General features: G+C 71.1%; 180 protein-coding genes and 8 pseudogenes (2 of these 188 running past the window's edge). 55 read left to right on the top strand and 133 right to left on the bottom strand.

Annotation, left to right across the window (positions count from 1 at the left end):
- Positions 1 to 716, top strand: partial view of a transposase family protein gene (locus tag ACV7NM_RS35175; protein WP_463414469.1) — the final stretch only. Its footprint begins 997 nt before the window's first position; only the last 716 of its 1,713 coding nucleotides appear in the window; its start codon lies off the left edge, out of view; the stop codon is at positions 714 to 716.
- On the opposite strand, the gene ACV7NM_RS35170 is transcribed toward ACV7NM_RS35175, so the two are convergent.
- Positions 705 to 1,796, bottom strand: a complete 1,092-nt coding sequence (locus ACV7NM_RS35170) for an IS630 family transposase (RefSeq protein ID WP_463414468.1) — start codon at positions 1,794 to 1,796, stop codon at positions 705 to 707. The two genes, ACV7NM_RS35175 and ACV7NM_RS35170, sit on opposite strands and share 12 nt — an antisense overlap.
- Before the next feature lie 339 nt (positions 1,797 to 2,135).
- Here ACV7NM_RS35170 and ACV7NM_RS35165 point away from each other — a divergent pair, with 339 nt between their 5' ends.
- Genes ACV7NM_RS35165 through ACV7NM_RS35155 form a run of 3 tightly spaced genes read left to right on the top strand, consistent with a single transcriptional unit; the run spans position 2,136 to position 4,278 of the window.
- Positions 2,136 to 2,300 carry a hypothetical protein gene (locus ACV7NM_RS35165; RefSeq protein WP_463414467.1) on the top strand — a complete coding sequence of 55 codons (165 nt, stop codon included), beginning with the start codon at positions 2,136 to 2,138 and terminating at the stop codon, positions 2,298 to 2,300.
- Complete coding sequence (locus ACV7NM_RS35160; RefSeq protein ID WP_463414466.1) at positions 2,294 to 3,361, top strand: TniB family NTP-binding protein; 1,068 nt, start codon at positions 2,294 to 2,296, stop codon at positions 3,359 to 3,361. The genes ACV7NM_RS35165 and ACV7NM_RS35160 overlap by 7 nt, the downstream gene beginning before the upstream one ends.
- Positions 3,358 to 4,278, top strand: a complete 921-nt coding sequence (locus tag ACV7NM_RS35155; RefSeq protein WP_463414465.1) for a TniQ family protein — start codon at positions 3,358 to 3,360, stop codon at positions 4,276 to 4,278. Before ACV7NM_RS35160 ends, ACV7NM_RS35155 begins: the two co-directional genes overlap by 4 nt.
- A gap of 223 nt (positions 4,279 to 4,501) precedes the next feature.
- Here ACV7NM_RS35155 and ACV7NM_RS35150 read toward each other — a convergent pair whose 3' ends face one another.
- Both ACV7NM_RS35150 and ACV7NM_RS35145 read right to left on the bottom strand, forming a co-directional pair.
- Positions 4,502 to 5,572: a hypothetical protein gene (locus tag ACV7NM_RS35150; RefSeq protein ID WP_463414464.1), complete on the bottom strand. Its 1,071-nt coding sequence runs from the start codon at positions 5,570 to 5,572 to the stop codon at positions 4,502 to 4,504.
- A gap of 485 nt (positions 5,573 to 6,057) precedes the next feature.
- Positions 6,058 to 6,363, bottom strand: coding sequence for a helix-turn-helix domain-containing protein (locus ACV7NM_RS35145; protein ID WP_463414463.1), 306 nt, complete (start codon positions 6,361 to 6,363; stop codon positions 6,058 to 6,060).
- A 1,023-nt stretch (positions 6,364 to 7,386) separates the two neighbouring features.
- Between ACV7NM_RS35145 and ACV7NM_RS35140 the strand changes: the two genes are divergently transcribed.
- The 9 genes from ACV7NM_RS35140 to ACV7NM_RS35100 all read left to right on the top strand — a co-directional run bounded on the left by ACV7NM_RS35140 (position 7,387) and on the right by ACV7NM_RS35100 (position 19,686).
- Positions 7,387 to 7,539: a thiazolylpeptide-type bacteriocin gene (locus tag ACV7NM_RS35140; protein WP_463414462.1), complete on the top strand. Its 153-nt coding sequence runs from the start codon at positions 7,387 to 7,389 to the stop codon at positions 7,537 to 7,539.
- A gap of 110 nt (positions 7,540 to 7,649) precedes the next feature.
- Positions 7,650 to 10,235: a lantibiotic dehydratase gene (locus ACV7NM_RS35135; RefSeq protein WP_463414461.1), complete on the top strand. Its 2,586-nt coding sequence runs from the start codon at positions 7,650 to 7,652 to the stop codon at positions 10,233 to 10,235.
- Positions 10,229 to 11,257, top strand: a complete 1,029-nt coding sequence (locus ACV7NM_RS35130; RefSeq protein WP_463414460.1) for a hypothetical protein — start codon at positions 10,229 to 10,231, stop codon at positions 11,255 to 11,257. Before ACV7NM_RS35135 ends, ACV7NM_RS35130 begins: the two co-directional genes overlap by 7 nt.
- A gap of 1 nt (position 11,258) precedes the next feature.
- Positions 11,259 to 12,800, top strand: coding sequence for a hypothetical protein (locus tag ACV7NM_RS35125; protein WP_463414459.1), 1,542 nt, complete (start codon positions 11,259 to 11,261; stop codon positions 12,798 to 12,800).
- The gene (locus ACV7NM_RS35120; RefSeq protein WP_463414458.1) at positions 12,797 to 14,680 is read left to right on the top strand and encodes a YcaO-like family protein; all 1,884 of its coding nucleotides are present in this window, start codon (positions 12,797 to 12,799) and stop codon (positions 14,678 to 14,680) included. Before ACV7NM_RS35125 ends, ACV7NM_RS35120 begins: the two co-directional genes overlap by 4 nt.
- 230 nt (positions 14,681 to 14,910) lie before the next feature.
- Positions 14,911 to 16,299: a hypothetical protein gene (locus ACV7NM_RS35115; RefSeq protein WP_463414457.1), complete on the top strand. Its 1,389-nt coding sequence runs from the start codon at positions 14,911 to 14,913 to the stop codon at positions 16,297 to 16,299.
- Positions 16,296 to 17,318 carry a thiopeptide-type bacteriocin biosynthesis protein gene (locus ACV7NM_RS35110; protein WP_463414456.1) on the top strand — a complete coding sequence of 341 codons (1,023 nt, stop codon included), beginning with the start codon at positions 16,296 to 16,298 and terminating at the stop codon, positions 17,316 to 17,318. The genes ACV7NM_RS35115 and ACV7NM_RS35110 overlap by 4 nt, the downstream gene beginning before the upstream one ends.
- Positions 17,315 to 18,040, top strand: coding sequence for an ATP-binding cassette domain-containing protein (locus ACV7NM_RS35105; protein WP_463414455.1), 726 nt, complete (start codon positions 17,315 to 17,317; stop codon positions 18,038 to 18,040). Before ACV7NM_RS35110 ends, ACV7NM_RS35105 begins: the two co-directional genes overlap by 4 nt.
- Positions 18,031 to 19,686: a DUF6297 family protein gene (locus ACV7NM_RS35100; RefSeq protein ID WP_463414454.1), complete on the top strand. Its 1,656-nt coding sequence runs from the start codon at positions 18,031 to 18,033 to the stop codon at positions 19,684 to 19,686. Before ACV7NM_RS35105 ends, ACV7NM_RS35100 begins: the two co-directional genes overlap by 10 nt.
- A gap of 299 nt (positions 19,687 to 19,985) precedes the next feature.
- Here ACV7NM_RS35100 and ACV7NM_RS35095 read toward each other — a convergent pair whose 3' ends face one another.
- The 15 genes and pseudogenes from ACV7NM_RS35095 to asnB form a co-directional block, all read right to left on the bottom strand.
- Positions 19,986 to 20,924 carry a Ku protein gene (locus ACV7NM_RS35095; protein WP_463414453.1) on the bottom strand — a complete coding sequence of 313 codons (939 nt, stop codon included), beginning with the start codon at positions 20,922 to 20,924 and terminating at the stop codon, positions 19,986 to 19,988.
- A 37-nt stretch (positions 20,925 to 20,961) separates the two neighbouring features.
- Positions 20,962 to 21,063 (bottom strand): annotated as a pseudogene (locus ACV7NM_RS35090) (ATP-dependent DNA ligase); the annotation flags it as partial.
- A 250-nt stretch (positions 21,064 to 21,313) separates the two neighbouring features.
- Positions 21,314 to 22,093, bottom strand: coding sequence for an alpha/beta hydrolase (locus ACV7NM_RS35085; protein WP_463414452.1), 780 nt, complete (start codon positions 22,091 to 22,093; stop codon positions 21,314 to 21,316).
- Positions 22,090 to 22,479, bottom strand: a complete 390-nt coding sequence (locus ACV7NM_RS35080; RefSeq protein ID WP_463414451.1) for a hypothetical protein — start codon at positions 22,477 to 22,479, stop codon at positions 22,090 to 22,092. The genes ACV7NM_RS35085 and ACV7NM_RS35080 overlap by 4 nt, the downstream gene beginning before the upstream one ends.
- A 33-nt stretch (positions 22,480 to 22,512) precedes the next feature.
- Positions 22,513 to 23,265, bottom strand: a complete 753-nt coding sequence (locus tag ACV7NM_RS35075) for a 2OG-Fe(II) oxygenase family protein (RefSeq protein ID WP_463414450.1) — start codon at positions 23,263 to 23,265, stop codon at positions 22,513 to 22,515.
- Between the two features lie 678 nt (positions 23,266 to 23,943).
- On the bottom strand, positions 23,944 to 24,564 hold the full coding sequence (gene tmk / locus ACV7NM_RS35070) for a dTMP kinase (protein WP_463414449.1): 621 nt from the start codon (positions 24,562 to 24,564) through the stop codon (positions 23,944 to 23,946).
- 30 nt (positions 24,565 to 24,594) lie between these two features.
- A complete protein-coding gene (locus ACV7NM_RS35065) occupies positions 24,595 to 25,623 on the bottom strand; it encodes a diiron oxygenase (RefSeq protein WP_463414448.1) in 1,029 nt (342 codons plus the stop codon).
- Positions 25,624 to 25,656: 33 nt separating this feature from the next.
- Positions 25,657 to 26,913: an MFS transporter gene (locus tag ACV7NM_RS35060; RefSeq protein ID WP_463414447.1), complete on the bottom strand. Its 1,257-nt coding sequence runs from the start codon at positions 26,911 to 26,913 to the stop codon at positions 25,657 to 25,659.
- The gene (locus ACV7NM_RS35055; RefSeq protein ID WP_463414446.1) at positions 26,910 to 28,055 is read right to left on the bottom strand and encodes a hypothetical protein; all 1,146 of its coding nucleotides are present in this window, start codon (positions 28,053 to 28,055) and stop codon (positions 26,910 to 26,912) included. The genes ACV7NM_RS35060 and ACV7NM_RS35055 overlap by 4 nt, the downstream gene beginning before the upstream one ends.
- An 87-nt stretch (positions 28,056 to 28,142) precedes the next feature.
- Positions 28,143 to 28,829: a deoxynucleotide monophosphate kinase family protein gene (locus tag ACV7NM_RS35050; RefSeq protein ID WP_463414445.1), complete on the bottom strand. Its 687-nt coding sequence runs from the start codon at positions 28,827 to 28,829 to the stop codon at positions 28,143 to 28,145.
- Positions 28,816 to 30,003, bottom strand: a complete 1,188-nt coding sequence (locus ACV7NM_RS35045) for a glycosyltransferase (protein ID WP_463414444.1) — start codon at positions 30,001 to 30,003, stop codon at positions 28,816 to 28,818. The genes ACV7NM_RS35050 and ACV7NM_RS35045 overlap by 14 nt, the downstream gene beginning before the upstream one ends.
- Positions 30,000 to 31,058 (bottom strand): glycosyltransferase family 2 protein, encoded by a 1,059-nt coding sequence (locus tag ACV7NM_RS35040; RefSeq protein ID WP_463414443.1) that lies wholly within the window; start codon positions 31,056 to 31,058, stop codon positions 30,000 to 30,002. Before ACV7NM_RS35040 ends, ACV7NM_RS35045 begins: the two co-directional genes overlap by 4 nt.
- Before the next feature lie 33 nt (positions 31,059 to 31,091).
- Complete coding sequence (locus tag ACV7NM_RS35035) at positions 31,092 to 31,382, bottom strand: PqqD family protein (protein WP_463414442.1); 291 nt, start codon at positions 31,380 to 31,382, stop codon at positions 31,092 to 31,094.
- The gene (locus ACV7NM_RS35030; RefSeq protein ID WP_463414441.1) at positions 31,379 to 32,173 is read right to left on the bottom strand and encodes a hypothetical protein; all 795 of its coding nucleotides are present in this window, start codon (positions 32,171 to 32,173) and stop codon (positions 31,379 to 31,381) included. Before ACV7NM_RS35030 ends, ACV7NM_RS35035 begins: the two co-directional genes overlap by 4 nt.
- Before the next feature lie 44 nt (positions 32,174 to 32,217).
- Positions 32,218 to 34,404 carry an asparagine synthase (glutamine-hydrolyzing) gene (gene asnB / locus ACV7NM_RS35025; protein ID WP_463414440.1) on the bottom strand — a complete coding sequence of 729 codons (2,187 nt, stop codon included), beginning with the start codon at positions 34,402 to 34,404 and terminating at the stop codon, positions 32,218 to 32,220.
- Positions 34,405 to 35,708: 1,304 nt separating this feature from the next.
- Here asnB and ACV7NM_RS35020 point away from each other — a divergent pair.
- Positions 35,709 to 35,879 (top strand): annotated as a pseudogene (locus ACV7NM_RS35020) (hypothetical protein); the annotation flags it as partial.
- Between the two features lie 61 nt (positions 35,880 to 35,940).
- Positions 35,941 to 36,188, top strand: a pseudogene (locus ACV7NM_RS35015) (telomere-associated protein Tap); the annotation flags it as partial.
- An 873-nt stretch (positions 36,189 to 37,061) separates the two neighbouring features.
- Here the strand turns inward: ACV7NM_RS35015 and ACV7NM_RS35010 are convergent.
- The 3 genes from ACV7NM_RS35010 to ACV7NM_RS35000 form a co-directional block, all read right to left on the bottom strand.
- Positions 37,062 to 37,247: a hypothetical protein gene (locus tag ACV7NM_RS35010; RefSeq protein ID WP_463414439.1), complete on the bottom strand. Its 186-nt coding sequence runs from the start codon at positions 37,245 to 37,247 to the stop codon at positions 37,062 to 37,064.
- A gap of 422 nt (positions 37,248 to 37,669) precedes the next feature.
- The gene (locus ACV7NM_RS35005; RefSeq protein WP_463414438.1) at positions 37,670 to 38,002 is read right to left on the bottom strand and encodes a hypothetical protein; all 333 of its coding nucleotides are present in this window, start codon (positions 38,000 to 38,002) and stop codon (positions 37,670 to 37,672) included.
- Positions 38,003 to 38,412: 410 nt separating this feature from the next.
- Positions 38,413 to 38,748, bottom strand: coding sequence for a hypothetical protein (locus ACV7NM_RS35000; protein ID WP_463414437.1), 336 nt, complete (start codon positions 38,746 to 38,748; stop codon positions 38,413 to 38,415).
- Positions 38,749 to 39,187: 439 nt separating this feature from the next.
- On the opposite strand from ACV7NM_RS35000, the gene ACV7NM_RS34995 reads away from it, so the two are divergent.
- On the top strand, positions 39,188 to 39,634 hold the full coding sequence (locus ACV7NM_RS34995) for a DUF6233 domain-containing protein (protein WP_463414436.1): 447 nt from the start codon (positions 39,188 to 39,190) through the stop codon (positions 39,632 to 39,634).
- Positions 39,635 to 39,765: 131 nt separating this feature from the next.
- Here the strand turns inward: ACV7NM_RS34995 and ACV7NM_RS34990 are convergent, their stop codons facing one another.
- Entirely contained in the window at positions 39,766 to 40,515 is a 750-nt protein-coding gene (locus tag ACV7NM_RS34990) for a transposase (protein WP_463414192.1), read from the bottom strand.
- Positions 40,516 to 40,925: 410 nt separating this feature from the next.
- Positions 40,926 to 41,780: an IS5 family transposase gene (locus ACV7NM_RS34985; protein ID WP_463413562.1), complete on the bottom strand. Its 855-nt coding sequence runs from the start codon at positions 41,778 to 41,780 to the stop codon at positions 40,926 to 40,928.
- Between the two features lie 333 nt (positions 41,781 to 42,113).
- Here ACV7NM_RS34985 and ACV7NM_RS34980 point away from each other — a divergent pair, with 333 nt between their 5' ends.
- Entirely contained in the window at positions 42,114 to 42,389 is a 276-nt protein-coding gene (locus tag ACV7NM_RS34980) for a hypothetical protein (protein WP_463414435.1), read from the top strand.
- Between the two features lie 244 nt (positions 42,390 to 42,633).
- Here ACV7NM_RS34980 and ACV7NM_RS34975 read toward each other — a convergent pair whose 3' ends face one another.
- From ACV7NM_RS34975 to ACV7NM_RS34960, 4 genes are all read right to left on the bottom strand, one after another.
- A complete protein-coding gene (locus ACV7NM_RS34975) occupies positions 42,634 to 43,065 on the bottom strand; it encodes a hypothetical protein (RefSeq protein WP_463414434.1) in 432 nt (143 codons plus the stop codon).
- Between the two features lie 183 nt (positions 43,066 to 43,248).
- Entirely contained in the window at positions 43,249 to 44,625 is a 1,377-nt protein-coding gene (locus ACV7NM_RS34970; RefSeq protein ID WP_463409728.1) for an IS1380 family transposase, read from the bottom strand.
- 106 nt (positions 44,626 to 44,731) lie between these two features.
- Positions 44,732 to 44,872 carry a hypothetical protein gene (locus ACV7NM_RS34965; RefSeq protein ID WP_463414433.1) on the bottom strand — a complete coding sequence of 47 codons (141 nt, stop codon included), beginning with the start codon at positions 44,870 to 44,872 and terminating at the stop codon, positions 44,732 to 44,734.
- 532 nt (positions 44,873 to 45,404) lie between these two features.
- Positions 45,405 to 45,647 (bottom strand): hypothetical protein, encoded by a 243-nt coding sequence (locus tag ACV7NM_RS34960; RefSeq protein WP_463414432.1) that lies wholly within the window; start codon positions 45,645 to 45,647, stop codon positions 45,405 to 45,407.
- Between the two features lie 53 nt (positions 45,648 to 45,700).
- Here ACV7NM_RS34960 and ACV7NM_RS34955 point away from each other — a divergent pair, with 53 nt between their 5' ends.
- Complete coding sequence (locus ACV7NM_RS34955) at positions 45,701 to 46,069, top strand: hypothetical protein (protein ID WP_463414431.1); 369 nt, start codon at positions 45,701 to 45,703, stop codon at positions 46,067 to 46,069.
- A gap of 33 nt (positions 46,070 to 46,102) precedes the next feature.
- Here ACV7NM_RS34955 and ACV7NM_RS34950 read toward each other — a convergent pair whose 3' ends face one another.
- The 3 genes from ACV7NM_RS34950 to ACV7NM_RS34940 all read right to left on the bottom strand — a co-directional run bounded on the left by ACV7NM_RS34950 (position 46,103) and on the right by ACV7NM_RS34940 (position 48,652).
- Entirely contained in the window at positions 46,103 to 46,240 is a 138-nt protein-coding gene (locus tag ACV7NM_RS34950) for a hypothetical protein (protein WP_463414430.1), read from the bottom strand.
- A 230-nt stretch (positions 46,241 to 46,470) separates the two neighbouring features.
- Complete coding sequence (locus ACV7NM_RS34945; RefSeq protein WP_463414429.1) at positions 46,471 to 47,589, bottom strand: fatty acid desaturase family protein; 1,119 nt, start codon at positions 47,587 to 47,589, stop codon at positions 46,471 to 46,473.
- 7 nt (positions 47,590 to 47,596) lie between these two features.
- A complete protein-coding gene (locus tag ACV7NM_RS34940) occupies positions 47,597 to 48,652 on the bottom strand; it encodes a ferredoxin reductase (protein ID WP_463414428.1) in 1,056 nt (351 codons plus the stop codon).
- A gap of 86 nt (positions 48,653 to 48,738) precedes the next feature.
- Between ACV7NM_RS34940 and ACV7NM_RS34935 the strand changes: the two genes are divergently transcribed.
- Entirely contained in the window at positions 48,739 to 49,878 is a 1,140-nt protein-coding gene (locus ACV7NM_RS34935; protein ID WP_463414427.1) for a helix-turn-helix domain-containing protein, read from the top strand.
- A 315-nt stretch (positions 49,879 to 50,193) separates the two neighbouring features.
- Here ACV7NM_RS34935 and ACV7NM_RS34930 read toward each other — a convergent pair whose 3' ends face one another.
- The 4 genes from ACV7NM_RS34930 to ACV7NM_RS34915 all read right to left on the bottom strand — a co-directional run bounded on the left by ACV7NM_RS34930 (position 50,194) and on the right by ACV7NM_RS34915 (position 52,710).
- Positions 50,194 to 51,084: a ribosome-inactivating family protein gene (locus tag ACV7NM_RS34930; RefSeq protein WP_463414426.1), complete on the bottom strand. Its 891-nt coding sequence runs from the start codon at positions 51,082 to 51,084 to the stop codon at positions 50,194 to 50,196.
- Between the two features lie 57 nt (positions 51,085 to 51,141).
- Positions 51,142 to 52,011, bottom strand: a complete 870-nt coding sequence (locus tag ACV7NM_RS34925) for a Crystal protein ET79 (protein WP_463414425.1) — start codon at positions 52,009 to 52,011, stop codon at positions 51,142 to 51,144.
- An 83-nt stretch (positions 52,012 to 52,094) separates the two neighbouring features.
- Positions 52,095 to 52,346, bottom strand: a complete 252-nt coding sequence (locus ACV7NM_RS34920; protein WP_136215290.1) for a hypothetical protein — start codon at positions 52,344 to 52,346, stop codon at positions 52,095 to 52,097.
- A 166-nt stretch (positions 52,347 to 52,512) separates the two neighbouring features.
- Positions 52,513 to 52,710 carry a hypothetical protein gene (locus ACV7NM_RS34915; RefSeq protein ID WP_463414424.1) on the bottom strand — a complete coding sequence of 66 codons (198 nt, stop codon included), beginning with the start codon at positions 52,708 to 52,710 and terminating at the stop codon, positions 52,513 to 52,515.
- 162 nt (positions 52,711 to 52,872) lie between these two features.
- On the opposite strand from ACV7NM_RS34915, the gene ACV7NM_RS34910 reads away from it, so the two are divergent.
- The 5 genes and pseudogenes from ACV7NM_RS34910 (at position 52,873) to galE (ending at position 57,427) form a co-directional block, all read left to right on the top strand.
- Positions 52,873 to 54,276: a helix-turn-helix transcriptional regulator gene (locus tag ACV7NM_RS34910; RefSeq protein WP_463414423.1), complete on the top strand. Its 1,404-nt coding sequence runs from the start codon at positions 52,873 to 52,875 to the stop codon at positions 54,274 to 54,276.
- 494 nt (positions 54,277 to 54,770) lie between these two features.
- Positions 54,771 to 54,899 (top strand): annotated as a pseudogene (locus ACV7NM_RS34905) (hypothetical protein); the annotation flags it as partial.
- Positions 54,900 to 55,299: 400 nt separating this feature from the next.
- The gene (locus ACV7NM_RS34900; RefSeq protein WP_463414491.1) at positions 55,300 to 55,470 is read left to right on the top strand and encodes a hypothetical protein; all 171 of its coding nucleotides are present in this window, start codon (positions 55,300 to 55,302) and stop codon (positions 55,468 to 55,470) included.
- Positions 55,471 to 55,555: 85 nt separating this feature from the next.
- Entirely contained in the window at positions 55,556 to 56,317 is a 762-nt protein-coding gene (locus ACV7NM_RS34895; RefSeq protein ID WP_463414422.1) for a PIG-L deacetylase family protein, read from the top strand.
- Positions 56,318 to 56,431: 114 nt separating this feature from the next.
- Positions 56,432 to 57,427 (top strand): UDP-glucose 4-epimerase GalE, encoded by a 996-nt coding sequence (gene galE, locus ACV7NM_RS34890; protein ID WP_463414421.1) that lies wholly within the window; start codon positions 56,432 to 56,434, stop codon positions 57,425 to 57,427.
- A gap of 1,004 nt (positions 57,428 to 58,431) precedes the next feature.
- Here the strand turns inward: galE and ACV7NM_RS34885 are convergent.
- Positions 58,432 to 58,851: a F0F1 ATP synthase subunit B family protein gene (locus ACV7NM_RS34885; RefSeq protein WP_463414488.1), complete on the bottom strand. Its 420-nt coding sequence runs from the start codon at positions 58,849 to 58,851 to the stop codon at positions 58,432 to 58,434.
- Between ACV7NM_RS34885 and ACV7NM_RS34880 the strand changes: the two genes are divergently transcribed.
- Positions 58,750 to 59,163, top strand: coding sequence for a hypothetical protein (locus ACV7NM_RS34880; RefSeq protein WP_463414490.1), 414 nt, complete (start codon positions 58,750 to 58,752; stop codon positions 59,161 to 59,163). The two genes, ACV7NM_RS34885 and ACV7NM_RS34880, sit on opposite strands and share 102 nt — an antisense overlap.
- Before the next feature lie 176 nt (positions 59,164 to 59,339).
- Here ACV7NM_RS34880 and ACV7NM_RS34875 read toward each other — a convergent pair whose 3' ends face one another.
- The 3 genes from ACV7NM_RS34875 to ACV7NM_RS34865 form a co-directional block, all read right to left on the bottom strand.
- Positions 59,340 to 59,678, bottom strand: a complete 339-nt coding sequence (locus ACV7NM_RS34875; protein ID WP_463414420.1) for a MerR family transcriptional regulator — start codon at positions 59,676 to 59,678, stop codon at positions 59,340 to 59,342.
- An 853-nt stretch (positions 59,679 to 60,531) separates the two neighbouring features.
- Positions 60,532 to 61,293 carry a MerR family transcriptional regulator gene (locus tag ACV7NM_RS34870; protein WP_463408529.1) on the bottom strand — a complete coding sequence of 254 codons (762 nt, stop codon included), beginning with the start codon at positions 61,291 to 61,293 and terminating at the stop codon, positions 60,532 to 60,534.
- 225 nt (positions 61,294 to 61,518) lie between these two features.
- Positions 61,519 to 62,319, bottom strand: coding sequence for an SDR family NAD(P)-dependent oxidoreductase (locus ACV7NM_RS34865; RefSeq protein WP_463414419.1), 801 nt, complete (start codon positions 62,317 to 62,319; stop codon positions 61,519 to 61,521).
- An 87-nt stretch (positions 62,320 to 62,406) separates the two neighbouring features.
- Here ACV7NM_RS34865 and ACV7NM_RS34860 point away from each other — a divergent pair, with 87 nt between their 5' ends.
- Positions 62,407 to 63,321, top strand: coding sequence for a helix-turn-helix transcriptional regulator (locus ACV7NM_RS34860; RefSeq protein ID WP_463414418.1), 915 nt, complete (start codon positions 62,407 to 62,409; stop codon positions 63,319 to 63,321).
- 68 nt (positions 63,322 to 63,389) lie between these two features.
- On the opposite strand, the pseudogene ACV7NM_RS34855 reads toward ACV7NM_RS34860, so the two are convergent.
- Positions 63,390 to 63,776: pseudogene (locus ACV7NM_RS34855) on the bottom strand (cupin domain-containing protein).
- Between the two features lie 147 nt (positions 63,777 to 63,923).
- Here ACV7NM_RS34855 and ACV7NM_RS34850 point away from each other — a divergent pair.
- The 3 genes from ACV7NM_RS34850 to ACV7NM_RS34840 all read left to right on the top strand — a co-directional run bounded on the left by ACV7NM_RS34850 (position 63,924) and on the right by ACV7NM_RS34840 (position 66,234).
- Positions 63,924 to 64,424 (top strand): LysR substrate-binding domain-containing protein, encoded by a 501-nt coding sequence (locus tag ACV7NM_RS34850; protein WP_463414487.1) that lies wholly within the window; start codon positions 63,924 to 63,926, stop codon positions 64,422 to 64,424.
- A gap of 303 nt (positions 64,425 to 64,727) precedes the next feature.
- A complete protein-coding gene (locus ACV7NM_RS34845; protein ID WP_463414417.1) occupies positions 64,728 to 65,714 on the top strand; it encodes an aldo/keto reductase in 987 nt (328 codons plus the stop codon).
- A 310-nt stretch (positions 65,715 to 66,024) separates the two neighbouring features.
- Positions 66,025 to 66,234 carry a hypothetical protein gene (locus ACV7NM_RS34840; RefSeq protein WP_463414416.1) on the top strand — a complete coding sequence of 70 codons (210 nt, stop codon included), beginning with the start codon at positions 66,025 to 66,027 and terminating at the stop codon, positions 66,232 to 66,234.
- A gap of 239 nt (positions 66,235 to 66,473) precedes the next feature.
- Here ACV7NM_RS34840 and ACV7NM_RS34835 read toward each other — a convergent pair whose 3' ends face one another.
- The gene (locus ACV7NM_RS34835) at positions 66,474 to 67,253 is read right to left on the bottom strand and encodes an NAD(P)H-dependent oxidoreductase (RefSeq protein WP_463414415.1); all 780 of its coding nucleotides are present in this window, start codon (positions 67,251 to 67,253) and stop codon (positions 66,474 to 66,476) included.
- Between the two features lie 152 nt (positions 67,254 to 67,405).
- Here ACV7NM_RS34835 and ACV7NM_RS34830 point away from each other — a divergent pair, with 152 nt between their 5' ends.
- From ACV7NM_RS34830 to ACV7NM_RS34815, 4 genes are all read left to right on the top strand, one after another.
- Positions 67,406 to 68,254 carry a helix-turn-helix transcriptional regulator gene (locus ACV7NM_RS34830; RefSeq protein ID WP_463414414.1) on the top strand — a complete coding sequence of 283 codons (849 nt, stop codon included), beginning with the start codon at positions 67,406 to 67,408 and terminating at the stop codon, positions 68,252 to 68,254.
- 301 nt (positions 68,255 to 68,555) lie between these two features.
- Complete coding sequence (locus tag ACV7NM_RS34825; RefSeq protein ID WP_463414413.1) at positions 68,556 to 69,317, top strand: thioesterase II family protein; 762 nt, start codon at positions 68,556 to 68,558, stop codon at positions 69,315 to 69,317.
- A gap of 50 nt (positions 69,318 to 69,367) precedes the next feature.
- A complete protein-coding gene (locus tag ACV7NM_RS34820; protein WP_463414412.1) occupies positions 69,368 to 70,885 on the top strand; it encodes an FAD-dependent monooxygenase in 1,518 nt (505 codons plus the stop codon).
- 124 nt (positions 70,886 to 71,009) lie between these two features.
- The gene (locus ACV7NM_RS34815) at positions 71,010 to 72,464 is read left to right on the top strand and encodes a cytochrome P450 (protein ID WP_463414411.1); all 1,455 of its coding nucleotides are present in this window, start codon (positions 71,010 to 71,012) and stop codon (positions 72,462 to 72,464) included.
- Between the two features lie 94 nt (positions 72,465 to 72,558).
- Here ACV7NM_RS34815 and ACV7NM_RS34810 read toward each other — a convergent pair whose 3' ends face one another.
- Entirely contained in the window at positions 72,559 to 73,290 is a 732-nt protein-coding gene (locus ACV7NM_RS34810) for a GbsR/MarR family transcriptional regulator (protein WP_463414410.1), read from the bottom strand.
- A gap of 266 nt (positions 73,291 to 73,556) precedes the next feature.
- On the opposite strand from ACV7NM_RS34810, the gene ACV7NM_RS34805 reads away from it, so the two are divergent.
- Positions 73,557 to 74,219, top strand: coding sequence for a DUF4097 family beta strand repeat-containing protein (locus ACV7NM_RS34805; RefSeq protein WP_463414486.1), 663 nt, complete (start codon positions 73,557 to 73,559; stop codon positions 74,217 to 74,219).
- Positions 74,220 to 74,343: 124 nt separating this feature from the next.
- Here the strand turns inward: ACV7NM_RS34805 and ACV7NM_RS34800 are convergent, their stop codons facing one another.
- Positions 74,344 to 75,546, bottom strand: a complete 1,203-nt coding sequence (locus ACV7NM_RS34800) for a cytochrome P450 (protein ID WP_463414409.1) — start codon at positions 75,544 to 75,546, stop codon at positions 74,344 to 74,346.
- 319 nt (positions 75,547 to 75,865) lie between these two features.
- Between ACV7NM_RS34800 and ACV7NM_RS34795 the strand changes: the two genes are divergently transcribed.
- Positions 75,866 to 76,621 carry a thioesterase II family protein gene (locus ACV7NM_RS34795; RefSeq protein WP_463414408.1) on the top strand — a complete coding sequence of 252 codons (756 nt, stop codon included), beginning with the start codon at positions 75,866 to 75,868 and terminating at the stop codon, positions 76,619 to 76,621.
- Between the two features lie 91 nt (positions 76,622 to 76,712).
- On the opposite strand, the gene ACV7NM_RS34790 is transcribed toward ACV7NM_RS34795, so the two are convergent.
- The 8 genes and pseudogenes from ACV7NM_RS34790 to ACV7NM_RS34755 form a co-directional block, all read right to left on the bottom strand.
- Positions 76,713 to 79,934, bottom strand: coding sequence for a non-ribosomal peptide synthetase (locus ACV7NM_RS34790; RefSeq protein WP_463414407.1), 3,222 nt, complete (start codon positions 79,932 to 79,934; stop codon positions 76,713 to 76,715).
- Positions 79,935 to 80,120: 186 nt separating this feature from the next.
- Complete coding sequence (locus ACV7NM_RS34785; RefSeq protein WP_463414485.1) at positions 80,121 to 83,237, bottom strand: type I polyketide synthase; 3,117 nt, start codon at positions 83,235 to 83,237, stop codon at positions 80,121 to 80,123.
- Between the two features lie 5 nt (positions 83,238 to 83,242).
- Positions 83,243 to 89,773, bottom strand: a complete 6,531-nt coding sequence (locus ACV7NM_RS34780) for a type I polyketide synthase (RefSeq protein ID WP_463414484.1) — start codon at positions 89,771 to 89,773, stop codon at positions 83,243 to 83,245.
- Between the two features lie 69 nt (positions 89,774 to 89,842).
- Positions 89,843 to 95,365 (bottom strand): annotated as a pseudogene (locus ACV7NM_RS34775) (type I polyketide synthase); the annotation flags it as partial.
- A gap of 149 nt (positions 95,366 to 95,514) precedes the next feature.
- Entirely contained in the window at positions 95,515 to 98,634 is a 3,120-nt protein-coding gene (locus ACV7NM_RS34770; protein ID WP_463414406.1) for a type I polyketide synthase, read from the bottom strand.
- A 55-nt stretch (positions 98,635 to 98,689) separates the two neighbouring features.
- Positions 98,690 to 99,427 (bottom strand): thioesterase II family protein, encoded by a 738-nt coding sequence (locus tag ACV7NM_RS34765; RefSeq protein ID WP_463414405.1) that lies wholly within the window; start codon positions 99,425 to 99,427, stop codon positions 98,690 to 98,692.
- The gene (locus ACV7NM_RS34760; RefSeq protein ID WP_463414404.1) at positions 99,424 to 100,674 is read right to left on the bottom strand and encodes a cytochrome P450; all 1,251 of its coding nucleotides are present in this window, start codon (positions 100,672 to 100,674) and stop codon (positions 99,424 to 99,426) included. The genes ACV7NM_RS34765 and ACV7NM_RS34760 overlap by 4 nt, the downstream gene beginning before the upstream one ends.
- Positions 100,671 to 100,982 carry a phosphopantetheine-binding protein gene (locus ACV7NM_RS34755; RefSeq protein WP_463414403.1) on the bottom strand — a complete coding sequence of 104 codons (312 nt, stop codon included), beginning with the start codon at positions 100,980 to 100,982 and terminating at the stop codon, positions 100,671 to 100,673. The genes ACV7NM_RS34760 and ACV7NM_RS34755 overlap by 4 nt, the downstream gene beginning before the upstream one ends.
- A gap of 333 nt (positions 100,983 to 101,315) precedes the next feature.
- Between ACV7NM_RS34755 and ACV7NM_RS34750 the strand changes: the two genes are divergently transcribed.
- The gene (locus ACV7NM_RS34750) at positions 101,316 to 104,459 is read left to right on the top strand and encodes a BTAD domain-containing putative transcriptional regulator (protein ID WP_463414402.1); all 3,144 of its coding nucleotides are present in this window, start codon (positions 101,316 to 101,318) and stop codon (positions 104,457 to 104,459) included.
- On the opposite strand, the gene ACV7NM_RS34745 is transcribed toward ACV7NM_RS34750, so the two are convergent.
- The 13 genes from ACV7NM_RS34745 to ACV7NM_RS34685 all read right to left on the bottom strand — a co-directional run bounded on the left by ACV7NM_RS34745 (position 104,443) and on the right by ACV7NM_RS34685 (position 137,256).
- Positions 104,443 to 105,210, bottom strand: a complete 768-nt coding sequence (locus ACV7NM_RS34745; protein ID WP_463414401.1) for an ABC transporter permease — start codon at positions 105,208 to 105,210, stop codon at positions 104,443 to 104,445. The genes ACV7NM_RS34750 and ACV7NM_RS34745 overlap by 17 nt on opposite strands.
- Complete coding sequence (locus tag ACV7NM_RS34740; RefSeq protein ID WP_463414400.1) at positions 105,207 to 106,142, bottom strand: ATP-binding cassette domain-containing protein; 936 nt, start codon at positions 106,140 to 106,142, stop codon at positions 105,207 to 105,209. The genes ACV7NM_RS34745 and ACV7NM_RS34740 overlap by 4 nt, the downstream gene beginning before the upstream one ends.
- A gap of 126 nt (positions 106,143 to 106,268) precedes the next feature.
- Positions 106,269 to 106,982 (bottom strand): thioesterase II family protein, encoded by a 714-nt coding sequence (locus ACV7NM_RS34735; protein ID WP_463414399.1) that lies wholly within the window; start codon positions 106,980 to 106,982, stop codon positions 106,269 to 106,271.
- A 30-nt stretch (positions 106,983 to 107,012) separates the two neighbouring features.
- Positions 107,013 to 108,323, bottom strand: coding sequence for a lysine N(6)-hydroxylase/L-ornithine N(5)-oxygenase family protein (locus ACV7NM_RS34730; protein WP_463414398.1), 1,311 nt, complete (start codon positions 108,321 to 108,323; stop codon positions 107,013 to 107,015).
- Between the two features lie 2 nt (positions 108,324 to 108,325).
- Positions 108,326 to 113,290 (bottom strand): non-ribosomal peptide synthetase, encoded by a 4,965-nt coding sequence (locus ACV7NM_RS34725; RefSeq protein ID WP_463414397.1) that lies wholly within the window; start codon positions 113,288 to 113,290, stop codon positions 108,326 to 108,328.
- Entirely contained in the window at positions 113,287 to 123,285 is a 9,999-nt protein-coding gene (locus ACV7NM_RS34720; RefSeq protein WP_463414396.1) for an amino acid adenylation domain-containing protein, read from the bottom strand. Before ACV7NM_RS34720 ends, ACV7NM_RS34725 begins: the two co-directional genes overlap by 4 nt.
- A gap of 11 nt (positions 123,286 to 123,296) precedes the next feature.
- Positions 123,297 to 131,060, bottom strand: a complete 7,764-nt coding sequence (locus ACV7NM_RS34715) for an amino acid adenylation domain-containing protein (protein WP_463414395.1) — start codon at positions 131,058 to 131,060, stop codon at positions 123,297 to 123,299.
- 41 nt (positions 131,061 to 131,101) lie between these two features.
- The gene (locus ACV7NM_RS34710; protein WP_463414394.1) at positions 131,102 to 132,289 is read right to left on the bottom strand and encodes an NAD(P)/FAD-dependent oxidoreductase; all 1,188 of its coding nucleotides are present in this window, start codon (positions 132,287 to 132,289) and stop codon (positions 131,102 to 131,104) included.
- Between the two features lie 237 nt (positions 132,290 to 132,526).
- On the bottom strand, positions 132,527 to 132,760 hold the full coding sequence (locus tag ACV7NM_RS34705; protein ID WP_463414393.1) for a phosphopantetheine-binding protein: 234 nt from the start codon (positions 132,758 to 132,760) through the stop codon (positions 132,527 to 132,529).
- Between the two features lie 37 nt (positions 132,761 to 132,797).
- Entirely contained in the window at positions 132,798 to 134,378 is a 1,581-nt protein-coding gene (locus tag ACV7NM_RS34700; RefSeq protein WP_463414392.1) for an amino acid adenylation domain-containing protein, read from the bottom strand.
- A gap of 133 nt (positions 134,379 to 134,511) precedes the next feature.
- On the bottom strand, positions 134,512 to 135,189 hold the full coding sequence (locus ACV7NM_RS34695) for an LmbU family transcriptional regulator (RefSeq protein WP_463414391.1): 678 nt from the start codon (positions 135,187 to 135,189) through the stop codon (positions 134,512 to 134,514).
- A 95-nt stretch (positions 135,190 to 135,284) separates the two neighbouring features.
- Entirely contained in the window at positions 135,285 to 135,500 is a 216-nt protein-coding gene (locus ACV7NM_RS34690; protein ID WP_463414390.1) for an MbtH family protein, read from the bottom strand.
- Positions 135,501 to 136,053: 553 nt separating this feature from the next.
- Positions 136,054 to 137,256 carry a serine hydrolase domain-containing protein gene (locus ACV7NM_RS34685; RefSeq protein WP_463414389.1) on the bottom strand — a complete coding sequence of 401 codons (1,203 nt, stop codon included), beginning with the start codon at positions 137,254 to 137,256 and terminating at the stop codon, positions 136,054 to 136,056.
- A gap of 404 nt (positions 137,257 to 137,660) precedes the next feature.
- On the opposite strand from ACV7NM_RS34685, the gene ACV7NM_RS34680 reads away from it, so the two are divergent.
- Positions 137,661 to 138,401 carry an LmbU family transcriptional regulator gene (locus tag ACV7NM_RS34680; RefSeq protein WP_463414388.1) on the top strand — a complete coding sequence of 247 codons (741 nt, stop codon included), beginning with the start codon at positions 137,661 to 137,663 and terminating at the stop codon, positions 138,399 to 138,401.
- A gap of 53 nt (positions 138,402 to 138,454) precedes the next feature.
- Here ACV7NM_RS34680 and ACV7NM_RS34675 read toward each other — a convergent pair whose 3' ends face one another.
- Entirely contained in the window at positions 138,455 to 139,102 is a 648-nt protein-coding gene (locus ACV7NM_RS34675; RefSeq protein ID WP_463414387.1) for an FMN-binding negative transcriptional regulator, read from the bottom strand.
- Between the two features lie 465 nt (positions 139,103 to 139,567).
- On the opposite strand from ACV7NM_RS34675, the gene argB reads away from it, so the two are divergent.
- The gene (gene argB / locus ACV7NM_RS34670; protein ID WP_463414386.1) at positions 139,568 to 140,479 is read left to right on the top strand and encodes an acetylglutamate kinase; all 912 of its coding nucleotides are present in this window, start codon (positions 139,568 to 139,570) and stop codon (positions 140,477 to 140,479) included.
- A 151-nt stretch (positions 140,480 to 140,630) separates the two neighbouring features.
- Entirely contained in the window at positions 140,631 to 141,137 is a 507-nt protein-coding gene (locus ACV7NM_RS34665; protein WP_463414385.1) for a hypothetical protein, read from the top strand.
- Positions 141,138 to 141,236: 99 nt separating this feature from the next.
- On the opposite strand, the gene ACV7NM_RS34660 is transcribed toward ACV7NM_RS34665, so the two are convergent.
- The 4 genes and pseudogenes from ACV7NM_RS34660 to ACV7NM_RS34645 form a co-directional block, all read right to left on the bottom strand.
- Positions 141,237 to 141,698, bottom strand: coding sequence for a nuclear transport factor 2 family protein (locus ACV7NM_RS34660; protein WP_463414384.1), 462 nt, complete (start codon positions 141,696 to 141,698; stop codon positions 141,237 to 141,239).
- A gap of 134 nt (positions 141,699 to 141,832) precedes the next feature.
- Positions 141,833 to 142,678, bottom strand: coding sequence for a dimethylargininase (gene ddaH / locus ACV7NM_RS34655; RefSeq protein ID WP_463414383.1), 846 nt, complete (start codon positions 142,676 to 142,678; stop codon positions 141,833 to 141,835).
- Positions 142,679 to 142,796: 118 nt separating this feature from the next.
- Positions 142,797 to 143,240: pseudogene (locus tag ACV7NM_RS34650) on the bottom strand (2-oxoacid:acceptor oxidoreductase subunit alpha); the annotation flags it as partial.
- Between the two features lie 284 nt (positions 143,241 to 143,524).
- Complete coding sequence (locus tag ACV7NM_RS34645; protein ID WP_463414382.1) at positions 143,525 to 144,034, bottom strand: RidA family protein; 510 nt, start codon at positions 144,032 to 144,034, stop codon at positions 143,525 to 143,527.
- Positions 144,035 to 144,308: 274 nt separating this feature from the next.
- Here ACV7NM_RS34645 and ACV7NM_RS34640 point away from each other — a divergent pair, with 274 nt between their 5' ends.
- The gene (locus tag ACV7NM_RS34640) at positions 144,309 to 144,506 is read left to right on the top strand and encodes a hypothetical protein (protein ID WP_463414381.1); all 198 of its coding nucleotides are present in this window, start codon (positions 144,309 to 144,311) and stop codon (positions 144,504 to 144,506) included.
- A 57-nt stretch (positions 144,507 to 144,563) separates the two neighbouring features.
- Here ACV7NM_RS34640 and ACV7NM_RS34635 read toward each other — a convergent pair whose 3' ends face one another.
- Positions 144,564 to 145,493 (bottom strand): LysR family transcriptional regulator, encoded by a 930-nt coding sequence (locus tag ACV7NM_RS34635; RefSeq protein WP_463414380.1) that lies wholly within the window; start codon positions 145,491 to 145,493, stop codon positions 144,564 to 144,566.
- A 127-nt stretch (positions 145,494 to 145,620) separates the two neighbouring features.
- Here ACV7NM_RS34635 and ACV7NM_RS34630 point away from each other — a divergent pair, with 127 nt between their 5' ends.
- A complete protein-coding gene (locus ACV7NM_RS34630; RefSeq protein WP_463414379.1) occupies positions 145,621 to 146,667 on the top strand; it encodes a YncE family protein in 1,047 nt (348 codons plus the stop codon).
- 677 nt (positions 146,668 to 147,344) lie between these two features.
- On the opposite strand, the gene ACV7NM_RS34625 is transcribed toward ACV7NM_RS34630, so the two are convergent.
- From ACV7NM_RS34625 to ACV7NM_RS34605, 5 genes are all read right to left on the bottom strand, one after another.
- Positions 147,345 to 148,058: a restriction endonuclease gene (locus ACV7NM_RS34625; protein ID WP_463414378.1), complete on the bottom strand. Its 714-nt coding sequence runs from the start codon at positions 148,056 to 148,058 to the stop codon at positions 147,345 to 147,347.
- Between the two features lie 82 nt (positions 148,059 to 148,140).
- Entirely contained in the window at positions 148,141 to 148,350 is a 210-nt protein-coding gene (locus ACV7NM_RS34620; RefSeq protein ID WP_463414377.1) for a hypothetical protein, read from the bottom strand.
- 172 nt (positions 148,351 to 148,522) lie between these two features.
- Positions 148,523 to 148,987: a hypothetical protein gene (locus ACV7NM_RS34615; protein ID WP_463414376.1), complete on the bottom strand. Its 465-nt coding sequence runs from the start codon at positions 148,985 to 148,987 to the stop codon at positions 148,523 to 148,525.
- A 2-nt stretch (positions 148,988 to 148,989) separates the two neighbouring features.
- A complete protein-coding gene (locus tag ACV7NM_RS34610; RefSeq protein ID WP_463414375.1) occupies positions 148,990 to 149,133 on the bottom strand; it encodes a hypothetical protein in 144 nt (47 codons plus the stop codon).
- A gap of 157 nt (positions 149,134 to 149,290) precedes the next feature.
- Positions 149,291 to 149,767, bottom strand: coding sequence for a DUF4231 domain-containing protein (locus ACV7NM_RS34605; RefSeq protein WP_463414374.1), 477 nt, complete (start codon positions 149,765 to 149,767; stop codon positions 149,291 to 149,293).
- A gap of 965 nt (positions 149,768 to 150,732) precedes the next feature.
- Here ACV7NM_RS34605 and ACV7NM_RS34600 point away from each other — a divergent pair.
- Positions 150,733 to 152,979 carry an MMPL family transporter gene (locus ACV7NM_RS34600; protein ID WP_463414373.1) on the top strand — a complete coding sequence of 749 codons (2,247 nt, stop codon included), beginning with the start codon at positions 150,733 to 150,735 and terminating at the stop codon, positions 152,977 to 152,979.
- 93 nt (positions 152,980 to 153,072) lie between these two features.
- Here ACV7NM_RS34600 and ACV7NM_RS34595 read toward each other — a convergent pair.
- Positions 153,073 to 153,518, bottom strand: a pseudogene (locus ACV7NM_RS34595) (hypothetical protein).
- 240 nt (positions 153,519 to 153,758) lie between these two features.
- On the opposite strand from ACV7NM_RS34595, the gene ACV7NM_RS34590 reads away from it, so the two are divergent.
- The 4 genes from ACV7NM_RS34590 to ACV7NM_RS34575 all read left to right on the top strand — a co-directional run bounded on the left by ACV7NM_RS34590 (position 153,759) and on the right by ACV7NM_RS34575 (position 156,696).
- Positions 153,759 to 154,430 carry a DUF4097 family beta strand repeat-containing protein gene (locus ACV7NM_RS34590; RefSeq protein WP_463414483.1) on the top strand — a complete coding sequence of 224 codons (672 nt, stop codon included), beginning with the start codon at positions 153,759 to 153,761 and terminating at the stop codon, positions 154,428 to 154,430.
- A gap of 111 nt (positions 154,431 to 154,541) precedes the next feature.
- The gene (locus ACV7NM_RS34585; protein ID WP_463414372.1) at positions 154,542 to 155,525 is read left to right on the top strand and encodes an ATP-binding cassette domain-containing protein; all 984 of its coding nucleotides are present in this window, start codon (positions 154,542 to 154,544) and stop codon (positions 155,523 to 155,525) included.
- Entirely contained in the window at positions 155,522 to 156,313 is a 792-nt protein-coding gene (locus ACV7NM_RS34580) for an ABC transporter permease (RefSeq protein WP_463414371.1), read from the top strand. The genes ACV7NM_RS34585 and ACV7NM_RS34580 overlap by 4 nt, the downstream gene beginning before the upstream one ends.
- A gap of 194 nt (positions 156,314 to 156,507) precedes the next feature.
- Positions 156,508 to 156,696 carry a hypothetical protein gene (locus ACV7NM_RS34575; RefSeq protein ID WP_463414370.1) on the top strand — a complete coding sequence of 63 codons (189 nt, stop codon included), beginning with the start codon at positions 156,508 to 156,510 and terminating at the stop codon, positions 156,694 to 156,696.
- A 118-nt stretch (positions 156,697 to 156,814) separates the two neighbouring features.
- Here ACV7NM_RS34575 and ACV7NM_RS34570 read toward each other — a convergent pair whose 3' ends face one another.
- On the bottom strand, positions 156,815 to 157,561 hold the full coding sequence (locus ACV7NM_RS34570) for a class I SAM-dependent methyltransferase (RefSeq protein ID WP_463414369.1): 747 nt from the start codon (positions 157,559 to 157,561) through the stop codon (positions 156,815 to 156,817).
- 282 nt (positions 157,562 to 157,843) lie between these two features.
- Positions 157,844 to 158,218 (bottom strand): cupin domain-containing protein, encoded by a 375-nt coding sequence (locus tag ACV7NM_RS34565; protein WP_463414368.1) that lies wholly within the window; start codon positions 158,216 to 158,218, stop codon positions 157,844 to 157,846.
- A gap of 67 nt (positions 158,219 to 158,285) precedes the next feature.
- On the opposite strand from ACV7NM_RS34565, the gene ACV7NM_RS34560 reads away from it, so the two are divergent.
- Positions 158,286 to 158,726: a MarR family winged helix-turn-helix transcriptional regulator gene (locus tag ACV7NM_RS34560; protein ID WP_463414367.1), complete on the top strand. Its 441-nt coding sequence runs from the start codon at positions 158,286 to 158,288 to the stop codon at positions 158,724 to 158,726.
- 242 nt (positions 158,727 to 158,968) lie between these two features.
- Here ACV7NM_RS34560 and ACV7NM_RS34555 read toward each other — a convergent pair whose 3' ends face one another.
- From ACV7NM_RS34555 to ACV7NM_RS34535, 5 genes are all read right to left on the bottom strand, one after another.
- Positions 158,969 to 159,442: a cupin domain-containing protein gene (locus ACV7NM_RS34555; RefSeq protein ID WP_463414366.1), complete on the bottom strand. Its 474-nt coding sequence runs from the start codon at positions 159,440 to 159,442 to the stop codon at positions 158,969 to 158,971.
- A 79-nt stretch (positions 159,443 to 159,521) separates the two neighbouring features.
- The gene (locus ACV7NM_RS34550) at positions 159,522 to 160,133 is read right to left on the bottom strand and encodes a phosphatase PAP2 family protein (protein WP_463414365.1); all 612 of its coding nucleotides are present in this window, start codon (positions 160,131 to 160,133) and stop codon (positions 159,522 to 159,524) included.
- An 11-nt stretch (positions 160,134 to 160,144) separates the two neighbouring features.
- On the bottom strand, positions 160,145 to 161,314 hold the full coding sequence (locus tag ACV7NM_RS34545; protein WP_463414364.1) for an MAB_1171c family putative transporter: 1,170 nt from the start codon (positions 161,312 to 161,314) through the stop codon (positions 160,145 to 160,147).
- A complete protein-coding gene (locus ACV7NM_RS34540; RefSeq protein WP_463414363.1) occupies positions 161,311 to 162,003 on the bottom strand; it encodes a hypothetical protein in 693 nt (230 codons plus the stop codon). Before ACV7NM_RS34540 ends, ACV7NM_RS34545 begins: the two co-directional genes overlap by 4 nt.
- A 128-nt stretch (positions 162,004 to 162,131) precedes the next feature.
- The gene (locus tag ACV7NM_RS34535; protein WP_463414362.1) at positions 162,132 to 162,683 is read right to left on the bottom strand and encodes an XRE family transcriptional regulator; all 552 of its coding nucleotides are present in this window, start codon (positions 162,681 to 162,683) and stop codon (positions 162,132 to 162,134) included.
- Positions 162,684 to 163,029: 346 nt separating this feature from the next.
- Here ACV7NM_RS34535 and ACV7NM_RS34530 point away from each other — a divergent pair, with 346 nt between their 5' ends.
- Complete coding sequence (locus tag ACV7NM_RS34530) at positions 163,030 to 163,479, top strand: HIT family protein (protein WP_463414361.1); 450 nt, start codon at positions 163,030 to 163,032, stop codon at positions 163,477 to 163,479.
- Between the two features lie 110 nt (positions 163,480 to 163,589).
- On the opposite strand, the gene ACV7NM_RS34525 is transcribed toward ACV7NM_RS34530, so the two are convergent.
- On the bottom strand, positions 163,590 to 164,807 hold the full coding sequence (locus tag ACV7NM_RS34525) for an MFS transporter (protein ID WP_463414360.1): 1,218 nt from the start codon (positions 164,805 to 164,807) through the stop codon (positions 163,590 to 163,592).
- Positions 164,808 to 164,862: 55 nt separating this feature from the next.
- On the opposite strand from ACV7NM_RS34525, the gene ACV7NM_RS34520 reads away from it, so the two are divergent.
- Positions 164,863 to 165,888 (top strand): ArsR/SmtB family transcription factor, encoded by a 1,026-nt coding sequence (locus ACV7NM_RS34520; protein WP_463414359.1) that lies wholly within the window; start codon positions 164,863 to 164,865, stop codon positions 165,886 to 165,888.
- A 317-nt stretch (positions 165,889 to 166,205) separates the two neighbouring features.
- Entirely contained in the window at positions 166,206 to 167,417 is a 1,212-nt protein-coding gene (locus ACV7NM_RS34515; RefSeq protein WP_463414358.1) for an enoyl-[acyl-carrier-protein] reductase FabV, read from the top strand.
- A 33-nt stretch (positions 167,418 to 167,450) separates the two neighbouring features.
- Here the strand turns inward: ACV7NM_RS34515 and ACV7NM_RS34510 are convergent, their stop codons facing one another.
- Positions 167,451 to 167,912, bottom strand: a complete 462-nt coding sequence (locus ACV7NM_RS34510) for an anthrone oxygenase family protein (RefSeq protein WP_463414357.1) — start codon at positions 167,910 to 167,912, stop codon at positions 167,451 to 167,453.
- Positions 167,913 to 168,022: 110 nt separating this feature from the next.
- Between ACV7NM_RS34510 and ACV7NM_RS34505 the strand changes: the two genes are divergently transcribed.
- Positions 168,023 to 168,601, top strand: a complete 579-nt coding sequence (locus tag ACV7NM_RS34505; RefSeq protein ID WP_463414356.1) for a TetR/AcrR family transcriptional regulator — start codon at positions 168,023 to 168,025, stop codon at positions 168,599 to 168,601.
- A 49-nt stretch (positions 168,602 to 168,650) separates the two neighbouring features.
- On the opposite strand, the gene ACV7NM_RS34500 is transcribed toward ACV7NM_RS34505, so the two are convergent.
- From ACV7NM_RS34500 to ACV7NM_RS34410, 19 genes are all read right to left on the bottom strand, one after another.
- Positions 168,651 to 169,334, bottom strand: a complete 684-nt coding sequence (locus ACV7NM_RS34500; protein ID WP_463414355.1) for a 4'-phosphopantetheinyl transferase family protein — start codon at positions 169,332 to 169,334, stop codon at positions 168,651 to 168,653.
- A gap of 32 nt (positions 169,335 to 169,366) precedes the next feature.
- The gene (locus tag ACV7NM_RS34495; RefSeq protein WP_463414354.1) at positions 169,367 to 170,380 is read right to left on the bottom strand and encodes a C45 family autoproteolytic acyltransferase/hydolase; all 1,014 of its coding nucleotides are present in this window, start codon (positions 170,378 to 170,380) and stop codon (positions 169,367 to 169,369) included.
- On the bottom strand, positions 170,377 to 170,994 hold the full coding sequence (locus tag ACV7NM_RS34490) for a GNAT family N-acetyltransferase (protein WP_463414353.1): 618 nt from the start codon (positions 170,992 to 170,994) through the stop codon (positions 170,377 to 170,379). Before ACV7NM_RS34490 ends, ACV7NM_RS34495 begins: the two co-directional genes overlap by 4 nt.
- A 3-nt stretch (positions 170,995 to 170,997) precedes the next feature.
- Entirely contained in the window at positions 170,998 to 171,276 is a 279-nt protein-coding gene (locus ACV7NM_RS34485; protein WP_463414352.1) for an acyl carrier protein, read from the bottom strand.
- Entirely contained in the window at positions 171,269 to 172,864 is a 1,596-nt protein-coding gene (locus ACV7NM_RS34480; protein ID WP_463414351.1) for an AMP-binding protein, read from the bottom strand. Before ACV7NM_RS34480 ends, ACV7NM_RS34485 begins: the two co-directional genes overlap by 8 nt.
- Positions 172,861 to 176,199 carry a non-ribosomal peptide synthetase gene (locus tag ACV7NM_RS34475; protein ID WP_463414350.1) on the bottom strand — a complete coding sequence of 1,113 codons (3,339 nt, stop codon included), beginning with the start codon at positions 176,197 to 176,199 and terminating at the stop codon, positions 172,861 to 172,863. The genes ACV7NM_RS34480 and ACV7NM_RS34475 overlap by 4 nt, the downstream gene beginning before the upstream one ends.
- A complete protein-coding gene (locus ACV7NM_RS34470) occupies positions 176,196 to 178,505 on the bottom strand; it encodes a class I tRNA ligase family protein (protein WP_463414349.1) in 2,310 nt (769 codons plus the stop codon). The genes ACV7NM_RS34475 and ACV7NM_RS34470 overlap by 4 nt, the downstream gene beginning before the upstream one ends.
- A complete protein-coding gene (locus tag ACV7NM_RS34465; RefSeq protein WP_463414348.1) occupies positions 178,502 to 179,590 on the bottom strand; it encodes an NAD(P)/FAD-dependent oxidoreductase in 1,089 nt (362 codons plus the stop codon). Before ACV7NM_RS34465 ends, ACV7NM_RS34470 begins: the two co-directional genes overlap by 4 nt.
- Entirely contained in the window at positions 179,590 to 180,918 is a 1,329-nt protein-coding gene (locus ACV7NM_RS34460; RefSeq protein ID WP_463414347.1) for a lysine N(6)-hydroxylase/L-ornithine N(5)-oxygenase family protein, read from the bottom strand. The genes ACV7NM_RS34465 and ACV7NM_RS34460 overlap by 1 nt, the downstream gene beginning before the upstream one ends.
- Positions 180,919 to 181,014: 96 nt before the next feature.
- Positions 181,015 to 181,176 (bottom strand): hypothetical protein, encoded by a 162-nt coding sequence (locus ACV7NM_RS34455; protein WP_463414346.1) that lies wholly within the window; start codon positions 181,174 to 181,176, stop codon positions 181,015 to 181,017.
- A gap of 58 nt (positions 181,177 to 181,234) precedes the next feature.
- Complete coding sequence (locus ACV7NM_RS34450; RefSeq protein WP_463414345.1) at positions 181,235 to 182,470, bottom strand: saccharopine dehydrogenase C-terminal domain-containing protein; 1,236 nt, start codon at positions 182,468 to 182,470, stop codon at positions 181,235 to 181,237.
- Complete coding sequence (locus ACV7NM_RS34445) at positions 182,460 to 183,521, bottom strand: saccharopine dehydrogenase (protein ID WP_463414344.1); 1,062 nt, start codon at positions 183,519 to 183,521, stop codon at positions 182,460 to 182,462. The genes ACV7NM_RS34450 and ACV7NM_RS34445 overlap by 11 nt, the downstream gene beginning before the upstream one ends.
- Positions 183,522 to 183,634: 113 nt before the next feature.
- Complete coding sequence (locus ACV7NM_RS34440; RefSeq protein WP_463414343.1) at positions 183,635 to 184,768, bottom strand: cytochrome P450; 1,134 nt, start codon at positions 184,766 to 184,768, stop codon at positions 183,635 to 183,637.
- Between the two features lie 33 nt (positions 184,769 to 184,801).
- Positions 184,802 to 185,989, bottom strand: coding sequence for an acyl-CoA dehydrogenase family protein (locus ACV7NM_RS34435; protein WP_463414482.1), 1,188 nt, complete (start codon positions 185,987 to 185,989; stop codon positions 184,802 to 184,804).
- 17 nt (positions 185,990 to 186,006) lie between these two features.
- Positions 186,007 to 188,358: an iron-containing redox enzyme family protein gene (locus tag ACV7NM_RS34430; protein ID WP_463414342.1), complete on the bottom strand. Its 2,352-nt coding sequence runs from the start codon at positions 188,356 to 188,358 to the stop codon at positions 186,007 to 186,009.
- 1 nt (position 188,359) lies between these two features.
- Entirely contained in the window at positions 188,360 to 189,325 is a 966-nt protein-coding gene (locus ACV7NM_RS34425) for a 3-oxoacyl-ACP synthase (RefSeq protein WP_463414341.1), read from the bottom strand.
- Positions 189,322 to 190,230: an isocitrate lyase/PEP mutase family protein gene (locus ACV7NM_RS34420; RefSeq protein WP_463414340.1), complete on the bottom strand. Its 909-nt coding sequence runs from the start codon at positions 190,228 to 190,230 to the stop codon at positions 189,322 to 189,324. The genes ACV7NM_RS34425 and ACV7NM_RS34420 overlap by 4 nt, the downstream gene beginning before the upstream one ends.
- A gap of 28 nt (positions 190,231 to 190,258) precedes the next feature.
- A complete protein-coding gene (locus tag ACV7NM_RS34415) occupies positions 190,259 to 191,083 on the bottom strand; it encodes a thioesterase II family protein (RefSeq protein ID WP_463414339.1) in 825 nt (274 codons plus the stop codon).
- A 73-nt stretch (positions 191,084 to 191,156) separates the two neighbouring features.
- The gene (locus ACV7NM_RS34410; protein ID WP_463414338.1) at positions 191,157 to 191,453 is read right to left on the bottom strand and encodes a hypothetical protein; all 297 of its coding nucleotides are present in this window, start codon (positions 191,451 to 191,453) and stop codon (positions 191,157 to 191,159) included.
- A gap of 329 nt (positions 191,454 to 191,782) precedes the next feature.
- Here ACV7NM_RS34410 and ACV7NM_RS34405 point away from each other — a divergent pair, with 329 nt between their 5' ends.
- Positions 191,783 to 192,553 carry a helix-turn-helix transcriptional regulator gene (locus ACV7NM_RS34405; RefSeq protein ID WP_463414337.1) on the top strand — a complete coding sequence of 257 codons (771 nt, stop codon included), beginning with the start codon at positions 191,783 to 191,785 and terminating at the stop codon, positions 192,551 to 192,553.
- Between the two features lie 104 nt (positions 192,554 to 192,657).
- Here ACV7NM_RS34405 and ACV7NM_RS34400 read toward each other — a convergent pair whose 3' ends face one another.
- Both ACV7NM_RS34400 and ACV7NM_RS34395 read right to left on the bottom strand, forming a co-directional pair.
- On the bottom strand, positions 192,658 to 193,611 hold the full coding sequence (locus ACV7NM_RS34400) for an aromatase/cyclase (protein WP_463414336.1): 954 nt from the start codon (positions 193,609 to 193,611) through the stop codon (positions 192,658 to 192,660).
- Between the two features lie 178 nt (positions 193,612 to 193,789).
- Entirely contained in the window at positions 193,790 to 194,611 is an 822-nt protein-coding gene (locus tag ACV7NM_RS34395; protein ID WP_463414335.1) for an AfsR/SARP family transcriptional regulator, read from the bottom strand.
- Between the two features lie 310 nt (positions 194,612 to 194,921).
- On the opposite strand from ACV7NM_RS34395, the gene ccrA reads away from it, so the two are divergent.
- Positions 194,922 to 196,271 carry a crotonyl-CoA carboxylase/reductase gene (gene ccrA, locus ACV7NM_RS34390; protein ID WP_463414334.1) on the top strand — a complete coding sequence of 450 codons (1,350 nt, stop codon included), beginning with the start codon at positions 194,922 to 194,924 and terminating at the stop codon, positions 196,269 to 196,271.
- Between the two features lie 34 nt (positions 196,272 to 196,305).
- Here the strand turns inward: ccrA and ACV7NM_RS34385 are convergent, their stop codons facing one another.
- From ACV7NM_RS34385 to ACV7NM_RS34370, 4 genes are all read right to left on the bottom strand, one after another.
- A complete protein-coding gene (locus ACV7NM_RS34385; protein WP_463414333.1) occupies positions 196,306 to 197,160 on the bottom strand; it encodes an AfsR/SARP family transcriptional regulator in 855 nt (284 codons plus the stop codon).
- A gap of 287 nt (positions 197,161 to 197,447) precedes the next feature.
- Positions 197,448 to 198,383, bottom strand: a complete 936-nt coding sequence (locus ACV7NM_RS34380; protein WP_463414332.1) for a DMT family transporter — start codon at positions 198,381 to 198,383, stop codon at positions 197,448 to 197,450.
- A 76-nt stretch (positions 198,384 to 198,459) separates the two neighbouring features.
- Positions 198,460 to 199,263 (bottom strand): thioesterase II family protein, encoded by an 804-nt coding sequence (locus ACV7NM_RS34375; RefSeq protein WP_463414331.1) that lies wholly within the window; start codon positions 199,261 to 199,263, stop codon positions 198,460 to 198,462.
- Positions 199,260 to 200,627: an AMP-binding protein gene (locus tag ACV7NM_RS34370; protein ID WP_463414330.1), complete on the bottom strand. Its 1,368-nt coding sequence runs from the start codon at positions 200,625 to 200,627 to the stop codon at positions 199,260 to 199,262. The genes ACV7NM_RS34375 and ACV7NM_RS34370 overlap by 4 nt, the downstream gene beginning before the upstream one ends.
- A gap of 315 nt (positions 200,628 to 200,942) precedes the next feature.
- Here ACV7NM_RS34370 and ACV7NM_RS34365 point away from each other — a divergent pair, with 315 nt between their 5' ends.
- Positions 200,943 to 201,797, top strand: a complete 855-nt coding sequence (locus ACV7NM_RS34365) for an alpha/beta hydrolase (protein ID WP_463414329.1) — start codon at positions 200,943 to 200,945, stop codon at positions 201,795 to 201,797.
- Positions 201,798 to 201,889: 92 nt separating this feature from the next.
- Here ACV7NM_RS34365 and gdhA read toward each other — a convergent pair whose 3' ends face one another.
- Complete coding sequence (gene gdhA / locus ACV7NM_RS34360; protein WP_463414328.1) at positions 201,890 to 203,245, bottom strand: NADP-specific glutamate dehydrogenase; 1,356 nt, start codon at positions 203,243 to 203,245, stop codon at positions 201,890 to 201,892.
- Positions 203,246 to 203,483: 238 nt separating this feature from the next.
- On the opposite strand from gdhA, the gene ACV7NM_RS34355 reads away from it, so the two are divergent.
- Positions 203,484 to 203,966, top strand: coding sequence for an anthrone oxygenase family protein (locus ACV7NM_RS34355; RefSeq protein WP_463414327.1), 483 nt, complete (start codon positions 203,484 to 203,486; stop codon positions 203,964 to 203,966).
- A 69-nt stretch (positions 203,967 to 204,035) separates the two neighbouring features.
- Here ACV7NM_RS34355 and lpdA read toward each other — a convergent pair whose 3' ends face one another.
- From lpdA to ACV7NM_RS34240, 23 genes are all read right to left on the bottom strand, one after another.
- Positions 204,036 to 205,427, bottom strand: coding sequence for a dihydrolipoyl dehydrogenase (gene lpdA / locus ACV7NM_RS34350; RefSeq protein WP_463414326.1), 1,392 nt, complete (start codon positions 205,425 to 205,427; stop codon positions 204,036 to 204,038).
- 150 nt (positions 205,428 to 205,577) lie between these two features.
- Complete coding sequence (locus tag ACV7NM_RS34345; RefSeq protein WP_463414325.1) at positions 205,578 to 206,846, bottom strand: ketosynthase chain-length factor; 1,269 nt, start codon at positions 206,844 to 206,846, stop codon at positions 205,578 to 205,580.
- Positions 206,843 to 208,114 (bottom strand): beta-ketoacyl-[acyl-carrier-protein] synthase family protein, encoded by a 1,272-nt coding sequence (locus ACV7NM_RS34340; RefSeq protein ID WP_463414324.1) that lies wholly within the window; start codon positions 208,112 to 208,114, stop codon positions 206,843 to 206,845. The genes ACV7NM_RS34345 and ACV7NM_RS34340 overlap by 4 nt, the downstream gene beginning before the upstream one ends.
- A gap of 212 nt (positions 208,115 to 208,326) precedes the next feature.
- Entirely contained in the window at positions 208,327 to 209,304 is a 978-nt protein-coding gene (gene metF, locus ACV7NM_RS34335; protein WP_463414323.1) for a methylenetetrahydrofolate reductase [NAD(P)H], read from the bottom strand.
- A 58-nt stretch (positions 209,305 to 209,362) separates the two neighbouring features.
- Positions 209,363 to 210,346: a carbohydrate kinase family protein gene (locus ACV7NM_RS34330; RefSeq protein WP_463414322.1), complete on the bottom strand. Its 984-nt coding sequence runs from the start codon at positions 210,344 to 210,346 to the stop codon at positions 209,363 to 209,365.
- 51 nt (positions 210,347 to 210,397) lie between these two features.
- Positions 210,398 to 211,624 carry a methionine adenosyltransferase gene (gene metK, locus ACV7NM_RS34325; RefSeq protein WP_463414321.1) on the bottom strand — a complete coding sequence of 409 codons (1,227 nt, stop codon included), beginning with the start codon at positions 211,622 to 211,624 and terminating at the stop codon, positions 210,398 to 210,400.
- 107 nt (positions 211,625 to 211,731) lie between these two features.
- Complete coding sequence (locus ACV7NM_RS34320; protein WP_463414320.1) at positions 211,732 to 212,502, bottom strand: SDR family NAD(P)-dependent oxidoreductase; 771 nt, start codon at positions 212,500 to 212,502, stop codon at positions 211,732 to 211,734.
- Positions 212,502 to 213,335, bottom strand: coding sequence for an AfsR/SARP family transcriptional regulator (locus ACV7NM_RS34315; protein WP_463414319.1), 834 nt, complete (start codon positions 213,333 to 213,335; stop codon positions 212,502 to 212,504). The genes ACV7NM_RS34320 and ACV7NM_RS34315 overlap by 1 nt, the downstream gene beginning before the upstream one ends.
- Before the next feature lie 114 nt (positions 213,336 to 213,449).
- Positions 213,450 to 217,298: an amino acid adenylation domain-containing protein gene (locus ACV7NM_RS34310; RefSeq protein WP_463414318.1), complete on the bottom strand. Its 3,849-nt coding sequence runs from the start codon at positions 217,296 to 217,298 to the stop codon at positions 213,450 to 213,452.
- 288 nt (positions 217,299 to 217,586) lie between these two features.
- Entirely contained in the window at positions 217,587 to 218,528 is a 942-nt protein-coding gene (locus ACV7NM_RS34305) for a ribose-phosphate diphosphokinase (RefSeq protein WP_463414481.1), read from the bottom strand.
- Between the two features lie 14 nt (positions 218,529 to 218,542).
- Positions 218,543 to 219,628 carry an alkene reductase gene (locus ACV7NM_RS34300; protein WP_463414317.1) on the bottom strand — a complete coding sequence of 362 codons (1,086 nt, stop codon included), beginning with the start codon at positions 219,626 to 219,628 and terminating at the stop codon, positions 218,543 to 218,545.
- 66 nt (positions 219,629 to 219,694) lie between these two features.
- Positions 219,695 to 220,639: a pseudouridine-5'-phosphate glycosidase gene (locus ACV7NM_RS34295; RefSeq protein ID WP_463414316.1), complete on the bottom strand. Its 945-nt coding sequence runs from the start codon at positions 220,637 to 220,639 to the stop codon at positions 219,695 to 219,697.
- Between the two features lie 10 nt (positions 220,640 to 220,649).
- On the bottom strand, positions 220,650 to 220,883 hold the full coding sequence (locus ACV7NM_RS34290) for a tautomerase family protein (protein WP_463414315.1): 234 nt from the start codon (positions 220,881 to 220,883) through the stop codon (positions 220,650 to 220,652).
- A 137-nt stretch (positions 220,884 to 221,020) separates the two neighbouring features.
- Positions 221,021 to 221,929, bottom strand: coding sequence for an EamA family transporter (locus ACV7NM_RS34285; protein WP_463414314.1), 909 nt, complete (start codon positions 221,927 to 221,929; stop codon positions 221,021 to 221,023).
- Positions 221,926 to 222,594, bottom strand: coding sequence for a uracil phosphoribosyltransferase (gene upp / locus ACV7NM_RS34280; protein ID WP_463414313.1), 669 nt, complete (start codon positions 222,592 to 222,594; stop codon positions 221,926 to 221,928). Before upp ends, ACV7NM_RS34285 begins: the two co-directional genes overlap by 4 nt.
- Positions 222,595 to 222,696: 102 nt before the next feature.
- The gene (locus ACV7NM_RS34275) at positions 222,697 to 223,392 is read right to left on the bottom strand and encodes a phosphoribosylanthranilate isomerase (RefSeq protein ID WP_463414312.1); all 696 of its coding nucleotides are present in this window, start codon (positions 223,390 to 223,392) and stop codon (positions 222,697 to 222,699) included.
- Positions 223,393 to 223,651: 259 nt separating this feature from the next.
- A complete protein-coding gene (locus ACV7NM_RS34270; protein WP_463414311.1) occupies positions 223,652 to 223,855 on the bottom strand; it encodes a hypothetical protein in 204 nt (67 codons plus the stop codon).
- On the bottom strand, positions 223,852 to 224,349 hold the full coding sequence (locus tag ACV7NM_RS34265; protein ID WP_463414310.1) for a nuclear transport factor 2 family protein: 498 nt from the start codon (positions 224,347 to 224,349) through the stop codon (positions 223,852 to 223,854). Before ACV7NM_RS34265 ends, ACV7NM_RS34270 begins: the two co-directional genes overlap by 4 nt.
- A gap of 48 nt (positions 224,350 to 224,397) precedes the next feature.
- Positions 224,398 to 224,634 carry an acyl-CoA carboxylase subunit epsilon gene (locus tag ACV7NM_RS34260; protein WP_463414309.1) on the bottom strand — a complete coding sequence of 79 codons (237 nt, stop codon included), beginning with the start codon at positions 224,632 to 224,634 and terminating at the stop codon, positions 224,398 to 224,400.
- A 31-nt stretch (positions 224,635 to 224,665) separates the two neighbouring features.
- Positions 224,666 to 225,616: an ACP S-malonyltransferase gene (locus ACV7NM_RS34255; RefSeq protein ID WP_463414308.1), complete on the bottom strand. Its 951-nt coding sequence runs from the start codon at positions 225,614 to 225,616 to the stop codon at positions 224,666 to 224,668.
- Between the two features lie 22 nt (positions 225,617 to 225,638).
- A complete protein-coding gene (locus ACV7NM_RS34250) occupies positions 225,639 to 226,466 on the bottom strand; it encodes a 4'-phosphopantetheinyl transferase family protein (protein ID WP_463414307.1) in 828 nt (275 codons plus the stop codon).
- Positions 226,463 to 228,295: an MFS transporter gene (locus ACV7NM_RS34245; protein WP_463414306.1), complete on the bottom strand. Its 1,833-nt coding sequence runs from the start codon at positions 228,293 to 228,295 to the stop codon at positions 226,463 to 226,465. The genes ACV7NM_RS34250 and ACV7NM_RS34245 overlap by 4 nt, the downstream gene beginning before the upstream one ends.
- A gap of 144 nt (positions 228,296 to 228,439) precedes the next feature.
- Positions 228,440 to 230,686: the 3' portion of an SDR family oxidoreductase gene (locus ACV7NM_RS34240; RefSeq protein WP_463414305.1), read on the bottom strand. Its footprint extends 120 nt past the window's final position; 2,247 of the gene's 2,367 nt are visible here — the last part of the coding sequence; its start codon lies off the right edge, out of view; the stop codon is at positions 228,440 to 228,442.

The following is a 230,686-nucleotide window of genomic DNA, read 5'->3' as shown; positions in this document are numbered from 1 at the left end:
CCTGCCTGCACCTCGCGCACGCGAGCATCCCCTACGAGCGGCTCCTGGACATCGACGCGCGGCTGGAGCACGCGGCGGCCCGGCCGGTCATCGTCCCCGAGACCGTCATCGTCGACCGCGGGAACATCTACCTCTCGGCAGCCTTCCGCGCCGCCTGCGAAACCCTCGGGGTCAGCCTTCAGCCCGCGCCTCCGCGCCAGCCCGCCGCTAAGGGGCCCGTGGAGCGGACCTTCGCCTCGATCAACACCCTCTTCTGCCAGTACGTCGCCGGCTATACCGGCTCCAACGTCGTCCAGCGCGGCCGCGACGTTCAGAAGGAAGCCTGCTGGAGCGTGGCGCAGCTCCAGGACCTCCTCGATGAGTGGATCACCGCCGGCTGGCAGCCCCGGCCCCACGAAGGCCTGCGGCACCCCACGATGGCCCAGGCCGCCTTGTCTCCGAACGAGATGTGGGCCGCGCTCATCGCCGCATTCGGGTACATGCCGGTGCCGTTGACCGGCCGCGACTACGTCGAGCTGCTGCCCACCCGCTGGCACAAGATCACCGACCGCGGGATCCGCATCAGTCACCGCACCTACGACGACGCTATCCTCAACCCGCTCCGCGGACAGCCCTCCGACATCCACGCCCGCAGCGGGAAATGGGAAGTCCACCACAACCCTCACGACGCACGGCAGGTCTGGATCCGCCTGCCCGACGGACACCTAGTGACCTGAGTCAGAGATTCGGTGGCAGTACGCGGCGACTTTGTCGAGGATCTCGTCGGCGGTCTTTGTCCAGACGAAGGGCCTGGGCTGCTCGTTCCAGTCGGCCACCCATGCCCGGATGTCGCGTTCGAGGGCCCGGACGGAGCGGTGGACGCCGCGCTTGAGCTTCTTCTGAGTCAGCTCGGCGAACCACCGCTCGACCAGGTTCAACCACGACGCGCTCGTCGGCGTGAAGTGCAGGTGGAAACGTGAGTGGGCCAGCAGCCAACGTTTGATGTCGGGTGTCTTGTGGGTGGCATAGTTGTCCAGGATCAGATGAACCTGCAGGTCAGCCGGAATTTCCTTGTCGAGCTTGTTGAGGAACTTCTTGAACTCCGCTGCCCGGTGGCGCCGGTGAAGGGATCCGATGACCTTGCCGGTAGCGACCTCGAGGGCGGCGAAAAGGGTCGTGGTCCCGGCCCGGACGTAGTCGTGGCTGCGGCGTTCGGGAACACCGGGCACCATCGGCAGGACCGGCTGGGACCGGTCCAGGGCCTGGATCTGCGACTTCTCGTCCACGCAGAGAACCAGAGCCTTCTCCGGCGGGTCGAGATACAGGCCGACGACATCGCGGACCTTGTCGATGAACAGCGGGTCGGTGGACAGCTTGAATGTCTGCGACCGGTGTGGCGCCAGCGCGAACGCCCGCCAGATCCGCGAGACCGTCGACTGCGACATGCCCGTGGCCGCGGCCATCGATCTCGTCGACCAGTGGGTCGCGTTCTTCGGCGTCTCCTCAAGCGTCTTGACGATGACCCGCTCGACGTCAGCATCTGTGATCTTCCGTGGGACACCGGGCCGCGGTTCGTCGCACAAGCCGTCCAGTCCCCGCTCGATGAAGCGGCGCCGCCAGGTGCGGACCGTGTCCGGCACGATCCGCAGCCGGCGGGACACCTCCATGATCGAGTGGCCTTCGGCGCACTCCAGCACGATCCGCGACCGCTGAGCCAAAGCCTGAGCCGTCGTACGGCGACGTAACCAGCCCTCCAACACCGCCCGCTGGGCACCAGTGACCGACAACGGCGGAATCTTCGGACCCGGACGACTCATGCTCGACTAACGACGAATCTCTGACTCAGGTCACTAGCCGAGATCGGATGGATCCACCGCGACCACGTCCACCAGCCCTTCAACGACCACCTCTGGCAGCACCTCAAGAGCGAGGTCGAACACCGTGGCGACAGCGAACGGTACGAGGCTGATCTCGCCGACGCTCTCCAGGCGATCCTCACGCGTGCCCGCTCCGGGACAAACGCCCGCCCATCTTCCGGTGAGGCGGCAGGGGCAAAGCGCGTACGGGCCTCCCTCCCGGCGTGGCCCGACACGCCTGCCATCGCCGACGGTGGCGGTGGCGCAGCTCAGGCTCTCCGTGAGACGTCCGGGACCAGCGTGCGCCTGCCGGGCCAGGCCACCGGAGACGACCCCGGCCTCGACGGCGTGGAAAGCCTGGACGACCTCGAGGACATCGACGAAGACGACGAGGACTGGGCCTCGGCAGCGAAGGCTGGCGGGTTCGGCCTCTACGACGCCCGGCGGGAGGCAGAGAAGTGGTGAACCACGATCCGACGCCGGAACCAGGTCCGGGCGACGCCTTGCCGCCGACGACGTGGCAGGGCTGGCAGCAGTTCGTCGACACCCCTCCCCCAGCGCCGCCGGGCCCCGATACGCCGGCACGCAGCGTCGAGGAGCGGCTCGCCTACCACTCCGACTTCGTCACCGTCCGCACCCCGGCCATCAACACCATCTCGACCACCGTGCGCACCCTCATGGTCCTGGGCCGCCACCAACGGGCCACCGCCCGCCCCAGCCTGATCGTCACCGGGCCCCCGACCACCGGGAAGACCACCGCGCTCCTGCAAGTCGGCCGCACCTGCCACCATGCCGAACTCGCCCGCACCGGCATCCGCGACCAGATGCCCGTCGCGTACATCCTCGTCCCACCCGGAGCCAGTGCGAAGACCCTGGCCGCGGAGTTCGCCCGCTTCCTCGGCATCCCCCTCACCCACCGCATGACACAGGCCCAGATCATGACGTCGGTCTGCGACACCTACACCCGGGCAGGCGTCCGGTTGGTGATGATCGACGAGATCCACCGGCTCAACCCCCGCACCAGCACCGGCGCCGAAGCCACCGACCTGCTCAAAGACCTCACCGAACGCATCGGAGCGACGTTCGTCTACGCCGGCATCGACGTCACCGCCACGCCCCTGTTCACCGGTATCCGGGGCGCGCAACTCGCTGGCCGCGCCACCCTCATCGACTGCGACACCATCCCTGCCCGCCGAGGCACCAGCCAACCCTTCCGCGACCTGGTCGCCTCGCTGGAGGCCTGCCTCGACCTCAAAGAGCACCGGCCCGGGACCCTGCCCCGCCTCGCCCTCTACCTCCATGCCCGCACCGGCGGGCGCATCGGCAGCCTCGCCCGCCTCCTACGCCAGGCCGCCATCACCGCGATCCTCGACAACACCGAACGCATCACCAAAGCCAGCCTGGAAGCCATCACCCTCGACCACCTCGCCGAAGACAACCACCGCCCCCGACCCCAGGCCAGCCCCACCCGCCGGCGCCGAAGCGGACACCACAACGGCCCACCGGCCAGAGCAGAGCTGCCGTGAGCACCCCGGCAGCGCCCGCCACCAACACGCCGAACCCCACCGCGCCCGGAGCGATACGCGTCAGGCCGCTACTGCGCGAGTCGACCGCCTCCTACCTCAACCGCCTCGCCGGCACTTACCGTCTGGACTCACACCAGCTCCTCGAAGGCATCGGCATCACCATCCACGGCCGCCCGGGCAGCACGCCAGGCCACAGCGAGATCGTCCTCTCCCCCACAGCACTCCACCACGTCGCCACGTTCGCCCGCGTCCCCGAGCTGCAGCTCGCCCTGGGAAGGGGCCTCCATGGGTCAGGAGGCCCGGACCCCGGCCATCCGACCGCTCGCTGGCAGCCTCTTGAACCCGCCCGCCAGACCACCCGCACCTGCCCCCAGTGCACGCTCCGCCACACCCACGGAACCACCAGCCAGGCATGGGCCTACCAGGCCCCACACAGGCGGCTGTGCCCACGCCACCACCAATGGGGCACCCCACCCGGCGACACGGCATCCCTGAACACCCGAGCACTACCGGAGCTCGCCCAAGCCCACCACGCCCACCGGCGTCTCGTACGCCGCCCCGACCCCACCACCGCCTACCAATGGGCGGACATGATCACCACCCGCTGGTACGACCACCAGCAGCACCTCACCCAACGCTGGCACCACCGGCTCACCCGCCTCGCGGACACCAACCCGACACCCGCCCACGGGAGGTCCTGGGCACTGACCGGACGCGATGCGGTCACCTACCCCGAAACCGTCGCACTCGCCCGACACCTCACACGCACACCCCGCGGCCAGACCGGAACCGGCACCGGCTTCCTCGACCAGACCGCCCACGCCCTCGGCCTGGACCGCCTCGTACTCCCAACCGACGACCTGCTCCGGGCCTGGATCCACACCAAGCGGGAACGACCCCGACGCCGCTGCTTATAGACGGGCCGTTACACCTGCACAAAAAATCGGTACAACCACACACACCTGACAGACCCGACCAACCTGAGAAACCACCAGGCCATGGGCCAGGACCAAAGCCCGCCAGGCCCTCCATAGGCCAGCCCCGACAGTCAGAACAACACCCACCACACCCGCGTACCAGCCAACCAACCTGCACACACCCAGGCCAGAACACCAGCACAAGCACTAAATCAATGGCCCGTCATACAGGCTGCCACCGGTAACGGGCAGTTCCACCGTAGGACATTCCCAGGGCCACGGTGAGCTGCTTGAAGTCGAGTTCGTCAGCAAGGGTGAGCAGCCGTGTGGAGCGCAGGGTCCGCGGGAGGAGCCCAGCTGGTGCGAGGCTGTCTCTGATGTGGGCTGCGCCGGCGGGATCGGTGGTGACTCTGGTGAGCCGGGTGACCAGTACGTGCGGGTTGTCCGTGTGCAGGGCGCGGCGGTGAGTGAGGCAAGCTTCCAGGGCTCGCCACGTGGCGTCATCGAGAGCGAGATCGACACTGCGCCCGGGGAAGCGGACCGTTCGGGAGACAGTCGCGATGTCCATGAGGGTGAGATGGCGGAGTTCGGTGGTGGTGGCAGCGTGCAGAAGAGCCGCCAGGCCGATGAACGCCTCGTGCGGCAGGACACCCTCGCCAGCGGTCCAGCGGCGGTAGAAGACACACTGCTCATCGAGGGTGAGGGTGGAGCCGCTGAAGCCGCGTGGCTGCGGGGCCTCCATCGCCGCGGCGGGGTCGTGCAGCACCAGGCCGGTCCGGTGGGCGTGGGAGAAGAACTGCCTCAACCCCGCCAGCCAGGAAGCCCGGCGAGCCGGGTTCCGGGCCAGGAACGCTTCAAGGTCGCCGGTGTTCACGCCTGCCCAGGTGGTGTGTCCCTTCGCGTGGAGGTGGAGTGCCAGGTCCCGGACGGTGTCGAGGCGGATCTCGATGGTCTTGAGCTGATTCGGCCGCAGCCCGAGACGCTCGGCATTCTCCCGCCGGGCCACCAGTACCTCCGCGAAAGCACGTACGGCGAGGCGCAGCGAGGCAGGCACGGCCTCGATCCGGCGCTCACGACGGGCTGCGGCTCGCGTGTTCTGGATGTCTGTGGGGGCGTCGAGGAGGTGGTGGGTGTGGAAGAAGTCCGCGAGCAGCCGGCTGAGCCAGGGGCGCGTATGGCGGGCCTCGGCGAGCAGACCGTGCGGGTCGGTGTAGCCCGTGTCGATGAGAAGACGGGCCGTGTGAGCGAGGGCGTCCGCGCCATAGAAGACGTTGCGGTGCGTCGCCAGATGCATGGCGAACTCCTCCCACCACGACGGCGTGCAGGGCATCCGGCGGGCCCAGCCAGCCGCGCGGGTTGTGACCGTGTGAGGCGAGTATTCGTAGCAGCGCTTGCACATGCCCCGCGCCCACTGGGACGGCACACCGCACCCCGTACAGGCCGCAGGCGGCTCCGCCCTCGCCGGATCGGAGCACGGACGGCACCACTGGGTCGCCGCATCGAGGGTGCGCCGGCGCCCGCATCGCTGACACGAGCCACGCCCGTGGCCGCCCGCGGCCCGGCGCCGGCAAGCCGCGCACACCTCCTCCGCCGAGCGCCTGCCACCCCCGCAACCAGGACACGTCCGCAAGCACCAGGCGCACAGGCCAGAGCCTGGGCGCAGCCGGCGCAGCTTCGTACAGCCGGGGCAGCGGCCCTGCACGGCGACAGGAGCGGACACTGACATGGATCTTGAACCTGCCAGGTAAAGGGAGGACGAACAGCGAAGAGCCACGGAGGTCACAAGGGAGGCAGTGACCGTCTCCCGGCAGCCCTCAGCGGGGCAGACGACAGCTGCCCGCCTGACAGCCCCGCCAGTACGGGTACCGAGAGCGGGGCCAGTGCTGCGGGACTCAGCACGAGGAGATCTCCAGGAGCGCAGTCCAGGGCAATGCACAGCGCAGCCAGGGTGGACAGCTTCACCTGGGACGGCTGCTTGATGAACAGGGCAGACACCGAGGCCGCAGACAGGTCCACTCCCGCCTTCTCGGCCAGCAGCACAACGCCCCACTCCTCCAACACCCCCTCCGCGCGAGCTTGCTCCATCCGCCGATGCAAGCCCGAGACGTTCCCGCCCACCTCCGCCAGCACCGCCCACAACGGCACGCTTAACGAGAACCCGCCCTGACGCCTCCGCGGCTCGATCTGCCCCGCCCGTCCCTCAGCGAGCCACCGCCACACCGTCCGCTCCGAAACGCCGGCGAACTCCGCAGCAACCCTCACATGCAGCCGCGACACGACCCCTGACTCGTCCACCGCGAGCAGACGCCGAACCACCTGGGCACGACGCGACCCAGCCTCCGCAAACCCAGCCTCACCACGTACACGACCCGACCGACCAGCCACACCCCCCCAGGACAGCCCAAAAAGACCACCCTGAACACAGGAACTTTCAACCCCGTGACAGCCACGCAATCAACGTGCTATCGGCACATGGCAGCACCTTGGTCACCCCATGACAGCCACCACGGACCCAGCAACAGTGCCGTACCAGGCAGAACGCCATCACACACCGACGACACCCAAACCCCACCACCACACCCCCAGCTCACACCGCTAACCCCACCAGAACCCGGCACACAAAAAGGCTGCAACCAGCACAAACGCCAGGCGAGCCATTTACACCTCAACACAGGAGACACAGCCCCAGGTCACATACACCGGCCAACCTTTGGAACCCTTCGGCCGGTCTCTCAACAAACCCACAACACACCAGACCAGCCAACACCCAGTACACCGACCACCACCCCCACCAGCCTCACCTTCCCTTGTGGGCAGCGGTGTCGGCACGCCCCGGGGGTGACCGAAATGGCATGCCCCCTCCCGGACTTCACCAGTGAAATCAAGCCACCCGCGTTGGTGGGGATCATGTGGAAGCTATGGCATCGATGGGCCGGAAACCCTGGAATCTCGGGTTTTGGCAGACAGAAGCGGAATGTCCGATACGCCTCTGGTTCTCGTGATCATCAGATCGTAGCTTCAGGGATTGATCCACAAGAACCGGTCACCGGCCGGCCGTCGAAAACCCTCGACGTGCCCGGTCGTGGACTCCGAATCCAAGGAGGCGTCATGAACGCTCTGGACATCGACTTCGAGGAGTTCTCCCTCGACGAGATCGCCGTTGAGGACGTGCCCGACACCACCGGTCTGCCGGTGATGGGGGCTTCGGACGGAGCCTCGTGCTGCCGGGCCAGCTGCTCCTGCTGCAGCAGCAGCAGCTGATCCGTCGCCGGGGGCTGGCAATCGGCCCCCGGCACGCCAGCCGACACGGAACCACCCCCGGCCGGGCCCATTCCCTGCAGGCCGGGCAAGCCAGAAGGGCATCGCCTGCCATGCGGCGATTCGTCGCGGCCGACACGGCCGCCACACGGGTCAATCCCCTGCCGTACACCCCGCTCGTACGGCCGCAGACCGCCGCCGCGTGGGACTCCCTCGCCGAGACAGCGGGCCGTGCCCTGGCGGCGGCACGCCGCGCCGACCGCGTCCTCGCGGAGTCTGCCGGCCGCGCCTGCGCCCCGGCCGCATACCTGCGCACCCGCCGCAGGATCCGCGACAAGCCCCTCACCCCGCTCACCGCGCCGGCCGCCGATAACGCCGCGGTCCGCCTCCCGGCTGTCGCCGACTGGCAGACGGCCGCCGCCACGTACCGCACACTGCTCGAACGCGCCGCGCACGACCGCACGACGGCGGCAGCCCACGAGCGGCACGTCCTGAGCCTGCTGTGCGTCGAGGCCGACTTCGCCTCCTCCGTCGAGCTGATCAGCCCGCACCTGGGCGCCGCTGTCCGGCGCTACGCCGACTCCGGCGGCGACGCTGCGCGGGCCGACCGCAAGTCCGAACCCCGCATCACCGCTTACGCACTGCGGGCCATGACCCGCACCAGCCCGCGGTCCCGGTTCACCGCCGTCGCCCTTTCGGCATCCGACCAGGCCGCGGGAGCCACCCCGGCCGCCGCCCGCTGGGCCGCCGCGCCGCCCACCGTCGCGCTGCGCACGGTGGAAGTCCAGCGCGGCGCACTGCTGTCCGCACTGGAACCCGAGCCGCGACCCGGCTGCCCCGTGCGGCTGGCTCCGCTGCTGCCCGCCGGGCCCGACGAGCTGGCGTTCATGGCCATCACCCCGGCCCACCCCCGACCGCGCAAGGTGACCCTGCGCCGGGGCCGGGAACTCACCGAACTCACCGCCGTCGCCCGCTACGGCGTCCACGCGTGGGAGGAGTTGGCCGGGCGGCTCGCCGAGGCTCTCGGCTGCCCGGCCACCCGCGCCGAGCAGGTCATGCGCGCGGCACTCAGCGCCGGACTGCTCGGACCCGCCCTGCCCGTGGACGACCAGGACCCGCACTTCCTGACGGCATGTCACGACGCCCTTCCCGAGGCCCCGGCCGGAGACGGGGACGCGGACGGCGGCTTGCGCGCCGTCGTCGCGGAACTGGCCGAGACGACCGCGCTCCTCGCCGGCGACACCCCGGCCGACCGACCCGCCCTGCACGCCCGGTTCCGCGCCGCCGCGGCCCGACTGCCGCACGCCGAGGCGCTGGGACCGCAGCTGTACGAGGACGCGGTCGCCGCCCTGCCGCCCGTACCCGGCCCCGAGGAGTCCCCGGCCGCCGCGGCGGCGGCCCTGCTGCCCGTCCTCGGCGCCTTCGACCTCAAGGCCGACCTGCGCATCGGGCTCCAGGCCGCGATCCGCGCCCGAGGCGGGGCCGTCCGGCTCGTCGCGGAGGCCGAGAACCTCGCCGCGGACGCCGCCCGCCTCGCCACCTCCGCCGCCGCCGGGGACGACGTACTGCTCGACCCGGCCGGCCGGACGGCGATGGCGGACCTGTGGGCTTACCGGCGGCGCGTGCTGAACGACCTGGCCGACCTGTTCGCGGCGGCCGTCGCGGCGGGGGACGGCGCCGACGCCGTCATCGAGGACGAGCACCTGCGGGCATGGGCCGCCGCCCTGCCGGACTGGCTCCACGCGGACGGAGCCTCGTACGCCCTCATGGCCCAGTACGCGGACGGCCACTGGGCGGCCAACGGCTGGTATGGGGGGTACGGTGCCACCGCCGCCCGGTTCCTGGAAGCCGACACCGCAACGGGCGGTGACGCCACCACCCGCCTGCGCGCCCGGCTGCGCCGCGTCCTGGGCCCGGCCGTCGCCGAGGACCGGGCCGCACACGGCTTCAACACCGGCTGCCACCCCCCGCTCCTCGACGAGGAGATGACCGCCCGTGATTGGGCGGGCACCGTCCTCGTCGACAAGGGTCCGACCGGCCGGCTGCGCTGGCGTACCCCGCGCGGCCTGCGCCCGATCACGATCGGCTCCACCCGCTGGGACCTGCTGCCCTCCCCCAGCCGGATCGCCCTGTGGCTCCAGGGAGGCGGTGTGATCGCCTGCATCTACGACCACGTCTTCCGTGAGCGTGCCCGCCCCGACGCCGACGGGGTGATCGCCGTGCCCCGGCTGCGCCACGGCGACCTGGTGCTTCAGCGCCGCCGCTGGTACCTGCCGGACGCCACGGTCCTGACCGGCGCCCACCGTGGCTCGGTCGACGACCTGCACCGGTTGGTGCGGTTGCGCGCCGAACACGGCGTCCCCGCACGGTTCTTCGTCAAGCAGCTGCCCGAGTGGGAGCGCGGCGAGGCGCTCGTGCCCGACGTTGCCTCGCGTCCCGTGTCCCAGCCCAAGCCCCGGTACGTGGACAGCTCCGGGGTACTGGGCCTGGCCTCCTTCGCCAAGGACGCCGCTGACTTCACGCACCCTTACCTGGAGGAATGCCTGCCGGGCCCTGCTGCGGGCCACCACGTGCGCGAGGCGGTCTTCGAGTTCGACCTCCCCGAGACGGACACGGCCCGCGCCGACACCGGATCCGACGCCGGGGGCGGCGCCCGTCCCCGTACCCGCTCCGGCCGACAGGAGGGCCCCGCGTGCTGACGACCCTGCGCGTCCACGACTACCGTTCCGACACGCTGCCGTTGCTCACCGAAGGGGCGCTGCCCCTGGTCGCCGCCCTCGCCACGAACCCGGCGCTGGAGGTGTGCTTCCCGACCCGGCACTGGGACGGCGGTCCGCACCTGGCCGTGCACCTGGGGTACGGGGCCCCCGCCGCCGACGTCCTCGCCCGGGCCCGCGAACGGCTCGCCGAGGTTGCCGGGCAGGCGGCCGCCTGGACACCCCAGGAGTACGCGCGCCGGGCAGGCGCGCTCGCCCGGGCCGAGGGCGTGCCGGTCCGGCACGAACTTCCCTACCCGCACGGCTCGGTGCTCGTCTCCACCGACCTCGCCGTCCCGGGCCCGGTGACGGCCGTACGGCACCGGTTCCTGACCGCGCTCGCCCGCGAGCTGTCCGGCCTGCTGCCCGCCGACACGGCGGCCGCCCGGTCCCGGGCCACCGGCACCGCCCTGCGCTGGATGGCAGGCCTGACTGCTGCCTACCCGGGCGGCGCGCGGTTCGGATCCCTCTCCTTCCACTCGCACGCCGAGGCCTTCCTCGCCTCCCGGCCCGATGGCGAGGAGCTGCGGGCCCGATTCGCCGCCGCGGCCGAGCGGTACGCCCCGCAGACCCGGCAGCTGGTCGACAGCGCCCTGCACCGGCCCGACACGCTACCCGGGCACGCCGCCTGCTCCACCGCGCTCGCCGAGCTGCGCGAACCACGGCTGCGGAACGACCTGGAGGAGCTTTTCCGGGGCCCGGCCGGCCCCGATGAGGGTCGGCCGGACGCCGCCGGGGCGACACCGAGCGAATTCCACCGGCGGCTCGCCGAACTCGGCTTCACCGAGCGCACACCGCCCGCCTTCCAGGCGTACCGGGCCCTCGTGAACTGGCTCTACGAAGCCCTGCAATGGCTGGGCGTCACACCGATCAACCGATACCTCTACTGCTACTGCCTGGCCCACGCCGTCGACGACCGGCTCGGCGAGAGCTGGCAGGACCGACTCACAGCGAGGCCCTCCTGACATGCGCGTGAAACTCCGCCCCAGCACCGTGTACGGGGCCTACCGGGACGGGGTGTTCGTGCAGACCCCGCGCGGGGCCTTCACCCTGCGCCTGCCCGCACCCCTGGCCGAACCCGCCTGCGCCTGGATCCGGGCACTGGAGGAGCCGCGGACCACGGCCGACCTGGTGGCCGCGGCCGGAAACCCGAAGGCGGCGCCGTTCATCGAGCGGGTCGTCGCCCAGTTGCGCGCACAGGGAGCACTGGTGGACGCGTACGAGGGGCCGCCCGGCCTCCCCGAGGCCGCGGTGGTGTACGTGGAGAGCCACGGCGACGACCCCGCGGCCGCCCTGCGCGCCCTGGCGGCGGCCGAGGTGACGGTCGACGCCGCATGGCCGCAGGCAGTGGTGGCCGGAACCGCCCTCGCCGCACGCGGCGTGCGCGTACGGGCGGCCGGCGGATCGGAGGAGGCCGGCCGGACCGCCTCCGGGGCGGCGGCCGTCACCGGTCCGGGACTGGCCGTGCGGGTGGAAGCGGCCGGAAGCCGCCTGTGGGTCGTCTCCTCCGCGCTGGCGTCCGACCCGGCGGCCCTCACGGTGCTGCGCGCCAGGCTGGCGGGAACCCTGCCTGCCGGTGCGCCGCCGGTGCCGGACCCCGCAGCCGCCGACCTCGCCGCCCAGCTCGCCGCCGAGCAGGCCTTCCGGGAGATCACCGGACTGGCCGGCGCCGGTGCGCGGACGGTGCACGTGGTGGACTCCCGTCCACTGGGCTGGCGCTCACTCGATCTCGCCGACGGCGCCAACCCCGACGGCCGGGACGCGGCGGCGCTGCTCGGCAGGCACCGAACGGACACCCCGGCCGACTGGGCGCAGCTGCCGGCGTGCCTGGCCCGCGTCGTCCCCGGGCCCGGCACGCCGGACGGCCGCGCCGCGGCGGGCTGGGGAGCCACCGGCGGTGAAGCCGACGACGCGGCGCTGCGCGCCTTCCTGCGCGGCACCGACCCGGCAGGCGGCGCCGGTACGGCAGACGGCGCGGCACTGCTCGACGCGGCGCTGCGGCTCGCAGCCCTCGACCGGGAGGCGGACGGCAGCACGCCCTGGCACGAGGGCGACGCGGGGCGGCGACCGGAAACGGACGGCGCCTCCTGGCGGTACCGCCTGCACGAGGCACCGGGCGGCCTGGTGTGTGCCGAGGTCGCGCTGACACTGCCCTTCGGGGCGGACGGCGAACGAGCCACCAACCGGGACGGCGACGGCACGGCCGGACGGCCCGCACCGTGGCACGGCACGGCCTGGGGCCGGAACCGCGCGGCTGCCTTGGACGCGGCATCGGCCGCCGCCCGGGCCCGCGCCCAGCTCGCCGCACACGACCCGGTGCTGGCGCAGGCGCTCGGTCCCGACTGCCGCATCGCCGAGGACCTGGCGACCTCGGTACAGCCCCACGACTTGGCCGCCGAACTGCTCGGCCACACCGTCGGGTTCCGGCCCGCCGCCCCTGACCCGCTGCTCGGCGCGCACCCGATGGTGCACGGCACGCTCGTCCGCGACGTGCGGGACGACCGGTGACCGGGCGGCTCGCGGTGCACCCCGCGACCACGAAGCACTGGCCGGAGGTCTCCGATCTGCTGGCCGAACTGCTCGCCGGGCAGGACGCACTGGTGGCGCTGGTCGCCGGCCACGATGCGGACTGGGAGCAGCAGCGGATGGCCGAGGCCGACGGGCTGGGCCTGCCCCTGCTGCCCGTGCGGCTGTGGGGCGCCGACGTGGAGATCGGACCGCTGTGGCAGCGGGACACGGCCGCAGGCTGCCCGCTGTGCCAGGTCTCCGCCCACCTGCGGACACGCGGCATCACCGACCCGCCGCGCCGCCTGTCGGCCGGCCCCGGCCTGGCCCGGGCGGCGGCCGCCATGCTGGCCGCCGCCTGCGAGCTGGCCCGCCGGCAGCCGCCGGGGCCCGGGGAGACGGTCGTCGTGGGGCCGGCCGGCACGTCCCGGCACCGGGTGCTGCCGCAGACCGGCTGCCCGGGCTGCGGGGGCGAAGGCCTTGCGACGCCTGCCCCGGACAGCGTCGCCGACGTCGGCCTCGACGCCGATCTCGACTGTGGCCCGGACCCGGCGCTCGACGAGGCACTCCGGCAGGTGCCGGGGCCCGATCTGTCCGTACCGACGCTCACCGCACTGCTGGTAGACAGCCGCTACGGCCCCGTGATCGGACTCCAGCCCGTTCCCGACAGCCCGGCCTCCCTGGTCGCGGCCGTCCACGCCCGGCACGGCAAGGCGTCCGAAGCCGCCGGCTACGGCCGCGGCCGCACCATCGCCGCAGCCTCCCGCTTGGCCATGCTGGAGCGCCTGGAGCGCTCGGGCTCGGAAGCCGTCGTCAGTGCGGCCCGCCCGCTCCGCGCCGCGTACCGCGAGCTGCCCGGCCGCGCCCTAGATCCGCGCCGCCTCGGTGACCTCGCACCGGAGCAGTATGAGCACCCCTCCTGCCGGGTCGACCCCTTCTCCCCGGGCGACGTCCTGCGCTGGATCCCTGCCCGGGTGTGGGGCACGGACGAGGACTGCTGGGTACCGCTGGAGGCCGGCTCGTACCACGTGCACCCCGAACCCCGCCCCGGGCAGCGGTGGGGACGCGTGCTGTACGAGTCCTCCAACGGGTGCGCGCTCGGCGCCACCCTCGACGAGGCGGCCCTGCACGCGCTGCTCGAACTCCTGGAGCGCGACGCGTTCCTGCTGACCTGGTGGGCGGGACGGTCCGTGCCCCGGATCGACTGGAGTTCGGTCACCGACCCCACCACCGTCGAACTGCGCGCCGCGATGCGCCGGGCCGGCTACGAGGTGGACCTGCTGGTGCTGACCCGGGACGTGCCGGTGCCTGCGGTGTGGGCGCTGGCCCGCAACCCGCACTCGCCGGACAAGTACAGCCTGACCACGGCCGCCGCCCACCCCGATCCGGCCGAGGCGGTTCGCGCAGCGGTCGCGGAACTGGCCCCGTTGGTCCTCGGGGACGTCGTCGCGCCCTCACCGGAGCGGGCCCGCAGACTGCGCGCGGACCGCTGGAGCGTCACCGACCTCGACCACCACATCGAGTGGTACTCCGTGCCCGAGGCCGCCGACGCCTTCAAGCCGTACCTGACGGGGCCGTCCGTACCGCTGTCCGAGGCGTTCCCGCACTCGCCACTGCGCGGGGCCGCAACGCTCGGCCGGGCCCGGCAGCTGATGCTGGGGCTGCTCGCCGACGCGGGGATGGACGAGGTTCTCGTCGTGGACCAGACCGGGCGCGAACACCGGGCCGGCGGACTGCGCGCCGTACGGGTCCTGGTGCCCGGAAGCGTCCCCCTCGCCTTCGGCTTCGCGCACCAGCGGGTGCTCGGCCTGCCCCGGCTGCTCGCCGCGGCAGGAGGGCGCCGGCTGTCCCTGGACCGGCTCACGGTCCACCCCTTCCCGTGACCAACGGGCCGAACCGGGCCTCTGCACCCCGTTCGGCAGCGGCCCCGTTCCGGGGTTCCCCGCCCGTCCCCGCCCCCTCTCCTCGTCCCCGCCCCCGTCCCCCTCCTCGTCCTCGTCCCGCATGAAGGAAGTGGCTGCCCTCCGTGGTCGTTGCGCCCCCTCTCCCTCCCGCCCCCGTGCCCGCCTCCCCGGCCGAACCGGTCCGCCCGGCCTCACTGAAGGCGATCCTCATGGCCGTGCCCTCCGGTGACACCCGGGTGGATCCCGAAGCGCGCCCCGAGAGCCAGCGGGTTCGCGCGGCCGCCGCAGCCCTGGCGGCCGACGCGATCGGCAGCGGGTTGCCCGCGCGCTGGGACCTGCTGGCGCGGACCCTCTGGCCTGCCGAGGCGCCCGCCTCGGATGTCTCCCTGTACGAGGTGGCCGCCACCGTCTGCGCCCCGGTGCGCTTCGAGATCGACAACCCGTACCCGGAGCACCGCACGTATCCGTCGCCGCGGGCCAAGTTCCCGGTGCGCCTGGTCGCCCAGGAAGGCGGCGTCGGCCGATTCCCGCTGCCCGAGGCGGGCGACGCCCTCGCCGTGCCCGCCGTCTCGGCGGTCCAGGCGGTCCAGGCCGGGACGGGAAGGCTCGACGGCGAAGGTGATATGGGCTGCGAAGAAGCCGACCACATCAGGACGTTCGCGCTGCCGGAGGCACTGCCGTCGTTCTACGGGCCCCTGCGCACCGTCCTGACCGGCCTGGAGACCGGTCACGTACTGGCCTCGCTGGCCCTGTTGGGCAGGGCGCTGGGGCGCCCGCTGACCGTCGCCGGGCCGTCCGCCGCCACCGAGGCATGGGCCGAGCCGCTGCCGGGCACCGCCGTGCCCGGATACGTCATGGCCCCCGAACCGCCCTCCGCACCGGACCGGTTGCCGGACCACGGGGCGGATACCCGGCCGACGGCCGCTGCCGCACCCGAGGCGTCCGCCGGGTCCGGTCCGACGACCTGGAACCGTGTGGTCTGGGACCGCAACAGCGGCCGGGCCCCGAGCGGTATCTCCGGCTTCACCGGCGCCCACCGTCCGACCCCCGCCGCGCTCTGGCAGGCCACCCTGCACACCCTCGCGGGTAGCGACCGGGGCCTCGGCACGCTGCGGTCCGCCCGCTCCGCCCTCGGCCTGTTCTGCTGGGTGCGCGACGTGGCAGGCGTGGCGGACGGCTGCCACGAGATCGGCTTCGACGGCACGTCCCACCGCGTGGGCGACCTCGCGTCCGCGCGCGGCGCGCTCCTCGTGGACTCCACCGCCGCACCCGGCCTCGCCTTCGAACTCGACGCGTGCAACCTGGTCTGGCTCGTCACCGCCGACCTGACCGCCGCCTGCCGCACCTCGAACGCGCCCGCGCCCCGAGTGGCCGCCGACCTGTTGGCCGCCGCGGGCTGGACAGCCCAGCACCTCTCGTACGCGATGGCCGCGCACGGCCTGTTCGCACGGCCGCTGCGCAGCTACGACGCCGAGGCCGCCGGCGCCGCGCTCGCACTGGGACCGGACCGGGTGCCGGTCTACCAACTGGCCTGCGGGCCGAACCGGTTCACCGAGCCCGCCCTCGACGTCCGCCGCTCCCACGGAGGCTCCGCGTGACCACCCCCGCCCCCAACCCCTCCGGCTGGCTGTCCTGGCACGTCCACGTACCCGCCGACGCCGAGGGCACGGACCGGCTCACCCCGATGGTGCAAGAGCACCTCGCGACGCTGATCGGCAGCCTGAGCGCGGCCGGGCTGCTGCACCGCTGGTTCTTCATCCGTTACTGGGAGGGCGGGCCGCACCTGCGGATCCGGCTGCTGCCGAGGCCCGGTGCCGGACCCGCCGCCACCGCCGACGCGCTGGACGGGGCGGTGCGGCGGGCATTCGCCGACGTGCCCGCCGACGGCCACGACCCGGAGGGCTTCCTGGCATCCATCGGCGGCCTGGCCGCGGCATCGGCCGCCTCCGACCCGACGGTGGACCGGCGGGTGGCCGCGACGGTGCTGCCGCCGGGCGTCCACGCAGCCGTCTACGTACCGGAGACCGACCGCTACGGCACCGGGGCGGCGTTGGAGGCCACTGAGGAGGTGTTCACGCTCTCCAGCGAACTGGCCCTGCGCGCCACCGGATCCGGGCTGGACGAGCTGCGTCTGCGGCTGCTGGGGATCGAGGTGCTGCTCAAGGCGGCGGCGCTCGCCGAGGTCCGGGCGCCGGAGGGCGGCGAAGCCGATCCTGTACTGAGCCAATTGCGGCGCCACGCCGCGTACTGGAGCGGCTGGTCCCGCTCCGCGCCGCGCGAGGTGTTCCCCACGACCGAGTTGGCGCGGCGCGCCGCCGACTGGGCCGAACTCCTCGTGTCGCGCGGGCGAGTGAGCGCCGCGGCACTGACCGCGCGGTCCTCGGCCGTGTCGCCCTGGGCGGCGGCACTGGCCGCCCTCCCGCCGCCTGGGTCCGCCGTACCGGATCGGGCCGGTCACCCGGCCGCCGCCGGGGCCCGGTCCGGGCTGCTGATCTCCCACACCCATATGACCCTCAACCGCATGGGTATATTCGTGCATGATGAATACATTCTGGCGGAAGTCGCTGCCCGGCTCCGCGCCACGGCCCGTACCGACACCGAAGGGGGAGGGGCGTGACTGACGCCGCCGCGGACGACTCCCGGACCACTGCCCTGCTGCACGCCCGGGACATCCATGTCGCATACGCCGACGAGACGATCCTGGACGACGTCAGCCTGACGCTGGAGCCCGGCCGCTGCCTGGCCCTCGCCGGCGCCAACGGCTCCGGAAAGTCCACCCTGTTGCGCGTGTGCGTGGGCCGCCAACAGCCCGACCGGGGCGAGGTCCACTTCGCCGGAACCGCACCGCGCGAGGCCGACGCCGCCTTCCGACGGGACGCCGGACTGCTCCTCGACGGTGCCGAATGCTTCCCCGACCTCACCGTCGCGGAGCACATACGGATGGTCGCCACCGCCCACGGCCTGGGCGCCCGCGCCGCCACCGCCTCCGACCGGATACTGGCCGAACTCGGCCTGGACCACCGCGGCGACGCCTTCCCCGACGCCCTTTCGGCGGGACAGCGCCAGATGCTGCTACTCGCCTCGGTGTTGGTCCGCCCGGCCCGCCTGATCGTCGTGGACGAACCCGAGCAGCGCCTCGACACCGCCGCCCGACGCAGGCTGGCCGCCGCGCTGCACACGGCCAAGGCCGCCGGCACGGCGGTCCTGCTGGCCTCGCACGACCGCGCCACCGTCGAGGAGGCCGCCGACCGGGTGCTGCTCCTGGACCGGGGCCGGGTGGCCGCTCTGGGCACCCCGGCCGAGGTGACCGGCCGGGCGGAGGTCTCGCCGTGGCGGTGACCACCGAACGCGCCGGTGAGCAGGGCGACGCCACGGCCGGGGCCTTGGCCGACGTGGCGCGGGCCCGACGGCAGCGCGGTGCCGGTCGGCACCGCTTCGACGACGTGTGGACGTGGGTGTGCGCGGCCCTCTCCGCGCTGGTCGTGCTCGCGGGCCTGGTCCAGTCGGCGCCGGGCATCGGCCACGGACTCGGCTGGTCTGGCGGACCGGCCGCCCGCGCCGTGGTGGTCGGCACCACCCTGCTGCTGTTCGCCGGCCAAGTAGCCCTGTGCGTACGGCTGGGGCCCGTACTGCTGAGCACCGCTGAGATCACCTGGCTGCTGCCGCTGCCCGGGGACCGGGGCCGACTGCTGCGCCCCCGCCTCGTGCGCGCCGTCGCCGTCGCCTGCGGGGCTGCCCTGCCCACCGGGGCCCTGGCCGCCGCGCTCGCACTGGGCGCACAGGGCGAGCCGCGGGCCGAAGCCCTCCCCGTGATCCTCCTCGCCCACCTGGCGCTGGCCTGCCTCGCGGTGGGCCTGGGCACCCTGGTCGAGGCCCGACCCGCCCTCGCAGGTCGGGTCCGACTTCTCGGCGGGTGTCTGGCGGCGGTCGGAGCGGCCGTGCTCGCCTTCGGGGCATCGGCGCCCGCCGTGACCGAGGTCGCGGCCTGGTCCGGCCCTTGGGGCTGGGCCGGCGCGGCCACGGCCACGGCCGCCGGACACGGCTCCCCGACGGCCTGGGCGGCTGCCCTGGCCTGCCTCGCCGCGTGCACGGCGGTCGTCCTGCGCGCCGCCGTCCGGGCCGTCGCGGACATCCCGACGGACGCGCTCCTCGCCCGCGCCCGCACCGGGCGGCAGGTCGCCCAAGGCGCAACACTGCTCGACCTGCGCGCCCTGACCCTCGTCCTGCAGTCTGCGAGCGGCCGGCGCCGGCGGGCGGTCCGCCTTCCGATGCCCAGCGCCCGCTGGGCTGCACCCCTGTGGCGGGACACCGTCGTCCTGCTGCGCCACCCCTGGCGGCCGGTCCTGGCCTGCGCCGCACTGGCCGCCGGCTTCGCCCAGTTCCGCGTGGTCGCCGACTGGCTGGCGGAGCCGGCGCACGGCCCGGCAGGCCCCCTGAAAGCGGCGTTCATGGGGCTGCTGCTCGTCGTACCGCCGTACCTCGCGGCGGTCGCGCTGGCCGAACCCGCCTACCAGGACACCGACCGGCCGCGCCGCGCCCTGCTGCTGCCGATGTCGCCTGGCGTCCAGGCCGTCGCCCACCTCGCGGTCCCGGTGGCGGTTCTGTGGGCCGCCGCCGGCGCCGGCCTGGCGCTCGCCCTGCTGCCCGGACTGCCTTCAGGACCGCTCACCGCGTACGCCACGGCACTGCTGGTCGCAGTACCCGCACTCGTCGCCACCATCCTGGTGGGCGCCTACCGGGGCGCTCCGCGCTACGACTTGCTGGCCCTGTCGCTCGACTGGTACGCGGCCGTGCCGTTCGTCCTGTGGCGGCTGGCTCCCGCACTGGCCGCGGGATTCGTGGCGGCGCCCTACCTGTGGCACCTGGCGTACGCCCCGTCCACCGGCCCGGACGAGGACACGCTGTGGCTGGCTGTCCGCTCCGCCGCCGTGCTCGCCTGGGCCGTCCGCCGCATCGGGCGCCAGGCCCGCGACCTGTCCGGCTGAGCCCCGCCACGACATCGCGCCGTCGGGAGGAACGGTGCGCGAGTACGGCGGGCAGGCGCCGGTGCCGCGCGGTGAACAGGCCCGTGGAGCGGACCTTCTCCTCGATCAACACCCTCTTTTGCCAGTACGTCGCCGGCTACACCGCCTCCAACACCGTCCAGCGCGGCCGCGACGTCGAGAAGGAGGCCTGCTGGACCGTGGCGCAGCTCCAGGACCTCCTCGACGAGTGGATCACCGCCGGCTGGCAGCCCCGCCCCCACGAAAGCCTGCGGCACCCCATGACGGCCAGAGCCGCCCTGTCACCGAACGAAATGTGGGCAGTCCTCATCGCCGCCCACGGGTACACACCCATCCCGCTGAACAGACGCGACTACATAGCCGCGCAGCTTGCCTGCGGAGTCGACGGCGAGGACCGGGTTGTAGTGGGTGGAGTGCGTGGGGCCCAAGGGGTCATCTTGGAAGCCGACGAGGACGCCGGCCTTGGCCGTCTTGAACCAGAGTTCGACGGTCAGGAGTTTCGAGGTGGAGAGCGTGGTCTCCGGTAGTTCAATGTAGGAGCCAGTGTCGTTGAAGGAGGCAGCCTTGTTGGCGGTTGCGGTGAGCGCGCCGTCGCTGCCGAAGGCAACGTCGCGGTAGCGGGCACTGTTGAGGCCCGTACGGGAGACCGCTTCGCTGGCCGCGCTCTCCCCCTCGGCCTCGTTCAGCCGCCAGTAGGAGACCGGGTTGGCATCCAGCACAGAGCTTCGGTATTGGGAGCCCGATGTGTACTCGTACAGCGAGCATGCGGTGGTGGAGTTCGGTGGGCACACCTCGAAATCGGTGCGTGTGCCTCGACCGGGCATCTCGCTGAGATCCCTCCCGGAGAGGGTGTCCGCGAGCACGACCGCCGCCTCGACCGCCTCGTCGAAGACCTCCACATCCGGGACGTCGACGAGGGAGGCGTCCCGAACCTCGTCCGGCCACCGCATGCCGTGCAACACGATCACGTCGTCCAGCACCCTGAGCGGCCCGAGCCGCTCCCGGTCGCGCATCGCGAATTTCGCCACCGCCACCTTCGAAGACCGCTGGAGCGCCCGGCGCAGCAGTTCGTACGGGTTCGCGGCGACGCCCTCGGCGGCCAGGTAGTAGGAGGCGCCGTTGCGGATCGGGGAGAGGCTTTCCGTGGGTACGAACGCGACGATCTCGATCGCCTTGGCCGTGGGTAGGGGAAAGGACGTCCAGGTCCAGCAACTCGACACCCTCCTCCTGCAGGACGTCGAAGGCGATGAAGAACGCGGGCAGGGACGCGGCGAGCTCGCGCGCGGTGCGGCCGCGGGCGGCGGTACGGCGTTGCAGTCCCTCGAACGACAACCCATCCGCCTTGGTGTCCCAAACCACCAGCTCACCATCGAGGACCAGACCCTCCGGCCGACTCCCCAAACCGGGATGAACTCCGCAAGCGTCGGATTCTGCCCGGGATCTCCCGCAAGGGCTGTCTCGACATCAAGAACGTCGCACCGGACTCCACGATGTCAACGTCTCTTGCCTGCAGCCTCATCTGCTGGTGGCGACTCAAAAAGGCCCCTTCATGGCCCGGTTACGAGCTCTTTAGAACTTCGCCGGTGGATTACTGCTGGGCCTGAAATTTCTACACTGAGGCGTCCTCTTGTCCAACTTTCTCCGGATGTAGGACTGCACTCTCCCCGACCAGCAATTCGTCGGCGCAGCGTCTCACCCGTCTCAAAAGGTCGAGCCGAGCCGTGTGATCCTGGAAGAGGTGATCTCCCCTCTCCACAACTTCGACACCGATCCCTTCCTTCTGAAGACGCGAAGCGCGCAAGGCACCACGGTCCTTACACCCGAGGATGACTCGGACAGGGATACCGCGGGCTAGTAGGGCTCCCCGTGGGCGGCACCTACTCAGATCTTCAGCGAAGTCGGGCGGCAGATCATGCTCTGCTTCCCTGGCCCAGCGAGGTGGCCAGGGGCGAGCGTCACCGTCCGCCAGATCGCTCGAAATGGCGATGACTCCGCAGGTCCGAGGCTCACTGAGTGCACCCTGCGCCGCCGCAATAGCCCCTAGGCTTATCCCACAATGGATCAAGGGCAGATCGGCATATTTCTTCAGGTGAACCCCTTCCACAACCACACGAACGTCCTGTGCCATTGTGGAGACGGTCGGCTGTCCGGGCGCGATGGACGAGTCGCCGCAGCCTCTGGCGTCGAACCGGACAACGGCGATCCCCGACTCGGCGAGCGTCTCGGCGAGCTGGCGTTGCAGGCCGCCAGGGCCCAGCATGTCACCTGTCAGTCCATGGCACATAATAACGAGGGCGCGCGGGTTCACCGGTGCATTGAGTGTGCAGGCAATCCACTCGGTGTCGCCCAACTGGGTCAGGAACTCCGACGGCGTCGTTTCAATCCTCATGGCACGGGTGCGGGTTCCGGTCGCCGGACTACCAGTACCGCCTGGGGCTGCGGGGCATAGAAGCGGTCAATGAGGTCAATCTCGGCTTCATTGCAGTTCCAGACGATCTTCACTTCAGAGTTCATCTTGACTGGATCAAACGTACAGAGCAGCGCGGTAGTGCCCAAGCCGACCGTCGAGCCGACCCAGATGTCGATCCCGGATTCATCTCCGCCGTCGGTCTCTTCTACATAGCCGTAATCAAGTGGATACACATACTCCGGCACTTTGGGGTGCCCTGTGCCACCTGCACGGTCAATGACGATCGATCCTCCCTCGACGACACGGTCGAAATGCTCCCAGATCGACATCCGCGCGTACTCGACGACTTCTTCCTCAGATAGCACCCTGCCTGCGCCTTTCTCTGATGATCTCGCTGCTCACACCTGGTCTTGCCGAGTGGCCGTCTTCGGGCCGGTCACAGAGTGCGCGAGGACTTTACTGCGCGGCAGCCGACCGCCTTCGACGTAGTAGCGGCAGGTGGCCGTCGCCCGCGCCCCCGGGGTGTCAGCGGCCAATGGCGTGGTCCAGTGAACGAGCTCGGCGTGCTTCATAACCAGGAGGTCCCCCTGCTGCAGATCAGCCTCCGTACCGTCTTCGAAAACCAGGGTGCCACCGTACTCTGCGGGGGGCGCGGCAACGCAAATCATGATCTGGTAGTCGCCAGTGGTGTCATTATGAGGTGCGATCGAATCGCCGGCGGCATACCGGTTAACCCAGCGCCGTGTAGTGATGGTGTTCTCGGCGAAGCCGGAGATCTTCGCGATCCCAGCAATGAACCCAGGGGCCAGACACAGCGCTGAAAAGGGATCCTTGGCCGCTGTCTCGGCCAGCGGAAGGTACTCGTTGTCGATGAGATCAATTTGCCACTTGCCCTCTGCAGCTTCCACCCGCTCGGTCACGATGGTGGTGCGTTCACGTAGGAACAGGTCGAGGTCGGCACAGATCTCCTTGGAGAGAAATCCCTTGAGGTGCCCGATGGAGGTCTCAGCCACCTGGGCGGCGAGCCCTTCCCGCGCGTCCCGTATCCGATCTCCGGCGGCCAGGACCTCTGTCGCTATGCGCCAGCGTGCGGCTGCGTCCTCTTGACAGAGATAGTCGGCAAAACTCTGCGCCTCGTCACTGGTCCACATGGTTCGTTCGTTCCTTACTGTAAGAAGACGGTCACACGCAGAGATTCAGCATGCGTGTGCAGAGTTCCGCCCGTTGCGTGCGTGTCAGGTGCGTCGGCTCGTCGAGGAACCACGTATGTGCTGGGGCCGGCGCCTGATGGGCGCACCGTTCAAGTTCCCACAGGACCTCAGGGACGTACTCGATCCCGCCCGCGCAGCGGGATTCGATACCAAGGTCCTCGATGACCACCTCGAAGTTACCCCGCACATGGTCCGCTGGCCTGAACGGTTGGCCGACGCCGACGGCGCCCAGCAGTCGGCGTACGGTCTCTGCGCCCGCAGGCCGCACTGCGACCAACTCATAGTCTGCCGTCGCCGGTACGGTCAGCGCGGATGCACCACGAGCGACCACTATGATGCGGTTGGCTATGGTGCGCAGATAAGCGATCGCTGCTGCGGCCTGTCGCCGCCACTCTAGGGGCGATTGAACCCCTGAGTCGTTGCCACATCCGGACATCTCGGGTCGTAGGCAGGCGATGCCTTGCCCAGCCAGGGCACGGGCCAATTCCGCCCAGAGATAGTTAATGCCCGAGCGGGGCTCCCCCATCCCGGGAAGGACCAGCACCGCCGTATCCCGCGTGCCTGCATGCCACAGGACCGGTCGCTGGAGGCCTGGGACTCGGACGAACAAGGGGGCGGTCATAGAACACCGGCCAGGGAAGCAATCGAGGTCGCCACGACGTCCTCGACGGGTGCGGTGCCGTCGATGTGTGACACCTCACTCGTCCGGGACAGCACGTAATCGAACTCTCGGGCTGCCTTGTTAAGCACCGGGAGTTGGTCAAAGACGCCCTGCGAACCCCCGCGCGTGGCGATACGCGACAGCGCCGTGTCCGGGTCCACCCGTATGTGGAGAGTGTGGTCAGGGGTGGGCAGAGCGTCGAGGAGTGGCGCTACCGCCGACAGGTCGATCCCGAAGACCGCCTGGTTGGCAAGGTGGGAGGCAAGGTACCGGTCGCAGACGACCGTACGGCCCTCGGCCAGAGCTGGAATCACCTCATCGGCCACCATCCCGACGAAGGAGTACGTCAGGTGCACCGCATAGACGTCCAGGCGGGGCTGCATGCCAGCGGTGGCCGTGCCGGACAGTCGGGCCGCGCTCTTCAGGCGTGCCAGACCCGGCTGTCCGGCCGCAAGCGGGCGGAGTACGACTGCGGTCCGGCCCTCCTTGCACAGGTGGTCAGCCAGTCGGGCGGCGACGGTGGACTTGCCGGAACCGTCGATCCCTTCGACCACAATGAGTCTGCCAGGGTTGCTCACGTCGACTCCCGGTTCGCATGTTCGTGCTGTTCAGAGCCCATGCCGCAGGAACTCCTCATCGACTTCTGGGATGTCCCGGACTCCGAGGGCCGTGAAGTGACGGACGGTTTGGCGTGACGTGTCGACGGCAAATTGCGTCACCGCTTCCAGGGGGAACGTTTCCTCGGTCACCTGGACCGCAGCGTCACGTGTGAGGCCGTATGTCATCAGTTCGGACTGTACGGCTGAGCGGTCCGGGTTCAGGAAGGCATGGATCAGCTGCGGCACCAGCAGGCCGGCGGCGCGACGCTGGGTCTGCGACAGCTGGCTGTACAGGTAACGCAGGAACATTGCGAAGTAGGTGTGGTGGCGTCCTTCGTCCATGGCGTGGTCTTGGACCACTTGCCGGACGGCTGGCACCAGGGACTCTTCGTCAGGCAGTTGGCTGATGGTTGCCGAGATGAGGGTCTCGGAAACGATGACGAACAGCATCTCCGCCAAGGGCCGTGTCTGTGGGTCAAGTGGCTCCTGGATCTCGTGGAGGCGTCGCAGGAAGTACGGCTGGTCGGGCAACAGCGGCTGGACGCCAGTGTGGCGGACCGTCTGTTCCATGAGGTCAGCCGAGAAAAGCCCGTGATACGCCTCATCGCAGTAAATCTTGTGTGCGTCCAGTCGCATCTGGGCAGGAACGTCGACCCCCGTCGTGTTGTAGGCGATGGCCAGCACGGTGCGGTTGACGACCAGGTGCTCCAGCTTCATGGTGAAGTTGAGGTACCGGTAAAGGTGCTGGATGAGGATGTGGTCCTGCACCTGTGCGGGCAGCGCCTTCACCAGAGGGTGGCTGGCCACCGGAACAAGCTTTGGTGAGAAGTACTGCTTTCCGTCGTCCTCGTCGGCGATGAGCCGCCTGGGCATGGAGCGCACACTCGATCGCTCGTACCAGCTGCGGAACGGGCTCGAGTAGGACTCGTCCGCTGGCTCAGGCGGCGTGTCTTCCGTGCTCACCGCGTCCAGGATCTCCTGCTTAGGGCAAGCGAGCGCCAGCTCGCAACCCACGAACAGCCCGATAATTCCACACATAGCTGACTGCCCTCCTCTCTCCCCGATTCGCTATCAACTGACAGCAGCGCTCGCGTTGTGGGCGGGGCTCCGCTCTTTGCGGTCCTCCGCGTGGAGCAGGACCGCCGCTCCGAGTCCCAGGACGGAGCCGACTGCCATGATGATCAGGGCCGGGGTGGTATCGGTGCCGGCTAGACCGAATGTGAGCGGCGGCCCGCAGAGCAGGCCGAGACTGTAGGCGAAGGAGATGGCCGCGCCGTAACGTCCCTTGAGGTGTGTTGGGCTGAGCTTGGCTGCCAAGGGTTTCAGGCTGGGGGCGACCAGCACTTCAGGGAGGGCAAAGTAAGCTCCGTAGCAGGCGACCAAGCCCCAGCGCAGTGGGGAGCTGTGGTCCTGCAGACACACCGCCAGCAGGGGGATGCCTGCGCCCCACAGGACGAAGGCGAGGGCCAAGGCCTTCGGTGCCTTGATTCGCTGCGCGAAGACTCGTGCCCGCCCTCCGATGATGAAGACCGTTACCCCGTTGGTGGCGATGAGCACTGATGCCATGGCAGCCGCGTCGGCGACGGATGCCTGCAGTAGGGCAGGGACGACCGTGTCCAGTTGCGCCAGAGCAAAGGCGACCACGCAGAACTGTACGAGCAGCAGCGGAACGAACCGCCGGTCGCGGTACGGCGTGAGTACGGACCCGGGGCGCATGCCGCTGGCTGGTGCGGCCTTGGGGGTGCGGAAGGTGGTTCCCCGGGAGATGTAGGCCAGAACTCCGGCGAACAGGAGGAAGCTGAGCCCGTTGGTCATGATGAACCAGCGCAGCATGTTGTCGCCCATGCCGCTCACGAGAACGCCCGAGAATAGTGCCGGGACAGCGACGACGAGGTTCGCCACCCGGTGCTGGGCGGCGAAGATCCGCGGGAGCGCGTCAGGTCCCAGGACTCTTTCCAGGAAAGCGAGTTGGCTGCTAAAGAACAGGTCGTTCGACAGGCCGATGAGGACTGCGCTGGCCAGCGGCCAGGGCCAGTGCGTAAACGCCGAGAGAGCCATCCAGCCGGTTGCCTGGCCCGCCATCGCCAGGAGCAGCATGGAGCGCGAGCCGAACCGGTCGACCAGGTGCCCCGCGATAGGGTTGAACAGCAGACCCGTCGCGGAGAGCGTACCGAAGTAGATCGCGAGCTGGCTGGAGGTCAGGTTGCGGGCGCTGCTGAGGTAGATGACGGTGAGGGGTAGCACGAGGCCGTTGCCTATGGCCGAGAGCATGTAACCGCCGAGGTACGCCCGCATCCGGCCGTCCCACTGAGTTGCTGCTGTCGTCATGCGCGGATCTCGAAGGGGGCGGGCGCAGCCGGATAGCGGTGGCTGAAGCAGGGCTTGGCGATCCGGACGTCCTCGTAGCGGTGGCGGTTCTCCGCAGGGTCTTGGGTCCGCAGCTTGGTCTTGCGGAACTGGTCGAGGTCGATGCGCCGGCCGGAACCCACCACAATTTCGGGCAGGCGTGTGGGGTGGACGCCAATCTGGACGCGCATCTTCTTCAGGTACTCGATCTGCTTGATGATGCAGTAGCTGCAGTCGAGGCAGACCTCAATGTTCTCCGACCACGCGAACCAGGACGATGTCGCTTCGAGTTTCCGCTCCCCGGTTGGGATGGTGAGCAGGTTGTAGTTGCTCTTGAGGTTCTCGATGAATATTTCTGCGCGGGTCAGCATGCGCAGGAAGTTGATGTCGCCGGTCGTTCCCTCGGCCAGGATGATCTGGTTGTCAGACACGGCGAACTCGTAGCCGAGTTCGGCGACGACTTCCAGGTTCCTGGGGGCGCTCAGGTCGTGAACCCAGCACTCGGTGCCGTGAAGGTGAGCGGCTGCGCAACTGGTCTTATGGAAGCTGCGCACGTCGGCCTCGTCGCAGTAGGCGACCAGTTGATCCTCGACGGAGATGTGGATGCGTTTCTTCTTGTACGGGTCGTGGAGTCCGCCGAGGACGAGGTGCCCAGTGTGCTCGGCGGCCACCTCGACGAAGCGGCGCAGCGTGGCCGGGTCATCGTTCTGCCCCCGGATGATGGGGCGTGTGAAGACCAGAGTGTTCGGGAATAGGGCCTTGAGCTCCTTGATCATCCGGACTCTGTCGTCGAAGGAGATGCCGCCTTCGTCGAGAGCGGTCAGCGAGTAGTACACGACGATCTGCTGGAGGTGGGAGACGGTCTCGAGCTTGCGGAGCACCTCAGGGTCCGGCCCTGCCTTGGTAAAGATCGCCAGGGGGGCACGGTGCAACCGCAGTTCCTGCAGCTTCGCGATGGTGTTGTCGACCTGTTCGGGGATGAACGGGTCGCCGTAAGTGTCGTTGATGGAAGTCGGGATGGACTGTGCCCACTCGGGCGCTCCCGGCGCAAGCGTCATGACGGGATCACGGGTGATTTCTGGGGCGTTGATGATGGTGAGCGGAAGGTTGGTTGTGGTGGTCATGCGGCCTCCTAGGCCAGAGCGTGCATGAGGCGTAGCTGGACGTGCGGGACCGCTCGATGCGCCCAGTCGGGGCGCTCAACGACGGATCTACCGCGAAGGGATCGCGCGCGCCTGGTCGAGCACGTAGCGGGCGACGTCCTTGAGATCACCGCTGTTGTTCACGGTGATGTCGTGGGGCAGGGCCGAGGTGATGGAGGTTTCGGTGCTGTGTTTGTCTGACGCGACGTCGTGGCCGCCGTCCCGCGCCAGTAGTCGTCGTCGCCGGACGTGGTCGTCCACGACCACGTGGACGGTGTGGAAGCCGTGTTCCCGAAGCAGAGACAGCTCGTCGGGATAGCGGCAGTCCGTCACATAGACCGGGACGCTCTCGGGGATCTCTTCGAGCTGTGCGACCATGCGCCGGGTCCAGTGGAGGGGTTCCTCGCGGCGTCGGACATCGGCACCCCACCACTGGAGGAGTTGTCGCGGCAGGCCGTAGCGGGGAATGCTGCCCGCCAGGGACTTCTGTGCCGCGATCACTCGCTCGACGGCCTCGGCCGCAGTATCTGCGTCCACGTTGAGGCGCTGCTGCACTGCCTCAGCTGCCGCGCCGGGGTCGGCCGCATGTGCACTGACCTCTTCAGCCAGCGCCTGTGCCTCCGCGACGACATGCTCGCCGAAGGTGAGTTTTCGGGGTGTGACGCCGAGCAGAGAGTAGACCGCGCATGCCACGCTGTCCTTTCCGCTGCCGCTGCGCCCGGAAAAGGCCAGGCGCAGTTGCTCAGACCGCGGCACGGCAGTCGATCCGTTCCGGTATCAGCCAGCCCTCCCGGCAACCGCGAGCGAAGGCGAGATGATGGGCTAGTCCGGCGTAGCCCGTGACGGTCTCGAAGTACAGCGGGTGCAGCGGGTCGACCTCCAGTCGTCCGACAGCATCCTCGGTCAGGAACGGTGGGAAGCGCCGGGCCGCGTCGAGGAAGAAGGATTCCGCCTGGGCGTAGTCGCCTCGGGCCTGGGCGACTACGCCCCGGTTAATGACCGCGTGGAGGAGCGTCGGCTCTGCCTCGATCACCTCGGCGAACGTCAGGTCAGCCGCATCGAGATCCCCGTCCGCGGTCTGGCAGACGCCCACCATGTTCTTCAGTGAGGCATCCCCGGGCCGCAGCGACAGGCCCTTCTCGTACGCCTGCCGTGCTTTTTCGGCCTTCCCAGCAGCTCTCAGAACGTGCCCGTGAAAGGCCCAGACGGTGGGATTGCTGCTGTCGATTCCCAACGCCTTCTCGCTCCACTGCAGGGCTTCATCGAATCTGCCGAAGAGCCGCAGGTTGAGACCTATGTATCCCGTGAGTACGGCGTCATCCGGTTGGTCGGCAAGCTGCTCATGCATCAAGGACATGTATCGGATGGCCTTGGCATCACGCGCGGAGCGCGGCCGGGCGTGGCCGATGTGCGTCAACAGGGCAGAGCTGTGGGTGATACCCCAGTTGTCGCGAGCGAGCGCAGGCTTCACCGACTCATTGATCTTGCGCTCGTACCTGATCTGCGGACTGGAACGGAAAGCCTTGAGCTCACGCCCGGTGTAGAAACCCCCGGTCGGGAAGAAGTTGTAGCGCAACAGCGTGATCCCCCCGACCTGCGGGCCGGCGGTCTCGATGGCCTCCCGCAGGGGCTCCACCTGCCCGGTGTGCAGCCGTTCGTCAGCGTCCAGGAACAACACCCAGTCGGCGTCATCCACCAGGGACAACGCGTGGTTGCGGGCGGCGGAGAAATCCCCGCTGAAGGGGAAGTCCGCGACCTGGTCCGCCAACTGTTCCCCGATGGCCCGCGTGCTGTCGTGGGAGCCGGTGTCGACCAGGATCAGCTCGTCGCAGATCTGCCGCATAGAACGCAGACAGTCGGCAAGGAAGCGCTCCTCATCCTTGGCGATGACGCAGCCGACGATCCGGGGCGGGATTCGGGTGTCGCTCACTGCACTGGCTCCTGGTTCGTGATGCGCTGGTGCCTCTCCACCATCGACTGGCCGACTTTTTGCCAGGCAGCCTCAGGGAACAGAGCGATGCGCCGTGTCTCGGGCAACGCCGCACAGGCTGCGGCAAGGGTCGGCGAGGGGTGTGAAGCGATGACGTAGACAGTGGCGTCGGGATCAGACAGAGCAGGCAGCCGCCGTAGCTCATCGAGTCCAGCCGTGTCTTCAAGCCGGGTGACGACCGCGTGTGGCGAGTGGGCGAGCGGCCCCACGAACTCCTGGAACGCCGCGAGAAAGTCACCACCCTTGGACGGGTCAAACACGTCCGAGAGAAGTCCGTACGCAGCGGCTCTAGGGTGCCGTTCCACCAGACGGTTCAGGTTGCTTCGCCAGCCCTCGAACCGCTCGGGGGTCATCGTGCGATCGTGGTACTGGTGGTCGCTGTCGACTCCGAGGGCGAAGGACCAGATAGCACCGGCGTCATCCAGCCGTAGACCGAGTTCGATGTCCTCAAGTCCCCATCGATGGAAGGCCGAGTCGAACACGTCACCGTTGGCCAGCGGTACCTGACCGAGGAGTTCTCGGGGAACGGAGAGGACACAGGAGAAGCACAAGGCCCAGGGTGCGGGATGCCGGGCAAGGTTGTACGAGTAGACCTCGCCGAGGAGTTCCCTGCTGTCTCGCCGGGGCTGCTTCACCACGCCTAGTGGCGGCTGCAACTGTCGTCGCAGCCCCACGAGGACCAGATTCTGCTGCACTTGCTGATGCGCGGCTGTCAGCGCATCAGGGAAGCTGCGGTCGACGACGATGTCCGCGTCGAGGAAGATGATCCGCTCACCGGAGGCAGCACGGATCCCCGCATTGCGTGCGGTCGCCGGCCCCTGGTTGCTCGTCAACCGGATCACGCTGCAGCCGTGGGCCGCGGCAACGGCCGCGGAGTCGTCCGTGGACGCATCGTCCACGACGATGACCTCGCAGTCGGAGCGACCGGCCCATGGGCGCAGGGTGGCCGGCAGCATGGGGGCGCGATTGTGCGCCGGGATGATCACTGAGTACACGAGCCACCTCCGCTTGTGCGGCGCACGAGGGCGTTACTCATCGTCGCTCCGCAGCGTCAACAGATCATGCTCGACCAGTTCCATAAGGGCTTCGGCCGTGTCGTTGACGGCTTCGCCGACCGGCACGTCGTACTCTTCAGCAATCAGTGCGCCGAGATCGCGAATGGTCCGATTCCCGTCGATCATCTTCCAGATGTCGAGGATGACGCCTTCCAGTTCGAAGACATGTTCCGGACCGGCTACGGTGAGCTTCCCCCGCGACTTCCTGATCCGGAGGTCAAGCCTGGGCACGGGCACCGAGTTCGCAAGAGCCTGGTGGCTCATGGGCGTTCCTCGATCTCGACCTCGAAGGCAACCTTGCGGCAGAACATGACGACTTCCTCAACCCACTTGCCCGGGGCCGTGGGGTCGAGGGACTGCATCGACTCCAGGGCCCAGTACTCGTCAAAGGAGATCTCGGGCGGCGCCGCCATGCGGTAACGGCGGGCCCGCCACTTCGGGCTTCCGCCGAACTCCTCGTGACTCGCGAGGAGGGCATCGACGGAGAACCCGAAGGCGATCCGGGCGGACAGCACCGCGCTTTCGATGTCGCCGCTCTCCATCTGGCCGACGGCATCTTCGACCGCGACATCGGCGAAATTGAGCCCGCGCGCCACCAGAGAGGCACGGTAGGCGGACGCGCGCAGGTCGGCCACCCGCCCGGTGAGCCACTCCTCGCCCGAGATCGCGCGCGCATAGGTCAGGCGCTCGAGGAAGTCGATTTCGTAGGAGGTCAGCCGACCACCAGCGATCTGTCCGGTCTCGTACTCGTCCCATGTGACCTTGGACAGGACCTGGTCAACCTGGGCGTCCATCCAGTACTCGACATCCCAGCGGCACCCGTCGACGGTCAGGATCTCAACAGAGAGGGTGTCGGGACGCAGCGCGATGGGGTGCGGGTTCGTGGTGGGCCGCTGCCACTGTTCGTCGCCGGTGATGACGTAGATGTTCAGGTTGCTCGCGGCGTTGCCCCATCCCCGGACACGCGACCCGGAGAGGTACACCGCCTTGTACGTATCCGGCAGCAGTCCATGGGTGCGGAGATCTTCGAGGGTAATCAGGGGAGTATCACTCATGGTGCTTCTTTCGGTACGTCGAAGGTTCATGGACAGGGGGCCAGTCAGCTCACCAGCAGTCCCGTTTCGGAGCACTCGTTGATCAGTTGCCAAATGTCGTCGAGGGTGCGGCCGGCTTCGGCTGCCGCCTCCTTCAGAGTCCGGACACCGTCGAGTGCCTGCAGGAACCTCAGCCAGCCCCCGTCCTCACGCTCGTTGATCTCAAACTCGAGTCGTCCGTCCACCGAGACGAGCCAGTTGTCCGGCGCAGCATGCTGACGCAGGAGCAGGACACCTTCGGCGAGGGACAGCACGCTTGCTTCCGTCAATCCTGAGCTCCGGATCACGGCCGCTTCGATCCTTGAGGACTCCGATGCCCAGTCAGTCACCTTGAGCGACACAGGTGTTTCACCGGCAGGCGCGGTAACGGGGTGGGCAGGCAGCTCACGGACCATGTTGTCCAGCAGCCCCATGTTGATAAGCCGGAGCAACTGCTCGAGATGACCAGCGTCGGGATTGTGCTGGAGCTGTGACAGGTAGGCCCGGATACCATCCGCGTCCAGAAATTGTCTGCCCCCCGTACCAGCGAGCGCCTCCTCCACGAGGGCGGAGTTGTCCTGCGCCAGCATCTGAGTGAAAACGAGATACGTCTGCCGCACTCCCTCACCGTGGTAGAAGGGAACCTTCGGGCGGTCCACGTACCGGTCAGGGACGACTCCGCGCATCGCCTCACGGACAATCCGCTTGTCCCACAGGAGCCGTTCCCTGCTCCGCTTCGGAATGGCCGCGACCAGTTCTACCAGCCGCCGGTCGAGGAACGGAACCCTTGCCTCTATGCCGTTTCCTGCCGCTGTGCGATCCTCTTGCCAGCAGTTGTACTGCTGGATGTCCAGGAACTTTCGGTGGACGAATGCAGCATACGGATCGGCGAAGATGTCGTCCGTCGAAGATCGGAGCACTTCGGGCGACACAAGGCCAGCCGCCTCCGGCTTCCACCAGGTGGCCAGGTCCCCGCGGGACGTGAGCGCATGCTGGATTGCCATCTCCCGCAGGGTCGCGGTGACACCGTCCCAGGTGCCGTCCTCGGAGAGGAGCGTGGTGTAGCCGCCGAGGAACTCGTCGGCTGCCGCTCCCAGCAGCATGCCCTTTATCTCCGGATGATTGTCCCGCACATAACGGTGAAGTTTGTATTTATAGAACTGCTCGGGGCCGCACATCGGCATCTCGGTGAGCCAGAGCAGTCGTCTCCAGTCTTCGACGCCGGGAACTTCACCGCCAGGGAAAACGACCTGATGATTGGCGATTCCCAGGTGTCGAGCCAGCGTGTGTGCGTTCTCCGCGTCGCCGTTGATGAACGTGCTTCCGCTGAGCACACTAAAGGTCTGCAGATTCCCGGCCTTCGCTGCGAACGCAGCCACCGCCGCCGAATCGATTCCGCCGCTGAGGAACAGGCCAATCTCCGTGTCGGCCGTTGCGCACTCCCGGACCGATTCATCGAGGAGGCGTCGGAGCTCTTCGATGAAATAGGCATCAGAAGGCCCATCGGATTCATCGAACTGGGGCATTTCCCAGTATCTGTGTTTCCTGGTCTCACCGGAACGCAGATCAATATCAAGGATGGTGGCCGACGGGACTGCCTCGACACCGTTGAACCACGTCATGAGTTCCCCGCTGCCGAGGGCGGCGGCACCGGCGAACGAGCGGTTGGCCAGGGTTCCACCCCAGTCAAGCGAGCGAGGGCAGTCCGGGTCCTGGAACAGAGCCTTGATCTCGGAAGAAAACACGATGCGCGATGTATTACGCGCAAAGAAGAGAGGTTTGACCCCGAACTGGTCTCGCGCGAGAATCAGCCGGTTCTCTTTACGGTCCCAGAGGGCCAGGCCGAACATCCCCCGGACATTGTCCAAGAACTGCAGACCGTGCCGCTGGTACAGATGGACAAGAACTTCACAGTCCGACCCTGTGCGCATGCGCACGTCGGGCATCCTGGCTTCCAGCTCCCGGTGGTTGTATACCTCTCCGTTGGCGATGAGGACAACATTGCCATCCGGACTCACCAATGGCTGCCCGCCGCTCACAGGGTCCACAAGTGAAAGCCGGGTGAAGGCAAGCCCGACGGGCCCCTCACGCAGGATCCGCTCGTCGTCCGGTCCGCGGTGAGCAAGGGCTTGCGTCATCGCCTGAAGTACGCGATCAGCATCGGGCTGCAACTCGCCACCGCCGAGCCGGGCTATTCCAGCCAGACCGCACATACTTACCGCCTCAAACTTCTCATCGTTCGATACCGCCGACTATCGGCACGGAGCAGCCGGCACTGGCGCAATAATCCAAACGCTGTTGGCGCCCCGGTCTCCGGGGCGCCAACAGCAGACCATCAGTGGAGGATGGAGATGATGGAGCTAAAGCCCGTCTTCTTAGCCTGCGGCTTGATGTACTTCTTCATTTGGCACACCCCCCTTCAAAAGTTTTTTCTACGGGGATACACCGAAGGACCTACCCGCGAGCAGGTCTCAAGCGTGGGTGATTAGCAGCACCACGCCTGAAACTGAAGCCCCCGCAAGGAGATGGCCATTTCGAAACCCCCGACGCCGGGGAATCTAGATCCGCCCCCGAACGGTGACCGATCTTGGTACGCGCTCCAAAGCGTGTCAATCCCTTATCCCTCCACGGCAGCATGACCATGGAATGGACCAGATGTCCGCTTCACCCCATGTCAAGGGCACGGAACGTAGTCACTTTCCAATTCAACTAAGCGCCGAGCCGGTCACCCCCCAGTTGTGGACACTGGCAGGCGGGATAAGTGGCACCGCTCAACCCTCCCTACCGAGTGAGGGCACAGGCAAGAGTCGAACCCGCAAAGAAGGGCCACGCGCATCGAAGGTGCCCCGGTGCGGCCGTTGAACCGCACCGGCCTCTCGCTCGACGGCGCATCGCAACTCGGACTGCCAGCATCTCGCCTCAAGTGGCTGGATATCAACTACCGCAACAGGGGGCCAAATTACTGCCACGTTCACTGCAACTGCCTTGCTACAACGACCAGTTGAGGCGCATCACAGCACTGCCCCGTATGCGGATTCATTTGTCCGATATCCGGTCGCTCACATGGGCGGGGTGGGTGCCCCCTGAGCGCCCAGGCACCTTGCGGGTGTCGTCACAACGCGGATGGTGCTCGACGAGAGCTGCTAGCCACGGCGCCGCACCGAGCGGCTCACCTGCGCTCTGCCACTTGGGGTCGCCGAGGCACGGAAGGAGCCGGCGCTACCAGCACCGCGGCCGGCAGTCACCTGTCATGTAACGCACCCCGCCCGGCATCAGCCACAGGCGGCCCGCTGCCCGACAGCGGAGCGTCACCATCAGGTGGTTGCTGTTTTATCAACCTTTGACCAAAAGAGCGGTGGGCGGCGCTGCGCAACAGGATCAGGTCACATCATGGCGCCTTGGTCGGGCCACCCGTCGAGGTCCACGGTGTGCGCGGGGCACAGGTACCTGAGCCAGTCCGCGCCCGGCCCGGAGTCCTGCGCTGGCCCGGCGGCGCAACCACCGGGCGGGCCGGAGCGTGGAACTGATCGTGATCGCAGGACGTGCCGCGGACAGCAGGCTGGGGACCGCGCCACGGTGCGCAGAGATCGCCCGCCTGGGCGGCCGCCCGCGGTTCACCGCGGCCGCCGCGCACACCGCGACGTTCAGCATCATCGCCGCCGTGGCCGACGCCGCAGAACGCTCCCCATTCGTCCACCGCATCTCGGTGGTCCGCAGAGACCTGACCTCGCTCTACCTCAACGAGCGCAAGCTCCCTGGGCAAGGACCCCGTGGAATGCGCGCCGTGCGAAGCCCCGGACGGGCACCCGCTGCTCAAGGACTTGGCCGCTTCCACGTCCGCGGCCCCGGCGAGAGGCTCTTCGAGGAGGCGCACGACTGGGCCGACCCATGACCGACGCCGAGTGCACCCTGCGCCACCTCGTCGGCCTGGACGTCAACATGGCCTTCGCCGCAGGCACCGACGGGCTGCCCGTCGGCCTGGGGCGCGCCCACGCATACGAGCGCGTCCTGCTGACGATCCGCCTCGCGCTGGCCGGCGAACTCGGCCGGACCCTGCCGTCCCTCGACGTGGCACTGCGCAACTACTGGGAGACCGTCCACCCCGGCGAGCCCCTCGACGAGTACATCCGGCGCACCGGGATCGCGGGCAAGGTCACCAACCTCCTGCCCAGCCAGCTCCAGGCCGGCGTCGGCGAGCTCGCGGCCGCCCTTCAACTGCCCGGCCTGGTCGGCTCGGCCGCAGGCCAGCTCACCTCCGCCCTGGTCACCGCACTACGCGAACGGCACGAGCGCGCCCAGGCCCTCGCGGGCGCCGAACGGACCGCGGCCCTGCTGGAAGCCACCCCGGACCTGGAAGCCCTGTCCTACTACCCGCACCTGCTGGCCTGGGACCTGAGCCGGCTGCCCGCGAAGAAGACGGTGGCCCCGGTGGTCCTGCTGGACACCTTCGAGGACACCGCGGACCGTCACCGCGACCTGGAGCGGCTCCTGCAACGGCTGGTCTGTCATGCCGAACAGCTCCTTCGTCCTCGTCGGGCGCAGCCGCCTGCAGTGGGCCGACCCAGCGCTCCACGGTCAGCTCGACTGGACTGGACCCGTCGCCTGGCCCGGCCTGTCCGCCACCCGGAACGTGCCCGCGCCGCGCACAGGGGTACCTGCCGAGCGCCAGCACCTGATCGGGGGCCTGTCCGCCGAGGACTGCGAAACCGGGGATCGCGGCGCTGCCGACGGGAGTGCTGCGGACTGGGGCGGAACCGTCGGCGGTTCGTGTACTGGCGGAGGGGCGGGGACTGTGGGAGGGGCGAAAGCTGCCCGGATATCAGGGGCGGGCGGCTGGTGGAGCCGACACCGGCTTCTTCCCCATAGTGGCCTAAGCCTTGGCTCTGGCATGTGGCTTCTGGCGGGCCGCGACGGGTGGCCGGCAGGAGGGAGTGGTGGGGCGGCCGGATGCCTCGTCGTCGTGCCAGTAGGCGATCTGCCAGTGCGCTTCGGCGAAGAGCCTCAGCTGGGGGGTGTAGCCGCCGGTGAAGATGGACCGGTTGCCGAGGGCCAACACGTGGGTGCCGGGGGTGAGCGGTTGCTGAGTCCCTCGTGCTCGGAGCGGAGCACGACGTGGAAGCGGCCCTGACCGGCGGGGACGTCGACGGCGAGGGTGACATAGGGACGGTCACGTGGGCTTTGCGGACTGCCTGAACGGTGGCCTGGACCGCGACCGGATAGGTGGCTTTTTCGCTGGCCTGGAGTTTGTAGAGGGCGGTCAGGGAAGCGGCGCCGGGCCCGTAGCAGAACTTCCCCCAGGGGACGGGGCCATGGCCGTAGGGCTGGACGCTGAACTTCTTCACGATGTCGCCGTCGAAGTCGTGGAGTTGCAGGAACCGGGCGATCTTCGCGGCACTGGTGATCGCCGGGGGCAGGTGGGGTCGAACCGTGGTGATGTTCCGGATCCGCACGGCGCCGTCCTGCCCTGGGCCAGCAGGCTCAGCGGGTCCGGTCGCCCCTGGCGAGAATCCGCGGCAGTTCCAGGCGCAGGATGCCTTCGTCGACGTGGGCCAGGCCCTGTGAGCCGCGGGCGATGCCGTTGATGGCCTCGGTGGGATTGAGGTCGCAGGCGGACTCGTGCTCGGTGCTGGGTACGAGCTGGAAGCAGCCTTCGACATTTTTGTATTCCGAGACCGCGTCGACATCGGCGAGGCAGAACGCGCAGTACAAGGTTCCCTTGGGCGGCTTGTGCCCAGGGGCGAACTCCTCGCCCAGCACGATCCGGCCGACGGAGCCGTCAGCTCGCTTCTCGCGCGCCTTCCTCAACCTCATCCCTTCGGATTCTGCATCGATGTACCCAGCTGCCGGATCATGGAAGCGGCGATCCGGCACATGACTCCCGACCACGTCCCTCCTCAGCGGATCGAACGCCTCAACCTGGCCACACGGGACGGGTGGTAGCCACCGGCGACCTCGCACCGGACGCCGGGCTCAGCGCCACAAGCCGGACACGCCACCTCGTGGACGTCCCTATTACCCGACCGCTGCCCCGGCGCGAGCCCGGAGCCCTGGTCAGCTCCAACCACCGGCTCCTTGCTGGCTACGCCGTCGGTCCTGCTGGAGGTCCGTCGAGCCCCGCACGCCTCTTCCACGACTCGACGAGCTCCCGCTCGCGGGCGCTGAGGACGCTGCCCGACTCCTCCGCAGCCCGCAGCAGTCGGCGCACCGAATCTCGCAACACCTCACGCCCCAGCGAACGGCGCCCCGCCCGGACGACGCCGCAGAGACGACAGCAGCGCACGTACACGCTCCGCTGCCCGCCGCGCCCGCTCAGCCTCCTGCTGAGCTGGCAGAATCCCCTCCTGCCGCTCCTGCGCATCCGTGGCCAGCAGAGCGCCGGCCTGCTCCGCGACTACGGTCTCGGCCTCGGTCCGGTCATGGCTCGCAGTCCCGTTAGCCAGCACCAGCAGGTGGCCGATCGCCACGAGGTTCCCCGCTGCGACGGCCTCTTCCAAGAGCAGGAACAACCTCCGCCGTGCCACAGCCTGGATCTCCAGCCAGCGCTTCGCCTCCGCCACCCCGTCCGACAGCTACTCCTGGAGCTCTCCCCTCACCCCCTCCACTGCGGCGATATCGCGGCAGACCTGAGCGACGAGGACCACGGACTCCACCCGGCGGGCATCGGCCAGCTTGCGCAGCAGCAGCGGGCGCCCGCGCCTCCACGTCCGGGGCTTTGCGGATCTTGCCCACACCCCAGGTCGAGACAGGGCGCGTGCTGCGAGAACGCACGATCCGCTCCACCGCCGGCGTCGACAGTCCGCGCTCGGTCATCTCGCACTCATTCAGCGCGAACCACTCGACGTCCCGCGCGAACGCCTCCGTGCCAATCCGCACCCGGCGGTGCGTTCCCTCGCTGTCCAGACGGCAGGCGGCCGAGGCAGCGCCCGGTGGGGAATGGGAGCTGGTGGTGCGCTACGTCGACGGCGCCTTCGTCGTGTCCGAGCCAGGGGCACGGTCGTGGTGAGCGGGACCCGGGAACGTCTGGAGCGGTGGCGCGCGGTCCAGGCCTGGCTGACCTGGCAGCAACACCAGGTCGCACGCACCGTCACCGCACTCGAAGCCGCACTCGCCGAGGAGCAGAGCCGCCTTCCATTGCCGCCTCCTCCGGACTGGAAAGCAGAAGCCATCCGCACCGCTGGCGGCCCTCAGGCGCTGCGCGTGCACGTGGGCGGCTGCGGGATGGGGAAGGGCAAGCCCATCGACCGCGACCAGGCCCGCCGCATGCTCGCCGACGGCGTGGAGCCCTGCCCTTACTGCAGCCGCGACAACGCCCTCGGCATGACCAACTGGCCAAAGCCCCAGGCGACCCAGTACCGGCGACCCCTACTGAAAGACTCACCAGTCACTCCCGGTTACTCACCTGCGGCAGTCACCACACACCACGACGACGAGGTGGCCTGGTGACTCACCGGTGAGTCACCAGGCGCGTTCGGTGGGTGCTCCGACATCGATGCCTACGACGAGGACCCCGTGCGTGTCGTAGACCGAGGAGCGGATCGACGGGCCGGGCCTTACTCGTCCAACAGTGAGCTTCTTCAGCGTTGCCGCTCTAGAGTGAGGACGGCCTTGGCGATTGACGTCATGCGGTTGGGGCTGCACCGGGATCTGCGGAAGATCCGCCAGGACTTCAGGCGGGCGACGCCGCGTTCGACGGGTGCCCGTGCCGCGGCCAAGGCACGGTTGCGGGTCTTCTCGGTGGGGGTGAGGTCTTGCCGGGGCCTGCGTTTGATGCCGGTGGTCAGCCAGGGACCGCCGCCCTGGTAGGCGAGATCAGCCACGATGGGAACGCCCTGGCGCTCACAGATCCGGATGATCCGGTGAGTGCGGGCGGCGGTCAGGTCGTGGGTGCGGCCCGGCAGGACGGGCGAGAGCCACAGCAGCCGGCCTCCGGGGTCGGTGACGACCTGCACGTTCACGCCGTGGCGCCGGTGTTTGTGGGAGTAGTCGGCCCGGCCGTCGCCGACCCGGTCGCACTCGGCGAGGGTCCCGTCGAGAAGGACGAAGTCGGGATCACGCTCGCGCAGCGTCTTGAGCAGCCCCGGCGCACGTGCGGCGAGCAGGTCGACGACCGCGTTGGTGTAGGCGTGGGCGGTGGACTCGCTGATCCCGAAACCGGCAGCGATCTTCGCCAGAGTGGTGTGTTCGCGCAGGTACACCAGTGCCACCATCGCGCGCTGGGACGGACGGAGCTTGCACCGCCGGTCGCCCTCACGGGTGACGATCAGCATGGTGACCCACTCCACGAGCGCATGCGGTAGGTCGAGTGCGGCAGGATGGATGACCAACGAGGCCCCCGAGCAACGTGATTGAGACGTCAGACATCTCGATCAACAGCTCGGGGGCCTCGCTCGTTGCGCGTCACGGCCCATCACCCGATCGGTGGCGAACTCGAAGAAGCTCAGTGAGCCGTACCGCCCTGCTGCTCGTCATCGCGACCGGCAGCAGGGCAGGGGAGGAACACGGTTCCGTCCGCAGTGGTCACCCATACCGAGCCGGGGCCGATGGTCAGTGTGGCGAGCGGGGAGTGTGCCGGCACCTACACCGGCATCGCCATCGACCCCTCGGGCGACAACCTCATGGCTTACCAGACTGAAAAATGATCTTGTGGGGCGGACCGCCCAAGGACTCCCGCTGAGCGGGACGGTGCATCCGGCGTCAGAGGTCGTTTTATCCCGCTGTTTTATCTCGGGATCGGCTATTTAGTCTGGTGTGTCGTGTCGCGCCAGGAGATGGTGTTCTCGCCGGTGAGGCGGCGAGCCATGAGGTCGGTCATGGCGATGTGGATGACGGCTTCGGAGCGGGTGGGAAGGGTTTCGTAGTCACGGGCCAGGCGGCGGTGGAGCATGAGCCAGCCGTAGGTTCGCTCGACCGCCCAACGTTTAGGGATCGGGGTGAATCCTCTGCTCCCGGGCTTGCGGGCGGTGATCTCCATGTCGATTCCGAGGGTGGCGGCGTGTTCGACGAGGTGCTGGCGGTAGCCTCCGTCCACCCAGACCTTGCGGATGCCGGGGTGGTCGGCGGCGACCTGGTCGATGAGCCGGGTGCCGGCGACGGAGTCCTGCACGCTCGCCGCGGTGACCAGCACCGCGAGGAGAAGGCCGAGCGTGTCGGTGACGATGCTCCGTTTGCGGCCCACGATCTTCTTGCCCGCGTCGATGCCCTGGCCGGAGGCGTGGACGCTGGTGGAGGTCTTGACGCTCTGGGCGTCGATCACACACGCCGAGGGCTCCGCGTCCCGTCCTTCCTTCTCACGGAGAAGCTGCCGGAGAAGTCCGTTGAGCTGGGCGAACACGCCCTCGTCCGCCCATCTGGCGAAGTAGCCGTAGACGCTCTGGTGCGGCGGGAAGTCATGCGGGAGGTAGGCCCACTGACAGCCGGTGCGGTCCACATAGAGGATCGCGTTCATGATCTCGCGCAGGTCGTGCCGCGGAGGCCTGCCGAAGTCCAGGGCCCGACCACGACGCTCGAAGCGCCACGCGGACAGCACCGGCTCGATCAACTTCCAGCGGGCGTCGGAGAGATCACTCGGATACGGGCGTCGCGTCGTCATGATTCCGGCGTACCGCCGCGGACCGAGTGCGCCCAGGCGCGCGGCCGCGGCACCGGAAGCACGCGGGCCGCCAAGGGCCGGACACCCTGGGATGAGACAAGAACAAGAGCCATCCCGCCCCACCCGCCACACCACCCGGCCCACAGGCACCGACTCCACCCATGGTCACGACCGCACCGCGATCGGCCACCTTGAGGATCACATCAATTTCGGGCAATCCAGATGGAAACGACCTCTAAGGACCTACTCGCTCAGGTCCACACCGCCGGCGCCGAACCGCCTGGTGACGTCGCTGGCCCTGTCGTCAGCCGGGCCTCGCTCCAGGCAGACCTGGTGAATGCTCTGGATCGCGGCACCCGTCTCGCCGCCCGCGTCAGGCACCTGGAGACCAAGCTCTCCGAAGTGCTTGGCGAGCAGGCGTGGCGGGAGTCCGGGCTCGGGGCTCCTGATGATGTCGAACAGCTCAAGAGCCGGATCACCGCGCTAGAACAACAGGTGATCGACATGACCGGCCGGCTTGAGGAACGTGACGAGGAACTGCAGGCCGCACGGGCGGCCAACCGCCAACTGATCAGCCGACTCAACACCGCCCGTCCCACAGAAGGGTGAAGCAGGACAAGGGGCCCGGCTGACGCCGGGCCCCTTGCGGGGAACCGACGAAATGCGGTTCGCGGGGTGACGGAATGGGCGGAGCGGGTCATCGGCCGGGCGTCGGCCGTAGGTTCGTCCTCGCTTGCGCCGAGGAGAGTCCCAGTCCGGGGACGCGAGCTGCTCGGGGTCTTGGGACTCCCTTGTCGGCCCGAGGCTTCTATTTCCCCGGCCGCGAGAGCGGTCGGAGACGGTCTCCGAGCTTCTACAGCCGGTCGGGCCCCGTAACGCCTGAGTACTTTTTCCATGATTGGAATGCCGCCTGGACTGCGGGATCTGGTTCTGGTACTGGCTCCCCCCGCTGGTATGCCCCTAGGCAATCCAGCGCGTCGTCGCAGATCAGCGTGTCGCGGCGATGACTGGCTGAAGCAGACGTTTCCGTGGGAAGGGTATAGATCATCCCGATGTCCAACTGGATGCGCAGTCGTAGGCGAGCGTCAGGAACTCGCAGCATCGCGATCTCGATCCTTTGACGGCGGTCCTGCATGAGATTGAAGCGCTTCATCTTCTTCTGCGTGGTGAGGGTCTCCGATCTCCAGAAGGCGCTTGGCCATTTGTGGCGTGTGTCTTCCGCTGGCCATTCGTAGCTGCCAGTTCTTAGGCGGATGGCCTTCTGAATCTCCGAGAACTCGGTCATGACCAGGTCGACAGCTGCTTTAGCCTCGATCTTTCGTGACGGTCCGTCGGTTTCTTCGGCGGGCCGTTTCGGTTGTTCGGGCTGGTGGTGGTCAGGCTGGTGGCCCGGCTGTCGCGTCGGGTGGGCGCCGGGTTCCACGGCTCCGGCGGGAGGATGCTGCTCGCAGGGACGGGAACGCGCTGGTCAGCCGGGGTTCGGGAGAGCTTCGAGTCGTGCCAGGGCGTCGGTGATCACGTCGGTCCAGGGCCAGTGGCGTGCGAATCTCAGGTGTCGGCGGCGGGCGGTCGTGACGATCTGGGCGGCGGCGGAGAACAGGCGGAGTCGCAGACGGCGGGGCTCCCACCTGCGAGTTTTGCCGTTCAGGGCGAGCATGGGCATCCAGGCCAGCAGGTCGAGGGCGAGCTGGACGATCTCCAGCCAGATCCGGTTCTGGGCGGTGTCGTGCAGGGGAAGGTTGCGCAGGCCGGTGGCGCGGGCGGCCCGGATGCGGTCCTCGGCCCTCGCGCGCTGGCGGTGCCGCAGTTCGAGTGCGGCGATGGGGGCGCCGGTGGTGTTGGTGGCGAACGCGGTCAGCCGCAGGCCGTCAGCGTCGGTGATCCGCAACTGGGCGCCGGGGTGCGGGCGTTCCTTGCGGACGATCAGCCGCGTTCCCTTTGGCCAGCCCTTGAGGCAGTCGCCGTCGAGTTCGGCGACCCAGGCTCCGTCGCGGATCTCGCCGCCCGGCTCGATCGCTGCCGTCCACGCGGCCGGCGGGACTTTGAGGGCGGCCTGGTGGATGGCGTCGGTGATGGTCATGCCGACCGAGTACGACAGCCACCGGCCGCGCTGGGCGAGCCAGGCGACGAACTCGTGGGTGCCGCCTGCGGAGTCGGTACGGATCAGCGTCCGGCGTCCGCGCCGGTAGGTCTTCGGCAGCTGGGCCAGAGCGAGCCCAGTCGTGGTGATGTGGTCGGCGGCGGTGTTGCTGCCTGCGTTGCCCGGCCTGAGCAGGCCGGCCACCGGCTCTCCACTCCCGCCGCTTCCGTGGTCGACGAAGGCCATCAGGGGATGGTGTCCGAAGGTCTTCTTCCAGGTCGCGGTGGCGTCCTGTTTCTCGGAGTGGGCCAGCACGAGCACCCCGTCCAGGTCCACGATCACGTGTCCTGCGGCGTCCGGGGCCGCGTTCTTGGCCACGTTCCAGACGTGCTCGCGGGCTTCGGCCCGCGCGGCCCCTATCGCGGAGAGGGCCTTCGGCCCGGCCGCGGCGAGGGTGTCGATGAGTCGGGAGACGGTCGGGTCGGAGGCCACCGGGCCGAACACGGCCGGCTCGGCCCGCAGCATCCCGACATCCGCGAGGCAGTCGCCGCCCAGAGCGACCGCCAGGGCGACGTCCAGCAGGATCTTGCCCGGATCGTGCACCGCCCGCGGACGTCGCCACGGCGTCAGCGCCGTCGATATCGCCTGGTCCAGCCCGGCCTTGCGGACCGTCTCGACCAGCAGTACAGCCCCGGCCTGGGACACCACCGCATGACCGCCGCCCTCAATGCGGACGCGGGGATAGGACCCGATACGCTTCTTCACCTGGGAAGTGCCTCCGACGGTGGCAGGAACAAGGACCTCGACAATCCTCATTCTTGCTGGTCAGAGGCACTTTTCGCTTATCTGACCACCCGTCGGACAGCCCGCTTCATGAAAGCGCGAGGTTAGCCATCTCCGTCCGGGCAGTCCTTCGCTGCTGCTGTAGTTCCCAGGCCGTGCCGGCAAAGGTCGCAACCCCGCCGACGAGAGCACCGCCCAAAGCGAAGATCCCTGCCGTCAGATCGCTCATGAGCTGCATCCTGTCGCTGACCGCGGCTCAGCTACGACCCGGAACGACGGCTGGCCGGGTTGACGGTCACGGTACGAGGGCGCAACGGCGACCAGGGGGGCCGAGTGCTCGGGTCCGGATGGAGTGACGGGCAAGGGCTCAACAGCGTCGGTCGCACCAAATTGCTTCACCATGACCATGACGCTCACATGGGCCTCCGAAAGCTGGATGTTGCGCGAGTTTTGTGATGCACACAGCACAGCGCGCTTGGTTGTCCGCCGTGCCCTCCGACACCATCCCGGCGGCTTTCCGGGGGAGAAGGACCCCCGGATGCGCCCGGCAACGCCAGGCTCGATGAGGTATTCCTCAGCGTGGGCGGCGCCAAATCTGGCATCAAGTCGACTGCCGGCAGGGTGGCGTCAGTGGGCGTGGACGGCGCGGACGTAGCTCTCCACCCATCCGGATGACGCCATACCTTGCACCACAGGTGTTGCGATCAGTACCGTGCTCACCCATAGCCACTGAGCTGCGAGAACTCCGTAGCGGGTCCGCCTCAGGCTCGGCGACCTCCAAAGAAGTCTCCGTGTGCGTGGAGGGCCAGGCCGACCGCGCCCCGGCGCGCGCGGTGCCCGACGACGTCGTACGCCGTCAGCGCGCCGAAGCCGTCGCCGCCTTTCCCGGCCTGCGCGCCGAGGGCTTCGACCACGTCGTCTTCGCCGACAACATCCACCGACTGGAGCCGCTGCTCCAGCGCGCCAGCGACACCCGCCGCGCGGACCTCGGCTGGGACGACCACGCCGTCCTGGGTGATCTGCTCCTGGTCCGCCGCTTCTTCGGCGCGGACGTGCTGTGTGGCGGTGGCGGGAGGGCTCCGCGCTCGCCGGCGGAGACCGCGTCGGCGAGATCCGTCTCGGACCGGACCGCCTGGTCCTCGCGCTGCGCACCGACGTCGACGGCGAAGGCGACCTCGGCTTCGACCTGCTCGTGGGCTGCCCGTACGACGACGACTGCAACGCCCCGGCGTGGCAGGCCGTCCACAACGTCACCGACCTTCTGATCGCCCACGCTGGCACCACCGGACCGCACCCGGGCACCGTCTGCACCGTCCACGGCGGCCCCGACGACGTCGACCAGGAAGCCGACGACCACCACCAGGGCGACGACCCCGACGGCCGCGCCGACCTGGAAGAGCAGTTCGCGGCGTCGGCCCGCGAGTGAGCCGCGCCGCCGACGGCCCGCACCCGCACCCCCTCACCCCGGGAGCTCCCCGCCGGGGACGTATGGGAGTACGGCTGCGACGAGGGCCAGCTGCCCATGCAGGGCGGCGCGGCCGGCCTCGCCGCACACCGTCGGACCGTCCACGATCCCCGCCGAGAGGATGGCGACCACCGCATCCCACCACTGTCCAGCCCGACCTGCCCCTGTGACCTGGCGGCCCGCACGACCGTGAGACCTATCGACGCCGCAACGCCGTCGAACGTGAGTACGGGAGGATGGCTGTGGGTCTGCCTACAGCTCTCGTACGGTCTGATGTCGCGGCCGCCCACCGTCCGCAACGGATCTCACCGAACCCGGCGGTATCGCCGGCACGGTCGAAAGATCTGAACCAATGCCGGGAATCAGGCCGCGACGAGCTCCTGCTCGCGGGCCGGCGCCTTGGCCTTGGGCTTCTTGTTCGGCAGCGAGAGCCGGAAGACCTTGCGCCAAGCGGAGAACACCTGCTTGGGCAGCGGCCCGGTGACGTACTCCAGCTCGTACTTTTCGAACAGCGCGCGCACCTTCACCGCGACCTCGGCGTACCGGTTGCTCGGCAGGTCCGGGAACAGGTGGTGCTCGATCTGGTGCGACAGGTTGCCGGTCATGAAGTGCATGGCCTTGCTGCCGCTGATGTTCGCCGAGCCCATCATCTGGCGCAGGTACCACTGGCCGCGCGTCTCGCCCCTGATCGACCGGCGCTGGAAGACCTGCACGCCCTCGGGGAAGTGCCCGCACATGATCACCGAGTGGGACCAGATGTTGCGGACCAGGTTCGCGGTGAACGTAGCGGCGAGCGTGGGGAGGAACGACGGGCCCGACAGCAGCGGGTGGATCACGTAGTCCTTGAGCACCTGCTTGCGGATCTTGCTGCCCACGGCCTTGGCCCGCGCGCGGAACTCCGGGTTCTTGCGGCGGCGCTTGGGCAGGTTCTTGCCGAGCTCCAGGTCGTACGCCGCGATGCCGTACTCGAAGAAGCAGGCGTTGAGGAAGTTCCACAGCGGCTGGCCAAGGTGGAACGGGTGCCACTTCTGGTCCTCGTCGACGCGCATGATGCCGTAGCCGAGGTCGTTGTCCTTGCCGATCACGTTGGTGTACGTGTGGTGCAGCTCGTTGTGCGAGTGCTTCCACTGCTCGGACGGCGAGACGTGATCCCACTCCCAGGTGGTGGAGTGGATCTTCGGGTCCCGCATCCAGTCCCACTGGCCGTGCAGGATGTTGTGGCCGATCTCCATGTTGTCCATGATCTTCGCCACGGACAGCCCGGCGGTGCCGATCAGCCACGCGGGCGGGAAGAGCGAGAACAGCAGCACGCCCCTGCTGACCAGCTCGAGCTTGCGCTGCGCCGAGATGACCTTGCGGATGTAGGCGGCGTCTTTCTCGCCGCGGCCGGCGATCACCTCGTCGCGGATCGCGTCCAGCTCGCGGCCAAGCTCCTCGATCTGCTCCGCGGTCAGGTGGGCGGTGGGGTCGATGGCGGTCAAGGTGCTCCTACCGTTCGATGTCGCAGGGGCCCGCCGCGGCGGACACGCAGGTCTGGATGAGGACGCCCGGCTCGGCTTCGGTGATCTCGCCGGTGCGCAGGTCGCGGACGGCGCCCGCCTTGAGCGGCGTGACGCAGCCGAAGCAGATGCCCATGCGGCACCCGGACGGCATGAGCACGCCCGCCTCCTCGCCGACGTCCAACAACGGCGTGGCGCCGTCCGTGTCGACGGTCTTGCCGGTGGCGCTGAACGTGACCTCGCCGCCGTCACCGGCGACGACGATGCCGGGGCGGAAACGTTCGGTGTGCAGGCGCTCTTGGACGCCGTGTTCGCTCCAGAGCTCTTCGGCGGCGTCGAGCAGGCCCGCGGGCCCGCAAGCCCAGGTCTCGCGCTCGGCCCAGTCGGGCACGAGTTCGTCGAGACGGGCGATGTCGAGCAGGCCGTCTGTGTCGGTGTGCACCTCGGTGAGCCGCAGCTTCTTGTCCGCGACCAGGTCGTGCAGTTCGCCCCGGAAGATCACGTCTTGCGGCTTTGGCGCGCAGTGGACCATGACGACGTCGTCGAACTCGATGTCGCGCAGCATGCCCATCACTGGCGTGATGCCGCTGCCGGCCGTCAGGTAGAGCACCTTGGCGGGCTTGGCGTCCGGCAGTACGAAGTCACCGGTTGCCTGGTCGAGCTGGATCAGCGTGCCCGGTTTCGCCCTGCGGACCAGGTGGTTGCTGACCTTGCCGTCCGGGATCGCCTTCACTGTGATCGTGACGCGGCCGTCCCGGCGGTTTGTCGGCGAGGTGATGGAGTAGGCACGCCACAGGCGCCTGCCGTCGACGTCGACCCCGATCCGCACGTACTGACCGGCCGTGTGACCGCGCCATCCCCGTCCCGGTCTGATCACGATGGTCGCGGCGTCACCCGTCTCGGGGTGCACGGCATCGATGCGCCCCCGCAGGTCGGCGCCCGCACGCAGCGGGCTGACCAGGTCGAGGTAGTCCGACGGCAGCAGCGGCGTCGTGACCATCTCCAGCAGTTTCCACGCCCTATTGCGGAGGGCTGCACTCGTCATGACTCCAGCTTGATGCGCCTCAAGGCGTAAAGTCCTGACCGTAAGATGTAAATCTGGTCGGCTGAATTGTTCACAAGGAACAAAACGTGAGCCATGCAACCCGGAGGGCCACCGAACTGGCCCTGAATGAGACGACGGTCACCGCACTTCGGGCCGCGCTGAAAACCACCGCCGACGAGGTCGTCCAGGCGATCATCGACGAGGTCCCTCCCTACGCCAACGCCCTTTCGGGCCGCATGGGCGCCACCATCCGCCGAGCCGTCCGCACCGCCCTGGGGCACTACCTGGACCTCGCGAGCGGGAACGCCACAGGCGGCGACGCCGGTGACGCGGCCTACGAACTGGGCCGCGGCGAGGTGCGCGACGGCCGTTCGATGGACGCCCTGCTCAGCGCCTACCGCGTCGGCGCCCGCGTGGCCTGGCGATGCCTGGCAGCGGGCGCCGTACCCGCGGGTCTGCCCGCCGCCGAGGTCGCCAAGTTCGCCGAGCTGACCTTCGCCTACATCGACGAGCTCTCCGCCGCGAGCGCCGCGGGCCACGCCGACGAACTGGCCGTCCGGGGCCGGGACCACGAACGCCACCTGGAACACCTGGCCCGCGACCTCCTCGCCGGCGCGAGCCCGGACGTGCTGCTGGCCTCTGTACAACGGGCCGGGTGGCATCCTCCGGTTTCGCTGACCGCGGTCCTGCTGCCCGCCGCCCAGGCCCGGCCTGCCTACCGCACGCTCGACCCGAGCACCCTCGTCCTCGACGATCTGCCGGACGCCTTCGGTGTGCTGCTCGTCCCCGATGCCGACCGATCACATCTCTTGCGGCAGCTGACCGACCGCACCGCCGTGGTCGGCCCGGCCCGGCCATGGACTCGTGCGTCCGCCTCGTACGCACGAGCCGCACGCGCGCGCTCCCTCTCCTCCGATATCCGCGACACCGAGGACCACCTGCCCGAGCTGGTGCTGAGCGCCGACGTGGACGCGCTCGCAGACCTGCGTGCCCGCGCCCTCGCACCGTTGCGGACCTTGCCTGTCGCGACCGCACGGCGGCTGGAGAAGACGTTGCGGGCGTGGCTGCTGCATCAGGGCAGGCGGGACGAGGTGGCGGCGGCGTTGTTCGTCCATCCCCAAACCGTCCGGTACCGGATGTCGCAGCTGCGGGAGCTGTTTCCGGATCTCGCATCGCCACACCGGGTCCTTGAGCTGACGCTGGCGGTCGGTCTTCGGGTCGGCTGACGCGTACTTCGAGCGTCCACGACCACGTCGGCGAGCGGTCCAGGAAGCGTGCCTCGTTCTTGGCGCCTCAGCCGGCTCATGCGGCCAGGGGGAAAGCGGTATGGCCAGCTGAGACCGGGATGCGCGGTGGACGCCGCTGGGGGCGTTGCACAGGCCGCGGCGGGTCGTTACGTGGGCGGACGATCTTCTTCTGGCATCGGGCGGATAGATGATCACCCGTATGGCGGGGCTTGTCCCTCCATTCGCTGCCGCGCCGGCGAGACGGCACGACACCGCCCCGTACGGGACCCGTACGGGGCGGTGCGCTGCTCGCCGCTACCTCTGGTCGCTGCGCAGCATGGCGATGTAATGCGTCGCCTGGGCGTACGTGGTCACGGTGGCGCCGCCGATGTCGGTCGGCGTCGGGCGCGAGCCGTTGCGCTCCTGGTAGATCCACCGGGAGCCCCGCCCCCAGTCGTTCTCCTCGGCGGCTTCCTGGGCGGTCAGGGAGGCACCGCCGCCGAGGGCTTGGCGCACGGTGCCCTCGATGTTGCGGAAGCGGGCCGACTCGGAGGTCAGGGCGATCGCGGCGACCAGGTGGTTGCGGATCGCGTTCGCGTCGCCTCCGTCGCGGGCGAACTCCCACAGGGCGTTCATGTTGCCCCACACCCCGTTCGGAGTGATCCACAGCTGCCTGCTCTGGCTGTCGCCGTGCTCCAGGCTGTGGTTGCCCCCGTAGCGCCCGGTGTAGGGCAGGACGATGGCGTTGCGGCCGAGCGCATGGCCGAGGTCGAAGGGTTCCTGCTCCCCGACCTGGCTGAACTGGACGACGTTTCCGGCGTTCCCGGTGGAGAAGCCTTGCAGGTAGAGGTTGTTGGCGGTGAGGTAGAGCGTGACCGTCCGCCTGACGTCCTGACCGTTCTCCTGCCAGGTGTAGGTGGCGTTGACGGCGATGACCTCATTGCCGCGGCTGGTCTCCCACACGGCGTCCGAACCGGAACCGCCCACCATGGTGCCGGTGTTGCGCAGCGACCTGATGAAGTCCGAGTAGCGGGCGCGCAAAGTGTTGGGATTGGTCGAGGTCAGGTCCCAGGTGACCGTGCGGACGGGGACCTGGAGGGCGGAGACGGGGGCTGTCTCGGGCCGTGAATCGGCGGCCTGGGCGGCGGGAGCGGCCACGGCCAGCAGGGGCAGGCACAGGAGTGCCGCGACGAGGGACTTGCGCATCGGGGTGTTCCTCATTCCGGTGGATGCCGGTGACGTGCGGGGGCGGGGTGAGGGCGGTCAGTTGACCGTGAAGACGACGTCGGCGTTCTTGCCTCCGCCGCCGGCCCGGGAGCAGGAGTGACCCGCGGGAACCTGGCAGTCGTAGGAGTTGCCGCCGGAGAAGGGGTTGTCCCAGCGGAAGACGACCTTGCCGCCGCCGGACATCTGGTATTCGGCCGAGCCCTCCGTCCCGGTGGCGAAGCCGTCGGACTCGCTCTGCCAGCGGGCCACCGCGCCGTTGTTCATGATCGACGGGGGCAGGTTGTCACCGCTCCAGATGCCGTGGTCCAGGCCCGCACCGGTCCGGGCCAGCAGGGCGCCGGACTGGTTCACCACCGTGACGCGGACACTGCGCACGGGGGTGACCGCGAGGGCTCCGGCCTGTGAGAGGGCCGAGAGCCGGGCGGTGGACTTCGCCGTCAGGGCGAAGTTGACGGTGGCGTTGTTCCCGCCACCGCCCGAGCGGCTGCACTCGTAGCCCTCGGGGGCGTCGCAGCTGTAGGAGTTGCTGCCCGCGTAGGGGTTGTTCCAGCGGATGGTCACGTCCTTGGCCGTACCGGCGATGTTGTAGGTGACGTGACCCTGGGTGCCGGTGGCGAACCCGCAGGACTCGCTGCTCCAGGAGGCGGAGACGGTCTTGGCGATGGCGTCCGGGGGCAGGCCGTCCCGGGACCAGCACCCGTGGTCCAGGCCGGAGCCGGTGCGCAGCAGTTGGCGGCCCGTGCTGTTGGCGAAAACGACGCTGGTGCTGCGCTCGGCGGACTGGACGGAAGCGCCGCCGGGGGCGGGGGCGGCCTGGGCGGCGGGGGCGAGTGCGGCGGCGCCGCCTGCCAGAGCGGCCAGGAGGGCGGCCGAGGCGGACCAGCGGGCACGGGTCCTTCCAGACATGCGCATGACAAAGAGCCTTTCGTGTATGGGGAACGAGGTATGCGAGGAGTGGAAAGCGGGGAGGGGGCCGGGCGGGCCGTCCGTCAGTCGACGTACCAGAGGAGGTAGCGGCTGGAACTGTCGTTGGGGTTGCACTCGTAGCGGCTGTACAGGCCCAGGCCGACGGTGAGCGAACCGGCCTGGTTGCACTGGGCGTAACTCGCGTACGAGCCGCCGTAGATCCGGTACTCCTCGGCGGCGCTCGCGGCGCCGGAGGAGACGGCCACGAGGGCGGCGGCGGCACAGAGGCCGGCGGCCAGTCTGCGGGGGGCGGTTCGGGGCATGGCGAAGCGCACGGGAAAACCTTCCGTTGATTGATCGGAGCCGTGCGCCGCGTACGGCGACGCACGAGAGACCGGACGCGTCCGTCGACGCGCCCTGCCGGCGACCGGGTCGGGCCCACAACCACCCAACCGACAGCGGATGGAGTCCGCTGCCCCCGCACCCGGTCTCCCAGGCGGCTCAGTCGAGCGGCTTGCGGGGGCACCAGGAGTCGCCCCAAGCCGTCGTCACGAGGCAGTGCTTGTTGCCGTGTCCGCCGCCGGGCGGGTCGGTGACCGTCGTCCCGTGCACATCGGCGGTGGCCGCGGCGGCGCCGCCCCACACGATCCCCGTGCTCAGTACGACCGCGAACAGTGTCCGCACCACGATTGCGCGCATGGCGTCGATTCCCCTCGTCTCGGCGACAGTTCGGCCACGGCTGGCGGTGCTCCTGGTCGGGGAGCCGTCCCTGCCGTGGTCACCACACTGCCAGTGGATGGATGGCACATGCATCCCCGAGGAGGGATCATGATCCTGCCAGGCACGTTTAGGAGGCATGCGATGGAGACGGACAGCGGACCCGGCACGGCGGCCCAAGTACCCGGCCTCGACAGCGCGGCCGTCCTGCTCTACCGGTGGACGGTCATCCACGAACGCCTGACCCCGGCGACCCTCGCGCAGGCAGCGGCCGAGACCGGAGTGAACCCGCGGGCCTGCCTGGCGGCCCTAGGGACACTCACCGACTCCTGCCTCCTCACGGAACTCCCCGCCGACGACGGGGCGGGAGAGCCGGCCGGCTGGCAGCCGGTGAGCCCCCAGGCCGCCACCGCGCAGTTGCTGTCGGACCGCGACACGGCCCTGCGCGCGCAGGAAGAGGCGCTGCGGGAACAGCGCCGGCGCATCCAGCTGCAACGCGACGGGCTGGCCGCGCTGATGCCGGTCTACCTCCAGGCCCGCCAACACGTCTTCCCGCAGGGGACCATCGACCACTTGCCGGACAAGCTGGCGGTCCGCTCGCTGCTGTCGGACGTGATCGACTCCTGCCGCAGCGAGGTGCTGGTCTCCAAGCACGGCGGCTCGTTCCCGCCCGCGGCGCTACGGGAGGCGCTGCCGCGCGACCTGGCACTGCTCGGGCGGGGCATCCGGATGCGGAGCCTCTACCAACACGCGACGCGGTTCGACCAGCCCACGCGGCTGCACGCGGAGCAGCTCATCGGGGCGGGCGCCGAGATCCGGACGCTGCCGGAAGTACTACCGCAGATGATCGTGGTGGACGGGTCGCTGGCCCTGCTGCCGGCCAGGTCGGGCGGCGCGCTGCTGATCCGGGAGCCTGACCTGCTGGCCTACCTGCTGGACGTCTTCGAGCGGGACTGGGAGAACGCCGCGCCGTTCGCGACGGGGCCGCAGGCCGCGCACGACGTGTCCAAGACGATGAAGCAGAGCATCCTCGTGCTGCTCGCCAAGGGGCTCAAGGACGAATCCATCGCGCGCCGCCTGGGCATCTCCCTGCGCACCTGCCGCCGTCACGTCTCCGAGCTGCTGGAAGGGCTCGGTGCGCACAGCCGCTTCCAGGCGGGGGTCATCGCCGAACGCCAGGGCCTGACCGACCACCCGGACCGCCCCACCCCGCCCACCCCCACCCCGCCCGCCCCGTCTGCGCCTGCCCCGTCCGCCCCGGCCGTGCCCGCGTCCGCCCCGGCCCCGCCGGTGCCCGGGCCCGCGTCTGCCGGGCCCGGGGCCGGTGGGCCCGCGGTCGGCACGGGGTGTCCCGGGTGTGGCGGGGCGGTGGCCGTGCCCGCCGCGGGCCCGGACCGGGCCGGTGGGCGTCCGCCCCGCTACTGCTCGCCCCGCTGCCGCTCGCGCGCCTACCGGGCGCGGCTGAAGGAGCAGGGGGCCGGACCGGGTGACGGCGCCGCCGCGGCGGACCGTACGGGCGTCACGAAACCCGCCGACCCCGTGACGTAACCCCTAGCCCCGCAACCACTCGCGAACCAGAACCGGAAACGGGTCAGCCGGCAGCCGTCGCCGGACCCTCGCCGGACCGGGGAACGTCCCCCACACCCGTATCCAGGAGGAGCCGTTTGAAGCGGAGCGGGTGGCGCCATACGCCGCCCCCCGTCGACGGCCTGGTCGGCGCTGATCTCGGCCACCAGATGGGGCGGACCAGGCGCACGTCCAGGACGTCACGGGACCCCCATGTCGCGGCGAGCGTGAGGCCCTCCCAGGGATGTCCGGGGCCGGCGGCGGCCAAGTGCTCCGCGACCAAGTGGGCCGCCTCCGTGCGCGGGGACACCGCGCGGCCGACCGCGCGGAGCCGGCCCGTGTGGTCGTGGCGACCGAGGACGAAGAGCTGCGGGCGGATGACGGCGCCGATGATCGCCTCGGTGGAATCCCCGCGGCGGATCTTGGTCCTGCCCTCGCCGCGGGCCGGCAAGGGCAGCTGATGCGCTTGACGCCCGATGCCCTCGACGCCGGATACCTCCGTCCACGCCTTCGCCAGGTCCGTGGTGGCTACGGCATCATGCGCGTCGCGTCCCACGGCCGGCGAGCCGATCGACGTGGCGACGGGCGAGATGGTCACGTCCGCCGTCGACGTCACTCTGCCCGGCGCCCTGCCGGTGGCGGCGTCTTTCTCGCCGCGGCCGGCAATCACCTCGTCGCGGATCGCGTCCAACTCCCGTCCAAGCGCTGCCCGGCACGCGCCACCGCACCCACCTCGAACCAAAGCCGTCCTCGACTGGGACGAATGGCAGCGAAACCCCGCCGGTGCGGCCGCGCGGCACTACGTGTCCGTGGCACCCCTGCGGAGGGTGGTTCGGACCCACCTGGGCGGGCACGCTGGACCAGCGCACCGGCGTCTTGACCTTGGGCTGCACGCCACCCCCGGCGGGCGTTCGCGTCGGTCGCGATCCGGTACAGCCAGGTGCGCGCCCCGGTCGCGGAGTGGCAGGAGCTGATCCGCAGCTCGCCGCTTTCAGGCGGGCAGCTGTGCTTCGCCGGCGGCGCTTCCGCCCCGGCGTCGTCGTCGCCGGTGACGGTGGCCTGGAGATCGACGGGGCGGGTGTCGTCTTCGTCACGGACGGCGGCATGCTACTGACGTATCCGGGACTACGGCTCCTGGCCGCGGGCGCCGCCACCCTCCTCACCACAACGCAGTAATCCACCCTCCCGGGCCGTACCGGCCGCCCTGTCGCTGTACCGCCCGGATCACTTGGCTGTCACCTGCAACAGACCGGAGCCGTCCATGCCCGCACCCAGCACCCTCGCGTTCTACGCCCACCCCGATGATGAGGCCCTCGTCGCCGGAGGGCTCCTCGCCAAGCACTCCTCCGTCGGTGCCCGGACCGGTGTGGTCACCGCCACCTGGGCCGCCGGCAGCCATCGCGCGACCGAACTCGCCGACGCCCTCCGGCTCTTGGGGGCGGGGGAACCGCGGATGCTCGGGTATGCCGACCTCGAAGTCCCCGAATCGGCACCGGGGCGGCCCCGGTTCTGCGACGTCCCGTTGGAGGAGACGGTGGGGGCTGTCGTAGCTCACATCCGCTCGTTCCGGCCGCAGATCCTCCTCAGTCACGACGCCTACGGCTCCTCCGGGCACCCGGACCACGTGCACACGCACCGGGTCATGGTGCTAGCCGCGCACGCCGCCGGACTCGAGGACCTGTTCCCGGACGCCGGTCCCGCGTGGCAGCCCACGGCCCTGTATCTCTCCGCGCACCCCGCATCGGCGAGCACGCTCTTGGCAAAGGTCCTCGCGGGTGTCGGCAAACGCCTGTGGACGGTCCCGGACGAGATGATCAGTGTGGCGGTGGACGTGCGGCCGTGGGCGGATCGCAAGTGGGCGGCGATCCGGGCCCATCGCTCGGAATCCACCCGCAGCCGCTCGCTCCCAGCTCTGCTGAGCCACATGCCGGCCGCTGAGCGGGAAGCGGTAATCGGCACGGAGTACTTCATCCGCCGCGAGCTCGGAAACACGACCGGAACCCTCAGTGAACTGACTGGCTGAACCTCCGGTTGAGCCGCCGCGCGGCCGGCGGCTGACGCGCCCGGGGCGCGCCGCCTTTCCGCTAGCCTTCTGCTGGTCGCCTACTGGGCCGTCGAGGCCGGGAAGAGTTGCATCGTGACGACCGTCCTGATCGCCGGAGGTGCCGGCTACATCGGAAGCACAGTCGCTTCGGCCTGCCTGGATGCGGACATTACCCCCGTGATTCTCGACAGCCTCGTCCGAGGCCGGCGCGAGTTCACCGATGGGCGGATCTTCTACGAGGGGGACATCGCCGACGGCGCGCTGGTGGACGAGATCTTCTCGGAGCACCCGGAGATTTCCGCTGTGGTGCACTGCGCCGCGCTGATCGTGGTGCCCGAGTCCGTGGCGGACCCGATCGGCTACTACGAGGCGAACGTCAGCAAGTCTTTGTCCTTCGTCGGCCACTTGCACCGCAACGGCTGCGACCGCATCGTCTTCAGCTCCTCGGCCTCCATCTACCGGGCCGAGGACGGCTCCCCCGTCAACGAGGACTCGCCGTTGGCGCCGCAGAGCCCGTACGCGCGGACCAAGGCCGTGTGCGAGGAGATGTTCGCCGACATCGCCGTGGCCGGGCCGCGCGTGCTGTCGCTGCGGTACTTCAACCCGGTCGGGGCCGACCCCAAGCTGCGCACCGGCCTTCAGCTCAAGCGCCCCAGCCACGCCCTCGGCGTTCTCATCCAGGCCCACCAGGAGGGTCGGCCGTTCCCGATCACCGGGACGAACTACCCGACGCGCGACGGCACCGGCATCCGGGACTACGTGCACGTCTGGGACCTGGCCGCGGCCCACATCGCGGCGATCGAGCGCTTCGACTCCATCCTCACGGCCTCCAAGCGCTCGACCGCGATCAACCTGGGCACGGGCAACGGCACCACCGTCCGGGAGCTGTGCGACGCCTTCAACGCCGTCGTCAACACGCCGCTGGCCACGGTCGACGCCGACCCGCGCCCGGGTGATGTGGCCGGCGGCTACACCAAGAGCGACCGCGCGGCCGAACTCCTGGGGTGGACCCCACAGCTGTCCCTGGAAGAAGGGATCCGGTCCGCCCTGGACTGGATCCCCGTCCGCGACGAACGACTGAAGGACTGACCGCCCTTCTCCCGCCGTCACCCCTCCCGTGCACCGGGGCTGGTGAAGGCGGGATTCGAGGGCCGGCAGCTGCCGCATCGCGGGGCCAAGCCACGCCGCGCTCCAACGGTGCTCCGCCGGGGCGTCCCTGTGGGCGCGGTGGGGGATGTCGGCGGGGCCCCGCGCAGTTGTCGGGCGTGACGGCGGTCCGTACCGGCCCGTTGTACCAACGGGAACTCTGGTGGGCGACCGCACGTGCCGGCGGTCTGCCTACCTCTCCGGCTGCCCCGCAGGCGCCGGGCGAAGTCGACCAGGTGTGCGGAGCGCTCCTCTGCCTCGGTGCGCTCCCGTGCGTACAGGTGAACCAGTTTGTGGAGGCGGTATCTGCCAGGGGTGGGCGAGGTGAGAAGACTGGAGTCCACGAGCATGGCCAGTTGCGCCTCGACTGCTTCTTCCTCAGCGAAAGCACGGATGATCTGCGACGCTTCGAATTCCGGTTCGCCACTGAGCCCGAGCTTCCGAAACAGTCGCGACGTCCCTGCGGGCAGCGCCAGATAGGACCAGGTGAAAACTGCTCGAAGCGAGGTAGCCGGATCATCCGGAGCGTCCAGACTTTCGAGCCGGTCAGGATTGCGGGTCATCATGTCCACCCAGTCCGAGATGGGAGTGATGGGGTGGCGCGCGAGGCGCTCTGCCGTGAGGGGCAACGCCGGCGGGAGATTGCCGCAGAGTGCCACGAGCGTAGACGCCGCTTTCGGCTCGGCATGAACGCGGTCGCTCCGATGATCCTCGCCAATACGTGACAAGTGAACGGACGCGATTTCCGACAAAGGGTCCACGTCGATCCGCACGGCTGCTTTCCGGATGGTCAGGCCGGCAAGACGGGAGCGGCTGGTAACGACCGTGACGCTGCCCGGGCTGTTGGGTAGCAAGGGACGCACCTGGTCCACGGATTGCGCATTGTCCAGCAGGATGAGCATCCGCCGCCCGGCGATCGGCCCTGGTGCGCAGGAGTTGCCTCAAGCTCAGCTCTTGGCGTTGGCCTCCGCGTCGGAGAAGAACTCGTCGGCGACGGCACGGGCACGATCGAGGTCGATGATCGGCTCACCGATGATGCGTCCGGCCAGCTCGGTGGCCAGCCCGAAAACGTCCTCCCTGAGCTCGGCCTCGGCGATCACGCGGTCGGCCTCCAGCTGCACGGTGGCCGCGGCGACCATTCCCTCGCGCGCCTTCTGCCCCTCCGCTCGGACAGCGGCGAGGAGGGTGACACCCTCCTCGTGTGCGGCCTGGCGGATCTGCGCGGCCTCGTGACGGGCGGCGCTCAACTCTGCCTGATACTCGGCATGAACACGCTGCGCCTCCAGCTGGACTGCCTCAGCCCGCTCGAGCGTGCCCGCAGTGGCCTCTTCACGCGCTGCGAGGGTCTTCCCGATCCTGGGAAGCAGAACCTTGGCAAAGGTGGCGAAGACCACGCAAAAGCAGATGAGGCCAACTATGAGCTCAATGAGATTCGGTTTCAGGGGTCCCATGATCCGATCATAGCGGTGCGCCGCTGGCCCACCCTTCGAACAACGGTGACCAAATGGCTTGAAGTCGACTGCAACATAGTGAATCTGAATGATCATCAGCGACGACCGACGAGTCGGCTGCTGCTGGTCAGCCCGGGACTGGCCAGCGTCCTGGCCACGATCATCACGCGCCTGCGCAACACCAACGGCGGCACGACTTCGATGAACCAGCCGATTCGACACCCCTGAACGGGCCTTCGGCCCGATACAGTCCCCACTCTTCCCACGGCGTCCCCTCGCTCACCGAGACGAAGTGATCTCCCACGGCACAATCCAGATCTCCTGGACGCCATGGGGCGCGGTGCGGAAGGGCCGCCCCGGAAGCTCGGGGTGGCCGGGGTGGTGTGCAGCCGATCCGAACGCCTTCAGGCTGCGGCCGGTGGGGTCGAGGACCCGGTGGTACGCCGGTATTCGGCGTTGATGCGTTGGGCTTCTTCGAGCTGGTCTTCGAGGATGACGATGCGGCAGGCGGCTTCGATGGGGGTGCCCTGGTCTACGAGTTCGCGGGCTCGGGCGGCGATGCGGAGCTGGTAGCGGGAGTAGCGGCGGTGGCCGCCCGGGGAGCGCAAGGGGGTGATGAGACGGTGTTCGCCGATGGCGCGGAGGAAGCCCTGGGTGGTGCCGAGCATGTCGGCGGCCCGGCCCATGGTGTAGGCGGGGTAGTCGTCGTCATCGAGACGGCCGAACGTGTCGTCTGCTGTCATCGAACCTCTCTGTCGGTTGAACGCGCCGGAGTCGCACACGCTGAGGGGCCCGGGTGCCGTACCGGCACCCGGGCCCCGAAGGAACTACTCACACCATCTGCCGGCCCTCATACTGCGCCGGCCCTCTGTTTCCGCACGGCCGGCCTGAACGCTGCCGGGGATGCGGGGATCGCGGATGCGTGACCGGAGACCACCTCACTATCGATGTCCTGCGGTACCCGAACTCAATGCTTCCGTCCGGGCGATCCTGATGGCGCCTGGCTCCTCCGTTCTTTCCCTCTGAATCAATCACTTACCAAACGGGAACTGCGTACTGCTCTTACTGCTGCACTGCGAACTGCTTGTACTGCTGGTGTTGCGTACTGCCGGTGGCCTCACACAGCGCCACCTCCTCGGCAGCCAGCCCCGTCGCCCATCCTGCGTCCGCTCTGGCTTAGAACCCCACTGCCGAACCTCCCGGTGCGCGCGCCCGCAGCCCGACGCCTTCACCGAGGTACCACTCACATACTTCACTGCTGGTACTGCTCATGGCGCCCCCTGATCACCGCGGGCCACCCGGTCCGGTCGTCAGTCCCGTCGCCGTCATACGACTGCTCTGGCTTCGACACTCCACCACCGCACCGTCCTGCGAACTGCAACTGCCTGTACTGCGGTACCGCTGCCCGGCAGTTCATCTCTGCCGGGCCCTTCTGATCTCGGCTACGAGAGAAACCATAACCACCGAGGCATCCAATGTCTACTCCGGCTGGCACAGATTTCTGCCTGTTCGAAAGTGAGGTAGACGCACTCGAACACCACAGGGGCAGGCGGTGACCGGAGCGAGGCCGCGGGCCCGGTGCGGGAAGCCCGCATATCAGCTCAGGCGGGTGTCGGCGTAGGCGACCATCGCGTCGCGCTGGTAGGCGGCCAGGCCCTCGGCGATCTTGTCGAAGTTCTCGCGGAACTGCGGGTCCTCGACGTACGTCCGACCCAGCCCCTTGTACGCGGTCGCGTTCGGAGTCCAGAACCGGCACACGCCCCGGTAGTGGGCGTCGATCTCCGCCTGCACCGCGGGATCGGCCACCGGCGTGCCGGCCGCCATGAACTCCGCGACGCGGATCATCTGCGCCGTCACCTCACGCTGCCACTGCTCCATCTCCTCGGCGGACAGCGTCTCGATGACCTGCCGGGACTGCTCCCACGCCTGCGGCCACCGCTCGCGCGCCTCCTGCGACTGGCGTGTGCCGTCGAACCCCTCGAACAGGTTCTCCGGCCTGTTGATCTTCGTCATCTCGTCCTTGCCTCTCGCTTCCTCGAGCTCGGCGATGGTGCGGCCGACGGTGCGGGCCAGCGTGTCCAGGCGATCCCGTTCGGCCACGAGCCGAAGGTGGTGCGCCCGTAGGGCCTCCACCTGGTCGACCTGCTCGGCCAGTACCGCCCCGATCTCCACCAACCCCAGGCCCAGCTCCCGCATCACGAGGATCTGCTGCAATCGCAGCAACTCGTCTTCCCCGTAATAGCGGTAGCCGTTGCTCCCCACCCATGCCGGAGGCAACAGGCCCACCTCGTCGTAATGACGCAGCGTCCGCGACGTCACACCCGACATCCGGGCCACCTCCGCGATCGACCAGGCCATCACCGACTCCCATCCCGACCGGACCCTCCGGCCACACACGACCGTAGAAGTTGCCGCAACGGCAAAGTCAACCTCCCCAAACCCGCCTCGGCAGTGTCGATGACCTGACGGATCGGGGGTGGCCGGCGGTGCCGGGACGGGGGCCGGTGACGAGGAGCCGCAGCGCTGCCGCTCCTGCCGAACCTCGCGGACCGGCTTCTCCGCCGTTTTCAGGGCAGCCGACTCTCAGGCGCGCATTCCGCCGTCGACCCGGAGGACCGTACCGGTGACGTAGGAGGAGCGGTCGCTGAGGAGCCAGGCGGCGGCCTGGGCGATCTCGTCCGGGTCGGCGGCGCGGCGCAGCGGGGTCTGGGCGTTGAGTTGGTCGATGGTGCCGGGTGACCTCTCGTCCCACTCGTACAGCATCTCGGTGAGCGTGGTGCCGGGCGCGATGGCGTTGACGCGGATGCCCTCCGGTCCGTACGTGACGGCTGCCGAAGCGGTGAGGCTGTTGACCGCCCGCTTCGCCGCGCCGTACGCGGGGAGCTGGGGATTGCCCATGAGGCTTCCGACGCTGGAGGTGTTGACGATGGCCCCGCGCTTCGCGGTGGCGCGGATGGCCGCGACCTCGGCGTTCATGGCCAGCCACGGGCCCTTGAGGTTGACGGCGCAGACGTGGTCGAAATCGGCTTCCGACAGCTGGTCCATCGGGCCGGGCGGCTGGCCGGTCGCGCCGTTGTTGAAGGCCACGTCGAGCCGGCCGTAGAGCTCGACGGTCCGGTCGACGGCGGCGCGGACGCCTGCCGGGTCGGCCAGGTCGCAGACCACGTAGTCCGCGGTGCCGCCGGCGCTCCGGATGTCCTCGGTCACCGCCTTGAGCTGGGACTCGGTGCGTGCGGCGAGGAGCACACGGGCACCCTCCCGGGCGAACAGCCGCGCCGCCGCGGCGCCGATGCCGCGACCGGCACCGGTGATGAAGGCGACCTTGTCCGTGAGCAGGCCCGAGGTCGTGGTGGAGGCGGTCGGTGCGGTCGGTGTGTCGTTCATGCCGACGATCCTGCGCCCGGTCGGCGTGCTCAGCCAGGCCCCGGCAGTACCTGGCTGGGTACCCCGGCGCCCGGGCACACTGGGGAGGTGGATCAACGAGTACGACGAGACCTCGGTGGCTTCCTGCGCAGCAGGCGCGAGCGCATCCTCCCCGCCGACGTGGGACTGCCCGCCGGGGTGCGCCGCCGCACCCCGGGACTGCGCCGTGACGAGGTGGCGCAATTGGCGTACATCTCGACCGAGTACTACACGCGGCTGGAGCAGGCCCGCGCCCCGCGCCCCTCTCGTGAGGTGCTGGCCCAGCTCGCCCGCGCGCTGCGTCTGTCGGACGCCGAACGCGACCACCTCCACCACCTCGCAGGCGCTCCGCCCGGACCGCGGCCGGGGCCGTCGCGGGAAGTGCGACAGAGCATCGTCGATCTGTTGCGACGGCTACCGGAGACCGCGGCGATCGTGATGTCAGCGACGTACGAGGTCATCGCCTGGAACGACCTGGCCGCCGCCCTGATGGAGGACTTCTCCGCCCTGTCGCGTCGGGACCGGAACCTCATCCGACGCGCCTTCCTCGGCCCGCACCGGCACGGTCGACGGCTGTACGGCGTCTCGGACGCCGACGAGTTCGCGCGGACGTCGGCCCAGCACCTGCGGGCGGCCGCGGCCCGCTACCCGAACGACCCGGAGGTGACCGGTCTGGTCGAGGAACTCCGCTCGGGAAGCAAGGAGTTCAGCCGCTTGTGGGACACGCACGACGTGACCGTCCGTCCCACTCTCTGCAAGACCTTCGAGCACCCTCTCGCCGGCCCTGTGAGTGTGAACTGCGACGTCCTGGACATCGCCGACCGGGACCAGCAACTCGTCATCTACACCGCCGCCCCCGGTTCGCGGTCGGCGGAGGCGCTGCGTCTGCTGTCCGTCGTCGGCACTCAGCGCATGGGCGCGTCCGACGACTGGAGCAGGTCAGAGCCTGATCCACTCTCCGAGGGGCGGACACCTCGCGTGTAGGCGCGTAGGGAGGGCGGGCGCCGCCGCGCGGTCGAAAGCGGTGGACCGGGTCGTTTCGTCCCTCGGCTTCAGGCGAGGTCCGCGACGGGTTCGGTTGCGGGGCTGGTTGCGGGATCGGCCGCGGGCTCGGTGGCGTAGCGGTACATCGCGTCGATGTCGGCCTCACGTGTCAGCGGCCGGCCGCCTGCCGAGCGCCGCCTGGAGGTCCCGGAAGTACTGCACGTACAGGTCGGGGGTGAACGTGCTGAGCATGACGGCGGGCCTGTCGGAACCATCACGAGCGTGCCGGTGGTGGCGTCGTGGTCCTCGTCCCCGACGGTGAACCGGACGGCGCCGGAAAGGACGTAGAAGTGGCCATGACGGTGCTGCGGCGGTCCCTGGGTGTGCGGGGCGAGGACGGACTCGGCGAGCGCGAGGCGGTACCCGGTGTGGCTGCCGTCCTCCAGAACGCGCATGCGCGTGGGGCCCAGAACGATCGTCTCGCCGTCGCCGGGACCCACCACCGATACGGCGTCGCGGCCATCGCCGTCGGCATCCTCGGTGACGGCACCGACCCGGGAGTGTCCAGGCTGGCCGGCGCCTACCGCCGAAGCCATCCCGGCATGGACATCCGCGTCCGCGACACCGACCTGGCCGACCCGACGTGCGGATTGCGCGCCGGGCTGGTCGACCTCGCCCTGACCCGGGCGCCGTTCGACGAGACCGCCCTGACGGTGCGTGCGCTGCGAACCGATCCGGTCGGCGTGGTGTTGCGCGCCGACGATCCGCTGGCCGAGCGCGAGCGGCTGCGGCCGGCCGAGCCGGCCGACCGCCGCTGGTTCCGGTTCCCGCGGGGCACGACCCCCTCTGGCAGTCGTACTGGCACGGCGGCAGGCCGCGCGAGGGCCCTGTGGTGCGCGGCGTCCAGGAGTGCCTTGCAGGCGGTGCTTTGGAACGGCACGGTCGGCCTGGCGCCCCTCGGACACGGCCTTCCCGCGGAACCGGCCGTGGTACCGCTGGTCGACATGGCGCCGAGCCGGGTGGTGGCAGTGTGGAACGAATGTGACACGAACCCCTTGCTCCGATCATTCGTCGAGATCGCGACAGCCGCGTACCGCCACTGAGCACCGGCCGGCAGCCGACGCCGGCCGCCGGGCGCCGGCGGACTCCTGGATCGCCGGCCGGGGCTACCGGCCCGTGGCCGCGGGAACGTACGAGGTGGGCGGGAGCGGGCACGGGCGTGGCGGCGGGCTGGGCGTCGGAGGCACGGGCTGCGGCACGGCCCCCATGGGTGGCCCGACCGGTATGGGTTGCCGGAGTCGACCAGTCGGCCGGGTCGGCCGACCGGTTGCTTGATCGTTTGACATGGAGTGCGCTCCAGGTCCTAGCGTCGTGGGCAGACGGTTTCCAGCTCGGGAGGCAGCACAATGATCGACGTACGCATCCGGCACTTGGGCGAACTCGCTGTCTCCGCGCAGGGGTTGGGCTGCATGGGGATGAGCCACGGCTACGGGGACTCGGACGACGCGCAGTCGATCGAGACCCTCAACCGTGCCCTCGACCTCGGGGTGACGCTCCTGGACACCGCCGACTTCTACGGCGCCGGGCACAACGAGGAACTGGTCGGGCGGGCCATCGCCGGGCGGCGTGACGAGGCGGTCGTCGCGACGAAGTTCGGCTTCGCCAACCGCCTGGGCGAGCCCACCCTGATCCGCGGCGACGCCGCCTACGTGCGCCAGGCGTGCGAGGCCTCGCTGCGCCGGCTCGGGGTCGACCACATCGACCTCTACTACCAGCACCGGGTCGACCCGCAGGTGCCGATCGAGGAGACCGTCGGCGCCATGGCCGAGCTGGTACAGGCCGGCAAGGTCCGCCACCTCGGGCTGTCGGAGGCCGGTGCGGAAACCATCCGCCGGGCGCACGCCGTGCACCCGATCACGGCGCTGCAGAGCGAGTGGTCACTCTGGACCCGCGACCTGGAGGCGGAGGCCGCCCCGGTCTGCCGCGAGCTCGGCATCGGCCTCGTCCCGTTCTCCCCGCTCGGACGGGGCTTCCTGACCGGACGTTACAACTCGGTCGAGGGGCTGGCGGAGAACGACGTTCGGCGCACGCAGCCGCGGTTCGCCGAGGGCAACCTCGACCGGAACCTGGCGATCGTCGCCAAGCTGGAGGAACTGGCCGCCGCCAAGGGCATCACCGCCGGGCAGCTCGCACTGGCCTGGGTGCAGCACCGGGGCGAGGACGTCGTGCCGATCCCCGGCACCCGGCGCCGGCAGTACCTGGAGGAAAACCTCGCGGCCCTGTCCATCGCGCTGACGCCGGAGGACCTCGCAGCCATCGAGGCCGCGGCTCCGCGCGAACAGATCGCGGGCGCCCGCTACGACGCGACGAGCTTGACCTTCGTCGACCACTGACGGAGTTCCTGGTACGCCCGTTCGGGCGTGGGTCGGGCCTTGTGGGCTCGTAAGTGGTATCCGGCAACTCGGCGGTGCCCCGCGGGGTGGGTGCCCTGGAGCACGGGGTCGGTGCGCTGGAGCAGCGTCAGGCACGGACTGGCCGATGGCAGCACGGGGGGCTGTTCCGTCGTCAGCGGGTGACGCTGCCCCGGCACCCGTCCTTGACGAGCCGGAGGGGCCGGAGCGGCGGCACCCCGGCGATACCGGGGCGGGCAAGGCCGGCCCCCGGCCGCAGTAACCGGTGGCCCGGCCGCGCGTTGGGTCCTGCGTGACCCTCGACGACCTCTACACCGACATCGTGGCCGAAGAACTCGACGCCGACGTCGCCCCCCAGCGGCTGGCGATCCTCACCCAGCGTGAGGCCGAACTCGCACTCGCCCTTCTCGCCGCCGTCGTCAAGGGCGACACCGGCGAAGAAGTACGCACCACCGCTCGGGCCCTGAGCACCCGCCTCGGCATGCGCCTGCCCGCCACCTGACCGTGCCGGTGCCCCAAGCCCGGCGCCCGGCCGCGGTGATGCCTCTCACCGCGCGCTCACCGGGACGCACCCGCTCCCCCGGGCTGCCTCCGGGCTCCGCGCTGATTCGGTGCGGACGACGTCGCTCGCGGTAGGAGGCGAAGAGTGCGCCTGGCTTCGCGGCTGCGGGACCGGATCGTCTTGTCCGCCGTCCGCCGTCCGCCGTCCGCCGTCCGCCGTCCGCGGTCCGCCGCCCGCTGTCAGCCGTGTACGTGCAGTCCGAACCCCGTGCGGCCCGCGGGCTCCAGTCCCCCCTTCAGGTGCAGGGAGGGGATCTCGTAGTCACCGAAGTTCTGCCGGCGGAACGCGATCGGCTCGGTCGACTCCAAGGTGAGCAGGCGCTGCTCCCACGCCTTGGCCACGTCCGCGTACTCCTCGTCGGTCATCCGGTCGGCGCCGTGGAGCACGAACGGCGGCAGCACCTCGATGCCCGGGTAGTAGAGGATGCCGTGGTGGATCGGGAACAGCAGATCCTCGATGGGTCCGTTGATACCGCGAGCGGAGTAGTGCGACTCCGGGCCGCCGGTGGTCACCGAGAGCAGGGCCCTGCGGCCCGCGAGGGTGCCTTCGCCGAAGCGCTCGCCGTACTTGGTGTCGCTGTGCTCGCCGACGCCGTAAGCGAAGCGGTACGTGAACACCCTGTCCACCCAACCCTTGAGGATCGCCGGCATGGTGTACCACCACAGCGGGAACTGGAAGATGATCGTGTCGGCCCACAGCAGCTTCTCCTGCTCGGCGCGCACGTCCGGGGTGAGTGTCCCGGCGTCGAAGGCCCGGCCCGAGTCCAGGGCGACCTTCAACGGAGTCGAGGCGTGGGGACCGTAGTCCGCGGCGTCCACCACCGCCCTCCAGTTCATCGCGTACAGATCGCTCACCCGCACCTCGTGCCCGGCGGATTCCAACGTGGACACCGCGAGGTCCTTCAGCGAGCTGTTGAGCGACTTCGGCTCCGGGTGGGCGTGGACGATCAGCGTCTTCACGGGAAACTCCTTGGGATCGGATGCCTTCGATCCTGGGCGCCGGGGCGGCCCGTGTTCAGGGGCGCTTCTTCCGTCGGACCGGACTTCCTGGTATCGGCAGTACCACCTTCGCGAACACCGTCGCGAGCACCGCCGAGGCCATACTGGGAGGCATGGACGATCTTGCGAGCTTCCTGCGCACCCGGCGTTCCCGGGTCGACCCGGCAGCCGTCGGTATCCCGGCCGACAGCCGCCGCCGGGTCGCGGGGCTGCGCCGCGAGGAGGTCGCGCACCTGTCCGGGGTCAGCGTCGACTACTACGTGCGGCTGGAGCAGGGCCGCGCGACCCAGCCTTCCGAGCAGGTCCTCGACGCGCTCGCCCGCGTCCTCGCCCTCGACGAGACCGAACGCGGGCACCTGGACCGGCTCGCCCGGCAGCGCCGCCGTCGGGCGAAGGAGCCGAGCGGGCGTGCCCGGCCGGAACTGCTGCGCGTCCTCGACCTGATCGCCGACGCACCCGCGCTGATCATGGACCACCGCTTGGACGTGCTCGCCGTGAACCGCCTCGCCGGGCTGCTCTTCGACCGCCCCGTGCCCGGCCTGAACACGGCCCGGCACATCTTCCTGGAGGAAGCCGACGGCGGCCTCTACGCGGACTGGGAGACATGCACCACCGACGTGGTCGGGCACCTGCGCCTGGCGGCCGGAAAGTACCCCGAGGACCCCCGCCTGGCCTCGCTCATCGGCGAGCTGGCGATGGGCAGCGAGCGCTTCCGTCGCCTCTGGGCCCGCGCGGACGTGCGCGCCCGGACGCACGGGCGCAGGGCTTACCGGCACCCGCTGGTGGGACTGCTGGAGCTGCACCAGGAGAACTTCGCGCTGCCGGATGAGTCGGGCATGGAGCTGATAGTGCTGTCCGCGCCTGCCGCAAGCCCCGCCGAGGACGGGCTGCGCCTGCTCGCGGGCCTGGGCGCGAACGGCGGCGACGCGCATCCCACGGCGACCGCTCGGGTGCGCGAGTAACGACTGAGGGCTGTCCCGCGAGGGCCGACCACGGAGCCTGCCGCTGGAGGGCGCGCGTCGCAGCCCGGGGAGGTGGAGACGGTCAGGCGCGGCATCTCGATCGTCTTCCCGATCGCGCTCATCGGCGTCGACCTGACCCCGGGCGTCTGCCCGTGGTGGTACGCGGGGACGCGGACGCTCCGGGCGCCGGCTCTCCACCGCCCTGCGAGCACCTGTCGAGGATGTGACGTGATGCTCGGGCGTGAGCGGCGACGCGGACCGGGACGAGCCCTCGTTCCCGAGACGAAGGGACACACCAACGGTGGACAGTACGTGGTTCCGGCGCTTCACCACGGCCCCGGGGTACGGGCCGCGGCTCGTGTGCTTCCCTCATGCGGGGGGCTCGGCGACGGCGTACACGCAGCTGGCGCGTACCCTGCCCGCGGACTTCGACGTGGTCGCCGTTCAGTACCCGGGGCGCCAGGACCGGTACCGCGAAGCGCCGTTCACCTCCCTGACCCCGCTCGCCGAGGCGGTGGCCGAGGAACTGGCCCGGGAACTGGCCGCGGACTGCGGACGGCCGTACGCCCTGTTCGGCCACAGCATGGGCGCGCTGGTCGCGTTCGAGACGGCACGGCTGCTCGCTCAAATCGAACTGCCCGGCCCCCAGCGGCTTTTCCTCTCCGGCCGGGGCGGCCCCGGCATCCGGTCCGACATCCGCTACGACCTGTTCGACGACGGCGAGGTGCTGGCCGACGTGCGCGAGCTGGGCGGCACCGACCAGAGCATGCTCGACGACCCCGACATCCTGGAGATGGTCCTGCCGGCGCTGCGAGCCGACTACCGGGCATTCGGCACCTACCGCTGGCACGGGGGAGAGCCGCTCGCCGCTCCGGTCACCGTCCTGGTCGGTGACCGCGACCCGATGGTGACGGTCCCGGAGGCTCGCACCTGGCGGGAGCACACCACCGGGGCCTTCGATCTGAAGGTCTTCCCCGGCGGCCACTTCTACCTCGCCGACCACATCGGCCAGGTCGCCGCGACCGTCACCGAGGGGCTGCCGGCCGGTACCGCCGCTCCCTGACCGGGGTGATCCAACGAAGTCAGAGGCACGATGGGACGAGGGGAAACGACGTGGGGAACACCGGTATCGACGCGGACGTGGTCATCGCGGGCGCCGGGCCGACGGGCTTGATGCTCGCCTGCGAGCTACGGCTGTCGGGCGTCGACGTGGTGGTGCTGGAGCGGCTCGCGGAGCGGACCGGCGAGTCGCGGGCCGGCGGAATGCACTCCCGCACCCTGGAGGTGTTGGACCAGCGCGGAATCCTGGATCGCTTCCTGGCGGTCGGTCAACCGCAGGCGGTGGGCCATTTCTCCGGCCTTTACCTGGAATTCGACGAGTCCGAGTCCCGGCACGCCTACCCGCTGATGATCCTGCAGTCCGACATCGAGCGGCTGCTGGAGGAACGGGCCGCGGAACTCGGCGTGCGGGTGCGCAGGTCGTCCGAGGTGAGCGGAATCCGGCAGGACGAGGCCGGCGTGACGGTCGAGCTGCGGACCGGGGAGGGGGCAGCCGCGACGCTGCGTGCCCGTTACCTCGTGGGCTGCGACGGCGGACGCAGCACGGTGCGCAAGCTGGCAGGCATCGGCTTCCCCGGCACCGAGGCGACGATGACCGCGCTGATCGGTGACGTCGAACTCCCCGATCTGCCCGAGGACTACGTCTGGGTGCGGCGTTGTGCGGGGGGCGACTACTCGGCGATCGCCTTCGAGCCGGGCTGGTACCGGGTGATCACCTCCGACTACGACCGTGTCGTGGACCGCGACGAACCCACGACGTTCGAGCAGCTCCGGGAGTCGTTGGTGCGGCTCGCGGGCACCGACTTCGGCATGCACAGCCCGCGGTGGGTCTCCCGGTTCAACGACGCCGCGCGGCAGGCCGACCGGTACCGGGAGGGCCGGGTGCTGCTCGCGGGCGACGCCGCGCACATCCACTTCCCGGCCGGCGGCCAGGGGCTGAACATGGGGGTGCAGGACGCGGTCAACCTCGGCTGGAAGCTGGCCTCGGTGGTGCGCGGGCAGGCCCCGGAGAGCCTGCTGGACAGCTACCACGCCGAGCGTCATCCCGTCGGGGAGCGCGTTTTGCACAACACCCGGGCCCAGTCGGCCCTGGCCCGCCCCGGCGCCCAGACGGACGCCCTGCGTGAGGTGTTCGGCGAGCTTCTCGTGTTCGACGACGTCAACCGGCATCTGTGCGGCAAGCTCACCGCCCTGGACATCCGGTATCCCGTCGACGGCGACCATCCGCTGGCGGGCCGCCGGGTCCCCGACGCCGACCTCAAGACGGCTGACGGCGCCACCCGCGTCCACGAGCTGCTGCACGCCGGCCGCCCCGTCCTGCTCAGTCTGCGCGGCAGCGCCGAGGTGGCGGCGGTCGCGCAAGCCTGGGCCGGTCGCGTCGACCTCGTCGAGGCCCGGAGCGAGGACGACCGCTGGGCCGTCCCGGCCGTCGGCGAGATCCCCGCCCCCGCCGCCCTCCTCATCCGCCCCGACGGCCATGTCGCCTGGGCGGCGGCCGCCGAAGAAGCGCCCGACACGTCCGCGCTACGGACCGCCCTCGCCACCTGGTTCGGCCCGACCCGCCGGCAATGAGGCTCCAGTCAGATTCAGGCTGTTCACCTCGGTAATGAAATACGTTCTGAATTCGCAGCATTGTCAGAGGGGGAGGTCCTCCGTTGATGTCGCCCATAAACCCGTTGCCATGGAGGGTGTACGAATGACCGAGCAGCTGATCGAGCTGATGCTGCAGCCCTCGACTCGCACGCAGGAAAGCCCCATCGGGCCGTCCCCGGCATGGCGGGAACTGCAGGAGGAAGCGCCGGTTCACCGGGTGAAACTGCCGGACGGTCACTATGCCTGGATAGTCACCGAATACCAGCTGATGCGGAAAGTGCTTGCCGATCACAAGCGGTTCAGCGCTCGGTACGAGTTGTGGCACCTTCCCTTCCCGTTCGTCGAGGAGGGGGGCACCCTGCCGCCGGCGACGGTCGGTGACCCTTCGGGGATCGACCCTCCGCACCACACGCGGATCCGCCAGGCGGTGACCGGTCTGTTCACCGTGCGGCGCATGCGGCTGCTGACCGAGCGCATCCAGAAGATGACGATCGAGCATCTGGACGCCATGGAGAAGCTGGCTCCGCCCGTGGACCTGGTGAAGGTGTTCGCGGAGGCCATTCCCTCACTGACGATCTGCGAGCTGCTCGCCGTACCGGAGGACCGTCGGGAGGAATTCCTCAAGCAGGCCCGGACCGTGATGAGCTGGGACGTCAGCCTCGAGGAGCGGGGGGCGGCCCACACGGCGGTCCACGACTACCTGCACAGCCTGGTCGTGGAGAAGCGGGCGAACCCGACGGACGACATGTTGAGCGACCTGGCCGCCACCGAGCTGACCCTCGACGAGATCGCGGGTTTCTGCGCGTTCCTGCTGGGCGCCGGAATGGACACGACGTCCAACATGATCGCGACCGGGATGCTCGTGCTGTTCGACAATCCGGAGCAGCTCGCCGCACTGCGCGACGACCTGACCCTGATCGACGACGCGGTGGAGGAGCTGCTGCGTTATCTGAGCGTGGCGGACATGACGTTCCGGACCGCGCTGGAGGACGTCGAGCTGGGCGGCCAGACCATCAAGGCGGGGGAAACGCTGGTGTTCTCCATCGCGGTGGGCAACCGGGACCCCAAGAAGTACCCCGACCCGGACCGGCTCGACCTGCGCCGGAAGCCTTCCGGTCACCTGGCCTTCTCGCACGGCGTCCACCAGTGCCTGGGGCAGCAGCTCGCCCGCGTCGAGATGCGGGTCACCATTCCCGCCCTGCTGGAGCGCTTCCCGTCGCTGCGGCTGGCCGCGCCCGCCGGGGAGATCCCCATGCGCACCCGGGAGAACATCTACGGCGTCTGGAACCTGCCGGTCGCGTGGGACCGCAGTAGCACCGAGAAGCTCGTCGTCGACCCGAGCCGCTGCGTCGGTGCCGGCATGTGCGCCCTCATCGCACCCGAGTATTTCGACCAGGGCGAGGACGGGCGAGTGAATCCGCTCCGGATGGTGGACGCCGTCGACGAATCCGTCCGCCGCGCCGCGGACTCCTGTCCTTCGGGGGCCGTGAGGGTCGTCACCGAGCCTCGGCCGGCCTCGGACCCGGAAGCCGTGGGCGGTGCCGGTTCCCGCGCATAGGCATCGCGCGGAACGCCCGCGGGCCCTGTTCGGGACGACTTCACCGCCGTCCCGAACAGGGCCCGCGCGTCCGTGGCGGCGCTTCAACGATCCCTCAAGACTTCGTCTCGGTCGTTTCGGTTCTGGTGTAGAGGACCTCGCGGCCCTGCTCGGCGGCGCGGATGAGCCCTTCGCTGACGAAGTCGAGGAAGGCGGCGGCGTTCTCCAGGCGGGTGGCGGCCGGAGTGCCGCGGCCGAGGATGCCCACGCCCTGCCGTGCGGTCTCGATGAACTGGTCGTTGGCCCGGGCACTGCGGATCATCGACTGGTACCAGAGGTCGTCGTCGACGACGTAGCGCTCGCGCCGGCGGTCGCTCTGTTCCCGGCGGACGAGGTCCAGGCTTTCGAGGAACGTGATCGCCTTGGAGATGGACGCCGGGCTGACCTTCAGGCGCTGGGCGAGTTCGGAGGCGGTGAGGCTGCCGGTGTCGGTGGTGTAGAGGCAACCCAGCACCCGGGCCATCATCTTGGGCAGGCCCGAGGTCATGAAGACGGTGGTGAGGGCCTCCTGGTAGTCGCGCACGGCCTCGGCGTCGCGCCCGTATGCCTGCGGGAGCGCCTGCGAGTCCGTGGGCGCGGCCTGCTTGCGCCGGTGGGTGCGCTGTTGGGTGGCGCGATGGGCCAGGTCGGCGCGGTAGCCGGCTGGGCCGCCGTTCCGCATCACCTCACGCGTGATCGTGGAGGTCGGACGGTCGAGGCGGCGGGCGATCTCGGCGTACGCCAGGCCGTCGCTCAGCCCCACCGCGATCTGCTGGCGCTCCTGCTGGGTGAGTCTGCCTCCCGGCATCACGACCCCCTTCAGGCCCCACGGGTGCCCCATGGTGCCGCTCGATGTTCCCCGAATGTCTCCACCCTAGCGTTCGCCATCACCGGATTGCAACGATCAACCGCCTGCTTGTTGCGTTAAACGCGAGCACATTGCAATGATTGCATCGCATCTACCTGCATAGATGGCAATCCAAAGCAAAATTGATGTTGCCGTAACTCAGAAAGCAACGTAGCGTTTCCAGTGTTCGGCACAGTGATCCGCAGAGCCTGAGGGAGAGCACGATGATGCAGAAGTTCAACACCCCCGCCCCGATCTCCGCCGTCCTGGACATTCCCGCGGGGCGTGTCCAGTTCATCGCCGCCGACCGGGCCGACACCGCGGTCGAGATCCTGCCCGCGAACGCCTCGAAGGGCCGCGACGTGAAGGCGGCGGAGCAGACGGCCGTCGAGTACGCCGACGGGGTCCTGCGAATCCGGAACGCGGCGAAGAACCAGTACCTCGGCCCCACCGGATCCATCGAGGTGACGGTCAAGCTGCCCGCCGGTTCCCGCGTCGAGGCGAGGGCGGCCAGCGCGGAACTGAGGACCGTCGGCCGCCTCGGCGACGTCGCCTTCGAGGGCGCGTACCGCCAGATCAAGCTGGACGAGGCCGCGAGCGTCCGTCTCACCGCGGTCGACGGTGACGTGGAGATTGGCCGGCTGTGCGGCTCCGCCGAGATCAGCACCGCGCGGGGCGACATCCTGATCACCGAGGCCACGGGCGGCAAGGTCGTGCTCCGCACCCAGTCGGGCGACATCTCGGTCGGCGCCGCCACGGGCGTCTCGGCAGCCCTGGACGCCGAGACCCCCCACGGCCGCATCAGCAACGCGCTCAAGAACAACGGCACGGCCGAACTCGCCATCCACGCCACCACCTCCAACGGCGACATCACCGCCCGCAGCCTCTGACCCGCGGCCCTGGGAGGCCTGAACCGTCAGGCCGGCGAGACACGCGGTGCGGTACCGCTCGCAGCGGCACCGCACCGGGCCCGCGAGGAGGCGCTCACGGGCCCGGCTGCCCGGATGGTCCGGTTCACCAGGTGACGGGCATGCTCTTGACCCCGGCCATGGAGGCGGTACCGCTCAGCACGATCTCCTCCTCCGGAACCGCGAGCCGCAGGTTCGGGAAGCGGTGGAGCAGCGCCGGAAGCGCCACCCGCAGCTCGACCCTGGCGAGCTGCTGGCCGATGCACTGGTGGATGCCGTGGCTGAAGGCGATCTGGCTGACCGAGTCGCGCCCGAGGTCCAGGGCGTCCGGATTCGAGAAGTACTTGGGATCGCGGTTGGCCTGCGCCAGGTGCAGTGTGATGGTCTCGCCCTTGCGGATGAGCGTGCCGCCCAGCTCCACGTCCTCCAGTGCCGTGCGGATGATGACTGGCACGATGGTGAGGTAGCGAAGCAGTTCCTCGACGGCGGTCTCGGTCTTGCTCGGATCGGCGCGCAGCGCGGCGAGCTGCTCGGGGTTGTTGAGCAGGGTCCAGGTGCCGAGCGAGAGCATGCTCGACGTGGTTTCCAGGCCGGCACCGAGCAGCATGACCCCGATGTTGGCCAGTTCCTGGTCGGTGAGATCGCTCTTGGTGAGGCCGCTGAGCATGTCGTCGGTGGGGTTGGCGCGCTTGTTCAGGACGAGCCGGCCGACGTAAGCCTGGAGGTCGGTGACCGCCTTCGCCCAGTCCTCGGCCGAGATGGTTTCGCCGGGCCTGCTGGCGGTGATCACGATCGCCTCACGCAGGAACTCTTCCTGGTCCTCGAGGGGGACGCCGAGCATTTCGCAGATCATCGCGGTGGGCACGGGCAGTGAGAACGCCTGCACCAGGTCGGTCGGGGGGCCGACCCGCTCCATCTCGTCGAGCTGGGCGGCGGTGACCTGTTCGATCCGCTCGGTGAGCTTGCGTATGCGGCGCACGGTGAACTCACCGGCCAGCAGCCGCCGGTAGCGGTTGTGTTCCGGCGCGTCCATCCCCGTGAAGTCACCGGGCTCGGCGGGCGGATAGGGGCCGACCGTGCCGGTCTCGTAGGGCAGGTGCAGCAGGTCGTAGCGGATGCTGAACCGCGGATCGGCGAGTACCGCACGCGTGAGGTCACGGCTGGTGGTGAGCCAGCCGATGTGCCCGTCGGGATAGGCGAGCCTGCTCAGTGCGGGACGTTCGCGAAGCTCGGCAGGAGGGTCAAACGGACAGCCACCGGGCCGTTCGACCGGCAGGGTGGCGATGTCCGAGCGTTCCGTGGTGTCCATGGCGCCACACTGGCCGAGGTGACGGGCCATCACAATGCCTTGCCGTCCGGGACGGCACCCCGGGGCGCGTTCAGGGGAGGGGCCTTGACAGACTCCCTCCTACGGGCTTCTGTCCTGGCCACAGGACAAGGCCCACTCCGGTACGACCTGGACGGGGTCCGGTGGCCCCGGTTATCGGGACGCACCCGGGCAAGACGGGAGTATCGGTGCGTCCGGTGCACGGGGGTTCGGGATCGGGCGGCCACAACACTCCAGCCGGACGCGAGCAGGCTGAGCGAGCCTGATCACACGTCATCCAGCGGAAGGACGGCACGCTCCCATGACCACGGCCACCGTGAACCCCGACGCTCTGTGGATCCGCCGGTACCAGCGCGCGGATCCCGGCCCGGAGCAGCTCGTCTGCCTTCCGCATGCCGGCGGCAGCGCGGCCTCCTTCCTCCCGGTGGCCCGCGATCTGGACGGCCGGTGCGAGGTGCTGGCGATCCAGTACCCCGGACGGCACGAGCGGCTCAGGGAACCCCTGCTGGACTCGGTCGACGAGCTGGCCGACGAGCTGTTCCCCGTGCTGCTGCGCCAGACCCGCGGACCCATCGCCCTGTTCGGTCACAGCCTGGGCGCGACCGTCGCCTTCGAACTGGCCCGCCGCTTCGAGGCTTCGGGAACGGTACCCACGGCGCTCTTCGTCTCGGCCCGTCCCGCGCCCTCCCGGCAGCCGGCCAGTGCGGTGCACCTCGGCACGGACGCCGAACTGATCGCCCGGATGCGCTCACTGGGCGGCACGGACGAAGAGATCCTCGAGGAGGAGGACCTGCTGCGTCTGGCTCTGCCCATCCTGCGCAACGACTACAAGGCAGCCGAGACCTACCGGTACCGCGCCGGCCGGCCCCTGAGCTGCCCCGTGCACGCGCTCATCGGTCGCGACGACCCGGTGGTCACCGAGAACGACGCGCGCGCCTGGGCCGGCCACACCACAGGGCCCTTCGCTCTGCACACCTACAGCGGCGGACACTTCTACCTCGTCGACCACCACGAGGAGATTTTGGGGACCATCACCGGGCAACTCCTCCCGGCCTGACCCGCGCCCTCCCCCAGGCTCGACCTCCACACGCCGCCAGGGCGGGAACCGGCTCGATTCCCGGTTCCCGCCCTGGCGGCGTCCTGTCCGCTCAGAGGACCGCGCCCTCCCTCGTCCTCCTGCGCAGAGTCGGCCTGCTCGAGCGGGCGAGGTCCGCCCACATGTCCGACAAACCGCTGATGGTGCGCGCCGCGAACAACGTGCGGATGGACACCTCGAGGTTCAGCTCCGCACGGACCAGGCCGACCAGCCTGATCGCCCGCAGCGAGTTGCCACCGAGGTCGAAGAAGTCCTGGTCGATGCCCACCCGGTCGAGCTCGAGCACGTCGGCGAACGCGGCGGCCAGCACCCGCTCGGTGTGGTTGCGCGGCGCCCGGTACTGCCCGTCGTCGAACTCGGGATCCGGCAGCGACGCCCGGTCCACTCTTCCGTTGACCGTTACCGGCAGGCGCTCCAGCACCACGAACACAGACGGCACCATGAGTTCGGGCAGCCGCCCCGCGGCGAACCGGCGCAGCTCGTCGCCCGAGACGGCCCCGCCACCCGCCGGGACCACATAGGCCACCAGCCGCTGCTGCCCGGACCCGTCCTCCCTGACCGCCACCACGCACTGTGCCAGACCGGTGTGCTCGCAGAGCACGTCCTCGATCTCGGCCGGCTCGACCCGGACACCGCGGACATCCACCTGGCCGTCGGCCCGGCCCACGAATTCGAGCCGGCCCTCGACGCCCCACCGCACCCGGTCCCCGGTGCGGTACATGCGTCCACCCGCCGGACCGAACGGGCAGGGCACGAACCGCTCGGCGGTCTGCCCGGGCCGCCCGCGATATCCGCGCGCAAGGCCGGGCCCGGCCACGTACAGCTCTCCGGTCACTCCCACCGGGACCGGTGCCAGCCCCGGTCCCAACACGTAGAGGGCGGTGCCGTCCGCCGGCCGGCCGGCCGTGCCCGCGTCGGGCACCGGTTCGTTCGCGGCCAGGCGGTGGCATGCGGCGAGCGAGGTCGTCTCCGTCGGACCGTGACCGGTGACGATCGTCAACCCGGGGCAGGCCTCCCGGATACGGCGCAGCGCGGCCACAGGCACCCGGTCACCACCGGTCCACACCTCGCGCAACCCGGCGAGGGACTCGGGGCATCGCGCCGCGATCGCCGAGAAGAGGCCCACGGGCAGCCACACCGTGGAGATGTCGTGCGCCCCGAGCGTCGATTCCAGCGTGTCGATGTCGAGTTCCCCCGCAGGGGCCACGACCACCCGCCCGCCGTTCAGCAGGGCCACCCACACGTCGAGGGCGAGCGCGTCGGAGGTGTGCGGCGCGTGCCACAGCACGCTGCCGCGGCCCCCTTCCTGCCAGTGGTGGTCCGTGACGAGCCGCACCACGTTCCGGTTCGTGACAGCGACCGCGGTGGTCGCGCCGGCCGGTGTGGAGTCGTACGTCACGGCCAGCAGACCGTCCTGGTGCGTCGGGGCCGGCCCCTGAGGGACATCGCCGCCGCCGTCGGCGGTCGTCGACCGGAGGTCGTCGAAGACCATCGCCGGCACATCCAGGTCGGCCCCGAGCGCGTCGGCCGTGGCCGCGTCGGTGAGCAGTGCGCCCGCCGAAGAGGCGCTGACCTGCGCTCTGATCCGCTCCGCCGGGAACGTCGGGTCGACCGGCAGGTAGGCTCCGCCCGCCTTCACCACTCCCAGCAGGGCGACGGCCAGGTCCACCGAGCGGGGCATCGCCACCGCCACGACCGTCTCGGGTCCGACGTGCCGGCGTCGCAGCGCCCCGGCCAGGCGGCTCGACCGCTCGTCCAGCTCCCGGTACGAGAGCGCCGATTCGCCGGACACCAGCGCGACGGCATCGGGATCCCGCTCCACCTGTCGGGCGAACAGCTGCGCGACCGTCGCCTCCGGCGCGGGTGCTTCCGTGTCGTTGGGCGCCGTCAGCACCCGGTCCCGCTCGGCGCCGCTCAGCACGTCCAGCGCGCCGACCGGCTGCCCGCCGTCGGCCACCACGGCGCGGACGCAGGCGATCAGCTCCTCGCCGATGAAGCGCAGCTCCGCGCGGTCGTACAGGCTCATGGGAGCGTCGAGCCGGATGTAGAGGTCGCTGTCGGGGCTCCCGTCGGTGTAGACGCCGATCGACAGTTCCTCGAAGGTGCCGGTCGTCGCGCCGGAGTAGCGGGCCGGGCTGTCGGCGAAGTGGAGCTGCTCGGCGAACTCGACGACGTTGATGACGGCGCCGTAACTGCCGCGGCCGCTCATGACGGTTCCGCTCGCGCGCTGGATGTCCGAGTAGTGGCAGGCGGTGTGATCGAAGATCTCGTACGTCTCGTCGACGATCGCGTCGGTGATCTCGGCGAAGGTCGCACCGAGCGGAACCTTCACCCGCACCGGCACCACGTTCACCGCGAGGCCGGGCGTCCGGCTCGCCACCCCCACCCGGTTGCCCACGGCCAGCGAGAGGAGGAATTCCGGGCGGTCGCAGCGGTGGCGCAGGAACACCGCCGTGGCGGCGGTCAGCATCTGCGACATCCACACGCCCGTGGACTGCGCGGTCCGGGTCCACAGGTCCGCCTCGGCGCGCGGGACGGTGAGCGTGCGGCTCACCATGCCGATGGTCTCGGCCACCTCCGACCAGCGGTCGGCGTTGTTCATCGGTTCGTCGAGCGCGGACCGTGTCGAGTCGGACAGGGCGACGCGCGGTACCCGTGCGGGCGCGGGCGCATCCGTGAGGTAGTCGCGCCAGAACTCGGTGTCCTCGGTGAACTTCCGGGAGGCGAGGTACTCCGTCGCCTCGGTGGCGAACGACTCGGCGTCCCACGGGTGCGGCAGCCGCGGTACCCGTTCCCCGCGCGCCATCGCCGTGTAGACCTCGGCGAAGCGCTTCGAGAGCAGGCCGCCCGCGCCGAACCCGTCCGATATGAGGTGGTGGTAGGCGATCACCAGGAGGGAGCGGGTCTTCGCGAGCCTGACCACACCGAGCCGGAACAGCGGATCCCGCGCAAGGTCGAACGGCTGCCGCACCAGGCCGGCCAGGGCGTCGCGCGCCGCCTGCTCGGGATCGGCCTCGGCGCTGAGGTCCAGGAAGAACGGCCGCCAGTCCCCCAGTTCGCGGGGTACCAGGCGCAGCCCGTCGCCGTCGTCGACGAAGTTGACGCGCAGCACCTCCGCCTCGCCCATGACGTGCAGGAACACCGATTCCATGACGGCCGCGTCCAGCTCACCGTCCACGTCCCACATGGTCAGCGCATGGTTCGGAGTGTCAGGAGCCATTTGCTGCGCCCGCCACATCCCTTCATGCGCAGACGACGCACCGAACGTACGCACACAGATCAACCCCTCAGCAAACAGGCCCGATAACGCGGATTACGCAGATCACCCCCACGTTCAGGGCAGTGAGTCAGCCATTCAAGACAACTTGGTGCCCGGCGGGGCAGGCCGCTGTCGGGCTTGCGTGTGTCCCGCCGGCGGGACGTCCGCACGGTGCGGAAGGGCACCGGGAACACGGTGGGGTCACTGCGGGACGCCCTTGGCCAGCAAGGACGCGATGTGCTCCCCGAGCAGTCTCGGTGTCGGGTGGCGCAGCACCGCGTTCGCCCTCAGCTTGAGTCCGGTCGACGCGGTCAGGCGTCTGCTCAACTCCGCCGACAGCATCGAATCGAAACCGACCTTCACGAACTCGCCGTCGGCGTCGATGGAGTCGGCCGAGGCGTGGCCGAGCACCACGGCGGCCCTGTCGATGACGTGGTCGAGGACGAGTGCCCGCGCGTCGTCCTCGGGGAGGGCGGAGAGGCGGTCCGACAGAGGGACGAGGTGGTCATCGTCTGCCGGCGGCTCCGTCGGGGACACCTCCGCCGCCGCTGTGTGCGACGAGCTCAGCCAGTAGCGCTGCCGCTGGAACGCGTACGTCGGAAGGTCCACCCGCCGACGCGTCCCGAAGAGGGCGTCCCAGTCCACGGACCCGCCCCGGACGTGGAGCACGGCCAGCGAGCCGAGCACGGCCGCCACCTCGTCCGGGCCCCGCCGCGACGACGACAGGACCAGCGCGTCGTCCAGGTCCTCGACGATCTCCTGCACCGGGATGGTCAGCACCGGGTGCGGGCTCATCTCGACGAACACCCGGAAACCGTCCTCGGCCAGGCGCCGGACGGACGATTCGAAGCGGACCTTCTCGCGCAGGTTGTCGTACCAGTAGTCGGCGTTCAGCCCCGCGGTGTCGATGATTTCGCCGTACAGGGTCGAATAGAAGGGCAGCGCCGACGTTTTCGGGTGCACGTCGGACAGCGGGCCGATCACCTGGTCGCGCACCCGGGTCACGTGGTGGGAATGGGAGGCGTATTCGACCGATATCCGCCGGGCCTGGACACCGTCGGCCTTCATCTTGTCGACGAACTCGTCGAGTGCGTCCGGTTCCCCGGACACCACCACGGAGCTGGGTCCGTTGACCACGGCGACGCTCACCCGGTCGCTCCACGGAGCCAGTCGCTCTTCCACGACCTCCGCGGACTCGGCCACCGACGCCATCCCGCCGTGACCGATCAGATCCACCAGAGCCTTGCTGCGCAGCGCCACGATCTTGGTGGCGTCCCGCAGGGACAGCGCGCCGCACACGTACGCGGCGGCTATCTCGCCCTGGCTGTGGCCCACCACCGCGGCCGGTTCCACGCCCCAGGACCGCCACAGTGCGGCCAGGGACACCATCACCGAGAAGAGCGCCGGCTGTACGACGTCCACCCGGTCCAGGGTCGGCGCCCCCGGTACGCCGCGCACCACGTCGAGCAGCGACCAGTCGACCCACTCGGCCAGCGCGGCCGCACACGCGTCGAGGTTCCGCGCGAAGACCGGGAAGGCGTCGTACAGCTCCCTGCCCATGCCGACCCACTGCGAGCCCTGGCCCGGGAACATGAAGACGACGCCACCCAGGTTCCCGGCCGTGCCGCGGACCACCCCGGCGGACTCCGCACCGGCGCCGAGCGCCGTCAGGCCGCGCACCAGTTCGTCCCGGTCGCGACCCAGGACCACCGCACGGTGCTCGAACCGCGACCGGCTCGACACCAACGACCAGCCGGCATCGGCGATGTCCGGGCTCGCACCGGCGGCGGCGAAGTGACCCAGTCCGGCCGCCTGCCGCTCCAGGGCCTTCGCGCTCTTGGCCGACACCACCCACGGCACCAGGCCGCCGACGACGCCCGCGTCCGGGCCGCGACCCTGCTCCCGCTCCTGCGGTGGGGCCTCTTCCAGGATCACGTGCGCGTTGGTGCCGCTGACCCCGAACGACGACACCCCCGCCCGCCGGGGTCCGTCCGGGCGGGTCCACTCCCGGCCCTCCACCAGCAGTTCGACACCGCCCGAGGACCAGTCCACGTGCCGCGAGGGCGTATCCACGTGCAGGGTCTTGGGGAGGTAGCCGTGCCGCATGGCCATCACGGCCTTGATGAACCCGCCGACTCCGGCGGCGGCCTGGGCGTGACCCATGTTCGACTTCAGGGATCCCAGCCAGAGCGGTCTGCCCTCGGCCCGGTCCTGCCCGTAGGTCGCCAGCAGAGCGCCGGCCTCGATGGGATCACCCAGGGTGGTTCCGGTGCCGTGGGCCTCGACGAGGTCCACCTCGCGGGCCGCGACCCCCGCGTTCGCCAGCGCCCGCCGGATCACCTGCTCCTGGGCGCGGCCGTTGGGTGCGGTCAGCCCGTTGCTGGCCCCGTCCTGGTTCACCGCGGAACCGCGGACGACGGCGAGCACCGGGTGGCCGTTGCGGCGGGCGTCGGAGAGCCGCTCCAGCAGCAGCACACCCACCCCCTCGGCCCAGCCGGTCCCGTCGGCCTGGTCCGCGAACGCCTTGCAGCGACCGTCGGCCGACAAGGCGCCCTGCCGGGCGAACTCCACGAACGGCGCGGGCGTCGACATCACCAGTGCCCCACCCGCCAGCGCGAGCGAACACTCACCCGCCCGCAGCGACTGCACCGCCATGTGCAGGGCCACCAGCGACGACGAGCACGCCGTGTCCACGGACACCGCCGGCCCGGTCAGCCCCAGCTCGTACGCCACCCGGCCGCTCGCGACGCTCAGCGAGCTGCCGTACAGCAGGTAGCCCTCCAGTTCCTTCTGGCCGGCCTCCAGGAAACGCCACCCGTACTCGGACGAGCTGACCCCCGAGAAGACGCCGACGTCGGCTCCGCGCACCTCGGCGGGGACGATGCCGGCCCGCTCGAAGGCCTCCCACGACGTCTCCAGGAGCAGACGGTGGTGGGGATCGACGGCCAGCGCCTCACGCGGGCTGATACCGAAGAACTCCGCGTCGAAGCCCGCCACATCGCTGAGGAAGCCCCCCTGACGCGTGTACGAGGTGCCCACGGCGTCGCGATCCGGGTCGTACACGTCCCGCCATCCACGGTCCTTGGGGAAATCGGTCACGACGTCCAGACCGCCGCGGACCACGTCCCACAGGTCCTCGGGCGACGACACGCCTCCCGGGTAGCGGCACGCCATGGCCACCACGGCGATCGGCTCACCACGGCCGGCTTTCAGGGCGTCGTTCTCCCGCCGGAGGCGGTCACGCTCCTCCAGCAGGGTGCGAAGCGCCCGCTGGATCCGGTCCGCGCCGTCCGCCGTGCGATCGGCGGAGTCGGTCATGTCGCTCACCTCTTCTCCTCCAAAGCCAGGTCGACCAGTGCTTCCAGGTCCAGCTCCGACAGTTCGTCCGCGCCGGTGTCCGCGTCCGCCCGCTGTCCGTCGCGGCTCTCCCGGGCCGGGCCCGCGCAGGCCAGGACCAGCTCCAAGAGGCCCGCGTCGCGCAGGCTGTCGATCGAGACGGTGCGCAGCGCCTCCCGGATCCGCGCGTCCTCGGCGTCCTCGGCCGAGGCCGGGTCCGGTGCCGGTGCCGGCGCCGGACGCAGCAGGCCGAAGAGGTGCTCCGCCAACTCGCGCGGTGTCGGGTAGCTGAAGACGAGGGCGGACGGCAGGCGCAGCCCGGTCGAGGCTGCCAGACGGTTGCAGATTTCGACCGCGGTCAGCGAGTCGAATCCGAGCTTGGTGAAAGCCTGGTCGACGTCGATGCCCGCGCCGGACGGGTGTCCGAGCACGACGGCGGCCTGCTCGCGGACCCAGTCCAGGACGGCTGTGCGCGCCTCATCGGCCGGCAGACCGGTCAGCCTGGCGGCCGGCCCGGCCGAGCCGGGGCCCTTGGCCGCGCTCGCCCTGCTCCGGCGTGGACGACCGCCCTCGACGAGGTCGCGCAGGAGCGGCGGGAGCTCGTCGGCGCTCTTGTGGCGCAGCGCGGCGACGTCCACCCGGGCCGGCACCAGGACCGGCTTGCCGCTCGCGCACGCCGAGTCGAACAGGGCCAGTGCCTCGGGTGTCGGCATCGCCGCGATGCCCATCCGCCTCAGCCGGGACAGGTCGGCCTGGTCCAGCTGCCCGGTCATGCCGCTGCTCTGCTCCCACCATCCCCAGCACAGCGAGGTGCCGACGAGGCCCGAAGCCCTGCGCCGTGCCGCCAGAGCGTCCAGGAAGGCGTTGGCCGCGGCGTAGTTGGCCTGTCCCGCGTTGCCGAGCGTGCCCGCGAGGGCGGAGAACTGGATGAACGCCGACAGGGCGTGATCCCGGGTCAGCTCGTGCAGATTGACCGCGCCGCCGACCTTGGCGCGCAGCACATGGTCGACGCTCTCGGGGGTCAGCGACTCGACGGTGCCGTCCGCGAGCACACCCGCCGCGTGCACGACCGCGGTCAGCGGGTACCGGCCGGGCAGATCCGCGAGCAGGTCCGCCACGGCGGCCCTGTCCGCGACATCGCACTGGACGACCCGTACCGCCGCTCCCGCGCCCTCCAGGTCCGCGACCAGCTCGGGCACCCCGTCGGCCGCCGCTCCGCGACGGCTCGCCAGCAGCAGGCTGCGTACGCCGTGTTCGGCGACCAAGTGCCGTGCGACGAGCGAACCCACTCCCCCGGTCCCGCCGGTGACCAGCACGGTCCCGCCACCGAAACCGTCGCCCACCTCGAGGACCAGCTTGCCGACGTGGCGGCCCTGGCTCATCTCACGGAAGGTACGGCGCGCGTCGCGGATGTCGTGCAGGGAGATCGGGTTCAGCCGTACCCGGCCGTCGGCGAACAGTTCCATGACGGCCCGGAACATCTCGTGGATCGCGTCGGGGCCCGCCTCGTAGAGGTCGAATGCCTCGTAGTCGACGCCGGGGTGGTCGGCCGCCACCCGACGCGGGTCACGGATGTCCGTCTTGCCCATCTCGACGAAGTGTCCGCCGCCGGGCAGCAGGGTCAGGGAGGCGTCGACGAACTTGTGCGCGAGGGAGTTCAGCACGACGTCCACGCCGTGGCCGCCCGATGAGCGACGGAACTTCTCGGCGAACTCCAGGTCGCGCGACGACGCCAGGTGCGTCTCGTCCAGCCCCAGGCCGCACAGGACGGGCCACTTGGCCGGGCTCGCGGTGGCGTAGATCTCGGCGCCGACGTGCTTGGCCAGTTGGACGGCGGCCATCCCGACACCGCCCGCGGCAGCGTGGATGAGGACGCGCTGCCCCTTCTTGAGGTTCGCCACGCGGAAGAGCCCGTGGTAGGCGGTGAGGAAGGCGCACGGCACGGACGCCGCCTCGGCGTAGCTCCAGCCGTCGGGGATGGGCACGAGCATGCGGTGATCCGCCACGGCCGTGCGGCCGAAGGCGCCGGTGAAGATGCCGGTCACCCGGTCGCCCGGCGCCAGACGGGTCACGTCGTCCGCCACCTCCAGCACGACGCCGGCGCCCTCACTGCCCAGTCCCGCGTCGATGGCCGTCCGGTCCACCAGCCCCAAGGCGATGGTCACGTCCCTGAAGTTGAGCCCCGCAGCCTGTACGGCGATGCGGACCTGGCCGCTCGTCAGGGGTGCTTCCACCTCGGGGCACGGGACCCAGGTCAGGTTCTCCAGCGTCCCCTTGGTCGGGATGCCGAGACGGTGGGCGCCGGCCGCCGGCGGCTCCATGCGGTGGTCGGCCGGTGCGGCCACCGTCAGGCGGGGGACGAGGTGGGCGCCGTCGCGCAGCGCCAGTTGGTCCTCGTCGAGGGCGAGCGCGTCCGCGAGGCGCGTCCAGGACGTCTCCTCGTCGTCGATGTCCACCAGCCGGAATCGGCCGGGGTGCTCGGTCTGGGCGGAACGGACCAGTCCCCACACGGAGGCTCCGGGGAGGCTTTCGACGCCCTCGCCGCCACCGGTGTCCAGGGCCCGGCGGGTGAGCACCACCAGCGTGGACCGGTCGAGGTGTTCCTCGGCGAGGAACGACCGGACCCAGTCCAGTACGCGCTTGTCGGTCTCGCCGACCTCGGTGAGCAGATCGGGTTCGGCGGTGACGAAGTCGTCCAGGCACAAGACGATGTGCCCGGGTGCCTCACCCGAGAGGACCTCGTCCATGGACTCGTAGAACACGGCGCTCTCGTCGCCCGCCTCGAAGAGCCGGGAGGCCAGGCCGTTCCTCGCGCCGAGGACGCCCCACCGCCCGTGGTGGGTTGCCCGATCGCCCTCCTTGACCGGTCGCCACCGCAGTTCGTACAGCGAATGTTCCTGACCGCCGCGCGCCGAGCGCACCTGCTCGGCACCGGCCGGCCGGAACGTCAACGCCTCGACGGACGCGATCTCGCGGCCGTGTTCGTCGGCGATCACCATGGACACGACGCCTTCGCCGGCCGGGGTGAGCCGGACCCTCACGGTCGTGCCGCACTCCCCGGCCAGGTGCACGCCGGACCAGGAAAAGGGCATCCAGCCCTGCTCGCCCGTCACCTCCAGGACACCGCCGACCACCACGGCGTGCAGCACGGTGTCGATCAGTGCCGGGTGCAGGGCGAACCCGCCGTGGGCCGTGCCTTCGGCGCCCTCCGGCAGGGTGGCCAGGGCGAAGAGGTCGTCGCCGTGCCGCCAGACCTCGCGCAGCCCGCGGAACGTCGGGCCGTAGTCGAAACCGCCGTCCGCGAGGGAGTCGTAGAGGCCGTCGAAGTCGAGCCGCCTGGCGCCGGCCGGCGGCCACGCGGCGAGCGCGCGCGTGTCGGCGGCCCGCTCGGCCGTGCGCGGCGCGCCCGGGGACAGGTTTCCCGTCGCGTGGCGGGTCCAGCCGCCGATCGTCGTGCCCTCCTCGGCCGGACGCGAGTACACGTCCAGGGAGCGGCGTCCGCTCTCGTCCGCCGCGCCGACGACGATCCGCACCTGCACGTCGCCCGCGTCGGGAAGGACGAGGGGGACTTCCAGGGAGAGTTCCTCGACCACGCCGCACCCGACTTGCCCGCCCACCGACAGCGCCAGGTCCACGTAGGCCGTCGCCGGTACGACGACCGCGCCGAACACTGTGTGGTCGGCCAGCCAGTCGTGGGTCCGCACGGACCACAGGTCGCTGAACACCACCTCGTCGGTGCCGGGATGGTCCACCACGGCACCGAGCAGCGGGTGCCCGGGGGTCGACAGGCCGGCGGAGGTGACGTCCGCCGACTCCATCGCGGCCACGAAGTCCAGCCAGTACCGCTGCCGCTGGAACGCGTACGTCGGAAGGTCCACCGTCCGGCGCGTCCCGAACAGGGCGTCCCAGTCCACGGCCCCGCCCCGGACGTGCAGCTCGGCCAGCGCTCCGACCAGCGCCTGCGCCGCCGCGCGGTCGCGCCGCGACGACGACAGGACCACCGCGTCGTGCGCGCCCTCGACGGCGAAGGCGTCCTTGGTGAGGCCGGTGAGTGTCGCTCCCGGCCCGACTTCGAGGAAGACGTCCGCACCGGCCGCACGGGCGCACTCCACCGCCTCGTGGAAGCGCACGGGTTCCCGGACGTGGTTCACCCAGTAATCGGCCGACGTCAGCTCCTGGAGCGTGACCTCGCGGCCCAACCTGGTCGAGACGATCGGGATCGACATCTCGCCCGCGGGGAACTCTTCGAGCGCTCCCGCGAACTCCTCCAGGATCGGGTCCATGAGCGGTGAATGGAACGCGTGGTCGACCGGGAGCAGCTTCGCCGACCTGCCCTCGGCGACGAGCCGGTCCCGGACCGCGTGGACCTGGTCGCGCAGGCCCGAGACCACCACCGATTCCGGGCCGTTGACGGCAGCGACACCGACGCGGTCGTACGCGCCGAGCAGGCCGCTCACCTCGGCTTCCGATGCGCGTACGGCCAGCATGGCGCCGCGCTCGGTGACCGTCTGCATGACCCGTCCGCGAGCTGCCACGAGCCTGGTCGCCGTCTCCAGGTCGAGGACTCCCGACACGTGGGCGGCGGCGATCTCGCCGACGGAATGGCCGATCAGGTGGTCGGGGCGCGGGGAGTACCGGGTCAAGAGCCGGTACAGGCTGACCTGCAGGGCGAACAGCGCCGGCTGCGTGACGTCCGTGCGCTCGCCTCCCTCGGGTTCGTCGGCGAGGAGCAGGGCCTTCAGGGCGAACGGGAGGTGCGCGTCGAAGCGTTCGCAGACCTCGTCTAGGCTCCGCGCGAAGACGGGGAACGTGTCGTACAGCTCGCGTGCCACGCCGGCCCACTTCGCTCCCTGGCCCGGGAACATGAAGACGCAGCCGCCCAGTTCCCCGGCAGCGCCGCGCACCAGGGCGGGGGACTCCACGCCGTCGCCGAGCGCGGAAAGAGCGCCCAGTAGCTCCTCCCGACCGCGGCCGAGCACCACCGCGCGGTGCTCGAACCGCGACCGGCTCGACACGAGCGAGGCACCGATGTCGGCGACGTCCGCACCGGGATCGGCGGCGACGAAGTCGCGCAGCTTGCGCGCCTGCGCCCGCAGCGCCTGCTCGGAGCGGGCCGACACGACCCACGGGACCAGCCCGCCGGCACCGGCCGGCCCCGGCTCGGCGGGGTCGGGCGCCGTCTCCTCATCGGGGGCCTGCTCCAGGATCAGGTGCGCGTTGGTGCCGCTGGCCCCGAAGCTGGAGACGCCCGCCCGCCGGGGCCGGCCGGGGGCGCTGGTCCACTCCCTGGCCTCGGTCAGCAGCTCCACCGCTCCGGCCGACCAGTCGACGTGCGTCGAGGGGCGGTCCACGTGCAGTGTCCTGGGCAGCGTCCCGTGGCGCATCGCCATGATCATCTTGATGATTCCGCCGACGCCTCCGGCCGCCTGGGTGTGGCCGATGTTGGACTTCAGCGACCCCAGCCACAGCGGTCTGCCCGGGTTCCGGGCCTGCCCGTAGGTGGCCAGCAGCGCCTGCGCCTCGATGGGGTCGCCCAGCGTGGTGCCGGTCCCGTGCGCCTCCACCACGTCCACGTCGCTCGCCTGCACCTGGGCGTTGGCCAGGGCTGCCCGGATCACCCGCTGCTGGGCCGGGCCGTTCGGCGCGGTCAGTCCGTTGGACGCCCCGTCCTGGTTGATCGCCGAGCCGCGGATCACCGCCCAGATCCGGCGTCCGTTGCGCCGCGCGTCCGAGAGCCGCTCCAGGACCAGCACGCCCGCGCCCTCGGAGAACCCGGTGCCGTCCGCCGCGTCGGCGAACGCCTTGCACCGGCCGTCCGCCGCCAGTCCCCGCTGCCGGGAGAACTCCCGGAACACCTGCGGCATCGCCATGACGGTGACGCCACCGGCCAGGGCGAGGCCGCATTCACCCTGCCGCAGCGACCGCACCGCTTGGTGCACCGTCACCAGCGACGAGGAGCAGGCGGTGTCGGTCGACACCGTCGGGCCCTCCAGACCCAACGTGTACGCCACCCGGCCCGAGGCCACGCTCAGCAGGGAACCGGTCTGCGCGTAGCCCGAGATGGCCTCGGGGGTGGAGAAGTGGTTCCCGTAGCCGAAGTACGCGAGACCGGCGAACACCCCGGTGTCGCTGCCGCGCAGGGTCTCGGGGTCGATACCGGCCCGTTCCAGGGACTCCCACGAGGTCTCCAGGAGCAGCCGCTGCTGCGGGTCGGCGGCGAGCGCCTCGCGTGGGCTGATACCGAAGAAGTCGGCGTCGAAGTCACCCGCGTCGTACAGGAATCCGCCCGAGCGCGTGGAACTGGTACCGGGCCGGTCGGAGTCCGGGTCGCAGAGGTTCTCCAGGTCCCAGTGGCGGTCGTCCGGGAAGTCCGACACGACGTCCGCGCCCGCCCGCACCAGCTCCCACAGCTCCTCCGGGGACGTCACCCCTCCCGGGAAACGGCAAGCGACACCCACGATCGCGATGGGCTCGGCGGCGGCGTCCGTCAGTTCCTTGAGGCGCTTGCGTGTTTCGATCAGCTCGATCGATGTCCGCTTGAGGTAGTCGAGAACTTCGGCGTTGTTGTCGTTTGTCATCGCTCTTCCCTAGCCGAGCTCTTTGTCCAGCAGCGAGAGAAGCTCTCCCGCCGAGGCCGAACTGATCTGGTCGACGAGTCCGGCCGATGGTCCGGCGTTCGCCATCGAATGGACTCGGCGTTGCAGTTCGCCGAGGAGAGTGGAGATGCCGGCCCTGTCCTCCGCGGCGAGTGCGAGGAACGCGTCCTCCAGTCGGGCGCCCAGTTGCTCGATCTCCGTGACCAGGTGATCCGCGGGAGACTGCGGGTCGGCGCCGGGGTCCGGGGTGATGCTCGCGGTCAGGAACCGCGCGAGGGTGCCCGGGTTCGGGTGGTCGAAGACGAGCGTGGCGGGCAGCTTGAGGCCGGTCGTCTCCCCCAGCCGGTTGCGCAGTTCCAGCGCCGTGAACGAATCGATCCCCAGCTCCCTGAAGGTCGCGGCGGGACCGATCTGCCGGATGTCGGCGTGGCCGAGGACGATCGCGGTCTGCGTCCGGACGGCGTCGAGCAGCAGTGACTCCGCGTCGGCCGGCGGCAGTGACCTCAGCCGCTGTGCCAGTGTGCCCTCGGTGGCCTCCGGGCTCGCCGGGCTCCCCGGGCCGCCGGGTCCGGCGGGCGTCCCGAGCAAGGCGCGCAGCAGGGGCGAGCCCAGGTGGCCGGCGTCCGGCGCGTCGGGCGCGGGGAGGATCAGTCGCGCGGGCACCAGTACCGGCTCGTTCAGCGCGATCGCCGCGTCGAAGAGCGCGAGCCCCTCCTGCGACGACATCGGCCGCACGCCCTGGCGTCGCAGGCGGACGAGGTCCGCGTCGTCGATGTGGGCGACCATCTCACTGCGTTCGGCCCACAGGCCCCAGCACAGCGCGCCGGCCGGCAGTCCCGCGGCCCGGCGGGCCTGGGCGAGGCCGTTGAGGAAGGCGTTGGCCGCCGCGTAGTTGGCCTGCCCGGCCGTCCCGATCACGCTCGCGATGGAGGAGAACAGGACGAACGCGGACAGGTCCAGGTGCCGGGTGAGCTCGTGCAGGTGCCAGGCACCGCGCACCTTGGGCGCGAGAACCGCGTCCAGGCGGTCCTCGGTCAGCGCCTCGACGACACCGTCGTCCAGCGCGCCCGCGCAGTGGATCACCGCGGTCAGCGGGTGTTCGGACGGCACCGCGGCGATCAGGCCGGCGACGCTGTCACGGCTCGTGACGTCGCAGGCGACGATGTCGACGTGGGCCCCTGCCCCGGTCAGCTCCTCCCGCAGCCCGGCCGCTGCCGGGGCCGCCTGGCCCCGCCTGCTGGTCAGCACCAGCCGGCGCGCGCCGTGCCGCTCCACGAGGTGCCGGGCCAGCAACGCGCCCAGGCCGCTGGTGCCTCCCGTGATCAGTACCGTCCCGTTCCCGAGAACGGGGGCGCCCTGCGTCCTGCCGAGGGGGCCGCGACCGGTGGCCGCGTCGACGGCGTGGGCCAGTCGGGGAGTGGTGACGAGGCCGGCCCGGATCTTGAGCTGGAGCTCTCCGGTTTCGGCCGCCGCCGGGACGCGGGCCCACGAAGCGGGTCGGCCGTCCGTGTCCACGAGCGTGAACCGGCCCGGGTTCTCGGTCTGCGCGGTGCGTACGAATCCCCAGACCGCGGCCGCCGCGGGGTCGGTGTGCGGGACCTGCTCGTCGTGGACCGCCGCCCGCGTCAGGATGACCAGACGCGAGTGGGAGAACCGGTCGTCGCCGAGCCAGTGCCGCGTCCACCGCAGCACTCGGTGGAGGTTTCGCTCGACGGCGGCGGGCGTGTCGTCGCCGTCCGCGTCCGCCGGGTCGAGGCCGGCGATGACGACAGGGGGTATCTCCCCGTCCATGGCGGCGAGTTCGTCCAGGTCGGCGAAGACGGCGGCGGCACCCTGGTGCAAGGGCGCGGTGTGCGCGTCGGGTGCTCCCAGCACCGCGTACCGGCCTGTGGCCCCGCCCGACGGGACCCCCAGGGGCGCCCAGTCCACCCGGAACAGCGAGTCGTGGTGGTCGAAGCCCAGCTCGGTCAGCTTCTCGACGTCCGCCGGCCGCAGGCTCAGCGACGCGACGGCGCCGACGGGTGCTCCCTTGTCGTCCGCGATGATCACGGACAGCGCGTTCTCGCCCGCGGGCGCAAGACGCACACGCAGTGCGGTCGGCTCGGCGCGGTTCACGCGGACGCCCGTGCAGCGGTACGGCAACCAGCCGCCGGGCCGCGAGTTGTCGACGAACTGTCCCAGGCCGACCGGGAGCAGCGCGGCGTGGAGCAACGCCGGGTGAATCCGGAACCGGCCCCCGCCCGCTCCGTCGGGCGCGGGCAGTTCCACCTCCGCGAACAGGTCGTAGCCGCGGCGCCACACCTCCTTCAGACCGCGCAACAGGGGCCCGTAGCCGAACCCGAGGGCGGACAGCCTGGTGTACTCGTCCTCGAAGGGCACGCCGACGGCTCCGGGGGGAGGCCACTCGACGAGGCCCTCCTCCGCACGGGTGCTCGCGGCGCCGGACCCTACGATCCCGACGGCGTTGCGCGTCCACTCGCTGTCGCCCTCAGCCCGTGAGTGCACGCTGATGGCACGCTTGCCGTCGACCACGACACGGATCTCACGATCGGCCGTCCGGGACAGCACCAGCGGCGTTTCCAGGGTGAACTCGTCGACGACATCGCATCCGACCTTCTCGGCCGCCCACACCGCGAGCTCCAGCAACACCGTCGCCGGCACCAGGACGGCGCCGTGGACCACATGGTCCGCGAGCCAGGGGTGGCGCTCCAGCGACAGGCGTCCGCCGGCCGCCACACCGCCGCGCTCCCGGTCGTCGGGCAGGTCGATCACGGCATCGAGCAGCGGGTGGTCCGACGTGCTCCGGGTGGTCGTCTCGTGGGGCGTGTCCAACCAGTAGCGCTGCCGCTGGAAGGCGTAGGTGGGCAGCTCGACCCACCGGCCGTCCCAGCCGGGGAAGGCCGCCTCCCACGACACCTCGACGCCGGCCACGAACGCCTCGGCCGCCGACCTGTGGAACCGAGCGAGGCCGCCCTCGCCGCGGCGCAGCGTGCCGATGACGGCGGCCTCGGCGCCCGCGCTGTCAAGGGTCTGTTCGACACCGAACGTCAGGACCGGGTGGGCCGACGCCTCGATGAAGAACCGGAAGCCCTGCTCGGCCAGCGCCCGGGTCGCCTCCTCGAAGCGGACCGTTCGGCGCAGGTTCGCGTACCAGTACTCGGCGTCCAGTGCCGTCGTGTCCAGCCAGTCGGCCGTCACCGTGGAGAAGAACGGCACCTCGGCCGTGCGCGGTTCGAGTCCCGCCAACAGCCGGCCCAGTTCCTCGCGGACGGCCTCCACATGCCGGGAGTGCGAGGCGTAGTCCACCGGCACCCGGCGGGCCCGTACCTCGTCCGCCTCACAGGCGGCCAGCAACGCGTCCAGTTCGGCCACATCGCCCGACACCACGACGGACGCGGGTCCGTTGACCGCCGCGACCGACAGCCCGTCCGTCAGCCGTGCGCGCGCGTCCTCCACCGGCAGCGCGACCGACACCATGCCCCCGCGCCCCGACAGCGCCAGGATGGCCTTCGACCGGAGCGCGACCACCTTCGCGGCGTCCTCGACCGACAGGGCGCCGGCGACGCACGCGGCGGCGATCTCCCCCTGCGAGTGGCCCACGACGGCCGCCGGCCGTACACCGTAGGAGCGCCACACCTCGGCCAGCGACACCATCACGGCCCACAGCACGGGCTGGACGACGTCCACCCGCTCCAGCGCCTCGGCGTCCCCGAGCACGTCGAGGAGCGACCAGTCCACGTACGACGACAGCGCGTCGGCGCATTCCCGCATCCGCGCCGCGAACACCGGGGACGACTCGCACAGTTCCCGTCCCATCTCGACCCATTGCGACCCCTGGCCCGGGAACACGAACACCGGCTTGCCCGGCGGCTTCGCGACTCCGGACACCACACTTGCGCGGCCGCTCCCGTCGCCGCCGGCCACGGCGGCCAGACCGGCGAGCAGTTCGTCGCGGTCCGCGCCGATCACCACCTGGCGGTGCTCGAACAGCGATCGCGTCGTCACCAGCGAATGGCCCACGCCCGCGACCGGCAGGTCCGCGGCCTCGGCCACGCTGTCCCGAAGCCGCAGGGCCTGCTCCCGCAGCGCCTCCGGCGACCGGGCCGACAGCACCCACGGCACCGCCCCGGGGACGCCGGTGGGCACCGGGTCGGTGCTGGAGTCCACGGGGGCCTGCTCCAGGATCAGGTGGGCGTTGGTGCCGCTGATCCCGAAGGCGGACACGCCCGCCCGCCGGGGCCGCCGCGGGGCGCCGGCCCACTCCCTGGCCTCGGTCAGCAGCTCGACCGTCCCGGCCGACCAGTCGACGTGCGTGGAGGGCCGGTCCACGTGCAGCGTCCTGGGCAGCACGCCGTGCCGCACCGCCATGATCATCTTGATCATCCCGGCGACGCCCGCGGCCGCCTGGGTGTGGCCGATGTTGGACTTCAGCGACCCCAGCCACAGCGGGCTGCCCGGGTCCCGGTCCTGTCCGTAGGTGGCGAGCAGGGCTTCCGCCTCCATCGGGTCGCCCAGCGTCGTACCGGTCCCGTGCGCCTCCACCACGTCCACCTCGGCCGCCCGCAGCCCGCCGTCGGCCAGGGCCGCCCGGATGACCCGGCGCTGCGCGAGTTCGTTCGGCGCGGTCAGTCCGTTGGACGCCCCGTCCTGGTTGATCGCCGAGCCGCGGATCACCGCCCAGACGCGACGCCCGTTGCGCAGCGCGTCCGAGAGCCGCTCCAGGACCAGCACGCCCGCGCCCTCGGAGAAGCCGGTGCCGTCCGCCGCCTCCGCGAACGCCTTGCACCGCCCGTCGGCCGACAGCCCCCGCTGCCGGGCGAAGTCGACGAGCAGCCCCGGGCTCGGCAGCGTCGACACCCCGCCGGCCAACGCCAGCGTGCACTCCCCCGAACGCAGGGACCGTACGGCCTGGTGGACGGCGACGAGCGAGGACGAGCAGGCGGTGTCGATCGACACGGCCGGCCCGTGCAGACCGAGCGTGTACGCCACCCGGCCCGAGGCCACGCTCGTGTACGTCCCCACGAGCGAGTGACCCTCGACCTCGCCGGCTGCCCCGCCGCCCAGCCGCGGACCGTAATCGACGGCATAGATCCCGGTGAACACCCCGGTCGCCGAACCGCGCAGCCCGGCCGGGTCGATTCCGGCCCGTTCCAGCGCCTCCCACGACGTCTCCAGCATCAGCCGCTGCTGCGGATCCATCGCCAGCGCCTCGCGCGGGCTGATGCCGAAGAACGCCGCGTCGAACTCCGCGAGATCGGTCAGGAACCCGCCCGAGCGCGTGTACGTCTTCCCGTGCGCCTCGGGATCCGGGTCGTACAGCGCCTCCAGGTCCCATCCACGGTCCGCCGGAAAGTCGCTCATGGCGTCCACGCCGTCGATCACGACTTCCCACAGCCCTTCGGGGGACGTCACCCCACCCGGGAAGCGACACCCCACACCCACGACCGCGATGGGCTCGCGCGCTGACTCCTCCAGCTCGCGCACCCGCTCGCGCAGCTCCCGCGCGTCGCCGACGGCGCGTCGCAAGTAGGAGCGGAGCTTGTCGACATCCTCCACCAGGGCCTCCCCCAACGGTTACTTGATGAACAGGTGCGGTCGGTGCGGTGACCGGAATGGTTCACCGGCTCCTGACGCCCGGTACGGCAAACCTTCCGGTCGCGGCACTAGACGTATCCACGGTCGATCAATTCGTACAAATCGTCATCACTGCCGATGTCCGGCCTCGTTTCCTCCGCCGTTTCCGGGGCGTCGGGCGCCTGTATCCCAAGGAGGGAGAACAGGTGGAGGGCGAGCGTGTGCGCAGTGGGGTAGCTGAACGCGACGGTGGCCGGAAGCCGCACTCCGACCGCCGCGGCGAGCCGGTTGCGGAGCGCCACGGCCATCGAGGAGTCGAAGCCCAGCGCCTTGAAGGTCTCGGTCGACCTCGCCACGAGATCGACCCCCGTCAGATCCGGGTCCTTCATGCTCAGCACCGCTGCCGCCTCGGCGCACACGAGGTCGAGGACCGAGGACGGCGAACCCAGGTCCGCCGCGCCGGCGAGCCGGTGAGGGCACGGTCCGCCCTCACGCGCGGAGCCCGTGGTCGCGGTGCCGGTGTCGTCGGGTGCCGTCAGCCAGTACCGCTGCCGCTGGAAGGCGTAGGACGGCAGGCCGATCCGGCGCGGGCGGTCCGCGGCGAACGTGGCCGCCCAGTCCACCGGGACACCCCGCACGTGCAGTTCGGCCAGTGACGCCAGGACCTTGCCCGCGCTCCCGTCCTCCTTGCGCAGGGTGCCCACCACCACCGACGAGGCCGCCGACGCGTCGGCGATCTCCTCGATCGCCACCGCGAGCAGCGGATGCGGGCTGACTTCCACGAACACGCCACCGCGCTCACGCATCAGGTCTTCGACCATGCGCCTCATGGCGGTCTGGAACCGGACCGGTTCCCGCAGGTTGCGGAACCAGTAGGCGGTGTCCAGCTCGGCGGCGTCGATCCGCCGCCCGGTGACCGTCGAGTAGAGCGCGACCGGCGAGGGCACGGGGGTGATCCGGCCGAGCTCCTCGGCAAGCCGGGTCTCGAACCGGTCCATCAGCGGCGAGTGGCCGGGCACGCTGGACGGGATCAGCCGCGCGCGGGCGCCCTCGGCTTCACAGACCGCGACCAGCTCCCGCACCGCCGTGGCCTCGCCCGAGACCGTCGTCGAGTTCGGTCCGTTGACCGCGGCGATGACGACCCGCTGCCCCCACCGCGCCAGCAGCTCCCGCACCCGCGCCTCGGGCAACAGGATCCCGGCCATGCTGCCCTGCCCGGCGACCGTGGCCAGCATGCGGGAGCGCAGGGCCACGATCTTTGCCCCGTCCTCCAGGGTCAGTATGCCCGCGGCACAGGCCGCGGCGATCTCGCCCTGGGAGTGACCGATCACCACATCCGGTGTCACCCCCAGCGAACGCCACACCGCCGCCAGCGACACCATCACCGCGAACAGCACCGGCTGGACGACCTCGACCCGGTCCAGGTCCGCGGCGCCCGGCCCGCCGCACACGGTGTCGACCAGCGACCAGGGCACCCACGGCTCCAGCGCCCGCGCGCACTCGTCGATCGAGCGGGCGAAAGCGTCCGACTCCGCGTACAACTGCCTGCCCATGCCGATCCACTGGGATCCCTGGCCCGGGAAGACGAAGGCGACCGGGCCCACCGGCCCCGCGGTCACTCCGCGAACCGTCCGCGCCGAGGTGCCGCCCGCCGCCACCGTGTCCAGACCGGCCAGCGACTCCGCACGATCACCGCCCAGCACCACCACCCGGTGCTCGAACAAGGACCGCGTCGACACCAGCGAGTGCGCCACGTCGGTCGCCGACAGCGACGCGTCCGCGCCCATGAGGTCCCGCAGCCGCGCCGCCTGCTCCCGCAGAGCCGGCTCCGAGCGCGCCGACAGCACCCACGGCACCACGCCGAACGCACCGGCGGCGCCCGAGTCCCCATCGGTGGCGGGGGGTTCAGTCCGCGCCGGGGGGGCCTGTTCGAGGATCACGTGCGCGTTGGTGCCGCCCATGCCGATCGAGGACACCCCCGCCCGCCTGGGCCGGCCCGGCTCGTTCGGCCAGGGCCGCGCGGCCCGGAGCACTTCGAAGTCCTGCTCGAAGTCCGGGACGGCGGGGTTCGGGGAGCGGAAGTTCGGATTGGGGACCAGGTGAGCGCGGTCCAGGCAGAGCGCGGCCTTCACGAAGCCGACGATCCCCGCGGCCGGCTCCAGGTGCCCGACGTTCGCCTTCACGGAGCCGACCGCCAGGGGGCGGCTGCGGCCGGTTCGCCGCAGCACCTCGCGCAGACCCGACAGCTCGGTCGGATCGCCGAGCCGGGTACCGGTGCCGTGGGCCTCGACGTAGTCGAGGCCGTCGAACGCAACGGCCGCCCGCTTGAGGGCGGACAGCACGGCTGCCGCCTGCCCGGTGGCGCTGGGGTCCGGCATCCGGGAGGACGCGCCACCGCTGCTGACGCCCCAGCCGCGCACCACCGCGTAGACGTGATCGCCGTCGGCGACGGCCAGGTCGAGCCGCTTCAGCAGGACGAACGCCCCGCCCTCTCCCCGCATGAAACCGTTGGCCCGCTCGTCGAAGGGGAAGCAGCGGCCGTCGGGCGACAGGGCGCCCAGATTCGCCAGGGCGGCTCCGGCCGCCGGGTCGACGATCAGGTGCACGCCGCCCGCGATCGCCATGTCGACCGCGCCGGCGCGTATCCGTTCGCACGTCAGCGCCAGCGACACGAGAGAGGAGGACTGGCCCGAGTCCGCGCAGAAACTCATGCCGCGCACGTCGAAGAGGCTGGAGATCCGGTTGGCGATCAGTGCACCGCTGGAGCCGAGCGCGGCGAAGTGGTCGTCCTGGTCGCTGCCGGACAGCTTGCGCAACAGTTCGTACCCGGAGGGCGCGGCACCGACCACGACATCGATCTCGCGGCCCGCGAGCGCGCTCGCCGGGATGCGGGCGTCCTCGACGGCTTCCCAGGCCAGCTCGAGGCCCAGCCGCTGCACGGGGTCCATGGCGGCCGCTTCCGCCGGGCCCGCCGCGAAGAACGCGGCGTCGAACCCGTCGACGGAGTCGAGGAACGAGCCCGAGTTCAAGGTGGCGCCGTCCGGGTGGGACGCGGGGTGGAAGTTCGCGTCGGCCGCCCGCCGCTCGGGAAACGTCGTGACGGTGGACTTCCCGTCGAGCAGCAGACGCCAGAACTCGGCCGGGTTGTGCACACCGGGAAGGCGGCACGACATCCCGACGACAGCAATATCGGTGGCTGCGCCACTCATACGCGTTCCCTCCGGTTCCCTCGGTGTACGGATGGTTCGGGCGGCCGCGCCGCGCTCACGACCAACGGGTCAGCAACTTCAGCAGCTCGTCCGGCGCGTCCATGAAGTCGTAGTGGCCGCCGTCGACCACCCGGAACTCGACCGAATCCGCGTACCGGCGCCAGCCCTGCAGGTCGTCGAGGCTCACGTCGGGGTCGTCGCGCCAGCGCAGTACGACGACGGGGCAGTCCACCGCCGCCGGCTCGACCCGCCGGTACGCGCCCGCGGCCGCGTGATCCCGCAGCAGCACCATGAGGCCCATGTCGACCATGTCCGGGCGCGGCTCCATCCCCCGGCCGCGGACGAACGCCTCCACCTCCGCACGCAGTTCGGGCTCGGTCATGGTGAGCATCCGGTCGCGGGACGCCTCGTGCGGTGCCGGCTGGCCCGACACGAACAGGCAGTCCGGCGTGGGCAGGCCGAGTTCGGCGAGCCTGAGCACGGTCTCGTACGCCGCCAGCGCGCCGGCGCAGTGCGCGAAGAACGCGAACGGCCGGTCGAGCAGCGGTGCCAGGGGTTCGGCCAGGGCGGCGGCGAGGTCCTCGTAGGTGCCGTAGTGGGGATGGCCGAGCCGGTTCTCGCGGCCCGGGAACTGCACCGGGCAGACCTCGATGCCGTCGAGCGCGGCCGGCCAGGCGCTGAACGCCGACGCCCCGGACCCGGCAAAGGGGAAGCAGAAGATCCGGGCGGGGTGATCGGTGGACGGCGGCCGGACGAACCAGGGTGACATGGCGGTGGTGGAGCCCGATGTCATGACGTCTTTCGTTTCTGGGCGACGACGGGGAGGTGGGTCATCCCGGCGATGAAGTACGACCGCAGGTGCTGCGGTTCGCCGGCAAGTTCGATCGATGCGAATCGCTGGAGCAGTTCCTCGAAGAAGACGCGCAGGGTCAGCCGGGCCAGCGGTGCGCCGATGCAGAAGTGCGGCCCGAACCCGAAGGCGACGTGGCGTTTGGCGTTGGCGCGCGTGATGTCGAACGTGTGCGGATCGGGGAACTGTGACGCGTCCCGGTTGGCCGACCCGATCCACGCCACGACCGCCCCCCGGGCCGGGATCGTGCCCCCGCCGATCCGGACGTCGTCCACCGCGTACCGCATGAAGTTGCACGCGCCCGATGACCAGCGCAGGCCCTCCTCGACCAGGTTCGGGATCAGCGACGGGTCGGCCTGCGCCTTCTCGAACTGCTCGGGCCGCTCGATGAGCGCCTGCACCGTGCCCGCGACGGTGTGCGGTGTCGTCACGTTGGCGCCCAGCAGAATGCTGTAGCCGTCGAGGGCGATCTCCTCGTCGGTCAGCGACGCGCCGCCCGGGCGGACGCTCGTGAGGTGGTGGAGCAGGCTGTCGTCCTGATCACCCGTCGCCCGCCGCTTCCTCACCCACTCCCTGACGTAGGTGACCAGCTCGTGGTGGGAGATGGCCAAGGTGGCGGCTTCGCTGCCCACCAGGAAGTGCGGGTCCGAGGGTGCCGTCACCATCGCGGTCAGCTGGACGAGTTCGGCCCAGTCCTTCTCCGGGATCCCGAGCAGCGGGCCCGTGACCATCGCCGGGAGGAGCAGCGCCCGCTCGGCCAGGTCGAAGGTCTCACCGTCGAGCATCGGCTCGAGGAAGCGCACGACCGTCTCGCGGATCTTGTCCTCCCACGACCCGACCGCCCGCGCGGTGAGCTTAGAGCCGAGGGGGCGGCGGACCTCGGTGTGCCGCGGCGGGTCGGTGGACGTCATCAGCACGCCCGCCGCCGCGTCGTCCGTCCCGAGGTGGGTGGGCACCGTACCGCGCTCGGAGGTGAACTCCTTGTGGTCGCCGAGCACGCGACAGACGTCCTCGTGGCGGGTCACCGACCAGAATTCCCGTCCGTCCGGGAGGACCTGGTGGTGCAGAGGAGCCTTCGCCCGCATCACGTCCCAGATCGGGTGCGGATCGCCCGAGGTGTAGAGGTCCAGGTCGAACAGGTCGACGCCGGCCAGGTCGATGTCGCGCGCGGGACCGGGCGTCAGCCTCACGTCCCGGCCCTCCCCTGTTCTATCAGCACGGCCACCCGCGTCGGGGTCCCGGCGAGATAGAAATCGCGCACGGAAAGCTTGACACCGTAATCCTGCAATACCCGTTCGATGATGTCGATTCCGACCAGCGAATTACCGCCGAGCGTGAAGAAGTCGTCTTCCGCCCCGACCTCGCGACCTCCGAGGCACTCGGCCCAGAGAGCCGAGATTTCCTGAACGAGCGACACCGGCGCACTCGAAGGCGCGGCTTGTCCTTCTGACGCCTCATTCTGTCCACCTCGCTGGTGAACCTGCGGCAACGATGCCATTGCCAGCTTCCTTCCTCCGCTGAACTGGGGTGTCAGCTGTCCCGCCGGCGAGACAGATTCCTTGAACGGCCGTAACGAGTGTCCCGTGATTCTCGTCCGCTTACCTCGTGTTGGCGATGCCCGGTGCTCGCAGGCCAGGCGGAATTGAGAATGGACCAATGAGTCGGCATGCTAATGCCTTCGCAGGCACTGCGGTCATGTCCGGCGGTCGGCTCGATCGGCACTAAAGTGGAATTCAATATTTTCCCGAGCGGAACCGCGTTCCTGCCGGTGGCGGCCCCGGTACGCGTCTGTCGCTGGATGCCCGCCGACCACGCATGACAAGATCTGTGGGTGCAGATAGGAATGCTTGGTCCGTTCGAGGTTCGCACGATCGGCGGCGCCATTGCCGACGTGCCGGGCGCGCGGCTGCGCGGGCTGTTGATCGCCCTCGCGCTCAAGCCGGGCAAGGTGGTCCCGAAGGCGACACTGATCGACTGGATCTGGGGTGGCCTACCGCCAGCCGATGCGACAAACGCCCTGCAGCGCCTGGCTTCCCGGCTGCGGAAGGTGCTGCCGGACGGGGTGGTCGAGGGACAGACGGACGGCTACAGGCTGCGGGTGCAGCCGGACGACGTCGACGCCGTGCGCTTCGAACGCCTCCTGTCCGCGGGCCGGGTCCGCGCCGCGGACGATCCACGGCGGGTGCAACTGCTGCGCGAGGCTGTCGGGTTGTGGCGCGGTCCCGCCATGCAGGATGTCGGCCTGCACAACAGCGCGGCGTTCGACGCGGCCCTCGCCCGGCTCGAAGGGCTGCACCTGACCGCCATGGAGGATCGGCTGGACGCGGAGGTCGGCCTCGGCAACGGTGCGGAGCAGGTCACCGAACTGACCGACCTGGTGGCAGCGCATCCGCTGCGCGAGCGGCTCGCCGCCGTACTGATGCGCGCCCTCGTCGCGGCCGGCCGCGGCAGCGAGGCGTTGCAGGTGTTCCAGCGCACGAGGGAGGCCCTGGCCGACGCGCTGGGCGTCGACCCGTCGCCGGAGTTGTCCGATCTTCATGTCGCGCTGTTACGGGGCGAGTTGGGGCAGCGCGAGGAGGCCCGCAAGACCAACCTGCGCGCCGAGCTGACCAGCTTCGTCGGCAAGGCCGACGACGTGGCCACCATCCGGGAACTCATGGCCGGACACCGGCTCACCACCCTGATCGGGCCGGGCGGCTCCGGCAAGACCAGGCTGGCCACGGAGACCGCGCGCACGCTGCTCGACGGTCTGCCGGACGGGGTCTGGCTGGTGGAGCTGGCGGGCATCGGCCCCGACGACGACGTGGCGCTGTCGACGCTCGCCGGGTTGGGCCTGCGGGACACGCTGCTGGGCGGGACACCGAACGCGGAGCCGGCGGACCGGCTCATCGCCGCGATCCGCCGGCGCGAGGCGCTGCTGATCCTGGACAACTGCGAGCACGTGATCGAGTCGGCGGCGGCGTTCGCCCACCGACTGCTCGGGGAGTGCCGGCGGCTGCGGATTCTGGCGACGAGCAGGGAACCGCTCGGCATCACCGGTGAGGCCCTGTGGCCGGTCGAGCCGCTGGCCCTGCCGGCCGCCTACCCCAGCCGCGCCGAGATGGAGTCCTCGCCGGCCGTCCAGTTGTTGCGCGACCGGGCCGGGGCGGTGCGCCGGGACCTGGTGATCGACGCCCCGACGTTGTCGACGATGGTGCGCGTCTGCCGGGCGCTGGACGGGATGCCGCTGGCGATCGAACTGGCCGCGGCCAGGCTGCGGACGATGTCCATGGACCAGCTCGCCCACCGGCTCGACGACCGGTTCCACCTGCTGACCAGTGGCTCCCGGACGGCGTTGCCACGCCACAAGACGCTGCGCGCGGTGGTCGACTGGAGCTGGGAGCTGCTCACCGACGCCGAGCGGATGGTGTTGTGCAGGCTCTCGGTGTTCTCGGGCGGCGCAAGTCTGGAGGCCGCCGAACGGGTGTGCGCCGGCGACGGCGTCGAGCGGGAGCAGGTGCTGGAGCTACTCACCTCGCTGGCGGAGAAGTCGCTGCTGCGCACGGCGGACAACGCCGCCCCGCGCTACCGGATGATCGGCACGATCAAGGAGTACGCCGGGCTCCGGCTGGTGGAGGCGGGGGAATCGGACCTGGCGCGCCGGGCGCATCTGGCCTACTTCACCGAGCTGGCCGAGACCGCCGAGCCGCGTCTTCGCCGCGCCGGGCAGCTAGAGTGGCTGGCCACCCTGGAGGCCGAGCACGACAACATCGGCTCCGCGATGCGTGGGGCGCTCGCGGCCGGCGAGGATCGGGCGGCGATGCGGCTCGCCGCGGGTGCGGGCTGGTACTGGTGGCTCGGTGGGCACCGGGCCGAGGGCATGGAGCTGATCACCGCGGCCACCGAGCGGCCCTGTGATGTGCCCGACGACATCCGGGCCACGGTCTACGGCCTCGTCGTGATGTTCGTGACCTCCGGGCGGGGCGACGAGCGCCAGGCCGCCGAGTGGATCCACAAGGCCTACCGGTTCAGCCGGCGCAGTCACCACCGCCACCCGGCGCTGGAGCTGGTCGGCCCGCTGGAACGCATGCTGCGGGAGCCGGGGGCGATCCTGTCCGCGTTCGCACCGCTGCTGGACAGCGAGGACCCCTGGGTGCGCGCGCTGGCCCGGTTGCACCTGGGCAAGATGCGGATCGTGCTCGGCCAGGAAGGGCGGGACGCGGACACGCACCTGGAACTGGCTCTCGCCGAGTTCCGGGCGCTCGGCGAGCGGTTCGGGATCTCATTCGCCCAGACCGAGCTGGCGGACCGGATAGCGGTGCGCGGAGAGTTCGCCGGCGCGTGCGAGCACTACGAGCAGGCGATCGGGGTCGTCACCGAGCTGGGCGCCGCCGAGGACGTCATCCGGATGCGGTCGAAGCAGGCCCAGCTGTACTGGCTGCTGGGCGACCGGGACGCCGGCAGGGCCGCGATCGCCGAGGCGCAGCGGTACGCCGAGCGGGTCGCCTGGCCGGACGCACTGGCCGAACTGGCCCTCTCGAAGGCTGAGCTGGCCCGGTGGAACAACGACTTCGAGGAGGCGCGCAGGCAGCTCGAAGCGGCCACGGCCATGTTGGGTGACGAGGCGGAACAGGCGAACATCCGCGCGGTGACGCACGACCTGCTGGGCTACCTCGCCGAGGATCTCGACGAGGCCCGCGCCTTCCGGGCGGCGGCTTGTGAGGCGGCGGCCGAGGCGGGGCACGCGCCGCTGATCGCGCAGACGCTCGTCGGGGTCGCGGACCTGGCGTCGCGCCGCGACCAGTACGAGCAGGCCGCCCGGCTGCTCGCGGCGAGCACGGCCGTGCGCGGGCTGCGGGACCGCTCTCACCCGGACGCGGCCCGGATCGAGGAAACGGCGCGGCTCCGCCTCGGCGACGCGAGGTTCGCCGAGGCGGAGCGGGAGGGGGCCGGAGCGGACTGGTCCCAACTGGTCGCGGTCACGCTCGCTTCTTGAAGGAGGACACCGCCCACACGTATCCGAGAACACTGAGCCCGATGCTCCAGGCGAAGGCGCCGACCACGTGCCCGGTCGAGGGCGTGTGACCGGTCATCAGTGCACGCAGTGTCTCGGTCATCGGGGTGAAGGGCTGGTACTCGGCGAACTGCTTGACGCCCGGCCCCATCGAGTCGGCGGGCACGAAGGCGCTGCTGAGGAAGGGCAGGATGTTCAGCGGCACGGAGCCCATGCCCGCCGACTCCGGGGTCTTCGCGGACAAGCCCATGGCGACCGTGAGCCAGCTGGCCGCGAAGCCGATCAGCAGCATCACGCCGATCGCGCCGAGCCAGTCGGCGAAGCTCGCGTGCGTGCGGAACCCCATCGCGAAGCCGACGCCGACGATGGCCGCACAGGCCAGCATGCAGCGCACCGTCGTGGCGACGACATGACCGGTCAGCACGGCGCCGCGAGAGACGTCCATGACCTTGAACCGGTTGATGATTCCCTTGGTCATGTCGCCGTTGACGGCCACCGCGGTCGGCGCCAGCCCGTAGGTGATGGACATGACGATCAGGCCGGGCACCGCGTAGTTGATGTAGCTGCCGCCACCGACGTCGAAGGCGCCACCGAACACCAGGACGAACATGCACATGATCACGATGGGCAGCAGGACCGCCTGGAACACCGCGGAGGGGTTCCGGCCCTGGTGCTTGAAGTTGCGACGCAGCATGATCGCCGAGTCGCCGAGGGACGTCGAGATGGTGCTCATTTGGCGATCGCCTCCGTGCTGGCGTGACCGGTCAGGGCAAAGAAGACGTCGTCGAGGTCCGGCGTGTGCACGGAGAACTCCTCGGCGTTGATCATGTGTTCGTCGAGCCGGTCCAGCAGGGCCCGCAGCGACCTCGACCCACCGTCGCTGGGCACCCGCAGGATCAGTTCCTGCACGTCCCGGCTGGAGTCGGCCAGGATTCGCGCCGCCGCGTCGAGTTCGAAGTGGTCGGCGAACCGAAGCCGGACGTGGGTGCCGGGGACCTGGCGCTTCAGTTCCTCGGGGGTGCCGTGGGCGACGATGCGGCCCTGGTCGAGCACCGCGATCTGGTCGGCGAGCTGGTCGGCTTCCTCCAGGTACTGGGTGGTGAGGAAGATGGTGGTGCCGTCCGCCACCAACTCGCGGACGATCCCCCACATGGTGCGCCGGCTGCGCGGGTCCAGCCCCGTCGTCGGCTCGTCCAGGAAGATGATCCGCGGGTTGCCGACCAGCGTCATCGCCAGGTCCAGCTTGCGGCGCATACCGCCGGAGTAGGTCGCCGCCATCTTCTGCGCGGCGTCGACCAGGTCGAACCGCTCCAGAAGCCGGGTGACCACTTGGGGATCGCGCACCCGCTTCAGGTCCGCCATCAACTGCAGGTTCTCCCGGCCCGTCAGCAGCTCGTCCACCGCGGCGAACTGACCGGTCACACCGATGACCTTGCGCACGTCCTTGGTCGCGGTCAGCACGTCGTGCCCGGCGATCCGCACCGTCCCGGCGTCGGCCTTCTGCAAGGTCGTCAGGACGTTCACCGTCGTCGTCTTGCCCGCCCCGTTCGGACCGAGCATCGAGAAGACCGATCCCGCGGCGACATCGAAGTCGATGCCGTCGAGCACGATCTTGTCGCCGTATGTCTTGCGCAGCCCCGAGACTGCAATCACCGAACTCTTCATGCCTCCACCATTCCTACCGGACCGGACAACTGCCTGACACCGCCCTGTCACGGCCACTGACACGGCTTTCCGCGTCTCCTCGCCCCAGGCCAGGGGGCCGCTCAGCGTCCATACGACGTCTGGCGACTAGCGGCCTGCTCGCGCCTCGATCGCGTCCAGCACCTCGCGGCCGCTGTCGACCAGGTACATGTGATCGCCCGGGAACTCCGTATAGCCGAACTCGGCCGTGGTCGCCTTCTGCCACTGCCGGGCCTCATCCCCGGTGACCAGACCGTCGCGGTCGCCCCGCAGCGAGAGGATCGGCACCGACACCGGATCGTCGGTGCTCGGCACGTAGCTCTCGTGCATCTCACAGTCGGCCTGTAGCGCGGGCAGGATCAGTTCGCGCATCTCCGGATGGTCGAGGGCCTCGTGCCGGAAACCCGCGAACTCCTCGACCCGCGCGAGGAACTCCTCGTCCGGGAGCCCCGCCGCCCGCCGCTCCCGCTGGGTCCACGGCCCCGGCGAGCCACTGACGACCAGCCGCTCGACATGGACGTCACGCGCGCTCAGCAGATGCACCAGCTCGTAGGCGAGCACCGCGCCCAGACTGTGCCCGAACAACACGGTCCGCGCCCCTTCGCCGAGGTCCGCGACGATCTCGTCGACCGAGTTCCTGGCCGCTTCGACGACATTGCGGTACGGCGTCTGAAGAATCCGCCGCTCCCTGCCGGGCAGCTCGACGGAGGTCACGCGCCACCGGCCGGCGGACAGCTCCCGCCACGGGTGGAAGAAGGAAGGACCCGCTCCCGCGAACGGCACGCACAGCAGCGTGGTCCGGTCCTGGTCTGCCTCGGACATGCCGGGTGGCTTCACGCCGACCAACCCCAATCATCCATTCGATGGTTCGTTGAACCGGTTCTGGGATATCGACCGCACGATCTCTCCGCTGCGGGTCGCCATGTTCGACAGCAGCGAGGACGACAGCCCGTGCGTGTGCTCGGTGCCGCCCTGTAGGTAGATCCCGGCACTCAGGTCCTCGGTCGTGACCAGCCGGTAGTCCCGCTCGACGCGATGGCGACCCCGGTCGTCGCGGGTGCAGTATCCGTCGAGGTCGCCGAGCGCCCCTGCGACGGCCATCGCCTCGTACCCGGTGGCACACACGACGACATCGACGTCCATGTCGTAGTACTGGTCAGCCGCCAGCGAGTGGATCGTGATCCGCGTGTCGTCACCGCTGCGCTTCACATGGGTGACCCGCGACAACTCGGCGAACCGGAGCCGCGGGGTGCCCCGCACCTCGTCGTCGTACTGGCGCTGGTAGAGGCTGCGGATCACCTCGTCGTCGACGACGGAGTAGTTGGTGTTCTTGTGGTACCGCCAGACCTTGTCCTTCGCGATCTGCTCGGCGAAGTAGTAGTCGTCGACGGCGTTCGGGTCGAACACCCGGTTCGCGAACGGCGTGTTGTCGGCGCTGCTGTAGCCGTACGACGGGATCACGGCGGTGACCGTCGCGTTCGGAGCGTAGTCGTAGCAGTGGCGGGCGATCTCCGCGGCGCTCTGCCCGGCCCCGACCACCACCACGCTGCCCAGTTTCGCGGTGTCGCAGCGCCGGAACTTCTCCAGGAACTCCGAGCTGTGCCACACGTGCTCGTCCCGGACGAAGTCCTCCGGCATCTTCGGCGCCAGGCCGGTCGCCAGGACGACGTTGCGTGCCTCCACGAACGTCGTTCCGGTGGCCTCGCAGGACACCTGGATCCGGAAGCGGTCGATCGGGCCGGCCGGGTCCGACCCCCGCAGCGGGGTGATCGCGGTGACCTTGGTGCCGTAGGACACCTGATCGGCGAAGTTCGCCGCCACCCACTCCAGGTACTGGTGGAACTCCGCCCGCGTCGGGAAGAAGTCGGAGTTGTTGACGAACTGCGGCAGGCGGTCGACCGCGTGCAGGAACGACACGAAGCTGTACCGCGAGGTGGGATTGCGGAACGTCACCAGGTCCTTCAGGAACGAGACCTGCATCTTCGCCGTCGGCAGCAACATGTTGCGGTGCCAGCCGAACGCCGGCTGGCTCTCGAAGAACCGCGCGGTCAGCGGATCGGTCCCCGCGCCGCCCAGTTCCTCCAGCGCGATGGCCAGGGACAGGTTCGAGGGCCCGAAACCTATGCCCACCACGTCGTAGACGGATGGTTCGGAAGCAGCCATGCCTACACCTCTTTCAGGTACTTCGCCAGCTTGCGGTTGATGACCTCGAAGACTTCGGCAGCCGGCTCAGGCATGTACATGTCGTAGTGAGTGGCACGGATGTCGTGCACCTCGATGACACCACGCACGTACGGCCGCCACAGGTGCGACCACGACCCCTCGGGCTTCAACTCCGCGTTGAAATAGAGCACGTCGCCGCCGAAGACCGGCGACTCGTACTGCGACATGAGGGTCATGTTGTTGGCCAGCACCCGCGCCATGGAGTCGAGGAACTGCTCCTGGTTGCCGGTGTTCATGTACTGGCTGAAGAACTCCTCCAGCTCCACCCGGTAGTCCGACCGGCTCCGACCGGCCAGGATCTTGAACTCGTTCGCCGGCTCGGAGTCCAGGATCGCCAGGAAGGCGACCTCGCGACCGCGCTGTTCGAGCCCCGCCGCGACGGCGTGCCCGAGAGTGCCGCCGTAGGACCAGCCGATCAGGTAGAAGGGCCCCTCCGGCTGGGTCTTGAGCATCTCGTCGATGTAGTCGTCGACCATCTCCTCCATGGACGCCGGCAGCGCCCCCGAGCCGCCGCAGCCCCGGGCTTGCAGGGCGTAGACCGCCCAGTCCTCCAGGAACGGCAGGAAGCTGAAGTACGCCCAGCTCAGCCCGCCCCCCGTGTGGAAGAACCAGAGCGGCGGCTTGCCCGTCCCGCTGTTCAGCGGCAGCACGACCGCGAACGGGTCGGCGTGCTCCTCGGGAATGCTGTTGGCGAGCATCAGCGCGGCCAGCTGGCCCACGGTGGGGTACTGGATGATCGTCCGGAGCGGCACGTCGATGTCGAAGTGGCCGCGGATGCGGGCGCTGAGCCGGGTGGCCAGCAGCGAGTGGCCGCCGAGCGCGAAGAAGTCGTCATCGATACCGACGCTCGACAGGCCGAGCAGCTCGGCGAAGATGGCGCACAGCGCCTGCTCGTGGGGGTTGCGCGGTTCCCGGCTGCCCGTGGTGCTCGCGTGGTCGGATGGCAGCGCCCGCCGGTTGAGCTTGCCGTTCGGGGTCAGCGGGATCTCCGAGAGCGGGACCACCGCGTTGGGCACCATGTAGTCCGGCAGCCGCCCGCGCAGGTACTCGGTCAGCTCGGCTAGCAGCGGGCCGATCGTCCGGGACAGGCCGGGGTTGTTGGCCCGGGTCCGCCCGGCCACGCCGCTGGGCACGAACGCGCCGATGACGGTCCGCCGCTCGGGCAGCACCACCGCCTCGAAGGCGTGGACGACCTCACCCGACAGGGTGAGGACCGCCTCCCTGCCGTGCTCGGCCGCCCACTGGAGCACTTCCCGCGGGTCGACCGGCCTGCCGGCCAGGGACGCCTGGGGAAGCAGGTCCGCGGCGACGGCTGCGGCGGCCTCCTCGGCCAGCCGGGCGTTGGGTATCCCGGTCACCCGCACCGGGCCGCCCGCCCGCTCGACGTGGCGCTGGAGGTCGGCGAGGTCGGCGACCTCACGGCCCCATGCGACCGCCGGCGCTGCGGCCAGGTCGAACACGTCTGCCGGCTCCTTGTGCAGGACGACCTCGTAGCGGTGCCGGGTCAGCTCGTTGTGCGCGGTCCCGGTCTTGAGCCGGATGTCCACCGCACCGCCGGTGTGCTCGCGCGCCCAGTCGGTGAACCACTCGGGGGCGACCACCAGTTCGCGCTCGGCGAGCAGCGCCTTCTCCACCAGGGTGCGCAGTTCCTCGGGCGACGCGCCCGGCTGCGCGGTGCGCTGCACCGCGGTCAGCAGCACCCGCAGCGTCGTGGCGTTGCGGACGTCACCGACGATCAGCCGGCCGCCGGGTGCGACGAGCTCCAGGGCCTGGCTCAGCACCCGGTCCAGGTAGTCCACACCCGGGAAGTACTGGATCACCGAGTTCAGCAGAACGGTGTCGAAGGCGCCCTTGGGCAGTCCGGTGATGTCGTCGGCCGGCTGGGCGCTGAGGTGGACCCGGTCGCCGAAGCCGGCCTGCTCGGCCTGGGCTCGGACGCGGTCCACGACCGGGGCGGACAGGTCGGTGCCCCAGAACTCCTCCACCTCGCCGACGATCTTCGCCATCAGCAGACCCGAGCCGACACCGATCTCCAGCACCCGCCGGGGGGAGTGCCGCAGCACCTGCGCCACCGCCGCGTCCTGCCACTCCCGCATCTGCTCCAGCGGGATCGGCTCACCGTCGTAGGTCGACCTCCACAGCTCGAAGTCCTCGCCGAGCGCCGCGTCCTCGGACTCGATGTAGCTGTCGTCGTAGACCTGGCGCCACTCGTCCACCTGGGCGCCCGCGTCGGCCGCCGCGGCGTGCGGCTCGGGCACCACGTAGCCGACGATGCGCTTGTCCTGCTGGTCCTCGCGCACCACGACCACCGCCTGCGCCACACCGGAGTGGGAGGCCAGTACGTGCTCGATCTCGCCCAGCTCGATGCGGAAACCGCGGACCTTGACCTGGAAGTCGGACCGGCCGACGTACTCCAGCCCACCGTCCCGGCCCCAGCGCACCAGGTCCCCGGTGCGGTACATCCGCGCACCCGTCGGACCGAACGGGCAGGCCACGAACCGCTCCGAGGTCAGCCCGGACCGCCCCTGGTACCCCCGGGCCAGTCCGTCGCCGGCGATGTACAACTCGCCCTGAACCCCGCGCGGCACCGGGCTCAGCCGCGAGTCCAGTACGTACACCCGGGTGTTGCCGATCGGCGACCCGATCGGCGGCACGCCCTCGCCCACCTTCACGGGCGCCATGGTCGACCAGATGGTCGTCTCGGTCGGGCCGTACATGTTGGACACCTCGACGGCCTGGTCGGCCAGCGTCTCGGCCAGCCTGACGGGCAGCGCCTCGCCGCCGACCAGGACCCGCAGCCCCTTGGCGGCGTTCGGCTCGTGCATCACCAACATCTGCCAGAACGCGGGCGTGGCCTGCACCGCGGTTACCTCGTGGCGGCGCAGCACCTCGACAACGGCCGACGGCTCGGATACGACGTCCTTGCCCGCCAGGACCACGGACGCACCGGAGATCAGCGGCAGGTACAGCTCCAGACCCGCGATGTCGAACGAGACCGTCGTCACCGCGAGCAGCCGGTCGGCGGCCGACAGCGGGAACCGGCGGCCCATCGTGGCCAGGAAGTTCGCCAGCGCCCCGTGCGGGACCGCCACGCCCTTCGGCTTGCCCGTGGAACCCGAGGTGTAGATGACGTACGCGGTGTTCTCCGGCCGGACGGCCACGGCCGGCGGCGAAGCCGGATACGCGGACAGCTCCGCGCCGGCCGGCATTTCGGCATCGAGGACCAGCACCGGAGCCGCGTCCTGAAGGATGTGGTCTATCCGCGAACGCGGGTGGTCCGGGTCGATCGGAACGTAGGCGCCACCGGCCTTCTGCACCGCCAACAACGCGACCACCAGGTCCACCGACCGGGGCAGGCGCACGGCGACCAGCGACTCCTCGCGCACGCCACGGTCGACGAGCCAGTGCGCCAGCCGGTTCGACCGCGCCTCCAGCTCCGCGTACGTCAGCGACTCGTCGCCGCACACCACGGCGAGGGCCGCCGGGGTGGCCTCGGCGTGCCGGGCGACCGCCTGCACGACCCCCGCGTCCTGGACCGGCTCGGCGGTGTCGTTCAGATCGCCCAGCAGCCGGTCGCGCTCCCCGGCACCCACCACGTCGACGTCCCCGACGCAGACGCCCGGGTCGGCGACCACCTGCTCCAAGACCCGTACGAACCGGGCGGCGATGGCCTCGGCCGTGTCCCGGTCGAACAACTGGGTCGAGTATTGGATGTCGCCGCGCAGCGCGCCCGTGTCGTCGGTGGCGATGCTGAAGAACAGGTCGAACTTCACGGTCTCGGTGATGGCCTGCTCGAACTTCACGTCGAGGCCGGGGAGTGCGAGGTCCCGCTTCTCGTAGTTCTGCCAGGCGAACATCACCTGGAACAGTGGCTGGTAGGCCGTGGAGCGTTCGGGGTTCAGCGCCTCGACCAGCAGCTCGAACGGCACGTCCTGGTGCTCGTAGGCCGCCAGCGCCTTGTTGCGGACCTGCGCGAGCAGGTCGGTGAACGACGGGTCGCCGGCCAGGTCGACCCGCAGCACCAGAGTATTGACGAAGAAGCCGACCAGGTCGTTGAGCGCCTCGTCGGTCCGGCCGGCGATCGGGCTGCCGATCGTCACGTCGTCCCCGCCGCCGAGCTTGCGCAGCAGCACCGCGAGCGCGGCCTGCAGGACCATCGACATGGTCATACCGCGCGAGGTGGCCAGTTTTTCCAGCCTGGCCGCCACCCCCGGTTCCACGACGAGGTCGACCGTGTCGCCGTGCGGGTCCGCCTCCGCGGGCCTCGGGCGGTCCAGCGGCAGGCTCAGCGGCTGCGGCACCCCGGCCAGCTCGGAGCGCCAGTACTCGACCTGCCCGGCGGCGAGGCTACCCGGGTCCGTCGGCTCCCCGAGCACTTCGCGCTGCCACAGCGTGTAGTCCTTGTACTGGACGGGCAGCGGCTCCCACCGCGGCGCCCGGCCGCCCAGGCGGGCGGTGTAGGCGTCGGCCAGGTCCCGCGCCAGCGGCGCGCCCGAACTGCCGTCCATGGCGATGTGGTGGATGACCAAGGCCAGTACGTGTTCCTGGGGCGAGCAACGGAAGATGGTCGCTCGCAGCGGGATCTCGGCCGCCAGGTCGAACCCGTGCGAGATGGCCTCGTCGATCGCGCCGGACACCGCGTCGGGCGCCACATCGATCACCGGCAGCCCGGGTGCCGCGTCCGCCGCCTTCAGGATCTTCTGAAACGGCTCGCCCTCGGCGTCCGTCAGGTAGACGGTGCGCAGGATCTCGTGACGCTCGATCACGTCGCCGAGCGCCGCCTGGAGGGCGTCGATGTCCAGGGACCCGGTCAGCCGGAACGCCGCCGTCATGTTGTAGGTCTCGGGCGCCTCCTCCAGCTGCTGCAGGAGCCACATACGGCGTTGCGCAAATGACAGCGGGATCATGCTTCTTGCTCCTCTACGATCATCTTGCGCAGACCAGGACGGCGTGGGGCGGCCGATTCCTGCGACCACGCCGCGAGCGCGGCCGGTGTCGGCAAGTCGAAGATCTTTCTGACAGGTACTTCGATGCCCAGCTCCGCGCGGGCTCGGCTGATCAGCCGGGTGGCCAGCAGCGAATGCCCGCCGAAGGCGAAGAAGTCGTCGTCGATGCCGACCTTTTGAAGGCCGAGCACCTCCGCGAACAGCGCGCAGAAGGTCTCCTCACGCGGGTTGCGCGGGGCCCGGCCGGTCGACACCTGCGCGTAGTCGGGCGGCGGCAACACCCGCCGGTTGAGCTTGCCGTTCGGGGTCAGCGGGATCTCCGAGAGCGGGACCACCGTCGCCGGCACCATGTACTCGGGCAGCCGCCCGCGCAGGTACTCGGGCAGCTCGGCGAGCAGCGGGCCGATCGTCCGGGACAGGCCGGGGTTGTTGGCCCGGGTCCGTCCGGCCGCGCCGCTGGGCACGAACGCGCCGATGACGGTCCGCCGCTCGGGCAGCACCACCGCGTCGAAGGCGTGGACGACCTCGCCCGACAGGGTGAGGACCACTTCACGGCCTTGGCGCTTCGCCCAGAGCAGCAGTTCCTCCGGGTCGACGGGCCTGCCCGACGGGACGGCCGAACTCAGCACGCCCGCCGTGGTGGCGGCGGTGACCTCGTCGACCAGCCGGGCGTTGGGTATCCCGGTCAGCCGCAGCGGGCTGTCGCCGGCGCGGTCGAGGCGGCGGCGCAGGTCGGCGAGGTCGGCGACCTCACGGCCCCATGCGACCGCCGGCACCGCGGCCAGGTCGAGCACGTCGGCCGGCTCCTTGTGCAGGACGACCTCGTAGCGGTGCCGGCTCAGCTCGTTGTGCGCGGTCCCGGGCTTCAGCCGGACGTCGACGCCGACGGGCTGGTCCGCCGCCCATTCGGTGAACCACTCGGGGGCGACCACCAGTTCGCGCTCGGCGAGCAGCGCCTTCTCCACCAGGGTGCGCAGTTCCTCGGGCGACGCGCCCGGCTGCGCGGTGCGCTGCACCGCGGTCAGCAGCACCCGCAGCGTCGTGGCGTTACGGACGTCACCGACGATCAGCCGGCCGCCGGGTGCGACGAGCTCCAGGGCCTGGCTCAGCACCCGGTCCAGGTAGTCCACACCCGGGAAGTACTGGATCACCGAGTTGATCAGCACGACGTCGAAGGCGGCCTTGGGCAGTCCGGTGATGTCGTCGGCCGGCTGGGCGCCGAGGTGGACCCGGTCGCCGAAGCCGGCCTGCTCGGCCTGGGCCCGGACACGGTCCACGACCGGGGCGGACAGGTCGGTGCCCCAGAACTCCTCCACCTCGCCGACGATCTTCGCCATCAGCAGACCCGAGCCGACACCGATCTCCAGCACCCGCCGGGGCGAGGTCTCCAGCGCCAGCGCCACCGCCGTGTCGCGCCACTCCCGCATCTGCTCCAGCGGGATGGGTACCCCGTCGTAGGTCGACCTCCACAGCTGGAAGTCCTCACCCCACGCCTGGTCCTTGGACTCCGTGTAGCTGTCGTCGTAGACCTGCTGCCACTCGTCGACCTGGGCATCGGCTTCGGCCGGCGCGACATCCGGCTCGGGCACCACGTAGCCGACGATGCGCTTGTCGTCCTGCTGGTCCTCGCGCACCACGACGACGGCCTGCGCCACACCGGAGTGCGAGGCGAGTACGTGTTCGATCTCGCCCAGCTCGATGCGGAAACCGCGGACCTTGACCTGGAAGTCGGTCCGCCCGACGTACTCCAGGCGGCCGTCCCGGCCCCAGCGCACCAGGTCCCCGGTGCGGTACATCCGCGCACCCGTCGGACCGAACGGGCAGGCCACGAACCGCTCCGAGGTCAGCCCGGACCGGCCGAAGTAGCCCCGGGCCAGTCCGTCGCCGGCGATGTACAACTCGCCCTGAACCCCGCGCGGCACCGGGCTCAGCCGCGAGTCCAATACGTACACCCGGGTGTTGCCGATCGGCGACCCGATCGGCGGGAGGCCGGCTCCGGGCTCGACGGGCGCGGTGGTCGACCAGATGGTCGTCTCGGTCGGGCCGTACATGTTGAACACTTCGGCGGCCTGGCCGGCCAGGGCTTCGGCCAGCTGCGCGGGCAGCGCCTCGCCACCGACCAGGACCCGCAGACCCTTCGCGCCGTTGGGCTCGTCCATGAGCAGCATCTGCCAGAACGCGGGGGTTGCCTGGACGACGGTCACCTGGTGGCGGCGCATCGCGGCCATGACGGCCGACGGCTGGGCGACGGTGTCCTTGCCCGCGAGGACGACGGCCGCGCCGGAGACCAGCGGCAGGTACAGCTCCAGCCCCGCGATGTCGAACGAGACCGTCGTCACCGCGAGCCACCGGTCGGCGGGCGACAGCGGCACCCGGCGGCCCATGGTCGCCAGGAAGTTCGCCAGCGCGCCGCGCGGGACGGCCACGCCCTTCGGATTCCCGGTCGACCCGGAGGTGTAGATGACGTACGCGGTGTTCTCCGGCGACACGGCCGGCGTCGGCGCCGAGTCCGGGTACGCGGAGCAGTCAGCACCGGCCAGCGCGTCGGCGTCCAGCACCAGCACCGGAGCCGCGTCCTGAAGGATGTAGTCGATCCGCGAACGGGGATGGTCCGGGTCGATCGGGATGTAGGCGGCGCCGGCCTTCTGCACCGCCAGCAGCGCGACGACCAGGTCGACCGACCGGGGCAGGCAGACGGCGACAACGGACTCCGGCCGCACACCGCGGTCGGCCAGCCAGTGCGCCAGCCGGTTGGCCCGCGCCTCCAGCTCCGCGTAGGTCAGCGACTCCTCCTCGCCGATGACGGCGAGGGCTTCCGGGGTCGCCTGTGCCTGCCGGGCCACCGTCTCGACCAGACCCGGCTCCAGCGTCGGCTCGAGGGTGTCGTTCGCCGTGCCCAGCAACCACTTCTGCTCGTCCGCCCCGAGCACGTCGAGGTCTCCGACCCGCACACCGGGATCGGCAACCACCTGCTCCAGGATGCGCACGAACCGGCCGACGATCTCGACGGCCGCGTCCTCGTCCAGCAGGTCCTGCTGGTACTGGAGGGCGAACTGCACCTCCGGTTCGGAGGCGGCGGCCAGCGTGATCGGGTAGTGCGAGCCGGCGAACGGGCGCAGCCCGGTGATGGCCACTCCGGCCTCGGAGTTGGCCTCGACGATGGCTTCCCGGTCGACCGGGAAGGACTCGAACAGCACGAGGGTGTCGAACAGGGTGCTCAGGCCGGTGGCCTGCTGGATCTCCACCAGGCTGTGGTGGTGGTGATCCAGCAGCGCGACCTGCCGGTTCTGCAGCTCGGCGAGCAGTTCGGCGAAGGTGCTACGCCACTCGCACCGCACCCGGACGGGAATGGTGTTGATGAACAGGCCGACCATGTCGTCGGCGTCGATGAAGGCGGCCGGACGACCGGCCACGGTGGCGCCGAACACGATGTCGGATCGCCCGGTGAGGTTCGCGAGCATCACGCCCCAGGCACCTTGCACGAGGGTGTTCACCGTGACGCCGAGTTCCGCGGCCCGCCGCAGCAGCCCGTTCATGTCCCCTATCGCCACGTCGAGGTTCCCGACGCCACCGGAGTCGTGCTGGGTGGTGGCACGCGGTACGAGCAGGGTGGGTTCCTCCACACCTTCCAGCTCGGCCGCCCAGGCACGGGCTGACTCCTCGTGATCGTGACGGGCGCGCCAGGTCAGGAACTCGCCGAAGTCACGGGCCGGGGGCATACCGGACGCGTCCCCGTCGGACGCGTACAGCAGCAGCAGATCCCGCATCAGCAGGGGCGTGGACCAGCCGTCGAACAGCACGTGATGGGCGGTCAGCACCAGTTCGGCGCGGTCCGGCTCCAGCTCGACCAGCGCCAGCCGGATCAGGGGCGGCGTGCCCACGTCGAAGTGGGTGGCCCGGTCCTCGACGAGGAACCGCTCGAACGTCTCCACCCGTTCCGCCTCGTCGAGCGCGGTCAGGTCCAGGTGCCGCCACGGCAGCGCCACCGCCTCCGGCACCACCGACACCACGTCGCCGTCCGCCGAGTTGACGAACGCCGCGCGCAGGTTGGTGTAGCGGCCGAGCAGCGCCTGCCCGGCCCGGCGCATCCGCTCCGGGTCGGTCTCGCCGGCGAGGTGGAACACCAACTGCATGTGGTAGACGTCGAACTCCGTGCCGGCCAGCATCGCGTGGAACAGCAGCCCGGACTGCGCCGGGGTCACCGGCCACACCTCGGCCAGCCGCCCGAAGCGGGCCTGCCAGCCGTCGATCTCGTCCTGGCGCACCGCGACCAGCGGCGCGTCGGACGGGGTGAGGCCGCCGGCGCCGGGGGCCGCGGCGTGCCGGGCCAGGCCGGTCAGCGCCTGGACCCAGAGCTCGGCCAGTTCGCTCACCTCGTCGCGGGACAGGACACCGGCCGGGAAGCGGAAGCCGGCTTCCAGCTCGTCGCCGTCCGGGGTGACGGTGGTGATCGCGTCGATCTCCAGCCCGGCCCGCACCGGCAGGTGCCGGTGCGGGCCGCAGAGCGGTTCCCGGTGTTCCGCGTCCAGTTCCCATCCCAGGCCGCGCAGGTCCTCGGGGAGGTCCGCGCCAAGGGGCTCGCCGTGGTAGATGAACCCGATCCGTGGTTCCCGGTCGGCGGCGAGCTCGGCGGCGGTCTCCGGGTTGAGGTGGCGCAGCAGGCCGTAGCCGATGCCGTTGTCCGGCACCGCCCGCAGCTGCTCCTTGACGGCCTTGAGTGCCAGGCCGGCGGCCGCTCCGCCGCCGAACGCGTCCGCCAGGTCGACGCCGGCCAGGTCCAGCCGGGCCGGGAAGACCGCGGTGAGGGAGCCGATCGTGCGGGACAGGTCGGCACCGGGCACCACGTGCTCGTCCCGGTCCTGTGCCTCCAGCCGGACCAGCGCCGAGGACGCCGGCAGGCCGCGCACCTCGCGCCGGCGGGCCAGTGCCAGCGCCAGTCCGGTGAGCAGGGCGTCGTCGACACCGGCGCGGAACAGCGCGGGCAGCGCGTGGAGCAGGGTCCGGGCGACGTCGGCCGGCACTTGGACCCGCACTGTGTCCGCGGGGGCGGCGACATCGCCCGTCCCCTCCGGCTCCGGCGCTCCGAGTCCGGGCTCGCCGTCGCGCAGGGCCCGCTGCCACACGGGCAGTTCGGCCGTCCGCTGCGGAGCGGCCGCCTCGTCGGCCAGGGCGTGCGCCCACCGGCGCAACGAGGTGCCCACCCGGGCCGGCACCGGGTTCTTGCCGTCCCGTACCTGCTGCCAGGCGCGGACGAGGTCCGGGAGCAGGATCCGCCATGACACGCGGTCCATGACCAGGCGGTGCGCGACGATCAGCAACCGGTCGGCATCCGAGTCCGAGGTGAGCCACACGAACTGCGCCATGACACCCGCCTCCGGGTCCAGGCGGCCGGCGGCGGCGTCGAGTTCGCCGCGCACGGGGTCGTCGCCGGCCTCGGCGCGGCGGACCTCGCGCAGCAGCGCCTCGGCGTCCACGCTGTCGGACGGCTCGATCCACAGGCCCCGCTCCGCCCGGTCGAGCCGGGCACGCAGCGCGTCGTGCTGATCCAGCACCGCCCGCACCGCCGCGACCAGCTCCGAACGGTCGATGCCCGCGGGCAGGGTGAGCACCCTGGAGGTGCAGGACCTGTCGAGTTCGCCGCCGAGCGCGAGGACGTGTGCCGCCGTCGGGGGCAGCGGGGCCCAGCCGGTGCCGCCACCGGGCAGCTCGGCCAGGGCCGAAGTCTCCTCGTCCCGCTCGTCCAGCAGCTCGGCGAGCCGAGCGACCGTGCGGTACTCGAAGATCTCCCGGACGCTGACCTCTTCGCCGCGGGTCTTGGCCCGGGCGACGACCTGGATCGAACGGATGCTGTCGCCGCCCAGGGCGAAGTAGTCGTCGTCGGTGCCGACACTCGTCAGGCCGAGCACCTCGGCGAACAGCTCGCAGAACATCTGCTCGCGCTGGTTGCGCGGGGCCCGGCCGGTTGACACCTGCGCGTAGTCCGGCGGCGGCAGCACCCGCCGGTTGAGCTTCCCGTTCGGGGTCAGCGGGATCTCCGAGAGCGGCACGATCGCGGTGGGCACCATGTAGTCCGGCAGCCGCCCGCTCAGGTACTCGGGCAGTGCGGCGAGCAGCGGACCGATGGCCTTGGCGAGGCCGGGGTTGTTCGCCCGGATCCGCCCGCCCGCACCGCTGGGCACGAACCCGCCGGTGACGATCCGACGCCCGGCCCGGTGCCGGGGCAGCAGGACCAGTTCGAAGCAGCGCGCGTCCTCACCGGACCAGGTGATGACCGCTTCCCAGCCGTGCTCGAGCGCAAGCCGCCGCAGTTCCTCGGGGTCGGCCGGCCTGGCCGCCAGGGGTGCCGGGTCGAGGACACCGGTCGTGACGGCCAGGGCGGCCTCCTCGACCAGCCGAGCGTTCGGCATCCCGGTCACCCGGGTGGGGCCCGCCCGGTCCACGTGACGGCCCAGTTCGAGGAGGTCGGAGACCTGCCCGCTCCACGGCACGGTGGGCACTGCGGCCAGGTCGAGCACGTCGGCCGGCTCCTTGTGCAGGACGACCTCGTAGCGGTGCCGGCTCAGCTCGTTGTGGGCCTGCGCCGCCTTGATGCGGATGTCGACGCCCACGGGACGGTCCGCCGCCCATTCGGTGAACCACTCGGGGGCGACCACCAGTTCGCGCTCGGCGAGCAGCGCCTTTTCCACCAGGGTGCGCAGTTCGTCGTACGACGCGTGGGGATGCGCCGCCCGCTGCATCGCGGTGAGCAGCATCCGCACGGTGGCGGCGTTGCGGACGTCGCCGACGATGAGCCGGCCGCCGGGTGCGACGAGTTCCAGGGCCTGGCTCAGCACCCGGTCCAGGTAGTCCACGCCCGGGAAGTACTGGATCACCGAGTTGATCAGCACGACGTCGAAGGCGGCCTTGGGCAGTCCGGTGATGTCGTCGGCCGGCTGGGCGCTGAGGTGGACCCGGTCGCCGAAGCCGGCCTGCTCGGCCTGGGCCCGGACACGGTCCACGACCGGGGCGGACAGGTCGGTGCCCCAGAACTCCTCCACCTCGCCGACGATCTTCGCCATCAGCAGACCCGAGCCGACACCGATCTCCAGCACCCGCCGGGGCGAGGTCTCCAGCGCCGTCGCCACCGCCGCGTCTCGCCACTCCCGCATCTGTTCGAGCGGTATGGGCTCGCCGTCGTACGAGGACTTCCACAGCTCGAAGTCCTCGCCCAGGGCCTCGTCCTCGGACTCGATGTAGCTGTCGTCGTAGACCTGGCGCCACTCGTCCACCTGGGCGTCGGCGTCGGAGACCGCGGCGTCCGGCTCGGGCACCACGTAGCCGACGATGCGCTTGTCGTCCTGTTCGTCCTCGCGCACCACGACGACGGCCTGCGCCACACCGGAGTGGGAGGCCAGTACGTGCTCGATCTCGCCCAGCTCGATGCGGAAACCGCGGACCTTGACCTGGAAGTCGGTCCGCCCGACGTACTCCAGGCGGCCGTCCCGGCCCCAGCGCACCAGGTCCCCGGTGCGGTACATCCGCGCACCCGTCGGACCGAACGGGCAGGCCACGAACCGCTCCGAGGTCAGCCCGGACCGGCCCAAGTAGCCCCGGGCCAGTCCGTCGCCGGCGAGGTACAGCTCGCCCTGTACCCCGCGCGGGACCGGGCTCAGCCGCGAGTCCAGGACGTACACCCGGGTGTTGCCGATCGGCGATCCGATCGCCACGCTCTCGCCGGTCGCGACGGGCGCCATGGTCGACCAGATCGTCGTCTCCGTCGGGCCGTACATGTTGGACACCTCGACGGCCTGGTCGGCCAGCGTCTCGGCCAGCCTGGCGGGCAGCGCCTCGCCGCCGACCAGGACCCGCAGCCCCTTGGCGGCGTTCGGCTCGTGCATGAGCAGCATCTGCCAGAACGCGGGGGTGGCCTGCGCGACGGTGATCCGGTGGCGGCGCATAGCGGCCACCAGGGCCGACGGATCGGTGACGGTGTCCTTGCCCGCGAGGACGACGGCCGCGCCGGAGACCAGCGGCAGGTACAGCTCCAGACCCGCGATGTCGAACGAGACCGTCGTCACCGCGAGCCAGCGGTCCGAGGGCGACAGCTGCACCCGGCGGCCCATCGTGGCCAGGAAGTTCGCCAGCGCCCCGTGCGGGACCGCCACGCCCTTCGGCTTGCCCGTGGAACCCGAGGTGTAGATGACGTACGCGGTGTTCTCCGGCCGGACGGCCACGGCCGGCGCCGAGGCCGGATACGCGGACAGCTCCGCGCCGGCCGGCATTTCGGCATCGAGGACCAGCACCGGAGCCGCGTCCTGAAGGATGTGGTCTATCCGCGAACGCGGGTGGTCCGGGTCGATCGGAACGTAGGCGCCACCGGCCTTCTGCACCGCCAACAACGCGACCACCAGATCGACCGACCGGGGCAGGCAGATCGCGACCGGCGACTCCTCGCGCACGCCACGGTCGACGAGCCAGTGCGCCAGCCGGTTCGACCGCGCCTCCAGCTCCGCGTAGGTCAGCGACTCCCCTTCGCCGATGACGGCGAGGGCTTCCGGCGTGGCCTGTGCGCGCCGGGCCACCGTCTCCACCAGACCCGGCTCCAGCGTCGGCTCGACGGTGTCGTTCGCCGTGCCCAGCAACCACTTCTGCTCGTCCGCCCCGAGCACGCCGACATCTCCGAGACGCACCCCCGGATCGGCGACGACCTGCTCCAGGATGCGCACGAACCGGTCGACGATCTCGACGGCCGTGGCGTGGTCGAAGAGTTCCGCCGCGTATTCGAGCCGGCCGTGCGCGCGCCCGGTCGCGTCCGGGACGACGTTGAAGAACAGGTCGAACTTCGCGGTGTCGGTGCCCACCGGGACGGGGGTCACCCGCAGACCCGGCATTTCCAGTTCCGACCAGACGAACTGCCAGGCCAGCATCACCTGGAACAGCGGCTGGTACGAGGTGGAACGGTCCGGATTGAGCAGCTCCACCAGCCACTCGAAGGGAACGTCCTGGTTGTCGTACGCGGCCAGCGCCCTGTCCCGCGACTGCTCCACCAGCTCGCCGAACGAGGGGTTGCGCGACAGGTCGGCGCGCAGCACCCAGGTGTTGACGAAGAAACCGATCAGATCGGCCAGGGCCTCGTCGGTGCGCCCTTCGATCGGGCTGCCGATCGTCAGGTCCTCCCCGCCGCCCAGCTTGTTCAGCAGCACCGCCAGCGCGGCTTGGGCCACCATCGGTACCGTGGCCCCGCGGTCCGCGGCCAGCTTCCCGAGCCCGGCGACCAGGTCGGGCCGGAGCATGAACTCGACGTGGCCGCCGCGGTGGTCCGCCAGGGTCGGCCGCGGCCGGTCCAGCGGCAACCGCACCGGCTGCGGTACGCCGGTCAGTTCCTGCCGCCAGTAGGCCAGCTGGCTCGCGGCGACGCTCTCGGGGTCGCCTTCCTCGCCCAGCAGCTGCCGCTGCCACAGCGTGTAGTCCTTGTACTGGACGGGCAGCGGCGTCCACTCCGGCGCCTTCCCGCCATGGCGGGCCGTGTACGCCGACACAAGGTCCCGGACGAACGGCCCCATCGACGACCCGTCCGCCGCGATGTGGTGGAACACGAACACCAGCACGTGCTCCTCGGGGGAGACGCGGAAGACGGTGGTCCGCAGGGGGAGTTCGGCGTCCAGGTCGAACCCCTGGCTCAGCGTCTCGTGCAGCGCGGCGTCCAGCGCGTCCGGGGCCACGTCGACCACCCGGAACGGGATGGCCGCCTCCTCGGCGGGCAGGACGCGCTGCTCCGGCGTGCCGTCCGCGTTCTCGACGACCCGGGTGCGCAGGGTCTCGTGCCGGGTGGCGACGTCCATCACCGCCGCGGCCAGGGCCGCCGTGTCGAGCGGCCCGTCCAAGCGCAGCACGAACGGGATGTTGTAGGTCGCGGTCGGGCCTTCCAGACGGTGGAGGAACCACAGCCGGCGTTGGGCGAAGGACAACGGGATCATCGACGCGTCTCCTACACGGTCATCTTGCGAAGCTGGGGGCGGTTCGACGTGGCCAGCTCCTGGATCCGGTCCGCCAGCTGGGCGACGGTCGGATTGCGGAACACCGTCGTGACTTTCACGTCGACGTCGAGCTCGTTGCGGATTCGGCCGATCAGCCGGGTGGCGAGCAGCGAATGCCCGCCGTACTTGAAGAAGTCGACGTCGATGCCGGCCTCCTCCACGTCGAGCAGCTCTGCGAACAGCCGGCAGAGGACTTCCTCGTTGTGGTTGCGCGGCCCTCGTCCCGCCGCGGCTTCGGTGTGGTCGGGCGCGGGGAGCGCCCCGCGGTCGAGCTTGCCGCTCGGGGTGGTGGGGAACTCGGCGAGCGGCACGATCGCCGAGGGGACCATGTACTCGGGCAGGTTCTGCCGGACCAGGTCCGTGAGTGCCTCGACATCCAGCCCGGCCGGGTCCGTCCTGCCGTCCGGCACCACGTAGGCGACCAGCCGCTGGTCACCGGCGCGGTCCTCCCGCACCACGACCACCGCGTTGTCGATGTCCGGGTGCGCGGTCAGTGCCGACGCCACCTCGCCCAGCTCGATGCGGAACCCGCGCACCTTGACCTGGAAGTCGGACCGCCCGATGTACTCGACCTGGCCGTCCTGGTTCCACCGCACGACATCGCCGGTGCGGTACATCCGGGTACCCGGCGCACCGTGCGGGCAGGCGACGAACCGGCCGGCGGTCAGCGCGCTCTGCCCGAGGTAGCCCCGCGCGAGCCCGGTGCCCGCGAGGTACAGCTCGCCCGCGATCCCCGGCGGGACCGGGCGCAGCGCCGCGTCCAGCACGTACACCTGGGTGTTCCAGATGGGTGCGCCGATCGGCACCCGGTCCGCACCCGGCACGTGCTGCCACGCGGTGACCTCGACCGCCGCCTCGGTGGGGCCGTACAGGTTGTGCACGCCGCAGCCGGGCAGCAGGCCGACGGTCTTGTTGGCCAGCGCGGCCGGGAACGCCTCGCCCGCGACCTCGATCCAGCGCAGGCTGCCGCACTCCTTGGCCGAGGGCTCGGTGACGAACGCCTCCAGCAGGGAGGGCACGAAGTCCGCGCCGGTCACCCGCTCCCGCCGGATCAGGTCGGCGAGGTAGGCCGGATCCCGGCGCCCGTCCGGACGCGCGATGACCACGGCGGCGCCGATCTGCAGCGGCGCGAACAGCTCGGGCACCGACACGTCGAAGCTCGCCGTCGTGCTCAGCAGCACCCGGTCCTCGGCTTCGACCTCGAAGTGCGCCAGACCCCACTTCAGCCGGTTCATGATGGCGCGGTGTGCCACCTGCACGCCCTTGGGGCCGCCGGTGGAGCCGGAGGTGTAGATGACGTACGCGGCGTTGTCCGGCGACAGTGCGCGCCGGGGGTTGGTCTCCGGGTACCCGGAGACGTCCGGCAGGTCCGCGTCGAGGACCAGCAGCGGCCGGGCGCTTTCCAGCACGTGCCGCACCCGGTCCTCGGGCAGCTCGGGGTCCACCGGCAGGTAGGCCGCACCGGCCTTGACCACCGCGTAGATCGCCACCATCAGATCGACCGAGCGCGGGATGCGCACGGCGACCAGCCGCTCGGGGCCCGCGCCCTGCTCGACCAGCCAGTGCGCCAGCCGGTTGGCGCGCCGGTTGAACTCCCCGTAGGTCAGCGTCTCCTGCTCACCGATCAGGGCCACCCGGTCGGGGTCACGCTCCACCTGTGCCTCGAACGCACCCGGAAGAGTGTCGGCGGCCACCGGATGTGCCGTGTCGTTGACCTGCCGCACCAGCCAGTCCCGCTCCTGCGCCGACAGCACCTCCATCGCGCCGACCGGCGTCTTGGGGTCGTCGAGCAACTGGTCCAGCACCCGGACGAGCCGGGCGGCGATCACCTCGGCCGCGTCGCGGTCGAAGAGGGTGGTCTGGTAGTCGAGGGAGAGCCGCAGGTAGGGGTCGGAGGAGTTCAGCGTGAGCGGGTAGTGCGAGCCCGCGAAGGGCCGGATGGCGTCGATCGTGAAGCCCGCCGACTCGTTCGCCTCGACGATGCCCTCGCGGTCGATGGGGTAGTTCTCGAAGACGACGATCGTGTCGAACAGCGAGGGCACCCCGACGGCGCGCTGGATGTCGGCCAGCCCGTAGTAGTGGTGGTCGAGCAGGGAGATCTGGCGGTTCTGCAGATCGGTGATGACCTCGCCCACGCTGTCGTCCGGCCGGCAGCGCACCCTGGTCGGCAGGGTGTTGATGAACAGGCCGACCATCTCGTCCGAACCGACCAGGTCCGCCGGACGGCCGTTGACGGCGGCGCCGAACACCACGTCGTGCTGCCCGGTCAGCTTCGAGAGCAGGACCGCCCACGCGCCCTGGAGGAGGGTGTTCAGCGTGACGCCGAGTTCCGCGGCGCGCCGGGCGAGTTCGCGCCCCTTGTCGATCGACAGCGGAACCTCGACGCGCCCGAGAGCCTTCGCCTCCCCCCGGGCGGGCAGGTCCGCGGCCACCAGGGTCGGCTGGTCGAAGCCGGCCAGTTCCTCCTTCCACCGAGCGGCCGAGGCGTCCCGGTCCTGCTTGGACAGCCAGCCCAGGTAGTCGCCGTAGCTGCGCACCGGAGCCGGCTCCTCGGTGCCCGCGTACAGCCGGACCAGGTCCTTGATGACCAGCGGCGACGACCAGCCGTCGAACAGGGTGTGGTGCGCGGTGAGGATGAGCTTCGCCCGCTGCGGCCCGCAGGTGAGCAGAGCCAGGCGGATGAGCGGCGGCCGGGAGGGGTCGAGCTGTTCGGCACGGTCATCGGAGAGGGCCTTGTCGACCGCCGTGACCTGCTCGGCCTCACCGAGGCCGGTCAGATCGATGTGCCGCCAGGGTATGGCGACGTGCTCCGCGACGACCTGGACCGGTTCGCCGTCGGCTCCGGCGACGAACGCGGAGCGCAGGTTCGGGTACCGCTCGAGGAGCGCCTGCCCGGCCGCCCGCATGCGCGCCGGGTCCACGTGTCCGGACAGGTGCAGCAGGAACTGCATGTGGTAGACGTCGAAGGCGCCGTCGGCGAACGCGGCCTGGAACTGGATGCCCAACTGTCCCGGTGCCTGGGGCCACACCTCGGCCAACCGGCCGTAGCGCTGCTCCCAGCCGTCGATCTCGTCTTGGCGCACCGAGACCAGCGGGGCGTCCGAGGGCGTGAGGCCGCCGGTCTCCGGGCGTGCGGCGTGCACGGCCATGCCGTACAGCACCCGGACCCACAGCTCGGCCAGTTCGGCGGTCCGCTCACGGGACAGCACGCCGGTGGGGAACATGAAGGCGGCCCGCAACCGGGTGCCGTCGGTGGTGTCCGTGACGACCGAGTTGACCTCCAGCGCGGACAGCGCGGGCAGGTCCGGGTCGGGCATCGCGATCAGCTCGGAGGACCAGTCGGCCGGCACCCATCCCTGGGCGCGCAGATGCTCGGGCACGTCGGCGTCGGAGATCCGGCCGAGGTAGTTGAAGCCGATCTGCGGTGCCGCGTACTCCTCCAGTTGCGAAGCGGTCTCCGGGTTCAGCCAGCGCAGGAGTCCGTACCCCACGCCCTTGTCCGGCACCCCGCGCAGCTGTTCCTTGACCAGCTTGACCGCCCGGCCGGCGGCGGGGCCGCCGGCCAGCACGTCGGCGAGGTCGATGCCCCGCACGTCCACCCGGGCCGGGTACATGCTGGTGAACCATCCGACGGTGCGGGAGAGGTCGGCGCCGGGGACGACGTCCTCCTCGCGGCCGTGTCCTTCCAGCCGGACCAGGGTCGAGCTGTCGTCACCGCGCCAGCGGTTGACCGCCAGGGCGAGCGCGGCGAGCAGCACGTCGGTGCCGGTGCCCTTGAACGCGGCGGGAAGCCTGGTCAGCACTGCCTCGGTGACCTCGGCGGGCAGCTCGACGCGCACGGTGTCGAGCGTGGAGAACACGTCCACCGCCGGGTCGAAAGCCCGTGTGCCCAAGGGCGGGTTGGGCGACTCGAGCGTGTCGCGCCAATAATCCAGCTCGTCCTCCCGCTCCTGGGAGAGCGCCTCGTCCTCCAGCGCCGAGGTCCAGCGGCGGGCCGACGTGCCGACCGCGGGCAGTTCGGGCGTCTTGCCGGAGCGGACCTGCTGCCACGCCTCGGCGAAGTCCGACATGAGGATGCGCCAGGAGACACCGTCCACCACCAGGTGGTGCAGCACCACCAGCAGCCGGCCCTCGCCCGACTCGGCGGCGAACCAGACGAAGTCCGCCATGGTCCCGGCTTCCGGGTCGAGTCGCCCGGTCGCCTCGTCCAGCTCCGCCTTGGCCAGATCGAGCAGGGCCGGCTCGTCCCACCGGCCGTCGCAGGGAACCCGGCGGATCAGGTCCGCCGCCCGCACGGCGCCTCGCGGACGCGCGACGAGGGAGAGTTCGTCGCCGCGCACCAGTCGTGCGCGCAGCAGGTCGTGCCGGTCGAGTACGGCGTCCAGCGTCGCGGCCAGTCCGCTCTCGTCGATGCCCGCGGGCAACTCCAGCACGATCGACATGGCGAACCGGTTCATCCCGGCGCCGTGCTCGAAGACGTGCCTGGCCACCGGCTGGAGCGGCATCGGGCCGACGCCGCCGCCCTCGAACTCCGCGAGCGCCGGCACTTGGTCCCGGCGGGCAGAGGCCACCTCGGCGAGCCGGGCCGCCGTGCGGCACTCGAATATCTCCCGCGTGGTGAGGGTCAGGCCCCGGGCCCGGGCCCGTGCCACCACCTGGATGGACCGCAGGCTGTCCCCGCCCACAGCGAAGAAGTCGTCGTCGACACCGATCCGCTCCACACCGAGCACGTCCGCGTACGCCGCGGTGATGATCGTCTCCGCCTCGGTGCGCGGCTCCCGGTAGGCCTCGCCCAGGAACTCCGGTTCGGGCAGCGCCGAGCGGTCCAGCTTGCCGGTGGGGCCGAGCGGCAGCCGGCCGAGGGTCACGAAGGCCGACGGCACCATGTAGTCGGGCAGCCGTGCCGCGACGAACTTGCGCAACTCGGCGGCCGAGGCACCGGCCTGCACATCCACGTCGCCGATGCCGCCGGCGCCGTCGTCACCGACGGCTCCCTCGCCGGTGTGCACCACGTACGCGACGAGCCGCCGGCCGCCCGAGGGCACCTCCCGGCTGATCACCACGGCCTCGCTGATGCCCGGGTGCGCGGTGAGCGCGGCCTCGACCTCGGCCGTCTCGATGCGGAAGCCGCGCACCTTCACCTGGCCGTCGCTGCGGCCGACGCACTCCAGCCGGCCCTGAGCGTTCCAGCGGGCCAGGTCGCCCGTGCGGTACATCCGCTCGCCGGCCGGGCCGAACGGGCAGGCCAGGTAGCGTTCGGCGGTCAGGGCCGGGTGGCCGTGGTAGCCGCGGCCCAGGCAGGTCCCGGCCACGTACAGCTCACCGATCACGCCCTGCGGCACCGGGGCGAGTCCCGGGCCCAGTACGTAGGCGCGCATATTGCCCAGTGGGGTGCCGATGGGCGCGACATCGCCCTCCGCCCACTCCTCGCCGGCCGCGAGGGAGAAGGTGGTGGCGTAGAAACTCTCGCTCTGCCCGTAGGAGTTCACGACCTGCACGCCGGGCAGCGCCTCGCGCACCTGTCGCACCAGCCGGGCCGGGAGCACGTCGCCCGCGAGGATGACCGTGCGCACGTCCGTCGTCCTGTCCAGGTGGCCGACCAGTTCGCCGAGCACCGAGGGGACCGCGCTGATCACATGGCCGTCCCAGCCGTCCCGCTCGCCGAGCGCCAGCGCGTTCGGCACCACCTCGGCCGTGCCGCCGGTGGACAGGGTGGTCAGCAGCTCGAAGACCGAGACGTCGAAGTTCACCGAGGTGCCGGCCAGCATCCGCCAGCCGGCCGGCGCGTCGAGGACCCGTACCAGCTCGCGCACGCCGTTGACGACGTTGCGGTGGGTGATCGCCGCCCCCTTCGGCTTGCCCGTGGAACCGGACGTGTACATCACGTACGCCAGATTGTCCGGGCCGAGCGGGGAGACCCGGCCCGCGTTGTCGGGCGCCCCCGCGGGGACGTCCCACTGCGAGCGCTGGTCGAGGTTGACGGTCGAGATGTCGTTGTCCGGCAGGTCCTGCCAGGTCGCGGTATCGGTGACCGCGAACTGCGGGCGGGCCTCGGACAGCACGGTCTCCACCCGCCCACTGAGGTACTGCGGGTCCATCGGCACGTAACCGGCGCCGGACTTGAGGATTCCGAGCAGGCCGACCACCAGGTCCTCGGTGCGCGGCAGCGAGAGGACCACCAGGTCCTCCGGCCCGGCACCGCGTCGCACCAGCTCCCAGGCGACGGCGTTGGCGCGGTCGTCGAGCTCCCGGTAGGTCAACGTCCGGCCGTCGCACACGATCGCCGGGGCGTCGGGCGTGCCGGCCACCTGACGTTCGAACAGCTCCGGGACCGTCAGCTCGGGCAGGTCGGTGGCGGTCTCGTTGAACCGGGTGAGCAGCCGGTCGCGCTCGGCGGCGTCGAGTACGTCGACGGCGCCGATCGTCCGCTCCGAGTCGGCCACGAGCCGGCCCAGTACGCGCACGAACCGGTGCGCGATGCCCTCGGCCGTCTCCCGGTCGAACAGGCTGGTGGCGTACTCCAGACGGCATTCCGCCCCGCCCGAGTTGTTCGGGAGCAGGTCGAAGAACAGGTCGAACTTGGCGGTGCCGGTCTCCAGCCTCTCGGTCCGCACGCCGAGGCCGGGGAGTTCCAGATCCGGCACGGGCGGCTGCCAGGAGAGCATGACCTGGAAGAACGGGTTGTAGGCGGTGGACCGGTCCGGGTTGAGCAGTTCCACCAGCCGCTCGAACGGCAGGTCCTGGTTGTCGTACGCGGCCAGCGACCGGTCCCGCACCCGCTGGAGCAGCCGGCGGAAGGTCGGGCTCCCGGAGAGGTCGACGCGCAGCACCCAGGTGTTGACGAAGAACCCGACGAGGTCCCGCAGTTCCTCGTCGGTTCGGTCGGTGATCGGCGCGCCGATGGGCAGGTCGTCACCGCACCCGAGGTGGTGCAGGAGCACCGCCAGTGCCGAGTGCATGACCATAGAGACCGTGGTGTCCGTTTCCGCGGCCAGCTTCTCCACGGCCCCGAGCAGGTCGGGGTCGATCGAAAACCGGACCCGGTCGCCGTCGGGGCTCATCACCCTCGGCCGCGGGCGGTCGGTCGGCATGGCCAGCGGCTGCGGCAGGTCGGCCAATGCCTCGCGCCAGTAGTCCAGTTGCCTGGCTGCCAGGCTGTCCGGGTCGGACTCGTCCCCCAGGACGTCTCGCTGCCACAGCGTGTAGTCCGCGTACTGCACCGGCAGCGGCTCCCACGCCGGCGCCCTGCCCTCCCGGCGGGCCGCGTAGGCGGTGGTGAGATCGCGGAACAACGGCCCGAAAGACTCGCCGTCCACGGCTATGTGGTGTGCCACGACGACGAGGATGTGCTCGCGCGGTCCGCACCGCACCAGCGTGGCGCGGATCGGTATGTCGGCGGCCAGGTCGAAGGTCTCGGTGGCCACCGCCTCGACCGCCGCCGCCCGCCCCTCCTCCGGGGCCTCCACGACCGGCAGGTCGAACCGTTTCTCCCCGGACGCCAGCACCTGCTGGTGCGGTACGCCGTCGTCGCCCTCGACGATCACCGTTCGGAGGACCTCGTGCCTGTCGATGACGTCGCGGAGTGCCGCCTGAAGCGCCTCCACGTTCAGCTCGCCGGTCAGCCGCAGGGCGAAGGAGCCGTTGTAGGTCGGTGAAGGGCCTTCGAACCGGTCCACGAACCACAGCCGACGCTGAGCGAACGACAACGGGATCATTGAGTCTCCAAAATCGGCAGAACCAGGGAGCGAGCCGTCACTCAGCTCTGGTCGAGCAAGGTCAGCAGTTCGTCGTTGTAGAAGTTGTCGATGGAGCACGCCCCCGACAGCGTCGAGAAGTACCGGTCGATCAGCTCCTGGTGTCCGACCAGCTTCCGCAGCATCTCGACCCGTCCCTCGGGCTTGAGTCCGGCCACGTTGAGCGCGCCCTGGTAGTGGCTGAAGGCGTCGTCGCCCAGGTTGTCCTCGTAGCGGCTCAGCGCCGCCGTGAGCGCGGCGTCATCGTGCAACTGCTCCCCGATGTAATCGGTGAGCGTCTGGGCTTGGACGAAGGCTTCGGTGATACCGCGGGCGGTGATGGAGTCCTTGTGGTTCACGGCGTCACCGACCAGCACCCACCCGGGGCCGAATGCCTGCCGGAAGTAGTTCTCCTGGTGCCCTGTCCCGTACAGCTGCTCCACGCGCTCGCCGGACCGCATCCGGTCGTACAGTTCGGGCGCCGTCGAACGGAAGGTCTCCAGGTAGAACGGCTCCACTCCCTTGCGGACGTCGTTGTACTCGTCCTGCGGGAAGTAGGTCATGAGCAACGTGAGGTCGTCGTTGGTGGGGATGACACCGACCCAGCGCCCCGGCCGCTCGTACAGCTCGAAGTGCGCCGGAACCCCGGCCCAGTAGCTGTAGTAGGTGCAGGTCAGCCGCGGGTGCTCGATGACGTTCGGTGCGCCGGCCTTGCGGGCCACCAGGGAGCGCATGCCGTCCGCGCCGACGACGAGGCGTGCCCGGTCCGTCGCCTGGACGCCGCCGGGAGTGGTGTACCGCACCCCGACGACCCGATCGCCCTCGAACACCAGGTCGTTGACCGCGCAGGACTCCCGGAACTCCACACCGGCAGCGACGGCACCGTCCGCGAGGATCGGGTCGAGCACGTACCGCCTCGGCGCGTACGTGACCCGCAGGCCGTCGATCGGCAGGGAGAAGCCCTCGATGCGAACCCCGGGCCCCTCGTAGCTCTGGTGGGTGATGGGCCGGCAGCCCGCCTCGCGGAGCTTGTCGAGCAGCCCCCAGCGTTGGAGCAGTGCCACGCCCTCTTGGTGGATGTAGTGCGAGGACAGCGTGTCCTGCGGGAAGCGCGCTTTCTCCAGCAGCAGGACTCGGTATCCCTGCCGAGCGAACAACATGGCCGTGGGCGAGCCCGCGCAACGGGCACCTATGACAATCACGTCGTACATAGCGCCACTCCTACCAAATTGTTTTTTGACCGCGAAGCGATCTCAGCCGGAAATTTAGCGTTTCTCAAGCGCGCTATCGACGCAGCGAACGGAATATCCGCCAAACGAGCACGAATTCGATATTAGCCGTCCTACCCGGCCGGGGAAATACATATGGAAACAGGCCGGCACCAAAAACACCTCGGGCCGTGTCGTGTCTCGCCGGCGAGACACGACACGGCCCGAAGAATCCCGACGCTATCGGGTTTTCGCCGTATCCAGGGACGCGATGTACGCGGAAATCGTCGCCACGGTCGGGTTGAGGTACATCTGGTCCATCGGCACCTCGACGCCCAGCTCCTCGATGTAGACGCCCTGGATCCTGGCCATGATCACCGACTGGCCCCCCATGGCGAAGAAGTCGTCGTCGTCCGATATGTCATCGAGCTTGAGTTCCCGGCACCAGATGGTGCGCACTCCGTCGGCAATCATCACCACATTCCTCTCGATTGTCATCACGGGCCGTCGGCTATGCAGCGGTGGCGCCACCGGCACGCTGGTTCGTGTACGCGTCGAGCAGCGCCACGCGGTCCACCTTTCCGTGCGGACTCAACGGGAGCCGCGGGACGGTGACGAATGCGGCCGGAACCATGTTCCGCGGCAAGGTCTCGAGGAGACGGGTGCGGACGTCGGTCTCCACGAGCTCCTCCCCCGCCGGGACGATGAACGCGGTCAGCTCGGCCTCGCCGGCACCGGTGTACCCGACCGCCACGGCGGCCTCCCTGACCCCGGCCAACCCGGCGAGCGCACGCTCGATGTCAGTGGGGTCGATGCGCATGCCCCGCACCTTCACCTGGGCGTCGATCCTGCCGAGGACGATGAGTTCTCCGGCCTCGGTGACGTAGCCGCGGTCGCCCGTGCGGTACACCCTGCGCGTCTGTCCGTCCACCTCGATCGTCGTGAACTTCTCGTTCTCCGGACCCGCGTTGAGGTAACCCGCGCCGACGCTGGACCCGGCTATGCAGATCTCGCCCTGCTCCCCCGGCGCGACCCCGCGCAGCCGCGCGTCCAGGAGGTGGATGTCGGTGTTGTAGGCCGGCCTGCCGACCGGTGCGACCTGTCCGCCGAGGCGGTGTCCGGCGAGGTCGTACGAGGTCGCGACGTCGGTGCACTCGGCGACGCCGTACTGGTGCAGGAGGGTGCAGGTGTTGCCCTCGCGCCGGGCCCACTCGGCGATGCGCTCGAACTTCAGCGGCTCCCCGCCGAAGAGCATGTAGTCGAGCCGGGCGAGCGCGTCTGCGCCCCGGGCGGTCTCCCAGTCCACCAGCAGGTACAGCGTGCTGGAGGCGCAGTGGATCACGCGTACGTCGTGCTCGGTCAGCATGCGGTAGGCCAACATGGCGTCGAAGTTGCGGCTCGCCATCAGGTACTGGGTGGCGCCGCAGAACAACGGGGTCATCAGGGCCCGCTGGGAGAGGTCGAAGCCGAACGCGCTGACGACGAGGTTGTTCGACCCCTGGTGCAGGCCGTACTCCAGCTTCAGCCAGTTCATCAGGTTGAACCAGCCCTCGTGCCGCACCGCGGTCAGCTTCGGCGTGCCCGTCGAGCCGGACGTGAAGACGGCATAGCACACATCGTCCCCGGTGACGGAGACGGCCGGAGCGGTCGCCGGCAGACCCGCCAGGTAGTCGGCCAGCCGCCCGAGATCGATGACCTCGACGGCCGCCGACTCGACCAGCCCGGCCGTCGCCGGCGAGGCCACGATCAGTGCGAGATCGGGCACCTGGCCCAGCAGCAGCCGGAGCCTGGCCGACGGGTAGGCCGGATCGAACGGCACGTAGGCCGCGCCCGCCTTCAGCGTGCCGAGGATGGCGACGAGCATGTCGACCGAGTAGTCGAGGCACACGCCGACCTTCGCGCCTCGGCCGTGTCCGCACGTGGCGAGGAAGTGCGCGAACCGGTTGGCCTTGGCGTCCAGTTCCGCGTACGTCACCTGCTGTCCGGCACAGACGACGGCGATGGCGTCGGGGGTGCTCTCCGCGTGCGCCTCGAACTGCTTGTGGGCCACGGGCACCGGGGGCAGGGGGCTCCGCTTTCCCTGAAGGATCATCAACTGACTCCGATGTGACAGGTTCCGATCAGGCGGGCCACCGGCGCACCACGGGGAACGGGCTTGGCGCCCACCTCCGGGCGCCCACCTCCGGGCGTGCACCCATGGGCGGCGCGTTTGTGGGCGATATGCCTCAGGCGGTGAGCCGATCGGTGGCGTCGAGCACCTGGGTCACCCACTCTTCGACGGGCAGACCGTGCGCGGCGGCCAATTTCGAGTAGTAGTCCAGTTGGTCGGCCGACAGCTCGATGGTGAGCGTGGCGGCCTTCCGCAGACGCTTTTCGGCGCCCGCCGACTCGGCGAGCCGGGGCACCTCTTGCTTCTCGTCAGCGCTGTTCGCGGGGATCTCGCTGTCGCGGCTCTGATCGGCCAGGCTGGCGCGTACCGCCCTGCGCAGTTCGTTGCGCGACCACTTCTGCTGTTCGGCCTTGCGCAGCCAGTAGTCCTGCTCCGGTGGCGACAGACGGGTCACCTCCGCGTGGTGGGCGAAGCTGAGGCTGTCCCGCCTGCGGTGGTGCTCGAACCGCCGGGCGACCCACGCGTAGTTGCGCAAGGTCTGGTAGTCGAGCCCCGTGCGCTCGATCGCCTCCTTGTACCGCCGCCACCCGTAGGTGGCCTCCCCGTAGATCAGCCAGTCGGCGAGCCACCACGCCGAGGAGTTCGTCAGCTCGCGCAGCCCGGCCCCGATCCGCTCCCAGGACCGCTCCGACAGGTCCTTCGGGAGGATCATCCCCGACTTCTGCACCGTCGCCTGCTGCCCCACGAAGGAGAGGACCACGTCGCGCTGCGCGGGCTCACCGCTGGTGGCCATCGGTCTCGGTTTGTAACTGCTAGCGGTTCTCACAGGATGTCCCCCACAACCTTCATCTCCCAACCAGCTTTTCTCCCGCGAAATTCGAGCGGATGTCAGTCGACCTCCATGGCCTCCCGCAGGCTCTTGGGCCGCATGTCGGTCCAGTTCTGCTCGACGTACTCCAGGCACTCTGACCTGGCCGCCTCGCCGAAGACGACCCGCCAGCCCGCGGGCACCTCGGCGAACGCGGGCCACAGGGAGTGCTGCTCCTCGTCGTTGACCACGACGTAGAAGCGGCTGTCCTGATCATCGAAGGGGTTGGTACTCAACTGCCACCGTCCTTAATCGCCGAGATGACTCGGGATTGGAATTCGTCAGGAGAAGCTTTCGGGGCCGGGCCGGGCCGGGTCGGGTTCGCCGACGCCGTCGTCGTCCTGTCGACAGGACACCCGGCATGCTCCCGCACCCCAAGAATGTTGACGAACTTAGGACGCGAACGCCAGCACCACAAGGCCGGAAGAATCCTTGCCGGCTGTTCGTCCGCCCGAACCCGTACCGCACCGGGGCCGCGCCGCTGTGACCGAGCAGTGGTCCATTGGAGGACCGCTCGAATTCCGGTTCAGCCAATTCCCACTCCGAGCGGAACACCGTCGCACAGCAGCGACCGTTCGCGCCGACGGCAAGGGCAAAGGAATTCCTGATGGACGCATTGGCCGAAGCCGCTCTCTCGACCGACCGGGCCGGCCCCTCACGGACGCGTCCGGGTGGGCCGTAGGCCGGTGCGGCGGGCCGCTCGCGTGAGACGCGTCGACGCCCCGACGGTCGAACGGGGGACATCGGGTGTCCCGTTCGACCGCCGGGGCGGTGTCCTGGCCGGTCGGGCTACTTGCCGCAGAACTCCGCTTCCAGCTCGGCGTCGAAGACGCCGATCGGCGCCTGCATGGACCAACCCGTGCCGTAGAGCCAGTCGCCGTTGACGTTGGTGGAGAGCAGGTGCCGGCCGTCCCGGGTGCCGTAGGTGTAGGTCCAGGAGCCCTCGGTGCCGCCGAACATGCCGTACACCGTGGTGCCGCAGGACAGCGTGGTCGAGGCGATGCCGTACCCGTAGTTCATGCCCGGGATCCAGTTGGCGGTCTGGGACATGGTGAACATCTCCTGCTGCTGGGCCGGCGGCAGCAGGCGGCCGCGCAGCAGCGCGCCGAAGAAGGTGTCGAGGTCCCCGGTGGTGGAGATCATGTCGCCGGTGGCGAAGACCAGGCCGGGGTTCAGCTCGGTGACGTCGTAGGACGGGATGTCGGAGCCGGACTGGTTGAGGTGGGAGTACGCGCGGCCGTGCGGGCCGTCGATCCCGCTGTCACCGGCGGCCGGCTCGTAGGTTCCGGTCAGGTGGAGCGGGCGGGCGATCCGGTCGTCGATCTCCTCGGCCAGGCTCCGCCCGGTGGCCTTCTCGATGATCAGGCCGGCCAGTACGTAGTTGGTGTCGGAGTTGCCCCAGCCGGTGCCGGGGGCGAAGGCCGGCGGATAGGCGACGGCGAGGCCGACCAGCTGCTCGGGGGTCATGCTGTCGAAGCGGTGCTCCAGGAAGGCGGTGCCGATGACGTAGCTCAAGATGGTGCTGGAGAGCACGTAATTGTAGATCCCGCTGGTTTGGTTGAGCAGTTGGCGGACGGTGATCTTACTGCCGTCGTAGCCGTTGCCGTCGACCAGACCGGGCAGCCACCGCTCCACCGAGTCGTCCAGGCTCACCTTGTGCTCGGCGACCAGCTGCAGCATCACCGTGGCCACGAAGGTCTGGGTGGTGCCGCCGATCCGAAACCGGTTCTGCGGCTGCTGCCGGGCCCCCGTGTCGAGGTCGGCCGCCCCGGCCCGGCCGAACCAGCTGCCATTGCGATCGACGATCTGCACGGTGGCCCCGGGCAGACCGCCCTCGGACACCGCGCGGTTCAGCACGTCCTGAACCCGGGAACGTGAGTCCGGATGACCGGTGCCGGTTCTGGCCGCGGCAGTGGCGGGTACGGCTCCCGTCAGCGCCAGCAGCACGCCGGCGGCGAGCAGGCCGGCGGCGGCGCGGATCATGAGCTTCATGGTGTCTCCCCTGTGGTGGTTTACGGCCGGCCTTGGTGAACCGCTCGCCGGACGGCGCGCAGATGAGCACGCCTGTGCGCGTCGAAGACTTTGCTGGCGCCAACTGGAGCACGGAACGCATGGCACTGGAGCCCACGGACCGGGATGACCGAGCGTCGAGGAGCGGTGCAGAGCGAGCCGGAATCGGTTCGACATCCGCTGTGGAGTCAGGCCCTACCCGGGGGAAGGCTCATCCGCACGAGAACGGCAGCTGCCTGCGTCGGAAGCTGATATGTCCGTCGGCGGGGGTCGCGGAGGTCCGCACGCACGGATGTCGGCGCCGCAGAAACAAGGCGGAATTCATGGGGCACTCCAGGACGGCGTGTCAGGCTCCCACCTGTTCACACGCGTTACATGGAGGCCTGATGGTGATTCACGCCGGCAACGTCGAACGCTCGGGAAACGGACAGACCGAACCGGAGCCGACCGCGGTGCCACAGCAGCGAAGGCTGCCCGGGGAGCCGCCGCGCCGCGGTCGGGTGATGACCACGAAGGTCGGCCTGCGGATGCCCGCCGGGGCGTCCTTCGACGAATGGGAACAGGCCGGCCGCCAGCTGTCCGGCATCATCGACTCCTCGTCCTGGTGGCTCGGCGACTGGCTGGTGTTCGGCAAGGACCACTACGTGGACCGCTATCAGCACGGCATCCAGGCCGTCGGGCTGCAATACCAGACCCTGCGCAACTACGCCTGGGTCTCCCGGCGGTTCGAGTTCGACCGGCGGCGCCCCGCGCTGACCTTCCAGCACCATGCGGAGCTTGCCTCGCTGCCGTTGGACCAGCAGGAGATGTGGCTCGACCGCGCGGAGCAGAACCGTTGGACCACCAAGCAGCTGCGCCGCGCCATTCGTGCCTCCCGCGAGCCGGTCGGACAGACCGGTACCCCCCTCGAGCCGGTCCGCCGGCTCGAACTCCCCGGCGGCCGGATCCGGTCGTGGCACCAGGCCGCCGAGCAGCTGGGCGTCGACTTCGACCAGTGGGTGATGGCGAGCCTCGACCGTGCGGCCGCCCGCGTCCTGGGTGACCTCAAGGACCTGCCCGAAGTGCGTGGACTCAAGGGCATCGGCGGCCTGCCCGAAGCCGAGCGCCCGGCCGCCGTCAGCGCCTGAGCACGCGGCCTCCGGTGTGCTTTGCCGGGACCTGACCTCTCAGGGCCCGGGCGTCACGGCAGCCGGCCTATGAGTTCGGCCGTCGCGCGCTTGTGGGTGCAGGCGCTGCCGGCGAAGGACTCCCGCACCCGCTCCCGGACCTCGCCCGGCTGCTCTTGGCTGAGCTTGAACATCCCGTCGGTCCCGGTCACCCGCACCCGGAAGGCGCCCACCGCCGGTCCGATCTTGTGGAAGTAGCCGAGCGACTCGCTCATGTCCCAGCCGGTGCCGAAGTCGCGCTCGTAAGCCCGCACGGTGGCCTGCACCACGTCCATGGCGCCGTCCAGGGAGTCGAACTTCTCCACCACGCCACGCACGTGGACCGAGGTGAAGTTCCAGGTCGGAGCCGCCGGGGTCACCTGGTACACGGTCGGCGAGACGTACGAGTGCGGGCCGGTGAAGGTCAGCAGGACCGCATCGCCGTCCTCGAGCGCCTTCCAGTGCGGATTGGCCCGGTTCATGTGCGCCAGCAAAGCAAGCCCGGACAGGTCGTCCGCAAGCTCGGTGGCGTCCTGCGCCGGGTCACAGATCACCGGCAGATGGGTGGCGAACGGGACGCCTCCAGGACCGCCGTTGGACACCGCGAGAGCCAGCGGGTTCTCTCGGATCAGATCGATTTTCCATGAACTGTCCGGTTCACGATAGAAGCTCGGGACGAACATCCGGGATGCACCCTCTCAGTGGTTCGACTCAAGAGCGCCGTCCGGTCGCTCGGACGACGAACGCCGTCCGCGAGTCCTGCTCGAGCGGCTCTGGCGCGATCTTTCCTCGCTCCTCATGCTGACGTCAAAGAGTTCTCCGAGCAATGCCCGAACGGCCGTCTTGCCCGTCACCGGATAATTTCCGGCGGATATAACGGCCGACATCCCGCACGGCGGTGCGGAAATGCACCATCATCCAATGAGCGATCCGGAGTCGACGACTCCCCGTATCACCTGCCGGCGCGGCCCGGAGCCCGTCACAACTGTCCTGTCGACCGGACATCCGGGTGACGTCGACCTGAACTCGACCACTTCTGCGGGTAATCGGCGACAGCGCTTCCGCCCGGACCGGCCGGCTCGCAATGATGGACCGGAAACTACAGCCCGGCCGCGCATTTACCACGGCCGACGATTGTGAGGTGTCTCATGACGCCCAGTTCGCATTCCGCGCTCTCCAAGGCCCGGTCCATCAGCGAGGCACTGCCGTGGCTGGCCCGCCACCAGGGCCGAACGGTCGTCATCAAGCTGGGTGGCCATGCCATGGTCAATGCGGAACTGACCGCGGCCTTCGCCGGTGACATCGCCTTCCTGCGCTACGCCGGCCTGCGGCCCGTGGTCGTCCACGGCGGCGGCCCGCAGATCGACCGGGAACTGGAACGTCGGGGCGTACAGAGGGAGTTCAAGGCCGGGCTGAGAGTCACCTCGCCGTTCGCGATGGACATCGTCCGGATGGTGCTGACCGGACAGGTCCAGCGCGAACTGGTCGGCTTGATCAACAGTCACGGCCCGCTGGCCGTCGGAATGACCGGCGAGGACGCGGATACCCTCACCGCCACCCGGCTGATGCCGTGGATCGACGGGGAGGCGGTCGATGTCGGGCGGGTCGGCGGCATTTCCCGGGTGGACACCTCGACCCTGCGGACCCTGCTGGAGGCCGGCCTGATCCCGGTGATCTCCCCTGTCGCCCGCAGCGCCGAGGACCGTGGCGTCTACAACGTCAACGCCGACACCGCGGCGGCGGCGCTCGCGACCGCGCTGGACGCCGAGGCGCTCGTCATCCTGACGGACGTCGCGGGTCTGTACGCGGGCCGGCCGCACGGCGAGGAGGTCATCCGGCGGCTGACGGCCGGCGAGTTGGAGAAGCTCCTGCCGGAGCTGAGCGACGGCATGGTGCCAAAGATGACCGGCTGCCTGCACGCCGTACGGAGCGGCGTGGGCGCGGCCCGGGTGATCGACGGGCGGGTCCCGCACTCGGTCCTCGTCGAGATGTTCACCGAGGACGGCGTCGGCACCGTGATCGTGCCGGACCCGGACGAGGCGGAGGTCACAGCGGCGTGAACGAGCGGCGACGACGGTCACGGTCATGGCTACGGCCACGGCCACGGCCACGGCCACGGCAAACCATCGGCTCGGCCCGGCCTCGCGCCGGGCGATCGCGTCTCACCGGTACCCCGACGACGACACTTCAGCGAAGGCGAGGGCAGTGCCCATGACAGACACCCCGTGCTCCTCCCGCGCCCGGCTCGTGTTGGTGAGCGCCCCGGCCGATACCGAGGCGTCACCACCCGAGCGCACGGTGACCTGGCCTCGCTCCGGCCCGGGCATCCTGCCGACGCCCGAGGAGCCCGTGCCGGACTTACCGTCGGGCGATCCCGAATACGGCGATGCCGGTTGCGGGGACGCGGAGCCCGGTGACGCCGAGTCCCGGCAGACGCCCCGGAACGGTCCGCCGGACGCTCTCATCCGCTTGCGGTTCGCCGATGCGATCACGCTCGGCCGTGCCGGCGCGGCCTTCGACGCAGTATCGGGTCCGGGCCTCGGCAACGCGTCGAGCGACCTCGCGACGCTCACCCTCCAGATCCCCGGTGACGCCGGCATCGAGACCCTCCGGGCCGTGCTCGCGGTCCTCGACGCGGCGGCGATCACGGCCGAGTCACTGACCGTGCACACCAACGCACTCGACGACCTCTACGCCGCGTTCACGAACCTGCCGTGATGTCGGGCGAGGAACGGCCGGAGGTGGACCACTCCCGCGGCGCACCCGGTGGCCGACCCTCTCGCCGACGCCGCCCGGTCGCCCCGGGATCGCCCGCGCTCAGGCCAGATCGTCCCGGGTCACCCGGCGGTGCGCGGTGCGCCAGGTGGCGTGGGTACGGACCAGCACGTCCTCCATGACGTACGCGTAAAGGACCTTGGAGCTGCCACCGCTCGGCGTGAGATACACCAGGGCCGAGCAGCGGGTGTGCAGCGACCCGTCCGCCTGGGGCTGTACGGCGAGCATGCCGACCCAGTGGTCGAGGCGGCCGCCGACCCGCCGCTGCCGTGCCGCGCCGATGCGCACGTAGCCGGCGAGCCCGTCGCGCGCACGCACCGGCCCGGGTAGTGAAGGCAGCTCGAAGACGGCTTCCTCGGTGAAGGTACCCGCCCAGCGCTCGGTGTCGTGCGCGTCGAGGATCTGCATCTGGTGCGCGTAGAACTGCTGCACCTGCGCGTACAGGTCGGCGAACTCCCGTCTCTGCGGGGTGCGTTCGGCGGTGCCCACCAGCTCGACGGTCATGATCTCGGCCTCCGCCTTCGTCCGTGCCCCGGGGCGGGGCACTCCAAGGGGTCAGAACTCGGTGAGGACAGTGTTCGAGGCTCGACTTGCGCTTAATTCAAATCATCCTCAAGTGTTCAGTGGCCGATGTCGTCCTACAGGACGAGGGTGCAGCACTTGACGCTGCCGCCCGCCTTGAGCAGCTCGCCCAGCTCCACGCCGATCGGGTGGAAGCCACGGTCCTTCAGCTGCTCGATCAGCCCGGTGGCCGCCTGGGGCAGCAGCACGTTGAGCCCGTCGGAGAAGGCGTTGAGGCCGAACACCGCCGCGTCCTCGTCCTTGGCCAGGAGCGCGTCGGGGAACATCTCCCGCAGGACCGCCCGGCTGCCCGGCGTGAACGCCGCCGGATAGTACATGATCTCGGTCGGCGAGAGCACCGCGAGGGCGGTGTCCAGGTGGTAGAAGTTCGGGTTGACCAGCGTCAGGCCGGTCACCGGAAGTCCGAAGAACTCCTGCGCCTCGGCGTGCGAACGCGGGTCGGTGCGGAACCCGGTCCCGGCGAGGATTCGCCGCCCCACCCGCAGGTAGTCGCCCTCGCCCTCGTTGACGTACTCCGGCCACAGGGTCTCGCGATACCCGTTCCGCTCGAACCAGTCCAGATAGGCCGGCCCCTCCGCGGTCCGCTCCCGGTGCCGGAACCGCGCGCCCAGCACCTTGCCGTCGACCACGGTGGCGCCGTTGGCCGCGAACACCATGTCCGGCAGACCCTCGATCGGCTCGATCACCTCGACGGTGTGTCCGAGCGACACGTACAGTCCCCGCAGCTCATCCCACTGCCGCAGCGAGGCCGCGGTGTCCGTCGGTTTCCGCGGGTCCATCCACGGATTGATGCTGTACGTGACGTCGAAGTACTGCGGACGGCACATCAGCAGACGGCGCGGAACCGCCTCCCGTACCGCCCGGACGGCCCATTCCTCGTCGGCGACACCGTTCGAAGGCATGGCGGGTTCCTCCTTGTGAGAGTGGAGAGCGAGAGTGCGAACCCGGCGCCGCGCAGGTGTGCGGCGCCGGGTGTCAGGGGGCACGTCAGCCGATGACGGTCCAGGTGTCGCCGCCGGCGAGCAGAGCGGCGAGCCGGCCGAGGTTCCTCTCGGGGATCACCACCTTGTCGTAACGCTTCAGCACGCTTGCGAGACTGCGCGGGAAGGGGTTCGGATGCCGTGGACGAGCCTGCGCGATGAGCCCACCGGCCGCCCGCGGCCGCCGTACCGCCGCCGTGATGGGCCCGTAGGGGGAGTCCCAGCCCGGGACCGGTATCCGCGCGCCGTGCGGGTCGTCGACCTCCGCCAGGGACCGGCCAGGGGCGGCGCAGGGTCTGCGGGTCACGCTTGTACGGCCAGAACACCTCGGTCCCGGCCTCAGCGTGTGATTGGGGCCGCAGGCGAGCCGGACCCGCAGGTCGGGCAGCTCCGCCCGCTCCGGGAACCGCCACGGCTCGGACCCATGGGCGAGATAGCCGTCCGAGAGGAGCGTCACCGGCGTGCGGTACGTCAACGCGAGCCTCAAGCTCGGCGCCCGTCGGCGGCGATGCCTGACGCGATGGTGCGTCCGCGCCGACGTCATGCTCACCTCGCGGGAAGCGCCCACATCGCGGCCGGGGCCCGGGGCCATGGGCAGGGGTGGAGGGGCGAGGTGAGTAGCCGCAGAGCGACGGCGCGGTTGATACCGAGGGGGCCCGGCCGCAAGCGGGGACGGGCCCGCCGCAAGCGGGGCATCAGGCGGCCGGCGGCGGTCACCGCCGTGATGCGCTGAGCGGCCGCGCGGTGGTCACCGCGCGGCCCGCTCGGTCAGGAGCGCGGCGACACCAGCGCGGTGGCCTCGATCTCCACCAGCTGGTCGGGGAACGCCAGGTCGGTGACACCGATGATGGTGTCGGTCGTACGGTGGTTGCCGACGTACTCCTTGTGGAGCCTGGCGGCCGTGTCGAAGTTCTTGCGCAGGTCCTTGGTGTAGATCTTCATGCTGATGATCTGGCTGCGCGGGATGCGGTAGTGCGCGAGAACCTTGTCCATGTTCTCGAACGAGGTGCGCACCTGCTTCTCGAAGTCGCCGACGCCCACCAGGTTCCCGGCCGCGTCATGCGACAGCTGCCCCGAGATGTAGATCGTGTCCCCGGCTCTGATGGCCTGCGAGTACCCGTAGGACTCCTCCCACGGCACCCCGAAACCGAAGTGGTCCCAGCCGCGGCGCGCCTGATCCTGCGCGCTGGCTCCCTGCGGTCCCACGACGGCGATCATCACGGCCACGAACGCGGCCACCGCGGCGGCGATTCCGAACCTGCGCCCTGACTTGGTCATTTCCCATGTCCTTTCGTCCCCAGAGGAGCCTGGAGCCCCGACGCTGTCACGGCGAAAGGGAGAACTCCTCGAATCGAGATCGATCGGACATCGACTGCTTGACGGGATTCCGCGTCGGCCGTCCTCGGAGGCCGAGGGCGTCGCCGGCCTCCCGGGTGCGGACATGGCACAGGTGCGTCGGGAACTTGGAGAGCGGGAGGAGCGGGAGGAGCTGGAGGAGCGGGAAGGCACGTCTGCTGTGCGTGAGAGGGGCGCGGGACGCGACACTGGGCGTATGGCTCAGGTGTCCCAGTCCTTCTCCGCGGCGTCGGTGGGCCACGTGCTGCACGAGCGGTACGCCGGTCGGCTGCCCGTGTCGCTCGACGACCTGAACGGGCCCTTGTCGGGTCCCGTGGAGCTGCCGCTGCACATCGCCTGGTCCGGCCTGCGCGCGTACGTCGACGGGCGCCTCGCCGGGGAGACGGCGGATTGACCCCGTGGGCGGTGTGAGGCTTGCGGGTGCCGCAGCCCGCCGAACCGCCGGGCATGTTCAAGGCCCGTGACCGGTACCGCCGGCCCGCAGGCTGTCGCGAACGAGGTCGCGGAGCCAGATGTGCTCCGGGTCCGCGTCGTTGCGCGGGTGCCAGGCCATGCCGAGGTCCAAAGGCGGCAGTTCCAGCGGAATCTCGAACGTGCTCAGGCCCAGCACCTCCCGGTGGTACGCCGCGGAGTCGGCCGGTACCAGGCAGACCAGGTCCGTTTCCCGGCAGAGGTGGAGCGCGGCGCTCCAGCTCGGCACGACGGCGACCACCCGGCGGCGCAGCCCCAGCTCGGCCAGCCGGTCGTCGATGGGGCCACGGACCCGCCCCTGCCGGGACACACCGATGTGGTCGGCTGCGGCGAAGGCCCGGGCGGTCACGGTCGTACGGGCGGCCAGGGGATGGCCGGTGCGCACGGCGGCGAGGAAGTGGGTCCGGCCGAGGGGTTCGATCCGGGTTTCCGGGTCGGGGTGGCCGATGACGCCGATCTCCAGGTCGAGCCGTCCCTCGCGCAGGGCGGGTGTGCCCTCCATGGTCTCCGGCATGAAGCGCAGGGTGACGCCGGGTGCCTGCCCTGCGACGGCGCCGACCAGCCGGGAGGCGAGTCCCGCGAGCACGATATCGCCGGCTTGGACGGTGAAATCGCGGGACAGCCGTGCGGGGTCGGTGACCGGCTGGGGAACCAGGAGGTCATGTGCTTGGCGGACGAGGGCGCGGACGCGCGGTCGCAGTTCGACGGCGCGCGGCGTGGGGACGAGCTGCCTTCCGGCGCGTACGAGCACGGGATCGGCCAGCGCCGTACGGATACGTCCGAGGGTGCGGCTCATGGCAGGCGCGGAGACGTGCAGGCGGGCAGCTGCCGCGGTGACGCTCTCTTCTTCGAGCAGTGCGTCGAGGGCGACCAGCAGGTTCAGGTCCATCTGTCTGCCGAGTCCGTCCACGCGCTGTGTCTCCCCTCACAGTCCGGTCCGCCGGGTGCGCGGGCGACCAGTGTCTTTTCGTCTGACGCAATGACACTTTGCCACAACTGCACTGGAGTCAATCGGGAGGGCCTACCAGTCTGGGGGCATGACACACACCGCCAAGAACGCAGACGTCCTCGCCGTGGCCGGCCAGAGCGGCTCCACGATCACCTTCTTCGACGCGGCGGACTTCCGCCGGCTCGGCGTGCTGGATGTTCCGAACGAGCCGCACGAGCTGTGCTTCGACCCGGTGCGGCGGCGGCTCTACGCCACCATCACGTACCGCTCGGGCTACTACCACGCCAACAGCGACCGCGCGCATGAGCTGGTGGTGATCGACCCCGATCGGCGCCGGATCGTGGACGTCGTCGACCTCTCACCGGAACGCGCGCCCCACGGCATCGCCCTGGATCCGTCAGGGCGCCTGCTGTGGGTGAGCGTCGAGGCGTACGACGACGAGGAGGGGGCCTTGGTCGCGCTCGACGCGGACTCCCTCAAGCCCGTACGCCGGGTGCCGGTCGCCGCGCCCGGACCGCACTGGTTCACGCTCACGCCGGACGGCGGCCGTGCCTACAGCGCGAACAAGGAGGCCCCGTTCCTCTCGGTCGTCGACACCGGTTCGGCGGGAGCGGTCGGCCGTATCCCGGTTCCCGGGAGCGAGGGCATCGCGGCCTCGCCCGACGGACGGTTCGTCTACGCCGCGGCTCCCAAGGGCGACTTCGGGATCGCCGGGCCGGTGCCGGACGCCGGGGTGCGCGTCATCGACACGGCCACCGGTGCCGTGATCCGGACGCACCGCACGGACGGCTTCGTCTTCCCCGTCCACGTCACCGCCACCGATCTGGTGCTCGCCGGTGAGCTGCGGATGCGGGCAGGCGGGGCGGGACTGGGCGCCCAGGCCCCGGGGCTGCTGCACGTGTACGGGACGGACGGCGCGGAACACGGCCACGTGGAGGTCGGCGCCTTCCCCTTGTCGATCACCTCGTCACCCGACGGCAGGTACGGCTATGTCGCGGCGGTCTCCTCCAGCACGGTGACGGTGGTGGACCTGACGCGGCTGGAGGCGGTGACGACCTTGCACGTCGAGTGCCCGGGCGAGGCGGGGGCGCACGGGCTCGCCTACATCCCGGCAGCCGGCCGGGCTACGCACTGATCGGGCGACGTGTAGTCCCCCGGCAGCGGGCACGGGCAACGGGAGCGGCACCGCACCGTACTCAGCAGGTACCGGCCGTCCGGCCGTCCGGCCGTCTGGCCGTCTGGCCGTCTGGCCGTCTGGCCGTCTGGCCGTCTGGCCGTCTGGCCGTCTGGCCGTCTGGCCGTCTGGCCGTCTGGCATCCTGCGGGCCATGACCTACTGGGACCCGATACCAACCACCCGCGCCCTGGTGGGAGAGCCCCACCCCCTGTGGCGGGGCGACCTCGTGGAACACGACTGGTCCGAGCGCGGGACGCCGCGGCCGGCGCGCGGGGTTGCCTCGCCCATCTGAACCAAGGCCTGCACGGGTACCTACGCGACTACACGTTCTGGCTGGCCGAAGGCCGCCCGGCCCTCCCGGGTGAGCGGCTTCCGCAGCTGGGCGCATAGGCCCGGAACGTGTCACGAAGTCCGCCCGTTACGACGCGAGTTGCTCGACAATCACCGTTCCCAGGGCGACGGACCCGGGGCGGTGCGGCGGAGCGGTGGCCTCGGGATGGTGCCGGTGCGTCCAGGGGGGCGAACGCAGGTGCGCTCAAGGGCGCGCAGCGCCCGTGACGGGCAGGCTCGGTCGGGTTGCGAAGCCGTCCGGGCCGGTTGCGACCGCGCCGGACGCGGCATACCGCCCCTCGGTTGTCAGGGGGTGTCCCGGCTGCGCCTCGGGGGGAGCGCCCGCAAGAGATCCCAGAGGGGGCGGGAGCCGCCTGCCCATTCGGCGAGGAGGTGGCGGTCGACCAGGTGGAGTCGCTGGGACTTGGCGAAGTCGGCTGCGTTGGCGGTGATGCGGCCGTTGGTGAGCATGACCAGGACGTCGCCCTGGTGGACTTGTCGGCCGGTGCCGTTGAGGACGTGGAGGTCGGGGGTACCGACGGCCTTCCCGGTCCAGCCGTCCTTCCGGTGTTTGCACTGGATGACCCACCGGCGTCCGTACGGGTCGGTGGCCTTGACGTCGGCTCCGTTGTCGCCGCGCCCGCCGACCTGTCGCGCGTCCGCGCAGCCGTCGCGGCGCATCAGGTCCCGCACCGCGAACTCGAACGCACGATGATGGAGGACATCGAGCTGTCCGAGCGCGTATCGCAAACCGCTCGCGCGAACCCGTTCCCACCGGGCGGCCTCCCTGCGCCGCCAGGCCCAGGCGCCGGCGCCTGCGGCAGCCGCCGCGAGTACGGCAGCCACGGTCCAGGGGTGGGCGACCAGCCATCGCAGGGCGGCGGTCGCCAGGCTGATGACGACCGTGGCCGCGAGGGCGGCGAGGACCACCGGCTCCAGGCCGCGGTTCTTCCCCCGCCGGGGCCGCCGACCGTAACGGCGTACCGGACGACGGCGTACCGGACGACGGCGCCCGTTCACCGGCCCTTCCCCGGAGGCAAGACGGCGCGGCGGTGTGCGTGGGTGTCCCGGACCGTCAGCGGCCGGAGGCGATCGGTCAAGGTCACTGGCCCGCCTGGGAGACGCCGCTGACGAGTTGCCCGAGGATGTTGGCGATGCCCTGGCCCACCTCGGTGGGGGCGAGGATGACCCCCAGCGCCAGAACGATGACCACGGTCGTCTTCTCGTCGCGTCGGCTCCGAGCGTGTGTACGCCGCCGCAGCCGCAGAACAACGATGACCGCCAACAGAACCGCCACATCGATCGTCAGCAACCGCCCACCCCCGCCGGAACCCCTACGGGGCCGCGGACGCCGGCCCCGGCTTCTTGTGTAGCCGGAGGGCAGCAGCGTTGTGACCGGATTGCCGTGGATTGGCGGCAATGCGACGCGCCGGCCGGATTCGGCGGCGCGCGCGTTCGAATGCGCTCTCCCGGCCGGGAAGACGTCAGAGCTTGAACAGCACGCCGCGCCAGGTCCAACCCGCGTCGAGGACCGCTTGCTGTAGAGGGCTCCTCATGTCCTGTGTGGCGAAGCGGAACGATTCGGTCTTGTGGCGGCGTCCGTCTGCTCCCCGTTTGTACTCCCACTGCCGGTAGATCATGTGCCCCGGTCCGCGGCCGTACTGTCTACCGGCAACGTCGGTCGCCGGCTTCCACGACTCCTCAAGGACCCGGACTTCGCGCTTCGCGGCGTTCAGACGCATCCGGGTCTTGAGGGTCAGCCCCATAGGCGGGTGCTCGAACTCCGCCACCAGGTGGGCGCCTTCCCCGGGGCGTCCCTCGCGCACGACGAACATGACGCCTCGGTCGTTGACCGCGAGGAGCGCGGCCCGGACCTCCGGGGCCGACCGCGCGGGGACACCGTTGCGCGGGTATCTGGTTCCGGTCCACCTGTCCGTGAAGCGGCCCACGGCTACTCCCCCGCCCCGTTGTCCGGGCGCACGGCGCCGACGGTGCGGACCGTGCGCGCCGATGCCTGGGGCGCCGGGTACACCCGGGCCCGGAGCCGGCCCTCCGGCGAGCGGGATTCGATCGGCAGGGGCAGTGCCGCGGGCATCCGGGGTTCTCCTTCCAGGGAAGTACATCGGTCGGACACCTGTTGGGGTGTTGGGGTCCAACGGGAGGACCGCGTGGCCGCCGACGCCACAGCGTCACGTGGTCGGGTCCCACGCGGGTTCGCGGGGCGGCCCGCGCGGGCGGGGACGGGGACCGGGTCAGGCGTTGCCCGGCGGCGCGGGTTCCCTACGGTGGGCAAGCCAGGTGCGGCTCAGGTCGTCCCAGATCGTCTGGTACTGACGGAACAGCTCGCGCAGCTGATCGAACGTGAGCTCGTCGGCGGCCGTCGTCGCCATGAGGTATTCGAGCTCGTCGGCGAGGCGCTGGAACCGGTACTGCGCTTCCTCCATCAGCACCCACCGCGAGCGCCAGTTGAAGAACGGTTCGACGGCTCCCAGCAACGTCACCAGCGCCACACACGCCAAGGCGAGACCGGTCCACGCGTTGAGGTTCTGGAGGCCCAGGATGACGGTGGACCCGGCGGACAGTACGAGCGTCGCCACCTTGGTGACGGAGGCACTTCGGCCGAACCGTTTCTTCTTGCCGCGGGCGTAGTCGTCGCCCTGACGGATCTTGTCCAGCAGGAGGGCGGCCGCCTCCCCTGGGCCGGGACCGACCGCCCCTGGTCCGCTCACCGGATGCACTCCGCCCCCAAAGCTCTGTCGCCACCTTGCCGCTCGCCCCCCGGCAGGTGCCGGCCCGACACCGCCCGGTTCCCCGGCGTGGGCACTCGCCGGCCCTGCCACGGGAGGTGATCAGGCGTCATTCTCACACGTTCACGTTCCCGGTCATTGTGCGAGGGCACCGGGCGGCGGCAGCGCGTGGTGCTGGTGGTGGCCCCGAACCGACCGGGGCGCGGCCCTCGGAGGCGCCGTACGCCTTTCATCACCGGGGGACGGTCGGGTTACCGACGGTTCGCCGAAATACCGGGGTTGCGGGGCCCGGTCGGAAATCCCGCGCGACCCGAGGCGCGCCGAGCCCGTCACGTCATCGAGGCGGCCTCGCGCCACCAGCCGTTCCGCGACCACTTCGACGCCCTTGTGACCCGCGACGACGTCGAACGCGGAAAGCCGGCGCCGGACATCTGCCTGCGCGCGGCCGAGCTGCTCGGGCCCGCCCCTCGCGCCGCACCGTGCACGAGGACAGCGACGAGGGCGTCGAGGCGGCCCACGCGGCCGGCCGGACCGGTTGGGGATGGGTGCTGCCCCGGGTAAGCGGGGGCCACGGGCATGCGATGATAAGAAACCAGTGCGGCGGTTTCTTTGAGCCAAGATTTGGTGGCGCCCCAGTCGGCGGGCTCGGCGCCTTGAGGGGTGGGCCCCCCCGGGTGTCCATCCGGAGTCCAACGACGCCCAAGCGGGTCACGCAAGGGTGTGGACGTGCCGGTTTTCCGGTCGGCCGGGGTGTGCGGGCCCCACGTTGCGCACCTCGGGCCGGGGATCGGCGCATGCGGCCCGGATGAGTGGTGCCTGATTCCGTTGTGCCTCAGGAAGGCTTTGAGGGGTGGCGGAGAAGCGTCCTAGACACAATAAACCGCATGTGCGGTTTGTTAGCCTCCCTGGGTCTAGTGCCATTTGATCCTGACGGGAGTTCCCCCACCATGGCAACGTTCCTCCATAAGCTGGGCCGTTTAGCGTTCCGAAGGCGTGGCACGACAGCACTGCTGTGGTTGCTGGTCCTCTTGGGCGCCGTGTTCGCTGCCTCCTCGGCCCCCGCTCCCCCCGCCGACACCTTCTCCATGCCCGGCACCGAGTCGCAGAAGGCCTTCGACCTGCTCAAGGAGAAGTTCCCGGCGGCCGGTGCCGAGGGAGCCAGTGCCCGGGTGGTCATCCGCACGCCCAAGGGCCAGGACATCTCCGGTCCCGAGCGCAAGCCGGAGGTCTCCGCTCTCGTCTCCTCCCTGAAAAAGGCACCGGGGGTCGTCGCGGTCACCGACCCGTACCTCGCCGGAGCCGTCAGCAAGGACTCCACGACCGCTTACGCGGTCGTGACCTACAAGGTCACCGCCACCGAGCTGACCGACGAGGAACACGACGCGCTCACGCAGGCGTTCGACAAGGCCCGCGACACGGGCCTGACCGTCGAAGCCGGGGGCAACGCGGTCAAGGTCGACGCCGCGGTGGGCGGTGCCGAGGGCATCGGCGTCCTGGTCTCCGCCCTGGTCCTGCTGATCACCTTCGGCTCGATGATCGCCGCCGGCATGCCCCTGCTGACCGCCGTCATCGGTATCGGCGTCGGCATCAGCGCCATCACCGCGCTCGGCAGCACGCTCGGTCTGTCCTCGGACACCTCCACGCTGGCCATGATGATCGGCCTCGCCGTCGGCATCGACTACGCGCTGTTCATCATCTCGCGCTACCGCTCCGAGATCGCCGAGGGCCGTGAGCGTCCGGAGGCCGCCGGGCGTGCCGTCGGCACCGCCGGATCGGCCGTCGTCTTCGCGGGACTGACCGTCATCATCGCGCTGGCGGGCCTCAGCGTGGTGAACATCCCCATGCTCACCAGGATGGGCATGGCCGCCGCGGGCACCGTCGCGATCGCCGTCCTCATCGCGATCACCCTCGTCCCCGCCCTGCTCGGCCTCGCCCCGGTCAAGGTGCTCCGCCGGATCGACCGCAAGGCGATCACCGGCAAGCCGCTCTCCGCTCGCCAACAGCGCAAGGCCGCCAAGGAGGCCGCGCGGACGAAGCCCAACCTGGGGACCCGTTGGGCGGGTTACGTGCTGCGCCACCCGGTGGCCGTCCTGCTCGTCGGCGTCCTCGGACTGGGCGCGATCGCCCTGCCCGCCGCCAGCTTGGAACTGGGCCTGCCGGGCGAGGGCACCATGGCCCCCGACACCACCCAGCGCAAGGCGTACGACATGCTGTCGGAGTCCTTCGGCCCCGGCTTCAACGGACCGCTGATGATCACGGTGAGCGCCAAGGACGCGGCGACCGCCGCCGGTGGCGTCGGCAAGGCGTTGGCCAAGCTCGACGGGGTCGCCTCCGTCTCGCCGGCGGCGCCCAACGCGGCGAACGACACCGCGATCCTGAACCTCGTACCGAGCACCGGACCCACCGACCACGCCACCGAGGAACTGGTCCGCACGATCCGCGCCGGCGCGGGCGGCATCGAGACCTCCACGGGTGCGACCGAGGTCCTGGTGACCGGTCAGACCGCGGTGTTCATCGACTTCTCCAAGACCCTCGACGACGCCCTGGTGCCGTACCTCGCGCTCGTCGTGGGCCTCGCCTTCCTCCTCCTGGTGCTGGTCTTCCGCTCGATCCTGGTGCCGCTCAAGGCGGCCCTCGGCTTCCTGCTGTCGGTCGGCGCGGCGCTCGGCGCGGTCGTCGCGGTCTTCCAGTGGGGCTGGCTCGCCGACGTCTTCGGCGTCAAGTCGGCCGGACCGGTCATGAGCACCGTGCCGATCCTCATGATCGGCGTGGTGTTCGGCCTCGCGATGGACTACGAGGTCTTCCTGGTCAGCCGGATGCGGGAGGCCTACGTCCACGGGGCGCGCCCCGACGCGGCCGTCGTCACCGGCTTCCGCTACGGCGGACGCGTGGTCAGCGCCGCCGCGATCATCATGATCAGCGTGTTCTCCGGCTTCATCACCGAGTCGAACGACCTCATCAAGATGATCGGCTTCGCCCTCGCGTCGGCCGTGCTCTTCGACGCCTTCGTCGTCCGCATGGCCGTCGTCCCCGCCCTGTTCGCCCTGCTGGGCAAGTCCGCCTGGTGGCTGCCGCGTTGGCTCGACCGGATGCTGCCGAACGTGGACGTCGAGGGCGAGAAACTGGGTCGCGGCCCGGCCGGCGGCCACGCCCCGGCCCCGCGCTCCGGGCGCGAGCACGAACTGATCCGCTGAGCCCAGCGGTGGCCCGACCGGCCCATACCGACACCCCACACCCACGTGCGCCCCGGACCGAACTCCCCCGGGGCGCACGCTCAGGCGGTCTCGTCAGGGGGGCCCGGGTTCCGGGTAGAGGACGTCGCGGGCCTGCTCCGCAGTGCGGGCGATGCTCTGGGAGACGAAGTCGAGGAAGCGGGCGACGTTCTCCGGGCGGACGGCGGCGGGGGCGTCGGGGCCGAGGACGGCGACTCCTTGCCGGGCGATGCCGACGAGGTCGGCGGCGGAGCGGGGGCTGGGCGAGATCGGACGCGGTGAGGCTGCCGGCGTCGGTGAGGGGCGGGCTCGGCCTGTCGGCGGCCGTCGGCGCGGTGTTCGGTGGTGCGGTGCGCCGGCTCGGCGCGGTGTGCGGTGGGGCCGCCGTTGCGCATCGCCTCGAGGGTGATCGTCGAGGTCGGCCGGTCGACGCGTCTGGTGATCTCCGCGTAGGCGATGTCGTCGGCCGGCCGCCGCGCGACCTGCCCGCGTTCCCGCTGCGCGGGTCCACCTCCCGCCATCGCGGTCTCCTTCGCGGTCCATGGTGGCTAAACATAGCGTTCACCCTCAGATCATTGCAATGACCGGGTCCGATGTCGTTGCGTTACATCCGGAATCATTGCAACGATTTCCCCGCCTCCACCTGCTATTTAGCCCACCACGCGCAACGATCTAGTTGTCAGATCTGTAAATGCAACGTAGCGTTTCCAACATGAGAAACAGCGGTCCGGAAGGAGCGCACGATGCAGAAGGAGAGCACCATGCAGAAGTTCGACACCCCCGCCCCGGTCTCGGTCGTCCTGGACATCCCGGCGGGACGCATCCGCCTCATCGCCGCCGACCGGGCCGACACCGCGGTCGAGGTCCTGCCCGCGGACGCCTCGAAGGGCCGCGACGTCAAGGCGGCCGAGCAGACCTCGGTCGCGTACGAGGACGGCGTGCTGCGCATCGAGACCTCGGCGGCCAAGAACCGGCTGATCGGCTCCACCGGGTCCCTTGAGGTGACGGTCCAACTGCCCGCGGGTTCCCGCGTCGAGGCGAAGGTGGCCGCCGCCGAGTTCCGGGGCGTCGGGCGGCTCGGCGACGTCGCCTTCGAGGGCGCGCAGGGCTCTGTGGAGCTCGACGAGACCACGGGGGCGCGCCTCGCCCTCCTCGCCGGTGACATCTCGATCGGCAGGCTGGGCGGTCCCGCCGAGATCAGCACCCAGAAGGGCGATCTCCACATCGCCGAGGCCGTACGCGGCACGGTGACCCTGCGCACGCAGGCCGGCGAGATCTCGGTCGGCGCCGCGCGCGGGGCGTCCGCCTCCCTGGACGCCGGCACCACCTCCGGCCGGATTCACAACACCCTGCAGAACAGCGACGGCGCCGCCGCCGAGCTGAACATCCACGCGACCACGTCCCACGGCGACATCACCGCCCGCAGCCTCTGAACCGCAGTCCTTGAACCGCAGCCTCTGAACCGCAGTTCCTGAACCGCAGCCTCTGAACCGCAGTTCCTGAACCGCAGCCTCTGAGCCGCAGTCCCTGAAGGAGCACCCCTCATGACAGACCTGGCCATCGCGGCGAACGGGCTGCGCAAGTCCTACGGCGACAAGACCGTCCTCGACGGCATCGACCTGGCCGTCCCCGCGGGCACCGTCTTCGCACTGCTCGGCCCGAACGGCGCCGGCAAGACCACCGCCGTCAAGATCCTCTCCACCCTCATCACCGCGGATGCCGGCGAGATCCGCGTCGGCGGCCACCACCTCGCCACCGACCCGCAGGCGGTGCGCCGGGCGATCGGCGTCACCGGGCAGTTCTCCGCCGTCGACGGGCTGATCACGGGCGAGGAGAACATGCTCCTCATGGCGGACCTGCACCACCTGACCAAGAGCGAGGGACGACGGGTCACCGCCGAACTGCTGGAGCGCTTCGACCTCGTCGCCGCCGCGAAGAAGCCCGCCTCCACCTACTCGGGCGGTATGAAGCGCCGCCTCGACATCGCCATGACCCTGGTCGGCGGCCCGCGGATCATCTTCCTCGACGAGCCGACCACCGGCCTCGACCCCCGCTCCCGCCACAACATGTGGCAGATCGTCCGCGAACTCGTCACGGGCGGCGTCACCGTCTTCCTCACCACCCAGTACCTGGAGGAGGCCGACGAACTCGCCGACCACATCGCCGTACTGAACGACGGAAAGATCGCCGCGGAGGGGAGCGCCGAGGAGCTGAAGCGGCTCATCCCCGGCGGCCACGTCCGCCTCCGCTTCACCGACCCCGTCGCCTACCAGTCCGCCGCCTCCGCTCTGCCCGAGGGAAGCCGGGACGACGAGGCCCTGGCCCTGCAGATTCCGAACGACGGCAGCCAGCGCGAACTGCGCTCCATCATCGACCGGCTCGACGCGGCCGGCATCGAGGCAGACGAGCTGACCGTGCACACCCCTGACCTCGACGACGTGTTCTTCGCCCTCACCGGCGGCGCCAAGGTCCCCCACCAGCCCGGCCGAACCGGCCAGACCAGCCAGACCAAGGAGACCGTCCGATGAGCTCCCTCTCCCTCGCGGTCCGCGACTCGTCCACGATGCTGCGCCGCAACCTCCTGCACGCCCGGCGCTACCCCTCCCTCACCCTGAACCTGCTGCTCACCCCGGTCATGCTGCTGCTGCTCTTCGTCTACATCTTCGGCGACACCATGAGCGCGGGCATCACCGGCGGCACCCCCGACCGGTCGGCGTACATCGCCTATCTCGTCCCCGGCCTGCTCCTCATGACCATCGGCAGCACAGTGATCGGGACGGCGGTGTCCGTCTCCAACGACATGAGCGAAGGCATCATCGCCCGCTTCCGCACCATGGCCATCCACCGCCCCTCGGTGCTCGTCGGGCACGTCGTCGGCAGCGTCGTGCAGTCGATCACGAGCGTGGTCATCGTCGGCGCCGTCGCCGTCGCCATCGGCTTCCGTTCCACCGACGCCACCGTCCTGGAATGGCTGGCCGCGTTCGGACTGCTCGTCCTCTTCGCCCTGGCACTCACCTGGATCGCGGTCGGCATGGGCCTCGTCAGCCCCACCGCGGAAGCCGCCAGCAACAACGCCATGCCCCTGATCCTCCTGCCGCTCCTCTCGAGCGCCTTCACCCCCACCGAGTCCATGCCCGGCTGGATCCAGCCGATCGCCCAGTACCAACCGTTCACCCCCGCCATCGAGACCCTGCGCGGCCTGCTGCTCGGCACCGGGATCGGCAACAACGGCTGGCTCGCCGTCGCCTGGTGCGTGGGCCTCACGGTGCTCGGCTACTTCTGGTCGACCTCGAAGTTCAACAGCGACCCGAAGTAGGGGGTGCTCAAGCGCTCCCGGCCGGTGCCCCGCGGAAGACCTTCTTGACGAACCTCCGCGCGCCTTGTGCAACGGTCCCCCCGGAGGCAGTGGGCCGGCGGTACCCGATCGGCGCAGCGCGAGCGGCGTCCCACCCCTGCCCGTGCCAGGCTCGTCGAGGATCAACCACCCCCCACGACGAGGAGTCCCCCCTCATGGGCATCAAGGACGAGATGCAGGACAAGGCACAGAAGGCCAAGCAGAAGCTGCAGGGCAAGCAGGACGAAGCCTCCCAGCGGGGCACGACCGAGCAGGAACGCCTCCGGCAGCGCGCCGAAGAGACCCGGCAGAGCGGCCAGAGGTCCTTCGACGACATCCAGGACGACTTGGACGACCGCCGCTGACCGCCCCCATGGCGTCCGGGCCCGCACCCCTGCGAGGGGTGCGGGCCCTCTCCGTGCCGGGCGGGGCGGGGCGGGGCGGGGCGGGGCGGGACACCCTCAGGGGCGCCGGGGGATCGTGTCAGCTCCCGGCGGGCGGCCGGTCACGGCGGAAGAGGGCCGCCCAGAGAAAGGGCTCGCCCATGCGGGGGGACTCGGGCGGCTCGTCGCGCATACGGCGCAGTTCGATCTCCGTCAGGTCGCAGAAGATCCGGCGCAGCGCCTCGGGGCTGTAGGCGAGACCGCCGTGGAGGCGGGCATCCCGGTAGAAGTCGCGGTCGGGGAGTTCGGACCCCATCGCGCCGGCCGCGAAGCAGGTGAGGGCGAAATGGCCGCCCGGCGCCAGTGCCCGGTCGAGGAGGCCGAGGTAGCTGATGCGGCGGTGCGGCGGCAGGTGGTGGAAGCAGCCGGAGTCGTAGATCAGGTCGTACGGGCCGGTCAGGTCCGTTCCCACGAGATCGAACGCGTCACCGCGGCGGAACCGGACGCCCGCCCCCAGGCCACGAGCCCGGTCCTCGGCCCAGGCTATGGCCGACTGCGACAAGTCGACGGCGTCCACCTCGAAGCCCAGGGAAGCGAGGTGGAGCGCGTTGCGTCCCGGCCCGCAGCCCAGGTCGAGGGCGCGGCCCGCGGTGACGAGACCGCGGTCGAGGTACGAGACGAGGTTCTCGTCCGGCTTCGCCGCGAAGAACGGCACCGGGCGCGAGCGGTCCGCGTAGAAGCCGTCCCACCACGGGGCCGCATCGGCCGTCCAGCGGTCGGCGTCCGGTGCGAACAGGTCGTCCAGGAGCCTCAACGCGTCCTCGACCGTGCGTATGTCGCGGTCCATCAGATCCCCTCTCGTCAGGGGAAAGTCTACTCTCGGAGGAAGGAAAAGCGCAGGTCAGACCGGGTATTGGAGGGCATTGACGGTCGCCTGACGGGGCGTTGGGGAGGGGCCGGTCCTGCCACCCTCGAAAGAGGGCGCGCGTACGCCCACGCCCCCACCGAAGGCCGTCGAGAGGGCAAGGACGGCGACCGCGGACGGGCTTTCCGAAGCGGTTCGACACTCGGCCCGGACCCCCACGACGCCGCCCGGCACGCCGGACGGCGCAGAGTCCGTCGAGAGCGCCTAGTGGGTCCAAGGCGGTGCGATGACGCTGCCGTCGGCCAGTTCGGCGGTAAGCCCGGCACGGGTGGTGACCCACATGTGCGCGGGCCCGTCGGTGGTGTTGGCGACCCCCAGCTCGGAGCCCGCGGGGGCCACCGCCGCGTCACCGGCGCCGAGTTCGGCCGTCTCGCCGTCGATGGTGAGACGGAGGCGGCCGGACAGGACGTAGAACGTCTCCTCGTGACTGATCACGTGGGCGGGGCCCACCATCCCGGCGGGGATCTCCGCGCGCCAGGCGGCGAGGTCCCGGCCGCCGGTCCCGGGGCGGACGTAGGAAACGAAGCGACCGCCGTGGATCTCGTACTCGACGGCCTCGTCACCGCGGATAAAGGGCATGCCGACTCCTTATAGACAAGTTACTTGTCCATAAAGACAAGCAGCTTGACGAGTTATAGTCAAGCCCATGGATGACGCTCTGGCCTTCTCCGCCCTCGTGCTCGCACTCTCCGGACAGTTGGTGCAGACGATCCACGCTCGCGTGGCCGAGCAGGGGTTCGAGGACCTACGGCCCGCACACGGCTACGCCTTCGCCCGGATCTCGTTGGGGGGCGCCACGACGGCCGATCTGGCCGAGCACTTGGGGGTGACCAAGCAGGCCGCCGCGCAGCTGGTCGAGGAGCTGGTCCGCAAGGGGTACGTGGTGCGGCTGCCGCACCCGCACGATGCCCGCGCCCGACTGCTGGGGCTGACGGAGGCCGGATGGGCCGCCACTCGCGCGGCGGACCAAGCGGCCAGGGCCGCCGTCGCACCCTGGCGAGAGGCACTGGGCGAAGCGCGCTTCGGCGAACTCGTCGCCGACCTGACCCGGCTCACGCCACCGGGGCCGATCCGTCCCGCCTGGTGAGGGGAGGCCCGTCCGGCCCCGATGGCCCGGGGTCTGCCCGGCCGGTGGGCCACCGCGCCCCGGCGCCGCGGGAGCCCGGCCGGCCTGGAGGAGGACCGTGCCCCCGGGCGGAGCAGTCGAGCCGGACCGGGCTGTTCGGGTCCGTGACCACGGCGACACGGCGGACCGCGTCCGCGAAGCCGGCGACCGGGCGCTGACAACGGCTCCTCAAGCCGACATGTCGCTCGCGCCGGGCCGGTTCCTCAGGGCCGCTCGTTCTCCTCGTAGTGGATGTGGTGTCGGGCGGCGATGGGGTTGATCTTGGCAGGGTCCAGTTCCCCACCGGTCAGGACGGCAGGGCCCGCCTCGACCAGGTCCTCGACGTAGCACTCCCAGCCGCCCGGGGAGGAGATCTGAAGGACGCGCGGGGGCGGGTCCGAGGCGCGGCGCAGGGCGTGCGGGACGCCTCGGGGCAGCAGGGCGAAGGTGCCCTGCGGCGCGGAGTGCGTCCGGTCGTCGAACTCGATGTCGAGGACGCCCTCCAGGACGTAGACGCACTCGTCGGCCCGGTGGTGGACGTGGCGCGGAATGTCCTTCGCGAGCGTCACTTCGAGGAGCGAGAGCCGCCCCTCGGTGTCGGCCGTGGCGGCCTTGACGGCGAAGGCGGGTGGCAGCGGTACGCGGCCCGGCCGGGCGGCACCCGGCTCCAGCAGGATGAAACGGTCTTCTTCGGACATGACGTAGACCTTCCTCACGTGGTTCGGGTCGATCCAGCTGACGGACCGGCGTGCCGGGATGTGACGGGCCCGCGGGGTTTCAGCGGATGAGGCTGAAGACCGGGGCGGCGGTCGCGGCGCCGAGCGCGGTGCCGACGAGGACCTGGGCGAGGGTGTGGTCGCGCAGTTCCACGCGGGACCAGCCGACCAGGGCGACGAGGGGGTAGGCGGCGAGCGCCCAGGGGCCGTAGGCGAGGGCGAGCATGGCCAGGGCGCCGGAGGAGACCGCGGTGTGGACGGAGACCTTCCACACCGTGGTGATGGCCAGGATGGCGATCAGGGTCACGAGCATCGCGGCGATGAGGGCGATCATCTCGCGGGGCGCGTCCAGGGTCGCCATGAGGGTGACGCAGGCGGCGACGGACGCCATGATGCCGGGGATGACCAGCAGGCGGTCCTGGCGGCGGCGGACGTGGCGGTCGCCCCAGTGGCCGCGACGTTCGCCCCACTTGATGAAGAGGATCGGGATGACGCCGCAGAACAGGGCGGCGAGCAGGCCCCAGCCGACGCCCGCCAGACGGTCGGCGTGCCAGCCCGTCAGCAGGGTGACGGCGATGATCCAGTTCTTGGGTTCCAGGCCGTCCGTGATCAGGCGGGCGGCGCGGGACTCGGTGGTCGCCTCCTGCTCCGGGGCGGGTGCGGTGTCGGTCATCGGGACTCCGGTCATCGGGACTCCGGGGCGGGCGTGTCGAGGAAGGTGGCTGCGACGGGCGAGTGGTAGGCGGCGCTGATCAGGAGGAGGCGGTGGACTTCGGCGGGGAAGTCCACGTCCTCCAGGGCGGAGCCGTGGCCGCGGGCCGGGTCCGCGACCGGGGCGGCGCCGCGCAGTTTCGCGGCGCGGGCGGCGCGCAGCCACAGCGCTTCGGCCATGGCCTCGCGTTCCTCGCCGTGCAGTCCGGCCTCCGCTGCGGCGCGGTCGGCCCGGTCCCGGACGGAGGCGGAGACGTACGGCATGAGGCTGAGGCTGGCGTCGCGTATCTCGATGACAGTGCGGTGCAGGTGCACGCGGATGCCGTGGCGGTGGGGGGTGGGGAGGGTGATGTCGGGGACGGCTTCGGTCAGCGAGGACCACAGGGGTCGCAGTCGCCGGCCGGCCCGCCAGTCACCCGCGGTGCGCGCGAGGACGCCCACGGCCGGAAGGGAGTTCCCGATGATGATCAGCCCGATGGCGAGGTATTCGACGAGGTCGGCGGTGCGCTGGATCGTTTCCTCGTCGGCGAGGGGCCCGTCGCTGACCAGCCGGGCGAGCAGGGCGGCGATGCGGATGCAGGCGTAGACGACGCCGACCGCGGTGCCGATGCCCAGGATGCGCAGCCCGTTGCGCAGGGAGCGGGCGCCGGCGTGGCGGGCGTAGGCGAGGAAGAGCCAGGTGGACAGGCCCATGGCCAGCCCGAGGTAGGCGGTGAAGGTGAGCAGGTAGGCGGTGGCGGCGGGGGTCCCGGCGTACGCCTCGTAGAAGTTCTCGACGCGGGTGGGCTGTTCGACCTGGGCGAAGAGGATGCCCATGAGGAGCATCACGGCGAGCGCGAGGGCCAGGTGCGGCAGCCGGGTGCGGTGGACGAGTTGGGGGCGGGCCATGGAGAAGACGAAGTCGAGGATGGCGCCGCAGGCCACGATGCCGACCGCGTGTTTGGCCGGTACGGAGATGTTGTTGATGCCGGTGGAGGTGTCCAGGAGGCTGCTGACGGGCGGCATGGCGAGGGTGGTCGCCAGAGCGAGGCCGGTGAAGGCCAGCCAGAGCGAGCGCTGCCGTGGGACGCGGATCGCGGACGGCAGGCGCCACAGCGCGACCGCCCACAGCATGACCATGATGGTGATCTTGAGGAGACTCATCGGTTCCGGTGGGTGCGTGCGGGGTGGGCGAAGGCGTCGTGGAGACGGTGGATGACGTCGGCGGCTCCGTCGGAGGTCGAGCGGTCCTCGTCGCGACTGATGCGTTCCAGTACGAGGGTGGCCAGGGTTTCGGCGTCCTTCTCCTGGTCGGAGTCGAATTTGGTGCGGCCGAGGAGGCTCAGGATGCGGCTGCCGGACAGTTCGAGTTCGTCGTCACCGGGCCGGGGCGCGGCCGCGGTGGCCCTGAGGCGTTCGGCCTCGGCACGCATGAGGTGGGCCACCATGTTGTGTTCGTCCAGACCCTCGACCGCGGGGACGGTCATGTCCAAAAGCCGCTCGAAGTGGGACGCGGCCGCGGCGAGTTCCTCGGCGGTGGCGTCCTGGGGGACGTCGAACTGCGGGGCGACGTGGCCGAGGAGCATGTGGGAGATCTCGTGCAGGATGATCTGCACGCGCAGGAGATCTGAGGCGCTCTGGTCGTAGAAGACCAGGTCGGCGGTGTCGAGTCCGATCCAGATGCCGCAGGGGAGGTCCGGCTGGGGCGGACCGTCGAGGGGAAGGAGGAGCAGGGGGCGTCCGCGCTGTTCGGCGATGTGCGCGCAGAAGGACGACAGGTCGAAGGGCTGCGGTATGTGCAGTCGGTCCGCTATCGCGACACAGGGATCGGCCGGTCGCCTGCGCCATCTCATATCGCGTTCCATTCCGGCCCGGGTGTCGTGCGGGCTGACTTCGTGCGCCGTGCGCCACTTGAACGGCATCCGGTCACAACGGTCGTATACATGGTCGAACTCCGCGTTGCCCACGTGTGGCCGGCCGGCTAGGCGCGGGAGGCCGTGTCGGGGCCCGCGGCGGGCATCCGGTCGGGGGTTCGGTCGGACGTCCGGTCGACCCGGGGCAGGCCCTCGGCCTGCCGGGCGCCGTCGACGATGGAGGTGATGCCGCGCAGCGCGGCGGCCGACAGCCCTCTGAGCCGGAAGGCGACGGCCTTGACCTGCTTGTCCTCCAGGGCGTCGGCGAGTTCACGGCCGGCTTCGGCCCGGTCGGCGCCTTCCCGCAGTTCCCTGATGCGGGCATCGGTGCGGGCGGCCACCTCGTCGTCGAGGAAGTACTTGGCTCCCACGCCGAAGAACTTGCCGAGCGCGCGCAGGGTGTCGACGCTCGGGTTGGTGACCTTGCCCTTGTGCAGGCTGTGGATGGTCCCGTGGGAGACGGTCGGGTCGTCGGGGCCGGCCTGCTCGCGGATGGAGTCGGCGATCTCCTGATAGGTGTAGGGGCCGCGGTCCTTGGGATGCAGGGTGCGGATCAGGTGATCGAGCCGGTGGGCGATGGGGCCCTGGCCCTGCTCGCCCGCGCTGTTGTTCTCACCCATCGCGGCACTCCCCGGTACTCACCGACTCAGCGGTCACTGTCGCGGTGTCGTGTGTCGTCTCTACTCGACTGGACGCCGGCACGGGCCGACCCGCCAACAATCTAACCGACTTGACAGGGGCGGTCGGCCGCCGCGTATGTTTCAGCGGGGTCATCTAGTCAACTGGAGACGGGCCGCCGGGCACGGGCATCTACTTGACTGGAGAACGCCATCGGGCCGAGGCGGTCGCAATGGGGCACGGGGGTGTCCGTTGCGACCGGCTCCCGTCCCGGTGTCCCAGGCGGTCCGGCCGAGCCCGCGCTCCGCGACGCCGCCGGCGCCGCGACTCGCCTGCCATCCATGGGACATGGGCCACTGGCAAGAGGATCGGATCGCCGCCGCGGAGCGGGGCGAGAACCCCACGGTGCTCGCGCGGACGCGGACCGGATGGGCCGTGATCGGCGACACCCAGCACCTTCCGGGCTACTGCCTGCTGCTGTACGGGGGCCGCGCCGATCACCTGACCGACCTGCCGCGGGGCGAGCGGGCCCGCTTCCTGCTCGACCTCTCCCTCCTCGGCGAAGCCGTCGAGATCGCCTGCCGTGAACGGGACCCCGGCCTGCGCCGGTTGAACCACGAGGTGCTGGGCAACTCCTGGCACCACCTGCACGGCCACGTCCACCCGCGCTACGCGTGGGAGCCGGCGCACCTCCTGCGTGGCCCGGTGTGGCGCTACGGGCAAGAGCGCACCGCCCCGGAGCACTGCCTCGGGCGCCGCGGCACGACGGCCTTCGGGCGGCCGTCACCCGGGCGCTGACGGGTGTTCTCGCGGAGGCGTACCGGGAGGACTGACCGCCGGGGAGGGCGGGCCGTCCGGGCGGCGGCGGGCCGGGCGGCGGCCGGGGGCGGGCGGGCGCCCGGCGGGAGTCAGCGGGCGCGGGGCGGGATCAGGTGGCGGGTGAGTGCGGCTGACGCGAGGAGGGCGATGAGGGCGCACACGGCCGGCCAGCCGAAGGCGGTGTAGGCGCGGACTCCGAGCCACGACCCGGCGGTGCCGCCCAGGTACGCGCACGTCATATAGGCGGTGGTGAGCCTGGCGCGGGCGTCGGGGCGCAGGGCGTACACCCGCGATACGTTGGCCAGCGTGCCGGACTGCAGGGCGATGTCCAGCAGCAGGCTGCCCGCGGCGAGGGCGATCAGGCCGAGCCGGCCGCCCGAGCCGCCCGCCGCGAGGACCGCGGCCGCGACGAGGACCCCGAGCAGGGAGACCAGGTTGACGGGTCCGGGACCGTGGCGGTCCACCAGCCGCCCGGCGAACGGTGTGCACGACATGGTGGCCGCGCCGACCAGGGCGAGCAGGCCCACGGCTTGGGCGCCGAAGCCGTAGACCGGCCCGGTCAGCAGCAGCGCCAGGGAGGTCCACGCGGCGGAGAACCCTCCGAAGACCGCGGCCTGGTAGAAGCACGAGCGGCGCAGTTCCGGCTCGGCGCGCAGCAGGCGCGGTGGTTCGGCGAGGAGCGCGAAGTAGGAACGTCCGGCGGCCGGGGTGGTGGGCGGCACGGCGTACGCCATGACGGCCGCGAGGACCAGGGCCGCGGCCGCGGCCACCAGGTAGGGGGCCCGCCAGCCCAGCCACTCGCCGAGCGTCCCGCTGAACGTACGCGCCAGCAGCATGCCGGCGGTCGAACCGCTGAGCAGCGTACCGAGCACCTCCCCCTGCCGGTCGGGCGCCGCGAGGCCGGCCGCCATCGGGCTGATGATCTGCGCGGCCACGGTGGTCAGCCCGACCAGGGCGCTCGCCGCCGCCAGCGGCGGCAGGCCCGGGGCGCAGCCCGCGGCCAGCAGGGCGAGGCCGCTCAGCGCGAGCAGGACGGCGAGGAGCGTGCGGTGGCGGAACCGGTCGCCGAGCGGTACGAGGAGGACCATCCCGGCGGTGTAGCCCAGTTGGGTCGCGGTGACGATCAGGGCGGCGCGGTCGGCGGGGATGTCCAGTCCGGTGGCGATGAGCGGGCCGACGGCCTGCGGGAAGTAGAGGTTGCCCACGGCCACGGCGCAGGTGAGGGCGAGGAGGACCACCAGTCGGCGGCTCATGCCGGGGCCGCCGCCCGTGGGGCCCGTCGGCGGGGCGACGGTGGGGAAGGTCATGGGGAAAGTTCACGGCACGGGGTGTGGACCGCCAATCGATGTAGCGTTCGGCTTAATGATCAGTTTCGAGCTCGGCGTCGAGGACCTCGCCGACACCCGGTTCGCCGTGTCGCCGCTCAGCGAGACGGTGCTCAGCCTGCGGGTGCTGCACGATCCGGGCCTGTCGGCCGTCCACCTGCCGTGGCGCAGGTCCGTACTCGGCGCGCTCGGCGCCCTGGACACGGGGCTGTTGATGTCCCTGGTGGCGGTGCGGCTCACGCTGCCCGACTTCCTGACCCCGCGGCCGGCGGCCTTCGCCCCCTCCTTCGAGGACGAGCTGGCGGTCGCCCGCCGGACACCGCCCGCGCTGGTCCGGCGCGACCTGCTGGCCACGCACGCGCCGGGCCGGTTGCCGGGGCCGCTGGTCGCTGCCGAGACCGGCGACGACGCGGCCGTGGCCGACCTGCGTGACCGTGTCTGCGCTCTCCTCCTGCGGTACTGGGAGATCGCCGTCGAGCCGTTGTGGCCGCAGGTGAGACTCGTGGTGGAGGCCGACATGACCTACCGCGCCCGGCGGCTGGCGATGGGCGGGGCGCGTCTGCTGTTCGCCGACATGCATCCGAGCCTGCGCTGGCAGGACGGCGTCCTGCACATCGACAAGATGATCGGCCGGCACCACGTCAAGGCGTCCGGCCGGGGATTGCTCCTGGTGCCCTCGGTCTTCGCGCACAAGCCCGCGCCCCCGGTGAGCGCGGAGGAGGCGCCGTCGCTGATCTACCCGAGTCGCGGTGTGGCGACCTTGTGGGGGCCCGTACCGGACGGGGTCCGGGCCGCGACGGCCCTCGTGCCGCTGCTCGGCGCGCCGAGGGCGCGGCTGCTGCGGCTGTTGGCGGAACCGCTGGCCACGGTGGAACTGGCCCGTCGACTACGGGTCACCCCGAGCGCGGTGTCCCAGCACCTGCGGGTGTTGCACGCCGCGGGGTTGGTCACCCGGGCGCGCCAGGGCCGACAGGTGCTGTACCGGCGCACCCCGCTCGGGGACGGGCTCGCGGCGGTGGACCGACACCGTTTCGGGTCCCGGTCGGGAGCCGGTCCCGGGTGAAGTAGCCGCGCTGCAGACCCGGGCGGTCCGGCCGGCGGGGGAGGTGGGCGGTGTCAATGCCGAACACCACAAGGACCGGCGGCGTTCTGCGTGACACCTTGTCAGGAGTCACTGACCGAAGCCGTGGCTACGATCACTGATGACTGACAGCCGGAGCCGGACTCGGGGGTCGTCAGCCCGGCCCCGGTCGCGCCGGCGGGCCGCCTCGAAGAGCGGTTGTCCGTCGTCATCTCCGGACGAGGAGACCTGCCGCCCGCATTCGATCGCGGCCCGCGCACGCTCCTCGCCGGCATCGCCCCGAGCGGAACGGACGCACCGTGAGCCTTCGCAAGATCGAGCCCAAGCAGCGCGGGCTCCTCATCGTCAACTCCCACCCGGACGGGGCCGCGCGGACGGTTCACCGCACGTGGGAGGGGATCGAGCCCCGCACGGACGGCCGCAATCCGGTCGCGCTCATCCTCGGCCACTCGGCCGGCTACGGACTCGCCGCCCTCCTGGCGGGCATGCGCCGGCACGGCGTCCGCGGCGTGGGCGTCGCCTACGAGACGCCCGACAACGGGCGCCGCACCGCGACGGCGGGTTGGTACCGCACCGCGGCGGCCGCCCGGCTCGCCGCCGACAACGGCCACGACATCCGCTTCGTCAACGCGGACGCCTTCTCCACGGACGCCAAGACGCACGTCCTGGACCTGCTGGAGCGGCACTACGGACCGGTCGACCACCTCATCTACAGCCTCGCGGCACCCCGGCGCACCGACCCGGCCACCGGCGAGGTCCACCACTCGGTCATCAAGCCGCTCGGCGCCGCCTACGACGCGCCCGCGCTCGACTTCTCCGGCGCCGACCCGAAGGTCTCAAGTGCCCACATCGAGCCAGGAACCGATGAGGAGACTCGGGCGACGGTCGCGGTGATGGGCGGAGACGACTGGGCCCTGTGGGTCCGGGCCCTCGCCGAACGCCGACTCCTCGCGGACCGGTTCACCACCGCGGCCCTGACCTACGTCGGCTCCGAGGTGACGGCCCCCGTCTACCGACAGGGCACCATCGGCGCGGCCAAGGAGCACCTGGAGCAGACCGCCCACGACCTGAACACCTCGCCCGTGCTCAAGGAGAAGGAAGGCCGGGCGTACACGGTGGTGGCCGGCGCCGCCGTCACCCAAGCCTCCAGCGCCATCCCGTCCATCGCCCTCTACACCACTTTCCTCCGCACCGTCCTCGGCGGGCCCGGCTTCAGGACCATGGCCGAGCAGGCCGCGGACCTGTGGGACCAGTTGGAGGGCCGCACCCCGCCGGCCCTGGACGAGAGGGGCCGCATCCGGCTGGACGGCTGGGAACTTGACGAGCACGTCCAGAACCGCGTCAGGGAGCTGTGGTCGAATCCCGAGCGCGGTCTCGAAACGGCCCGAGCCGGCGCGGACTGGTTCATGGGCCAGGTTCGGGAGCTCTACGGCTGGGGCGTCGACGGCGTGGCCTATGACCGGCCGGTCGAGACCGACGTCCCCTGGCCCGCGGCGGCGGACCGGGCGTAACGATCCGCGCCCGCGTCCGCCCCTTTCGTACGGCTAGACGAGGGCGACGGTGAAGAGGGTGAAGGCGGCGACGATGACTGCCACGCGGGCGTAGTGGAAGCGGTCCCAGCGGTTCACCTGCTGCTTCCAGTCCGCGGGGACGCCGTCGCGCGACCAGGTCGCGACGCGGGAGTTGATCGGCACGAGCAGCAGGATCGACATCACCACGCTCACCACGAGGAGCGCCGCGCCGGTGGCGACGAAGGGGGCGGGCGCGTCGTCCCAGGACAGCGAGGCCCACACGGCGCCGAGGATGAGGGAGCCGATGTACCAGAAGGGCATGACGCGGCCCAGGACGCGGGCGCCGTCGCCGCGGGCGGCGAGGCCTCCGTTGTCGGGGAGCCGGTCGAGGATCGGGTTGACGAACACGGCCACCGCGAACTCCACTCCCACCATCAGTCCGACCACCACGACCGTGACGACAGCCAGTACGTCCTGAGCCAGTACGTCCTGCATGACCCCTCCAGGGTGACGACCCGCGTTTCCGACGCTTCTAGCGGCGCTAGCTTTCGATGCAATGCTAGACATGCCGATGCTCGATTGTCTAGCGACGCTAGGATGAAGGCATGTCGACACACGAACGCAAGGAACGCGAACGGGCCGACCGGCACCGGCTGATCGTCGCCACCGCGCGCGAACTCGCCGAGGCCCAGGGCTGGGACGCCGTCACCACGCGCCGGCTCGCGGAGCGGATCGAGTACAGCCAGCCCGTGCTCTACAGCCACTTCCGCGGCAAGAGGGAGATCGTGGGGGCGGTGGCGCTGGTGGGGTTCGCCGAGCTGACGAACGCGCTGCGCGCGGCGGTGCCGGAGGGGGCGGGGGGCCGCGGGGCCGTTGCCGCGCTGGCCCGCGCCTACACCGACTTCGCGACGCGCAGCCCCGCCCTCTACGACGCCATGTTCAGCCTGGACAACGGCCTTCCCTACGCCGACGAGGCCACGCCCGCCCCCCTGCGCGAGGCGTTCCAGGCCCTCTTGGACCCGCTGGCCGGGCACGCTCGCCCGGACGAGGAGCCGGGGCTGTACGTCGAGACGTTCTGGGCCGCGCTGCACGGGCTGGTCACCCTCACCCGCGCCGGTCGCCTGCCCGGCGACCGGGTGGCCGACCGGCTCGCCCTGCTGGTCGACCGTTTCGTACCCCGGTAACGGCCCCGGGCATCGGGCCCCGGGCGGCCCGGTCAGCACGGCGGCCCGGTCAGCGCGGCGGCCAGGGGCGGACCCGGAAGGGCGGGAGGTCGTGGGAGACGAAGGCGGTCATGGCCGAGGGGGCGGTCGGACGGGTCGGGTGGAGGGAGGTGTGCCCGTGCCAGGGCCGGTGGCCGTGACCGGTGATGCCGCGGAGGGCGACCGCGCCGCCCGGACCGAAGTCGAGGTCGACCTCCTTCGCGCCCCGCGCCAGACCCCGACCGGTGGCCTTGACCGCGGCTTCGAGCAGGGTCCAGGCGTGGAAGAAGGTGCGGGGCGTGGCCGTGGCGGGGGCCGCCGGGTAGACGAAGGACAGGACGTCCATGCTGCCGGCGTCCGGGCGGACGAGTTCCACGTCCACCCCGACCGGCCCGGTCTCCGTCACGCCCAGCAACAGCAGGCCGTCGGAGCGGGACCAGCTGACGTGCGTGCCGGGCCGGTCGGGCAGGTACGGCTTGCCCGCCGGGTCGTAGTGGATGCGCAGGTCGCGCGGATCGAGGCCGAGACGGTCGGCCAGCAGCCTGCGGACGGTGAGCCGGGCCCGGTAGAAGCGGTGGGCGGCCCGGGCGTGGACGAACTCGGCTCCGCGCCGCAGTTCCTCCTCGGTGAGGCCGGCCAACACGTCCGAAGGTCCGGCCGAGTCGCTGATGTCGGTGGGGACGACCCGGTCGAGGTCGACCAGCCATGCGTCCATCCTCCGCTCCTTTCGGTCAGAGGGTGCTTCCGTCAGAGGGTGAAGGTCCGGGTCGCGGCGAGCGAGGGATCGCCCGGGCGAAGGTGCAACTCGCCTGCGTCCGGGAAGAGCACCACCGCCGCGACAGTGCGTTCGGCCCGGATGTCCCCGCGATCGGGGACGCATATCGGTGGGCGCGCCAGCACGGCGAAGTGGTCCTCGGCCGAGGCGGTCGGGGCCAACCCGGCCAGGCCGTCCGTCGCCGCGCGCAGGCGCCGCACCGAGGAGTTGCGGGCGAAGACGTTCAGTTCGTCCGCCGGGGCGAAGTCGGGGTGCAGGAAATGGTTGGTGTGCACCGGGTCGGGCCCCTCCCCCACCCGTAGTTCGCCACCCAGGTGTTCCACGTACAGCGCGCGCTCGCGGTCGCACAGCATCAGGGAGCGCGAGCTGGCCAGCGGCAGGTCGGCGAGGAGTTCGAGGGCTTCCCCGAGGCTCCCGGCGTTGTCGAGGAGGTGGCGGATGGCCAGGTACGGCGGCACCCCCGGGCCCCACGCGCCGCCGAGCACCAGGTTCAGCCCGACGGCGAGGCCGGCGCGGTTGAGGCCGAGGTAGCCGAGCAGCCCCGCGAAGCTGAGGACCAGGGAGCGCGGGGTGCGCAGGACGGTGATGTGGGTGTCGAGGTTGCCGTTCAGGTCCACCGTCTGGGCGAGGACCGGGGCGGGCCCGGTGCGGGCGTACGTGGTGCAGTCCCCGCCGGTCCGGATCTTGGAGTAGCCCATGAGTTCGCGGCGCAGTTGGAGCAGCCAGGCCTCGTCCTCGGTGATGCGGGCTCCTTCCGCGAGCCCGGCCACCTCCTCGGCGAGGTCCGGCAGGGCGGCCGTGACCGCCGTCCGGTAGGCGGCGATCGACGGCCTGAGCCCGTCCAGCGAAAGGGGGGTGGCGGTGAGGTGGCCGAGGCGGGCCACACCGTCGTCGAGGAAGGCCCGCAGCGGGCCGGCGAGGGCCGCGCCGTGCGCGCGGCCCGTTTCCCGGGGGGTGCCCGGGGCGTCGACGTGGGTGACGCTCATGCGGGGACGGCCGTCTTCGGGCCGCGGGCGAGGGCGGCGCGCGCCTCGGGCCACTCGGCGCGCAGGACGCTGTAGAAGACGGCGTCCCGGCGCCGGCCCCCGGGCATGTAGTTGAAGCTGCGCAGGGTGCCTTCCTCGGTGGCGCCGATGTTGCGCAGTCCGCGCCTGGCCTGGAGGTTGAGGACGTCCGTCTTGAACTCGACGCGCTCGGCCCCCAGGACGTCGAAGGCGTGCTCCAGGAGCAGGGCCTTCGCCCAGTGGTTGATGCCCTTGCCGCGGAAGTCGCGGCCGAGCCAGGACCAGCCGATCTCCAGGCGCCGGTCGGCTTCGGCCATGTTGCCGAAACTCATGCTGCCGGCGATCCGGCCGGTCGCCTTGTCGAAGATGACGTAGACGGCGCGGCGCCCGGCGGCGTGGTCGGTGAGCATGGCGCCGAAGAAGGTCTCGAAGTCGGCGTCGCTCTCGACGGCGGAGACGAAGTAGCGCCAGATGTCGGGGTCCATGGCGACGGCGCGGACGCCCTCTCGGTCGGCCTCGGTGACCGGGGTCAGCCGGACGCGGTCGTTCTCCAGGGTGGCGGCGGCGTGCTCGGCCCAGTCGTTCGTGCTGGTCATGGTTCAGGCTCCGGTCGGTGCGTCGTGGTGGCGGGCGAGGGCGGTGGTGACGTCGCGCAGGGTGCGCATGGCGGCGAGGTCGTGTTCGGTGAAGTGGGCGAGGTCGACGCCGGTGTCCTCGCACAACTCGGTGAGGAAGAGGACCTTGTTGAGGGAGGTCAGGCCGTAGGCGGCGGCCAGGTCCGCGTCGGGGTCGAGCGACTCGGCGGGGACCTCGGGGATCAGGACGAGTGAGAGCTGCTCGCGGGCCGCCGACTCGATGGGGGTGAGGGTGTCAGGCATGGATTCCGGCCTCCTGGCTGTGCAACCGGTGCGCGTACGCGCGCTGGATGGCGGGGCGTTTGGGCTTGTACTGGCTGGTCAGCAGGCCGTTGGCGATGCTGAAGGGTTCGTCGGCGACGATGACCCGGCTGATCCGCTCGTCGGGGGTGCCGGCGGCGTTCGCGGCGGCGAGCAGGGCGGTGACGGCGTCGGTGACGGCGTCGGCGTCGGCGGGCGGGGCGGCCGGGGAGACGACGGCGACGAGGTCGGTCTGGGTCGGGCTGAACAGCACGCACTCGGCTATCGCCGGATCGGCCTTCATCCGTTCTTCGACGGGCCGCACGACGACCTTCTTGCCGTTGTCGAGGACGATGACGTCGTCGGCGCGGCCGTGGACGAAGAGGAAGCCGTCCTCGTCGAGCCGGCCGATGTCGCCGGTGCGTACGGTGCCGTCGGGCATGAACACCTTGTCGGAGTCGCCGGGGGCGGCGTACGCGTAGTGGTCGTTCACGGGGTGGGTGCTGCGGACGCTGATCACTCCGTCCTCGCCGATCAAAACCTCCTTGCCGCGCAGGACCCGGCCGACGCTGCCCGCGCGGTGGGCGCCGGGGTGGTTCTTGGTGACGATGCAGGTCTCGTTGAGGCCGTAGCCCTCGAAGAGGGGCAGCCCGGCTTCCTCGGTGAAGAAGCGGACCATCGCGGGCGCGGCGGGTGCGGAGCCGGTCCACAGGTAGCGGACGCGCTCGCCGAACAGGGCCTCGGCCACCTGGCGGGTGCTGCCCGCGCCGGGGCGTTTGCGCTTGGCCTCGATCTGCCGGCGGGCGGTCTCGTAGAAGGCGGGGACGCCCATGACCACGGTGGGGCGGACCCGGCGCAGGGTGGCGAAGGCCGCCTCGTAGGTGGTGAGGGTGACGTCGTGGCCGTGCAGCAGGGCCGAGTAGACCCAGTAGCGCTGCTGGAGCAGGGAGAGCGGGAGGAAGACGAAGAGGTGGTCGTCCGGGGTGTGTTCGAAGATCTCCTGGACGGCGTCCAGGGAGCTTTCGATGCTGCCCGCGGTGGCTCCGAGGCCCTTGGGGACTCCGGTGCTGCCCGAGGTGAACTTGATGGTGGTGACGTCCCCCTCCGCCCAGGTGACCGGTGGCAGTGGCGCGTCCGGGCCGTCCCCCGGTTCGGTCAGGGCCCAGACGTCGTCCGTCCGCAGGGTGCCGGGGAGGTCGGTGGGCCGGTCCGTGCACAGCAGGGAGATGCCGTAGCGGTCCATGAGTTCGCGGGACGGCGTGAACTTGCCGGGCTCAAGGCCGGCCGTCTGCGCCTTGAGGCGCAGCGCGGCCAGATCGAGCAGCACCCATTCCAGGCTGTTGGCGGCGAGGATGCCGATGCGGTCGCCCGGGCCGATGCCGAGACCGCGCAGGTGGTGGGCGAGGCGGCCGGCCCGTACGTACAGCTCGCGCAGGGGTACGGAGCGGGTGCCGTCGAGGCGGGCCGCGTGGAGCAGGCCGCCGGCCGTCGGGGCCGACCGGACGAGCCGGTTGAGCGGTGAGAGGTCCGCTGCGGCGGGGCGGCCCACCACGGCGTCCGCCGGGTGCGGCGCCGCCGTACGGGCGGTCATCGGGCCTCCTGCGGGGTGAGGACCGCGGCCATGGCGCGGACGGTGTCGATCTCGGCGAACTGGTCGAGGGTGAGGGTGATGCCGAAGCGCTTGCGGGTCGCGGTGAGGATGCGGGCGGCGGCGATGGAGTCGCCGCCGAGAGAGGCGAGGCTGTCCAGGGCGCCGATGTCGGTGCGGCGCAGGACGGTGCCCCAGATGTCGGCCAGCAGCTTTTCCGTGTCGCCGGTCGGGACGGCGTCGGCCGCCGAGGCCTCCGCCGTCGCGGACGCGGCCGGCCCGGGGTCCTCGGCGCCGATCGACGCGAGCTTCGTACGGTCCACCTTGGCGTTCTTGGTCAGGGGCAGGCTCTCGTGCCAGACCAGCGCCGCGGGCAGCATGTAGTCGGGCAGGTCGGCGCGCAACGCCCGGCGGATCTCGGCGAGTTCGGGGCGCTGCGGGCCCTCGGCGACCAGGTGGGCGATCAGTGAGCCGCCGCGGGCGGCGACGACGGCCTGGGCGACGGCGTCCAGCGCGGCGAGGCGGGTCTCGACCTCGCCCGCCTCGATGCGGTAGCCGTTGACCTTGATCTGGAAGTCGGAGCGGCCCAGGATCTGGATGTCGCCGTCCGGCAGGTACCGGCCGAGGTCGCCGGTGCGGTAGAGGCGTTCCCCGCGCACCGGGTCCTCGTGGAACCGCTCGGCGGTGCGTTCCTCGTCGCCCCAGTAGCCGCGGGCCAGGCCGGCGCCGGCGGCGACGATCTCGCCGGTGACCCAGTCGGGGGCGTCGAGGCCGTCGCGGTCCAGGACGTAGGCGCGGTTGTTGGCGTTGGGCCGGCCGTACGGGATGGACTCGCTGCCGTCCTCGTCCTCCCGGACGGGGTGCAGGATGTTCCAGATGGTGGTCTCGGTGGGGCCGCCGAGGGAGACGACCTCCAGGCCGGGTTTGAGGGTGCGCAGCGCGGCGGGCAGGGCGGGCGGGAGCCGGTCGCCGCTCATCATGACCAGGCGCAGGGCGGGCGGTACGTCGCCGTCGGCGGCGGCCTGGTCGTGCATCAGGCCGACGATGGCGGGGACGGAGTTCCACACGCTGATCCGGTGCCGTCGGCACAGGTCGAGCCAGTGGGCGGGGTCGACGGCCTTGTCCCGGTCGGGCATGACCAGGGCCGCGCCGGCCGAGAGGGCGCCGAAGACGTCCCAGACGGAGAGGTCGAAGTTGAAGGCGCTGATGGCGAAGAAGCGGTCCCGCGGGCTGATCCGGAAGCGGGTGTGGCAGTCGGCGACGACGTTGGCGACGTTGCGGTGGGTGACCATGACGCCCTTGGGGGCGCCGGTGGTGCCGGAGGTGTAGAGGACGTACGCGAGGTCGTCGGGGTGGGAGCCGGGCAGCCGGGCGGGGACCTCGGCGAGGTGCTCGGGCCCGTCCGGGAGGGTGCTCAGGTCGAGGACGGCGAACTCCCCGGAGGCGCAGGCCTCGACGGGGTCGCCGTCGGTCAGGACGCACCGCACCCGGCCGTCGCGCAGCATGTACCGCTGTCGGGCGGCGGGCAGGGCGGCGTCGACGGGCAGGTAGGCAGCTCCGGCGAGCACGGTGGCGAGGATGCCGACGATCTGCTCGGGGCCGCGCCGCATGACGAGGGCGACGAGTTCGCCCCGACCCACGCCCTGTCCGCGCAGCCAGGTCGCGGCCGCGCCGGCCCGGCGCAACAGTTCGCCGTAGCCGACCTCCCTGTCGGAGGTGAGGATCGCGGGAGCGTCGGGGGTGTGGGCGGCGCGGGCGGCGATGGCGTCGCCGAGCATCTCGTCGGGCAGGGCGACGGCCGTGTCGTTGGCGGCGCGGCGGCGTTCGCGCTGGGCGGGCGGCAGCAGGTCGAAGCTGTGGCGTTGCCAGGCCTCCTCGTCGGCGAGCGCGTCGAGCAGCGTCCCGTATCCGTAGGCGAGGTCGTCCAGCAGCCCTTCGGGGAAGAGTTCGTCCAGCCCGTCGAGTTGGATGACGGCGGCTCCGTGCTGCTCCATGGCGAAGGCGTTCAGCCACACCTGGGGGGTCTGGCTGACCGAGTACACCTCGGGCCCGAACAGTTCCAGGGCGGAGCCGTCGACCTCGCTGCTGACGTGTCCGATGGCGCTGTTGAAGGTGAACGGCATCCGCGCCCCGGCCACCCCGCCGCGGCGGCGGGCCAGTTCCTGCATGACCTCGATGCCGGAGAAGTGGCGGTGGTCGATGTCGGCGTGCAGCCGGGCCTGTAGTGCCTTCGCCCGCTCGACGAAGGTGAGGGACCGGTCGACCTCCGCCTCGACCAGGAGGGTGTCGGAGAACTGGCCGATGGCCTCGAAGACCCGGGGGTGGACGGGCGGCCGTTGCGCGATGGTGGTGGTGAGGGTGAACCTCTCCCCCGCGCCCCAGGTGGCCAGTGCCTCCGCGTACGCGGTGAGCAGCAGCGCGGAGGGCGTCAGTCCGGCCGCGGCGGCCCGTTCCTTGACGGCCGTCCACCGCTCGCCGTCGACGCGGACCCGCCGCTGGGTGAAGCGGGAACGGGTCAGGGCGGCGGGGCTGGTGCGCAGCGGCAGGTCGGGGTGGGGGGCGAGGTCGTCCACCCGGTCCGTCCAGTACTGCCGGGAGCGCCGGGCGGGAGCCTTGTCGCGGGCGGCGGCCAGGGCGGCGAGGTAGTCGTCGTAGGCGAACTCCTCGGGCGCCTCGTCGCCTTCGAGGGGGTGGCTGCGGTAGGCGCGCCACCAGGCGCGGAAGAACAGGAACATGCTGATCCCGTCCATCACGAGCCCGTCGTGGCCGACGTGGAGCACCATCTTGTCGTCGGCGAGGACGATGACGTCGACGCTGAGCAGCGGGGCCCGGTCGGCCGGCAGCACTTGGTGGGAGCGCGTCCCGCGCAGTTCGGCGCGCAGGGCCTCCTGTTGCCGGGGGGTGCGGTCGCGCAGGTCGAGGCGGCCGATGGGCAGCTGGCTGTGCGGGCCGTACTCGGTGGCCTGGCGGTCGTCGGCGAGGAAGCGGGAGCGCAGGGCGCTGTGGGCGCCGATGACGCTGTCGAGGGCGCTCTGCAGCCGGTCGAGGTCCCAGACGCCCTCGATCTCGTGGAAGACGTGGCTGGCCACGTCGCCGATCTCGAAGACGCCGCTGCGGCCGATGTAGTAGCTGCGCTGGAGCGGGGTGAGGGGGAAGCCGGGGCCGAGCCGGGCCTCCTCGGCGAGGTGGGCGACGAGTGCGGGCTTGGCGGCTTTGACCCGGGCGATGAAGTCGGGGTCCATCCGGTCGCGGTTGCCCTGGAGGCGCAGGTCGCCGTCGACGAGGGTGACGCACAGGCCGCGTTCGGCCATCTCGCGCAGGATTCGGCGGTGGTTCATCGCGTCCCTCCCTCGGCGAGGGCGGCGGTGGAGGTGGAGGTGGAGGTGGAGGTGAGCGCGGTGACGGCGTCGTCGTCGGCGCGCTCGGCGATGACGGCGGCGAGTTCGTCCAGGGTGCCGCCGTGCAGGAGTTCGTCCATGGACAGGTCCACGTCGAGGGCGTCGAGGATCTGGTACTGGACGGTGACCGCCTGGAGCGAGCCGGCGGCGAGCTGGGTGAGGGTGCGTCCGGCGATCCGCTCGCCCTCCGCCAGGCGCAGGGCGGTACGGACGATCCCGGTCAGCCACGGCGTGAGGGCGTTCTCCGCGGCCGGGGCGGGGTCGGTGCCCGCGGGCCGGAAGAACACCGCGTCGGCGAGGGTGACGGCGGCGCCGGGGGTGAGGAGTTCGACGGTACGGGGCCACGTGCGCGGGGCTTCGAGGCCGAGGGCGGCGGCCAGCTTGTCGGCGAAGCGGGGCATGACGGGGGCCGCGGCGTGCGCGAGGAGGCGGGCGGCGGCCAGTTCCAGGGCGATGGCGGTGCGGCTCTCGGCGGCCCACGCCTCGGTGTCGGCGAGGAGTGCCTCCCCGCGGGCGAAGCGGACGGTGTCGCGGACGATCCCGTCGAGTTCGGCGGCGGCCTGGTTGAGGGAGAACGCGTCGTTGCCGAGCGCCCCGGTGACGGCGGTGAGGCGGGCGGCGAGCCGGGCGAGGAAGGCGGAGTGTTCGGGGGTCCAGTTCCCGGCGTCGGGGGCGTGCCCGCCGTGGTGCTTGGCGACGCGGGCGCCGAGGTCGTTCAGCCACTGCTGCCAGGTGCCGATGAGGATGTCGTCGAGGGTGGCCTCGTAGGCGGCGCGCCGGAAGTCGGTGCGCAGGCCCTCGGGGCGGGTGGCGGCGAGGAAGTAGCGGACCGAGTCGACGGTGTCGGGGCTCAGGATCTCCTTGCCCCAGATGGCGTGCCGGCGGCTGGTGGAGAACTTGCTGCCTTCCAGCAGGTAGAACTCGTTGACGTGGTAGTCGATGTCGGGTTCCCAGCCGGGGAAGGCCAGCTTGTAGAGCACGGGGTAGAGGACCGCGTGGTAGAAGCTGTTGTCGTAGCCGAAGAAGTGGACGATCTTCCAGTCCTGCGCGGGGTCGGCGGCCCGCCAGCCGCGGCCCAGGCGGGAGCCCAGTGACTGGATGCCGTGCAGGAAGCCGTAGCTCATCTCCGGCCACACCCAGATGACCTGGCCCTCGGTGGCGTTCTCCTGCGGTTCGACGCCCCAGGTGGAGGGGTGGGTGACGGGGATGTCGAGGGCGGGGCGGCGAAAGAGCCGGTCGGCGAGTTCGCGCAGCCGGGCGGGGGCCCGGCCGAGCCGGTGGTGTGCGCGTACGTCGGCGGCGAAGGCGTGCAGCGGGAGCGTCCAGCGGGCGGCGGGGGCGCGGCGGGGGGCCGCGGTGGAGCCGGCGGAGACGGGGTCGGTGAGGTCGGCGACGGTGTTGGGCTCGCCGCACTCCTCGCAGATGTTGCCGGAGGTGGTGGCGCCGCAGCCGGGGCAGCCGCCCTTGACGTCGACTTCGTAGAGGTAGGCGCCGCTCTCGGCGTCGTAGAGGGCGTCCTGGGCGGTGACGGCGATCTGGCCGGAGTCCACGACGCGGCTGAAGAAGTCCTGGAGGCCTTCGCGGTAGTCGGCGTCCTGGTCGGTGACCGTGTACTGGTCGAGCGGGATGTCCATCAGCCGCAGGGTCTCGGCTATCTCGGCGCTGTAGTGCGCGGCGGTCTCGGCGGGGGTGCGGCCGTCCTTGCGGGCGGCGCCGACGACGTAGCTCTGGTAGTCGTCGCTGCCGGTGAGGTGGTAGGCCTCGGCGCCGGTCATGCGCTGGAAGCGGGTGAAGGCGTCGGCGCCGAGGTAGGGGCCCGAGAGGTGGCCCAGGTGCAGGTCCCCGTTGGGGGTGGGCGGGGTGGAGAAGACGAAGACGGGGCGCTCGCCGAAGCCCTTGCGGGCTGGGTTCGCGGCGGAGGCCGCGGCCCGCTCGCCGTCGCGCCAGTACTGGGTGAAGAAGACGAGGTCCTCGTCGCCTGTGTTGGCCAGGACGTGCGTCTCGAACGGTTCGAAGAGGACGACGGTGCCGGGCTCGGCGCCGTGGCGGGCGCCGCCGTCGAGGACGAACTCGCCGCGCCCGGAGACGATGACGAACAGTTCGGTCTCGTCGTGCTGGTGGCGGTCGACGGAGCGGCCCGGCGCGACGCGGCCCCAGCCGGCTCCGGTGCCCAGGCCGTCGACCCCGCTCATGTCGATGCCGAAGGCCTGTTCCAGGACGTCGGCGTCATAGTCGGCGATGATCATTTCGTGGCCTTCCGGGGTGAGGCGGGCAGGGAGAGGAGGTCCGCGGTGCGGGCGGCGAGGGCGGGGGCGAGGCGGTAGCCGGAACCGCCGGCGGCTCCCGCGAAGACGATCCGGCCGTCTTCGGCGAGCGGGGTGACCAGCGGGCGGCCGTCCGGCCCGTAGGCGTCGCAGAAGACGCGGCCCGCGTGGCAGTGGTCGGCGAGCTCCGGGGCGTAGCGGGTGAGCAGGGCCCGGGCCTCGGCGAGGTGGTCGGCGGTGAGGGCCGGGTCGACGGCGCCGGGGTCGACGTCCCATTCGCGGCAGGTGTAGCTGAACAGCCAGTGGCCTCGGTGGTGGAAGGGCAGCAGGAAGGCGTCCTCGTCCTGGAAGACGATCGCGCCGTCCCCGGGGCGCGGGGGGACGTCGACGTGCAGGGCGACGATCTTCTTGACGCGGGCGCCGAGCGGGGCGACGAGCTCGCGCCAGGCGGGTTCGGCGAGCCATGGCCCGGGGGCGAGCACCACGCGGGCGGCGGTCAGGGTGGCGCCGCCGGTCAGGGTGAGGTGGGCGCCGTCCGGGCCGGAGTCGAGGGCGGTGACGGCGACGCCCTCGCGGAAGATGACCCGGGGCCGCAGTTCGGCGGCGAGCAGCTGGGTGAGGGTGTGGACGTCCGCGTACTGGCAGCCGTCGCCCACCCAGGCCCCGAACCGGGCGGGCAACGCCGTGATGGCCGGGGGGAGTTCGCCGACGCGGCGCAGTTTCGCCTCGGGCAGGTAGACCTCGCGCAGCCGCTCCTCGGCGGCCTCGGGGGCGAGGACCGTCATCGGCAGGGGGTGGATGGGCAGGTCGGGGCGGGCGGTGTGGAGGTCGGCGTAGAAGTCCTGGCTCTCGGCGGCCAGGGTGCGCACGGTCTCGCCGGCGCCGCGCGGGAAGTGCAGTCCGGCGGAGCGGCGAGTGGCGCCCGAGCCGATCATGTCGCGGTCCAGGACGGTGACGCGGGCGGCCGGGTCGCGGGTGAGGATCTGCCGGGCGACGAGGACGCCGAGTATCCCGGCGCCGACCACGGTGACGTCGCATCGGGCCCCGGCGGGGGCGGACGCGCTCATCAGGCGCTCCAACGTTCCTGCGGCGCGGCCTTGGTGGACCACTCGATGAAGGACGCCAGCTGTTCGTCGCCGCGTACGCCGCTCAGCCGGTCGGCGATGCGCCGGCTGCGCCAGGCGTTGAGGCTGAGGTTGGGGTCGGCGAGACCGCGCTGGCCGCGCACACCGTTCTGGACGAAGATCCGGCGGTCCTCGGGCCCGTCCCAACGGACGGCGTAGTCCTCGTCGACGCGCAGTTCCTCGCCCTCGCGCTCCAGGCGGTGGGCCACGGGGGCGAGGAAGTCCATGGCGGCGGGCCGGTAGCCGGTGGCCCAGACGACGACGTCGGCGTCGAACTTCTCGGCCGATTCGGATTCGCCGGTGTGTCGGGCGGCGACTTCCCAGCCGGTGACGGGGGCGGGGCTGACGTCGAACACCTCACGGCCCGGGTGGAGGGCGACCAGGTCTTCGTTGCCCTCCACGAAGCGGTGGACGTAGATGCGCTGGTAAATATCGCGCAGGGTGGATTCCGAGATGCCGTCGCTGGTGAGGATGTTGCGGGAGTTGAGCGACTGACGGCGTTCGCGGGGCAGTCCGTAGAAGTAGTCGGCGTGGCTGGGCATGTAGTAGTCGTTGGTGAACGGCGAGTCGTCGATCGGGAAGTAGTTCTGCCGGCGGGAGATCCAGGAGACCCGGCGGGGCAACTGCCGGCCGGGGCGGGAGATCAGGTCGAGGAAGGCCTCCGCGCCGGACTGGCCGCCGCCGATGACGACGACGCGTTTTCCGCCGAGGTCGTGGGCGGCGTTCAGGTAGTCGGCGACGTGGAACTGGGTGGCGCCGAGCAGGCCGGCGCCCTGCGGCGGGACCCAGGGGCGGCTGCCGACGCCGACCACGATGTTGTCGGCGGTGACGGTGCGGCGGTCGGTGTGGACGGTGTAGGTGCCCAGCCGGTCGTCGAAGCCGACTTCCCGGACGTCCTCCCCGAAGGCGATGTTCTCGTTGCGACGGCTGGCCCAGGCCAGGTAGTTGCGGAACTCCAGCCGCGGCACGTCGTCGAAGCGGGCGTTGAGGAAGTGGTAGACCCGGCCCTTCTCGTGCAGGTAGGCGAGGAAGGAGAAGGGGCTGGCGGGGTCGGCGAGGCTCACCAGGTCCTTGAACTGGGAGACCTGGAGGGTGGTGCCGGGTATCTGCTGGCCGTCGTGCCAGCTGAAGGACTCCTTGCGGTCGAGGAAGAGATTGGGTAGGTCCGGTCGACGGTGCAGCAGTGACGCCAGGCTGAGGTTGGCCGGGCCCACGCCCACTCCCAAGCAGCGGAAGTGCGCGGCGTCGGGCGGGAAGCTCTCGTGCCCCATGGTCGTAACCTCTCGTTCGAAATCGTCAAGGATGGCGAGGGGGAAAGGGGTCTCGCGGTACGGGCGGTACGAGCGGTACGGGTCGGGCGGTGCGGCTCAGGCGGTCCGGGTCCGGCGGTCGCGTACGGCGACGGGGCCGGCCAGGGTCGCGAGCAGGGAGCAGGCCCCGACCAGCGGCCACACGAGGGCGTTGGGGACGGAGTGGGCGAGTTCCACGAACGTCTGCGCGCCGGACTCGGTGGTCTCCTTGCCGGTCACCGAGGTGAAAACCCGGAAGGCGTCGGTGAGGACGAATGCTTCGGGTGGGGTGGCGAGGTCATGCCGTGGCTCCTGACGGGGTGGCGGAGGTGGTCCCGGCGGCCGGGGCGGTGCCTGCGGCCGGGGCGGTGCTTTCCGCGTACGTACCGCCGAGGCCCCGGGCGGCGAGGAAGGAGAGCCGGCGGTCGGTCTCGGCGGGTCCTTCGGCGGCGCGGACCAGGCCCGCGGGCAGGGCGCCGGCCAGGACGCGGGTCACTCCGTGGGCGACGGGCAGGGAGACGCAGCGGGCCATCGCGGACTCGGCCTCGGTCCCGGTGACGTCGAGGAGGTGGGAGCCCTGCCAGTGCGCGCCGTCGGCGGTGCGCAGGTCCAGGGCGACGGAGAGGACCACGCGGTCCCGGTCGTCGGCGGTGGTGGGGTGACGGGCGGCGAGTTCGGCGGCCAGGGCGCGGACGGCGGCGGGGTCTTCGGCGGCGACGGTCTCGAAGACCTCCTTCCAGGCGGTGCGCCAGCCCGCGTTGCGCAGGGTGCCGCGGACGAAGGTCTCGGGCTTCCAGTGGTCGGGGATGCCGTACTGCGCGACGAAGGGGACGCTGTCGCGGTTGGGGTAGACCTCGAAGTCCTCCCCCGCGAGGGTCCGGGTGCGGGTCGCCTCCCAGGGGCGGGGGACGGTCACCTCCGCACCGCCCTCGATGTACCGGGCCGGGGACCCGAGGGCGGCGAGCACCCCGTACGGGGCCCAGCTGAAGCGGTAGCGGAAGGCGTTGGGCACCGCCGGGACGCCTCCGCAGTAGGAGGTGAACCGGGCGGTCGCCGGTGCTTCGCCGACGGCCCGGCGGCCCCGCGCCACCAGGTCGTGGGCCAGCAGGTGGTCGATGCCGGGATCGAGTCCGTCCTCGGTGAGTACGACCGTACGGGTCGTGTTCGCCGCGTCCGCGGCGAGTTCGGCGAGCTCCGGGGAGACGTAGCTGGTGCAGGCGAAGTGGGCGCCGCGTTCGAGGGCCAGGCGCAGCAGCGGGGCGTGTTCGGCGGCCGGGAGCATGGAGACGATGACGTCGCCCGGGGCCGCCTCGGCCGCGAGGGCGGCCGGGGCGGAGGGGGTGAGGGCGCGCACTTCGGCGCGTCCGGTCAGGCCGAGCGCGTCCAGTCGGGCGGCGGCTCGCTCGGTGGTGCGGTCCCACAGGACGACGCGGGCGGCGCTGTCGCAGACGAGGGAGAGGCCGGAGCGGCCGGTGGACAGGCCGGTGCCTATCCAGTGGACGGTGCCGGAGGCGGCTGTCGCGTCATCGGACATGGTGGGTCTCCTGGGCCTGGACGGCCGTCTCGAAGGTGTGCAGGGCTCGGGACCAGACGCCGTCCCACTCGGCCAGGCGCGCCAGGTGCGGGGCGAGTTCGGCGGAGAAGGCGGTGCTGGCCTCGACGGGGAGGAGCGAGGGCAGGTTGTCGATGGCGATGAGGTCGAGGCGGGGGGTGTCGGCGCGCAGGGCGCGGACGGGCTCGTCCCAGGTGGTGGTCTCGTCGTAGACGGGCAGCACGTTGCGGTCGGAGGTGACGTCGCAGGTGACGTCGGAGACGAGGGACAACCGGCGGGCCGGGTCGTCGAGATCGGCCTTGGTGAGGAACGGCGGCACGGGGTCGGTGGTCAGCACGGTGTTGACGAGGACGTCGTGGGCGAGGAGGGCCGCGCGGTCGAGCGCGCGGGTCTCGGCCAGGTCCCAGCGGGTGGGGGTGAGGCCGGCCGTGGTCAGGGCGTCGCAGGCGCCTCGGCCGCTGCGGCCGAGGGCGCCGATGACGAGGGCGGTGGTCGTGTCCTCGGGGGCGGCGGCCGCGAGGAGGGCGTCCAGGGCGGGGCGGTCCGTGGGGCGCAGGGGGGCGGCCAGTCGCCCGCGGCGGTGCAGGACGGCGAGGGCCGCGCCGACGTAGCCGGCCCAGTAGCCGAAGGCGGCGACGCGGCGGCCGCGGTCGTCGGTGAGGTACTCCATGTCGAGGAGGGCGCCGCCGCCGGCGGTGAAGCGGGAGAGTAGGTCGGCCGCGCCGGCCTGCCCCTTGTAGGCGTGGCCGAAGTAGACGTGCCGGTGGCGCAGCGGGGTGCGGGCGTCGGGGAGTTCCTTCAGGCCCAGGACGTAGGCGTCGTCGGGGGCCTGTTCGTGCCAGGAGGCGGTGGGGGCGCTCGCGCAGCCCGCGGCGGTGTAGTCGGCGAGGGGGAAGACGCGCTGGTCGCTGGCTTCGACGGTGATGCGCAGGCCTTGGGCGACGAGGTGGCCGGCGTCGGCGGGGGTGAGGGGCGCGCGGCGTTCGGTGGGGCGGGCCTCGTGCCGCATCCAGAGGTGAGTGCTGTCCGACATCTTACGTTTTGTCCTATCGGGAGGCATGGGGGTGGGAGGCCCCCGGCCATTGCTCTGTGACGGGGGTGCGGTGTGACGGGGGTTGCGGTCCGGTGGTCGGGTGCCCGGTGGGCTCAGATCAGCGGGATGCGGGCGTTCGCCAGGGGGCGGTAGGCCGGGGTCGAGGGGAAGGTGGACGGGGAGAAGCCTGCCGCGAGGAGTTCGGTGACGACGGCGGTGGCGAGGGCCACGGCGAGCGCTTCGCCCGGGCAGCGGTGGGCGGACGCCCCGAAGGTGAAGACCGCCGGATTCACCCGGCCGGGGTGCAGCGCGTGCGGGTCCGGGTTGACGGCGGGGTCCCGGTTGGCGGCGGCGAGGACGACCAGCACCTGCCCCCCGGGCTCCACCTTCGAGTCGGCGTGGACGAAGGGTTCGGCGGCGAAGCGGCGGGTGTTCTGGATCGGGGCGTCGTACCGGACCACCTCGCGCACCAGTGCCTCGATGTCGGCCCGGGCCGCGGCGGACGCCCCGCGGGCGAGGGCGACCAGGGTGTTGCCGATCAGGCCGGCGGTGGCGTCGTAGGTCTGGGACAGGAACCCGACGGCGTTGGAGAGCAGCGGGGCGCGGTGCGGCCACGACGCCCGGTCGGCGGCGCGGACCAGCTCGGCGAGGAGCCCGTCGCCCCGCTCCGTGAGACCGGGTGCCAGCAGCTCGCGCAGCCGGGCCGCCGCCGTGGCCGCCGCCTCCTGCTGCGCGGGGGTCGCGGTCGCGGGGATGCACTGGACGAAGTCGCCGATGGCGCGGGCGGCCTCCCGGTCGGCGCCGTCCGTCAGGCCGCTGAGCGAGGCGACGACCCGGGCGGGGACGGCGAACATCAGCTCCTCGTAGGGGACGTCGCCGCCCGCCGCCAGGGCCTCCCGGGTGAACTCCCGGGCCAGAGCGGCCGCGTGGCCGGTGTCGGCGCGGGCCAGGGCGTCGACCACCACCGCCTTGAGCCGGCCCTGCGTCGTACCGTCGGTCATGCGCACCAGGTCGCCGAAGACCTCGCCCGCCGCGGTCCCGTCGATCCCGGCGGGGACCGGCTCGGCCGGCGGCCGCACCCGCAGCGCGTCGCCGGCCAGCACCGCCCGTACGGCGGCCGCGTCGGCGGCCACCCAGGCCCCGAGCGCCTCGTCGTAGGCGAACGGGCGCTCGGCCACCAGGGCCGCGTAGAAGGGGTAGGGGTCCGGGAGGCGGACCGCCTCGATCGGTGTGGTGGTGCTGGTCACGTCCTGCTCCTTGCCGGGGTGAACACGTACGGGTCAGGCTGCCGCTCGGGCGGCGCGGCGCATGTCGAGCGAGCCGGCGATGGCCATCCGCAGCACCTCCGAGGCGCCCTCGTAGATGCGCAGCGACCGGATCTGCCGGTACAGCCGCTCGGTGACGGCGCCTTGGACGACGCCCGCCGCGCCGAGCAGTTGCACGGCGGAGTCCACCACGCCCTGGGCGGCCTCGGTGGCGTGGACCTTGGCGATGTTGGAGTGCCGGGCGAACCGGCGGTTGCCCCGGTCGGTCTCCCAGGCGGCGCGCGCCACCAGCAGCGCGGAGGCGTTCAGTCGCACCTCCATGTCGGCCAGGGACGCCTTGACGAGCTGGAGGTCGAACAGGGTCTGCCCGTAGGCCTCCCGCTCCCGGGTGTGCGCGAGGGCGGTGTCGAAGGCGCGGCGGGCGAAGCCGATGGCGGCCGCGCCGACGGTGGTGCGAAAGCGCTCCAGCAGGTCCACGGCGACCACGAACCCCCGTCCGGGCCGCCCCAGTACGGCGTCGGCGGGCAGCCGGCAGTCCTCGAAGACCAGGTGGGCGAAGGAGCGCGGGGCGATGGCGTCGATCCGCTCGGCCCGCAGGCCGGGGGTGTCGGCGGGGACGAGGAACGCGGAGAGCCCGAGCGCTCCGGGGCCCTGGCCGGTGCGGGCGATGACGACGAACAGGTCCGCGATGGTGCCGTTGGCGATCCAGGCCTTGCGCCCGTTGAGGACGTACGAGCCGTCCGACGCGTCCCGGACGGCCTCCAGGCCGACGGCGGCCACGTCCGAACCGGCCTCCCGTTCGGAGACGGCGAAGGCGCCGATCGTGGTCCCGGCGGCCATCCCCGGCAGGTGGCGGCGCTGTTGGGCCTCGCTGCCGAAGCGCAGCAGGGGTGTGGCGGCCAGTGCCTGGATGGAGTACGCGAAGTCGGCCAGGTCCTCGGCGTAGGCGAGGGCCTCGCGGCGCAGGCACACGGCGCGCAGGTCCTCCGCGGGGCCGGCCGCGGGGTCGAGCGCGGCCAGCCAGCCCGCGTCGCCGAGGGTGCGCACCAGTCGGCGGCCCGCGGCGTCGGGGTCCAGGTCCCGGACCTCCTCCCACAGCACGCGGTTGCTGTCGCACCAGGTCCCGGCGGTTGTGGCGAGGCGGCGGTGGCCGTCGTCGTAGAAGGGGAGGTCGAGGACCTCGGGGTCGAAACTCGTCGTCAGTTCCACGGCGGGGCTCCTCAGATGACCAGGTCGGCGGCGGCCGGGGCGGTGGTGGGACCGGCCTGCGCCGAGCGCACCCGTTTGACCAGGGCGTGTTCGACGAAGTAGGCGAAGGAGGCGTAGCCGCGCCAGACGCGGCGCCACGCGTGCCGGACGGCTTCCCCGCCCGAGGCCCGGCGGACGTCGTCCAGGTGGGCGACGACGATCTCGGCCGACTGGCGGGCGTGGCCCGCCGAGAAGTTGTCGATCGACAGGTGCGCTTCCTCGTAGGAGATGTCGAGGCCGTGGCGGCGCAGTTTCTGGATCTCGTGCAGGCGCATCGCGCCGAGGCCGAACATCTCGATGCCCAGGTTGTAGCCGAGGATCTCGTCGTAGAGGGTGTCGGGGAAGAGCGAGAGACACACCTGGTGGACGGAGAAGCCGTACAGGTGGTCGGGCAGGTCGCCCTGGTCGAGGAAGGCGTCCTGGCGGATGTGCGGCAGGTCCATGTCCATGCCGGCGAGGACCCTGTGGATGATCGTGATGTGGTTCTTCGCCATGTCGCCGCGGCCCATCTCGTCGGCGTAGATGGAGAAGAGCATGTCGTCGGCGCGCCGGCCGCGACGGCCGAGGTTGGCGACGCGGTGGGCCCAGGTGCCGTCGATGAGGCTGCCGAGCGCGTAGGTCGACTGCTCGAAGATGACCTGGTCGCGATCGGGGATCTCGGTGAGCGGCTCGTACGGGTCGACGAGCTTGTCCCAGTAGATCCGCTCGACGCGTTCCAGCAGCGCCTCGGGGGTGTAGTCGAAGTACTCGGCGTTGGTCAGCAGGCCCCCGGCGCCGTGCGTGAAGAGCAGTTCGGCGTCGGCGAGGCCGGATTCGGCGCGGGCCCGGGCCAGGGGCAGGACGTTCGGGTAGCGCTCGAAGTTGACGAGTCGGTGGAAGAAGGCGCGGTCGTCGGGGGCCGGGGCGGCCTCGCGGACCACCAGAGCCGCGGGGCGGGCGGCGGCGAGGCGGGCGCTCCAGTGGCGGGCGGCTTCGTCCCCGGCGGTTTCGGGACCGCTGAGGGGTCCGGCGGGCTCCCCGGCGGCGATGGAGCGGGTCCAGGCGGTGAAGACGGCCGCCTCGCGCTCGTCGAAGATGCCGAACATGGGGCCGCCGAACTTGATGGACTTCAGGAAGCGGCAGGGACCGCCGTCACGGGCGGGGCGCACTTGGCGGGCGGTGCGGAACTCCGCGACGAAGGCCGCGGCGTCGAGGTGTTCGTCGTCCAGCCAGTCGGTGAGCTTGCGGGTGCCGAGGCGGACGGCGCGGTGCTGGCGGCCGGCGTGCGGGGCGTGCCGGGCGACGATCGCGGCGACCTTGTCGTCCAGCGACAGCCCTTCCTGTCGGCGGGCCAGTGCGGTCAGCGCCTCGGTGTGCTCGCGTTCCAGCCGGACGAGCAGGCGTACGGCCGCCACGGCGCGGCGGCGGTCCTCGGGCCCGGTCGGGGAGTGCGCGGTGAAGGCGAGGTACTCGGCCAGCAGGGGCCGTACGTCGTCCTCCGCCAGCATGGGCTCGCCGCCGAGGAGGAGTTCGTCCACGCCGAGTGCGTGGGCGGCGTAGTGGACGCCGACCACCTCGGGCAGGAAGGCGGCGGGCAGGCGGGAGAGGGCCACGCGGAAGGCGGCGTGCAGGGCGGTGAGCGGGCGGGCCCCGGTGTCGCGCAGGAAGCCGGCGGCCTCGACCTCGGGCAGGTACACGCCGTGCCCGGCCAGGGTCCGGCGGCGGCGGGCGAGCTGACCGGCTTCGGCGGTGCCCTGGCCCTGGAGCAGCCAGTGCTGGCCGAAGAGGCGGCCGACGATCTCGGCGGGCTGGGTGGCGGCCTGGGAGACGGTGTCCAGCCAGCAGCCGCCGGTCAGCGCGAGGGGGGCCCGTTGGCGCAGGACGGCGGCGCGGATCTCGGGGTCCTCGTGGTCGCGCAGGGGGCCGAGGGCGGCGGCGAGTTCGGCGCGGGCGGCCAGGACATCGGCGGCGACGGCGTCGGCGTCGGCGTCGGTGAAGGCATCGGCGTCGGTGAAGGCATCGGCGTCGGTGAAGGCATCGGCGTCGGGGCCTTGGGCGTCCGGGGCCTGGATGTCCGAAGCGTGTACGTCCCCGGCCTGTGCCTCCGGTGTCAGGAACGCGGTGAGGACGCGGCGGGCGGCGAGGAGAGCGCTCTCACTCTCCTGGTCGGCGAGCAGGCGGCGGAACAGCTCGGCGGGCGCGGCGGCGGTGATCCGCTCGGCCTCGGCGAGGGCGGCCGGACTCGCCTCGACGGGCCCGGCGGGCAACGAGGTGGTCAGGTCGGGGAGCGGGAAGGCGGGCGCGGGGCGGGTGCGGGCGCTGTCGATGGAGGGCGCGGTGGTCATCTCAGTTCTCCCCCCGGTCCGGGGTGACGGACGCGGGCCCCCGCAGCAGGACGCCGACGCGGGAGCCGGGGACGCTTGAGGCCAGCAGGTAGTGGCCGCCGGGGCGGAGCTCCCCGGCACCGTGGCGGTCGACGAGGTTGATCAGCGGATCGGCGGCGAAGCAGTGGCCGAAGCGGGTGATGTTGTCGAGGTGGAGCTGCTGTCGGGTGAAGCCGGCCTGGCGTTCCTTGAGGGCTATGAGGGGCTTGAAGAGGTTGGGGTGCAACAGGCCGTCGATCTCGTCGAGCTTCATCCCGACGGCGTCGAGGATGCGCCGGTTGACGGCGCGGGCGAGCTCCGAGCTGATCTCGTGGGACCAGTCGAGGGAGGTGGGGTCCTGGGCGGCGGCGCCGGCGAGGATCTCGTAGGTGTCCGCGCCGAGGCGCTCGGCGGAGATCAGGCAGGAGGCGGAGCCGTCGCTGAAGAGGGCGAAGTTCTCCATGCGCACGGATTCGTCGGTGACCCGGTCGGTGGTGACGACCAGGACCCGGCGGTGGGTTCCGGCGGCGACGAGGGCGTGCGCGGTGCGGATGCCCGTGAGGAGGTTGGTGCAGCGGTTGAGGGTGAGGCCGGTGACGGCGGCGTCGACCAGGCCGATGCCGTTCATCACCTTCTCGACGAAGCCGCCGTGGGTGCGCGGGCCACCGGGGAAGCGGGTGGAGCACAGGATCAGACAGTCGATGCCGGCCGGGTCGACGCCCGCCGCCGCCACGGTCGCGCGGGCGCTCTCGACGGCGAGGGCCTCCAGGCTCTTGGCGGTCCTGCGGATGCTGCCCCAGCCCCACAGCTCGGCCCGTGGCGCCATCTTGAACTGGCGGGCCCGTTCGGGGAGGTTGACGATGCTCGTGTGGTCGGCGACCTGTTCGCCGAGCACGTAGCGCGGCGCGGACAGGTGGACGGCGGGTAAGGCCGCGGGAGGAAGGCTCACGGTGCCGGATCGCTCTCTCGGTCGTCGGACGGGACGGTCGGGACGGTCGGGACGGCGGCGGCCAGCAGGGCGTTGGCCTCCGCGTACGGGAGGGCGTCGGCGCCGAAGCCGAAGGTGCCGTGCTCGCCGATCTCGCGGGCGGCCCGGGTGAGGGCGCCGAGGGCGGCGCGGGACAGGGCGGAGCCGGTGCTGATCCGGCGTACGCCGAGGGCTCCGAGGTCGGCGACGGACAGTTTCAGCGCGCCGCCCATCAGGACGTTGACGGGGCGGGAGACTGCGGAGCAGACGGCCCGGATCGCCTCGGCGTCGGGCAGGGCGGGGGCGTAGAGCACGTCGGCGCCGGCGGCCTCGTAGGCCTGGAGACGGCGGATGGTGTCGTCGAGGTCGGGGCGGCCCTGGAAGAAGTTCTCGGCGCGGGCGGTGACGGTGAAGGGGAAGTCGAGCCCCTTCGCCGCCTCGACGGCCGCCTCGACGCGCTCCACCGCTTCGCCGAGGGGGCGTACGGGGTCCTCGTCGCGGCCGGTGGAGTCCTCGATGGAGCCGCCGACCAGACCGGCGGCGGCGGCCAGCCGGATGGTCTCGGCGATGTCCTCGGGGCGCTCGCCGAAGCCGCTCTCCAGGTCGGCGGTGACGGGCAGGCCCGTGGCGTCGACGATCGCGGCGGCGTTGGCGAGGAGTTCGGCGCGGCCCACCTGGTTGGCCCCGTCGGGGCGGCCGAGGCTGTGGGCGAGTCCGGCGCCGGTGGTGGCGAGGGCGGCGAAGCCGAAGGAGGCGAGGATGCGGGCGGTTCCGGCGTCCCAGGGGTTGGGGACGACGAACGGGCCGGGGCCGTCGTGCAGGTCGCGGAAGGCGACGGCACGGGCGTACTGGGATCGGGGGTGGTGGGCGTCGGTGCTGTGGTTCACGGTGTCCTCGCTGGTGCTCGGCCTGCGGTCAGATCAGCTCAACGTACTCATCCCGGGCGGGCGTCGCGGCTTCCCGGCGGGCGCCGCGGGCCAGTGGGCGCAGTACGTCGGTGACGGTGTGGGGCCGGCCCTCGAAGTAGAAGTGGCCTCCGTCGACCCAGTGGCGGGCCGGCTCTCCCGGGCATTCGCGGGCCCAGGGGGCGAGGGAGGCGGTGGTGACGTGCGGGTCGTCGATGCCGTTGAGCAGGGTGAGCGGCACCCGCAGCGGCCCGGCGGGGCGGTACTCGTAGCCGGCGACCATCGCGAAGTCGGCCTTCAGGTGGGGCAGGAGCAGTTCCTGCATGGCCTCGTCCTGGAGCACCTCGGGCGGAAGCCCGCCGAAGAAGCCGACGGCCTCGGTGAACCGGCGGCCTTCCAGCCGGGCCGCCTCGACCACGCGGGGGGTGGGCAACAGGGAGGGGGCGGAGCAGCCGGAGGCCACGAGGGCGGCGAGGCCGGGTACGCCGTCGAGGCGGCGGGCGACCTCGAAGGCGAGGGCCGCGCCGAAGCTGTGGCCGAAGAGGACGAAGGGCCGGTCGGGGGCCGCGTCGAGGGCGATGGCGAGGGCGGCTCCGTCCGCCAGTTCGGCGACGGTGGCGGCGGCGGGCTCACGGAAGCGGTGGCCCCTGCCGGGTGGGCAGACGGCGAGTATCCGGGCGTCGTCGCCCATGCCGTCCTGCCAGTCGAGGAAGGTACGCGGGTTGCCGCCGGCGTGCGGGAAGCAGTAGACGCGGGGGCGGGCGTCGGCGCGGTCGGCGGCGGGGGTGGCGCCGGGCGCGGTCTCGGAGGTCAGGAACCAGGGGGACGCAGCCACGAAGATCAGCCATTCCTTTGCCGGTCGGGCGGGGTGGGAGGGGAGGAAGCGCAGGACGGGATGCCGGTGGGGGTCAGTTCCAGCCAACGTCACCCGGGTTGGCGGGCTGGGGGGCGGGCGTGGTGCCGGGCTTCGGGTTGTTCCAGCCGACGTCACCGGCGCCATCTGCGAGGACGTGGGGGGTCGTGTGGTTCCAGCCGACGTCACCGAGGCGCAGGTGGGTGTCGGACGCGTCGGCCAGGGCGCCCTGGGCGACGCCGGTGGCGACCGTTCCCAGTGCGAGGGCGAGTCCGGCGGCGGCCAGAAGCACTCGTCCGCGGATTCCGGAAACACGGCCGGCCTCACCGGTAACCATCTGGTTCTTCGTCATTTCCCCAGCCCCTCAGTCGTTTTCGCCTTTTGGCCATTCCTGGAAACGGAAGTCCGAATCCGGTGTGTGGCTGCGGTGATCCGCTCGGCGCCTTCTCGGTGTGTGTTCCTGCGGTGAGACCAAATCTCCTCTGCCGGGAGATCCCGAGGTAGACCTACGATGGCTCCGGTTTCCGCATTGCGGGAATCCACGGGGTCTCAATCACCCCGAAGACCCACATACCGGACAGACAGAGGTGGCGTGTGGACGTAGTCAAATACGTCAGATCCACACAAAGTGGCGCACCGGAGGAGCCGCGTGCGCCCGCGGAGGAGGAGCCGCAGGCATTCTTGCGAGAACTCGCAACGCACCTCGGCCTGCTGGCTCAGGAAGCCGCACAGCAGGCCACGCGCACGGCAGCCCTCCCCGAGACGGCGGCGGGACCGGACGAGCAGATCGTCGGCCCCGGAGTGCGCTACCTGCACGGGTTGGGCAGCATCGCGTCCGCGATCGACGAAGCGCTGGGCGCGGTGCGCCGGGACATCCTGACCGCCCAGCCGGACGGGGCGCGGCCGAGCGCGGTACTGAAGGAAGCGCTGGAGTCCGTACGCCGGCAGATCGCGGCGGGCATTTCCATGCGCACGCTCTACCAGCACACCACGCGTTTCGACGAGGCGACCAAGGACTACGTGCGCACGGTCACCGAATACGGGGCGCAGGTAAGAACCCTGGAGGAATTCTTCGACCGGCTCATCATCGTCGACGACGTCGCCTTCATTCCGGCGAACGACGAACGCACGACCGCCATATCCATCACCGAACCCACCATAATCCGTTTTCTGCGCGACACCTTCGACAAGGCCTGGGACCGCGCCAAGCCCTTTCCGTTCGTTCCGCTGCACGCGGCCAAGGCGGCCGACGAGGTGGTCCCCGCCATCCGGGAGTCCATCAGCAGACTGCTCGTGGAGGGTTACTCGGACAAGGCGATCGCCCGCCGGATCGGCATCAGTGAGCGCTCTCTCCAGGCGCACATCGCGGCCATCAAGCAGGAACTGGGGGCGCTCAACCGATTACAGCTCGGCTATCTGCTCGGCCGCAACGAGGCCACGTACGTGGTGTGACGCGCGCGGTGAAAGGCGGGAGGCGTCCGAAAGCAAAAAAGGGCTGCCGCGATCCGAACGGGAATCGGATCGCGGCAGCCCCTGCGGGTGTGGCGGAGGCGGGGTCATCGTCCCGGGGTGAGGACGCGGACGGCGGACTCCGCGTACCGGCGGGCGCGGTGCAGCGTGGCGGTGCTCGCGGCGCCCAGGGTTCGGCGTACGTGGTCGCGGGCCTGGGCGAGGTCGACGCCCGGGCCGAGGGACCCCTCGATGTCCTCCTCGCGCAGGACGACGCTGTGGCGGGCCACGGCGGTCAGCCCGCTCTCGTCGGGGATCAGCGACCATTCGCCGGTGTGCGCGGCCAGCGGCAGGGGGCCCCGCGTCTCCTTGAAGACGATCCGCCCGGCGTGCGGGAAGCAGACGCGCACGGACTCCGCGGTGTGGGTCCGGCCGTCCGGGCCGCGGGTGTCCAGGGTCAGCAGTTGTACGCCGGTGCGGTCCTCGCGGACGTCGGCGCGCAGCACCTCGGGCAGGTGGGCGGGCCAGTCGGCGGCACCGTAGAGGAATTCGTAGACGAGTTCGTGAGGACCCCGGACGCGCACGGAGTCCTCGAAGGTGAGCAGGAGGTCGTCGAGGCGCGTCCAGCGCTCCGCGGTCTCCTTGAGCCGCGCCAGTTCCGCGGCGCTGTTGGCGTCGGTGACCCGGGTGACCCAGTCGGCGTCGGCCTCGTTGTCGTCCGCGACGGTGAAGTGGTGCAGGAGGGTCAGCCGGGACCGCCCGGGGCCCCGCTCCTCGACCGCCCAACGGCCGCCCATCGAGGTCGCGGGCGGCGCCGGGACCTCCTGGTGGAAGTCGATGGTCCGGGCGGCGCTGTCCAGGGACCGGCGGGAGATCCAGGACGTGACGGTGCCGCCGGCGGTGGCCCACATGCCGAAGCGGTCGTGGGTGCCGTCGAAGTCCAGCCGTTCGACGTGGATGCTCGGCGGGATGAACAGCGGCCACTGGGTGGTGTCCGCGAGCAGGGCGTAGACCACCCCGGCGGGCGCCGCCACCTCCACCACGTACGACGTCTGACGCACACGCTCACCTGACATCGGCTCACACCTCTCTCGACCCCCGGCCTCCGACCATCGCGGGAGGTGCCGGAGAGCCGGTCGACGGCGCCTCGAACCTCGGTCGGGCGTCGGAGCGCGGGCGTCGGGCGCGGGCCTCGGGCGCGGGCCTCGGGCGCGGGCGTCGGGCGCGGGCGTCGGGACGCTACGCGGCGAAGAGGTCGAAGGTGGAGGAGCGGCGCGGTCCGGCGATGACGTCGAGGGCCGGGTCGACGGTCAGCATCGCCTGGTGCAGGCGCTGGAGCTGGGGGCTCGGTTCGACGCCGAGCTCCTCGACGAGCCGGGCGCGCAGCCGGCGGTACACGTCGAGGGCGGTGGCCTGCCGGCCGGAACGGTAGAGGGCGACCATCGCCTGGGAGTGCAGACCCTCGTGCTGCGGATGGCGGGCGATCAACCCGGTCAGTTCCACGATGAGTTCGGCGTGCCGGCCGAGCCGCAGGTCGACGTCGATGCGCCGCTCCAGCGTCACGAGCCGGCTCTCCTCCAGCCGCAGGACCTCGATGCCGAGGACGGGTCCCACGTGTACGTCGACCAGCGCCGGCCCCTGCCACAGGGCGAGCGCCTCGCGCAGCCGGGCCGCCGCGCCCGCGTCGTCACCGGAGTCGAAGGCCCGCTGGCCGGCGCGGACGAGGGTCTCGTACGCGTGGACGTCGACGGCCTCGGGGGCGATCTGGAGCAGGTAGCCGCCATGCCGGGTGGCGATGACATCCTTGGCGCCGGCGGGAGCGCCCGGACCCATGGCCGTGCCCAGGCGCCGGCGCAGCTGGAGGATGTAGGTCTGGAGGGTGGTCAGGGCGCTCTGCGGGAGTTCCGTCCGCCAGAGCTCTTCCATGAGGGTGGGGACGGGGACCACCCGTCCCGGATACAGGGACAGCAGCGCCAGGATCTGGCGTGGTTTCCCGGCGGTCGGAACGATCGAGCCCCCGTTGACCTCGGCACTCAACGGACCCAGAACCTGAATCTTCACAGTTTCCTCCGCACCTGGTCGCATTCCGTCGATTTTCGGTCTCGGACATTGAACGGTAGCGAAACACGGGGGCGCTTCCCCGAATGATCCAGCGCCTTTCCAGGATTTCTTGACCGGGCCCGCTGAAAAAACGATCACACCCAGCCTGACCTGCACAATCACCGCATACGTCGCCTACGGGGAGGCAGGTCGCAGCGCCGTGTCAATTCTTCCGGCGGGTTTCTCCGGATTGCGATAAGTGCGGTGTCACGGGCCTGTGGACGCCTCTACCCTGTCCGGAACCGTCCCCTCTACGCGCAAGGGAATTCACGTGGACGAGATCGTCAATGCCCTGCTCTCCGACGACACGACACCGGCCGACGTCGCCGCGCTGGCGCTGCCGGACTCGTACCGGGGGAACGTGGTGCGTCGGGACGAGACGGACATGTTCGAGGGGATGGCGAGCGCGGAGAAGGACCCGCGGAAGTCGTTGCATCTCCAGGAGGTGGCGACGCCCGAGCCGGGGCCGGGTGAGGCGCTCGTCGCGGTGATGGCCTCCTCGGTCAACTACAACACCGTGTGGAGCTCGATCTTCGAGCCGTTGCCGACATTCGGGTTCCTGGAGCGTTACGGGCGCCTGTCGGAGCTGACCAAGCGCCACGACCTCCCCTACCACGTCCTCGGCTCCGACCTCGCGGGTGTCGTGCTGCGCACCGGTCCCGGTGTCAACGCCTGGAAGCCCGGTGACCGGGTGGTCGCGCACTGCCTGTCGGTGGAGTTGGAGTCCTCCGACGGCCACAACGACACGATGCTCGACCCCGAGCAGCGGATCTGGGGCTTCGAGACGAACTTCGGCGGTCTCGCGGAGATCGCACTGGTCAAGTCGAACCAGCTGATGCCCAAGCCCGAACACCTCAGCTGGGAGGAGGCCGCCTCCCCCGGCCTGGTCAACTCCACCGCCTACCGCCAACTGGTCTCCCGCAACGGCGCCGGCATGAAGCAGGGCGACAACGTCCTGATCTGGGGCGCCAGCGGCGGCCTCGGCTCCTACGCCACCCAGTTCGCCCTCGCCGGCGGCGCCAACCCCATCTGCGTCGTCTCCTCCCCCGAGAAGGCCGACATCTGCCGGGCCATGGGCGCCGAGGCCGTCATCGACCGCAACGCCGAGGGCTACAAGTTCTGGAAGGACGAACACACCCAGGACCCCAAGGAGTGGAAGCGCTTCGGCAAGCGCATCCGCGAACTGACCGGCGGCGAGGACATCGACATCGTCTTCGAACACCCCGGCCGCGAGACCTTCGGCGCGTCCGTCTACGTCACCCGCAAGGGCGGCACCATCACCACCTGCGCCTCCACCTCCGGCTACATGCACGAGTACGACAACCGCTACCTGTGGATGTCCCTCAAGCGCATCATCGGCTCCCACTTCGCCAACTACCGCGAAGCCTGGGAAGCCAACCGCCTCATCGCCAAGGGCAAGATCCACCCCACCCTCTCCAAGGTCTACACCCTGGAGGAAACCGGCCAGGCCGCCTACGACGTCCACCGCAACCTCCACCAAGGCAAGGTCGGCGTCCTCGCCCTCGCCCCCGAGGAAGGCCTCGGCATACGCGACCACGAAACCCGCGCCAAACACCTCGACGCCATCAACCGCTTCCGGCCCCGCACCATGCCCCGGTGATCCCGGTGGTCCCGGTAGCCCCCGCGGGGGCGGTTCAGCCGACGCGGACGAGCCGTTCGTCGGGGTTCTGCGCGGACGCGACGGTCTGGGCGGGCGCGCCGACCGCGCCGGCGGCGGCTTCCGGACCGGCCATGAGGATCGAGCGCTGGAGCCTGCGCAGGGCCACGGACGGCTCGATGCCGAGTTCGCGCACGAGGGTGGCGCGCAGCCGCTGGTAGACGTCGAGGGCTTCGCCGCGGCGGCCGGAGCGGTGCAGGGCGAGCATGAACTGGCCGTGCAGGTTCTCGTGGGTGCGGTAGCGGCTGGCCAGGACGGTGAGTTCGGCGAGCAGCTCGCGGTGTCGGCCCAGGCGCAGGTCCGCCTCGATGCGCTGGTCGAGGGCGCACAGCCGGGTTTCTTCCAGACGGCGGCACTCCATGTCCAGTTGCACGCCGCCCGCCACGTCGGCGAAGGCGGGCCCGGACCACAGGGCCAGCGCTTCGCGCAGCAGACGAGCCGCGTCGGGGTGGTCGCCGGAGTCCATGGCGCGGTAGCCGAGGCCCGCGAGCCGGTCGAACTCACGGACGTCGCTGGTGCCGCCGTTGCTGTCGAGCAGGTAGCCGCCGGGCAGGGTGACGAGGACGTCCTTCGCGGTCCGGTTCTCTTCGCCGCCGCGTTCGAGGGCGGTGGTGATCAGGGACCGGAGCTGGAGCACATAGGTCTGCAGTGTGGTGCGCGCGCTGCGCGGCGGTTCGCCCGCCCACAGCTCCTCTATGAGGGCCGATACGGGTACGACCTGGTCGGCGTGGAGCGCCAGCAGCGCCAGGACCTGCCGCGGCTTGAGGGCGGTCGGCGTGATGGAGACTCCGTGCTCCCGCACCGCCAGTGTGCCAAGTACTTCGATGTCCACCCGTACTCCCCTGTCCGTGGATGCGCCTGCCTCAGTAAAAAACAGGCCCCACGGTTTGTCAATATCAAACCAACTGCGCTGTTTTAATTCGGGGTTATCGCGGGGAACACCGCCGCATGCTCGACGCTCACCCGCGCAGCACTCCACAACGACCGCAAGCGACCCACCGATTCAACCTGACGGTCACTCAAAAACGGACCGCTCGGTCTGGGATTTGGGCTGTTCCACATATGAGAAAAGGGCGGCGGGACATCCCGCCGCCCTCCCGGCACCTCACGCGCCGCCGCTCACGGCCGGTCGGCGGCCTCCTTGGGCGGGACCGCCGCCGGAGCCGGGCGCGCGCCCCGCGTACGGGACACCGCCACACCGCAGAGGCAGATCGCGCCGCCCAGCAGGGTAAGCCAGCCTGGCACCTCGTCCAGGACCAGCCAGGCGATCAGCACCACCACGGCCGGCACCGCGTAGGTGGTCGCGCCCATCTTCCCGGCGGTGGTGCGCGACAGCGCGTACGACCAGGTGGTGAAGGCCAGGGCGGTCGGGAAGAGGCCCAGGTACACCATGTTGAGGGTGGCGGTCAGCGGCGCCTCGGGAAGCTGCGTGAACAACTGTCCGGCGAACGGCAGGGTGGCCGCCGTACCGACGAAGCAGCCGTACGTGGTCACCTGGAGCGGACTCGCGTACCGCAGCGCCGGCTTCTGCGACACCACGCCGGCCCCGTAGGTGACCGCGGCGAGCAGACAGAGCAGCACGCCGGTCAGGGAGGAGGAGCCGCCCTTGGAGGTGGACATCCCCACGACGGCCGCGCCCACGAAGGAGACGGCCATCCCCGCCAGCAGCTTCGGCGGGAAACCCTCCCCCAGGAGCCATCCGCTCAGCAGGGCGATGACGAGGGGACCGATGTTGACGACCATCGCCGCGGTGCCGGCGTCGACGCCCTGCTCGCCCCAGTTCAGCGCCACCATGTAGAGGCCGAACCACAGCACGCCGGACGCGAGGATGCCCGGCCAGGCCTGCCGCGACGGCGGCGGCACCCGCTTGACCAGCAGCACCGCGCCGAGCGCGATCGACGCGGTCAGCAGCCTGCCCAGGGCAAGGGCGCCGGGCCCGAAGTGCTGGGCCGAAGCACGGATGGAGACGAATGCGGAGGCCCACATCACGACGGTGACGGAAGCCGCTATGAGGGCGCGGTGATCGGTTCTGGGAGCGCCAGCCGTTTGATCCATGCGTGCAACGTACTCACGCCCGCCCACCCTGCCCAGATCAACTCCCGCGATCCGGCCACCCGTCGAGAGCCCCCGGCTACCCCGATGAACCGGCCGGTGCCGGACGGGCCGTGAAGGCCGCCAGGTCCTCGATCACGGCGCGGGTCACCGCGTCGCGCCGGTCGACGAGATAGAAGTGGCCGCCCGGGAAAGAGCGGAAGGTGAAGGCGCCCTCGGTCAGCTCCCGCCAGGCCATGGCCTCGGCGACGCCGACGCGCGGGTCCGACTCCCCGATCAGCACGCTGACGGGCGTGCGCAGCGGCGGCCCCGGCGCGTGCCGGTAGGTCTCGACCGCCTTGTAGTCGCCGCGCAGCGCCGGGAGGATCAGCTCCCGGAACGCCGGATCGGCCAACAGCCGGGCGTCGGTCCCCGCCAGTGCGGTCAGCGTCGCGATCAGGGCGTCGTCGCCCCGGAGGTGGACGTCCTCCTCGCGGTGCAGGAGCGCCGAGCGGCGCCCCGACAGGATCAACCCGCGCGGGGCCGCGCCGGCGCGCTCCAGGCGGCGCGTGAGCTCGTAGCCGACCAGCGCGCCCATGCTGTGCCCGAACACGGTCAAGGGCCGTTCCCGCCAGGGCCGCAGCGCCTCCTCGAGACCGTCGACGAGCGTCGCGACGCGTTCCGGGACCGGCTCCTGGAACCGCTCCTGACGGCCCGGGTACTGGGCGATGAGCACCTCGGCGTGCGCGGACAGCGCCGGGGAGAACGGGCGGTAGTAGGCGGCGTTGCCGCCGGCGTGCGGGAGCAGCACGATGACGGGTGCGTCCGGCGAGGACGGGCCGGCGTCGAAGCGGCGCAGCCAGGGACTGCCCGTGGTGCGGGTGGCGCGGTCGAACCCGTTCACCGGCGCTCGCCCGTGCCGACGCCGGCCCCGTCCGTGAGCAGCAGCCGCTTCTGCGGCTTGCCCATGGCATTGCGCGGCAGCGACGCGACGAAGCGCACCTCGCGGGGGCGTTTGTGCACCGACAGGTGCGCGGCGACGAAGTCGGTGAGTTCGTCGCCGGTGACGCCCTCGGCGACGACGAAGGCCACGATGCGCTGCCCGAGGTCCGCGTCCGGGACGCCGACCACGGCGGCCTCGCTGACCTTGGGGTGGTCGAGCAGGGCGTTCTCGATCTCGCCCGCGCCGATCCGGTAGCCGCCCGATTTGATCATGTCGATGGAGGCCCGGCCCACGATGCGGTGGACGCCGTCCTCGTCGACGGCGGCGATGTCGCCCGTACGGAACCACCCGTCCTCGGTGTACGCGGCGGCGGTCGCCTCCGGCCGGCCCAGGTACCCGGAGAACAAGGTGGGCCCGGTGAGCTGGAGTTCGCCGATCTCGGCGCCTGGTTCGGCGGCGATGCGGGTACGGACACCGCGCAGCGGGGTGCCGACCGTACCGGGGCGTACGTCGCCGCCGGCGCGACCGCTCACGGTGATCAGGGTCTCGGTCATCCCGTACCGCTCGACGGGCCGGTGGCCGGTCAGGGCCTCCAGGTCGCGGAACACGGGCGAGGGGAGGGCGGCGCTGCCGGAGACGAGCAGCCGGGCCCCGGACAGGGCGGCGGCGGCGCGGGGGTCGGCCGCGATGCGGGACCAGACGGTCGGCACCCCGAAGTACAGGCTGCCGCCGGCCGCGGCGTAGGCCTCGGGGGTCGGCCGCCCGGTGTGCACGAGGCGGCTGCCCGTGCGCAACGCGCCGAGCACGCCCAGGACGAGGCCGTGCACGTGGAACAGGGGCAGGCCGTGCACGAGGGTGTCCTCGGCGCTCCACTGCCAAGCCTCGGCGAGGGCGTCCAGGTCGGCGGCGATGGCCGCCGCCGTGAGCACCACCCCCTTGGGCGGCCCCGTGGTGCCGGAGGTGTAGAGGATCAGCGCGGGGTCCCCGTCGGCGGCGGGCCGGTGTCCGCGGTCGGGGGCCTTGCGCGCGAAGTCGACGTCGATCTCGACCGCCCCGGAGTCCCGCAGGATGTGCTCCCGCTCGGCGGGCCCGGCGTCCGGCGGCAGCGGTACGAGGGGCACCCCGGCCAGCAGCGCGCCGACCGCGGCGGCGACCGTCTCCAGCGACGCGGTCGCGGTGACGGCGAAGGCCGGGGCCCCGGTGTCGGTGGCATCGGCCGCCACCGCCCTCGCGGCGCCCAGCAGTTGCTCGTACGAGCAGACCCGACCGGCGACGCCGATGGCATCGGGCCGGTCCCCGTACACCCCGTTCAGTGCGGTAAGCAAGCGCGACTCCTCGGTAGTAGTCCCCCCAGGCTACGACCCATCCCCTACCCCGCCCCCAAAAACCAGCCCCGCCGACGATTGAGGCGCGGGGCCCAACCCAGCCCCACCACCGCCCCAAAAACCAGCCCCGCCGGCGTTTGAGGCGCGGGGCGCGGGGCGGAGCCCCCCGCACAGCCCGGCGCAGCCGGGCCGCGCAGCGCGACGGCGCCGCACCCGACCCCCCGCACCCGGCGCCCGGGCGGCCCCCCGGCCCCCCGGCCCCCCGGCCCCCCGGGGGGATCTTGCTCCGAAGATCGTTCTGTTGGAGGCTGAGGCATGCAGAATTCGCCGACATTCGTATTCGTTCACGGGGCCTTCGCGAACTCGTTCTCGTTCGCGCCGTTACAGGCCGAGCTCGCCCTCCACGGGCACCGCTCGCTCGCGGTCGACCTCCCGGGCCACGGTTTCGAGGCCACCTTCCCCGCGAACTACCAGGCCCCCCAAGACCTCGACGCACTCGCCGCGGAACCGGGCGGCATCAAGGGAGTCACGCTCGCCGACAACGCGGCCCGCGTGATCGAGGTCCTCGAACGGGCCAAGCGGAACGGGCCCACCGTCCTCGTCGCCCACAGCAGGGGCGGCGTCACGGCCACCGCCGTCGCCAACGCCCGGCCCGAGCTGATAGACCGGATCGTCTACGTCTGCGCCTGGTGTCCCGTCGATCTGGACGTGAACGACTACTACGCCCAACCGGAGATGGCGGCCGTCGACCCGATGGTCTTCGCCTCCTCGCTCGTCGGAAACCCGGTCGAACTCGGTCTGCTCCGGACCAACTTCCGTACCGCCGACCCGGCGGCGCTCGCCGGGTTCAAGGAGGTGTTCGCCGCCGACCTCACCGATGACGAGTTCCGGACCTTCATGAACACCTTCCAGCCCGATGAGAACCTCGACGTCGGGACCTCCGCCGACCGGGCGCAGGCCGCGACCTGGGGCCGGATTCCCAAGACCTATGTGCGCCTGGCTGCCGATGCCAGCATTCCGCTCGCGGCCCAGGACCGCATGATCCGCGAGGCCGACGCGCTCACCCCCGACAACCCCTTCGACGTCCGGACGCTCGACGGGAGTCACTGGCGCTGGCTCGTCCACCCGAAGCCCGCCGCGGAGTTGCTCGCCGACCTCGTGGCGCACTGACGCCCCCCTGCCCCGGCACCCCCGGCCGGGCCCGCGCGTCGGACGGCCTCGCGAACGGGCCCGGCCTGAGGCTCACGGCGTGCGGGCGGGGGTCAGATGACGCCCTGCGCCAGCATCGCGTCCGCCACCCGCTCGAAGCCCGCGATGTTCGCTCCGGTCACGTAGTCCCCCGGCGCCCCGTAGCGCTCGGCGGTCTCGTACGACACGGCGTGGATCGACCGCATGATCGCGGCCAGTTCGTCCTCCACCCGCTCGCGCCCCCACGCCACGCGCCCCGCGTTCTGCGCCATCTCCAACGCGCTGACGGCCACGCCGCCCGCGTTCGCCGCCTTGCCGGGACCGAACGCGACGCCCGCCTGCTGGAGCACCCGCACCGCCTCCGGCGTCGTCGGCATGTTGGCGCCCTCGGAGACGGCCTTGACACCGCCCGCGACCAGCGTGCGCGCGTCTTCCACGTCCAGCTCGTTCTGCGTGGCCGAGGGGAACGCGACGTCCGCCGGGACCTCCCACACCCGACCGCCCTGCACGAAGCGGGCCGAAGCCCCGCGCCGGGCCGCGTACTCGCTGATACGGCCGCGCTCGACCTCCTTGATCTGCTTCAGCAGCGCGAGGTCGATGCCCTTGTCGTCGACGACGTAGCCGGAGGAGTCGGAGGCCGTCAGCGGGTTGGCGCCGAGCTGCTGGAGCTTCTCGATGGTGTAGAGGGCGACGTTGCCGGAGCCCGAGACCACGGCGCTCAGGCCGTCCAGGGACTCGCCCCGGACCTTCAGCATCTCCGCGGCGAACAGCACCGAGCCGTAGCCGGTGGCCTCCGGGCGGATCGCGGAACCGCCCCAGCCCTGGCCCTTGCCGGTCAGGACGCCGGCCTCCCAGCGGTTGGTGATGCGCCGGTACTGGCCGAACAGGTAGCCGATCTCGCGGCCGCCGACGCCGATGTCACCGGCGGGGACGTCGGTGTGCTCACCGATGTGACGGGACAGCTCCGTCATGAACGACTGACAAAAACGCATCACCTCGGCGTCGGACTTGCCGTGCGGGTCGAAGTCGCTTCCGCCCTTGCCGCCGCCGATGCCGAGGCCCGTCAGGGCGTTCTTGAAGATCTGCTCGAAGCCGAGGAACTTCACCACGCCGATGTCCACGGACGGGTGGAAGCGCAGGCCGCCCTTGTACGGGCCCAGCGCGCTGTTGAACTCGACGCGGTAGCCGCGGTTGACCTGCACCCGGCCCCGGTCGTCCGTCCACGGCACGCGGAAGAGGATCTGCCGCTCCGGCTCGGTGATCCGCTCGACCAGCGCGACGGCCGGGTCGGCGTACTCGGGGCGGGCGGCGAACACCGGGGCAAGGGTGTCCAGGACTTCCCGTACGGCCTGGTGGAACTCGGGCTGGGCGGGGTTGCGGCGCTCGATGTCGGCCCGCAGTGCGTCCAGCCTGTCCTTGGGGTCCTTCACGGCGTGTTTCCTCTCGGAGGGTGGCAGCGGGCGTGCGGGCCCAGGCCGGAGAGTACCGTGCGTCGCCACGGGCGTGGAGAGGGCTTCCGCCCCCTGGAACGCCCCTCGACTCCTTATCGCGTCCCACCGGAGCCGCGCGCTTCGACCGGCGTCCGCCCCGGGCCGCGACACGAGGGGCCCGTAGGATCGGCGGAACGCGTGGGGGGCCGGTCTACCGGGGGGAAGCACCCGTATGGAAATGGCACGTTTGGTGTCGCTCGTCGCCGCGACGATCGCCATGGGGCTGGTCAGCGGCCTGTTCTACGGGTTCGCCGTGTCCGTGATGCCCGCCCTGCGGCGCACCGACGACCGGACCGTCATCGAGGTGATGCAGCGCATCAACGTCGCCATCCTCAACGGCTGGTTCGTCCTCGGATACATCGGCGCCCTGCTCTTCACGGGCCTCGCCCTGGTCCTGCACGGCCTGTCCGCCCGGGGCGCCGTCCTGGTGCCGCTGGCGGGGGCGTTCGTGTGCTGCCTCGCCGCGATGGCCGTCACGGGCCGGGTCAACATCCCGCTGAACAACGCCCTGGACAAGGCCGGTCCGCCCGCACGGATCGCCGACCCGGCCGCCGTCCGCCGTGCCTTCGAGGGACCGTGGGTACGGGCCAACGTCGTACGCACGCTGCTGTGCACGGCGGCCACCGGCCTGCTGGCCTGGGCCCTGCTCCTGACGCCCTGAGCCCCCGCACGGGCGGACGTCCGCCCGGCGGCGCGGGGCGGGGGCCGCCGCACACCGCCGCGCCGCGGCTCAGCCGTGGACGTGCAGCGGCTTCCCGGCCAGGGCCAGGTGGGCCTCGCCCAAGGCCTCGGTCTGCGACGGGTGCGCGTGGACGAGCTGCGCCACCTCGCCCGGCCTGGCCTGCCAGTTGAAGATCAGCTGGGCTTCCCCGACCTGCTCACTGACGCGCGAGCCGATCATGTGCAGCCCGATCACGGGCCCGTCCTGGAGCTGGACCAGCTTCACCTCACCGGCCGACTTGAGGATCTTGTACTTGCCGGTGCTCGCGGAGTTGAACTTGCCGACGACGACCCTGTCCTCGCCGTACAACTCCTTGGCCTTGGCCTCGGTGAGACCGACGGAGGCGACCTCCGGCTCGCAGAAGGTGACGCGCGGGACCCCGTCGTAGTCGATCGGGGTGACGGGCAGGCCTGCGAGGCGCTCGGCGACCAGGACGCCCTCGGCGAAGCCGACGTGCGCCAACTGGGGTGTCGGGACGAGGTCGCCGACGGCCGAGACGGTCGGCAGGTTGGTGCGCAGCAGTTCGTCGACGACGACGTGCCCGCGGTCCATGGCGACGCCGGTCTCCTCGTAGCCGAGGCCGGCGGAAACCGGTCCGCGGCCAACGGCGACCAGCAACAGGTCGGCCTCGATCTGCTTGCCGTTCTCCAGGGAGACCCGCACGCCCGTCTCGGTGTACTCCACTCCGGAGAAGCGGGAGCCGAGCTCGAACTTGATCTTGCGCTTGCGGAAGGCGCGCTCCAGCGCCTTGGAGATCTCGACGTCCTCGGCGGGCACGAGGTGCGCCAGGCCCTCCACGACGGTGACGTCCACCCCGAAGGACGTCCAGGCGGAGGCGAACTCGACGCCGATGACCCCGCCGCCGAGCACGATCGCCGATTCCGGCACGCGGTCGAGGAACAGGGCGTGGTCGGAGGAGACGACCCGGTCGCCGTCGATGGTCAGGCCGGGCAACGACCGCGGCTGCGAGCCGGTCGCGAGCACGATGTGCCGGCCCTCGTAGCGGGTGCCGGCGACCTCGACGGCGGTCGGGGAGAGGAGGCGGCCCTCGCCCTCGACCAGGGTGAGCCCCTTGCGCGCCTTCAACATGCCCGAGATCCCGCGGTACAGGCCGGCGACGACGCCGTCCTTGTACGCGTTCACCTCGGCGATGTCCACGCCCTCGAAGGTCGCCTTCACGCCGAAGGACTCGCTCCGGCGCAGCGCGTCGGCCACCTCGCCGGCGTGCAGCAGGGCCTTCGCGGGGATGCAGCCGTTGTGCAGACAGGTGCCGCCCAGCTTCCCCTTCTCGATGAGGGCGACCGTCAGCCCGAGCTGGGTCGCGCGCAGCGCACAGGAGTAGCCCCCGCTACCGCCTCCCAGAATGACCACGTCGTACACGGTGTCGGCGGGGTTTGCCATGACTGATGACCTCTCATGTCCGGTGTCGGCGAGGTGACTTGACCTTCGATCCTCGCACCCCGGCGTCCGGGATGATCTTCGGGGGCCCCGGTCCGTCACAACGGGCCGGGCCGTCATGACGGTCGTCACTGCCCGACGGGGTGTCGGCCGTCAGACGGCGCGGACCACCACGGCCGCGTTGAAGCCGCCGCGGCCGCGCGCCAGGACCAGCGCGGTACGCAGCCGGTCGGGCCGGCGTACCTCGGTGACCAGGTCCACGGGGCAGTCCGCGGCCGGCGGCCCCGCGTTGACGGTCGGCGGGATCACCTGGTCCCGCAGCGAGAGCAGGGCGGCGGCCAGGTCCAGCGAGGCGCCGCCCGCGGCGAGCCGGCCCGTCATCGTCTTCGGCGCGGTCACGGCGACGCCGTACTCGCCGAAGAGGGCGGCGAGCGCCTCGGCCTCCTCGCGGTCGGCGGTGCGCCGGCCGGCGGCGTCGGCGAAGACCACGTCGACGTCGGCGGGGCCCAGCCCGGCGTCCCGCAGGGCGAGCCGGGCCGCGGCGCCCAGGCGGGAAGTGCCGCCCGAGCCGGGCGGCGGGTCGAAGGTGGAGGCGTATCCGGCGACGGCCCCGTACACGCGGGCGCCCCTTTCGCGCGCGCGGTCCGCGTCCTCCAAGACGAGCAGGGCGCCGCCCTCGCCCGCCACGTGGCCGTCCGCGTCGGCGGAGAACGGCAGGTACGCCCGGTCCGGGTCCGTGGCGGTGCTCAGTTCGCCCCCGGCGAGGTGCGCCGCCCAGCCCCACGGGCACAGGGAGGAGTCCACCCCACCGGTGACCAGCAGCCGTACGCCGGCCTTGCGGAGCTGACGGCGGGCGTGGGCGACCGCGTCGAGCCCGCCGGCCTGCTCGGTGACCAGGACGCCGCTCGGGCCGCGCAGGCCGTTCCTGATGGAGATCTGGCCGGTGTTGACGGCGTAGAACCAGGCGAAGGACTGGTAGGCGCTGACGTACTGGCCGCCCTTGCTCCACAGTTCCTGGAGTTCCTTCTGGCCGAACGCGTAGCCGCCGGCGGAGGCCGCGGTGATGACCCCGGCGGAGAAGTCGGGCAGGGCGGACACGTCGACGGCCGCGTCGGCGAGGGCCTCGTCGGCGGCGGTGAGGGCGAGCCGGGTCATGTGGTCGGTCTGGGGCAGCAGCCGGCTCGGGATGTGGTCGGCGGCGTCGAAGCCGGGAACCTCCCCGGCGAGGCGGGCGGGGTACTGTCCGGCGTCGAACCGGCCGACCGGGCGGATGCCGCTCTCGCCGCGCAGGACCGCCCCCCACCACGCCTCGGTGCCCAGGCCGTTCGGCGCGGCCACGCCGATGCCGGTCACGACCGGCGCGGTGGAAGCGGTCGCGGCGGGACCGGTGGGGGCGGTGGTGGGGGCAGGGGCGGTGGTCATGCGGCATCTCCCAGGCGCGGGCGGGTCAGGACCATGGCGCTCTGGAAGCCGCCGAAGCCGCTGCCGACGGTGAGCACGGTGTCGGTGCGCTGCTCGCGCGCGACGAGCGGGGTGTAGTCCAGGTCGCAGGTGGGGTCGGGGGTGTGCAGGTTGGCGGTGGGCGGCACGGTGTCGTGCTCGATCGCCAGGGCGCAGGCGGCCACTTCGAGGGAGCCGATCGCGCCGAGCGAGTGCCCGATCATCGACTTGATGGAGCTGACGGGCACCCGGTGGGCGTGCTGCCCGAGGCTGCGCTTGAAGGCGGCGGTCTCGTGGCGGTCGTTCTGTTTGGTGCCGGAGCCGTGGGCGTTGACGTAGTCGACGGCGGTGGCGTCGAGTCGCGCCTCGTCCAGGGCGCTGTCGATGGCGGCGGCCATCTCCGCGCCGTCGGAGCGCAATCCGGTCATGTGGTACGCGTTGCACCGGCCGGCGAAACCGGCGATCTCGGCGTAGACGTGGGCGCCGCGGCGGCGGGCGCTCTCCAGCTCCTCCAGGACCAGCAGGGCCGAGCCCTCGCCGAGGACGAAGCCGTTGCGCGTGGCGTCGAAGGGCCGCGAGGCGGTCTCCGGGTCGTCGTTGCGCGGCGAGGTGGCTTTGATCGCGTCGAAGCAGGCCACGCTGATCGGGGAGATGGGCGCTTCCGTCGCACCGGTGACCATCACGTCGGCGCTGCCCTCACGGATCAGTTCGACGGCGTGGCCGATGGAGTCCAGGCCCGAGGTGCAGCCGGTGGAGACCATGGACACGGGACCCTGGGCGCCGACCCGCCAGGCGACTTCGGCCGCCATCGAGCTCGGGACGAAGTAGTCGAACAGGTGCGGGGCGGCCAGGGTGTGGTCGACCTGCCAGGTGCTGCCGCCCAGGCTCACCGCGTTGTACTGGTCGTCCAGGCCCATGGTGCAGCCGACCGCGCTGCCGAGGGTGACGCCGGTGCGCTCCGGATCGAGCTCCGCCGCACCGAGCCCGCTGTCGCGCAGCGCCTCGTCGGCGCCGACGAGAGCGAACTGGGCCGCGCGGTCCAGGCGCCGGGCCTCTTCGGCGGTGAATCCGTGGGCGAGGGGGTCGAAGTCGACCTCGGCGGCGATGCGGGAGCGGTACCCGGTGGCGTCGAAGAGGCTGATGGGCCGGGTGGCGGTCTTCCCGGAAGTGAGCAGGGACCAGTACTCCTTGGTGCCCACTCCCCCGGGCGCGACCACGCCGATTCCGGTGATGACGACGCGTCGGCTCATTGGGTCTTCCTTCACGGGTTGGTCCTATGGGTGGCGAGCCTGGCCGGCTCCGCTCGACGGCAGGTCGAGCGCGGGTGGTGGGCGCCCGGACGTGTCCGTGGCCCCCGCGAGGCGGGGCCACGGACACGTCAGCGGACCGGCCGCGGGACCGGGACCGGCGCGACCCCGGCGCGACCCCGGCACTGACCGGGCGCTGACCGGGCGCTGAGCCGTCAAGCGACCCGCCGCGGGGCACGCCGGGCGACCACCACGGAGGCCCGCCGCCGCTCAGCGCGGGGCGGCGAGGACGGGCCGTGTGCTCGGCGAGCCGCCCGGCCGGCCTCCGGACGAGCCGAGGATGTTCCGGTAAACGTCGCCGTGGAGCGGTTGAGCGTGATGTAGTGCAGGCCTGGGGCCCCCTCCTCCAGTAGCCGCCGCGCCATGGCGGTGGCGTGGTCCACGCCGATGCGGTGGCCTTCCGCCGGGTCGTCACGGGCGGCTTCCAGCCTCTGTGCGAGGGCTGGCGGGAACGCCGCACCGCTGAGTTGTGCGAAGCGCCGGATCTGGCGCACGTCGGTGGCGGGCATGATCTCCGGGATGATCGGGGTGTCGCAGCCCGCCGCGGTGACCCGGTCGCGCAGCCGCAGGTAGTCCTCGACGTGGAAGAACATCTGCGTGACGGCGTAGTCGGCGCCGGCCCGGCACTTGGCCACGAAATGCCGGACGTCACTGTCCCAGTCCGGGGAGCGGGGATGCCGTTCGGGGAAGGCCGCCACGCCCACGCTGAACTCCCCGGACCGCCTGACCAGGGAGACCAGCTCGTGGGCGTGTCGGAAGCCCTCGGGGTGCGCGGTCCAGGGCGCGTTCGGGTCGCCGGGCGGGTCACCGCGCAGGGCGAGGACGTCGAGAACGCCCACGTCCGCGTACTGTCCGAGGATGTGGCGCAGTTCGGCGACGGAGTGGCCGACGGCGGTGAGGTGGGCGACGGGCCGCAGGGTGGTCTCCGCGGCGATCCGCTTGGTGACCTCGACCGTCCGGTCCCGGGACGAGCCGCCCGCTCCGTAGGTCACGGAGACGAAGGTCGGCGAGAGCGGCTCGATCCGGCGGATCGCGTCCCACAGCACGCGGGAACCCGCGTCCGTCTTGGGCGGGAAGAACTCGAAGGAGTACGAGGGCTGCCCGCTGCGCAGGATCTCGCGCAGTCCGGTCATCTCCGGCCCCCCGCCCCGGTCGGCATCCCGAGCCCGCGCGCCGCGGTCGGCATCCCGTTCACGCGCGCCCCGCCAGACCGGGCTCGATCTCCCGCGCGGCGACGGCGCCGTACCCGCGCTCGATCCGGGACAGCAGGTCGGAGGGGAGCAGCTTGTACTCCTGCGTGCCGACCGATTCGAGCACCACCGTGGCCAGCGCGCAGCCCAGTTGGGCGGCCCGCTCGTACGGCAGGCCCCAGGCCAGGGCGGCGAGGAAGCCGGCGCGCAGGGCGTCGCCCACGCCGGTCGGGTCGACCGCGGCGTCGGTGGGGACGGCGGGGACGTCCTGGCGGGGGGCGCCGGCCGTCATGATGGAGACGCCGTCGGCGGCGCGGGTCACGATCCAGGTGCCGACGCGCTCCAGCACTTGGTCCTCGTCCCAGCCGGTGCGTTCGCGCAGCAGCGCGCTCTCGTACTCGTTGGTGAACAGCAGGTGCGCGCCGTCCACCAGCAGCCGGGTCTGTTCGGCGTCGAGCCGGGCGAGTTGCTGGGACGGGTCGGCGGCGACCGGGATGCCGAGCGCGTGCGCCGCGGCGGTGTGGCGCAGCATCGCGGTGGGGTCGTCGGCGCCGACGAGGACGAGGTCGAGGCCTCCCGCGCGCTCGTGGGTCTCGGCGAGGTCGATCTCCCCGGCTTCGGCCATGGCGCCCGCGTAGAAGGTCGCGATCTGGTTCTGGTCGTCGTCCGTGGTGCACACGAAGCGCGCCGTGTGCAGGGTGTCGCTGACCCGGACGGAGGTGGTGTCGACGCCCGCTTCGCGCAGCCGTCCGTCGTACTCGGTGAAGTCGAGGCCCGCGGCGCCGACGAGCACGGGTCGCAGGCCCAGCCGGCCGAGACCGACGGTGATGTTGGCCCCGACGCCGCCGTGGCGGATTTCGAGGCGATCGGCGAGGAACGACAGCGAGACCCGGTCCATCTGTTCGCTGATCAGCTGATCGGCGAAGCGGCCGGGGAAGACCATGAGGTGGTCGGTGGCGATGGAGCCGGCCACGGCGATACGCACAACGATTCTCCTTGGACTGTGGCGGGGCCAGTGGGCGCGGACCGGCGTCGTCTACCGCAGGCCGGCGGCGGTGCGCAGGGCGTCGACGCGGTCGGTGCGTTCCCAGGTGAAGTCGGGGAGTTCGCGGCCGAAGTGGCCGTAGGCGGCGGTCTGGGCGTAGATGGGCCGCAGCAGGTCCAGGTCGCGGATGATCGCGGCGGGGCGCAGGTCGAAGACCCGGCCGATGGCCTCCTCGATCTTCGCGGTGTCGACCTTGGCGGTGCCGAAGGTCTCCACGAACAGGCCGACGGGCTCGGCCTTGCCGATCGCGTACGCGACCTGCACCTCGCAGCGCGAGGCGAGACCGGCGGCGACGACGTTCTTCGCGACCCAACGCATCGCGTACGCGGCGGAACGGTCGACCTTGGACGGGTCCTTGCCGGAGAACGCCCCGCCACCGTGGCGGGCCATGCCCCCGTACGTGTCGATGATGATCTTGCGGCCGGTCAGGCCCGCGTCACCCATCGGACCACCGATCTCGAAACGACCGGTCGGGTTCACCAGAAGGCGGTAGCCGTCGGTGTCGAGCTTGATGCCGTCCTCGCCGAGCCGCGCGAGCACGTACTCGACCACGTGCTCGCGGACATCGGGCGTCAGCCGTTCGTCGAGGTCCACGTCGGCGGCGTGCTGCGAGGACACGACGACCGTGTCGAGGCGGACGGCCTTGTCGCCGTCGTACTCGATGGTGACCTGCGTCTTGCCGTCGGGCCGCAGATAGGGGACGGTGCCGTCCTTGCGGACCTCCGTCAGGCGCCGCGAGAGCCGGTGCGCGATGTGGATCGGGAGCGGCATCAGCTCGGGCGTCTCGTCGCAGGCGTAGCCGAACATCAGGCCCTGGTCGCCGGCGCCCTGCTTGTCCAGTTCGTCACCCTCTTGACCGGCGGCGGCACCATCGACGCGCTGCTCGTAGGCGGTGTCGACACCCTGGGCGATGTCGGGCGACTGCGCGCCGATGGACACCGAGACCCCGCAGGAGGCGCCGTCGAAGCCCTTGTCCGAGGAGTCGTAGCCGATCTCCAGGACCTTGTCGCGGACGAGCTGCGCGATCGGCGCGTACGCCTTGGTCGTCACCTCGCCCGCGATGTGCACGAGACCGGTGGTGATGAGGGTCTCCACGGCCACACGCGAGGTCGGGTCCTCACGGAGCAGCGCGTCGAGGATGGTGTCGCTGATCTGGTCGGCGATCTTGTCGGGGTGGCCCTCGGTCACGGACTCCGAGGTGAACAGGCGACGGGACACGGGCGGATTCCTTCTGTGGGATGGGCGGGAGGCGACAGTCTCCGACCTCCATGGAGATCCACTCGAGAACCGGAAGCGGCCCTGCCCGGCGCGGGTGCCTCCCCCCTTCACCAGGCGAGACCTCCGTTGACTTCCAGGACGTGCCCGTTGACGTAGGAGGCGCCGTCGCCCGCGAGGTAGACGGCCGCCTCGGCGATCTCCCCGCCGGTGCCCATGCGGCCCAGCGCGACCTTCGGCGCGTACGTGCTCCACACCGCCTCGTTCCGCTTGAGCAGCCGTCCCATGCCCTCGTCGATGAAACCGGGCGCCAGGCAGTTGACGGCGATGCCCTTCGGGGCGAGCTCAAGTGCGATCACCTTGCTGAACATCTCCACCGCCGCCTTCGTCGCGCAGTACGCGGACGCGCCGGGGGTGGCCCGGCTCCCCAGGGCCGAGGACATGGTGACGATGCGGCCGGTCCCGCTCCGCTCCAGGTACGGCACGGCCGCCTGCACGCAGTGGAAGAGGCCGTTCACGTTCGTGTCGACGACCTCCGCCCAGTCGGCGCCGGCCAGCCCCGCGGCGGGTCCCGGCCGGCTCAGACCGGCGTTGGCCATCAGGATGTCGACGCCGCCGAACCGGTCCGCCGCCGTCCGCATCAGCGCGCGCACGGATCGGGGGTCGCGCACATCGGTCTGCCGGAAGACGGCACGGTCGCCCAGGTGCGCCAACGCCTCGCCACCTGCGGGCTCACCACGACCGGCCGCACCCGCCCCGGCCTCGCCACGCGCACCGACCACGACCCTCGCGCCCTCCGCGACGAACGCTTCGGTGATCTTGAGTCCGAGGCCCCGGGTCCCACCGGTCACCACGGCGACCTTGCCCTCCAGTGCCCCCATCAGGTACCGGACCGCACCGTGAAGCGCTTGCCGCCGGCCCCGGGGGCCAGGGCGGCGGACGGCCCCGGGACCCGCCGGGGGGCAGGGCTGAGCAGCCGGGCTTCGAGCTGCCTGAGCTCCGGCGAGGGTTCCGTGCCCAGTTCGTCGGCGAGCACCCGGGCCACGTGCTGGTAGGCCCGCACGCCTTCCGCGCGCCGGCCCGCGGCGACCAGGGCCGTGATGAGCCGGCTGTGGAACCACTCGTTGAGCGGGTAGTCGTTGATGAGCTTGCGCAGCTCGGGGATGGACTCACGGGTGAGGCCCAGTTGTTCCTGCGCCTCGATGCGGATCTCGAAGGCCCGTACGCGCAGCTCCTCCAGGTGGACGAGGTGGCCGGCGAGCACGTCGCCGACGGGGTGGTTCGACAGCGCGGGGCCGCGCCACAGGTCGAGTGCCTCCCGGACGCCGCGCAGCGCCGCGGCCGGGTCGCCGTCCGCGAGGGCGGTACGGGCCCCGGCGACGAGCCCCTCGAAGACGCGGATGTCGATCTCGCCGTCGTCGGCGAGGATGCGGTAGCCGGGCGGGCTCGTGACGATCAGGGAGCGCCCGGGCGGCACCAGGTTCTCGCGCACCAGCATCCTGCGGGCGTGGTAGACGTACGTCTGGAGGGTGGTGACGGCGCTGCGCGGCGGTCTGTCGCCCCACAGTTCGTGGATGAGCGCCTCCGCCGTGACGATCTCATGCGGCCGGGTGAGCAGCAGTGCCAGGGTCTGGCAGACCTTCGGGGTTCCGGGCCGGTAGACCCGTCCGTCGTCGGAGACGATCTCGAACGGGCCGATGAGACGGAAACGCATGGGAGGTGGCTCCTCGTCAGCAGGACTGCGGCGGCGGCCGGACGGCCGTCGACGGATGCGGCCGCCCCGCCGGATCGCTCCGGCGGGGCGGCCGTCACCGTGTGATCCGCGCTGTCACTCCTCGCCGAGCAGGTAGCGGATGTGCTTGACCAGCTCGCCGATGTCCTCGCGCAGCAGGCTGTAGTGGTCGGCGTCGAGGTCGATGACCGTCGGCGGCTCGGCCGAGTAACCGCTGCTGTTCTCGAGGAACGAGTAGTCGTCGCCCACGGCCTTGAAGATGCTGATCGGCGCCTGGAGGGTGCGCTCGGCCAGCTCGTGGAAGGAGTACTCGAATTCGTAGGTCTGGCCCACGACCGAGATGATCCGTCGGGCGAGTTCGATGTCGATGCCCTTGAGCTCGCTGATGAACTCGGCGAAGGACGCCTCGTCCGTCACGGTCTCCAGGCACTTCTCCAGGTCCGGACCGGAGATGGTGCCGGTGAAGACGGAGAAGAGGATCGTGGTGTAGCCGCGGTTGGCGAAGGACGCCTCACGGCCCCACACCTTGCCGTTCTCGGCGCGCACCTTCGGGGAGCCCGGCGCGATCAGGAACAGGTTGTCCACCTTCTCGCCGGCCTGCTCCAGCTGGTAGGCGGTCTCGAAGGCCACGCGGGCGCCGAAGGAGTAGCCCCACAGGGTGTAGGGGCCGGTCGGCTGGAGCTCCTTGATGGCCTCGATGTCCGCCTTGGCCATCTCGACGATGGTCTCGTACGGCGTCTCGCCCTCGTTGATGCCGTGCGACTGGACGCCGTAGAACGAGCGGCCGAGGCCGATCTCGCCGGCCAGGGAGCGCAGGTTCATCGGGTAGCCGCCGAGGCCCGGCCAGCAGATCACCGGCTTGGCCTTGCCGGTCTCCGCGTGCAGCCGCACCAGGCGCGAGGACTCCTGGGCGACCTCGCGCTCCAGGCGGCGGGCCATCTTCTCGATGGTCGGGGACTCCAGGACGCTCTGCAGCGGCAGGGAGACGCCCAGGCGCGAGTTGAGCTCGCGGACGAGGCCGACGGCGATCAGCGAGTTGCCGCCCGACTCGAAGAAGTCGTCCTGCACCGAGGCGTTCTCGCGGCGCAGGGCCTTCTCCCAGACCCCCGCGATCTCCTTCTCGGTCTCCGTGCGCGGTGCGACGAAGGGCCGCTCGACGAGTTCGGCGTTGACCTGCTCGGAGGAGGCCAGTGCCTTGACGTCGATCTTGCCGTTGGCGGACAGCGGCATCCGCTCGAACACCACGACCCGGTTCGGGATCATGTAGTCCGGCAGGAAGCTGACGAGGTCGTCGCGGATGAGCTCGGCCGGACCGCGCATGTGGACGCTGTCCTCGCGCATGCCCTCGTGGCCGACCTGCTCGTCGCTGATGCGGCCGCCGACGAAGAAGTACATCGGGCCGCCCTCGACGCCGCCCGCGGCCAGGACGGAGTCCATGCGGCGCGAGGCGGGCAGCGGGTTGCCGGTCTTGGAGCTGTAGCCGGAGGACATGAAGCCCAGGTTCAGCCCGTTCATCATCAGGTGCTGGAGCTTCTTGCCGAGGGCGATGTACCGCAGCCACTCCTCGGGGGCCCGGCTGTACACGCTGATGCCGAAGCTCGCGGCCTGGTACACCGACTGGTTGATCGCGATGACGTGCTTCTTGAGGACGATGTCGTCCGAGAAGCGGGTCAGCTCGCCGTCGGCGTAGCGGTACAGGGCCTCGGGCAGGCCGGCGATCTTGTTGCCGTGCGTCTGGACGTAGACCTCGGCGTGGTCCTCGCGCGGGCCCGCGTGCGGGACGAGCTCGAAGGTGCCCAGGTAGTAGTCCTCGTCGGCGACGTCCAGCAGCTCGCGGACGGCCGGCTCGTAGGCGCGGTCGTGGATGTCGAGCCCGTAGGCCGGCAGGACCTGCTCGAAGAGGCCGACCATGTGGCCGGTCTCGATCTCCAGGACCTCCTGGATGTTGTTCTTGTAGACCGGCTCGATGCCGCTCTTCTTGCCGATGAAGTGGATCTGCGCGGTCGGCTTGCCGGTGGCCTCGCGCTCGCTGATCAGCACGAGCTGGTGGCGGACCGGCTGGTAGTAGTAGTAGCCCGGCTTCAGACCGCCGACGCCCTCCAGCTCGAAGTACATCTGCGTCGCGTACAGCGCGCCCGGGGAGGCGTAGCCGTACTTCGGCAGCAGCCGCTCCTCGCTGACGTACTGGCCGAACCAGCGCAGGATCTGGCCCAGTTCGGCGGGGGCCAGGTCGGCCGCCTTGCGCGAGTAGCCCGCGGTGACCTTGGCGCCGAGCAGGTCGAGCAGGTCGGCCTGGGTGACGGGGCCGCCCTCGTAGAAGCGGTACGTCTTGCGGGCGAAGACCCGGGCGCGCTGCTCGGGGGTGGGCTCGGAGCCCTCCAGGTCGAAGGCCGGGCGGGCGGCGAGCTCGGTGTCGTCGCGCAGGCCCGGGTTGGACAGCTGCGCCTTGACCTGGAGCTTGCTCTTCTTCGAGGCGTGGTGGGAGCCGTGGTTGCCCTGGTCCATCAGGGCGGCTTCCTTCTCGCTCAGCTCGACGCAGGCGATCAGGTTCTGGAAGCCGGTGCGGCTGTCGTTCTTGACGATGACGGCCGCGTTGCGGACCCACTCGTGGTTCTCGATGGCGAGGGAGATCTCGTCGAGTTCGACGCGGTAGCCGCGCAGCTTGACCTGGTTGTCGGCACGGCCGGCGAACTGCACGGTGCCGTCCGGGTTCCACTGGCCGAGGTCGCCCGTCTTGTAGAGGCGGGTGGGCGCGGCGTCCTCGGAGAGCGCGATCTCCAGGAAGCGGTCGGCGGTCAGGTCGGGGCGGTGCAGGTAGCCGCGGGCCAGCTGGACGCCGCCGATGTAGAGCTCGCCGATCTCGCCGACGCCGACGGGCCGGAGGTCCTTGTCGAGGATGTGGTACTCGGTGTGGTGGACCGGGCTGCCGATCGAGATCGACTGCGGGCCCTCGTCCAGGGCCTCGGGGTCGACGATGTACGAGGAGGAGTTGATGGTGCACTCCGTCGGCCCGTACAGGTTGATCAGGGTGCGGCCCGGTATCTCGCGGTGGACTTGGAGAGCGAGGTTGCGCGAGAGCGCCTCGCCGCCGCTGAATATCTGCTTCAGCGAGGAGCAGGCGTCGAACTTCTCGGTGTCGATGAGCGCCTGGAGCAGCGTCGGGACGCACTGGAGGGTGGTGACGCCGTGCTTGTGGATGGTCTCGATGAGGCCTTCGGGGTCGGCGTAGACGCCGGGGGCGCCCATGACGACGGTGGTGCCGTTGGCCGGGGAGAGGATCTCCCACTGGGCGGCGTCGAAGCTCATCGGGGTCTTCTGCAGGACGACCTTGCTCCGGTCGATCCCGTGCGTCTCGCGCAGCCAGCCGAGCTGGTTGACGACGCTGCGGTGCTCGATCATGACGCCCTTGGGCTTGCCGGTGCTGCCCGAGGTGTAGATGACGTAGGCGAGGCTGTCGGGGCGGGCGCCCTCGGCGACGGGCGCGGACGTGCCCTCGGGCCGCACGAACGCGTCGGAGTCGCGCAGGGTGACGACGGTGACGTCCTTCGGCGCGAGTTCGCGCAGCCGGGACACCAGGCGCTGCTGCCCCAGGATGATCTTCGCCTGGCTGTTCTCGATCATGTACCGGAGGCGGTCCTCGGGGTACTCCGGCGACAGCGGCAGGTAGGCGCCACCGGCGGACAGGATGCCCCAGGCGCCGATCATCAGGTCGAGCGACGGCTCGACGAAGAGGCCGACGCAGTCGTCCGCCGAGACACCGAGATGTCTCAGGTACTCGGCCAGGGCCGAGCTTCTGGCCGCCAGTTCACGGTAGGTGAGGCTCTCGTCGCGGTAGACGACGGCGGTCGCCTCCGGGTGCTCCGCGACCCGCTCGGCGAGCAGGTCCGGCAACACCTTGGTCCCCAGAAGGGTGGGCTCGAGCACGCTGGTCTCCTGAAAGGTCATTTCTCGCTTCCTTGTTTCCCTCGTGGAACAGCGGGCGTGCCCGACGCCCGCGCGATCGGGCCGCGACAACGCGGCGGACCCGGTCTGCAGCGGCTCACGCGCTACGGACGGCACCCGCGGGCCGGGTGCGCCGCGGGGGTGAGCCGGAAGAGCCGGACGGCGGCCCGGCGTGAAGAAACCGACGGACAGGGGACCAGGGCCACTCCCCCGGAAGGGCCGGCGGGACGGTGCGCCCCCGCGCACGGTCCCGGTGGGTGGGCGGGCCCCCTCGGCCCGCCCACCCGTGCCCTACCGGTCCTGGAGCAACCGGGTCACCGATCCGTTCTCGAACACTTCACGGGCGGCGCCCGCGATGAGCGGGGCGATCGACAGGACGGTGACCTTGTCCAGTCCGAGGGCCCCGGGCACCGGCAGGGTGTCCGTGAAGACGAACTCGCTGACCCGCGAGTTCTTCAGGCGGTCCGCGGCGGGGCCGGACAGCACCCCGTGCGTGGCCGCCACGATGACGTCCCGCGCGCCCTGTGCGAAGAGGGCGTCGGCGGCGGCACAGATCGTGCCGCCGGTGTCGATCATGTCGTCGACGAGGACGCAGTCCCGGCCCCGTACGTCACCGACCACCTCGTGGGCGGTGACCTGGTGGGCCACGTCCTTGTCGCGCCGCTTGTGGACGATGGCCAGCGGAGCGCCCAGCCGGTCGCACCACCCGTCCGCCACCCGGACGCGGCCTGCGTCCGGCGAGACGACCGTGAGGTTCGCGCGGTCGGCCTTGGCCCCGATGTGGTCCGCGAGGACCGGCATCGCGAACAGGTGGTCCACCGGCCCGTCGAAGAAGCCCTGGATCTGGTCGGCGTGCAGATCGACCGTCAGGATGCGGTCCGCGCCCGCGGTCCCCAGCAGGTCCGCCACCAGGCGGGCCGAGATGGGCTCGCGGCCACTGTGCTTGCGGTCCTGGCGGGCGTATCCGTAGAACGGCAGGATCACCGTGATGCTGCGGGCGGAGGCCCGCTTCAACGCGTCGATCATGATGAGCTGTTCCATGATCGCCTTGTTGATGGGGGCGGTGTGGCTCTGGATGACGAAGCAGTCCGCGCCGCGCACGGAGGCGTGGTAGCGGATGTAGATCTCGCCGTTGGCGAAGTCGATCGCCTTCGTCGGGACCAGGGTCGTACCCAGCTCGGCCGCGACGGCCTCCGCCAGCTCGGGGTGCGCACGTCCCGAGAACAGCAGCATCTGTCCGGAGCCGCTCACGCGGAACCGGCTTCCGCCAGCGTCGGGTAGTCGGTGTAGCCGCGGTGGTCGCCACCGTAGAAGGTGGTGGTGTCCAGCGCGTTGAAGGGGCCGCCGGCGCGCACGCGCTCCGGCAGGTCCGGGTTGGCCAGGAAGGCCGCGCCGAACGCGACGGCGCAGGCGACACCGGCCTCCAGCGCCTCCTCGGCCGTCTCGGCGGTGACCGGGACGCCCAGGTTGTCCGGGTGCGGGGACAAGACGATGGTGCCGGTCCACTGTGCGCGCAGCGCCTCGGTCTGGCTGCGGTTGCCGCCCTCCAGGACGTGCAGGAACGCCACCGGCGGCAGGGCCGCGACGAGCGCCTCGTACAGGGCGGCGGTGTCGCCCTCGGCGATGTCGTTGTACGGGTTGGCGGGCGAGACGCGCACGCCTACGCGGTCGGCGCCGATGCGCTCGGACACCGCCTCGATCACCTCGACGGCGAAGCGGACGCGGTTCTCGATGGAGCCGCCGTACCGGTCGGTGCGCCGGTTGGTGTTCTCCGCGAGGAACTGGTGGAGCAGGAAGCCGTTGCCCGCGTGGACCTCGACGCCGTCGAAGCCTGCCTCGATCGCGTTCTGCGCGGCGTCCGCGAAGTCCTCGACCGTCTGCGCGATCTCCTCGACCGTCAGCGCGTGCGGCTCCTGGTAATCCAGCGCGCCCTCGGGGCCGAAGCACTGACCGGCCGCGGTGACGGCCGACGGCGCGACCGACTGGTGGGCGCTCGGGTACAGGGACGGGTGGCCGATGCGGCCGGCGTGCATCAGCTGGGCGACGATCAGGCCGCCGGCGCGGTGCACGGCGGAGGTGACCTGCTTCCAGGACTCGGTCTGCTCCTGCGAGTACAGACCGGGGCTGTTCATGAACCCCTGGCCCACGACGCTGGGCTGGACGCCCTCGCTGATGATGAGGCCGGCGCCGGCCCGCTGGCCGTAGTAGGTGGCCATCAGTTCGGTGGCGAGCCCCTCGGGCGTGGCACGGTTGCGGCTCATGGGCGCCATGACCAGGCGGTTGCTCAGGGAGAGCTTCCCGAGGGTGACCGGCTCGAACAGCTTCTCGGACATCGTGTGTCTCCTCATGGAGGTCTTTGCGTGGTGCGGACGTACGGCAGCGGAGCGGGGTGGGCCGTGTCAGCGGCCCGCGCGTTCGGCGAGGTGCTCGGCGTGGGCGACGGCGAGACGGCCGGCGGCCTCGGCGCAGGAGGCGAGGACGGCCATGTTGGCGCGCGCCGAGCGTCCGTCGGTGGCCGCGTCGACGGCCCGCATCAGGTACTTGGTGATCCCCTGGCCGGAGACCCCGTCGGCGGTGGCCCGGGCGACGGCGGCGCGGATGGCCGTGTCGACCTCGGTGGAGTCGATCGCGTCCTGCTCCCTGACCGGGGTCGTGATCAGGAAGGAGCTGTTGTTGCCGAGCGCCCAGTGGGCCTCGACGGCGCGGGCGATGACCCGCTCGTCGTCCAGCCGGTGGGGCGCCCGGTGGCCGCTGGTGCGGCAGTAGAAGGCGGGGAAGTCGTCCGAGCGGTAGGCGACGACCGGGACGCACTGCGTCTCCAGGTACTCCAGCGTCAGCCCGAGGTCGAGGATCATCTTCGCCCCGGCGCAGACGACCGCGACCTTGGAGCGGGTGAACTGGATGAGGTCGGAGGAGACGTCCCAGGTCTCCTGCGCGCCGCGGTGGACGCCGCCGATGCCGGCGGAGGAGAAGAACGCGATGCCCGCGAGTTCGGCCGCCACGACGGAGGACGCCACGGTGGTGGCGCCGGGACCGCCCTTGGCGAGGACGAGGGGCATGTCCCGGCTGGAGACCTTGGGGATGTCGGGCAGGGAGGCGAAGCGCTCGATGTCCGAGTCGGACATGCCCACGCGGATCTCGCCCGCCTCGATGCAGATCGTCGCGGGTACGGCGCCGCCGGCCCGCACCGCGTCCTCCACCTTGCGGGCGGTGGCCGCGTTGTCCGGGTAGGGCAGACCGTGCGTGATGACGTTGCTCTCCAGGGCGACGACGGCCGCGCCCTCGTGGAGGGCTTCACGGACTTCCTCGGTGTAGACGACGGGGATGCCGCTGCTTGCGCTCATCGAAGGTCTCTCACTTCTCGTTCCAGTAGCCGGGCGGCTTGACCAGCAGGTCCCGGCGGGCCGCTATCTCGGTGAGGACGTGGGCTTCCCAGTCCTCGGGTTCGACCGGCTCCAGCGAGATCGAGACGGTGTCCTCGCCGGTGGCGAAGGTCCGCGTCACCGCGGCGGTCACCGCCTCGTCGATCGCCCGGAGTTGTTCGGCCGTGAAGTCTCTCGGGTAGTGCCGGACGTGGATGTGGGGCACGGACTCGGGTCCTCTCCAGAGCGGTGGCGGACGGGTGGCACACCGAGGACGGGGGAGACCTCGGTGTGCCACCGCCACTCCCGGCCCCCACCGGGGGGGTTCGGTGGGGCGGGAAGTCGGGGAGGAGCTCCGTCGGGTCAGGCGTCGACGGGCTCCCGCGCGCTCGCTCTGGCCGCTTGCCTCCTGGCCCGGCCGGGGCGCGGCTGGGCCAGGACGACGGCGGCGACCACGGTGAGGGCGCCGACGAGCTGGAGCGGCGACAGGGCCTGGTCGAGTACGAAGTACCCCAGCAGGGTGGCCGCGAGCGGCGAGGCGAAGCTCAGGAAGGAGACGGCGAGCGCGGGCAGCCGCTCCATGCCGCGGAACCAGATCGCGTAGGCGAACAGCGCCCCGATGATGCCGAGGTAGGCGAAGCCCGCGAGGTTCTTGCCGGTGATCGTGTCGGGCAGGCCCTCGCCGATCAGCGCGACCGGCAGGAGCACGAGGCCGCCGACGGTGAGCTGCCAGCCCGTGAAGGTCAGCAGGCCCACGCCTTCGGGGCGGCCCCAGCGCTTGGTCAAGACGATGCCGGAGGCCATGCTGAGCGCGCCCAGCAGACCGGCGATGACACCGGTGGAATTGAGGCCGGCGTTCGGTTGGAGGACCAGCAGGGCCACCCCGGCGGCGCCGAGCGCGCAGGCGACCAGGTGGATCTGCTTGATCTTCTCCTTGAGCAGCAGGGCGCCCAGGAGCAGCACGATCATCGGCTGGATGGACATCACCAACGCCGCGACGCCGCCCGGCAGGTGGTACGCCGCGACGAACAGCAGGTAGAAGAAGGCGCCGATGTTCAGGACGCCGAGGACCAGCGCACGCCACCACCACATGCCGCGCGGCAGCGTCCGGCCGATGAGTACGAGGATCAGGCCGGCGGGCAGCGCCCGCAGCAGGGAAGCCAGCAGCGGCCGGCCCTCCGGGAGCAGCTCGGTGGTGACCAGGTACGTCGAACCCCAGATGGCGGGTGCGAGCGCGGTCAGCGCCGAGTCGCTCAGCGCGCGGCTCCTCATCGGACCACGGCCGAGTCGGTCGTGCCGAAGAAGCGGTCGCCGAAGTCGCCGACGCCCGGGATCATGAACGCGTTCTCGTTGAGCCGTTCTTCGACCGACGAGGTGACGATCTTGACGGCGGGGTGCTTGGCGTGGACCGCCTCGATGCCCTCGGGCGCGGCGAGGAAATTCACGAACACGATGTTCTCCTCGCGCACGCCCGCTTCGAGCAGCAGCTCGAGGGCGGCGTTGGCGCTGCCGCCGGTGGCGAGCATCGGCTCCAGGAGCAGCACCTGTCGTCCCGCGATGTCGTCGGGCAGGTTCTGGTAGAGGTGGTGCGGGAGCTTGGTGGTCTTGTCCCGCTGGATGAGTATCTTGCCGACGCGGATGTCGGGTACCAGGGCGCGCAGCTCGTCCACCATCGAGTCGCCGGCCCGGATCACGGGCACGGCGCACAGGTTCGGCGTGAACTTCAACCCGTCGAAGGTCTCGCCGACCGGCGTGATCACTTCCTGCTTGTCGAACGGCAGCAGGTCCAACGCGGCTTCGAGCAGGAGGCGGATGATGCGGCGGGAGTAGAAGACGAAGTCCGCGCGCGAGGCGTCGCGGTCTCGGATGATCGTGTGCATCGCCCGCAGCTGGTTGGTCTGCGGCAGCGGGTGGAGGTTGTGGGGGCCGGTCGCCATGAGAACCTGCTTATCGTCGGTCGGTGCAGACGGGCTGCGGCCGGGGCCCGGCGGGGGGTTGCCCCGGGCGGCCGCGACTCGGGGTCGGGGTGTGCCTCGGTGTCAGGCGCTCTCGCCGGCGATCTCGGCGAACGCCTTGCGCGACTCGGCCACGAACTTGGCGACCTTGGCGCGGTCCTTGCGGCCGTCGGCGCCTTCGAGGCCCGTGTGGGCGTCGACGGCGGCGGGCTTGACGAAGCGGATCGCGTCGGCGACGTTCTCCGCGTTCAGGCCGCCGGCCATCATCAGGGGCTTGGGGGAACGGCGCACGAGCTCGGCGCTGACGTTCCAGTCGTGGGTGAGGCCGGTGGCGCCCTTGGCGCCGGTGGCCGGGTTGAAGGTGTCGGTGATGAACATGTCCACCGCGTCGGCGACGTCGTCGACGAGCTGGAGCAGCTCCTCGGCGTTGTCCTCCTTCACGACCAGGCTCTTGAGCACGTACAGGTCGGGGCGGTTGGCCTTGAGCTTGCGCAGCTGCTCCGGTTCCACGTCACCGTGGAGTTGGACGGCCTTGACACCGAGCTGCGTGGTGAAGGCGCTGATCTCGTCGGCGTCCGTCATGTAGCTGATGAGGACGCCCTCCTGGGGGGTCGTCAGGCCGCCGATGATCTCCGTCGCCGCCACCTCGGAGATGTCGTCCTTGCCCGACGGGAGGCGGAGCGGGAAGCCGAACCAGTCGACGCCTTCCTCGGCCAGCAGAGCGGCCTCATCGGCGTCGATGATCCCGGCGACCTGCACCAGATCCTTCACGTCACTCATGTGTGATTCCTTCTTGAGGTGAAGCCGATTGAACGGAACATGGGCGGGCATTGGTACGAGAGGACGTGCCCCGGTATGACGGCTTTCGTTACGCGTCGCGGGATGCTCTCCAAAAGCCTCGTTGGTCCCCATCCATGGGTCAACGGGCTCTATGTCAGATCCGTGTCAACCTTCGCCAGGTCTGTGTCAGAGACCGTCAGGTATCGGCCGACTGCCCCCGTTCTCAAGGCCGTTGGGCCAAAGTGAACCGCGAAGGCGATCAGCGGCCGCGCCGGCGCAGGAGGACGATCCCCCAGGCGGCCCGGCGGCGCAGCAAAGTGGACAGGGGCGGTCCGGGATGGCACGGCGCGGGGTACACCAGCTCGGGGAACCGGAGGGCGGCCCACTGCCGCGCGTCGCGTACGGGTTCCCGCAGCGGCCCGCCGCGTGCGGGGGCGAGATGGCCGGTGATCCCGGTGCTCACCACTTCACTCCGGTCAGCTCGGCGAGGCGGTCCCCCGCGTCCCACACGACGTGGAAGGCGATGTGGTCCAGCCGCCAACCGGCCTCCGTGCGCACGGCGCGGGCCTGGCAGTACCCGCCCACCTCGAAGGGGGCCGAGGGCCCGTCCCCGGGCCCGTGGAGGTGCCGGGTGAGCTGCTGGACCCGCAGCGTGGCCCGGTCGCCGTCGAGGCGGACGTCGTGGTTGGCGCTGATGTGGTGGGTGCGCGACCAGCGCGCCCCGGCCTCCCGGCGCAGCACGGCGAAGCCCTCGACGCCCGTGCAGGTGCCGATGGGAAAGGCGAAGGTGGCGTCCTCGGTGAACAACTCGTCGAACGGCACCACGTCGTGCCCGGCCGGGCCGCCGGTGTCGAGGGCGCTGACGTAGCGGTCGAAGAGGTCCCGCAGCTCGGCTCGGTCGCGCAGGACCCGTACCTGTGAGGAGAGATCCGCGATCTCGTCGTGGATCGATGGCATGGCCGCTCCTGGTTCGAGACGTCGGGTGTGGATCGGGCGGCCCGTGGATCAGGCGGGCCGTGGCGTGGGCGGGTTCTCCCGCCAGGTGTGCGCGCCGCCGAAGGCGCGGTGGCGTTCGGGGCGGTGCCAACTCGCGGGGGCCGGCCCGGCGCCCGCCGTTCCGCCGTAGTGGCCCTCGTAGGCCGCGGCCCGGGCGAGTACGACGGCGGTCAGGGCGGCGAGTTCGTCGGCGTCGGGCAGGCCCCGCACCACGTGGATCAACCGGCCTGGATCTTCCCTGCTCACAGGGTGCTCCTCCTCTCGTGACGGCCGCCGGTCAGACCGCGGTGTCGCCGGCCGCTGCCACAGCCGGGAGCAGCCCGAAGGCGCCCTGCGTCGTGTGGACCCGAGCGCCCGGCAGGATGCGCCGGACCAGGCCGCCGAGCACCCGCCCGGGCCCCACCTCCACGAACCGATCGGCGCCGGAGGCGGCGAGCGTCGCGACGGCTTGTGTCCAGCGCACCGGGCTGGTCAGTTGGCCGCGCAGCGCGACGACCGCGTCGGCGGCCGTCCCTATCCGCCCCCCGGTGACGCTGGAGACCAGCGGCAGCACCGGGTCACGGAAGGTGGTGGCGATCAGGGTCTCGGTGAACTCCGCCTCCGCCTCGTGCAACAGGCTGGAGTGGAAGGGCCCGTCGGACCGCAGCGGCCGCACCCGCGCCCCGGCCGCGCGGGCGGCCTCGGTGAGGTGGGACACCGCCTCGACCTCCCCGGACACCACCGTCTGGCGGGGTTCGTTGTCCCCGGCCACCTCGACGACCCGGTCCGTCGCCGCACGCGACTCGGCGCACAGCCGCACCAGGTCCCGTCGGCTCAGCCCGATGACGGCCGCGGTGGCGCTGCCGACCCGGTCGCCGACGGTGGCGACGAGTTCGCTGCGCAGCCGGACCAGCCACAGCGCGTCGGTCCACTCCAGGACTCCCGCGGCGACCAGGGCCATGTACTCGCCGAGGCTGTGCCCGGCGACCGCGCACGGCTCCAGGCCCTCGCCGCGCAGCACTTCCAGGGCCGCCAGGCTGGTCAGGAACAGGGCCGGCTGCGCCACCAGGGGGTCCTCCAGGTCCCGGTCGGAGCCGTCCCGGCAAAGCCGGGCCAGGGGGATCCCGAGCAGGTCGTCGGCCGCCCGGAAGTAGGTGTCGGCGAGCTCCGGGCGCCGGGCGAGCAGCTCTCTGCCCATGCCGGCGCTCTCGGAGCCCTGGCCCGGGAAGACGAAGGCGGTACGGGTCATCCGGTCACGTCCTTATCTGCGGTCAACCGGCGAGGGGCGTACGGTCCGGCCAGGGGGCGGACGCACCGCACGCGGCGCCTCCGGCGGCCAGCCAGCTGTCGGGAACCCAGCGGACGTCGACCACCGCGGGAGCGGTCCCGACCACCGCCACGGCGGCGGCGTGGGAGGTGTCGGCGGGAATGCCGACCATGGTCCAGTCGTCGGGGTGCCGGTCGTGGTCGATGCCGAGGTAGTCCTCGGCGGGGGAGCGGCTCAACCCTGTCCCGAGTCCCTTGAGAAACGCTTCTTTTCTGGTCCAGATCTGCCCGAAGAGCTGTCGACGCGCCTCACCGGCCTCGGCCCGCGCGATCTCCTGTTGCTCGTCCGGGTGCAGCGCCTTCGAGCAGATGTCGACGGTCTCCACACCGGGCAGCTTCTCCACGTCGACGCCGAGCGGCACCGTGCCCACACCCACCAGTGCGACTCCCCCGCTGTGCGAGAGGGAGTAGTGCAGCGGTGGCGGCGGCGGGGACATCGCGGGGCGGCCGTGCGGTTCGCCGCAGCCGGGGCAGGGCTCGCGCATGAAGCGCACGTCCTGCGGCATCGTCTGCGTGTAGCGGCCGAGCAGCCGGCGCACCGCCACGTGGGCGGCGGCGTACAGCAGGCCGTCGGAGCGCCTGATGAAGGCGTCGGTGCGCTTTCGTTCCTCCGCGTCCAGCTCCGCGAGGGCCAGCGCTTCGGCGTCGGCCCCGGTGGGGCGGCGCACCAGCCACAGGTCCACCCGGTCCGGGGAGAGGGTGAAGTCGGCGTCGGGCAGGTCGAGGTGGTTCACGACCGGGCGGGCGGTCGCCCGCAGGGTGGTCGTCGTCATGCCGGCACCGGTGCCCCGTGCAGGTGCGACTCCGGACCGAACTGTCCGACGAGGCAGTCGATGAGCTCCTGCGCGCTGTTCGCCGTCAGCAGCCGCTGGAGGTTCAGGTCGACGCCCAGCACCGCCTCCATCCGGTACTGCAGTTCGATGCCGGAGATCGAGCCGATGCCCAGGCAGCCCATCGGGCGGCCCGTCGTGTCCACGCGGTGCGGTTCGATGCCGAGGATGCGACCGAGCTCCTCCCGGACGTACTGCTCCAGCATCCGGGTGCGCTCGCGCCTGCCGACGGTGTGCAGCAGGGTGACGTCCGGCGGGCTGATGTGGATCAGCCCGGTATCCGTCTCGTACGTGTGCGACATGTGAAGTGTGGTCATGATGCTTTCCGGGTCACGGCGTACGGGTGTCCCCGTACGCCCGGGGGCGGGAAGGAAGGGAAGTCGTTCGCGGCGGGTCAGGGCGGTGAGGGCGACGCCCGCGCCGGTCAGGCCGACGGCCGTGACCAGCCCGAGCGCCGCGTCCCGGTCCACCGGGTACAGCGCGGCCACGGGGACGACCGTCAGGGCCGCGCCCAGTTGGACGCAGGTCTGGTAGAGCCCGCCGGCCGACTGCCGGCGTTCGGGCGGCAGGCCGCCGGTCGCCTGGAGGTGCAGCGCGGTGAAGGCGAGGACGAAGGCGGCGCCGACGCAGCCCGTCGCGGGCAGCAGGTCGGCGAAGCCCGGCCCGGGGTGGGCGGCCCGCGGGTAGAGCGCGTAGCCGATCGGCGCGGCCACGGCGCCGGCGGCGACCGCCCGGGCGGGCCCGAGCCGGTGTGCGATCCGCGCGGAGTGCAGGGCGCTCAGCGCGAGCGGGGCGCCGGCCGGCAGGAAGGCGAGCGCCGTCCGCCAGGGGGTCGAGCCGGCCCGGTGCAGGTCCGATGCGGCCACGAGCAGGAAGGCCACGTACGAGCCGTTGAGCGCGGCCGCCCCGATCGCGGAGCGCACCAGGGGTGCGTGCCGCAGCAGTCCGGCGTCGAACAGGGGGCGCGGGGAGGCACGTTCGGCCGCGACGAAGACGGCCCCCGCCACCAGCGCCCCGGCGAAGGCGGCGCCCGCGCGGGCGGGTTCCCGGCCGGCGCCCACGGCGCAGGAGAGCCCGTACAGCGTCAGCGCCACCGCGCCCGCCAGGGCGAGGCCGGCCGACAGCGCCGGGCGGCCGGTCCCCGCCGCCGGCCGCGGGACGGTCCCGTCGCGCGGGATCACCCGTAGGCCCGTGGCGAGCAGCAGCAGTGCGACGGGGGCCGGGAAGACGAGGGTCCAGCGCCAGTCGATGCCGGTGAGCAGGCCCGACAGCAGCAGGCCCGCGCAGAACCCCGCGGCGCCGAAGAAGGAGTACAGCGAAACCGCCCGGCGTCGGGCGGGGCCCTCGGGGACGGCGGAGACGAGGATGGCGAGTCCGGTGGGCGCGGTCAGCGCGACGCAGCCGCCCTTGACGATCCGGGTGGCGATGAGCACGGCCGCGCCGTCGGCGAGGGCGCCGGCCAGCGAGGCCGCGGCGAAGAGCAGGAGGGCGCCGAGGTAGACCCGGCGGCGGCCCAGGCGTTCGACGAGCCGGGCGCCGGGCAGCACGAGCGCGCCGAACCCGGCGGCGAAGGCGCTGACCGTCCACTGGAGCGCGGGCACGGACAGCCCGAGCCCGTCGCCGATGTCCGGCAGCGCCACGAGGGTCGCCGACACCTCCAGGGCGTCGACGAGCATGTTCGCGGAGAGTACGGCGACCAGGGCCCAGTGGGCCCCGTCGCCGCGGGCCGCGCCGTGCCCGGTGCCGGCCGGGGAAGTGGTCGAGGACTGCATGCTCTCGTTTCGACGTGAGGAGCGGGGGACGTGAAGGGCGGTCCGGCCGGGGAGGGTTCCCCGGCCGGGCCGCCCGTCGCCGGCGTGGCGTGGCGTGGGTGTTTCACGCCGGCGGCTCTGGGGGGCGGCACGCGGCGGCGGCGGTCAGCCGAGCAGCGTTCCGCCGGTGGCGTCGACGAACGACCCGGTGATCCAGCGGGCCTCGTCGGTCGCGAGGAAAGCCACCACATCGGCGATGTCCTCCGGCTCTCCGACCCGGTTGAAGGCGGATAGCGCCGCCATCTGTTCGACGGCCTCGGGGATGTCGAACACCGGGTTTCCGTTGCGGGTGATGCCGGGGGCCACGGAGTTGATGGTGATGTTCCGCGGGCCCAGGGACTTCGCGAAGTGCAGGGCGAGCTGTTCGAGCGCGCCCTTGCTCATCGCGTACGCGATCTCGTCCGGGTTCGCGAACCGGGTCAGGCCGGAGGAGATGTTGACGATCCGGCCGCCGTCGGGCATGTTCCGCAGCGCCCGCCGGATCAGGAAGAACGGGGCCTTGGCGTTGACGGCGAAGATCCGGTCGAAGTGCTCGGGGGTGATCTCGGCGATGCCGGTGCCGCCCATCACGCCCGCGTTGTTCACCAGGATGTGCAGGTCGGTGCTGCCCGTCCGTTCCAGCAGCCCCTCCTCCAGGTCGGCGAAGAGGCCCTCGACGTCCCCGTCGACGCCGAGTTCGGCGCGGATCGCGAAGGCGCGTCCGCCGTCCCGCTCGACGGAGGCGACGACCTCGTGGGCGGCCGCCTCGTCCGAGGCGTAGTGGACGGCGACGAGTGCGCCCTCCTGCGCGAGCCGCCCGGCGACCGCGCGGCCCATGCCCCGGCTGGAGCCGGTGACCAGCGCGGTACGGCCGGTGAGCCGCTCCGTGCCGCCGCTCCGCTTGCCCGCCGGCGGCGCGGTCCGGGTCGTCCGCGGCGCGTCCGGCGACGTGGTGGCCGCCGGTGACGCGGCGGTCGGCGCGGCCGGGCGGGCGGTACGGGGCGACGCGGGCCCGAACCAGCGTTCCAGGGCGTCCGTGACGCCCGGCTCCCCGGCGCCGCCCGACCAGACGACGTACCCGTCCGGCCGGATCAGCAGGGCGCCGCCCGCGTCGCCCGCGTCGCACGTGTCGCCCGCGTCGTCGGCCTGCGCGGCGGTGGCGAGGCGCACCCGGTCCGTCCAGGGCTTCGCCACGGCGCGCAGCTCCTCCCGGCGGCCCTCGTCGCCCGCCGGCAGGAGCAGCAGCCCCCGGCCCGAGCGCAGCAGCTCGAAGGTGGTGGTCGTGCCGTCGCCGGTGACCGCGCCGCGCCGCGGGGCGCGCAGGCCCAGCGCGGGACCGTCGCCGGGGCCGGACTGGTATCGGACGTCGAGGCCGCAGACGGCTCCGGCGAGGTGGGTGCGTACGTCCTCGTGTCCGGTGAGTTCCGCGAAGACCTCCCGCACGGCGTCGACCTCGGGGCCGCCGAGCAGCAACAGTGCCTGGGTCCTGACGTTGCTCTGGACGGCCTGTCCGACGGCGTGCCGTTCCTCGTGGTAGCTGTCGAGCAGCGCCTCGGAGCCGTGTCCGGCGAGCAGCGCGGACAGCTTCCAGCCCAGGTTGAAGGCGTCCTGGAGACCGAGGTTGAGGGCCTGACCGCCGATGGGCATCTGCTGGTGCGCGGCGTCCCCGGCGAGCAGGACCCGGCCGCGGCGGTACTGCTCGGCCTGCCGGGAGGCGTCACCGAAGGAGTTGACCCACCGTGGGGTGCCGGAGCCGATGTCCTCGCCGGTGATGCGCTTCCAGGTGTCGGCGACCTCCTCGAAGGAGGGCTGTCCGGCGCGCGGAGCGGTCCCGAACTCGTGCACCATGACGCGGGTGACGCCGTCGGGGCGTCGGGCGGCGATGGCGAGGCCGTGTTCGAGGCGTTCGAAGCGGCGGGCCGGGATGTCGATGCCCGCGACGTCGGCGCGCAGCAGTTCGCGTTCGGCGTCGGTGCCGGGGAACGCGAAGCCGCCCAGTCGGCGTACGGCGCTGTTCTCGCCGTCGCAGCCGACGGCGTACTCGCCGCGGATGGTGAGCCGCGTGCCGTCGTCGGTGCGTACGTCGGCGACGACGCCGTCCTCGGTGACGGTCAGCCCGGTCAGTTCGTGCCCGCGCCAGATGTCGGCGCCGAGGTCGGCCGCCCATGCCCCGAGCACTTCTTCCAGGCGGGTCTGCGGGACCTTCCACTGGCCCGGGTAGGGCGTGGGGAGGCGGAGGTCGAGGGGGATGCCCCCGAAGTGGCCGGCCGGATCGTGCGGGATGTCTTCCAGGCGGTCGAGCAGGCCTCGGGTGTCGAGGATCTCCATGGTGCGGGCGTGCAGCGTGGAGGCCCGCGATTCGGTCGTCGGCGC

It is taken from the genome of Streptomyces sp. Tek67B01 (assembly GCF_055231995.1).
The sequence above is the reverse complement of the archived record's forward strand: the minus strand, read 5'-3'. Positions and strand labels throughout refer to the sequence as shown.

What these genes read in the sequence shown, in the direction of transcription:
- ACV7NM_RS34580 (WP_463414371.1), top strand. Translation starts at nt 155,522, where the DNA reads ATGAGCTCCCTCTCCCTCGCGGTCCGCGACTCGTCCACGATGCTGCGC.
- ACV7NM_RS35170 (WP_463414468.1), bottom strand. Translation starts at nt 1,796, where the DNA reads ATGAGTCGTCCGGGTCCGAAGATTCCGCCGTTGTCGGTCACTGGTGCC.
- ACV7NM_RS35135 (WP_463414461.1), top strand. Translation starts at nt 7,650, where the DNA reads ATGCGGCGATTCGTCGCGGCCGACACGGCCGCCACACGGGTCAATCCC.
- ACV7NM_RS35150 (WP_463414464.1), bottom strand. Translation starts at nt 5,572, where the DNA reads ATGCATCTGGCGACGCACCGCAACGTCTTCTATGGCGCGGACGCCCTC.
- ACV7NM_RS34630 (WP_463414379.1), top strand. Translation starts at nt 145,621, where the DNA reads ATGACACACACCGCCAAGAACGCAGACGTCCTCGCCGTGGCCGGCCAG.
- ACV7NM_RS34680 (WP_463414388.1), top strand. Translation starts at nt 137,661, where the DNA reads ATGGTGATTCACGCCGGCAACGTCGAACGCTCGGGAAACGGACAGACC.
- ACV7NM_RS34910 (WP_463414423.1), top strand. Translation starts at nt 52,873, where the DNA reads ATGGAGACGGACAGCGGACCCGGCACGGCGGCCCAAGTACCCGGCCTC.
- ACV7NM_RS34865 (WP_463414419.1), bottom strand. Translation starts at nt 62,319, where the DNA reads ATGAACGACACACCGACCGCACCGACCGCCTCCACCACGACCTCGGGC.
- ACV7NM_RS34685 (WP_463414389.1), bottom strand. Translation starts at nt 137,256, where the DNA reads ATGAAGCTCATGATCCGCGCCGCCGCCGGCCTGCTCGCCGCCGGCGTG.
- ACV7NM_RS34660 (WP_463414384.1), bottom strand. Translation starts at nt 141,698, where the DNA reads ATGACCGTCGAGCTGGTGGGCACCGCCGAACGCACCCCGCAGAGACGG.
- ACV7NM_RS35115 (WP_463414457.1), top strand. Translation starts at nt 14,911, where the DNA reads ATGGCCGTGCCCTCCGGTGACACCCGGGTGGATCCCGAAGCGCGCCCC.
- ACV7NM_RS35145 (WP_463414463.1), bottom strand. Translation starts at nt 6,363, where the DNA reads ATGGAGCAAGCTCGCGCGGAGGGGGTGTTGGAGGAGTGGGGCGTTGTG.
- ACV7NM_RS34755 (WP_463414403.1), bottom strand. Translation starts at nt 100,982, where the DNA reads ATGGCATCGTTGCCGCAGGTTCACCAGCGAGGTGGACAGAATGAGGCG.
- ACV7NM_RS34305 (WP_463414481.1), bottom strand. Translation starts at nt 218,528, where the DNA reads ATGCTGCTGTTCTCGGGACGTGCGCACCCCGAGCTGGCGGAGGCCGTC.
- ACV7NM_RS34540 (WP_463414363.1), bottom strand. Translation starts at nt 162,003, where the DNA reads ATGAGATGGCGCAGGCGACCGGCCGATCCCTGTGTCGCGATAGCGGAC.
- ACV7NM_RS34555 (WP_463414366.1), bottom strand. Translation starts at nt 159,442, where the DNA reads ATGTCCGAAGAAGACCGTTTCATCCTGCTGGAGCCGGGTGCCGCCCGG.
- ACV7NM_RS34705 (WP_463414393.1), bottom strand. Translation starts at nt 132,760, where the DNA reads ATGATTGCCGACGGAGTGCGCACCATCTGGTGCCGGGAACTCAAGCTC.
- ACV7NM_RS34870 (WP_463408529.1), bottom strand. Translation starts at nt 61,293, where the DNA reads ATGGCCTGGTCGATCGCGGAGGTGGCCCGGATGTCGGGTGTGACGTCG.
- ACV7NM_RS34875 (WP_463414420.1), bottom strand. Translation starts at nt 59,678, where the DNA reads ATGACAGCAGACGACACGTTCGGCCGTCTCGATGACGACGACTACCCC.
- ACV7NM_RS34520 (WP_463414359.1), top strand. Translation starts at nt 164,863, where the DNA reads ATGATCAGTTTCGAGCTCGGCGTCGAGGACCTCGCCGACACCCGGTTC.
- ACV7NM_RS34805 (WP_463414486.1), top strand. Translation starts at nt 73,557, where the DNA reads ATGCAGAAGTTCAACACCCCCGCCCCGATCTCCGCCGTCCTGGACATT.
- ACV7NM_RS34730 (WP_463414398.1), bottom strand. Translation starts at nt 108,323, where the DNA reads ATGGCTGCTTCCGAACCATCCGTCTACGACGTGGTGGGCATAGGTTTC.
- ACV7NM_RS34640 (WP_463414381.1), top strand. Translation starts at nt 144,309, where the DNA reads ATGGCTCAGGTGTCCCAGTCCTTCTCCGCGGCGTCGGTGGGCCACGTG.
- ACV7NM_RS34465 (WP_463414348.1), bottom strand. Translation starts at nt 179,590, where the DNA reads ATGAGCGCGTCCGCCCCCGCCGGGGCCCGATGCGACGTCACCGTGGTC.
- ACV7NM_RS34645 (WP_463414382.1), bottom strand. Translation starts at nt 144,034, where the DNA reads ATGACCAAGTCAGGGCGCAGGTTCGGAATCGCCGCCGCGGTGGCCGCG.
- ACV7NM_RS34795 (WP_463414408.1), top strand. Translation starts at nt 75,866, where the DNA reads ATGACCACGGCCACCGTGAACCCCGACGCTCTGTGGATCCGCCGGTAC.
- ACV7NM_RS34295 (WP_463414316.1), bottom strand. Translation starts at nt 220,639, where the DNA reads ATGAGCGCAAGCAGCGGCATCCCCGTCGTCTACACCGAGGAAGTCCGT.
- ACV7NM_RS35005 (WP_463414438.1), bottom strand. Translation starts at nt 38,002, where the DNA reads ATGAGGTTGAGGAAGGCGCGCGAGAAGCGAGCTGACGGCTCCGTCGGC.
- ACV7NM_RS34850 (WP_463414487.1), top strand. Translation starts at nt 63,924, where the DNA reads ATGGACATCCGCGTCCGCGACACCGACCTGGCCGACCCGACGTGCGGA.
- ACV7NM_RS34880 (WP_463414490.1), top strand. Translation starts at nt 58,750, where the DNA reads ATGAACACGCTGCGCCTCCAGCTGGACTGCCTCAGCCCGCTCGAGCGT.
- ACV7NM_RS34450 (WP_463414345.1), bottom strand. Translation starts at nt 182,470, where the DNA reads ATGTCCGATGACGCGACAGCCGCCTCCGGCACCGTCCACTGGATAGGC.
- ACV7NM_RS34765 (WP_463414405.1), bottom strand. Translation starts at nt 99,427, where the DNA reads ATGACATCGGGCTCCACCACCGCCATGTCACCCTGGTTCGTCCGGCCG.
- ACV7NM_RS34510 (WP_463414357.1), bottom strand. Translation starts at nt 167,912, where the DNA reads ATGCAGGACGTACTGGCTCAGGACGTACTGGCTGTCGTCACGGTCGTG.
- ddaH (WP_463414383.1), bottom strand. Translation starts at nt 142,678, where the DNA reads ATGCCTTCGAACGGTGTCGCCGACGAGGAATGGGCCGTCCGGGCGGTA.
- ACV7NM_RS35035 (WP_463414442.1), bottom strand. Translation starts at nt 31,382, where the DNA reads ATGAGCCACCAGGCTCTTGCGAACTCGGTGCCCGTGCCCAGGCTTGAC.
- metF (WP_463414323.1), bottom strand. Translation starts at nt 209,304, where the DNA reads ATGACCGGACTGCGCGAGATCCTGCGCAGCGGGCAGCCCTCGTACTCC.
- ACV7NM_RS34495 (WP_463414354.1), bottom strand. Translation starts at nt 170,380, where the DNA reads ATGAGCGTCACCCACGTCGACGCCCCGGGCACCCCCCGGGAAACGGGC.
- ACV7NM_RS34810 (WP_463414410.1), bottom strand. Translation starts at nt 73,290, where the DNA reads ATGCCGGGAGGCAGACTCACCCAGCAGGAGCGCCAGCAGATCGCGGTG.
- ACV7NM_RS34535 (WP_463414362.1), bottom strand. Translation starts at nt 162,683, where the DNA reads ATGGGTGAGAACAACAGCGCGGGCGAGCAGGGCCAGGGCCCCATCGCC.
- ACV7NM_RS34255 (WP_463414308.1), bottom strand. Translation starts at nt 225,616, where the DNA reads ATGACCCGTACCGCCTTCGTCTTCCCGGGCCAGGGCTCCGAGAGCGCC.
- lpdA (WP_463414326.1), bottom strand. Translation starts at nt 205,427, where the DNA reads ATGGCAAACCCCGCCGACACCGTGTACGACGTGGTCATTCTGGGAGGC.
- asnB (WP_463414440.1), bottom strand. Translation starts at nt 34,404, where the DNA reads ATGTGCGGTCTGGCTGGAATAGCCCGGCTCGGCGGTGGCGAGTTGCAG.
- ACV7NM_RS34715 (WP_463414395.1), bottom strand. Translation starts at nt 131,060, where the DNA reads ATGATCCCGTTGTCGTTCGCTCAGCGTCGGCTGTGGTTCGTGGACCGG.
- ACV7NM_RS34770 (WP_463414406.1), bottom strand. Translation starts at nt 98,634, where the DNA reads ATGAGTGGCGCAGCCACCGATATTGCTGTCGTCGGGATGTCGTGCCGC.
- ACV7NM_RS34710 (WP_463414394.1), bottom strand. Translation starts at nt 132,289, where the DNA reads ATGTACGACGTGATTGTCATAGGTGCCCGTTGCGCGGGCTCGCCCACG.
- ACV7NM_RS34525 (WP_463414360.1), bottom strand. Translation starts at nt 164,807, where the DNA reads ATGACCTTCCCCACCGTCGCCCCGCCGACGGGCCCCACGGGCGGCGGC.
- ACV7NM_RS35030 (WP_463414441.1), bottom strand. Translation starts at nt 32,173, where the DNA reads ATGAGTGATACTCCCCTGATTACCCTCGAAGATCTCCGCACCCATGGA.
- ACV7NM_RS34930 (WP_463414426.1), bottom strand. Translation starts at nt 51,084, where the DNA reads ATGCGCAAGTCCCTCGTCGCGGCACTCCTGTGCCTGCCCCTGCTGGCC.
- ACV7NM_RS34275 (WP_463414312.1), bottom strand. Translation starts at nt 223,392, where the DNA reads ATGAGTGACGTGAAGGATCTGGTGCAGGTCGCCGGGATCATCGACGCC.
- ACV7NM_RS34800 (WP_463414409.1), bottom strand. Translation starts at nt 75,546, where the DNA reads ATGGACACCACGGAACGCTCGGACATCGCCACCCTGCCGGTCGAACGG.
- ACV7NM_RS35065 (WP_463414448.1), bottom strand. Translation starts at nt 25,623, where the DNA reads ATGTGTGGAATTATCGGGCTGTTCGTGGGTTGCGAGCTGGCGCTCGCT.
- ACV7NM_RS34550 (WP_463414365.1), bottom strand. Translation starts at nt 160,133, where the DNA reads ATGACCGACACCGCACCCGCCCCGGAGCAGGAGGCGACCACCGAGTCC.
- ACV7NM_RS34600 (WP_463414373.1), top strand. Translation starts at nt 150,733, where the DNA reads ATGGCAACGTTCCTCCATAAGCTGGGCCGTTTAGCGTTCCGAAGGCGT.
- ACV7NM_RS34490 (WP_463414353.1), bottom strand. Translation starts at nt 170,994, where the DNA reads ATGACCAGCACGAACGACTGGGCCGAGCACGCCGCCGCCACCCTGGAG.
- ACV7NM_RS34815 (WP_463414411.1), top strand. Translation starts at nt 71,010, where the DNA reads ATGACCGAGCAGCTGATCGAGCTGATGCTGCAGCCCTCGACTCGCACG.
- ACV7NM_RS34575 (WP_463414370.1), top strand. Translation starts at nt 156,508, where the DNA reads ATGGGCATCAAGGACGAGATGCAGGACAAGGCACAGAAGGCCAAGCAG.
- ACV7NM_RS34470 (WP_463414349.1), bottom strand. Translation starts at nt 178,505, where the DNA reads ATGATCATCGCCGACTATGACGCCGACGTCCTGGAACAGGCCTTCGGC.
- ACV7NM_RS34585 (WP_463414372.1), top strand. Translation starts at nt 154,542, where the DNA reads ATGACAGACCTGGCCATCGCGGCGAACGGGCTGCGCAAGTCCTACGGC.
- ACV7NM_RS34285 (WP_463414314.1), bottom strand. Translation starts at nt 221,929, where the DNA reads ATGAGGAGCCGCGCGCTGAGCGACTCGGCGCTGACCGCGCTCGCACCC.
- ACV7NM_RS34505 (WP_463414356.1), top strand. Translation starts at nt 168,023, where the DNA reads ATGTCGACACACGAACGCAAGGAACGCGAACGGGCCGACCGGCACCGG.
- ACV7NM_RS34430 (WP_463414342.1), bottom strand. Translation starts at nt 188,358, where the DNA reads ATGACCACCGCGCCCTCCATCGACAGCGCCCGCACCCGCCCCGCGCCC.
- ACV7NM_RS35085 (WP_463414452.1), bottom strand. Translation starts at nt 22,093, where the DNA reads ATGAGGATTGAAACGACGCCGTCGGAGTTCCTGACCCAGTTGGGCGAC.
- ACV7NM_RS34965 (WP_463414433.1), bottom strand. Translation starts at nt 44,872, where the DNA reads ATGAGCGATCTGACGGCAGGGATCTTCGCTTTGGGCGGTGCTCTCGTC.
- ACV7NM_RS35060 (WP_463414447.1), bottom strand. Translation starts at nt 26,913, where the DNA reads ATGACGACAGCAGCAACTCAGTGGGACGGCCGGATGCGGGCGTACCTC.
- ACV7NM_RS34975 (WP_463414434.1), bottom strand. Translation starts at nt 43,065, where the DNA reads ATGACCGAGTTCTCGGAGATTCAGAAGGCCATCCGCCTAAGAACTGGC.
- ACV7NM_RS34530 (WP_463414361.1), top strand. Translation starts at nt 163,030, where the DNA reads ATGGGCCACTGGCAAGAGGATCGGATCGCCGCCGCGGAGCGGGGCGAG.
- ACV7NM_RS34310 (WP_463414318.1), bottom strand. Translation starts at nt 217,298, where the DNA reads ATGACCTTTCAGGAGACCAGCGTGCTCGAGCCCACCCTTCTGGGGACC.
- ACV7NM_RS34785 (WP_463414485.1), bottom strand. Translation starts at nt 83,237, where the DNA reads ATGACCGACTCCGCCGATCGCACGGCGGACGGCGCGGACCGGATCCAG.
- ACV7NM_RS34590 (WP_463414483.1), top strand. Translation starts at nt 153,759, where the DNA reads ATGCAGAAGTTCGACACCCCCGCCCCGGTCTCGGTCGTCCTGGACATC.
- ACV7NM_RS34665 (WP_463414385.1), top strand. Translation starts at nt 140,631, where the DNA reads ATGACAGACACCCCGTGCTCCTCCCGCGCCCGGCTCGTGTTGGTGAGC.
- ACV7NM_RS34460 (WP_463414347.1), bottom strand. Translation starts at nt 180,918, where the DNA reads ATGGGGCACGAGAGCTTCCCGCCCGACGCCGCGCACTTCCGCTGCTTG.
- ACV7NM_RS34610 (WP_463414375.1), bottom strand. Translation starts at nt 149,133, where the DNA reads ATGCCCGCGGCACTGCCCCTGCCGATCGAATCCCGCTCGCCGGAGGGC.
- ACV7NM_RS34475 (WP_463414350.1), bottom strand. Translation starts at nt 176,199, where the DNA reads ATGAACCACCGCCGAATCCTGCGCGAGATGGCCGAACGCGGCCTGTGC.
- ACV7NM_RS34570 (WP_463414369.1), bottom strand. Translation starts at nt 157,561, where the DNA reads ATGGACCGCGACATACGCACGGTCGAGGACGCGTTGAGGCTCCTGGAC.
- ACV7NM_RS34345 (WP_463414325.1), bottom strand. Translation starts at nt 206,846, where the DNA reads ATGACCACCGCCCCTGCCCCCACCACCGCCCCCACCGGTCCCGCCGCG.
- ACV7NM_RS34560 (WP_463414367.1), top strand. Translation starts at nt 158,286, where the DNA reads ATGGATGACGCTCTGGCCTTCTCCGCCCTCGTGCTCGCACTCTCCGGA.
- ACV7NM_RS34565 (WP_463414368.1), bottom strand. Translation starts at nt 158,218, where the DNA reads ATGCCCTTTATCCGCGGTGACGAGGCCGTCGAGTACGAGATCCACGGC.
- ACV7NM_RS35075 (WP_463414450.1), bottom strand. Translation starts at nt 23,265, where the DNA reads ATGTGGACCAGTGACGAGGCGCAGAGTTTTGCCGACTATCTCTGTCAA.
- ACV7NM_RS34675 (WP_463414387.1), bottom strand. Translation starts at nt 139,102, where the DNA reads ATGTTCGTCCCGAGCTTCTATCGTGAACCGGACAGTTCATGGAAAATC.
- ACV7NM_RS35125 (WP_463414459.1), top strand. Translation starts at nt 11,259, where the DNA reads ATGCGCGTGAAACTCCGCCCCAGCACCGTGTACGGGGCCTACCGGGAC.
- ACV7NM_RS34245 (WP_463414306.1), bottom strand. Translation starts at nt 228,295, where the DNA reads ATGCAGTCCTCGACCACTTCCCCGGCCGGCACCGGGCACGGCGCGGCC.
- ACV7NM_RS34445 (WP_463414344.1), bottom strand. Translation starts at nt 183,521, where the DNA reads ATGTCGGACAGCACTCACCTCTGGATGCGGCACGAGGCCCGCCCCACC.
- ACV7NM_RS34340 (WP_463414324.1), bottom strand. Translation starts at nt 208,114, where the DNA reads ATGAGCCGACGCGTCGTCATCACCGGAATCGGCGTGGTCGCGCCCGGG.
- ACV7NM_RS34915 (WP_463414424.1), bottom strand. Translation starts at nt 52,710, where the DNA reads ATGCGCGCAATCGTGGTGCGGACACTGTTCGCGGTCGTACTGAGCACG.
- ACV7NM_RS34500 (WP_463414355.1), bottom strand. Translation starts at nt 169,334, where the DNA reads ATGGACGCATGGCTGGTCGACCTCGACCGGGTCGTCCCCACCGACATC.
- ACV7NM_RS34380 (WP_463414332.1), bottom strand. Translation starts at nt 198,383, where the DNA reads ATGGATCAAACGGCTGGCGCTCCCAGAACCGATCACCGCGCCCTCATA.
- ACV7NM_RS34265 (WP_463414310.1), bottom strand. Translation starts at nt 224,349, where the DNA reads ATGCCATCGATCCACGACGAGATCGCGGATCTCTCCTCACAGGTACGG.
- ACV7NM_RS34545 (WP_463414364.1), bottom strand. Translation starts at nt 161,314, where the DNA reads ATGAGTCTCCTCAAGATCACCATCATGGTCATGCTGTGGGCGGTCGCG.
- ACV7NM_RS34695 (WP_463414391.1), bottom strand. Translation starts at nt 135,189, where the DNA reads ATGGCCACCAGCGGTGAGCCCGCGCAGCGCGACGTGGTCCTCTCCTTC.
- ACV7NM_RS34700 (WP_463414392.1), bottom strand. Translation starts at nt 134,378, where the DNA reads ATGATCCTTCAGGGAAAGCGGAGCCCCCTGCCCCCGGTGCCCGTGGCC.
- ACV7NM_RS34365 (WP_463414329.1), top strand. Translation starts at nt 200,943, where the DNA reads ATGCAGAATTCGCCGACATTCGTATTCGTTCACGGGGCCTTCGCGAAC.
- ACV7NM_RS34740 (WP_463414400.1), bottom strand. Translation starts at nt 106,142, where the DNA reads ATGAAGAGTTCGGTGATTGCAGTCTCGGGGCTGCGCAAGACATACGGC.
- ACV7NM_RS34830 (WP_463414414.1), top strand. Translation starts at nt 67,406, where the DNA reads ATGGACGATCTTGCGAGCTTCCTGCGCACCCGGCGTTCCCGGGTCGAC.
- ACV7NM_RS34985 (WP_463413562.1), bottom strand. Translation starts at nt 41,780, where the DNA reads ATGACGACGCGACGCCCGTATCCGAGTGATCTCTCCGACGCCCGCTGG.
- ACV7NM_RS34895 (WP_463414422.1), top strand. Translation starts at nt 55,556, where the DNA reads ATGCCCGCACCCAGCACCCTCGCGTTCTACGCCCACCCCGATGATGAG.
- ACV7NM_RS35140 (WP_463414462.1), top strand. Translation starts at nt 7,387, where the DNA reads ATGAACGCTCTGGACATCGACTTCGAGGAGTTCTCCCTCGACGAGATC.
- ACV7NM_RS34250 (WP_463414307.1), bottom strand. Translation starts at nt 226,466, where the DNA reads ATGACGACGACCACCCTGCGGGCGACCGCCCGCCCGGTCGTGAACCAC.
- ACV7NM_RS34725 (WP_463414397.1), bottom strand. Translation starts at nt 113,290, where the DNA reads ATGATCCCGCTGTCATTTGCGCAACGCCGTATGTGGCTCCTGCAGCAG.
- upp (WP_463414313.1), bottom strand. Translation starts at nt 222,594, where the DNA reads ATGGCGACCGGCCCCCACAACCTCCACCCGCTGCCGCAGACCAACCAG.
- ACV7NM_RS34925 (WP_463414425.1), bottom strand. Translation starts at nt 52,011, where the DNA reads ATGTCTGGAAGGACCCGTGCCCGCTGGTCCGCCTCGGCCGCCCTCCTG.
- ACV7NM_RS34735 (WP_463414399.1), bottom strand. Translation starts at nt 106,982, where the DNA reads ATGTCCGAGGCAGACCAGGACCGGACCACGCTGCTGTGCGTGCCGTTC.
- ACV7NM_RS34720 (WP_463414396.1), bottom strand. Translation starts at nt 123,285, where the DNA reads ATGATCCCGTTGTCCTTCGCCCAACGCCGGCTGTGGTTCCTCCACCGT.
- ACV7NM_RS34480 (WP_463414351.1), bottom strand. Translation starts at nt 172,864, where the DNA reads ATGACCGCCCGTACGGCGGCGCCGCACCCGGCGGACGCCGTGGTGGGC.
- ACV7NM_RS34745 (WP_463414401.1), bottom strand. Translation starts at nt 105,210, where the DNA reads ATGAGCACCATCTCGACGTCCCTCGGCGACTCGGCGATCATGCTGCGT.
- ACV7NM_RS34320 (WP_463414320.1), bottom strand. Translation starts at nt 212,502, where the DNA reads ATGGGGGCACTGGAGGGCAAGGTCGCCGTGGTGACCGGTGGGACCCGG.
- argB (WP_463414386.1), top strand. Translation starts at nt 139,568, where the DNA reads ATGACGCCCAGTTCGCATTCCGCGCTCTCCAAGGCCCGGTCCATCAGC.
- ACV7NM_RS34315 (WP_463414319.1), bottom strand. Translation starts at nt 213,335, where the DNA reads ATGCGTTTCCGTCTCATCGGCCCGTTCGAGATCGTCTCCGACGACGGA.
- ACV7NM_RS34410 (WP_463414338.1), bottom strand. Translation starts at nt 191,453, where the DNA reads ATGACGAAGAACCAGATGGTTACCGGTGAGGCCGGCCGTGTTTCCGGA.
- ACV7NM_RS34940 (WP_463414428.1), bottom strand. Translation starts at nt 48,652, where the DNA reads ATGACGAGTGCAGCCCTCCGCAATAGGGCGTGGAAACTGCTGGAGATG.
- ACV7NM_RS34845 (WP_463414417.1), top strand. Translation starts at nt 64,728, where the DNA reads ATGATCGACGTACGCATCCGGCACTTGGGCGAACTCGCTGTCTCCGCG.
- ACV7NM_RS34300 (WP_463414317.1), bottom strand. Translation starts at nt 219,628, where the DNA reads ATGTCCGAGAAGCTGTTCGAGCCGGTCACCCTCGGGAAGCTCTCCCTG.
- ACV7NM_RS34485 (WP_463414352.1), bottom strand. Translation starts at nt 171,276, where the DNA reads ATGCCTGACACCCTCACCCCCATCGAGTCGGCGGCCCGCGAGCAGCTC.
- ACV7NM_RS34355 (WP_463414327.1), top strand. Translation starts at nt 203,484, where the DNA reads ATGGCACGTTTGGTGTCGCTCGTCGCCGCGACGATCGCCATGGGGCTG.
- ACV7NM_RS35055 (WP_463414446.1), bottom strand. Translation starts at nt 28,055, where the DNA reads ATGACCACCACAACCAACCTTCCGCTCACCATCATCAACGCCCCAGAA.